The sequence below is a fragment of the Streptomyces yamdrokensis genome, from assembly GCF_053890455.1.
In genome coordinates this window covers 3,136,844-3,362,392 of the sequence record NZ_CM132679.1, presented here as the reverse complement: position 1 = coordinate 3,362,392, position 225,549 = coordinate 3,136,844, and the positions used below count along the sequence as shown (strand labels likewise).

209 protein-coding genes, 3 tRNA genes, 8 pseudogenes and 1 riboswitch (2 of these 221 only partly in view) are annotated in these 225,549 nt (G+C 71.1%); of the genes and pseudogenes, 126 read left to right on the top strand and 94 right to left on the bottom strand.

Features of this window, described 5'->3' with window-relative positions; translation table 11 throughout:
• Positions 1-1,943, top strand: the 3' portion of a protein-coding gene (locus ACWZEH_RS14670) for a tetratricopeptide repeat protein (protein WP_456199602.1). 553 nt of this gene lie to the left of the window's left edge; only the last 1,943 of its 2,496 coding nucleotides appear in the window; its start codon lies beyond the left edge, outside the window; the stop codon is at positions 1,941-1,943.
• Positions 1,944-2,078: 135 nt separating this feature from the next.
• A complete protein-coding gene (locus ACWZEH_RS14665) occupies positions 2,079-3,215 on the top strand; it encodes an ADP-ribosylglycohydrolase family protein (RefSeq protein ID WP_456198752.1) in 1,137 nt (378 codons plus the stop codon).
• Between the two features lie 64 nt (positions 3,216-3,279).
• On the opposite strand, the gene ACWZEH_RS14660 is transcribed toward ACWZEH_RS14665, so the two are convergent.
• From ACWZEH_RS14660 to ACWZEH_RS14650, 3 genes are all read right to left on the bottom strand, one after another.
• Positions 3,280-4,848, bottom strand: a complete 1,569-nt coding sequence (locus ACWZEH_RS14660; protein WP_456198750.1) for a sodium:solute symporter family protein — start codon at positions 4,846-4,848, stop codon at positions 3,280-3,282.
• 366 nt (positions 4,849-5,214) lie between these two features.
• Entirely contained in the window at positions 5,215-7,098 is a 1,884-nt protein-coding gene (locus tag ACWZEH_RS14655; RefSeq protein WP_456198749.1) for a DUF2339 domain-containing protein, read from the bottom strand.
• Between the two features lie 255 nt (positions 7,099-7,353).
• The gene (locus ACWZEH_RS14650) at positions 7,354-10,005 is read right to left on the bottom strand and encodes a D-alanyl-D-alanine carboxypeptidase (RefSeq protein WP_456198747.1); all 2,652 of its coding nucleotides are present in this window, start codon (positions 10,003-10,005) and stop codon (positions 7,354-7,356) included.
• A 228-nt stretch (positions 10,006-10,233) separates the two neighbouring features.
• On the opposite strand from ACWZEH_RS14650, the gene ACWZEH_RS14645 reads away from it, so the two are divergent.
• The 3 genes from ACWZEH_RS14645 to ACWZEH_RS14635 all read left to right on the top strand — a co-directional run bounded on the left by ACWZEH_RS14645 (position 10,234) and on the right by ACWZEH_RS14635 (position 12,570).
• Positions 10,234-10,995, top strand: a complete 762-nt coding sequence (locus ACWZEH_RS14645) for a GOLPH3/VPS74 family protein (protein ID WP_456198746.1) — start codon at positions 10,234-10,236, stop codon at positions 10,993-10,995.
• A gap of 297 nt (positions 10,996-11,292) precedes the next feature.
• Positions 11,293-12,150 (top strand): helix-turn-helix domain-containing protein, encoded by an 858-nt coding sequence (locus ACWZEH_RS14640; RefSeq protein ID WP_456198745.1) that lies wholly within the window; start codon positions 11,293-11,295, stop codon positions 12,148-12,150.
• A 228-nt stretch (positions 12,151-12,378) separates the two neighbouring features.
• Positions 12,379-12,570 carry a DUF397 domain-containing protein gene (locus ACWZEH_RS14635; protein ID WP_456198743.1) on the top strand — a complete coding sequence of 64 codons (192 nt, stop codon included), beginning with the start codon at positions 12,379-12,381 and terminating at the stop codon, positions 12,568-12,570.
• 224 nt (positions 12,571-12,794) lie between these two features.
• Here the strand turns inward: ACWZEH_RS14635 and ACWZEH_RS14630 are convergent, their stop codons facing one another.
• The 3 genes from ACWZEH_RS14630 to ACWZEH_RS14620 form a co-directional block, all read right to left on the bottom strand.
• Positions 12,795-13,646, bottom strand: coding sequence for a MerR family transcriptional regulator (locus tag ACWZEH_RS14630; protein WP_456199600.1), 852 nt, complete (start codon positions 13,644-13,646; stop codon positions 12,795-12,797).
• A 139-nt stretch (positions 13,647-13,785) separates the two neighbouring features.
• Entirely contained in the window at positions 13,786-14,295 is a 510-nt protein-coding gene (locus ACWZEH_RS14625; protein ID WP_456198741.1) for a glutathione peroxidase, read from the bottom strand.
• A gap of 243 nt (positions 14,296-14,538) precedes the next feature.
• Positions 14,539-15,366, bottom strand: coding sequence for an SAM-dependent methyltransferase (locus ACWZEH_RS14620; protein ID WP_456198740.1), 828 nt, complete (start codon positions 15,364-15,366; stop codon positions 14,539-14,541).
• Positions 15,367-15,554: 188 nt separating this feature from the next.
• Between ACWZEH_RS14620 and ACWZEH_RS14615 the strand changes: the two genes are divergently transcribed.
• Entirely contained in the window at positions 15,555-15,746 is a 192-nt protein-coding gene (locus ACWZEH_RS14615) for a hypothetical protein (protein ID WP_456198738.1), read from the top strand.
• Positions 15,747-15,861: 115 nt separating this feature from the next.
• Here ACWZEH_RS14615 and ACWZEH_RS14610 read toward each other — a convergent pair whose 3' ends face one another.
• Entirely contained in the window at positions 15,862-16,911 is a 1,050-nt protein-coding gene (locus tag ACWZEH_RS14610; protein ID WP_456198736.1) for a sodium:calcium antiporter, read from the bottom strand.
• 737 nt (positions 16,912-17,648) lie between these two features.
• Between ACWZEH_RS14610 and ACWZEH_RS14605 the strand changes: the two genes are divergently transcribed.
• A complete protein-coding gene (locus tag ACWZEH_RS14605; protein ID WP_456198735.1) occupies positions 17,649-17,987 on the top strand; it encodes a MerR family transcriptional regulator in 339 nt (112 codons plus the stop codon).
• Between the two features lie 284 nt (positions 17,988-18,271).
• Here the strand turns inward: ACWZEH_RS14605 and ACWZEH_RS14600 are convergent, their stop codons facing one another.
• The 7 genes and pseudogenes from ACWZEH_RS14600 to ACWZEH_RS14570 all read right to left on the bottom strand — a co-directional run bounded on the left by ACWZEH_RS14600 (position 18,272) and on the right by ACWZEH_RS14570 (position 22,364).
• Entirely contained in the window at positions 18,272-18,586 is a 315-nt protein-coding gene (locus ACWZEH_RS14600; protein ID WP_456198734.1) for an SCO5918 family protein, read from the bottom strand.
• Positions 18,587-18,638: 52 nt separating this feature from the next.
• The gene (locus ACWZEH_RS14595; RefSeq protein ID WP_456198732.1) at positions 18,639-18,935 is read right to left on the bottom strand and encodes a CBS domain-containing protein; all 297 of its coding nucleotides are present in this window, start codon (positions 18,933-18,935) and stop codon (positions 18,639-18,641) included.
• Between the two features lie 46 nt (positions 18,936-18,981).
• Positions 18,982-20,472 (bottom strand): DEAD/DEAH box helicase, encoded by a 1,491-nt coding sequence (locus ACWZEH_RS14590; protein ID WP_456198730.1) that lies wholly within the window; start codon positions 20,470-20,472, stop codon positions 18,982-18,984.
• A 280-nt stretch (positions 20,473-20,752) separates the two neighbouring features.
• Positions 20,753-20,956, bottom strand: a complete 204-nt coding sequence (locus ACWZEH_RS14585) for a cold-shock protein (protein WP_004986771.1) — start codon at positions 20,954-20,956, stop codon at positions 20,753-20,755.
• Positions 20,957-21,528: 572 nt separating this feature from the next.
• Positions 21,529-21,756, bottom strand: coding sequence for a DUF5133 domain-containing protein (locus ACWZEH_RS14580; RefSeq protein ID WP_456198729.1), 228 nt, complete (start codon positions 21,754-21,756; stop codon positions 21,529-21,531).
• Between the two features lie 190 nt (positions 21,757-21,946).
• A pseudogene (locus tag ACWZEH_RS14575) lies at positions 21,947-22,093 on the bottom strand (NAD(P)H-binding protein); the annotation flags it as partial.
• A gap of 64 nt (positions 22,094-22,157) precedes the next feature.
• Positions 22,158-22,364, bottom strand: a complete 207-nt coding sequence (locus ACWZEH_RS14570) for a hypothetical protein (RefSeq protein WP_456198728.1) — start codon at positions 22,362-22,364, stop codon at positions 22,158-22,160.
• A gap of 324 nt (positions 22,365-22,688) precedes the next feature.
• On the opposite strand from ACWZEH_RS14570, the gene kdpF reads away from it, so the two are divergent.
• From kdpF to ACWZEH_RS14530, 8 genes are all read left to right on the top strand, one after another.
• Entirely contained in the window at positions 22,689-22,778 is a 90-nt protein-coding gene (gene kdpF, locus ACWZEH_RS14565) for a K(+)-transporting ATPase subunit F (RefSeq protein ID WP_361291816.1), read from the top strand.
• 7 nt (positions 22,779-22,785) lie between these two features.
• The gene (gene kdpA, locus ACWZEH_RS14560; RefSeq protein WP_456198727.1) at positions 22,786-24,489 is read left to right on the top strand and encodes a potassium-transporting ATPase subunit KdpA; all 1,704 of its coding nucleotides are present in this window, start codon (positions 22,786-22,788) and stop codon (positions 24,487-24,489) included.
• Positions 24,486-26,618, top strand: coding sequence for a potassium-transporting ATPase subunit KdpB (kdpB, locus tag ACWZEH_RS14555; RefSeq protein WP_456198726.1), 2,133 nt, complete (start codon positions 24,486-24,488; stop codon positions 26,616-26,618). Before kdpA ends, kdpB begins: the two co-directional genes overlap by 4 nt.
• 5 nt (positions 26,619-26,623) lie before the next feature.
• Entirely contained in the window at positions 26,624-27,295 is a 672-nt protein-coding gene (locus ACWZEH_RS14550; protein WP_456198724.1) for a potassium-transporting ATPase subunit C, read from the top strand.
• Positions 27,296-27,468: 173 nt separating this feature from the next.
• Positions 27,469-28,152, top strand: a complete 684-nt coding sequence (locus ACWZEH_RS14545; protein ID WP_456198722.1) for a response regulator — start codon at positions 27,469-27,471, stop codon at positions 28,150-28,152.
• Positions 28,153-28,215: 63 nt separating this feature from the next.
• The gene (locus ACWZEH_RS14540) at positions 28,216-30,765 is read left to right on the top strand and encodes a sensor histidine kinase (protein ID WP_456198720.1); all 2,550 of its coding nucleotides are present in this window, start codon (positions 28,216-28,218) and stop codon (positions 30,763-30,765) included.
• Between the two features lie 235 nt (positions 30,766-31,000).
• Positions 31,001-31,396 (top strand): hypothetical protein, encoded by a 396-nt coding sequence (locus tag ACWZEH_RS14535; RefSeq protein ID WP_456198718.1) that lies wholly within the window; start codon positions 31,001-31,003, stop codon positions 31,394-31,396.
• A gap of 234 nt (positions 31,397-31,630) precedes the next feature.
• Positions 31,631-32,698 carry a right-handed parallel beta-helix repeat-containing protein gene (locus tag ACWZEH_RS14530; protein ID WP_456198716.1) on the top strand — a complete coding sequence of 356 codons (1,068 nt, stop codon included), beginning with the start codon at positions 31,631-31,633 and terminating at the stop codon, positions 32,696-32,698.
• A gap of 89 nt (positions 32,699-32,787) precedes the next feature.
• Here the strand turns inward: ACWZEH_RS14530 and ACWZEH_RS14525 are convergent, their stop codons facing one another.
• Positions 32,788-33,771, bottom strand: coding sequence for a polysaccharide deacetylase family protein (locus ACWZEH_RS14525; protein ID WP_456198715.1), 984 nt, complete (start codon positions 33,769-33,771; stop codon positions 32,788-32,790).
• Between the two features lie 38 nt (positions 33,772-33,809).
• Positions 33,810-34,820: a glycoside hydrolase family 11 protein gene (locus tag ACWZEH_RS14520; RefSeq protein WP_456198713.1), complete on the bottom strand. Its 1,011-nt coding sequence runs from the start codon at positions 34,818-34,820 to the stop codon at positions 33,810-33,812.
• Between the two features lie 810 nt (positions 34,821-35,630).
• On the opposite strand from ACWZEH_RS14520, the gene ACWZEH_RS14515 reads away from it, so the two are divergent.
• Positions 35,631-36,776 carry an acyltransferase family protein gene (locus ACWZEH_RS14515; protein WP_456198711.1) on the top strand — a complete coding sequence of 382 codons (1,146 nt, stop codon included), beginning with the start codon at positions 35,631-35,633 and terminating at the stop codon, positions 36,774-36,776.
• Positions 36,777-37,256: 480 nt separating this feature from the next.
• Here the strand turns inward: ACWZEH_RS14515 and ACWZEH_RS14510 are convergent, their stop codons facing one another.
• Both ACWZEH_RS14510 and ACWZEH_RS14505 read right to left on the bottom strand, forming a co-directional pair.
• Entirely contained in the window at positions 37,257-37,703 is a 447-nt protein-coding gene (locus tag ACWZEH_RS14510; protein ID WP_456198709.1) for a hypothetical protein, read from the bottom strand.
• Positions 37,700-37,966, bottom strand: coding sequence for a hypothetical protein (locus ACWZEH_RS14505; protein WP_456198708.1), 267 nt, complete (start codon positions 37,964-37,966; stop codon positions 37,700-37,702). The genes ACWZEH_RS14510 and ACWZEH_RS14505 overlap by 4 nt, the downstream gene beginning before the upstream one ends.
• A 509-nt stretch (positions 37,967-38,475) precedes the next feature.
• On the opposite strand from ACWZEH_RS14505, the gene ACWZEH_RS14500 reads away from it, so the two are divergent.
• The 6 genes and pseudogenes from ACWZEH_RS14500 (at position 38,476) to ACWZEH_RS14475 (ending at position 41,320) form a co-directional block, all read left to right on the top strand.
• Positions 38,476-38,745, top strand: coding sequence for a type II toxin-antitoxin system Phd/YefM family antitoxin (locus ACWZEH_RS14500; protein ID WP_456198706.1), 270 nt, complete (start codon positions 38,476-38,478; stop codon positions 38,743-38,745).
• On the top strand, positions 38,735-39,208 hold the full coding sequence (locus ACWZEH_RS14495; RefSeq protein WP_456198704.1) for a type II toxin-antitoxin system VapC family toxin: 474 nt from the start codon (positions 38,735-38,737) through the stop codon (positions 39,206-39,208). The genes ACWZEH_RS14500 and ACWZEH_RS14495 overlap by 11 nt, the downstream gene beginning before the upstream one ends.
• Before the next feature lie 138 nt (positions 39,209-39,346).
• Positions 39,347-39,952, top strand: coding sequence for an ankyrin repeat domain-containing protein (locus tag ACWZEH_RS14490; protein ID WP_456198702.1), 606 nt, complete (start codon positions 39,347-39,349; stop codon positions 39,950-39,952).
• A 442-nt stretch (positions 39,953-40,394) separates the two neighbouring features.
• On the top strand, positions 40,395-40,682 hold the full coding sequence (locus ACWZEH_RS14485) for a ScoMcrA-related endonuclease (RefSeq protein ID WP_456198701.1): 288 nt from the start codon (positions 40,395-40,397) through the stop codon (positions 40,680-40,682).
• 192 nt (positions 40,683-40,874) lie between these two features.
• A pseudogene (locus ACWZEH_RS14480) lies at positions 40,875-41,056 on the top strand (type II toxin-antitoxin system RelE/ParE family toxin); the annotation flags it as partial.
• A pseudogene (locus tag ACWZEH_RS14475) lies at positions 41,056-41,320 on the top strand (helix-turn-helix domain-containing protein). The pseudogenes ACWZEH_RS14480 and ACWZEH_RS14475, both read left to right, overlap by 1 nt.
• 428 nt (positions 41,321-41,748) lie before the next feature.
• On the opposite strand, the gene ACWZEH_RS14470 reads toward ACWZEH_RS14475, so the two are convergent.
• The gene (locus ACWZEH_RS14470) at positions 41,749-42,315 is read right to left on the bottom strand and encodes a Uma2 family endonuclease (RefSeq protein WP_456198699.1); all 567 of its coding nucleotides are present in this window, start codon (positions 42,313-42,315) and stop codon (positions 41,749-41,751) included.
• 601 nt (positions 42,316-42,916) lie between these two features.
• A complete protein-coding gene (locus ACWZEH_RS14465) occupies positions 42,917-43,195 on the bottom strand; it encodes a hypothetical protein (protein WP_456198698.1) in 279 nt (92 codons plus the stop codon).
• A gap of 42 nt (positions 43,196-43,237) precedes the next feature.
• Between ACWZEH_RS14465 and ACWZEH_RS14460 the strand changes: the two genes are divergently transcribed.
• The 7 genes and pseudogenes from ACWZEH_RS14460 (at position 43,238) to ACWZEH_RS14430 (ending at position 46,926) form a co-directional block, all read left to right on the top strand.
• Positions 43,238-43,726, top strand: coding sequence for a hypothetical protein (locus ACWZEH_RS14460; protein WP_456198697.1), 489 nt, complete (start codon positions 43,238-43,240; stop codon positions 43,724-43,726).
• 636 nt (positions 43,727-44,362) lie between these two features.
• A complete protein-coding gene (locus ACWZEH_RS14455) occupies positions 44,363-44,731 on the top strand; it encodes a type II toxin-antitoxin system RelE/ParE family toxin (RefSeq protein WP_266079422.1) in 369 nt (122 codons plus the stop codon).
• Positions 44,731-45,054 carry a helix-turn-helix domain-containing protein gene (locus ACWZEH_RS14450; RefSeq protein WP_055593799.1) on the top strand — a complete coding sequence of 108 codons (324 nt, stop codon included), beginning with the start codon at positions 44,731-44,733 and terminating at the stop codon, positions 45,052-45,054. Before ACWZEH_RS14455 ends, ACWZEH_RS14450 begins: the two co-directional genes overlap by 1 nt.
• Before the next feature lie 75 nt (positions 45,055-45,129).
• Positions 45,130-45,636, top strand: a pseudogene (locus ACWZEH_RS14445) (transposase); the annotation flags it as partial.
• 89 nt (positions 45,637-45,725) lie between these two features.
• A complete protein-coding gene (locus tag ACWZEH_RS14440) occupies positions 45,726-46,013 on the top strand; it encodes a transposase (protein ID WP_456198695.1) in 288 nt (95 codons plus the stop codon).
• A gap of 86 nt (positions 46,014-46,099) precedes the next feature.
• Positions 46,100-46,279 (top strand): hypothetical protein, encoded by a 180-nt coding sequence (locus ACWZEH_RS14435; protein ID WP_456200051.1) that lies wholly within the window; start codon positions 46,100-46,102, stop codon positions 46,277-46,279.
• The gene (locus ACWZEH_RS14430) at positions 46,216-46,926 is read left to right on the top strand and encodes an IS3 family transposase (RefSeq protein WP_456199599.1); all 711 of its coding nucleotides are present in this window, start codon (positions 46,216-46,218) and stop codon (positions 46,924-46,926) included. Before ACWZEH_RS14435 ends, ACWZEH_RS14430 begins: the two co-directional genes overlap by 64 nt.
• Before the next feature lie 274 nt (positions 46,927-47,200).
• Here ACWZEH_RS14430 and ACWZEH_RS14425 read toward each other — a convergent pair whose 3' ends face one another.
• From ACWZEH_RS14425 to ACWZEH_RS14405, 5 genes are all read right to left on the bottom strand, one after another.
• Positions 47,201-47,398: a hypothetical protein gene (locus tag ACWZEH_RS14425; protein WP_456198693.1), complete on the bottom strand. Its 198-nt coding sequence runs from the start codon at positions 47,396-47,398 to the stop codon at positions 47,201-47,203.
• Positions 47,395-47,955, bottom strand: a complete 561-nt coding sequence (locus tag ACWZEH_RS14420) for a hypothetical protein (protein WP_456198691.1) — start codon at positions 47,953-47,955, stop codon at positions 47,395-47,397. The genes ACWZEH_RS14425 and ACWZEH_RS14420 overlap by 4 nt, the downstream gene beginning before the upstream one ends.
• On the bottom strand, positions 47,952-48,284 hold the full coding sequence (locus ACWZEH_RS14415) for a hypothetical protein (RefSeq protein ID WP_456198690.1): 333 nt from the start codon (positions 48,282-48,284) through the stop codon (positions 47,952-47,954). The genes ACWZEH_RS14420 and ACWZEH_RS14415 overlap by 4 nt, the downstream gene beginning before the upstream one ends.
• Before the next feature lie 113 nt (positions 48,285-48,397).
• Positions 48,398-48,470 (bottom strand) — tRNA-Arg (locus tag ACWZEH_RS14410).
• A gap of 161 nt (positions 48,471-48,631) precedes the next feature.
• Positions 48,632-49,012 (bottom strand): hypothetical protein, encoded by a 381-nt coding sequence (locus ACWZEH_RS14405; RefSeq protein ID WP_456198689.1) that lies wholly within the window; start codon positions 49,010-49,012, stop codon positions 48,632-48,634.
• A gap of 712 nt (positions 49,013-49,724) precedes the next feature.
• Between ACWZEH_RS14405 and ACWZEH_RS14400 the strand changes: the two genes are divergently transcribed.
• The gene (locus tag ACWZEH_RS14400; RefSeq protein ID WP_456198687.1) at positions 49,725-50,312 is read left to right on the top strand and encodes a hypothetical protein; all 588 of its coding nucleotides are present in this window, start codon (positions 49,725-49,727) and stop codon (positions 50,310-50,312) included.
• Between the two features lie 271 nt (positions 50,313-50,583).
• Here the strand turns inward: ACWZEH_RS14400 and ACWZEH_RS14395 are convergent, their stop codons facing one another.
• Positions 50,584-51,960 carry an NsdA family TPR-like regulatory protein gene (locus ACWZEH_RS14395; protein ID WP_456198686.1) on the bottom strand — a complete coding sequence of 459 codons (1,377 nt, stop codon included), beginning with the start codon at positions 51,958-51,960 and terminating at the stop codon, positions 50,584-50,586.
• Between the two features lie 199 nt (positions 51,961-52,159).
• Between ACWZEH_RS14395 and ACWZEH_RS14390 the strand changes: the two genes are divergently transcribed.
• The 5 genes from ACWZEH_RS14390 to ACWZEH_RS14370 all read left to right on the top strand — a co-directional run bounded on the left by ACWZEH_RS14390 (position 52,160) and on the right by ACWZEH_RS14370 (position 56,078).
• A complete protein-coding gene (locus tag ACWZEH_RS14390; protein WP_456198685.1) occupies positions 52,160-52,291 on the top strand; it encodes a lasso RiPP family leader peptide-containing protein in 132 nt (43 codons plus the stop codon).
• Between the two features lie 160 nt (positions 52,292-52,451).
• Entirely contained in the window at positions 52,452-54,287 is a 1,836-nt protein-coding gene (locus ACWZEH_RS14385; RefSeq protein WP_456198684.1) for an albusnodin/ikarugamycin family macrolactam cyclase, read from the top strand.
• Positions 54,271-54,564: a PqqD family peptide modification chaperone gene (locus ACWZEH_RS14380; protein ID WP_456198683.1), complete on the top strand. Its 294-nt coding sequence runs from the start codon at positions 54,271-54,273 to the stop codon at positions 54,562-54,564. The genes ACWZEH_RS14385 and ACWZEH_RS14380 overlap by 17 nt, the downstream gene beginning before the upstream one ends.
• 5 nt (positions 54,565-54,569) lie before the next feature.
• Complete coding sequence (locus ACWZEH_RS14375) at positions 54,570-54,983, top strand: lasso peptide biosynthesis B2 protein (RefSeq protein ID WP_456199597.1); 414 nt, start codon at positions 54,570-54,572, stop codon at positions 54,981-54,983.
• A gap of 84 nt (positions 54,984-55,067) precedes the next feature.
• Positions 55,068-56,078, top strand: a complete 1,011-nt coding sequence (locus tag ACWZEH_RS14370; RefSeq protein ID WP_456198682.1) for a protein-L-isoaspartate O-methyltransferase family protein — start codon at positions 55,068-55,070, stop codon at positions 56,076-56,078.
• 89 nt (positions 56,079-56,167) lie between these two features.
• On the opposite strand, the gene ACWZEH_RS14365 is transcribed toward ACWZEH_RS14370, so the two are convergent.
• From ACWZEH_RS14365 to ACWZEH_RS14355, 3 genes are all read right to left on the bottom strand, one after another.
• Complete coding sequence (locus tag ACWZEH_RS14365) at positions 56,168-56,590, bottom strand: hypothetical protein (protein ID WP_456198680.1); 423 nt, start codon at positions 56,588-56,590, stop codon at positions 56,168-56,170.
• A gap of 351 nt (positions 56,591-56,941) precedes the next feature.
• Complete coding sequence (locus tag ACWZEH_RS14360) at positions 56,942-58,171, bottom strand: MFS transporter (protein ID WP_456198678.1); 1,230 nt, start codon at positions 58,169-58,171, stop codon at positions 56,942-56,944.
• Complete coding sequence (locus ACWZEH_RS14355; RefSeq protein WP_456198677.1) at positions 58,168-59,583, bottom strand: NAD(P)-binding domain-containing protein; 1,416 nt, start codon at positions 59,581-59,583, stop codon at positions 58,168-58,170. The genes ACWZEH_RS14360 and ACWZEH_RS14355 overlap by 4 nt, the downstream gene beginning before the upstream one ends.
• A gap of 280 nt (positions 59,584-59,863) precedes the next feature.
• On the opposite strand from ACWZEH_RS14355, the gene ACWZEH_RS14350 reads away from it, so the two are divergent.
• Entirely contained in the window at positions 59,864-60,229 is a 366-nt protein-coding gene (locus tag ACWZEH_RS14350) for an ArsR/SmtB family transcription factor (RefSeq protein ID WP_456198675.1), read from the top strand.
• Positions 60,230-60,253: 24 nt separating this feature from the next.
• On the opposite strand, the gene ACWZEH_RS14345 is transcribed toward ACWZEH_RS14350, so the two are convergent.
• On the bottom strand, positions 60,254-60,595 hold the full coding sequence (locus ACWZEH_RS14345; RefSeq protein ID WP_456198673.1) for an ArsR/SmtB family transcription factor: 342 nt from the start codon (positions 60,593-60,595) through the stop codon (positions 60,254-60,256).
• Positions 60,596-60,641: 46 nt separating this feature from the next.
• On the opposite strand from ACWZEH_RS14345, the gene ACWZEH_RS14340 reads away from it, so the two are divergent.
• Together ACWZEH_RS14340 and ACWZEH_RS14335 are read left to right on the top strand one after the other, a co-directional pair.
• Entirely contained in the window at positions 60,642-61,694 is a 1,053-nt protein-coding gene (locus ACWZEH_RS14340; protein ID WP_456198671.1) for a flavin-containing monooxygenase, read from the top strand.
• Positions 61,695-61,804: 110 nt separating this feature from the next.
• Positions 61,805-61,906: pseudogene (locus ACWZEH_RS14335) on the top strand (FAD-dependent monooxygenase); the annotation flags it as partial.
• A gap of 380 nt (positions 61,907-62,286) precedes the next feature.
• On the opposite strand, the pseudogene ACWZEH_RS14330 reads toward ACWZEH_RS14335, so the two are convergent.
• Positions 62,287-63,522 (bottom strand): annotated as a pseudogene (locus tag ACWZEH_RS14330) (PhoX family protein); the annotation flags it as partial.
• A 186-nt stretch (positions 63,523-63,708) separates the two neighbouring features.
• Between ACWZEH_RS14330 and ACWZEH_RS14325 the strand changes: the two are divergent.
• The 6 genes from ACWZEH_RS14325 to ACWZEH_RS14300 all read left to right on the top strand — a co-directional run bounded on the left by ACWZEH_RS14325 (position 63,709) and on the right by ACWZEH_RS14300 (position 68,608).
• Positions 63,709-64,680: a PstS family phosphate ABC transporter substrate-binding protein gene (locus tag ACWZEH_RS14325; protein WP_456198670.1), complete on the top strand. Its 972-nt coding sequence runs from the start codon at positions 63,709-63,711 to the stop codon at positions 64,678-64,680.
• Positions 64,677-65,624, top strand: coding sequence for a phosphate ABC transporter permease subunit PstC (gene pstC, locus ACWZEH_RS14320; protein ID WP_456198668.1), 948 nt, complete (start codon positions 64,677-64,679; stop codon positions 65,622-65,624). Before ACWZEH_RS14325 ends, pstC begins: the two co-directional genes overlap by 4 nt.
• Positions 65,621-66,529 carry a phosphate ABC transporter permease PstA gene (gene pstA, locus ACWZEH_RS14315; RefSeq protein WP_456198666.1) on the top strand — a complete coding sequence of 303 codons (909 nt, stop codon included), beginning with the start codon at positions 65,621-65,623 and terminating at the stop codon, positions 66,527-66,529. Before pstC ends, pstA begins: the two co-directional genes overlap by 4 nt.
• Before the next feature lie 62 nt (positions 66,530-66,591).
• Positions 66,592-67,443: a phosphate ABC transporter ATP-binding protein PstB gene (gene pstB, locus ACWZEH_RS14310; RefSeq protein ID WP_456198664.1), complete on the top strand. Its 852-nt coding sequence runs from the start codon at positions 66,592-66,594 to the stop codon at positions 67,441-67,443.
• 57 nt (positions 67,444-67,500) lie between these two features.
• Positions 67,501-68,292, top strand: a complete 792-nt coding sequence (locus tag ACWZEH_RS14305; protein ID WP_456198663.1) for a winged helix-turn-helix transcriptional regulator — start codon at positions 67,501-67,503, stop codon at positions 68,290-68,292.
• A gap of 175 nt (positions 68,293-68,467) precedes the next feature.
• A complete protein-coding gene (locus ACWZEH_RS14300; protein ID WP_456198661.1) occupies positions 68,468-68,608 on the top strand; it encodes a hypothetical protein in 141 nt (46 codons plus the stop codon).
• A gap of 109 nt (positions 68,609-68,717) precedes the next feature.
• On the opposite strand, the gene ACWZEH_RS14295 is transcribed toward ACWZEH_RS14300, so the two are convergent.
• Positions 68,718-69,395: an arsenate-mycothiol transferase ArsC gene (locus ACWZEH_RS14295; RefSeq protein ID WP_456198660.1), complete on the bottom strand. Its 678-nt coding sequence runs from the start codon at positions 69,393-69,395 to the stop codon at positions 68,718-68,720.
• A gap of 165 nt (positions 69,396-69,560) precedes the next feature.
• Between ACWZEH_RS14295 and ACWZEH_RS14290 the strand changes: the two genes are divergently transcribed.
• Entirely contained in the window at positions 69,561-69,962 is a 402-nt protein-coding gene (locus tag ACWZEH_RS14290; protein ID WP_456198658.1) for an ArsR/SmtB family transcription factor, read from the top strand.
• Between the two features lie 79 nt (positions 69,963-70,041).
• On the opposite strand, the gene trxA is transcribed toward ACWZEH_RS14290, so the two are convergent.
• Genes trxA through ACWZEH_RS14275 form a run of 3 tightly spaced genes read right to left on the bottom strand, consistent with a single transcriptional unit; the run spans position 70,042 to position 71,786 of the window.
• Positions 70,042-70,365, bottom strand: coding sequence for a thioredoxin (trxA, locus tag ACWZEH_RS14285; RefSeq protein ID WP_456198656.1), 324 nt, complete (start codon positions 70,363-70,365; stop codon positions 70,042-70,044).
• Positions 70,366-70,395: 30 nt separating this feature from the next.
• Entirely contained in the window at positions 70,396-71,376 is a 981-nt protein-coding gene (trxB, locus tag ACWZEH_RS14280) for a thioredoxin-disulfide reductase (protein ID WP_456198655.1), read from the bottom strand.
• Positions 71,373-71,786 (bottom strand): arsenate reductase ArsC, encoded by a 414-nt coding sequence (locus tag ACWZEH_RS14275; protein ID WP_456195490.1) that lies wholly within the window; start codon positions 71,784-71,786, stop codon positions 71,373-71,375. Before ACWZEH_RS14275 ends, trxB begins: the two co-directional genes overlap by 4 nt.
• 91 nt (positions 71,787-71,877) lie before the next feature.
• Between ACWZEH_RS14275 and ACWZEH_RS14270 the strand changes: the two genes are divergently transcribed.
• From ACWZEH_RS14270 to ACWZEH_RS14260, 3 genes and pseudogenes are all read left to right on the top strand, one after another.
• The gene (locus ACWZEH_RS14270; protein ID WP_456195488.1) at positions 71,878-72,186 is read left to right on the top strand and encodes an ArsR/SmtB family transcription factor; all 309 of its coding nucleotides are present in this window, start codon (positions 71,878-71,880) and stop codon (positions 72,184-72,186) included.
• On the top strand, positions 72,183-73,292 hold the full coding sequence (gene arsB, locus ACWZEH_RS14265) for an ACR3 family arsenite efflux transporter (RefSeq protein ID WP_456198653.1): 1,110 nt from the start codon (positions 72,183-72,185) through the stop codon (positions 73,290-73,292). The genes ACWZEH_RS14270 and arsB overlap by 4 nt, the downstream gene beginning before the upstream one ends.
• Positions 73,293-73,294: 2 nt before the next feature.
• Positions 73,295-73,795 (top strand): annotated as a pseudogene (locus ACWZEH_RS14260) (NAD(P)/FAD-dependent oxidoreductase); the annotation flags it as partial.
• 54 nt (positions 73,796-73,849) lie between these two features.
• Here ACWZEH_RS14260 and ACWZEH_RS14255 read toward each other — a convergent pair.
• A complete protein-coding gene (locus ACWZEH_RS14255) occupies positions 73,850-75,208 on the bottom strand; it encodes a M6 family metalloprotease domain-containing protein (RefSeq protein ID WP_456198652.1) in 1,359 nt (452 codons plus the stop codon).
• Positions 75,209-75,593: 385 nt separating this feature from the next.
• Between ACWZEH_RS14255 and ACWZEH_RS14250 the strand changes: the two genes are divergently transcribed.
• A complete protein-coding gene (locus ACWZEH_RS14250) occupies positions 75,594-76,238 on the top strand; it encodes a TetR/AcrR family transcriptional regulator (RefSeq protein ID WP_456198650.1) in 645 nt (214 codons plus the stop codon).
• A 185-nt stretch (positions 76,239-76,423) separates the two neighbouring features.
• Positions 76,424-77,983, top strand: a complete 1,560-nt coding sequence (locus ACWZEH_RS14245; RefSeq protein WP_456198649.1) for an MFS transporter — start codon at positions 76,424-76,426, stop codon at positions 77,981-77,983.
• A 90-nt stretch (positions 77,984-78,073) separates the two neighbouring features.
• Here the strand turns inward: ACWZEH_RS14245 and ACWZEH_RS14240 are convergent, their stop codons facing one another.
• Entirely contained in the window at positions 78,074-78,619 is a 546-nt protein-coding gene (locus ACWZEH_RS14240; protein WP_456198647.1) for a MarR family winged helix-turn-helix transcriptional regulator, read from the bottom strand.
• A 139-nt stretch (positions 78,620-78,758) separates the two neighbouring features.
• On the opposite strand from ACWZEH_RS14240, the gene ACWZEH_RS14235 reads away from it, so the two are divergent.
• On the top strand, positions 78,759-79,544 hold the full coding sequence (locus ACWZEH_RS14235; RefSeq protein ID WP_456198645.1) for a dioxygenase family protein: 786 nt from the start codon (positions 78,759-78,761) through the stop codon (positions 79,542-79,544).
• Between the two features lie 85 nt (positions 79,545-79,629).
• Here ACWZEH_RS14235 and ACWZEH_RS14230 read toward each other — a convergent pair whose 3' ends face one another.
• Positions 79,630-80,148 carry a GNAT family N-acetyltransferase gene (locus tag ACWZEH_RS14230; protein WP_456198644.1) on the bottom strand — a complete coding sequence of 173 codons (519 nt, stop codon included), beginning with the start codon at positions 80,146-80,148 and terminating at the stop codon, positions 79,630-79,632.
• A gap of 203 nt (positions 80,149-80,351) precedes the next feature.
• On the opposite strand from ACWZEH_RS14230, the gene ACWZEH_RS14225 reads away from it, so the two are divergent.
• The 6 genes from ACWZEH_RS14225 to ACWZEH_RS14200 all read left to right on the top strand — a co-directional run bounded on the left by ACWZEH_RS14225 (position 80,352) and on the right by ACWZEH_RS14200 (position 87,495).
• Positions 80,352-81,350 (top strand): sigma-70 family RNA polymerase sigma factor, encoded by a 999-nt coding sequence (locus tag ACWZEH_RS14225; protein ID WP_456198642.1) that lies wholly within the window; start codon positions 80,352-80,354, stop codon positions 81,348-81,350.
• A gap of 451 nt (positions 81,351-81,801) precedes the next feature.
• A complete protein-coding gene (locus ACWZEH_RS14220) occupies positions 81,802-82,443 on the top strand; it encodes a TetR/AcrR family transcriptional regulator (protein ID WP_456199596.1) in 642 nt (213 codons plus the stop codon).
• 341 nt (positions 82,444-82,784) lie between these two features.
• A complete protein-coding gene (locus ACWZEH_RS14215; RefSeq protein ID WP_456198640.1) occupies positions 82,785-83,546 on the top strand; it encodes a DeoR/GlpR family DNA-binding transcription regulator in 762 nt (253 codons plus the stop codon).
• Positions 83,543-84,490, top strand: coding sequence for a 1-phosphofructokinase (gene pfkB, locus ACWZEH_RS14210; protein WP_456198638.1), 948 nt, complete (start codon positions 83,543-83,545; stop codon positions 84,488-84,490). Before ACWZEH_RS14215 ends, pfkB begins: the two co-directional genes overlap by 4 nt.
• A gap of 196 nt (positions 84,491-84,686) precedes the next feature.
• Entirely contained in the window at positions 84,687-86,894 is a 2,208-nt protein-coding gene (locus ACWZEH_RS14205; RefSeq protein ID WP_456198637.1) for a PTS fructose transporter subunit IIABC, read from the top strand.
• 196 nt (positions 86,895-87,090) lie between these two features.
• Entirely contained in the window at positions 87,091-87,495 is a 405-nt protein-coding gene (locus tag ACWZEH_RS14200; protein WP_456198636.1) for a hypothetical protein, read from the top strand.
• A 57-nt stretch (positions 87,496-87,552) separates the two neighbouring features.
• Here the strand turns inward: ACWZEH_RS14200 and ACWZEH_RS14195 are convergent, their stop codons facing one another.
• Positions 87,553-88,308, bottom strand: a complete 756-nt coding sequence (locus ACWZEH_RS14195; protein ID WP_456198634.1) for a DUF6227 family protein — start codon at positions 88,306-88,308, stop codon at positions 87,553-87,555.
• A gap of 371 nt (positions 88,309-88,679) precedes the next feature.
• Positions 88,680-89,705, bottom strand: a complete 1,026-nt coding sequence (locus ACWZEH_RS14190; RefSeq protein WP_456198633.1) for a P1 family peptidase — start codon at positions 89,703-89,705, stop codon at positions 88,680-88,682.
• A gap of 134 nt (positions 89,706-89,839) precedes the next feature.
• Between ACWZEH_RS14190 and ACWZEH_RS14185 the strand changes: the two genes are divergently transcribed.
• Positions 89,840-90,016 carry a hypothetical protein gene (locus ACWZEH_RS14185; RefSeq protein ID WP_456198631.1) on the top strand — a complete coding sequence of 59 codons (177 nt, stop codon included), beginning with the start codon at positions 89,840-89,842 and terminating at the stop codon, positions 90,014-90,016.
• A 27-nt stretch (positions 90,017-90,043) separates the two neighbouring features.
• Here ACWZEH_RS14185 and mscL read toward each other — a convergent pair whose 3' ends face one another.
• From mscL to ACWZEH_RS14155, 6 genes are all read right to left on the bottom strand, one after another.
• Positions 90,044-90,550: a large conductance mechanosensitive channel protein MscL gene (mscL, locus tag ACWZEH_RS14180; protein WP_456198630.1), complete on the bottom strand. Its 507-nt coding sequence runs from the start codon at positions 90,548-90,550 to the stop codon at positions 90,044-90,046.
• Between the two features lie 141 nt (positions 90,551-90,691).
• Positions 90,692-91,195: a CpaB family protein gene (locus ACWZEH_RS14175; RefSeq protein WP_456198628.1), complete on the bottom strand. Its 504-nt coding sequence runs from the start codon at positions 91,193-91,195 to the stop codon at positions 90,692-90,694.
• A gap of 293 nt (positions 91,196-91,488) precedes the next feature.
• Positions 91,489-92,331 carry an S-methyl-5'-thioadenosine phosphorylase gene (locus ACWZEH_RS14170; RefSeq protein ID WP_456198627.1) on the bottom strand — a complete coding sequence of 281 codons (843 nt, stop codon included), beginning with the start codon at positions 92,329-92,331 and terminating at the stop codon, positions 91,489-91,491.
• A gap of 106 nt (positions 92,332-92,437) precedes the next feature.
• A complete protein-coding gene (locus ACWZEH_RS14165) occupies positions 92,438-92,797 on the bottom strand; it encodes an FmdB family zinc ribbon protein (protein ID WP_456198626.1) in 360 nt (119 codons plus the stop codon).
• A gap of 299 nt (positions 92,798-93,096) precedes the next feature.
• Positions 93,097-94,389, bottom strand: a complete 1,293-nt coding sequence (locus ACWZEH_RS14160) for an MFS transporter (RefSeq protein WP_456198625.1) — start codon at positions 94,387-94,389, stop codon at positions 93,097-93,099.
• 308 nt (positions 94,390-94,697) lie between these two features.
• Positions 94,698-96,248 (bottom strand): potassium/proton antiporter, encoded by a 1,551-nt coding sequence (locus ACWZEH_RS14155; protein ID WP_456198624.1) that lies wholly within the window; start codon positions 96,246-96,248, stop codon positions 94,698-94,700.
• A gap of 246 nt (positions 96,249-96,494) precedes the next feature.
• Between ACWZEH_RS14155 and ACWZEH_RS14150 the strand changes: the two genes are divergently transcribed.
• Positions 96,495-99,359: a penicillin acylase family protein gene (locus tag ACWZEH_RS14150; RefSeq protein ID WP_456198622.1), complete on the top strand. Its 2,865-nt coding sequence runs from the start codon at positions 96,495-96,497 to the stop codon at positions 99,357-99,359.
• Positions 99,360-99,435: 76 nt separating this feature from the next.
• On the opposite strand, the gene ACWZEH_RS14145 is transcribed toward ACWZEH_RS14150, so the two are convergent.
• Positions 99,436-100,053 carry a 5-formyltetrahydrofolate cyclo-ligase gene (locus ACWZEH_RS14145; RefSeq protein WP_456198620.1) on the bottom strand — a complete coding sequence of 206 codons (618 nt, stop codon included), beginning with the start codon at positions 100,051-100,053 and terminating at the stop codon, positions 99,436-99,438.
• A 92-nt stretch (positions 100,054-100,145) separates the two neighbouring features.
• On the opposite strand from ACWZEH_RS14145, the gene galU reads away from it, so the two are divergent.
• From galU to ACWZEH_RS14110, 7 genes are all read left to right on the top strand, one after another.
• Positions 100,146-101,057 (top strand): UTP--glucose-1-phosphate uridylyltransferase GalU, encoded by a 912-nt coding sequence (gene galU / locus ACWZEH_RS14140; protein WP_456198619.1) that lies wholly within the window; start codon positions 100,146-100,148, stop codon positions 101,055-101,057.
• Positions 101,054-102,376 (top strand): molybdotransferase-like divisome protein Glp, encoded by a 1,323-nt coding sequence (gene glp, locus ACWZEH_RS14135; RefSeq protein WP_456198617.1) that lies wholly within the window; start codon positions 101,054-101,056, stop codon positions 102,374-102,376. Before galU ends, glp begins: the two co-directional genes overlap by 4 nt.
• 84 nt (positions 102,377-102,460) lie before the next feature.
• Positions 102,461-102,991, top strand: a complete 531-nt coding sequence (gene moaC / locus ACWZEH_RS14130) for a cyclic pyranopterin monophosphate synthase MoaC (RefSeq protein ID WP_456198615.1) — start codon at positions 102,461-102,463, stop codon at positions 102,989-102,991.
• The gene (locus ACWZEH_RS14125; RefSeq protein WP_456198613.1) at positions 102,988-103,533 is read left to right on the top strand and encodes a MogA/MoaB family molybdenum cofactor biosynthesis protein; all 546 of its coding nucleotides are present in this window, start codon (positions 102,988-102,990) and stop codon (positions 103,531-103,533) included. Before moaC ends, ACWZEH_RS14125 begins: the two co-directional genes overlap by 4 nt.
• Before the next feature lie 17 nt (positions 103,534-103,550).
• Positions 103,551-104,210 carry a GNAT family N-acetyltransferase gene (locus ACWZEH_RS14120; RefSeq protein ID WP_456198611.1) on the top strand — a complete coding sequence of 220 codons (660 nt, stop codon included), beginning with the start codon at positions 103,551-103,553 and terminating at the stop codon, positions 104,208-104,210.
• A 180-nt stretch (positions 104,211-104,390) separates the two neighbouring features.
• Entirely contained in the window at positions 104,391-105,713 is a 1,323-nt protein-coding gene (sepX, locus tag ACWZEH_RS14115; RefSeq protein ID WP_456198609.1) for a divisome protein SepX/GlpR, read from the top strand.
• 83 nt (positions 105,714-105,796) lie between these two features.
• A tRNA-Ala gene (locus tag ACWZEH_RS14110) sits at positions 105,797-105,870 on the top strand.
• A gap of 539 nt (positions 105,871-106,409) precedes the next feature.
• Here ACWZEH_RS14110 and ACWZEH_RS14105 read toward each other — a convergent pair.
• The 3 genes from ACWZEH_RS14105 to ACWZEH_RS14095 all read right to left on the bottom strand — a co-directional run bounded on the left by ACWZEH_RS14105 (position 106,410) and on the right by ACWZEH_RS14095 (position 108,718).
• The gene (locus ACWZEH_RS14105) at positions 106,410-106,769 is read right to left on the bottom strand and encodes a hypothetical protein (protein WP_456198608.1); all 360 of its coding nucleotides are present in this window, start codon (positions 106,767-106,769) and stop codon (positions 106,410-106,412) included.
• Positions 106,766-107,245: a hypothetical protein gene (locus ACWZEH_RS14100; RefSeq protein WP_456198606.1), complete on the bottom strand. Its 480-nt coding sequence runs from the start codon at positions 107,243-107,245 to the stop codon at positions 106,766-106,768. The genes ACWZEH_RS14105 and ACWZEH_RS14100 overlap by 4 nt, the downstream gene beginning before the upstream one ends.
• 588 nt (positions 107,246-107,833) lie before the next feature.
• Positions 107,834-108,718 carry an IS630 family transposase gene (locus ACWZEH_RS14095; protein ID WP_456198604.1) on the bottom strand — a complete coding sequence of 295 codons (885 nt, stop codon included), beginning with the start codon at positions 108,716-108,718 and terminating at the stop codon, positions 107,834-107,836.
• Between the two features lie 47 nt (positions 108,719-108,765).
• On the opposite strand from ACWZEH_RS14095, the gene ACWZEH_RS14090 reads away from it, so the two are divergent.
• The 3 genes from ACWZEH_RS14090 to ACWZEH_RS14080 are packed head-to-tail and all read left to right on the top strand — an operon-like array spanning position 108,766 to position 109,955.
• A complete protein-coding gene (locus ACWZEH_RS14090) occupies positions 108,766-109,092 on the top strand; it encodes a hypothetical protein (protein ID WP_453846438.1) in 327 nt (108 codons plus the stop codon).
• A gap of 60 nt (positions 109,093-109,152) precedes the next feature.
• Positions 109,153-109,380: a hypothetical protein gene (locus tag ACWZEH_RS14085; RefSeq protein WP_456198601.1), complete on the top strand. Its 228-nt coding sequence runs from the start codon at positions 109,153-109,155 to the stop codon at positions 109,378-109,380.
• Positions 109,377-109,955, top strand: coding sequence for a hypothetical protein (locus tag ACWZEH_RS14080; protein WP_456198599.1), 579 nt, complete (start codon positions 109,377-109,379; stop codon positions 109,953-109,955). Before ACWZEH_RS14085 ends, ACWZEH_RS14080 begins: the two co-directional genes overlap by 4 nt.
• A 434-nt stretch (positions 109,956-110,389) precedes the next feature.
• On the opposite strand, the gene tnpA is transcribed toward ACWZEH_RS14080, so the two are convergent.
• A complete protein-coding gene (tnpA, locus tag ACWZEH_RS14075; protein WP_456198597.1) occupies positions 110,390-110,806 on the bottom strand; it encodes an IS200/IS605 family transposase in 417 nt (138 codons plus the stop codon).
• A gap of 16 nt (positions 110,807-110,822) precedes the next feature.
• Here tnpA and ACWZEH_RS14070 point away from each other — a divergent pair, with 16 nt between their 5' ends.
• A complete protein-coding gene (locus ACWZEH_RS14070) occupies positions 110,823-111,806 on the top strand; it encodes an RNA-guided endonuclease InsQ/TnpB family protein (RefSeq protein WP_456198595.1) in 984 nt (327 codons plus the stop codon).
• 34 nt (positions 111,807-111,840) lie between these two features.
• Here ACWZEH_RS14070 and ACWZEH_RS14065 read toward each other — a convergent pair whose 3' ends face one another.
• Positions 111,841-112,317 (bottom strand): GNAT family N-acetyltransferase, encoded by a 477-nt coding sequence (locus ACWZEH_RS14065; RefSeq protein ID WP_456198594.1) that lies wholly within the window; start codon positions 112,315-112,317, stop codon positions 111,841-111,843.
• A 79-nt stretch (positions 112,318-112,396) separates the two neighbouring features.
• On the opposite strand from ACWZEH_RS14065, the gene ACWZEH_RS14060 reads away from it, so the two are divergent.
• Complete coding sequence (locus tag ACWZEH_RS14060; RefSeq protein ID WP_456198592.1) at positions 112,397-113,200, top strand: exodeoxyribonuclease III; 804 nt, start codon at positions 112,397-112,399, stop codon at positions 113,198-113,200.
• 6 nt (positions 113,201-113,206) lie between these two features.
• On the opposite strand, the gene ACWZEH_RS14055 is transcribed toward ACWZEH_RS14060, so the two are convergent.
• Complete coding sequence (locus tag ACWZEH_RS14055; protein WP_456199594.1) at positions 113,207-113,827, bottom strand: MerR family transcriptional regulator; 621 nt, start codon at positions 113,825-113,827, stop codon at positions 113,207-113,209.
• Between the two features lie 332 nt (positions 113,828-114,159).
• Between ACWZEH_RS14055 and ACWZEH_RS14050 the strand changes: the two genes are divergently transcribed.
• The 4 genes from ACWZEH_RS14050 (at position 114,160) to ACWZEH_RS14035 (ending at position 117,876) form a co-directional block, all read left to right on the top strand.
• Positions 114,160-115,692: a flavin-containing monooxygenase gene (locus ACWZEH_RS14050; protein ID WP_456198590.1), complete on the top strand. Its 1,533-nt coding sequence runs from the start codon at positions 114,160-114,162 to the stop codon at positions 115,690-115,692.
• On the top strand, positions 115,689-116,678 hold the full coding sequence (locus tag ACWZEH_RS14045; RefSeq protein ID WP_456198588.1) for an alpha/beta fold hydrolase: 990 nt from the start codon (positions 115,689-115,691) through the stop codon (positions 116,676-116,678). Before ACWZEH_RS14050 ends, ACWZEH_RS14045 begins: the two co-directional genes overlap by 4 nt.
• Positions 116,675-117,607 (top strand): SDR family oxidoreductase, encoded by a 933-nt coding sequence (locus tag ACWZEH_RS14040; protein WP_456198586.1) that lies wholly within the window; start codon positions 116,675-116,677, stop codon positions 117,605-117,607. The genes ACWZEH_RS14045 and ACWZEH_RS14040 overlap by 4 nt, the downstream gene beginning before the upstream one ends.
• 80 nt (positions 117,608-117,687) lie before the next feature.
• Positions 117,688-117,876 (top strand): hypothetical protein, encoded by a 189-nt coding sequence (locus ACWZEH_RS14035; protein ID WP_456198585.1) that lies wholly within the window; start codon positions 117,688-117,690, stop codon positions 117,874-117,876.
• A 71-nt stretch (positions 117,877-117,947) separates the two neighbouring features.
• Here ACWZEH_RS14035 and ACWZEH_RS14030 read toward each other — a convergent pair whose 3' ends face one another.
• On the bottom strand, positions 117,948-121,352 hold the full coding sequence (locus ACWZEH_RS14030) for a S41 family peptidase (protein WP_456198584.1): 3,405 nt from the start codon (positions 121,350-121,352) through the stop codon (positions 117,948-117,950).
• A 259-nt stretch (positions 121,353-121,611) separates the two neighbouring features.
• Between ACWZEH_RS14030 and ACWZEH_RS14025 the strand changes: the two genes are divergently transcribed.
• From ACWZEH_RS14025 to ACWZEH_RS14015, 3 genes are all read left to right on the top strand, one after another.
• Positions 121,612-122,211, top strand: a complete 600-nt coding sequence (locus ACWZEH_RS14025; RefSeq protein WP_456198582.1) for a TetR/AcrR family transcriptional regulator — start codon at positions 121,612-121,614, stop codon at positions 122,209-122,211.
• Between the two features lie 128 nt (positions 122,212-122,339).
• On the top strand, positions 122,340-124,583 hold the full coding sequence (locus tag ACWZEH_RS14020; RefSeq protein WP_456198580.1) for an MMPL family transporter: 2,244 nt from the start codon (positions 122,340-122,342) through the stop codon (positions 124,581-124,583).
• Positions 124,584-125,017: 434 nt separating this feature from the next.
• A complete protein-coding gene (locus tag ACWZEH_RS14015; RefSeq protein WP_257850169.1) occupies positions 125,018-125,302 on the top strand; it encodes a DUF1876 domain-containing protein in 285 nt (94 codons plus the stop codon).
• Between the two features lie 25 nt (positions 125,303-125,327).
• Here ACWZEH_RS14015 and ACWZEH_RS14010 read toward each other — a convergent pair whose 3' ends face one another.
• Positions 125,328-126,533 carry a serine hydrolase domain-containing protein gene (locus ACWZEH_RS14010; RefSeq protein WP_456199593.1) on the bottom strand — a complete coding sequence of 402 codons (1,206 nt, stop codon included), beginning with the start codon at positions 126,531-126,533 and terminating at the stop codon, positions 125,328-125,330.
• A gap of 270 nt (positions 126,534-126,803) precedes the next feature.
• Between ACWZEH_RS14010 and ACWZEH_RS14005 the strand changes: the two genes are divergently transcribed.
• A complete protein-coding gene (locus ACWZEH_RS14005; protein WP_456198578.1) occupies positions 126,804-127,172 on the top strand; it encodes an SsgA family sporulation/cell division regulator in 369 nt (122 codons plus the stop codon).
• 50 nt (positions 127,173-127,222) lie between these two features.
• Here the strand turns inward: ACWZEH_RS14005 and ACWZEH_RS14000 are convergent, their stop codons facing one another.
• The 4 genes from ACWZEH_RS14000 to ACWZEH_RS13985 form a co-directional block, all read right to left on the bottom strand.
• Complete coding sequence (locus tag ACWZEH_RS14000; RefSeq protein ID WP_456198576.1) at positions 127,223-128,893, bottom strand: penicillin-binding transpeptidase domain-containing protein; 1,671 nt, start codon at positions 128,891-128,893, stop codon at positions 127,223-127,225.
• 165 nt (positions 128,894-129,058) lie between these two features.
• The gene (locus tag ACWZEH_RS13995; protein WP_456198574.1) at positions 129,059-130,717 is read right to left on the bottom strand and encodes a penicillin-binding transpeptidase domain-containing protein; all 1,659 of its coding nucleotides are present in this window, start codon (positions 130,715-130,717) and stop codon (positions 129,059-129,061) included.
• A 281-nt stretch (positions 130,718-130,998) separates the two neighbouring features.
• Positions 130,999-131,646, bottom strand: a complete 648-nt coding sequence (locus ACWZEH_RS13990; protein ID WP_456198572.1) for a hypothetical protein — start codon at positions 131,644-131,646, stop codon at positions 130,999-131,001.
• Between the two features lie 31 nt (positions 131,647-131,677).
• A complete protein-coding gene (locus ACWZEH_RS13985) occupies positions 131,678-133,420 on the bottom strand; it encodes a dolichyl-phosphate-mannose--protein mannosyltransferase (protein WP_456198570.1) in 1,743 nt (580 codons plus the stop codon).
• Between the two features lie 157 nt (positions 133,421-133,577).
• Between ACWZEH_RS13985 and rsmI the strand changes: the two genes are divergently transcribed.
• The 4 genes from rsmI to ACWZEH_RS13965 all read left to right on the top strand — a co-directional run bounded on the left by rsmI (position 133,578) and on the right by ACWZEH_RS13965 (position 137,396).
• Entirely contained in the window at positions 133,578-134,426 is an 849-nt protein-coding gene (rsmI, locus tag ACWZEH_RS13980) for a 16S rRNA (cytidine(1402)-2'-O)-methyltransferase (RefSeq protein ID WP_456198569.1), read from the top strand.
• A 247-nt stretch (positions 134,427-134,673) separates the two neighbouring features.
• Positions 134,674-135,573, top strand: a complete 900-nt coding sequence (locus tag ACWZEH_RS13975; protein ID WP_456198567.1) for a TatD family hydrolase — start codon at positions 134,674-134,676, stop codon at positions 135,571-135,573.
• Between the two features lie 33 nt (positions 135,574-135,606).
• On the top strand, positions 135,607-136,503 hold the full coding sequence (gene rsmA / locus ACWZEH_RS13970; RefSeq protein ID WP_456198565.1) for a 16S rRNA (adenine(1518)-N(6)/adenine(1519)-N(6))-dimethyltransferase RsmA: 897 nt from the start codon (positions 135,607-135,609) through the stop codon (positions 136,501-136,503).
• Positions 136,500-137,396: a 4-(cytidine 5'-diphospho)-2-C-methyl-D-erythritol kinase gene (locus tag ACWZEH_RS13965; protein WP_456198564.1), complete on the top strand. Its 897-nt coding sequence runs from the start codon at positions 136,500-136,502 to the stop codon at positions 137,394-137,396. The genes rsmA and ACWZEH_RS13965 overlap by 4 nt, the downstream gene beginning before the upstream one ends.
• 9 nt (positions 137,397-137,405) lie before the next feature.
• Here ACWZEH_RS13965 and ACWZEH_RS13960 read toward each other — a convergent pair whose 3' ends face one another.
• Positions 137,406-138,011 (bottom strand): Uma2 family endonuclease, encoded by a 606-nt coding sequence (locus ACWZEH_RS13960; protein ID WP_456198562.1) that lies wholly within the window; start codon positions 138,009-138,011, stop codon positions 137,406-137,408.
• Between the two features lie 143 nt (positions 138,012-138,154).
• Between ACWZEH_RS13960 and ACWZEH_RS13955 the strand changes: the two genes are divergently transcribed.
• From ACWZEH_RS13955 to ACWZEH_RS13940, 4 genes are all read left to right on the top strand, one after another.
• Positions 138,155-139,981 carry an ABC-F family ATP-binding cassette domain-containing protein gene (locus ACWZEH_RS13955; protein ID WP_456198561.1) on the top strand — a complete coding sequence of 609 codons (1,827 nt, stop codon included), beginning with the start codon at positions 138,155-138,157 and terminating at the stop codon, positions 139,979-139,981.
• 298 nt (positions 139,982-140,279) lie between these two features.
• Positions 140,280-142,118: an outer membrane protein assembly factor BamB family protein gene (locus ACWZEH_RS13950; RefSeq protein WP_456198560.1), complete on the top strand. Its 1,839-nt coding sequence runs from the start codon at positions 140,280-140,282 to the stop codon at positions 142,116-142,118.
• A 121-nt stretch (positions 142,119-142,239) separates the two neighbouring features.
• Positions 142,240-144,222, top strand: a complete 1,983-nt coding sequence (locus ACWZEH_RS13945) for an outer membrane protein assembly factor BamB family protein (RefSeq protein WP_456198559.1) — start codon at positions 142,240-142,242, stop codon at positions 144,220-144,222.
• 283 nt (positions 144,223-144,505) lie between these two features.
• The gene (locus tag ACWZEH_RS13940) at positions 144,506-145,198 is read left to right on the top strand and encodes a helix-turn-helix transcriptional regulator (protein ID WP_456198558.1); all 693 of its coding nucleotides are present in this window, start codon (positions 144,506-144,508) and stop codon (positions 145,196-145,198) included.
• Between the two features lie 98 nt (positions 145,199-145,296).
• On the opposite strand, the gene ACWZEH_RS13935 is transcribed toward ACWZEH_RS13940, so the two are convergent.
• Positions 145,297-145,698 carry a hypothetical protein gene (locus ACWZEH_RS13935; protein WP_456198556.1) on the bottom strand — a complete coding sequence of 134 codons (402 nt, stop codon included), beginning with the start codon at positions 145,696-145,698 and terminating at the stop codon, positions 145,297-145,299.
• Positions 145,699-145,719: 21 nt separating this feature from the next.
• Positions 145,720-147,456, bottom strand: coding sequence for a sodium:solute symporter family protein (locus tag ACWZEH_RS13930; protein WP_456198554.1), 1,737 nt, complete (start codon positions 147,454-147,456; stop codon positions 145,720-145,722).
• 227 nt (positions 147,457-147,683) lie between these two features.
• Between ACWZEH_RS13930 and galT the strand changes: the two genes are divergently transcribed.
• From galT to galK, 3 genes are read left to right on the top strand one after another with little or no spacing between them, the layout of a single operon-like run.
• Positions 147,684-148,745, top strand: coding sequence for a galactose-1-phosphate uridylyltransferase (gene galT, locus ACWZEH_RS13925; RefSeq protein WP_456198552.1), 1,062 nt, complete (start codon positions 147,684-147,686; stop codon positions 148,743-148,745).
• Positions 148,742-149,713: a UDP-glucose 4-epimerase GalE gene (gene galE / locus ACWZEH_RS13920; protein WP_456198550.1), complete on the top strand. Its 972-nt coding sequence runs from the start codon at positions 148,742-148,744 to the stop codon at positions 149,711-149,713. Before galT ends, galE begins: the two co-directional genes overlap by 4 nt.
• A 46-nt stretch (positions 149,714-149,759) precedes the next feature.
• Positions 149,760-150,941, top strand: a complete 1,182-nt coding sequence (gene galK, locus ACWZEH_RS13915) for a galactokinase (RefSeq protein ID WP_456198548.1) — start codon at positions 149,760-149,762, stop codon at positions 150,939-150,941.
• A 31-nt stretch (positions 150,942-150,972) separates the two neighbouring features.
• Here galK and ACWZEH_RS13910 read toward each other — a convergent pair whose 3' ends face one another.
• A complete protein-coding gene (locus ACWZEH_RS13910) occupies positions 150,973-151,284 on the bottom strand; it encodes a hypothetical protein (RefSeq protein WP_456198546.1) in 312 nt (103 codons plus the stop codon).
• Positions 151,281-151,571 (bottom strand): hypothetical protein, encoded by a 291-nt coding sequence (locus ACWZEH_RS13905; RefSeq protein ID WP_456198544.1) that lies wholly within the window; start codon positions 151,569-151,571, stop codon positions 151,281-151,283. The genes ACWZEH_RS13910 and ACWZEH_RS13905 overlap by 4 nt, the downstream gene beginning before the upstream one ends.
• A gap of 253 nt (positions 151,572-151,824) precedes the next feature.
• Here ACWZEH_RS13905 and ACWZEH_RS13900 point away from each other — a divergent pair, with 253 nt between their 5' ends.
• Together ACWZEH_RS13900 and ACWZEH_RS13895 are read left to right on the top strand one after the other, a co-directional pair.
• On the top strand, positions 151,825-152,448 hold the full coding sequence (locus tag ACWZEH_RS13900; RefSeq protein WP_456198542.1) for a hypothetical protein: 624 nt from the start codon (positions 151,825-151,827) through the stop codon (positions 152,446-152,448).
• 272 nt (positions 152,449-152,720) lie between these two features.
• Positions 152,721-153,056, top strand: a complete 336-nt coding sequence (locus tag ACWZEH_RS13895; RefSeq protein WP_456200049.1) for a hypothetical protein — start codon at positions 152,721-152,723, stop codon at positions 153,054-153,056.
• Here ACWZEH_RS13895 and ACWZEH_RS13890 read toward each other — a convergent pair.
• The 6 genes and pseudogenes from ACWZEH_RS13890 to ACWZEH_RS13865 form a co-directional block, all read right to left on the bottom strand.
• Positions 152,986-153,237: a DUF397 domain-containing protein gene (locus ACWZEH_RS13890; RefSeq protein WP_456198541.1), complete on the bottom strand. Its 252-nt coding sequence runs from the start codon at positions 153,235-153,237 to the stop codon at positions 152,986-152,988. The genes ACWZEH_RS13895 and ACWZEH_RS13890 overlap by 71 nt on opposite strands.
• Before the next feature lie 61 nt (positions 153,238-153,298).
• On the bottom strand, positions 153,299-153,523 hold the full coding sequence (locus ACWZEH_RS13885) for a DUF397 domain-containing protein (RefSeq protein WP_456198539.1): 225 nt from the start codon (positions 153,521-153,523) through the stop codon (positions 153,299-153,301).
• The gene (locus tag ACWZEH_RS13880) at positions 153,523-154,227 is read right to left on the bottom strand and encodes a DUF5753 domain-containing protein (RefSeq protein WP_456198537.1); all 705 of its coding nucleotides are present in this window, start codon (positions 154,225-154,227) and stop codon (positions 153,523-153,525) included. The genes ACWZEH_RS13885 and ACWZEH_RS13880 overlap by 1 nt, the downstream gene beginning before the upstream one ends.
• Before the next feature lie 4 nt (positions 154,228-154,231).
• A pseudogene (locus tag ACWZEH_RS13875) lies at positions 154,232-155,004 on the bottom strand (IS5 family transposase); the annotation flags it as partial.
• 285 nt (positions 155,005-155,289) lie between these two features.
• The gene (locus ACWZEH_RS13870; protein WP_456198536.1) at positions 155,290-155,859 is read right to left on the bottom strand and encodes a hypothetical protein; all 570 of its coding nucleotides are present in this window, start codon (positions 155,857-155,859) and stop codon (positions 155,290-155,292) included.
• Between the two features lie 162 nt (positions 155,860-156,021).
• Positions 156,022-156,288 (bottom strand): lactococcin 972 family bacteriocin, encoded by a 267-nt coding sequence (locus tag ACWZEH_RS13865; protein WP_456198535.1) that lies wholly within the window; start codon positions 156,286-156,288, stop codon positions 156,022-156,024.
• Positions 156,289-156,966: 678 nt separating this feature from the next.
• Here ACWZEH_RS13865 and ACWZEH_RS13860 point away from each other — a divergent pair.
• Both ACWZEH_RS13860 and ACWZEH_RS13855 read left to right on the top strand, forming a co-directional pair.
• Positions 156,967-157,536, top strand: coding sequence for a hypothetical protein (locus tag ACWZEH_RS13860; protein WP_456198533.1), 570 nt, complete (start codon positions 156,967-156,969; stop codon positions 157,534-157,536).
• A gap of 276 nt (positions 157,537-157,812) precedes the next feature.
• A complete protein-coding gene (locus ACWZEH_RS13855; protein WP_456198531.1) occupies positions 157,813-158,070 on the top strand; it encodes a hypothetical protein in 258 nt (85 codons plus the stop codon).
• Between the two features lie 119 nt (positions 158,071-158,189).
• Here ACWZEH_RS13855 and ACWZEH_RS13850 read toward each other — a convergent pair whose 3' ends face one another.
• Complete coding sequence (locus ACWZEH_RS13850; protein ID WP_456198529.1) at positions 158,190-158,642, bottom strand: GNAT family N-acetyltransferase; 453 nt, start codon at positions 158,640-158,642, stop codon at positions 158,190-158,192.
• Positions 158,643-158,892: 250 nt separating this feature from the next.
• Here ACWZEH_RS13850 and ACWZEH_RS13845 point away from each other — a divergent pair, with 250 nt between their 5' ends.
• Complete coding sequence (locus tag ACWZEH_RS13845) at positions 158,893-159,660, top strand: response regulator transcription factor (protein ID WP_456198527.1); 768 nt, start codon at positions 158,893-158,895, stop codon at positions 159,658-159,660.
• Here the strand turns inward: ACWZEH_RS13845 and ACWZEH_RS13840 are convergent.
• The 5 genes from ACWZEH_RS13840 to ACWZEH_RS13820 all read right to left on the bottom strand — a co-directional run bounded on the left by ACWZEH_RS13840 (position 159,619) and on the right by ACWZEH_RS13820 (position 163,465).
• On the bottom strand, positions 159,619-160,116 hold the full coding sequence (locus tag ACWZEH_RS13840; protein ID WP_456198525.1) for a MarR family winged helix-turn-helix transcriptional regulator: 498 nt from the start codon (positions 160,114-160,116) through the stop codon (positions 159,619-159,621). The two genes, ACWZEH_RS13845 and ACWZEH_RS13840, sit on opposite strands and share 42 nt — an antisense overlap.
• Before the next feature lie 203 nt (positions 160,117-160,319).
• Positions 160,320-160,574, bottom strand: coding sequence for a VOC family protein (locus ACWZEH_RS13835; RefSeq protein ID WP_456198524.1), 255 nt, complete (start codon positions 160,572-160,574; stop codon positions 160,320-160,322).
• The gene (locus tag ACWZEH_RS13830) at positions 160,571-161,746 is read right to left on the bottom strand and encodes a CaiB/BaiF CoA transferase family protein (protein WP_456198523.1); all 1,176 of its coding nucleotides are present in this window, start codon (positions 161,744-161,746) and stop codon (positions 160,571-160,573) included. Before ACWZEH_RS13830 ends, ACWZEH_RS13835 begins: the two co-directional genes overlap by 4 nt.
• A 7-nt stretch (positions 161,747-161,753) precedes the next feature.
• Positions 161,754-162,431, bottom strand: coding sequence for a TetR family transcriptional regulator (locus ACWZEH_RS13825; protein WP_456198522.1), 678 nt, complete (start codon positions 162,429-162,431; stop codon positions 161,754-161,756).
• A complete protein-coding gene (locus ACWZEH_RS13820; protein ID WP_456198520.1) occupies positions 162,428-163,465 on the bottom strand; it encodes an acyl-CoA desaturase in 1,038 nt (345 codons plus the stop codon). The genes ACWZEH_RS13825 and ACWZEH_RS13820 overlap by 4 nt, the downstream gene beginning before the upstream one ends.
• Before the next feature lie 293 nt (positions 163,466-163,758).
• On the opposite strand from ACWZEH_RS13820, the gene ppc reads away from it, so the two are divergent.
• Entirely contained in the window at positions 163,759-166,500 is a 2,742-nt protein-coding gene (gene ppc, locus ACWZEH_RS13815) for a phosphoenolpyruvate carboxylase (protein WP_456198519.1), read from the top strand.
• 96 nt (positions 166,501-166,596) lie between these two features.
• Here ppc and ACWZEH_RS13810 read toward each other — a convergent pair whose 3' ends face one another.
• The 5 genes from ACWZEH_RS13810 to glmU all read right to left on the bottom strand — a co-directional run bounded on the left by ACWZEH_RS13810 (position 166,597) and on the right by glmU (position 171,300).
• Entirely contained in the window at positions 166,597-167,091 is a 495-nt protein-coding gene (locus tag ACWZEH_RS13810) for a hypothetical protein (RefSeq protein ID WP_456198517.1), read from the bottom strand.
• Between the two features lie 63 nt (positions 167,092-167,154).
• Positions 167,155-167,757, bottom strand: a complete 603-nt coding sequence (pth, locus tag ACWZEH_RS13805; RefSeq protein ID WP_456198515.1) for an aminoacyl-tRNA hydrolase — start codon at positions 167,755-167,757, stop codon at positions 167,155-167,157.
• A 133-nt stretch (positions 167,758-167,890) separates the two neighbouring features.
• Positions 167,891-168,478, bottom strand: coding sequence for a 50S ribosomal protein L25/general stress protein Ctc (locus tag ACWZEH_RS13800; protein ID WP_456198513.1), 588 nt, complete (start codon positions 168,476-168,478; stop codon positions 167,891-167,893).
• Positions 168,479-168,718: 240 nt separating this feature from the next.
• Positions 168,719-169,699 carry a ribose-phosphate diphosphokinase gene (locus ACWZEH_RS13795; RefSeq protein ID WP_456198512.1) on the bottom strand — a complete coding sequence of 327 codons (981 nt, stop codon included), beginning with the start codon at positions 169,697-169,699 and terminating at the stop codon, positions 168,719-168,721.
• 152 nt (positions 169,700-169,851) lie between these two features.
• Positions 169,852-171,300: a bifunctional UDP-N-acetylglucosamine diphosphorylase/glucosamine-1-phosphate N-acetyltransferase GlmU gene (gene glmU / locus ACWZEH_RS13790; RefSeq protein ID WP_456198511.1), complete on the bottom strand. Its 1,449-nt coding sequence runs from the start codon at positions 171,298-171,300 to the stop codon at positions 169,852-169,854.
• A gap of 441 nt (positions 171,301-171,741) precedes the next feature.
• On the opposite strand from glmU, the gene ACWZEH_RS13785 reads away from it, so the two are divergent.
• Positions 171,742-173,070: a sensor histidine kinase gene (locus ACWZEH_RS13785; protein ID WP_456198510.1), complete on the top strand. Its 1,329-nt coding sequence runs from the start codon at positions 171,742-171,744 to the stop codon at positions 173,068-173,070.
• 68 nt (positions 173,071-173,138) lie between these two features.
• Here ACWZEH_RS13785 and ACWZEH_RS13780 read toward each other — a convergent pair whose 3' ends face one another.
• Together ACWZEH_RS13780 and ACWZEH_RS13775 are read right to left on the bottom strand one after the other, a co-directional pair.
• Positions 173,139-173,672 (bottom strand): SUKH-3 domain-containing protein, encoded by a 534-nt coding sequence (locus ACWZEH_RS13780; protein WP_456198508.1) that lies wholly within the window; start codon positions 173,670-173,672, stop codon positions 173,139-173,141.
• A gap of 124 nt (positions 173,673-173,796) precedes the next feature.
• Positions 173,797-174,315 (bottom strand): YwqJ-related putative deaminase, encoded by a 519-nt coding sequence (locus ACWZEH_RS13775; protein WP_456198506.1) that lies wholly within the window; start codon positions 174,313-174,315, stop codon positions 173,797-173,799.
• Between the two features lie 354 nt (positions 174,316-174,669).
• On the opposite strand from ACWZEH_RS13775, the gene ACWZEH_RS13770 reads away from it, so the two are divergent.
• The 4 genes from ACWZEH_RS13770 (at position 174,670) to ACWZEH_RS13755 (ending at position 182,102) form a co-directional block, all read left to right on the top strand.
• Positions 174,670-175,656 carry an SMI1/KNR4 family protein gene (locus ACWZEH_RS13770; RefSeq protein WP_456198505.1) on the top strand — a complete coding sequence of 329 codons (987 nt, stop codon included), beginning with the start codon at positions 174,670-174,672 and terminating at the stop codon, positions 175,654-175,656.
• A gap of 9 nt (positions 175,657-175,665) precedes the next feature.
• Positions 175,666-178,218 carry an SUKH-4 family immunity protein gene (locus tag ACWZEH_RS13765; RefSeq protein ID WP_456198503.1) on the top strand — a complete coding sequence of 851 codons (2,553 nt, stop codon included), beginning with the start codon at positions 175,666-175,668 and terminating at the stop codon, positions 178,216-178,218.
• A 522-nt stretch (positions 178,219-178,740) separates the two neighbouring features.
• Positions 178,741-179,526: an ABC transporter ATP-binding protein gene (locus tag ACWZEH_RS13760; RefSeq protein WP_456198501.1), complete on the top strand. Its 786-nt coding sequence runs from the start codon at positions 178,741-178,743 to the stop codon at positions 179,524-179,526.
• Positions 179,523-182,102 carry an ABC transporter permease gene (locus ACWZEH_RS13755; RefSeq protein WP_456198500.1) on the top strand — a complete coding sequence of 860 codons (2,580 nt, stop codon included), beginning with the start codon at positions 179,523-179,525 and terminating at the stop codon, positions 182,100-182,102. Before ACWZEH_RS13760 ends, ACWZEH_RS13755 begins: the two co-directional genes overlap by 4 nt.
• 153 nt (positions 182,103-182,255) lie before the next feature.
• On the opposite strand, the gene ACWZEH_RS13750 is transcribed toward ACWZEH_RS13755, so the two are convergent.
• Positions 182,256-182,849 carry a hypothetical protein gene (locus ACWZEH_RS13750; protein WP_456198498.1) on the bottom strand — a complete coding sequence of 198 codons (594 nt, stop codon included), beginning with the start codon at positions 182,847-182,849 and terminating at the stop codon, positions 182,256-182,258.
• Positions 182,850-182,946: 97 nt separating this feature from the next.
• Positions 182,947-183,738, bottom strand: a complete 792-nt coding sequence (locus tag ACWZEH_RS13745) for a class I SAM-dependent methyltransferase (protein WP_456198497.1) — start codon at positions 183,736-183,738, stop codon at positions 182,947-182,949.
• A 236-nt stretch (positions 183,739-183,974) separates the two neighbouring features.
• Between ACWZEH_RS13745 and mfd the strand changes: the two genes are divergently transcribed.
• Positions 183,975-187,571 carry a transcription-repair coupling factor gene (mfd, locus tag ACWZEH_RS13740; protein ID WP_456198495.1) on the top strand — a complete coding sequence of 1,199 codons (3,597 nt, stop codon included), beginning with the start codon at positions 183,975-183,977 and terminating at the stop codon, positions 187,569-187,571.
• 185 nt (positions 187,572-187,756) lie between these two features.
• On the opposite strand, the gene ACWZEH_RS13735 is transcribed toward mfd, so the two are convergent.
• Positions 187,757-187,948 (bottom strand): antitoxin, encoded by a 192-nt coding sequence (locus ACWZEH_RS13735; protein ID WP_456198494.1) that lies wholly within the window; start codon positions 187,946-187,948, stop codon positions 187,757-187,759.
• Positions 187,949-188,110: 162 nt separating this feature from the next.
• Between ACWZEH_RS13735 and ACWZEH_RS13730 the strand changes: the two genes are divergently transcribed.
• The 14 genes from ACWZEH_RS13730 (at position 188,111) to ACWZEH_RS13665 (ending at position 204,447) form a co-directional block, all read left to right on the top strand.
• Positions 188,111-188,917, top strand: a complete 807-nt coding sequence (locus tag ACWZEH_RS13730; protein ID WP_456198492.1) for an HNH endonuclease family protein — start codon at positions 188,111-188,113, stop codon at positions 188,915-188,917.
• A 190-nt stretch (positions 188,918-189,107) separates the two neighbouring features.
• Positions 189,108-189,761 (top strand): hypothetical protein, encoded by a 654-nt coding sequence (locus tag ACWZEH_RS13725; protein ID WP_456198490.1) that lies wholly within the window; start codon positions 189,108-189,110, stop codon positions 189,759-189,761.
• 38 nt (positions 189,762-189,799) lie between these two features.
• Positions 189,800-191,296 (top strand): protein kinase domain-containing protein, encoded by a 1,497-nt coding sequence (locus ACWZEH_RS13720; RefSeq protein WP_456199591.1) that lies wholly within the window; start codon positions 189,800-189,802, stop codon positions 191,294-191,296.
• A gap of 170 nt (positions 191,297-191,466) precedes the next feature.
• Positions 191,467-192,117: a SurA N-terminal domain-containing protein gene (locus ACWZEH_RS13715; RefSeq protein WP_456198488.1), complete on the top strand. Its 651-nt coding sequence runs from the start codon at positions 191,467-191,469 to the stop codon at positions 192,115-192,117.
• Between the two features lie 83 nt (positions 192,118-192,200).
• Positions 192,201-193,190: a nucleoside triphosphate pyrophosphohydrolase gene (locus ACWZEH_RS13710; protein ID WP_456198487.1), complete on the top strand. Its 990-nt coding sequence runs from the start codon at positions 192,201-192,203 to the stop codon at positions 193,188-193,190.
• 77 nt (positions 193,191-193,267) lie between these two features.
• The gene (locus tag ACWZEH_RS13705; RefSeq protein ID WP_456198485.1) at positions 193,268-194,554 is read left to right on the top strand and encodes a cytochrome P450 family protein; all 1,287 of its coding nucleotides are present in this window, start codon (positions 193,268-193,270) and stop codon (positions 194,552-194,554) included.
• 330 nt (positions 194,555-194,884) lie between these two features.
• The gene (locus ACWZEH_RS13700) at positions 194,885-195,826 is read left to right on the top strand and encodes a transglycosylase family protein (protein WP_456198483.1); all 942 of its coding nucleotides are present in this window, start codon (positions 194,885-194,887) and stop codon (positions 195,824-195,826) included.
• A gap of 331 nt (positions 195,827-196,157) precedes the next feature.
• Positions 196,158-196,327: riboswitch (cyclic di-AMP (ydaO/yuaA leader) on the top strand.
• A 4-nt stretch (positions 196,328-196,331) separates the two neighbouring features.
• Positions 196,332-197,090, top strand: a complete 759-nt coding sequence (locus tag ACWZEH_RS13695) for a transglycosylase family protein (protein WP_456198481.1) — start codon at positions 196,332-196,334, stop codon at positions 197,088-197,090.
• Between the two features lie 279 nt (positions 197,091-197,369).
• Entirely contained in the window at positions 197,370-198,650 is a 1,281-nt protein-coding gene (gene eno, locus ACWZEH_RS13690) for a phosphopyruvate hydratase (RefSeq protein ID WP_456198480.1), read from the top strand.
• A gap of 146 nt (positions 198,651-198,796) precedes the next feature.
• Positions 198,797-199,291, top strand: a complete 495-nt coding sequence (locus tag ACWZEH_RS13685) for an FtsB family cell division protein (protein WP_456198479.1) — start codon at positions 198,797-198,799, stop codon at positions 199,289-199,291.
• A gap of 72 nt (positions 199,292-199,363) precedes the next feature.
• Positions 199,364-200,020: a DUF501 domain-containing protein gene (locus ACWZEH_RS13680; RefSeq protein WP_456198478.1), complete on the top strand. Its 657-nt coding sequence runs from the start codon at positions 199,364-199,366 to the stop codon at positions 200,018-200,020.
• Positions 200,017-200,967: a Ppx/GppA phosphatase family protein gene (locus ACWZEH_RS13675; protein WP_456198476.1), complete on the top strand. Its 951-nt coding sequence runs from the start codon at positions 200,017-200,019 to the stop codon at positions 200,965-200,967. The genes ACWZEH_RS13680 and ACWZEH_RS13675 overlap by 4 nt, the downstream gene beginning before the upstream one ends.
• 420 nt (positions 200,968-201,387) lie before the next feature.
• Positions 201,388-202,791, top strand: coding sequence for an NAD(P)/FAD-dependent oxidoreductase (locus ACWZEH_RS13670; protein WP_456198474.1), 1,404 nt, complete (start codon positions 201,388-201,390; stop codon positions 202,789-202,791).
• 357 nt (positions 202,792-203,148) lie between these two features.
• A complete protein-coding gene (locus tag ACWZEH_RS13665; protein WP_456198473.1) occupies positions 203,149-204,447 on the top strand; it encodes a class I SAM-dependent methyltransferase in 1,299 nt (432 codons plus the stop codon).
• An 89-nt stretch (positions 204,448-204,536) separates the two neighbouring features.
• Here the strand turns inward: ACWZEH_RS13665 and ACWZEH_RS13660 are convergent, their stop codons facing one another.
• Positions 204,537-207,068 carry an ABC transporter permease gene (locus tag ACWZEH_RS13660; protein ID WP_456198472.1) on the bottom strand — a complete coding sequence of 844 codons (2,532 nt, stop codon included), beginning with the start codon at positions 207,066-207,068 and terminating at the stop codon, positions 204,537-204,539.
• 87 nt (positions 207,069-207,155) lie between these two features.
• Positions 207,156-207,926, bottom strand: coding sequence for an ABC transporter ATP-binding protein (locus ACWZEH_RS13655; protein ID WP_456198470.1), 771 nt, complete (start codon positions 207,924-207,926; stop codon positions 207,156-207,158).
• Positions 207,927-208,380: 454 nt separating this feature from the next.
• Between ACWZEH_RS13655 and ACWZEH_RS13650 the strand changes: the two genes are divergently transcribed.
• Positions 208,381-208,468, top strand: a tRNA-Leu gene (locus ACWZEH_RS13650).
• Between the two features lie 367 nt (positions 208,469-208,835).
• Here the strand turns inward: ACWZEH_RS13650 and ddaH are convergent.
• The 4 genes from ddaH to ACWZEH_RS13630 form a co-directional block, all read right to left on the bottom strand.
• Positions 208,836-209,714, bottom strand: coding sequence for a dimethylargininase (gene ddaH, locus ACWZEH_RS13645; RefSeq protein ID WP_456198468.1), 879 nt, complete (start codon positions 209,712-209,714; stop codon positions 208,836-208,838).
• 154 nt (positions 209,715-209,868) lie between these two features.
• Entirely contained in the window at positions 209,869-211,191 is a 1,323-nt protein-coding gene (locus tag ACWZEH_RS13640) for an MFS transporter (RefSeq protein ID WP_456198467.1), read from the bottom strand.
• Between the two features lie 75 nt (positions 211,192-211,266).
• Complete coding sequence (locus ACWZEH_RS13635; protein WP_456198465.1) at positions 211,267-212,652, bottom strand: FAD-binding oxidoreductase; 1,386 nt, start codon at positions 212,650-212,652, stop codon at positions 211,267-211,269.
• Between the two features lies 1 nt (position 212,653).
• A complete protein-coding gene (locus ACWZEH_RS13630; RefSeq protein WP_456198464.1) occupies positions 212,654-212,995 on the bottom strand; it encodes an avidin-fold protein in 342 nt (113 codons plus the stop codon).
• Positions 212,996-213,162: 167 nt separating this feature from the next.
• On the opposite strand from ACWZEH_RS13630, the gene ACWZEH_RS13625 reads away from it, so the two are divergent.
• The 9 genes from ACWZEH_RS13625 (at position 213,163) to ACWZEH_RS13585 (ending at position 223,791) form a co-directional block, all read left to right on the top strand.
• Complete coding sequence (locus tag ACWZEH_RS13625; protein ID WP_456198463.1) at positions 213,163-214,440, top strand: ATP-grasp domain-containing protein; 1,278 nt, start codon at positions 213,163-213,165, stop codon at positions 214,438-214,440.
• 215 nt (positions 214,441-214,655) lie between these two features.
• A complete protein-coding gene (locus ACWZEH_RS13620) occupies positions 214,656-215,954 on the top strand; it encodes a SidA/IucD/PvdA family monooxygenase (protein ID WP_456198462.1) in 1,299 nt (432 codons plus the stop codon).
• Between the two features lie 32 nt (positions 215,955-215,986).
• Entirely contained in the window at positions 215,987-216,355 is a 369-nt protein-coding gene (locus ACWZEH_RS13615) for a cupin domain-containing protein (protein ID WP_456198460.1), read from the top strand.
• A 4-nt stretch (positions 216,356-216,359) separates the two neighbouring features.
• A complete protein-coding gene (locus ACWZEH_RS13610; RefSeq protein ID WP_456198459.1) occupies positions 216,360-217,964 on the top strand; it encodes a class I tRNA ligase family protein in 1,605 nt (534 codons plus the stop codon).
• A 196-nt stretch (positions 217,965-218,160) separates the two neighbouring features.
• Positions 218,161-219,282 (top strand): NAD(P)/FAD-dependent oxidoreductase, encoded by a 1,122-nt coding sequence (locus ACWZEH_RS13605; RefSeq protein ID WP_456198457.1) that lies wholly within the window; start codon positions 218,161-218,163, stop codon positions 219,280-219,282.
• Positions 219,283-219,301: 19 nt separating this feature from the next.
• The gene (locus tag ACWZEH_RS13600; RefSeq protein ID WP_456198455.1) at positions 219,302-220,558 is read left to right on the top strand and encodes an ATP-grasp domain-containing protein; all 1,257 of its coding nucleotides are present in this window, start codon (positions 219,302-219,304) and stop codon (positions 220,556-220,558) included.
• Between the two features lie 5 nt (positions 220,559-220,563).
• Positions 220,564-221,826 carry an ATP-grasp domain-containing protein gene (locus ACWZEH_RS13595; protein WP_456198453.1) on the top strand — a complete coding sequence of 421 codons (1,263 nt, stop codon included), beginning with the start codon at positions 220,564-220,566 and terminating at the stop codon, positions 221,824-221,826.
• A gap of 43 nt (positions 221,827-221,869) precedes the next feature.
• Positions 221,870-222,859: an MmcQ/YjbR family DNA-binding protein gene (locus ACWZEH_RS13590; RefSeq protein WP_456198451.1), complete on the top strand. Its 990-nt coding sequence runs from the start codon at positions 221,870-221,872 to the stop codon at positions 222,857-222,859.
• Positions 222,860-222,954: 95 nt separating this feature from the next.
• On the top strand, positions 222,955-223,791 hold the full coding sequence (locus ACWZEH_RS13585; protein ID WP_456198449.1) for an isocitrate lyase/PEP mutase family protein: 837 nt from the start codon (positions 222,955-222,957) through the stop codon (positions 223,789-223,791).
• Positions 223,792-223,864: 73 nt separating this feature from the next.
• Here the strand turns inward: ACWZEH_RS13585 and ACWZEH_RS13580 are convergent, their stop codons facing one another.
• Positions 223,865-225,547: a DUF885 domain-containing protein gene (locus ACWZEH_RS13580; protein WP_456198447.1), complete on the bottom strand. Its 1,683-nt coding sequence runs from the start codon at positions 225,545-225,547 to the stop codon at positions 223,865-223,867.
• Positions 225,544-225,549, bottom strand: the final stretch of a protein-coding gene (locus ACWZEH_RS13575; RefSeq protein ID WP_456198445.1) for an NB-ARC domain-containing protein. It continues 1,419 nt past the right edge of the window; the window shows 6 of its 1,425 coding nt (coding positions 1,420-1,425); its start codon lies beyond the right edge, outside the window; it ends in the stop codon at positions 225,544-225,546. Before ACWZEH_RS13575 ends, ACWZEH_RS13580 begins: the two co-directional genes overlap by 4 nt.

Genomic DNA, 225,549 nt, shown 5'->3' with positions numbered 1-225,549 from the left:
TCCTCGACCCGGAGAGCGTCCTCACCCCCGTGCTGGCCGGCGAACTGTCCGACGCCGCCGCCTCGGTGCCGTGGATCGTCCTGTTCTTCGACACGTACGAACGCACCGGCTCCTTCCTGGACGGCTGGCTGCGCGACCTCGTGACCACCGACCGGCACGGCGGGCTGCCCGCCACGGTCGTCGTCGTCACCGCCGGCCGAAGTCCCTTCGACCTCGGCCGCTGGGGCGGCTTCGCGGACGTCGTGACCGCCCTGCCGCTGCACCCGTTCACGGAGGCGGAGGCGCGCGGGCTGCTCGCGGCCCGGGGTGTCACGGCCGAACCCGTCGTCGCCGAGGTGCTCCGGCTCACGGGTGGCCTTCCGGTCCTGGTGTCCACCCTGGCCAAAACCCGGCCCACCGGCCCCCACGACCTGTACGACCCGAGCTCCACGGCGGTGGAGCGCTTCCTGAAGTGGGAGCCCGATCCGGTGCGCAGGTCCGCCGCGCTCGCGGGAGCGCTGCCGCGCTGGCTGGACGCGGACGTGTTCTGGGCCGTGGCCGACTGCCCGCGGGAGCAACTCGACGAGCTGTACTCCTGGGTGGGCGACCTGCCCTTCACCGATGAACGCACGGCCCGGCTGCACTACCACGACGTGGTGCGGGCGCCGATGCTGCGGCTGCAGCGCGGCCGCTCACCACGGGGCTGGGCGGAACGCCAGCGGCGGCTGGCGGACGTCTTCAGGCAGTGGCGCGAGGAGGCGGAGGCCGGGCGGGAAGCCGGAGAGCTGTGGTCGGACGAGGAGTGGCGCGAGCTGCTGCTGGCGGAGTCGTACCACCGGCTGTGCGTCCCGGAGCGGGAGGCGCTGACCGCCGTGCTGGGCGATCTCGTGGCGGCGTGCGACCAGGGGGAGTCCGTCGCGGCGCGGTGGGTGCGGGTCCTGGAGGAGGCCGGGCGGGACACCGACCGGGAGGCCGTGGCCGGACTCGGGCGGCGGTTGTCGGAGGCGCTCGCCGGAGGCGGGACGGAGGCCGTCCTCGAAGTGTTGCTGGCCGAGTACAGCCCGGTGCTGGGGCTGGTCCGATTCACCGGGGACGAGCCGTTCGGGGCCCCGTCGGGCGGCGGCCCGCACATCGTGCCGGGCGGAGCGGCGTGGGGCAGGCCGGGGGAGGGGGAAGCCGGGCAGACGCCCGACACGGGTGCGTCCGGCACGGGTGCGTCCGGCACGGGTCCGCCCGGCACGGGACCCGACGCGCCCGCCTGGAACGTCCTGCTGTCCACCGGGGCGACGGTGCGCGCGGTGCGCAGCCGGGCCGTGGCACGCGGTGTCCGGGGCGAGTACGCCGCCGCCGTCGCCGACCTGGACACCGCCCTCGCGCTGAGACCGGACGACCCGCGCAGCCTCGCCCTGCGCGGCGAGTACCACCGCACCCTCCGGCGTCACCACGAGGCACTGGCCGACCTGGGCCGGGCCGTGGGGCTGGACCCGGCCCACGACTACGCCTGGGCCTCCCTCGGCGCCACCCGCCTCGCCCTCGGTGAACCGGCCGCCGCGCTCACCGCCCTGGACCGTGCGCTGGCGCTCAAGCCGGACTACTCCTGGGCGCTCATCCGCCGGGCCCGGGTGTGGCGCGCGCTCGACGAACCCGCACGCCAACTGGCCGACCTGGACCGGGCGGTCGCCCTGCAACCCGACTCCCCCTGGGCCCACTGCGAACGCGGCGACGCCCTGCGTGCCGCCGGCCGGGACGAGGAGGCCCTCGCCCACTACGACCACGCCCTGGCCCTGGACCCCGGGTACGCGTCGGCGTACGCGAGCAGGGGCGTGGCCCTCTCCCGCCTCGGCCGCCACGACCGGGCGCTACGGGACCTGGACCGTGCTCTGGAACTGAGCCCGTCGTACGAGTGGGCGCGGACGCGGCGCGACGAGGTCCGGCACCGTCTGGACGAGGCCGGGCGTAGGTGACCAGGTGTGGTCGGGCCGGTCACTTCGGTCACCGCCCCCATACCTCTCCGTGCCCTGAACCGATCCTGATCCGACCGTCCCTGTTCGCATACAGTGCTTGGCGTCGCACGTACGCACGGTGTCCGGGAGGTCTGGGTGGACGTGACTGGCGGACCCGTGTGGGGGCGCCGCGAGCAGCAGGACTTCCGCAGCCGGGTGCGCGGAACACTGCTCGGGGTGGCCGTCGGGGACGCGCTGGGCGCGCCCGTGGACGGCCGGCGCGTGGACGCGATCCGTCAGGCGCACGGTGCCGCCGGCATCACCGGGCTCGCCCCCGCCCACGGCCGGCTTGGCGCCGTCACCCATCTCACCCAGATGACACTGTTCTCCGTGGACGGCCTGATCCGCGCCCAGGTGCGGCGCGACACCGGTGCCTGGCACCCGCCGACCGATCTGCACCGCGCGTATCTGCGCTGGGCCACCACCCAGCGGGACTGGGGGCCCGACGAGCGCCGCAAGGAGGACGGGTGGCTCGCCCGTGAGGAGTGGCTCTACGCCCGACGCGACCCGGCCCGCGCGCTGCTGATCGGGCTCGGGGACGAGAGGATGGGGACGCCCGAGGCGCCCAAGAACCCCGGTGAGACGGGCCCCGAGGCGGCGGCCCGGTCGGCGCCCTTCGGGCTGCTCGTCGGCTGGGAGCCGCAGCTCGTCGCCCAGCTCGCCGTGGAGTGCGCGGCGCAGACCCACGGTCATCCGACCGCCTGCCTCGCGGCCGGCGCGTACGCGGTGATCGTGCACGGGCTGGCCCGGGGCGAGACCCTCGACACGGCGGTGCAGCGGGCACTCGCGCTGCTGGCCGAACGGCCGGGGCACCAGCCCGTGTCGGACGCCCTGCAGCACGCCCTGGGCGCCGTGCGGCAGGGGATGCCCACGCCGGAGCGGGTGACCCGGCTGAGCGGGGCCGGGGCCGCCGAGGGGCTCGTCGCCGTCGCCGTGTACTGCGCGCTGGTGGGGGAGGACGTACGGCACGGGCTGTGCCTCGCCGTCAACCAGGACGGGCCCAGCGCGGCGGCCGGTGCGCTGACCGGTGGGCTGCTGGGGGCCCTTTACGGCGAAACGGCCCTCCCGCCGGCCTGGCTGGCCGAACTGGAGGGCCGTCCCACGCTGCTGGAACTCGCCGACGACTTCGCCATGGAGATGACCCAGGGGCCCGCCCTGCACGGGCCCGCCGGGTCGTCCCCGGCCTGGATGGCGCGCTATCCGAGGGGAACGGGCGGCTCCCTGACCGGGTGACTCCCGTGACGTCCCGGACTTCCGCGCCCCGTGATCCGTGGCCCGTGACCCGTGGCGGGCGGCCCTAGTCCGTCGTCCGGGCGGGTGCCGCGTCCGGGGCTCCGGACCGCGCCGGCACGGCCGCCGCGGCGGAGTCGTCACCGTCGGTGTTGATGCGCTCGATGACCGCCATCCGTTCCGGGGTGTCCTCCGGCTTCGCGTAGCCGATCAGGACGTACAGGACCAGTGAGACGGCGAGCGGGATCGAGACCTGGTACTCCAGGGGCACGCCCCCCTCGACGGCCCAGTTGACGGGGTAGTTGACCAGCCAGAAGGCCAGCAGGCCCATGGACCAGCTGGTGAGCGCCGCGGTCGGGCCCGAACGGCGGAACGGCCGCAGCAGACCCAGCATCATCGGGATGGCGATCGGGCCCATCAGGCCGGCCACCCATTTGATGACCACGGTGATGATGTCCTTGAACGTGGGCGAGTCCACCTGTGTCGCCACCGCCATGGACAGGCCGAGGAAGACCACGGTCGTCACCCGGGCCGCGAGCAGCCCCGACCGGTCGTTCCAGCGCCGCGCCCTCGCCGACAGCACCGGGGCGACGTCCCGGGTGAACACGGCCGCGATGGCGTTGGCGTCCGAGGAGCACATCGCCATCGTGTGGGAGAAGAAGCCGACGATGACCAGGCCCAACAGGCCGTGCGGCAGCAACTGTTCGGTCATCAGCGCGTACGAGTCGGAGCCGTCCGCCTTCTGGGACTCCACCAGCAGCGGCGACATCCACATCGGGAAGAACAGCACCAGCGGCCAGACCAGCCACAGCACCGCCGAGAGCCGCGCCGAGCGCTCCGCCTCGCGGGGTGTGGCCGTGGCCATGTACCGCTGGGCCTGGTTGAGCATGCCGCCGTTGTACTCGAAGAGCTTGATGAACAGGAACGCCAGCAGGAAGACCGTGCCGTACGGCCCGACCAGCGGCTCCGCGTGACCCTGGAGTTCGGGCTCGTCCCACACGCCGAAGAAGCCGCCGTGGTCGCCGAGTTCGACCACCACCGCGAAGAACATGGCCAGACCGGCAAAGAGTTGGATGATGAACTGGCCCAGCTCCGTCAGCGCGTCCGCCCACAGGCCGCCGATGGTGCAGTAGACCGCCGTGACCACGCCGGTGATGAGGATGCCCTCGTTGAGCGAGACGCCGGTGAACACCGCCAGGAGCGTCGCGATCGCCGCCCACTTCGCGCCCACGTCCACGATCTTCAGCAGCATGCCGGACCAGGCCAGCGCCTGCTGGGTCTTCAGGTCGTAACGGTTCTTGAGGTACTCCAGCGGGGACGCCACATGGAGCCGGGAGCGCAGCCGGTTGATCCGCGGGGCGAACAGCTTCGACCCGATGGCGATACCGAGGGCGATGGGGAAGGACCAGGTGACGAAGGACGTCACGCCGTACGTGTACGCGATGCCGGCGTAGCCGGTGAACATCACCGCGCTGTAGCCCGACATGTGGTGGGAGATGCCCGAGAGCCACCAGGGCATCTTTCCCCCGGCCGTGAAGAAGTCGCTGACGTTGCCCACCCGCTTGTGCGACCAGACACCGATGGCGACCATCACCGCGAAGTAGCCGATGAGCACCGCCCAGTCGAGACTGTTCATGTCCCCCCTTCCAGGGTCCGCCTTGTGAACTCCGCTCAGCTGGTTGACACTTCGCCCGAGTGGGGTAGGTCTGCGGTGGGTCCGAGGTGCTTCTGCGACAGGGCGCGAAGTGCCCGCTCATCGTGAGTGCGCAGGTGTGAGCATGACAAGGAAGAGGAGGGTCAAGAGCGCGCAAAATGTTCATGCTGATGACCGGCGTTCACGATACTGAACGCTCGACTGGAGTGGAGAGCGCTGTGTCCGGCGGGGTGCACCCGCGTCGACGAGCTCCGTCACACGGCGACCCGTCCCACCCGGTGCGACGGCGCCGTGCCCGCCGGATCCGGTACGGCGCCGGCCGGTTCCCGGACCCGCCGCGTCAGCAGGTCAGCGCAGCTCCTCCGGGCACGGAGTGCCCCGCGGCACGTCGTACGGCGCCGCCAGCCGGTACGTGCCCGGCTCCGGCGCGAGCAGCACGGTCCACTTGTCGCCGTTCTCGTCCTCTTCGGTCTCCGTCAGACAGCCGTTGAGGTTGTCGTACGTCTTCGGCCGGTCCTCCCCGCCCTCGTCGACAGCGCCGTCGCCGTCGGAACGGTTCCTGGACTCCTCCGTCTCCTGCGGCCCCTCCAGCTTGTCGCCGTCCGCGTCGACGATGCTCAGCCACGGCGAGTACGGGATGCGCACGACGACCCGGCCCGCCTTCCCGACCCGCACCGTCATCTCGCTCTGGCTGGCCCGCTCCACGACCGCGTTCGGCTCGGCCAGTGAGGTCGGGTCGTTCACCGCGAACAGCTGCCAGTTGGCGTCGCCCCAGATCTGCTGGAGATACGGCAGCCCCCGCTGCACCAGTTCCCGCTCCCGCTTACTGCCGTCACCGTCCGGCTCGTCCTTCGGCAGCACCACGAAGTGCACCGCCCACCGCTTCAGCCACTCGTGGTAGTTGGCCGAATTGAGGGTGTCGTCGTAGAAGAGCGGGTTGCGCTCCATGTCGGCCTGCCGGTTCCAGCCCCGCGCCAGATTGACGTACGGCGCGAGCGCCGAGGCCTCGCGGTGCGAACGCGCCGGGACGACCTCCACCCGCCCCTTGTCGGCGCCGACCTCCTGGAGCTCGTTCACCAGCGGCGCGAGCTCCCGCGCCCAGGACGCGGTCGGCGTCGTGTGCACGACGTCGTCGACCGACTTGAAGCCGATCCACCCGACGAACCCGACGAACGCCACGACGATCGCGTACCACTTACGGCTCCGCGGCACGGCGAACGGCAGCGCCGCCACCAGCGCCACCCCGGCGAACAGCATCGCCAGCCGCGTGATGTTGGAACCGATCTGCGAACTCACCAGCCAGACCAGCACCACGCCCAGCCCGTACACCGCGGCCGTGATCCGGACCGTGATCCACTCCCGGGGCACCAGGACGTACACCAGCACGGAGAACACCAGGGGCAGGACCACCGAACCGAATCCCATCGGCTGCGTCCCCGAGAACGGGAACATCCAGGCCGACACCGCCACCACCGCGGTCGGCCCCAGCCCCAGCGCCCACGCCCCCGGCCGCCGCTTCTGCAGGAACAGCGCCACCGCCACCAGCCCCACGAACAGGCCCGCGACCGGCGAGGACATCGTGGCCAGCGCCGCCAGCGGCGCCGCGCACAGGGCCTTCGCCCAGCGCTTGTAGCGCCAGCGGTACGGCCAGCAGAACACGACGGCGACCGCGGCCAGCCCGAACACCATGCCCAGCCCGAACGTCACCCGTCCCGAAGCCGCGTTGCCCAGCAGTCCGAACACGCCCGCGAGCGCGGCCCACAGCGGATTGCGCACCGCCCGGCTGCGGATCAGCAGCATCGTCAGCAGCGCGGCCGACACCGTCCCCGCGAGCATCATCGTCGTCCGCACACCGAGGGCCGACATCAGATACGGCGACACCACGCTGTACGACACCGCGTGCATCCCGCCGTACCAGGCCATGTTGTACGCGGAGTCGGGATGCCGGCCGACGAACTCGGCCCAGGCGTCCTGCGCCGCGAGGTCACCGCCACTGTTCGCGAACGTGAAGAACCAGACGACGTGCAGCGCACCGGCGAGCGCGGTGACGGACAGCACCGGATACCGCAGCATCCGGGCACGCACGGCCCAGACGGCTGCCTCGGGGCGGGAAGCGCGGGGGGAGACGAGGGCACCCGGCGGCTGCCCGTCGGCTTCCGGCAGGGGTATTCGCGGGCCGGACTCCGGGCCCGGATCGGCGTCGTCGGCGCGTGTCGGCTCCGCAGTGGCCACCTGAAGGCACTCCCCGTATGGCGTCTTCGTCTCGCGTCTTCGTGTTCGCGTCGTCGTAGCGCGTCGTCGTGGTGCGTGGTGCGTGGTGCGTGGTCGTGATGTGTGGTGCGTGGTCCGGTCACGGTAGCGGTAGCGGTGCGATCACCGGCCACCCGCCCGTTTCGCGACGCTAGCACGCACCCCGCCGGCCGCCGCCCGCGGTGGGCACCGGTCGGCGGGGTGCGATGCCCGCCGTTCGTCGTCGATCGTCGTCGATCAGCTCACGCGCGTGAGCTTGTCCGTGAAGCCCGGTTCCACGAGGTCCTCCTGGAGAGCGACAGGGACCTTGACGGCACCGCTGTCCGTGCCGTCGCCCACGGTGAGCGAGCCCACCTCCGTACCGGCCTTCGCCTGGTGCGGCACCTCCTCCCCGGCGAACGTCAGCTTCACCTTCAGCCCCGGCCAGCCGGCGGCCTCCACGTCCTCGGTGAGGGCGACGGGCGTCCGGCCGCCCAGCCCGTCGTCCACGTACCCGACGACACTGCCCTTCTCCAGGACCGTCGCCGACTCGAGTGCCTCCTGCGCCGCCCGGATCAGCTGGTCGCCCGCGGAGAGCGCACCGGCCAGGATCGTGTTGTCGGCACCGCCCGCGGGCTGGCGCACCACGGCGCCGACGATGGTCCGGGTCTCGCCGTCGACGTCCTTCTTCGCGGCGAAGACGAGGTTGCCGAGCGCCGAGGTGGTCGTTCCGGTCTTGATGCCGACGACGCCGTTGGACCCCACCAGCTGGTTCCAGTTGGGGTGGTTGACACCCTTGTAGTCGTCGTACGACATCATCGCGGCGATCTCACGGAAGGCGGGCTGCTTCATCGCGGCCCTGGCCAGCTTCACCTGGTCCACGGCCGTGCTCACCGTCGTGTCGTACAGACCCGAGGGGTCCGTGTACGTCGTGTTGGTCATGCCGAGGTCCTCGGCGGTCTTGTTCATCTTCTCGATGAACGCCTTCTCGGACCCGGCGTCCCAGCGGGCGAGCAGCCGCGCCACGTTGTTCGCGGACGCGATCAGCACGGCCTCCAGCGCCTCCCGCTGCGAGATCTCGTCACCGGAGGTCACGTTCACGGTCGACTCCTGCCCGGCGTCGGACTGCTCCTCCGCGGCGTCGTCGATATCGATCATCGGACCCTCGGCGCCGCTCTCGAGCGGGTGCTCGCGCAGGATCAGATACGTGGTCATGACCTTGGCGACACTGGCGATCGGCACGGGCTTCTGCTCACCGGAGGAGCCGAAGGTGCCGATGCCCTGCACGTCCAGCGCGGCCTGCCCGTCGGCCGGCCACGGGATGTCGACCTTGCCGCCGTCGAAGGTGTAACTGTCCTCCGCGGTCAGTTCGAGGGTGGGGGTGGGGAGCGCGCGCATGTTCTGTACGACCGCGAAAACGATCACCAGGAGCGCGACCAGCGGCGTCCAGATCTTGACCCGCCGCCAGGTCGTGCGCAGCGGCGTGTCCGGCGGCGGCGGGGTGTTGGTCAGCTCGGCCAGCAGATCCAGCGGCGGCTTGGGCGGCAGCGGCTGCTGCCGCGTCAGCTCCGGCCCGACCTGTGGGACGGAACGGGTGCCGCCGGCCGGGGGCGCGGACGGCGCGGAGGGCTGTGCCCGGGCAGAAGGCGGCAGCCGCAGCGAGGTGGTGGCGGAGTCCCCGCCCTCCGGGAGCTTCGACGGCTTCGGAGGCTTACGGGTCTCGGGGTCGTCCAGGTCCTTGAGCGGCACGAACGTGCCGGCGCGCCGGGGCCCGGACTCGGGATCCGACTCGGGTTCGGCCTTGTCCCCGGCCCTGGGGTCCGACGTGGGCCCGGGTTCGGCCTCGTCGGCCGTGCCGGTGCCCTCGGCCGCGTCGCCCAGCTTGAGCATGGTGGTGGGCTGGTCGGCGGCGGGCGCCGAGGGGCGCGGGGCCTTGAAGACGGCGGTGGGCTGATCGGTGGGGGGCCCGGCCTCGCCGGTGCCGTCGCGGTCGTCGTCGTCCGTATCGGTGCCGTCGGCCCGGTCCGGGCTCGGCCCGGGAGCGGCCTCGGGCCCGGCACCGGCCTCGGGTTCGGACTTCGGCCCGGGGGTCGCGTCAGTGTCGTCGCTGTCGCTGTCGCTGTCGCTGTCGCTGTCGTCCTCGGCCGTGGGGGTGGCGTCGTCCTCGGGGGAGGTGTCAGCGGCGGCCCGGGAGGCGTCCTCGTCGGCGGCCGAGGCGTCCTCGTCGGTGCCGGCGACGGGTGCTGTGCCGGCGCCAGCCTCCGGCTCGGCCTCGGCCCCGCCCTCGGCGGCGGGCTCCGGCTCGCCCTCCGTGTCAGAACCGTCGGTCTCGTCGGACCTCTCGGGCGCGCCGGCGTCGTCGTCGGACCCGCCCTCGGAAGCCCCGCTGGAGCCCCCGTCCCGGCTCGCGCTGCCGTCCCTGCCGTCCTTCGGGCCGCTCTTGGCGCCCGTGTCGCCGTCACCGGCGTCCTCGGCCTCCTGAGTGCCCTCGGCGTCCTCGCGGCTCTCGCCCTGAGTCACCTCGTCCGCCGACCGCACCCACGCCACGACGACGGCATCCAACGGGTCTTCCTCGCCGTTCGCGGCGGAGCCGTCACGCCGGCCGGACGTCCCGTCCCCGGTCCCGGCGGAGTCCCCGGTCTCCTCGTCGTCGGTCTGCGCGTCGTGCACCGGAAGCACCCGAGTGGCCGTGTCCACACCCCCGCGCTCCCCCGCGGACTTCGACGACGTGGATGAATCCGACGTCGAAGCGTCCCGGGTAACCCCCAACCGGGGGTCCCGCTTCCCGGCGGAGCCCCCCTCGCTCCTGGCCCCGGGAACCGGACCCGTGCTCCCCGGCGTCGCTTCTTGCGACGACTCGCGCTGCTTCGACCTGTCGGGGGACTCGCCCGCCACCGATGCCTCCTCCATGCGCCGCGCGTCGCGCGTACGCCAACCGAACCGTGAACCCGTTCCGCCGCCCGCGACAGCGCTCCGCAGCCCTGTCCGAACCATCTACCAGTGTCCTGTGTGCGGACTTCCCCCACGTGGTAGACGAGAACGACATACCTATCGGTTCCCTTACAAACCAGTCACGTGCTCTCGACAGACCAATGTGAGAGGGGTCACCCTGTCATTCATCCACGCGGGGAGGCATGGATGGGCAGGAGCCGCAGAACACTTCCGGAAGAGCTTCTGCTGCTGGCGTTGGACCCGACCACGGGTACCACCGCACAGCCGCAGTCGCTCGACCTCGGTCTGGCCGGAGCGCAGCTAGTGGAGCTGGCGCTGGCCGGACGGATAGCCCCAGACGGGGATCGTATCGCCGTGGTGGTACCACGGCCGACTGGAGATCCGACATTGGACTGCGCGTTGGAGTTGCTGCGAAGGCGCGGCGCTCCGGTCCGGGCGGTCAACTGGATTGGCGGGCCGCGACTGGGGCTCCGCCAGACCTACCTCTCGTATCTGGAGCGGTGCGGCATGGTGCATGCCGTGGCCGGTCAGATGTGCGGGGTGCTGCCGACGACTCGCTACCAGGCGACGGACACCGAGATCAGCCGGGAGATCAGGGCCCGGCTGGACTCCGCGATCCGTACCGGCGTGCCACCGGACCCACGGACCGCGGCGCTCGCCGCACTGGCGCACGCCGTGGGCCTCGGCAAGCACCTGTACCCGGGGAACGAGGGTCGCTCCTCACGTTCCCGGTTGCGGGACCTGATCCGGCACGACCCGATGGGCGGCCTGGTGGCACACGCCGTGATGGACGTGCAGAACGGCGTGGCGGCCCAGCCACGCCGCAACCCGGCCCCGGCAGGAGGCCGTCAGGCCGCCACCGCCGGCGGCAGGGGCGGACCGGAACCCGCCCATGGCGTTCCGGCCCAACCGCGCCACGGATCCATGGCGCGCGCAGTGGCCCACTAGGACCACTGACCGGCCACGGCACCACGGCACCACGGACCCGGTCACGGGAGCCGCTGTCCGAGCGGGGTGGAGAGAGTGCGCGCACTCTCTCCACCCCGCTCGGCGTGCCGGAAACCCGCCACGGTACCGACTTCGCACCGTTCCGTGCCGCCGGCACCCCCGAACCGGGGTGTACCCGCTGGATATCCGCTGTTTCCCAGCGGCGGGAAGCGCCTTGGTGGCAGTCTGCTCAACACCAGATACGCAAAGTGGCAAGTACGAGTAAGTACGAGGCACGCAGCCGGAGGTGCACGTCCCGTGGCGTCCAATGTCAATCCCACCGTCAGGCGGCGCCGGCTGGGCCAGGAGCTGCGCAGGCTCCGTGAGCTCAAGGGCATGACGGCGGAGGAGGTGGCGGAGCGGCTGCTGGTGTCGCAGTCGAAGATCAGCCGGCTGGAGAACGGCCGGCGCAGCATCAGCCAGCGAGACGTCCGCGACCTCTGCGGCGTCTACGAGGTCGAGGACCAGAGGATCGTCGAGTCGCTGATGCAGATGGCCAAGGACTCCCGCCAGCAGGGCTGGTGGCACGCCTTCGGTGACATCCCGTACAGCGTCTACATCGGTCTGGAGACGGACGCGGAGTCGCTCAGGGTCTACGAACCGCAGATCATCACCGGCCTGTTGCAGACCCGCGCGTATGCGGAGGCGATCGTCCAGGGGGGTTCGCCGGAGTCGTCCGAGCAGGACAACGACAAGCGGGTCGAGGTCCGCCTGCGCCGGCAGAGCCGCATCACCGCCGGGACGGACCCGCTGCGACTGTGGGTGGTGCTGGACGAGGCGTCGTTGCACCGGGTCGTCGGCAGCCGGCAGGTCATGCGTGAACAGCTCGAGCACGTCATGGAGTTGTCGCAGCAGCCGCACATCACCGTGCAGGTCCTGCCGTTCGAGGTCGGCGCGCACTCCGGCATCAACGGCCAGTACTCCATCCTGGAGTTCTCGGACGCGGCCGATTCGAGCGTCGTGTACATCGAGGGCGTGACCAGCGACCTGTACCTGGAGAAGCCGCACGACGTGCAGAAGTACACCGTGATGTACGAGCACCTGCGGGCCCAGTCCCTGAACGTGGAGCAGTCCCGTCAGCTGGTCGAGCGGGTTGCGAAGGAATACGCGCGCTGACGTCCCGGCAGGCAAAAGGGCGGGATTCTACACCGCTGGCATGCCTGGTTGGAAGATTCTCCTGGAATATGTCACCCGGTCGAGTGAATGGCTGCTTCGAAAGAGGATGTTGGCGAGTAGCGTCGATCACGCCAACCGTCGGTGAAGGTTGGCGCAATCCGTTCTGCGGGCCCCTGCGGGAACGCGCAGTCCGGTGAGACCGACTCAGCAACTGGCTACGGAGCGAACATGGCAATTCGTCTGGGCACCACGGAAACGTGGACGACGTCCTCCCACACCAACAACAACGGCGCGTGCGTGATGGTCAGGTCGACCACCGAGGAGGCACTGGAGCTCGGGGACACCAAGGTTCCCGAGGGTCCGAAGCTGGCCTTCCCCACGGACGCGTGGAGCGCTTTCGTGGCCTCGGTGAAGGCCTGAGAGGGCCGGACCGCACAGAGACGGGCAGCGGGCCGCCAGCAGCCCCGACCCTACGACGGGGCACCTGTGGGCGGCACCAGCGCAAGCCCGTTCCAGGGCACCGTCACAAGTCCGGTCCCAGCACGACTGCACGACTGCACGACTGAAGAGCCCTCTCGACGAGATCGCCGTCCTTGCCGAGAGGGCTCGGCCCGTGCCCGCGTCCCGCAACCGCGACTACGCCGCTACCGCACCGGGAACGCCACGTCGCACACCGGGTCCTCGGCCCCCGCGGCGCCCCAGTCCGCGAAGTACACCTCCCGGCAGGGCCCCGCGGCCGTCAGCCCCGCGACCGCCATCCACTGCTCCACGGCCTCGAACGCGGCCAGAATCTGCGGATGAGCCACCTGCGCCTTGGCGATCCGGGTGCGGGCCAGCCGCTGGGCCGGCTCCACCCGCACCGCCGTTTCCCGGGCCCGCCCCTGCGCCTCGGCCCAGGCCCGTGCCGCCGCCTCGTCGGCGACCGGCACACACGCCTCGGCGGGACCGTCGCTCTCCATCGACACCTCGGAGTGGTAGGCGACGAACGGCACCCCGGCCACACCCCCGCACGCCGACGCGGCCTCCTCCAGCCGCCCCAGCGCCGCCCCGATCCAGGCCGGCAACTCGTCCGCCAGCGTGTGCCGCGTCTCGGTGATCAGCACCTGCCGCGGCACGGCCACCGTTTCGACCACGAACTTCCCGTACATCTCGCAGCTCCTCCCGGAGAGTCGTCCACGGAGGTACTCGGCGAGTGTCCGCTGCCCGGCGATCCGCGCCTCGACGTCCGCCCAGTAGGCGGCGAGCCGGTCGGCCGCCACGGCACCGTCGTCCGCGTCGACCACCTCGGCGATCCGGGCGAGCGGCATGTCCAACTGCCGCAACAGCGCCACCGTCCGGGCCCGCCCGACCTGGTCCGCCCGGTAGAACCGGTACCCGGTGGCCTCGTCGACCCGCGCCGGAACCAGCAGCCCCAGCCGGTCGTACAACCGCAACGCCTTGGCCGACAAACGCGCCCGCGCCGCGAACGCGCCGATGCCGAGCAGTTCCTCGTCCACTGCGCCGTCCTCCGCCGCCGGGCAGCCCTTCCGCCCGGCGACACGAACGCTCACCCCTGCCCCAGGGGCAAGGTCAACGCCCGGGCGAACCCGAGACCGCCGCACGCGGGGCCGCTCTCCTCGAGAAAGCTCCGCCCGGCTATCCGAGCGCGCCCTCGACCGCCGCCACGACCTCCGCCGACTCCGGCTCGGTCTGCGGCGAGAAGCGGGCGACGACCCTGCCGTCCCGCCCGATCAGGAACTTCTCGAAGTTCCAGCGGACGTCCCCGCTGTGCCCCTCGGAGTCGGCGAAGCCCACCAGCCGCTCGTACAGCGCGTGCCGCCCCTCCCCGTTGACGTCGACCTTCTCGGTCATGGGGAAGGTCACGCCGTACGTGGCGGAGCAGAACTCGGCGATCTCCTCCGAGGTACCGGGCTCCTGCCCCATGAACTGGTTGCAGGGCACGCCGAGCAGCGTGAAGCCCTTCGCCGCGTACTGCTCGTGCAGGCGCTCCAGCCCGGCGTACTGCGGGGTCAGCCCGCACTTGGAGGCCACGTTCACGACGAGCACGACCTGACCCGCATACCGCGCCAGCCCGGCGGAACCGCCGCTCAGAGCACCGATCTCGACATCGAGGGGAGAAGAACCGTTGGTCTCTACAGTCGTCATGACCGGATGCTAACTCCGCGACAGGACGCACCGCCCTCCGCCCGCCACGAAGGGTCCCCGATCTCACACACGGCCGGCCCGCGTCTCCTTCCTCCTCGCGCCCCCGGCCATCCACGCCCGACAGCCCGCTCGGGGGCGTCCCGGTCGTCAGTCCGCCCCTCAGCAGTCCTGGAGGGGTGCAGGGAAGGAGAACGGGGAGCCGACCCGTATGGCTTCCCGCCCTCCCGTCGGCCGGCCGGGCCCCTACGGCTTGCGGGCCACTCCGCCGTAGGCGTCCACGGTCTTCCCGTCGTCCTCGCCCGGTGCACCGGCCTCGGGCCGCCATTCCGGGACCCGTACGACGCCCGGTTCGACCAGCTCGAGGCCGTCGAAGAACCCGGTGATCTCCTCGACCTCACGCACGTAGTACGGCACGGCGCCGCTCGAGTTGTACGCGTTCGACGCGGCGATCATGCCCTCGCTCGTCGCCGTACTGTCGCTGATCACGAGGTAACTGCCCGAAGGGAGCCCCGCCATGAGCCGGCGCACCAGTTCACGCGCCTGCTTGTAATCGGCGACGTGGCCGAGCGTGTTGAGGATGATCAGGGCGACGGGCCGGGACAGGTCCAGCGTCCCGGCGGCGGCCCGCAGGACGGACTCGGGGTCGTGGAGATCGGCGTCCAGATAGTCGGTGCGGCCCTCGGGGGTACTGGTCAGCAGGGCGTTGGCGTGGGTCAGCACGATCGGGTCGTTGTCGACGTACACGATCCGCGCGTCCGGAGCGGCGCGCTGTGCCACCTGATGCGTGTTGTCGGCGGTCGGCAGGCCCGTACCGATGTCCAAAAACTGCCGTACTCCGTGCTCCCCGGCCAGATGGGTGACGGCCCGCCCGAGGAACCGCCGACTGGTGAGTGCCACGTCGACCAGCCCGGGGAAGATGCCCTTGATCTGGTCCCCGATCTCCCGGTCGACCTCGTAGTGGTCCTTGCCACCGACGAAGTAGTTCCAGAACCGCGCCGAGTGCGGCTTCGTCGTGTCGATACGGGCACGTGTCTCGAAACCGGCGCTGTCCTGAGTGGTGTCCTCCGACACGGCTGAGCCTCCTGTGGTGAGCGTGACCAGTTGGTCCAACCTAGGCGAACTCGTGCAGGAATCCCCATGGTTGCCGGCACGCGGCAGCGGAAGCCTCTTCTTCCAGCCACCAGGGAGCGTTCAGGACGGTTTGGGTGGGTGTGGGGTCGCCGGCGGGGTCGGCTCACCCGTGGATCCGGTCCACCGGGATGTCGATCCGGCGGAAGCGCCGCGGGCGGCAGCACCGGAGGAACCGGTTCGACCGGTTCGTCGAAGGCGGCGGAAGTCCCGCCTCCACCGGCACGACCGTACTGACCCTCGCCGCCGTCGCGGCCGCACTCCTCGCGGCCGGCTGGACGGCCTACCGCAGAGGCCGCGCGGCAAGCTCCCCAGCCGCGTGACCCGGGCCGGGGCGGTACGGGACCGGACGGCGGGCGTTTCCACGTAAGGAAGTCCGAAGACCTCACGCCGGGAAGCACCCCGGCCACTGCTCCCGGCCGAGCCGTCGTGCCGTGTCTAGAAGGCGAGGACGGCGACAATGCCGAAGTAGACGGACAGGAGCAGGACACCGTCGAACCCCACGCGCAGCCAGTTGGTCCTCTGACGGACGACCAGGCCGCTGAGGAGGACGGCTGTCATCACCAGTGAGCCGCTGGTGAGGAACAGTTCCTGCGGGGCGGCGGCGTGGAAGAGCGATCCTCCTCCGTAGGCGATGTCGCCCACGACCAGGTTGAGCGCGTCGAGGCAGTTGCCGCCGATGATGGCGGCGATGGCCAGGGTCACGGCCCCGCGGCGTACTGCGGCGATGGACGTGACCGTCTCCGGCAGCGCGTTGACCACCCCCATGAAGACCGCGCCTACGAGACCCGCACTCAGACCGGTGTGCTCCATGATGCTTTCCGCGGCATGGGCCACGGCCCACCCGCTGACCGCGACGAGCACCGCGGCGGCAGCGAACTCCGTCCACAACCGCCGGGTGCTGTGGGAGGTCACGGCCTCGTCGTCGTCGGCATCGCTGTCGGGGACGTCCGCCAGCGTGTCCGTGGTGCGCACGGCTCGCCACATGGGAGACCCCTGTCCGCGTATGAGCCGTAGACCGCCCCAGTACAGAGCCACCATGGCGACGGACGCGGGGTGGACCCCCAGCACGGTCACGTCCGGACTGAACGTGGCCATCAACGCGATGCCCAGCAGCACGATGAGCAGGCAGCCGAACATCATGTTCTGCAACGAGGCGGCAGCGTGCTCCAGGTTGGCCTCCCGGTGGAACGCGTCGGCCACCGCGATCGCCACGGTCTGCGCGGCGATGCCGCCGACAGCGTTGCTGTACGCGAGCTGGGGTTGGTCCGAGGCCGCGCTGACCCCCGTCATCACGATCCCGGACATCGAGGTGACCAGCCCGAACAGTACGGCGCCGAAGAACGCCTCGCCCCACCCAGTCCGGTCGGCCAGTACGTCGCCCACACTCGCGAGCCGGACACTGCACACCACGGTGACGCTCGTGGCCAGGGCGAAGACGGCGATGCTCCAGCCCAATGGCCACAGCTCGTTCAGGAATGCGGGCACGGTTACCTTTCACACGGTCCGGGGGCGGCAGAGTTGACCAGTTACCCCGGCCCTCCTCCCTTCATGTGCATGCCGCGGGACGCGAACCCGCGCCACCCGCTTCGGGCGAGAGGAGCGTCACGCGGCGCAGCCGGGCACCGCCCGTTCCCGCCCCGGCCGAAGCCGGGCGGCTGCGGCTGAGGGGCGCCGGTGGAGAACCTTTCACTCGCACGGGCTGAAATCTGTTGTGGCTGATGTAGACATGCGGCCATGGAGGAGTTAATGTCTCTGTTGTAGCCAGGAAGTCGGTGAGGCGCGGCAGACACGAACTGTCCGCATGAAGAACAGAGGTAATGGCACGGCGGTGGAGTGGCGGGGCCGGAGTCCGATTCGGGGCCCCCTCGCTGACCGCCGGGCCCGGTGGCCGCACCAGGGCCACCGGCAGTACCGGCAGTACGCAGGATCCGCAGTACCAGGCAGTACCAAGAGGTCAGTCAGAAGGAAGAAAGAAGGAGGGCGACGCCATCAGGATCGCCCGGGCGAGAACGGTTCGCCCGGGTACCGCAGGCCCCGGAACGGAAGGTGGTCCCACGGTCACGCATCCGCGATCCCCGCACTCTCCGCCCCCCGCCGGGGGCCGGTGCGGAAACAGAAGGCCGGTATGGCAAGAAGCCGGTCGATGGTGTTAGAAATCCCTCGGGGCCTTGGTGCCGTACGGCACCAAGGCCCCTTGACGCATTCCCCCATCAGAGGTGCAGATGACCGCAGACACACCGCTCGACCGGATCGACGACGACGACTACCCCGCTTACACCATGGGGCGAGCGGCGGAGATGCTCGGCACCACGCCCGCCTTTCTGCGGACCCTCGGTGAAGCCAGGCTGATCACGCCCCTGCGCTCCGAGGGCGGTCACCGCCGCTACTCCCGCTACCAGTTGCGTGTCGCCGCCCGCGCCCGCGAGATGGTCGACCAGGGCACGTCCATCGAGGCCGCGTGCCGCATCATCATCCTGGAAGACCAGCTCGAAGAGGCCCAGCGCATCAACGACGAACTGCGACGCGGTGGTGTGGGGGCCGGCCACAAGGCGGAGGCCTGACCCGCACCTCCACGGCGGGAGGTGGACCACCGGGTCCGCAACCGGCGGCCGGATCAGGCCGGGCGCCGCCGCCCGGCCCGGGACGGCAGCCCGAGGAGACGAAGGGCCCGGGCTGCCGGGCGGCCTGCGGACCGGCAGTCCCCCGGTGCGCGGGTGACCCGCAGGAGTGGTCCCGGGCAGGGCAGCCGCTCGACGGCTGACGGGACCGGAAAACGAGCCGGCACCGGGACAGCCACCGTTGTCCTGGTGGCTGTCCCGGTGCCGGCTCGCGTCCGTCCCGTCGGTCAGACGGGCAGGGGGGCGCCGAGCATCGCGGAAGCCCGCTGGAGCGGATCCACGCTCACGCTCCTCGCGGGCGCGGCCTGGGGGGCGGTGCGGCAGGTGAAGCCGAGCTGGGCCATGGCCCGCAGGACTTCACCGACGCTGAAATCGCGGCGGTCCTGGTGGGTGATGACCTGGCCGACCTGCTTGGCGGGGTAGTGACGGCGCCCGATGATCACGGAGTCGCCCACGACCGGCTCGGGCTTGACACCCTTCATCGATTCCAGCACGCCGTTCTTGGTGAGCTCGAACGGGAAGCGGGCGATGACACAACGCATGATGCCTCACAAGGAGAAGAAGGGGGAGAGAGAGCCGACCTGGTGAGGCGGTTCAGCGGGAGAGGGCGAGGACGCCCGGGGCGTTGCCGTGTTCGTCGGCCACGGGCCGGGTTCCGGGCCGGCGCCGCCGCACGGCGGTGAGCCGGGCCCGGGTGACCGGGCCGGTGCGCCGGCCGTCCTCGTCACGGACGAGGAGACGCCCCGTGCGGGCGGCGGCCATGACGGACAGCGCCACCTCGACGGTCGTGTCGTCCCGGACCTGAGGACCGGCCGCGTCCGCGGCGTCGCTCACCGTCCGGTGCACGGCGTTGGTGCGCGTGGGGCGGGACTGCGTCTGGACCAGCGTCAAGAGGTGCCTCCTGCGGAGATGGGTCGGCTTCCTGATCAGGACGGACCTAGGCTGCCGCGCCGGAGGCGGACTGCCGTGCGGGCACGCGCCGGGTGGCCGAGGCCGGGCGGCGCCGGCCGCGGGTGGCGCCGCGCTTGGGGCGTTCGACCACCGGCACGGTGATGACGACCGGGACGCCGGAGGGGGCCTGGGCGCCGGTGATGCGCTGCAGGGCCTCCGCGCCGGCGCGGACCTGGGTCGTCTGCGGGACGATGCCGGCCGTCGTCATGAGGCGGGTCATGGCGCGGCGCTGGTTCGGGGTGACCAGGGTGACCACGCTGCCGGACTCCCCGGCGCGGGCGGTGCGGCCGCCGCGGTGGAGGTAGTCCTTGTGGTCGGTCGGGGGATCGACGTTGACGACGAGGTCGAGGCTGTCGACGTGGATGCCGCGCGCGGCGACGTTGGTCGCCACCAGCACGTTGACGTGCCCGTCCTTGAACTGCTTCAGCGTACGGGTGCGCTGCGGCTGCGACTTGCCCCCGTGCAGGGCGGCGGCCCGTACCCCGCTGTTCAGGAGGTGCTCGGTCAGGCGGTCGACGGCGTGCTTGGTGTCCAGGAACATGAGCACGCGGCCGTCGCGTGCGGCGATCTCGGTGGTGGCCGCGTGCTTGTCGGCGCCATGGACGTGGAGCACGTGGTGCTCCATCGTCGTGACCGCGCCGGCCGACGGATCGACGGAGTGCACGACGGGGTCGCTCAGGTAGCGGCGCACGAGCAGATCGACGTTGCGGTCGAGCGTGGCGGAGAACAGCATGCGCTGGCCCTCGGGGCGGACCTGGTCGAGCAGGGCCGTGACCTGCGGCATGAAGCCCATGTCGGCCATCTGGTCCGCCTCGTCGAGGACGGTGACGGAAACCTGGTCCAGCCGGCAGTCGCCGCGGTCGATGAGGTCCTTGAGACGTCCGGGGGTGGCGACGACGACCTCGGCACCACCGCGCAGCGCGTGGGCCTGCCTGCCGATCGGCATGCCTCCCACGACCGTGGCCAGGCGCAGCCTCACGGAGCGGGCGTACGGCGTGAGCGCGTCGGTGACCTGCTGCGCCAGCTCACGCGTCGGTACGAGGACCAGACCCAGCGGCTGCCGGGCCTCGGCGCGCCGGCCGGCCGTACGGGCCAGCAGGGCCAGCCCGAAGGCGAGGGTCTTGCCGGAACCGGTGCGCCCCCGGCCGAGGACGTCACGGCCGGCGAGGGAGTTCGGCAGCGTCGCGGCCTGGATCGGGAACGGTACGCTCACGCCCTCCGCGCCGAGCGCGGCCAGCAGCGCCGCGGGCATGTCGAGGTCGGCGAAGCCCGCCACGGCGGGAAGCGCCGGGGTGATCGTCCGGGGGAGAGCGAACTCACCCGACACCGCGGAGGGCCGACGGCTGTGACCGCCGGAGCGGACCGGCCCGCCGGAGCGGACCGGGGCCGATGAGCCGAACCGGTTGCCGCTCCTCCCCGAATCGGCGCCGCCCGTACGGGTGCGGGAGAATCGGTCGTTCGTGCGTGTGCGGTTCATGGGGGACCTTCCTCGATACGGCACATATCAAGGAATTCCCGCAGCGATGAGCGGCATGGAGAATTGCAAGAACAGGCCGGATGGAATGAAAAAATGAATCAATCGTGCGCTGCGAAACAGCCGCGGGGCCGTGTTCTGGTACCCCTCAAAAGGTGATCCGTATGCGCAGGTCTGCGATTCCTCGCAGTTGTCCCGCAGGCGAAAACACTGCGGGAAGTGCATACAGCTGGGGCCCGCACCCCGAAGGATGCGGGCCCCAGCTGTACGGTGTGCGCCGGTGTCAGGCGGGAACGATGTTCTCCGCCGTCGGGCCCTTCTGGCCCTGCGCGATGTCGAAGCTCACCTTCTGGCCTTCGAGCAGCTCGCGGAATCCCTGGGCGGCGATGTTCGAGTAGTGGGCGAACACGTCAGCGCCGCCGCCGTCCTGCTCGATGAAGCCGAAGCCCTTTTCCGCGTTGAACCACTTCACAGTGCCAGTAGCCATGTCTTATCTCCTTCGGGAGCAGTGAATCGGTGCCCGCACTGTGCGGACGCCGTGTCGCCGCGATGATCAACCCGCCGGAACAAAGACCGGTGCCAAAAAACACTTCCAGTGGCGCAGAAGCCGACTGAGGAGAATTTGGAATTTCGGGAACCACGACTGCAACTGAGAACGACAGTAGCACGATGTGGCGGCCGATGTGCGTCGGTCAATTCCGCTCTGTTCGTTACTGCAGGGAAACTGCCCACGCGGTTCCGTAAAACTCTCACTCCGCGGATGCAGATATAATGTTGTCCAGACCTCGCCGCCCCGCGAATCCCCGGTTCCGGCCGCGAGGACGACGATCCGGACCGGTGAAGGCGGACAGCGGTACAGCCGCGGGACAGGTCCTGGAGGCCGTCGACCGGACTTCCGGTCGACGGCCCGGCCCCCTCTCGAGCGATCAACTCGCAACCGTTACCGAGGTGTTCCTGGGATCCGCATGATCACCAGGCGGATCACTGCCCTCCGGACCGCGTCCACGGGCGAATTTCGGCGACAGGGCTACCGGTCCGGCGGGTGCGAAGCGGGAGCAGTCAGGTGGCGACGAGAGAGCCGTCGGCGGTACGGGCCTCGGGCAGCCTGCGGCGAGCGGCGATGAGGGCGGAGCCGATGTCACGGGTACCGGTGGACACGCACAGGGTGTAGGCGACGTCCTCCATGCGCCGGCGTGCTTCCTCGCCACCGGTCTCGGCGTGCACCATGCGCAGCGTCTCGTACTGCTCGATCAGGTTTTCCAGCACGTCCGGGTGTGCCATGAGCATCGGAGGTTTCCCTTCTACCGTCACCCGCATGAGTCATACACGGACCCGTTTGCCCCGGGCTCCGGCCGCTATTCCCCCCATGTTCCGGGCGAGCGGTCGGAGCGCAGGAGACCGGAGAGGGGCAGCCGGAGGCCAGGGCCCGGAGCAGCTCGCCCACCTTCGGACCGGGCAGGGAACGGGCGACGTCGGCCCGGACCACACGCAGGTTTCCAAAGGCAGGCACCTCGGCCTGTTCCGGCCGGCGGGCCGGGGCTGTGACGTCGTGCCCGCGCTCCAGGGCGCGCGCGACCAGCAGGCGGCCGGTCTGTCCGGTGGAACCGAGTGCGGCGATCTCCACGATGATCTCCAGTCGGGGCGGCAGGGGGAAGGGCGGAGGAGAGGGGTGCGGTGCAGAGCGCCCGTCAGCCCGGGCCGGCTCGGGGCGGACCCGGACCGGGCGGTGCGGGCCGGCCCAGGTCGGACAGGACGTCGACGGCCCGGACGTGCAGGCCGGGAGCGGAGGCCAGGAGGTCCTTACCGGCCGGGCTCCACGGTTCTCCCCGGGTGTCGGTGACCGTGCCGCCGTCCTCGGAGACCAGCAGCGCGCCGGGCAGGAGGCCCGAGCGCATACACAGGCCCACACGGTGCGGCGCGAGACCGCCGCGGTGACCCGCCCGGTTGCGGTCCCGTCCGCCCCGATGTCATCGGCGGCTGCCGACGGTCGCAGAGGGCTTGCGGCCGGCCTTCCGTAAGAGACCCGCTAAGAACGTTCGGACCGCCGTACGGAAACCGTCAACGGTGGCCGAACCCGGCTGTACAGGAGCTTTTCTCTTCTTGTCAGATTCTCCTCTCGAACCTCACTAGGAGTTCGCGATGGCCGACGTGGCCTTCGTCGCCGTCACGATCGCGGTGTTCGCGCTCGTGGCTCTCGTCGCCAAGGGGGTGACGAAGCTGTGACCGTCGAGAACATCGTCGGCCTGGTCGTCGCCGTCGCCCTGCTGGGATACCTCGTCCTCGCCCTGATCCACCCGGAGAGGTTCTGAGCACCGCATGAGCCCCGTCCTCGCCGGCGTGCTCCAGATGCTCGCTCTCATGGCCGCGCTGGCGCTCGCCCACGTTCCCCTCGGCACCTACATGGCCAGGGTCTACTCCTCCGACAAGCACTGGCGCGTGGAGAAGTGGATCTACAAGGGCATCGGTGCCGACCCTGACACGGAGATGCGCTGGTCCGCCTATCTGCGCGGCGTGCTGGCCTTTTCCGCGACCGGTGTCCTCGTCCTCTACGCCCTCCAGCGGCTCCAGGGCGTGCTGCCCGGCTCGCTGGGTTTCGCCTCGATCGATCCGGACCAGGCGTTCAACACCGCCGTCTCCTTCGTCACCAACACGAACTGGCAGTCGTACTCCGGCGAGCAGGCCATGGGCCACGTCGTGCAGACCGCCGGTCTGGCCGTGCAGAACTTCGTCTCCGCGGCGGTCGGGATCGCCGTCTGCATCGCCCTGGTGCGTGGATTCGCCCTCCCCCGAACTATCGGCCCCGCTCGAGCAGGGGGGACCCCCATGCGTAACGGCGCGGTGGGCAACTTCTGGGCCGACCTGGTGCGGGGTGTGGTCCGTGTCCTGGTGCCGCTCGCGGCCGTCGGCGCGGTCGTCCTCGTGGCCTGCGGGGCGATCCAGAACTTCTCCGGCATCCATGAGGTCGGCCGGTTCACGGGTGGCACACAGGAGTGGAACGGCGGCGCGGTCGCCTCGCAGGAGGCCATCAAGGAGCTCGGTACCAACGGCGGCGGCTACTTCAACGCCAACTCCGCCCACCCGTTCGAGAACCCCACCCCGTTCACGAACCTCTTCGAGATCTTCCTGATCCTTCTCGTCCCCTTCTCGCTGACCCGGACGTTCGGCCTCATGGTCGGCTCCGTCCGGCAGGGTTACGCGATCCTCGCGACCATGGTCACCATCTGGGTCGGTTTCACCGCCCTGATGATGTGGACCGAGTTCTCCCACCACGGCGCGGCACTCGAGCTTGCGGGCGGCGCGACGGAAGGCAAGGAGGTCCGCTTCGGTGTCGGTGCCTCCTCGATCTTCGCGGTGGCCACCACGCTGACCTCCACGGGGGCGGTGGACTCCTTCCACTCCTCTTTCACCGGCCTCGGCGGCGGTATCACGATGCTCGGCATGATGCTCGGAGAGATCGCGCCCGGCGGCGTCGGCTCCGGCCTCTACGGCATGCTCGTCATGGCGGTCATCGCGGTGTTCATCGCCGGCCTGATGGTCGGCCGCACCCCCGAGTACCTCGGCAGGAAGATCGGCACCCGTGAGATCAAGTTCGCCGCCTGCTACATCCTGATCACCCCGGCCCTGGTACTGACCTTCACCGCCGCGGCGATGGCGCTGTCCACTCCGGCGAACTCGATGACCAACAGCGGGGCGCACGGTTTCTCCGAGATCCTGTACGCCTACACCTCCGCCTCGAACAACAACGGCTCCGCCTTCGCCGGTCTGAACGCGGACACCCAGTGGTTCAACACCACGCTCGGCATCGCGATGCTGCTCGGCCGTTTCCTGCCGATGGTGTTCGTCCTGGCGCTGGCGGGATCCCTGGCGGAGCAGAAGCCGGTTCCGACCACCGCGGGTACCCTGCGCACCGAGAAACCCCTGTTCACCGGGCTGCTGGTGGGGGTGGTCCTGATCATCACCGGTCTGACCTACTTCCCGGCGCTTGCGCTGGGTCCCCTCGCGGAGGGACTGGCGTCATGACCACCGACACGCACCAGCACGAGGACCCGATGTCCACAACCACCCCGGCCCGGGCGCCGCACAACGACGCACCCACCGGTCCCACGTCCGGCCAGGGCCGTGTCGGCGCGGGCGTCTTCGACCCGAAGCAGCTGGTCAAGTCGCTGCCCGACGCCCTCCGCAAGCTCGACCCGCGGGTGATGGTGAAGTCGCCCGTCATGTTCGTGGTCCTGATCGGGTCCGTCCTGACGACGGTGTTCTCCTTCATGGACCCGGGCGACTGGTTCGGCTGGACGATCAGCGCCTGGCTCTGGCTGACCGTGGTCTTCGCCAACCTCGCGGAGGCCGTCGCCGAGGGCCGCGGCAAGGCGCAGGCCGACACCCTGCGCAGGGCCAAGACCGACACCGTCGCCCGCCGCCTCGTGGAAGGGCGCGAGGAGAGGGTGCCCGGCACCGGGCTGAGCATCGGCGACCTGGTCGTCTGCGAGACGGGCGACATCATCCCCGGGGACGGTGACGTCGTCGAGGGTGTCGCCTCCGTGGACGAGTCGGCGATCACCGGCGAGTCGGCTCCGGTCATCCGCGAGTCCGGCGGCGACCGCAGCGCCGTCACCGGCGGTACGAAGGTTCTCTCCGACCGCGTTGTCGTCCGGATCACCACGAAGCCCGGCGAGACCTTCATCGACCGGATGATCAGCCTGGTCGAGGGCGCCGCCCGGCAGAAGACGCCCAACGAGATCGCGCTGAACATCCTGCTCGTCTCGCTGACCGTCGTCTTCCTCCTCGCCTGCGCCACGCTGCCGCCGTTCGCGGACCACGCGGGCACGGAGCTGACGATGGTCGTCCTCGTCGCACTGCTGGTCTGCCTCATCCCGACGACGATCGGAGCCCTGCTGTCGGCGATCGGCATCGCGGGCATGGACCGGCTGGTGCAGCGCAACGTGCTGGCCACGTCGGGCCGCGCGGTCGAGGCCGCCGGCGACGTCTCCACGCTGCTGCTGGACAAGACCGGCACCATCACACTGGGCAACCGGCAGGCCGCCGAGTTCGTCCCGGCACGCGGTGTCACCGAGGCCGAGGTCGCGGACGCCGCCCAGCTGTCGTCGCTGGCCGACGAGACCCCGGAGGGCCGCTCCGTGGTCGTCCTCGCCAAGGAGAAGTACGGACTGCGCGAACGCCACCGGGGCGAACTCGTCGGTGCCGACTGGATCCGGTTCACCGCCCAGACCCGTATGTCGGGCGTCGACATCGACGGCCGCAAGGTGCGCAAGGGCGCGGCGGGTTCCGTGACCGCCTGGGTCGAGGAGCGTGGCGGCACGGTCGCCGTCGACGTCGGCGAGACCGCGGACCGCACCTCCGAGGCGGGCGGCACGCCGCTGCTGGTGGCCGTCGAAGACGACCGGGGCGCTCGCGTCCTGGGCGTCATCCACCTCAAGGACGTCGTCAAACACGGCATGCGCGAGCGGTTCGGGGAACTGCGCCGCATGGGCATCAAGACCGTCATGATCACGGGCGACAACCCGCTGACCGCCAGGGCGATCGCCGACGAGGCCGGCGTCGACGACTTCCTCGCCGAGGCCACCCCCGAGGACAAGATGGCCCTCATCAAGCACGAACAGGCCGGCGGCAGGCTGGTCGCGATGACCGGCGACGGCACCAACGACGCCCCCGCACTGGCCCAGGCGGACGTCGGCGTGGCGATGAACACCGGAACGTCGGCAGCCAAGGAGGCCGGCAACATGGTCGACCTCGACTCCAACCCGACCAAGCTCATCGAGATCGTGGAGATCGGCAAGCAGCTCCTCATCACCCGCGGCGCGCTCACGACGTTCTCCATCGCCAACGACGTCGCCAAGTACTTCGCGATCATCCCGGCCCTGTTCACCGCCGTCCACCCGGGCCTGGCCAAGCTCAACATCATGCACCTGTCGTCGCCCGATTCCGCGATCCTCTCGGCGGTGATCTTCAACGCGCTGATTATCGTCGCCCTGGTCCCGCTCGCGCTGAGGGGTGTGCGCTACCGGCCGATGAGCGCCGACCGGATGCTCCGCCGCAACCTCGCCGTCTACGGGCTCGGCGGGCTGATCGCCCCCTTCGCCGGCATCAAGATCATCGACCTGCTGGTCTCCCTCATCCCCGGAATCGGCTGATCTCCATGAACCACTCCGTATCGAACACCGCCCGGCTCCTCGGAGCGGGCCTGCGAGCCCTCCTCGTCCTGACCCTGGTCACCGGCATCGTCTATCCACTGGTGATCACCGGCATCGCCCAGGGGCTGTTCCCGGACAAGGCGAACGGCTCCGAGATCAAGGCGGACGGCAAGGTCGTCGGCTCGTCACTGATCGGGCAGTCGTACAACCTGCCACTGAAGGAGGGGCAGGAGACTCCAAAACCGGACCTGAAGTGGTTCCAGGGCCGTCCGGCCAACGGCCTCGGCACCAACAGCGTCAACACCCAGCACGAGCTCATCCTGTCCGGCGCGACCAACCGCTCCGCCGACAACGCAGAGCTGATCCAGTGGGTGAAGGAGGCCAAGGCCGCGGTCGTCGAGGACAATTCCGTGAGCGGTCACACCGTCAGGCCCTCCGACGTGCCCGCCGACGCGGTCACCTCCTCCGGCTCCGGCCTGGACCCGCACATCTCCCCGCAGTACGCGGACCTCCAGGTCCACCGGGTCGCGGAGCGGAACGGCCTGTCCGTCGCACAGGTCGACAAGCTCGTCGAGGAGCACACCCGGGGCCGTACCCTCGGCTTCCTCGGTGAACCCCGGGTCAACGTGCTCGAACTGAACATCGCGCTCAAGGAACTCGTGGCCGAGAGCCGATGACCAGGAGTCGTTGACCGAGAGCCGATGACCGAGAGCCGATGGCCAAGAGCTGACGGAACGGCGCGAAGGGCGGGAGCCGGCCTTCCGGAGTGTCCCCCGAGACCACCGGCTCCCACCGCTGTGAACCCCCGGCGGGCTGTTTCCCCCGTGCACGACAGGAAAGGCGTACACCGATGACCCGGGTGCTGGTCGTGGAGGACGACCCCCAGCTCGTACGCGCGCTCGTCATCACCATGCAGGCCCGCCACTACGGGGTCGACGCGGCCCCGGACGGTGCCACGGCCCTGCGCCTGGCGGCCGCGCGCCGGCCCGACGTGGTCGTCCTCGACCTCGGCCTGCCGGACATGGACGGCGTCGAGGTCGTCAGGGCGCTGCGCGGCTGGACCCGCGTACCGATCCTGGTGCTGTCCGCCCGCCAGGCCTCCGACGAGAAGGTCGCCGCGCTGGACGCGGGAGCCGACGACTACATCACCAAGCCGTTCAGCATGAACGAGCTGCTCGCCCGTCTGCGCGCCGCGGTCCGCCGCATGGAGACCGCGCCGGGCACACTCGAGGTTCCACTGGTCACGACGGACGACTTCACCGTCGACCTGGTCGCGAAGAAGGTCCGCCGGGATGACCGCGACATCCACCTGACTCCGACGGAGTGGCACCTGCTGGAGATCCTGGTGACCCACCCCGACCGTCTCGTCACGCGGAAACAGCTGCTGCACGAGGTCTGGGGCGTGACCCTGGAGAACAAGACCAACTATCTGCGGGTGTACATGGCCCAGCTGCGCCGCAAACTGGAGGCCGACCCCTCCCGCCCCCGTTACCTCATCACCGAACCCGGAATGGGCTACCGCTTCGAGGCGTGACCCCGGTACCGGCCGTCCCCCTCCGCACCACCCCTGCACCACCACGAGAGCAGAAACAAGACGATGGCACGCGGCAGACTCCGGATCTACCTCGGCGCGGCACCAGGCGTCGGCAAGACCTACGCCATGCTGGCCGAGGCGCATCGAAGGGTGGAACGCGGCACCGACTGCGTGGTCGGCCTCGTGGAGTCCCACGACAGGCCGCGCACACGGACGATGCTGCACGGCCTGGAAGAGGTGCCGCGCGGGTGCCTGGAGTACCGGGGGTCCACGTTCACGGAAATGGACCTGGACGCGGTGCTGACCCGCCGCCCCGGAGTCGTCCTCGTCGACGAGCTCGCCCACACCAACGTTCCGGGCTCCCGCAACACGAAGCGCTGGCAGGATGTGGAGGAACTGCTCGCGGCCGGAATCGACGTCATCTCCACGGTCAACATCCAGCACCTGGAGTCGCTCGGCGACATCGTCGAGTCCATCACGGGCGTACGCCAGCAGGAGACTGTGCCGGACGAGGTGGTGCGCCGGGCCGACCAGATCGAGCTGGTCGACATGTCACCCGAGGCCCTGCGCCGCCGGATGGCGCACGGCAACGTCTACAAGCCCGACAAGGTCGACGCGGCCCTGTCCAACTACTTCCGCCCCGGCAACCTCACCGCCCTGCGCGAGCTGGCCCTGCTCTGGGTGGCCGACCGGGTCGACGAGTACCTGCAGCAGTACCGCACCGAGCACGGGGTCCGCACGATCTGGGGCTCGCGCGAGCGGATCGTGGTCGGCCTGACCGGCGGGCCCGAGGGCCGGACGTTGATACGGCGGGCGGCACGCCTCGCGGAGAAGGGGGCCGGAGGCGAGGTGCTGGCGCTCTATGTGGCCCGCAGCGACGGACTGACCTCGGCCTCACCCAAGGAACTGGCCGTCCAGCGCACTCTGGTCGAGGATCTGGGCGGCACCTTCCACCATGTCGTCGGTGACGACATCCCGACCGCGCTCCTGGAGTTCGCCCGCGGGGCGAACGCCACGCAGATAGTGCTCGGAGCGTCCCGGCGCAAGGGCTGGCAGTACATACTCGGGCCCGGCGCGGGTGCCACCGTCGCCCGTGACTCCGGGCCGGACCTGGACGTCCACCTCATCACACACGACGAGGTGGGAAAGGGCCGCGGCCTCCCGGCCGCCCGAGGCGCGCGGCTCGGGCGGCCCCGCATCGTGGCCGGATGGCTGGCCGGCGCACTCGGCCCCGTCCTGTTGACCCTGCTGCTGAAAGCCGCTCTGCCCGATGTGGGCCTGGCCAACGACATGCTGTTGTTTCTCGCCCTCACGGTGGCGGCGGCACTGCTCGGCGGCCTGCTGCCCGCCCTGGCCTCCGCCGCGATGGGATCACTGCTGCTCAACTGGTACTTCGCGCCGCCGGTCCGGACCTTCGCCATCGCCGACCCCCGAAACATCGTCGCCCTCGCGGTCTTCGTGGGCGTCGCCGTGTCCGTGGCCTCGGTGGTGGACCTCGCGGCACGCCGTACCGACCAGGCGGCCCGGCTGCGCGCCGAGGCGGAGACCCTGTCCTTCCTCGCCGGCAGTGTGCTGCGCGGGGAGAGCAGCCTGGAGGCACTGCTGGAACGCGTGCGGGAGACCTTCGCCGTGGACTCCGTGGCGTTGCTGGAGAGGGAGAACGACAAGGCGCCGTGGACCTGCGCCGGCAGCGTCGGGGCCACCCCCGCCGTGGTACGGCCCGAGGACGCCGACGTGGACGTGCCGGTGGGCGACCACATGGCGCTCGCGATCTCCGGCCGGGTGCTGCCCGCCTCCGACCGCCGCGTCCTGGCCGCGTTCGCGGCGCAGGCCGCCGTCGTCCTGGACCGCCGGCGGCTTCAGTCCCAGGCCGACCAGGCCAGAGACCTGGCCGAGGGCAACCGCATCCGTACCGCTCTGCTCGCCGCGGTCAGCCACGACCTGCGCACTCCCCTCGCCGGGATCAAGGCATCCGTGTCGTCGCTGCGGTCGGACGACGTGGAATGGTCGCAGGAGGACCGAGCCGGGCTCCTGGAGGCGATAGAGGAGGGCGCCGACCGCCTCGACCACCTGGTCGGCAACCTGCTCGACATGTCCCGCCTGCAGACCGGAACCGTCACGCCGCTGATCCGTGAAGTGGACCTGGACGAGGTCGTTCCGCTGGCCCTGGGCGGGATCCCGGAACCGGAGTCGGTCGTCGTCCTGGACATCCCCGAGAGCCTTCCCATGGTGGCGACGGACAAGGGGCTGCTGGAGCGGGTGGTCGCCAACGTCGTGGAGAACGCCGTCAAATACAGTCCCGAGAACGAGCCGGTCCTGGTGACGGCCAGCACTCTCGCCGACCGGGTGGAACTGCGCGTGGTGGACCGGGGGCCGGGCGTTCCCGACGAGGTCAAGGAGCTCATCTTCTCCCCGTTCCAGCGCTACGGCGACGCCCCGCGGAGGGACGGAGTCGGCCTCGGCCTGGCGGTCGCCCGCGGTTTCGCCGAGGCCATGGGGAGCACCCTGCAGACCGAGGACACCCCCGGCGGTGGCCTCACCATGGTCCTCAGCCTCCCCGCCGCTGAGGGCCGCCCACCGGCTGTCCCCGGCCTTCCCGCTGCCACCGCGTAACGGGGCGAAGCCCGGTGGCTTGGGGTCGTCCAGTGGCAGGTGGCAGGTGGCAGGTGGCAAGCGGCGAGGTGCGTGATGAGTGATGCGTGATACGGCGCCGGGCGTAGTGGCGCGTTCACTTCTCCGGCCGTCGCGGGGGACGACCTTGGCCGTCCGTCAGGAAAGACCGAGGCCAGACCCGCGTCATCCGTCCACAACCTCCCGAGGCAGAACGACCAGAGGGCAGGATGGCCTCATGACAAAGCTGTCCGTCCAGTCGCTCCGCCGTGCCTCCTCCGGTTCGGTACTGTCGTTGTGGTCACAGGACTCCGTGTTGTCGATCGGCTCGGTCGGATCGGTGCTGTCCGTGGGGTCTGTCGGTTCGGCCCTGTCGGTCGGCTCCATCGGGAGTGCACTGTCGGTCGGCTCGATCGGTTCCTCCCTCTCGCTGATCTCGACCGGCTCGTGGCTGAGTACAGGATCGTTCTTCTCCGCGCAATCGCGTTGGTCGGTGCTGTCCTGGCGTTCCTCTCGCGGATTCTTGGCGGTGGGGGCGGTGGGGGCGGTGGGGGCGGTGGGGGCGGCGACCGGAGGCGCCCTGCTGCTGGCCCAGATGCTGCGCAAGGCCGAAACCGGCACTGGACAACCCTGATCGGGCCGACGAATCTCCGACGAGTGGCGCCCGGCTGGGCCGTACGGTGCCCTTCCACCTGATCAGCACCGTGCGGCACGACCTGCCATCCGGCTCGGGGCGGCTCCTGCCTCGCCCCTGTCCCGGCCCGGCGGCCGGGGGCCGAGCCGGGGAACGAGTCCGATCGGTGGCTTTCCATATCCATATGGTCGCCAAGAGTGGCGGCGCTGCGGGGTGGCCCATAACGTCGGGCTCATGAGGAAATACCAGGTCACAGGCCTCAGTTGCGCCATCGCGCCCCTCGTCGTCGGCATGGGCGCCCTCGCTCCCGCCGCCTTTGCCCGCAGCGGGCCCGAGCAAGTGGTCCATCCGGGCCAGTCCATCCAGGAGGCCGTTGACGCGGCCGCACCCGGAGCCACCATCGTCCTGACGCCGGGCACCTACCGCGGAAGCGTCACGATCACCAAGCCGCTGACCCTCCGGGGCGCGGACAAGCAGACCGTGATCGTGCCCGGAAAGGACGAGGAGGCACGGGGTGCGTGCGCGGAGGCGGGCAACGGCATCTGCGTCACCGGCACGGACGTACAACCCGTCACCGGGGTGCGGATCCGGGCACTGACCGTCGAAGGGTTCAAGAAGAGCGGCGTCCTGGCCACGCGCACCGACCGGCTGGAGGTCCACCGGGTGACCGCCCGGGACAACGGCCAGTGGGGCATCGCGCAGGATCGCTCCACCCGCGCCTCGTTCCGCCACAACACCGCGAGCGGCAACGGCGACGCCGGGCTGTACACCGCCAACGTGTTCGAGGCCGACGCGGAGAGCGAGACCCTCGACACCCGTGGCACGGTGATCAGCGGCAACCGCCTGACGGGCAACCGGATCGGCATGACCACCCGTCGGCTCAGGGACCTCACCGTCGAGCACAATGTCATCACCGAGAACTGCGCCGGTGTCTTCGTCGTGCTGCCGCGCACGGTGGGCGACCTGACCATCCGTCGCAACGCGGTCTACGAGAACAACACGTCCTGTCCCGCCACCGCACGCCTGCCCCACCTCCAGGGGGCCGGCATCGTCCTCGTCGGCACGGAGGAAGTGCTGGTGACGCAGAACGCGGTCCGCGACAACGTGGGCGACTCGCCGTATTCCGGCGGGATCGTCGTGTTCGGCAGCATGGACGGCGTCTCCAACGACCGGAACGTCGTCCGTGACAATTTCGTGCTGGGCAACCGACCGGCGGACCTGGCCACCCGCGACGACGAGGGCAAGGACAACAAGTTCATCAACAACATCTGCCTGACCTCCGAACCGGCGGGCGCGTGCTGACCGGTTGAGGCCGGCTGCAGGCCGGGCGGCGCGGCAGCACATGGCCGCCGCGCCGCAGGAACGGTGTCTCCCCGGGTGCTCTCGGGGGGTCAGTTCGTGCTGCAGGAGACCGTTGGCCAGGTGCGGTTGCCGTTGTGCTGGATGGTGGCGCCCCAGTTGTCGCCGTTGCCGTTGGGTTTGGCGGTCAGTACCTGGGAGCTGGGGTAGGTGGCGCTGACGTTCCAGGTGGAGAGGACCCTCGCGGGGGAGGGGACGTTCATCGTCGCGGTCCAGTCGCCGGAGCCGGTGACCGAGACGTTGAGGTTGTACCGGTCGCTCCACTGCTGGCCCGCGGACAGGGTCGCGCTGCATCCGCCGCTTCCGCCACCACCCCCGGAGCCACCGCCGTCGGGTGCCACGGCGCGGCCGGTCTGCGGCGAGATCATTCCGGCGCACAGGCCACGACTGGCCAGCCCCTGCGCGATCCGCGGAATCGCGGAGAGAGAGTTGGCGGACCAGTCGTGCATGAGCATGATCTGGCCGTTGGTGAGCCGGGCGGCGGCCTGCACGATCGCGTCGGTACCGGCGCCGTTCCAGTCCTGAGAGTCGACGTCCCAGATGATCTCGGTCAGACCGTACCTGGCCGCGACCGACTTCACCGTCGAGTTGGTCTCGCCGTACGGCGGACGGAACAGTTTCGGAGTGCCGCCGCCCGCGTTCGAGATGGCCTGCTGGGTCCGGGAGATCTCCGAGTCGATCTGAGCCTGGCTCTGCTGAGTCAGGTGCGGATGGGTGTAACTGTGGTTGCCGACCCACATGCCGGCATCGACCTGGGCCCGGACCTGCGCCGGGTTGGCCGCGGCGTACTGGCCCTGGTTGAACATCGTGGCCCGTAGCCCGTTCTGTTTGAGTGCGTTGAGCAGGTTCGGCGTACTGCCGGACGGCCCGTCGTCGAAGGTGAGCCCGACATATCCGTTGCAGGCCGCGGCCTGGGCCGGGACGGCGTCGACGGCGAGGGTGCTCGCGGCGGCCAGCGCGACGACGGTCAGCCGCGTGACCAGGGAGCGTATCGAGAGATGCGGTCCGGTTCTCATACGGAGTGGTCCTCCTCCAGCATCGTTGATTCGGGGGGTCAGTTCGTGCTGCAGGAGACCGTTGGCCAGGTGCGGTTGCCGTTGTGCTGGATGGTGGCGCCCCAGTTGTCGCCGTTGCCGTTGGGTTTGGCGGTCAGTACCTGGGAGCTGGGGTAGGTGGCGCTGACGTTCCAGGTGGAGAGGACCCTCGCGGGGGAGGGGACGTTCATCGTCGCGGTCCAGTCGCCGGAGCCGGTGACCGAGACGTTGAGGTTGTACCGGTCGCTCCACTGCTGGCCCGCGGACAGGGTCGCGCTGCATCCGCCGCTTCCGCCACCACCACCCGAACCGGTGCCTCCCACCGTGATGTTGGAGCTGCCGCTGCTCTGGTATCCCTCGGTCGCCATGATCATGTAGTGGTTGAAGGTGCCCAGGGGCATTCCGGCGCGGGTCCAGGCGTCGAAGTGGTTGCCGGTGGTGATGGTTCCGCCGGTCCGTTTCGACTGCCGGACGCTCCAGTACTGGTCGAAGGTGCGGGTGCCCTCGACGGACGGGGCGTTGTACCGCGTCGTCCTGTAGATGTCGTACGTACCACCGTCACTGGTGACGGTGCCCATGAACGTTCCCGTGGGCCGGTAGGTGCCCCAGTTGTCGACGATGTAGTACTCGACGAGCGGGTTCGACGTCCATCCGTAGAGCGTCAGGTAGGCGTTGCCGGACGGATTGAAGGTGCCCGAGTAGGTCACGGCCCTGCGTCCGCCGTTGGCCCACCCCTTGCCGGCGACGAAGTTTCCGGTGTTGCGCCAGGAGGTGCTGTAGTTGCCACCGGAGCTCAGGGTCATGGAGACCGTGCCGGGTGCGTCGGTCCAGAACGAGTAGTGGTAGCCGTTGTCGGTGCCGGTCTGGTTCGTGGTGACGACCGTGTCGGCGTGGGCGGTGCCGGGCAGGGCGACCGAGGCCACGGCGACCAGCACCGTGGTGCAGAAACCGCTGATGAGCAGCCTGAAGCGGCTGAGCCGCCCGAAGCGGCCGCTTCCGCGGCTCGCGTGGTGTGCGGGTACGTCGTTCATGTGCGTGCTTCCTCCTCGTCCTCGTGAGGCCGGTGGGGTCGGGCAGCGTGAGACGACCCTGCGGAGCAGGTGACGGCGACCACTCGTGCGTCACGCGGCGCGGCCGGACCTGGCCGGTCGCGGGGGTGCTCGGCGACCGGAGGACCGGGGGCACGGTGGCGACCCGGCTCGACAGTGGTGGAGCGCTGTCGATGGCGAACAGTTTTGATGTGAGCCCGTCAACTGTCAATAGTTTCGGTAGTGATTCCAAAACATTCGCTCGCTGGCGGGCCATATGGACATGCGTTTCACCTGGTGCGACTCATGCGTCTCGAGCCGTATTGAAGTTGATCGCTTGAAACCATCGAATTCGAGACCGGAATGAGAGATCAACTCTTCGAATGTTTCGAAGATCTTTCCGATCTGTGGAGCGAAGTGTGGGGCGCGGCCGGACGTGATCGTCGTCTACCGGACCAGGTGGCCTCCGTCGTGAGCAGGTCCGCCCACCGCCTGCCGTCCCGCGAGTACTGGATGCGCACCGGGACGGTGGCGGGCGTCCGGCTGTCGGGGAAGTCCACCGCACCCTCGACGTGCGCGCTGCGGTCCCGCGTACGGGTGGCCGGGAACGAAACGAGCGGGACGGGCAGTGCGGCGGGGACGCCGGCCAGAGATGCGTCAGGGCTCCTGATGTACATGTGGAGTTCACCGTATGAACCTGAGCCGGCAAGCAGGCACTCCACGAAGATCGGCACGGTGTGCCCAGCCCCGTCAAGCCGAGCACCGGTACGGCGGCCGATTCCGCTGCCGAGCCGCTGTCAGGAGCACGCCGCCATGAAGGACAAGCCACTCCCGAGACGTGCCACCACCGTCTCCACCGACCGCGCCGGCGGGGCGGACCGGGCCAGGAATCCGTGGTGGGACAACGCGCGGTTCCTCTCAGCCCTGCTGATCGTGATTCTGCACACCGGTGGCAGCATCATGGAGCGGGTAGACGTGCTGCACTCCTTCCACATCGCCACCTGGGCCTTCCGGGTGCCCGCCTTCGTCATGCTGGCCGGTGTGTTCAGCAACGCGGGGCCGCTCGGCCCCCGCTCCCTGCGCACCCTGCTGCAGAGCATCGTGCTGCCCGCCCTCGCGTTCAGCCTGCTCTACTCGCTGGAGAAGTACTGGCTGGGCAACGAGTTCATCGTGCATGTCGTCCAACTGCCGTGGACTCTCTGGTTCCTGATGTCCCTCTTCTTCTGGCGGCTGCTCCTGCCGTTGGTGGTCCAGCTGCGTCACCCCCTGCTCGTCACCACGGGCGTCGCCCTCGCCGTGGGGTACGTCGAGGAGTTCGGGATGGCCTTCTCGGCGAGCCGCACACTCGTCTACCTTCCGCTGTTCTATCTCGGCTGGCGGATCGGTCAGGGCTTCCTGAGCACCTGGTTCACCAGCCGCTGGAGCCTGTTCGTGGCGGTCGCCGGCATCCTTTCCTCCTGCGTCGTGGGATGGCTGTGGCACAGGGACATCAAGGGCAACTGGCTTTCCATGCGCCATTCCTACTCCGCCGCCGATCCGCTGAGCCTGGAATGGGCCTGGGTCGTCCGGCTGCTGGTGCTGGCCTCGGCCGCGGCCCTGGTGCTCTGTCTGCTGCGGCTGACGCCCCGGCGGCGGCTGCCGCTGATCACCATGTTGGGCGCCGGCGGGTTCACGATCTACCTACTGCACCCGCTGGTCATACTGCCGGTCCGGGAACTGGGCTGGATATCGCGGGTGAACACCCCGGTCGAGATCGTCGGTCTGGTGCTGTGCGCGGTTCTGCTGACAATGGTGCTCGGGTCCCCGCCGGTGCGCCGCCTGGTCCGTCCGCTGACCCGGCCGTCCACCGGCTGGCTGTTCGCCCCCGTCCCGCCCGCGCCGCCGCCGCCGCAGCAGCAGCAGCCGGAGCGGGTACCCGCCCACGCACCACCCGCGCCGGAGCCCGTGCGCACCCCGTAGTTCCCCTTCGACGCCGACGCCGACGCCGACGATTTCAAAGGACTGGACGACCTCCTCACCGTCGTACCCGTCGCCCGCCCGGAGGTGCCCCACGAGGGCTGATGCCGGAGCACCGGCTCGGTGGGAGCACAACGGACTTCGTGGTCCGAGCGTGCCGCGGACGCGATCACACGGCAGGGCCGGTCCGGGGGATCAAGTCCCTCGGACCGGCCCTTGGCCGCGGTGCCCCCGGCAGGATTCGAACCTGCGACACCCGCTCGCGGAGTTTCCCCCTGGGCGGGGATGTGACCTGTGGAAATGTGGACCTCGAGGTGTCTGGCCAGGGGAAACACTCCTCCGCAGTTCTCACGTGTTCACAGTGCTTCCCGTTCCCGTGTGTGCTGAATACGTGCCGGTGGATGCCGTCCGACGAGGGCGCGGGTTGCTCAGGCGAGCCGGCGAGCCGGCGAGTGGTCGGAGCGAGGTGCGGGTGACGTCTCGTCAGACCTTCTCGATTCGCACGGAACGTCCCACGAGAAGTTGATTCATGTCGTCGGTGTCGGAGGTGAAGACGGTTGCCTGAGCTCCCTGCGCGGCTTCCCGCCCGGCCACGGCCGCCAGGACGGCGTCGATGGCGTACTTGTGCCCGTGCAGGCCGGCTGCCTTCAGCATGTCGCGCGCCATGGCGATCACCTGGTCGTCAGTGTGCACGATGCGGATCCTGGACAGCGTCCAGTTCCACAGTGCCTGCCTCGACGTTTCACGAGGGTCCCATGCCTCCAAGGTCGTGAGCGCCGAGGTGACGATCGGGATGTCCAGTCGCGGAGCCGTCTTGATCAGCGCAGCCATCTCCCGATCGCCCTGAACCGCCTTGGAGAGAGCCTCGGAATCGAACACGAAGACACGCTGTCGCGGCCGGTGCAGCTTCGCTCGGGCGGTGCGGCTCACGCGGCCTCGCCCGAACCGGCCCGCTGCTCGTCGTGCCAACCGTCGATGGCGGCGATGCGGTCCAGCGCTGCTTGCTGCTCGTCGTCCGTCACGGCGCCGTGCTCTTCTTCGAGACGTTCGGACAACTCGCGCAGTCGGTCCATGGCGTCCTGATGAGCGGCGGCGGCTGCGATGTAACCGGATACCCCGCGCGCGTCAACGCGCTCCTTGATCGATTCCACCAGCTCTTCCGGCACGGTAATGGTGATCTTCCGGGTTGCCATACTTTAAGTATGCCAGGTCTTCTCCAGCGCGGCCCGGCCTCTTCGGGGCCCTCGCCTGCCGGGGCCGCCCTTCCGGCGGATACCGCGCAGGTCTGCGAGAGGCGCGTCCAGGGTGCGTGGGGATGTAGGGCCCTTCGTGGACTCCGGGCGTGAGGAAGGCCCCCCGTTCGAATGGAACGAGGGGCCTGGGATTCTCCTACCTGCGGTGCGGACAGCGCCCCGGCGGAATTCGAACCTGCGACACCACTTGAGGTGTTTCCCTTGAGCGGGCTGTGACCTGTGGAAACGTCGACCCTGGGATGTCCGGCCCGGGAAGCACCCCTCCGTGGTTCTCGTGTCTGCGCGGGGCTCCCCGGCCCCATGTGCGCTGAATCCGTTCCGGGAGGGGGTTGCCCGTGCCGCCCGCCGGCCGGCCCTGATCGCTCGCTGCGTTCACGACCGAAGGCTTGTCGGTCCAAGGCTTTCGACATGGAGTGCTACTCGGTAGCACCCGGTGCTACCGTGATGGTATGAGCGTTCAGCCCGAAATCACCCAGCGGGATCTGCGCAGCCGGTCCCGAGAGGTCATGGACGCCATACAGGGCGGCCAGTCGTTCACCGTCACCTGCGACGGACACCCGATCGGTGAGCTCGTCCCGCTGCGCCGACGCCGTCGGTTCGTCTCCCGTCAGGAGTTCGCCGCGATGTCCAGGACCGCTCCCGGCATCGACCTCGACACGTTCCGCGCCGACCAGGACGCCACGGCCGACACCTACCCGGACGATCCCTGTGCCCGCTGACCGCTCGGCGTATCAGCGGGGACTCCTCGACACCAGCATCATGACTCTGCGCCGGTGGGTGGCCCCCGAGGAACTGCCGGACGAAATGGCGATCACCGCCGTCACCCTGGCCGAGCTGTCCGCCGGTCCGCACGAGGTCCGTCGCGACGACGAACAAAGCGGCTGCGACGAACACGCCGAACGTGCCCGCAGGCTCGACGTCCTGCAACGCGCCGAGAACGAGTTCGACCCCATCCCCTTCGACGCCGACGCGGCCCGTATCTACGGGCGCATCTGTGCCGCGGTGATCAGTGCCGGCCGCAAGCCGCGCCGCAGGGTGGCCGACCTGATGATCGCCGCCATCGCCATCGCCATGGCCGAGGGCCTTCCCCTCTTCACCACCAACCCCGACGACTTCAAGGGGCTGGACGACCTCCTCACGGTCGTACCGGTCACCCGCCCGAAGACGCCCCACGAAGGCTGACGCCAGGGCACCGGGTGGGCCGGGGCACTCCGGAGCCTCCGTCGATCCCGGAGCGGTTCACTGTGTTAGCCGTTTGTCCTTTGACATCGAACCGGGGCCGTTTGTCGACGGGCTCGGACGGCCAGGCATGATCACGACATGGGCAAAGCGGAGCAGTCGACACGGGCTGCCAAGGACGGGGACGCGGCTGTGGTGGCATGGTTGCTGAGTGCGGGTGCCGGGGTGGATGCCCCGAATACGGCTCGGCGTACCGCACTGGATCTCGCCGTGCGGGAGGGACATGCCGAGACTGTCCGCCTGCTCCTTGCGGCGGGGGCAGATCCGCAACAGCGGACAGGTGAGTACGACGAGTCGACGCCGCTGTGCCAGGCGGCGATGCACGGGCACACGGAAGTGGTGAGGGTCCTTCTCGATGCCGGTGTCCCCACCTGTGCCCAGGGCAGGATGAGGCACGTGCCGTTGGTGCTGGCAGCGACGTCCGGAGACCAGGGGCACCCGCAGACCGTGGACCTGCTTCTGGACCGCGGGACGGACATCGATGCGGTGATGAAGGACAAGACATCTCTGGAGTGGGCGGCCCTCTTCGGGCAGGTGCAGATGGTGCACCATCTGCTCGCTCGCGGCGCGACGCCCACGGGGAAGGCGCTGAGGAAGGTACACGAACACGCCAAGCGGTTCCCGAAGGCCGCAGCGCGGTACGCGCTCGTCATCGATGCCCTGCATGCCGCTGGTGTCGAGGGCTGAACCTCCGGCCTTCCAACCTGGCCGGCAAACGGTCCAGGTTCGATGTCAGAGGACGCCGTTGTAAGTCGCGTGTTCGCCAGGTCGTCGCCGCTCAGGATCAGCTGCCCGTAACAGTCCTGGTACTCGGGCTCGAGCGTGGCCCGCATCAGCGTCTCGAGGCGGCCGACCAACTTCTCGTACCGGCGCCGGGCCGACTCATCCTTGACGGGCGTCCCGCACAGCTCCCACCATCCGCGCGCACAGCACGTGTGCTGCAGCGGCCGCGTACCCGCCCACGTCCTGGCCGTCGACCACGACGACGCGGGAACGCCCGTCGAAACTCAGCTGAAAACGGTTTGGCGTCGTCACCGACGGGGCCCGCGCCCACAGCCGGACGACCGCCGGAGGGCTCCTCCTGGCCGGCACGGCCCCGTATGTCGGTGGCTTCGTCTACTTTCCCATCATGACGCTGAACGAAATCACTCGACCTGCGATCCTGCAGACTGTTGCGGAGTACGACCGGCTCGGTCGGGATGCGTTCCTGGAGAAATACGGATTCGGGCCTTCGCGTAGCTACCTGCTCAAGATCGATGGCAAGGAGTACGACTCAAAGGCCATCGTGGGGGCGGCGCACGGTCATCTGTCCGGACGGGATCCTCTGGGACGCGACGAGTTCTCCGGCGGCAAGGACCACGCTGCCAAGCTGTTGAGCGACCTCGGATTCGAAGTCGTGGTCCGTGCGGCGGGCTGATCCCTGACGGCACCCGGTACCGAAGGCTGCCGGACCCGCGACCTCGGCGCGAGGGAACGGTGCGAGTGGCTCTCCGGAGGGCAGGAGAGCCACTGCGGCGTGGGTTGATCAGTGCTGGTCCGATGCGACCGCAATGCGTTGAGTCACGAGCTGCGCCGTCCGCGACAGACGTTCTCGATCCTTGCGGCGAACGAGGTCGTGCGCATCCAGTACTGGCTGGCCTCCGGGCAGCGGATCGTTCTGCTGACGGTGTTCCGTAAGACGAGGATCGTGATGCGGCGGAAGTCGAGCGTGTGCGGCATCAGGCACTGAAGGTCTGCGAGGCCGAGCACGGCCGGGCCGAGCGCACGTACGAGCGGCGCAAGGAGAGTTGATGAATCACAGCACGTGGAGGGCGCGCCGGGCCCGGCGACCTCGGGCAGGCGGTTTACGACCGTCGGATCGAGTTCGGCCTGTCCCAGACCGAACTGGCCGAGCGGGCCGGAATGACGCAGCCTCAGGTGCCCCGGATGGAAGGCGGCGACACCGTGCCCACTCTCCCGCTGCTGCGACGCCTGGCCAAGGCCCTGAACGGGACCCTGAACCTGGCCATCGACGAGGGCGATTCCCGCGTCACCTTCACACCGCACGCCGCCTGAGACCGGGCCCCGCCCGGCCCGTCGAGGACGCCGTCGACCTGAGTCGGTGCGCGTCGTGGATGCCTGCGGATGAGTTGACCGGACGAGCCTGCCGCACGCCGGCGGCTTGGCCGTGAACGTGCCGGGCCTGTAGCGGTCGCGGGAGAAGACCTTGGCGAACCGGATAGAGAGGAAGACCCTCCCGTCCGTCGGACGGAAGGGCCTCTGACCAGCTGTTTCTCTGTGCCCCCGGCAGGATTCGAACCTGCGACACCCGCTTGAGGAGTGGGATCGAATCCTTGCCGAGGGAGGCCTGGCGCTGCCACGCGGTGCTGTTTCCCCTGGTCAGAACTGCGCGACGAGCCACTTGATCCGGCTCATGCCGCCCTGTATCGGGCAGTCCGCTCACGCATCGCTCACGCGCCGCCGGCTGCTGAGCAGCGCGTGCGTCAGATCTGCCCGAGGTCGATCTCCACCGGGAACGGGGCCACTACCTTGAGGACGCCGGTGAACACGTCCCCGTCCCGGTAGGTCTGCGTCGCGGGGTCGAGAACGTACGTGTACACGAGAGGAACGCCTGTCGCGGCCTGCTCGATCCGCCAGTAGAAGCCGATGCCCGCCTTGGCGTACTGGTCGACCTTCACGATCCGGTCGGTGGTCTCCGAGCCTGGCGACACAACCTCCGCGACCAGCAGCACGTGCTCAGGGCGAGTGGGGGTGATGTCGATCGTGTCTGCGCGGTACACGACGACGTCCGGGCGGCGATTGGTGAGCGGGACGTCCTGAAGCCGGACGTCGAAGTCCGTGTCGGCGTTCCACTCCGGGCCCGCGGCGGCATCCAGGGCGTTCGCCGGAATCCGGGCCAGCCGGTTGTGCCGCTTGGACGCGCTCGGACTCACGACGACCATCCCGTCCACGATCTCGATACCGGCGCACTGCTCCTCGGACCAGGACTCGTACTCCTCCGCCGTGATCTGCTCATGCATCCACGCCGGGGCAACCATCTCGGCCGTCATGAAGCACCTCCCGGACACTGTGGTGCGGGCCCGACCCCGCTGGATTCAGCGTACTGTCTGCCGTCCGTCCGGCACGCGTGTCCCGCCCACGCATCCTCCCCTTCGGCCGCCATCCGACCAGCGCGCCCACGGCAAGAGCGGGGACCCGGCGCGGTGGCCTCGTCACCAGGGGGCCGGAACAGGCCAACGGCACCACTGACCCAGGGCGGCTGCCGCCAGGCAGAGACGCCTACGACGACTTGGGAGGACGACGACGTGCCTTCGGCCCTCGGCGACCCTCTGCCGGTCTGGGAGGATGTAGACGTGCCATCTGCCTTCAGTGACCCTCGTCCGGTCGGCTGGCGGGACTGCGATGACGTGCCGCGCGTGCTGGAGATTCTGGATGCCGACGAGACAGAGGATTCGTGAGCGACGGCCGAAGGGCGGCCCGGACGTGACTCTGGGCCGCCCTCGCGGTCCCGTGTCTTCTTGGATGAAGCATGATGTCAGCTGACCAACAGGCCTGATGCGCGATGCCCTCACAGCCGTCCCAATCCGGCCGTTCTTGTTGGCGCCTGCCATGCCCCGCGCGGGCAGTGAGAAGTGGGTGTCGTTGTGGACATCACATTTCCGCACGGTTTCTGAGACGAAGCCGGCCACCCCGGGTGCGGCGCCGAGGAGTTTGCGCGCGGATGAGTTGGGCGCGAGCTCGATCACCCGCGTCCCAAAGGAGATCGACGCAGGTGCGGGTATCGGCGATGAACTGGCCGTCGGCTTTGGCTCCGGCGAGGGCTTCAGGGCCTCCCTCGTGCACGACATCGACGAAGACGATGCGGGCGTCGTCGCTGTTGGTGATGAGGAAGCCGGCGCCTCCTCGTCGATGTCGATTCTGATGCCCCACGGGTCGGGAGATGCCCCCACGGCCCCGGAGTCTGGGGGAGTCGTGTCCCATGACCAGCAGTTCATCCCCGTGCCCGTCCCTGCTCAGCACGTCACTCGTGTCTACGCCCTGCTTGCCGAACTGGACCTGGAGGAGGGCGAGATGAGCAGCCCACTGCCCGGCGGGACCCAGGGGGCCGAGCCGGACGGAAGCTGGCCGGTGGAGGAGTGGACCGAGAACCCCGGGTCGCTCATCGCCACGGATCTGCCGTCGATCCAGCGCGTTGCGGCCATGCTGGACTTCCTCGCCGCTGAACCGGAGCGCGCGTACAGCACCACCGTCCTCGTCGAGGGCATCAACCTCGACCGCGGTCAGATCAGGGGCGCCCTGGCTGCCTTCACCCGGCACCTGCACGCGCACTACGGTCGCGGCAACTGGCCGATGAAGTTCGAGCGGGCCACCGACCCCGAATCCACCTACCCGGCTGAGGCGTCCTACCCTCTCGACAAGGAGAATGCCGCTCGCTGGCAGGAAGCACGCGCCACGGCGTAGTGCGCTCGGCGGGGTGGGACCCGGTTCAGCGGCCTACTCCGCCGAGCCGCCGGCTCCGCTACCGCTTCGGCCGTACCGACACCGAGAAGCCGGCCTCCAACAGCTCTGCCGCGAACGCCGAGACCTCGTCCGCCGAGTGCTGACCCGGTCGGAAAGGCCTGGCTTCCGGCAGTGGCGGTGGGTCCGGCTTCGGCTCCGCCGTGGGCTTCCGGCCCCGCGGCCTGATCTGCTCACGCTCGCCCGCTCGGATGCGGTCGGTCCCGGCCCGAACCGTTGCCCGCCCGCACCGCTCACGCAAACGGCCCCGGACGAGGAGTCCGAGGCCGAGTAGAGCGCCTCCCTGGGAGGTAAACCCCAGGTCAGCGGCGTAATGCGCTGTGCCCCCGGCAGGATTCGAACCTGCGACACCCGCTTTAGGAGTTTTCCCTAGGCGGGGCTGTGGCCTGCGGAAACAGCGGTCTCAGGGTGCCTGGCCTGGGAAAACACCCCTCCGTAGTTCTCATGTGTTCGCGAGGCTTCCCGGCCTCATGTGTGCTGAATCCGTTCCGGGCCGACTGCAGGGAGGCCTCTTGTCGCAGGTCGCGGAGGGCCGTGGAGGCTTGCGCTATGCAATTGGAGGTATATACCGTTGATTGCATGACGGAGCGGTGGGAGATCGAGATCGAACCCGAGGTGCGGGATTGGCTGGAGCTGCTTTCGTTTCGCCTCTACCGGCGAGTGGAGGACAAGACGGACCGTCTGCTGGACGAGCCGACGACGCTCGGTGAGCCGTACTCGCGGCACCTGGGCGGCAAGCTGCGTGAGCTGCGCTTCGAGCTGGACGGCGAGGCCGTGCGCATCCCGTACTGGCTCGCTCCCGGGCAGCGGATCGTTCTGCTGACGGTGTTCCGCAAGACGCGGATGCGTGAGGCGGCGGAAGTCGAGCGTGCGCACCAGGCCCAGAAGGTCTGCGAGGCCGAGCATGGTCATGCCCAGTACACCTACGAGCGGCGCAAGGAGAGCTGATGAATCACAGCACGTGGAGGACGCGCCGGGCCCGGCAGCTTGCGGGTGAGGCGGTGGAGTACGACCAGGAGTACGTCGACGCGCGGCTGGCTGGCGACCTCGGGCAGGCGGTCTACGACCGTCGGATCGAGCTCGGCCTGTCCCAGGCCGAGCTGGCCGAGCGGGCTGGGATGACGCAGCCTCAGGTGTCTCGGATGGAGGGCGGCGACACCGTGCCGACGCTTCCGCTGCTGCGCCGCCTGGCCAAGGCCCTGGATGGCACCCTGAACCTGGCCATCGACGAGGGCGACTCCCGTGTCACCTTCACCCCGCACGCCGCTTGAAACCGAACTGCCAAAAGGCCCCGGACCAAGCTTGGGTTCTAGCGATCGTCGCAACACCCCAGTTCAAGGGGTGCGATGTTCGAGATCCGCCAGACCCGGTCGGTGGCTCAGGGTCGTAGGAAGTCGACCCGTGAGCGGGAGGAATACTTCCGGCTCGTGCAGCAAGGCGTGAGTTACACGGAGGCGGCCAGGGTCGTCGGCATCAACCTCCGCACGGGAAAGCGATGGCGCAACGGCCGGAACCCCTCCGGCCGGCAGAAGGCGGCGCCACCGGCCAGACCGGTTCTGCCGCCTTCTGGTGTGTCCCGGTACCTGCGGGAAGCCGACCGGATCTACATCGCCGACCGGCTCCTGGAAAAGGCGACGATCCGGGCGATCGCCGCCGAACTGGGCCGCAGTCCCTCCACCGTCAGCCGGGAGATCCGCCGCAACCGGCATCCCGTCAACGGCCAGTACCGTCCCTTCGCCGCCCAGGCCCGCGCGGATGACCGCCGTCCCCGCCCCAAGCCCCTGAAGATCAGCCAGGACCCCGAGCTGTGGGCCGCCGTCCAGGCAGGTCTTGACGAGCGGTGGAGCCCGGAACTGAGGTTCCCCCCGCCGGCCGGACAGTTTGATACTGGGACGGATGGTCCCGGAGGAAGCAGTCACAGGCAGTGAGTAGCAAGAGCAATATGAGCAAGCGGTACACGGCCGAGTTCAAGCGGGACGCGGTCGCCTTGGTGTTGTCCTCGGAGAAGACGGTCACCGAGGTCGCGAGGGATCTGGGCGTGAGTCCGGAAGGGCTGCGCGGGTGGGTGAAGCAGGCGAGGGTCGACCGCGGTGAGGGGCCCGCCGGGGCTTTGACCACTGCGGAGCGTGAGGAGTTGGTCCGGCTGCGGCGGAAGGTCCGCGAGCAGGAGGCCATGATCGAGGTTCTGGGAAAAGCGACCGCCTTCTTCGCTCAGGACAAGATGAGGTAGACACCGCGGCACGGTGTCGTTTCATCGGTGCGGAGAGGGCATCGGAGGGTAATCCTGCAGGTCACAGCGTTGCGTTTCTGTGCCGTGTGCTGGGAGTGCCCCGTTCCGCCTACTACGCGCACCGGGTGTCACGGCCGGCCCGGACGGTGCGGGAGCGGGCCGAGGAGGTGCTGGTGGGCGGGATCCGGGTGCTTCACGCCGGATCTCGCGGTGCCTACGGGGCCCTGCGGATCCACGCCGCCCTGCGGCGGCCGGGCGGGTGGTGAACTCCAAGAGGGTCGAGCGGCTGATGCGCAAGCACCGGATCGTCGGGATCACCCGCCGTCGGCGTCGGGGTCTGACCCGGCAGGCGAAGCGGGCGGTGTTCGCGCCCGACCTGATCGGCCGGGACTTCACCGCGCCCCGGCCCGGGGTGCGCCTGGTCGGCGACATGACTGAACTGGGCACGTGGGAAGGGAAGTTGTATCTGGTGACCTGTATCGATCTCGCGACGCGGGTGGTGGTCGGCTGGGCGATGGCCGATCACCACCGCGCCGAGCTGCCGGTCGCCGCCTTGCGGATGGCGGCCGGGCGTGGCGGCCTGGAGCACGGTTGCGTCATGCACACGGATCGCGGCAGCGAGTACACGAGTGACGAATTCCGCACCGAAATACGCAAGTTGCGCATGAGGCAGTCGATGGGGCGCGTCGGCTCTTGTTACGATAACGCCGCCGCGGAAAGCTGGTTCGCCATCCTGAAAGCGGAGATCGGGACGACCATGTGGGAGACCCGCGAGGCCGCCCGGGCCGACGTTTTCCGCCACGTCGAGGTCGAGTACAACCGCAGCCGGCTCCGTCGGCACCCCGACTACGGGTACGTCACCCCGCTCGAAACGAGATCCCTGCTCAGGCAGAACCTCGCCCCGGCAGCGTAAACACCCGCTGTCCAGTTCGCGGGGGAACTTCACTGGACACGTACGGACACCTCTTCCCCGACCGCCTCGATGAGGTTTCGAAGAAGATGCACAAGCGCCGTGCCAAGCAGTTGGCCAAGGCGAAGGCTGAACTGGCGAAAGCGGAGAGGAAGGCCCGCAAGGCTGCCGAGGCGGTGGCGGTCCTGGAGGACGCCACAGCATGATGTGTGCCTGATCTGTGCCGAGGCACAGGAACCGATGAAGCCGGAACACCGCACCGGTGAGGGCTCGCCGCTCAGAACGGGAGGTCTGCGACGTCACCCGGCGCGAGATCCCATCCGGCCGACGACGACGTCGCGGTCGGCGCGTCGCACACCGCGAACGGGTTCCGTCGGACTTCCAGGCCCGTCGTGTCCTCGCCCCACGCGGAGAGGGCCTCGACGGCCCGCTCCTGGTACTGCCACAGGGCGCTGACGGCCAGCGTCTCCCTCAACAGCGGGGCCGTGGCCGTCCGATGGTGGCGCAGGCAAGGGTCGTCCAGCAGGGGGACGCAGGCGGCGAGGGCCGCTTCACGGACTGTGGATCGTGGTCGTCGAAGCAGGCGGAGACGGCGGAGAAGAGCAGCGGGCGGATCTCGCGGGTCCGGACGAACGGGGGGTGGTCCTCGGGTGGGAAACCGAAGCGGCGCATCGTCGCCTCGGCCTGGTCGTCGGCGGCGTCGGCCACTGAGTTCAGCCACCCCAGCAGTTCGGCACGCATCGGCCCAGAGAAGTCGTGGGGCTTCTTGTCGACCGGCAGGGCGGTGCGCGGGTCGAGGAGGATGGCGGCCACGTAGAGCGCGGCCGGGACCGTCGCGGCGTAGAGGGTGTTCTGGTGGTGCACCACGTGGTGCAGGTGGTCCAGGGCCTGGGATCTCGTGTGTTGGTCGTCGGTCAAGAGCGCGACGAGCTGCGCGGGAGTGTCCTCTGCCGTCCCGTAGGCGTGTTCCAGGGCGCCCCAGTCGGTGTTAGCCAGTACCGCGGCGGGCTCGGGCAGGATCACCGGGCTCACGGATGCTCCCGCCTGGCCCGGTCCATCGCCTCGGCCGCCGCGTTTTCGGCGAGCTGCTGGATCTCCTCGGGCACCCCGCGCTCGTCGAGGACGAAGAGCTGGTCCCCGACAAGCCTGGTGGCCGGCTTCCAGCCGAGACGGCGCCCCGCCTCCCGAGCGGCACGCCGGACGTCCTTGAGCTCGCCCATCTCTGCAAGATCGTTGCCGCTCAGGACCAGCTGTCCGTAGTAGCCCTGGTACTCGGGTTTGAGGGTGGCCTGCATCAGCGACCCAAGGCGGTCGAGCAACTTCTCGTACCGGCGCCGGGCCAGTTCATCTTCGACGGGCATCGTGCACAGCTCCCCACCATCCGCGCGCACGGCATGTGTGCCATATGTGTGCTGCAAGCACAGAGGCCCTCCCGTTCGCTGGACGGAAGGGTCTCTGACCTGGTGTTTCTCTGTGCCCCCGGCAGGATTCGAACCTGCGACACCCGCTTTAGGAGAGCGGTGCTCTATCCCCTGAGCTACGAAGGCGGGGATCTGTCGGAAAACGTGTCCGAAAAGTCTGCCAGGGTGGGCGGACCGCTCAGGCTTGCTTTACGACAGGCTGTGGTGGCAGCCCGTGAGGGCGCAGCCATCGCGGTCAGTGTAGCGGGTGGTGCCTGATGCGAGGACGGAGAGATGTGCGTACCGGCTCAGCCTGCGAGCGCGTGGGCGAGCTTGGTTCGGGCGACGGAGTTGCTCAGCCAGGCATAGCCGATGCAGATCAGCAGGGCCGCGTTTGCCCCGTAGGCGGGGACTCTCTTGTGAGGGTGGCTCTGGTCGAAGCGCGAAGGCGGGGGCTCGCTGTCCTGGCGGAAGCCCTTGGGGCGGCGGCCGGCGTGGGTGTCCGGCGGGATCTGCCGCAGGTGCTCGGTGCGGTTGAAGCGCTGCCGCTTGGTCGAGGGACCGGTCTCCGGGTCCTCCGGGGGTTCGTCGACCCGGATGCGCAGGGTGTGGTTCTTCACCCGGCAGGGGATGGTCAGCCGGTGGTGGAAGCGGGTCCGCTTCGACTCGCGGCGCTCGAGTTCTTCCACGGGCAGCGGCGTGTAGTGCGTCGTGCCGCCGACGGTGATCGGGCGTTCGCGGACACGGCTCCCGGCGACGTACAGGCCATGGCGGCAGGAGCCGTTCTCGAACGTTGGAGGGGCTCCGGCGCGAGCCCACCGTGCTGAGTGGTGGAGACGACGGGGCCGTCCGCGATGAGGGGGCACGGTGGGCTCCGCGGAGAGCAGTGTCAGGAGGGCAGTGTCATAGGTGATGGCGCGCAGGCCAGGGGCTCGGCGGAGGTATGCGCCGCGCGCCGGGAGAAGCGGCTGCGGGCCGATTCGCCACGGGTCGCAGCAGCAGCGTGCGCGGCGGAGGGAATGCTCGGCCGCCGCCACTCCATGGGGCACACCGCCGGGAGCATCGCCGATTTGCGGATTCTCGATCACCGCCACGCGTCGTGGCGGATGGACGTCATGGAGTGGGCGTACGCCCGGCTTTGCGGCCGGGTCCCTGCATCGATGAACCGGTACGGCTCCAAGTGACCGTCCCGAATGGCTGCGCGTACGTCTGACCACGGCGAAAGGCCGTGGGTTCGAGCTTTCCGAAGGGGGTTCGTAGCCGAACTCGCGGGTAGTGCGTCCGCAACGGTAGCGGGGCGGGCCCGGGTTCGTCCTGGCCCGCCGAACCCGCGGCCAGGCCGCAACCCGTACGAGTGACAGAGGGCTGCGACCAACGCCGCCGCGGTGGGAGACTGTGCCGGTGTCGGGATTCACGCGGGATACCAAGCACTACGGCGACAAGCTCGTGTACGAAGCGCTGGGCACGAAGTGGCGCCGCTACCACGATGGTCATTGTGGGTGCGGGCTGAACTGGGTGACCGAGCACGCCGAGCCGGCCGGGTTCACCGTCGTGCGCGCGGGCAGCGGCTGGGTGGCCCTGACCGGGCCCGGCCTGACCGAAGGTGTGGACGAGTCGGCGCTGACCGCGAACGCGCTGTGGGAGGCGGTCACCGGTAAGCCCGGCGAGGGCTGGGTGGAGACCGTGCACGTGATGGACCGCAGCGAGGCGGCGGAGAAGAAGCGCAAGGCGGAGAACGACGCTGCGTACGCTGACCGGCGCGAACGCGCCGCTCAGTCGAAGAAGGACCCGGCCACCCCGGCCCAGCTGAAGTACCTGAGCACCCTCGTCGCCAAGGCCGGGCGCGAGCGGTTCGACACCGCGTTCAACAAGGCGGTCAAGGGCACCGGTGCCGCTCCGCGCGGCGCCGAGGAGAAGACGCAGGCGGCTCTGGGGCGGCTGACCAAGGCGGCCGCCCGCAAGCTCATCACCGCGCTGGTCGGCCCCTGACACTGCCTGCTGAGGTGACAGCAGCCGCGTGTTTGTCCTGCGGTTCGTCCGCCTCTCTCGCAGCGGTGGACGCCGAAGGGGCCCGGGGTGCCATGGGGAACCCCGAGGACGGGGGCACCCTTCGCACGGTACTGGGGGGTCGTAGATCAAGGGCGTTCTTCCAGGTCACGAGTGGTCGGGCGGGGCTCGGTCACCGTAGCGGGCCCCGGCGGGGGCGGTCTGGAGCCGGGCCGGGTCCGTCACTTCCTGTCCCCGGCCCGGGGTGTGGGGGTCAGCGGCGGTCGCTGAGGAAGTCGCGGGCGCGTTCGTCGAGTTCGGCGGCGCATCGCAGGCCGCGGGTGCGGAAGCGGGACAGGTCACGGCGCATGTTGCCCACGGCCTTGCGGGTCCGCCCGGACTGGACGCCGTCCATGTGGTCGATGGCCCGGCCCCAGGTGGCGCACGCCTGCTCGATGCTGCCCTCGGCGGCCTGCATCTCGGCCTGCGCGACCAGGTCGAGGGCGACGATCCGCGCGTAGGTGCCCGGCGGCCGGCTCGTCGCCGCCGCCCCGTACATCGCCGCGGCCCGGCGCCGATCGCCGAGCGTCTCGAAGACCTTCGCCGTCCGACTGTGCACGGTAGCCGCAGGCGGCCCCCACGACAGCGCCCAGAACGGCACGTCATCGCCCTTCGCCGAGCTCAGGGCGGTGCGGGCGCGCTCGACCTCCCGCACGGCCTCCTGCCGCTGGCCCGCCTTGGCGAGGGCGTGGGCGTGGGTGACGGCGAACAACGCCTCGGTCTGGGTGTCGACCCGCCCGTGGACCTTGTCGACGGCGGAGGCGGCTAGGGCCAGGCAGTGCTCGGGCCGGTGCAGCCTCATGCCCTGCTGGGACATCGTCCTCATGACGAACGCGGCATGCCCAGTGATCTGGGACTCGTGGGCCAGGGCGTACGACTGGAGGTAATACCTCTGCGCGAGGCCCTGTTCCCCGCCGTCGTAAGCCCGCCACCCGGCCTGGTGAACACCGACGGCGGCGGCGGACAGCATGTGACGGTGGTCGTCCTCGGAGCTGAACCGGCCCCGGCACAGGGCCGCGACGTCCGACATCAGGTACTGCACGAGAGCGGATCGGCCGTGCTGGCCGCCGTGGCGTTCGTCCATCACCGCGAACATCGCGACCATGTCGCGCACCGCGGCGACGTCCGCGTGCCCGACCCGGGCGCCGGTGCGGGCCTTGGCCGCGCGGGAGGCGATGTCGGTGACGTGTTCCAGTGGCAGCACGGCGGCCGCGACCGAGTACGCGGCGCCGGACAGGAAGCGTCGGCGGTCCAAGTCACCCCTCCAGATCGGCATCAGGGCCTCCAGCGGGTCATCACCGAGGGACAGTCCGATGCTGTCATTCTCCCAACCGGCCGGGACCGGCAGGCCCAGATCCTCCGGGGTCAACGTGCGCCCCAGGCGGCGGGACAGGGCGATGGTCAGGTAGCGGCCGGTCTGCCCCGAGGGCATCGCCCCGGCGATCCAGTGGTCCACCGCCGACTTGTTCGTCCGCAGCGATTCGCCCATCTCGGCCGCGACCTGGCGGACCGCGTGGGCGAGCGCCGCATAGGTCCACCCCGATTCCGCGACGGCGTCCCGCAGCCTGGCGTTCGGTAAGCGCTGGGTCATGACCGCCCCCGTATACCTCGTATACCCATCCGTGCTTCCCAACCGTACCGACGAAGGGTCACCGCCGGTTGACTGTTGGTCATGCCCGGCAGCACGGCAGACCGGATTCTTGGGGCCGCCGAACTGCCGGGATAGGCACGGCCGTTCACTGCACGTCCGCTCCCGGACGCCAGGGACGGGACACGAAGGAGGATCCGCCATGGAGCACACCACGCAGACCCCCACCGCCTACCAAGCGCCCATCGTGCTGGACGCCGGCGACGTCGTCGAGGTGACGCTGGGCACCCAGAACTTCGACACCGCCGACGACACCCAGTACAAGAACGCCTGACCTTCGGGTCCGCCGGGCCGGACGGGGTGCACGCCACTTCGTCCGGCCCGGCCCAGGGGGCGCCGGGTCCGCCATACCTGTGCTGGGGCACAGACGGGCGGGCCCGGCGCTCTTTTCGGTTCCTGACGAGGCACGACGACGAGTGAAGGAGACGGCGGCGATGCGGTGGAGCGCGGGACGGTACGGAGGCGGAGATGAGGCCAGACGGCCCCGGGGCGGGCACCCGGTGCCCGGCGTCGAGGCGGCATGGACGGCGGGCTGGCCCACCCGGCGGGTGCGGTCGGTGAGTGACGGGCCGGTGTCGCTGGCCGTGATCGGGGACTGCGGGGCCGACGACGACCAGCTCGCCGCGCGGCTCCCGGCGGTGCGGGCCAGGCGGTGGCGGGAGCTGACCCGGTGGCCCGGCTCATACCTGGCCGTCGCCCGCAACGGGCCGACGCTGGCCGTGCTCGGTGATCTGGCCGGGCAACACCCGGTGTACTGGCGAAGCCACGGCGGCACGGTGTGGTGGGCAACGTCCGCGCTGGCGCTGGCCGCCCTCGACAGGGCTCCCGTCGACCCCACCGCGCTCGCCGCGCACCTCGCCCTCGCCCAGCCCGACGTCCTTGGGCAGCGCAGCCTCATGCGGTGCGTCAACCGGGTGCCGGGCGGGCACCTGCTGCTGGCCGACCCCACGGGCGCCCGAACGGTGCGGTTCGAGCCGGCCGCGTACGAGAGCGTGGATCTGCCGGTCGCCGCGGCAACGGTACGGGCCGCACTCGGCGAAGCCGTCGCCACCCGCCTCGACGGACGCCCGGTCAGCGCCGACCTGGCCGGACTCGACTCCACCACGCTGACCTGCCTCGCCGCCGAGCGCGGCCCGGTCTCCGCCGTGACGTTCGCCGACGAACGCCTGCGCGACGACGACCTCCCGTACGCGACCCGCACCGCTGCGGCGGTGCCGAACCTGGCCCACCACGCGGTGCCCGGCACCGCGCACACCGTCTACTACGACGGCCTGGACGACCTGAGCACACTGCCGGTGACCGATGCGCCCAACGCGTACGCAGTGACCGCATCAGTCAAGCGGGCCGTGCTGGACACCGTGGCCGCCCACCACCCGGCCCCCGGTCTGCACCTGACCGGTTCGGCCGGGGACGCGGTGCTGTCCGCCCCCTCCTCCTACCTCGCCGACCTGCTGCGCGAACACCAGCACCGCCGGGCCTGGCGGCACGCGCTCGGCCACGCCCGGCTGCGGCACACCTCCGCCTGGTCGGTGCTCGGGCGGGCCCGTCCCGCCTCCCGTACCGGTCTTGCTGGCGCGTGGCGGCAGACAGCCGCCGAACTGCGCGGCCCCGTACGGGAGTGGATGCCGCAGGCGTCCCGTCCGGTGTCATGGACGCCGCTGCTGGCCACGGCCGACTGGATGAGCCCCGACGTCCGCCACCAGCTCGCCGCCGCCCTCGACGCCGCCGCCGACCAGTCGGACGACGCGCCCGCACGCCTCGCCGCGTGGTCGGGCCGGCAGGACCTGGCCCGTCTCGGCGCCGACACCACCGGCTGGCGTGAGATCGCGTCCGCCGGGTACGGCATCGACCTGGTCGCCCCGTATCTCGACAACGAGGTGATCCGGGCCTGCCTGGCCGTCCCCGCCGACCAGCGCGGCGCCCCCGGCCGCTACAAACCGCTGCTGAACACGGCGTTCACCGGGGCCGGGGTACTCCCGCCCTTCGTGCTCGCCCGGACCACGAAGGGCGGCTTCAACGCCCTCGCGTACGCGGGCCTACGGGAGAACGCCCCCGTCCTTCTCGATCTCCTCGGGCCGTCCTCGCGGCTGGCCGCCGTCGGACTGGTCACCGAGAAGCCGGTGGCGCGGATGCTGAACCGGGCAGCTGCCGGACAGCCCACCGCCCAGGGCGCCCTGCACCTCGCGGTCTCCACGGAGGTCTGGCTGCGGCAGCTCGACACCGCCGCCCCGGCCTGGTGGGAGGTGAACTCCCGTGTGGCAGCTGCGTGAGAGCGCCCACCCGGTCCTGACCGACGAGGGCGGCGCGATCCTCGACGAGCGCACGGGCCGCTGGACGCACCTGACCTCGACCGCGTCCGCCGCCGTGATGCTCCTACTCGCCGGCACCACCGAGGAGGAGGCCGCCGGGCAGTACGCGGAGCGCTACGGCATCCCCGCCGGGCGGGCCAGTGCGGACGTCCGTACGGTCGCCGACGCGCTGACCGCGCAGGGCCTCGCCGTCGCGGAACCGGCGTCCCGGAGCCGTGGGTGGGGGTGGTGGCGGTGACGAGCATGGAGGCGTACTCCACCGTCCGCACCGGGACCTTCCCCGAACGCCTGGCCGCGGCCGCCGGTCTCGCGCTGGCCCTGGTTCTGCTGCGGCTGCCCTTCCGGCACACCGTCCGCATGGTGCGTTGGGTCCGGCGGGCGGGACGCCGGCCGCTCGCCCCGGAGCGGGCCGCGGCGCTGGTCGAAGCGGTCCGGCACACCGGCCACCTGTGGCCCGGCCGCGCCGCCTGCATGGAGACCTCCCTCGGCGCGGTACTGGCCGCCGCACTCATGGGGCGGCGCCTGAACTGGTGCCTGGGGGCCCGGTTCGCCCCGCCGCCGGTCGAGTACCACGCCTGGGCCGAACTACCCGGCCGCGGTCCGGTCGGCGAATACACCGAAGCGGGCTGGCACCACCACACCGCACTGACCATCTGACCGCGTCACCGGGCGCCGTGTCCTTCACCCGCCCGGAGCAGTTGACCGAATGCGTGTACCCGTACCCCTTGAAGGAGTGAGCCGATGTCCGCCGTCGCCCTGGCCGCCGAGACCGTCCCCGAGCGCCACTACACCCACCACGAAGGCCGCGGCGCCACCCCGCACCGCTCCAACCCGGCCGTCATCCACCGCGAACTGACCACCCTGGGTGTCGAGACGGGCATGAACGTCGTGGAGTTCGGCACCGGCTCCGGCTACTCCGGCGGCCTGCTCGCCGAACTCGTCGGCCCCACGGGCAAGGTGACCAGCCTCGACATCGACACCTACCTGACCCGTTGGGCGGGCCTCATCCACCATCAGCGCGGCGTGGACCATGTCCGCTGCCACGCCGCCGACGGCGTCGGCGGATTCCCCGAGCGGGCCCCGTACGACCGAATGGTGGCCTGGTGCACCCCGCCACGGTTGCCCCAGGCGTGGGTGGACCAGGTCGTCGACGGCGGCCTCATCGTCGCCCCGCTGCCGATCGCGGCCGTGCCCAACATGACCGTCGTCGCCAAGATCCGCGTCACCGGCGGCGAGCCGGTGGTCGAGGAGGTGTTCACCGGCGGGTACATCGAGGCGACCAGCTCGCCCAAGGACAACCTCGACCTGCCCGGCCGGTGGATCGACTGGGAGAACCGCGTCCCCGCCCCCTCCTGGATCTCCATCGCCTGGCGAGGCGAGGACGACCACCTCCACACCGGTGCCCGCACCGCGCTGGAGCGGCTGCTGAAGGATGCCCACACCGAGCCGTACACGGGCGCGGAGATCGACCTGCCGTCCTGGCGGACCTTCGCCGCCATCCGCGCAGACCACCGCCTCACCATGGCCGGCCTGAGCCCGGACCTGTGGGCGATCGGCCACACCACCACCACGACGGCCGCCGTCCTCCAGCAGGACGGCACGATCCTCGCCGACGCCCCCGACTCCCCGTCCCTGACCGTCCTGCGCGACTGGCTGAGGCAATGGGAAGAGGCTGGGCGCCCCGCCCCCGCCACCTACATCCCCACCCTGGTCCGCACCGACGACGGCTGGGACCTGCGGCTCACCCGGTAACCCTGCCGCTCACGCATGATGCCCGGAACGCTTCCGCGTTCCGGGCATCGTCGTCTGTGCAGGCTGACCACGCTCCAGCCAGACATCGGTCACATACGTGACATCTCTCCGCGTAGGGCCGCGATTCCCCATTCCACATCCGGGGCGCTCATCTGCTGTTCCAGGGTCGCGCGTTCCAGCAGCGCCGCCATGTCGAGGATCTGTGCGTTGATACGCCGGAGTTCGGCGAGGTTGCCGTCCAGTTCCGCCAGGCCGCTGCGGCGCGTGCCGCTCAGGTTCGGCAGAGCCGCCCAGCGCGCGGACTGAGCCTCGAACAGCGCCAGGTCCTCCTGCTGCTCGGTGTAGACGCGCTTGATCCGGGCGACGTCCGCGTCCGTCAACACTCCCGGTCGGCTCAGCCCCTCCTTCGTCGTCTCCGCGTTCTCCCGCACTTCCCGCTTCCACGCCGCCGTATGGCGGAGGAAGAACGAGAGCTTGGAGATCGGGTGATCGATCGGCGTCGGCTGTGTCATCCCACGAAAATAGCGCTGGACCTGTGCCAATGAGGGAAGAACCCCATATTGAGGACGGCGGTCCCGGGCGGGGAACGTCATTTGGCCGCGACGTCGCCGGCCGCGGGCCTCGGCGGCGTTCCCGCGTTGCGGAGGCTGAACCGACGCCTCAGCTCACTGCGAACGACCATGCGTCATGGATAGCGGCGGACCGTCAGGAATCTCGACGGAACGTCGGACTCTCCATGCGATCGAGTGAACCCCCGCTCACCAGTACCGCAGGTCAGAAGATGATGGCCTGTGCAGAAAGAACTGACGGGAGTCCCGACATTCGTCGTGCCGCGTCCGTTCGCCTTCCGGAGCTCGGCCCGTTCAGCGAGCGGGGCGGGGGCGCACGGTGATGCCGAGGGCGATGACGGAGGCCAGCAGGGACAGGCCGGCCAGTACGCCGAACATCTGCGGGTATCCGCCCATGGGCAGGGCGAGTGCGGCTCCGGCGAACGGTGCCAGTGCGGCGGCCGCTGTGGCGGGGGCGGCGAGGAGGCCGGACAGCCGGCCGTAGTGGGTGGTACCCCAGTGGTCGGCCACCGCGGTGGCCTGGAGCAGGGTGAGGTTGCCTCGGACCGTTCCGGCCGCGATCGACAGGACGACCAGCAGGGCGTACGGGCCGGGGGCGAGCGCCAGGGCGGCTGTGGTGACGCCGCCGAGTGCGATCAGGGCGGTCGTGCGGGCGGTCGGGCGGGTGCGGCGGGCGAGGGCGGCGTACAGGGTGCGGCCCAGCGTCTGGCCGGCGCCGCCGAGGCCGAGCGCCCAGGCGGCCTGGGCGGTCGTGCAGCCCCGTTCGAGCAGCAGCGGGACCAGGGCGATGACGACGGCGTACATCGCGAACGACGAGAGGGTCAGCGCTGCGGCCAGCATCCAGAAGGGGCGGGTGTGCTCGGCCTGGACAGACCCCTGCTCGACGTGGGCGGGCGGCGGTGGCGCATCCGGCCAGGGTGCTCTCAGGGCCAAGGCGTGTGCCGGGATCGTGATCGCGGCCAGGACCGCGGCCAGCACCACGTAGGTCATGCGCCAGGACATGTGGCCGGCGAGGGCAGCGGTCACGGGGGCGAAGACGGTGGAGGCGAGGCCGCCGGCGAGGGTCACGATGGTCAGGGCGCGCAGGTGGTCGGGGGCCCACCAGCGGGTGAGGGCGGCAAAGGCGGGCTGATAGAAGGTGGCCGCCATGGCGAGTCCGGCGAGTAGCCACCCGGCCGCGAAGACGGCGATGTGGGGGGCGGCGGCCACGACCAGGAGGCTCAGGGTGCCGAGCACCGAGCCGGTGGTCATGATGGTGCGCGGCCCGCGGTGATCGAGCAGGCGGCCCACACGGATGCCGGCGAAGGCCGAGACGAGGAGTGCCGCCGAGAACGCGGCCGTGGTCATACCCGTGGACCACCCGGTGCCGGCGGTGATCTGGGGGTTCAGGACGGGGAAGGCGTAGTAGACGATGCCCCAGCTGGTGACCTGCGTGACACAGAGGGCGGGCAGGGCGGCGCGGGGCCGCGACCGGTCCCCTGTTCCGGTCGCGGCCCCGCTGTCCCGGGTGTCGAGGTCGGTCACGAGCCGCAGCAGCCGCCCGCCGGAGCCTCCTCGACGGCCACAGCCGCTGCCACAGCCGCTGCCGCTGCCGCAGGCGCGCCGAGCTGGACGAGCTGGGGCTCCGGCGCGGCGCAGCAGCCGCCGCCGTCGGCCTGCTGGGCCTCGGGGGCGTCGAACAGGCCCGCGCCGCCGCAGACTCCGGTGTCGGGGAGGGTGAGTTCGACGCGGTCGGCGGCGTCGAGGTCTCCGGCGATCGCCGCGGCGACGGAGCGGACCTGCTCGTAGCCGGTCATGGCGAGGAAGGTCGGGGCGCGGCCGTAGGACTTCATGCCGACCAGGTAGACGCCCTGCTCGGGGTGGGACAGCTCGCGGTGGCCGTGCGGGTAGACGGTGCCGCAGGAGTGCTGGTTGGGGTCGATCAGCGGGGCCAGCTCGACCGGGGCCTGGAGGCGCTCGTCCAGGTTCAGGCGGACCTCGGACAGGAAGGACAGGTCGGGGCGGAACCCGGTCAGCACGATCACCTCGTCCACCGGCTCCAGCCGCCGTCCGTCCTCGCCCACCAGCACCAGACGACCGTCGCCGTCGCGTTCGAACACCTCGGCGCGGAAGCCCGTGACCGCGTCGGCGTGGCCGTCGTCGACGGCGGCCTTCGCCGCCAGGCCCAGCGCGCCGCGGGCGGGCAGCTGGTCGGCGGTGCCGCCGCCGAAGGTGGAGCCGGAGATGCCTCGGCGCAGGATCCACACCGCGTGCGTGCCCGTGCCGTCGTCGGACTTGGCCAGGTCGGCGAGGTAGGCCAGCGCGGTGAAGGCGGAGGCACCGGAGCCGATCACGGCGGTGCGCCTGCCCGCGTAGCGGGCGCGGACGGCGGGGTCCTTCAGGTCCGGGACGCGGTAGGTGATCCGGTCGGCCGCCGCCTTCTCGCCGAGCGCGGGCAGTCCGCTGCCGCCGGCCGGGGACGGTGTGGTCCAGGTGCCGGAGGCATCGATCACCGTGCGGGCGAAGATCCGCTCCTCGCGGCCGTCGGCGTAGGCGACATGCACGACGAAGGGCTGGGTCTCGCGGTCGGCGTCGACGATCCGGTCACGGCCGGCCCGGGAGACGCCGGTGACCGTGACGCCGGTGCGGACACGGTCTCCGAGGACATCGGCGAGGGGCTGCAGGTACTGCTCCGTCCAGTCCCCGCCGGACGGGTACGTCGCCGGGTCGGGCCTGGTCCAGCCGGTCGGGGCGAGGAGCTTCTCGGCGGCCGGGTCGACGACCTCGCCCCAGGTGGAGAACAGGCGCACGTGGCTCCACTCGCGGACGGCCGCGCCGGCACTGCCGCCTGCTTCCAGAACGAGGGGCTCGATGCCGCGCTCGACGAGGTGGGCGGCGGCGGCGAGTCCGGCGGGGCCGGCTCCGATGACGACGACGGGGAGCTGCTGGGTGCTCATGATGCTCGGTCTCCTCAAGGGGCGAAGGGGTTCAGCGCGTGGGTGAAGGCGGTCAGCCGGATGTGCTGCCGGAATTCTTCCGCCCGGGCGGCGCTGTCGCTGACCTGGGCACAGGTGTCACAGAACCTGGCACCGGATCAGATGGCGGGCGGCGCGGCGCGGCGGGCGCGGGCCACGGTGAGCACGGTACGGGGAGCGGCAGTCATGGCGACTCCTTGCTTCGATGTCTGTCGATGCATTGGAGCTTGCCACCCGTATCGACGAGTGTCAACATAGACGCATGCCGAAGTCAGAGGTTGTGGAGCTGCCCGTCCTCCAGGAGGGCAGTGCGGTGCCGTGCTGCCCGCCGATCACGGCCGGGGAGCTGTCCCCGGCGGACGCGGAGAAGATGGCCACCATGTTCAAGGCCCTGTCGGACCCGGTGCGTCTGCGGCTGTTCTCCAAGATCGCCTCCCATCCGGGCGGGGAGGCGTGCGTGTGCGACATCTCCGACGTCGGCGTCTCCCAGCCGACCGTCTCCCACCACCTGAAGAAGCTGCGCGAGGCCGGCCTGCTGACCTCCGAGCGGCGCGGCACCTGGGTCTACTACCAGGTCGCCCCGTCCGTGGTGGCGGCCATGTCCGCCATGCTCGATCTGCGCGGCTGACCACCGCCGCCGGGACGGCGGCGGTCAGTCACCGCGGTCGGGCGGGCAGCAGCGCAGCAAGTACTCCTTGAGCGCGTCCAGGCGGCCCGCCATGGTGGCCCCGTCGGCGCGGTAGAAGACCTGCTTGCCCTCCTTGCGGGAGAGGACCAGGCCGCCGCGGCGCAGCAGGCTCAGATGCTCGGAGGCGGTCGACGGCTTGAGGCCGCACCGCTCGGCGATCTGCCCGACGGTCAGCTCACCGCCGCCCGCGAACTGCCGCATGACCAACTGGCGGGTCTCGCTCGCCAGGGCCTTGAGGAAGTCGGCCGTCGCCAGGTCGACCCCCTCGCTCACGCCACTGCTCTCCGGTACCGCTTCACGGCTCATATTTCGTCACTTCCCGAAACAACGACGTTAAAAGGAGAAGGGTCTCATGGAGCACCACGCCGACCTCATCGTCATCGGCGCCGGTCAGTCCGGTCTCGCCACCGCCGCTCTCGCGCCCCGTCACGGCTTCGCCCGCACCCTCGTCCTGGAGGCAGCCGAACAGGTCGGCGGGTCCTGGCCGCACTACTACGACAGCCTCACCCTGTTCTCCCCCGCCCGGTACTCCTCACTGCCCGGCATGCGATTTCCTGTCGACGTCGACGGCGACCGCTACCCGGTCCGGGACGAGGTGGTCGGCTACCTGCGCGCCTACGCCCGCCGCCTCGACGCCGACATCCGTACCTCCACCGCCGTCACCTCGGTGCTGCCCCACGACGGAGCCCGGGTGGTGCGCACGGCTGACGGTGCCGAGTTCACGGCACGTGCGGTCGTGGCCGCGACCGGCGCCTTCCGCAGCCCGTACACGCCGGACGTGCCCGGGAGCGAGGAGTTCGCCGGGCGGTCGCTGCACGCCGTCGACTACCGCAACCCCGAACCGTTCGCCGGCAAGCGGGTCGTGGTCGTGGGCGGCGGCAACTCGGCCATCCAGATCGCCGCCGAACTCGGCGCGGTCGCCGCGACCACGCTGGCAACCCGGCGGCCGATCGGCTGGATGAAGCAGCGTCCGCTGGGCCGGGACGTGCACTGGTGGCTCCGACGCACCGGCTTCGACATCGCTCCGCTGAGCCGGCCGCTGGAGAGGATGCCGGTGTCCGTCCTCGACGACGGCCGCTACCGAGCGGCTCTCACCGCCCACGGCGTGGAGCGGCGCGAGATGTTCACCCGCCTCACTTTGGACGGTGTCGTGTGGGCGAACGGCGTCAAGGAATCCGTCGACACGGTCGTCTGGGCCACCGGATACCGCCGTACCTTCCCCTACCTGAACGGCAGTGACGCCCTGGATTCCGACGGCCGGCCCCGGCACCACGGCGGCATCGCCACCGCCCCCGGGCTCGGGTTCGTCGGCATCGAGTTCCAGCGCAGCTTCTCCTCCAACACCCTGCGCGGCGTCGGACGCGACGCCGCACACGTCCTGTCCCGGCTCAGCCGCTCACGCTGACCGCAGCGTCAAGGCTCGCTCGGCCCCCTTCTCGTCGGAGCGGGGCACAGGCTCGACGCGGGGCGCGCCGAACGATCTCACGCGCGTCCCGCCCCCACTACCGTGGATCCATGACGGCACCACCGGACGTCCTGGTGGTGGGAGCGGGGCCGACCGGTCTTGCCCTCGCCGCGCAACTGCGCGGGTACGGTGCCCGGTTCAGGATCGTCGACCGTCCCCGCGACCGGGTGTGGGAGTCGCGGGCGCTTGCCGTCCAGCCCCGCACCCTGGAGGCGCGGGCAGGCGCGCACGGCGGCACCGGGCTGGCACCTGCTGCTGTCCGGGCCACCATCCCTCCGGCCGGACGAACGGCTCTCCCCGGTCCTGGCGGGCGGGTCGGCCTGCTCTTTGTCCACCGGTTCGGCGGACAGAGCCCGTGGCCGGGCGTTACGCGGGGACTCGTCCGCCCCGACGGCTGCCTGGGCCATGCCGCACAAGGGGGGCGATTTGGACGGCCTGCTGACCTGCCTGGACCACTGGTCGCCGATCGGCCGCCGTTGATTCCACCCGCCGCAATGCGCCCGTCGGGATCAGACGGACCGGACCGGTACAGGATCTGGCGGTTCTGGTCCTTCCACACCGTCACGACCGACGGCCGCGGAATGCTCCCCGGGCCGTCCGGCCACGCGGATCCCGGGCTCTCGGCCGTGGCGCCGTCCGTCTCACCCGGGTGCTGGGGCGCGACGAGGATGCGATCCCCGGTGATGATCGGGCCACAGCACTCCGCACCGACCGGGACGGTCAGGAACTGCTTCACATGCCCGCGCCGGGGCCCCTTCACGGGGACCGCGAAGAGGCCGTCGTTCGAGCCCGGCGCGCTGCCGTCGGTGGCGATCCACAGATTGCCGTGGACGCCGAAGGCGACATTGTCGGGGCAGGAGATCGGGCTGGCCCGGCTCTTGTCGAAACCGGCGAAGTACGTCGAGGGGTCGTCGGGGTCGCCGCAGACCAGCATCAGGCGCCAGGCGAAGGACAGCGCGGCCGCGTCGCCGCGCCGCTCCTCCAGCTCCAGGATGTGACCGTGCTTGTTGCCGGCGCGCGGGTTGGCCTCGTCGGGGCGGGCCTTGCCTGCGGCGCCGCGGTCCCTGTTGTTGGTCGGCGCGACGTAGACGCGGCCGGTGTACGGGTGCGGCTCGACGTCCTCGGGACGGTCCATCTTGGTCGCCCCGGCTCTGTCGGCGGCCGGGCGGGTGAAGACGTCCACCTCGTCCGCGCTCATGCCGGGCACGTGTGACATCGGGCCCGACGCGAGCGGGATCCACTGGCCGCCGCCGTCGAACTCGCCGTCCGCCGGGAGGCTTCCGCTGCCGTCGATCTCCTCGGCGGGGCTGTTGCCGGTGAACTTCGCGACGTACAGGGTGCCTTCGTCCAGCAGTCGCATGTTGTGCTCGCGGGCGGTGCGGCCGGTGCCCTTCTTGCAGACGTGCTCGCAGACGTATTTGTAGAGGTGGTCGAAGCGTTCGCCGTCGCCCATGTGGAGCGCGACGCGGTCGTCCGCGGTCAGGCGAGGCTCGGTGGCCTCGTGCTTGAAGCGGCCGAGCGCGGTGCGCCTGTGCGGGGCGGATCCGGGGCCGTACGGGTCGATCTCGACCACCCGGCCGTGCCGGTCGGGCTCGTCGGGTTCCTTGGCGATGTCGAAGCGGTCGCCGAACTGTTCCCACTTGCGCTCGCCGGCACCAGTGGGCAGGCCGCAGCGGGCCGGCCGGGCCCTGGCGACGGGATCAGTGACGGCGGAGGCACGGACGAAGCACTGGTTGAAGTTCTCCTCGCCGGTCACTCGAGCCCTCCACTCCTGCCACCGCCACCTTGAAACAAGATCAGTCTATATAGATGGGTGGCTATCGTTCACCCGTCAAGGGCCTCTCGTACACCGTGTGTTCATATAGCCAGACTTCTATCCATGGTGTCCGAACGGAGCGCGCAGGCGCCCTGATCCAGAACGCCGGGGAGCCGGCAGACACGAGGGTCGAGAGTCGTGAACCTTTCCACTACGTTGCGCCGGGCCAAGGCACCCCTGGCCCTGACGGCTGCTGTGATGCTGGCTGCGAGCGCGTGCGGCGGCGGCGACGCCGGCTCGGGCGGCAGTGGTGACGAACTGTCGGGCGCGGTCAAGGTCGACGGCTCCAGCACTGTGGCTCCGCTGACCAGCGCGGCCTCGGAGTTCTACGCCGAGGAACAGCCGAAGGTCCGGGTCACGGTCGCCACGTCCGGCACCGGCGGCGGTTTCAAGAAGTTCTGCGTCGGTGAGACCGACATCTCCAACGCCTCCCGTCCGATCAAGGACGAGGAGATCGCGACCTGCAAGGACAACAGCATCGAGTACCAGCAGTTCTCCGTCGCCAACGACGGCCTCTCCGTCGTGGTCAGCAAGGACAACGACTGGGCCGAATGCCTGAGCGTGGAGCAGCTCAAGAAGATCTGGGAGCCCGGCTCCAAGGTGAACAACTGGAACCAGGTCGATCCCGAGTTCCCGGACGAGCCGCTGAAGCTGTTCGGCGCGGGCACCGACTCCGGCACCTTCGACTACTTCACCGACGCCATCAACGGTGAGGAAGGCGCCTCGCGCACCGACTACAGCGGCAGCGAGGACGACAACGTCACCGTGACCGGCGTGTCCGGGACCAAGGGCGGCATGGGCTACTTCGGCTTCTCCTACTTCGAGGAGAACGCGGACAAGCTGAAGCTGCTCCAGGTCGACGGCGGTGGCGGCTGTGTCACGCCGAGCGTGGAGACGGTGCAGGAGGGTACGTACAAGCCGCTGGGCCGGCAGCTGTTCATCTACCCCTCGGCCAAGTCGTTGCAGCGGCCCGAGGTGGTCGACTTCGTCGAGTACTACGTCGAGAACCACAAGAAGATCGCCGAGGACTCCGAGTTCATCCCGCTCAACGCCGAGCAGGAGAAGGAGCTCGAGGCGGCCCTGGCGACGCTGAAGGAAGCCGCCAAGTGACCGGCTCCGCCACTTCGTCCGCCGCGGGGGCCGGTTCCCGGTCCCTGCGGCGGACGCGTCCGCGCTACGGCGAAGCCGTGATCAAGGGACTGCTGCTGACCGCGGCCCTGGTGTCGGTCGCCACCACCGTGGGGATCGTCGTCTCGCTGATCCCCCCGGCCGTGGACTTCTTCCGCACGGTGAGCCTGTCCGAGTTCCTCACCGGCACCGAGTGGACACCGTTGTTCGCCGACAAGCACTTCGGCGTCCTGCCCCTGGTCGCCGCCACCCTCGTGATCACCGGCATCGCCCTGCTCATCGCCGTGCCCGTCGGTCTCGGCGCGGCGATCTACCTCAGCGAGTACGCCGACCCCCGGCTCCGCACGTGGCTCAAGCCCAGCCTGGAAGTCCTCGCCGGCATCCCCACCGTGGTCTACGGCTTCTTCGCGCTGGCCTTCATCACTCCGCTGCTGAAGGACATCCTGCCGAGCGACTGGACACCCGACGTCCGCAACGGACTGGCGGCGGGTCTGGTGATGGGCGTGATGATCGTGCCCACCATCGCCTCGCTCACCGAGGACGCGCTGTCCGCGGTGCCGCACGCACTGCGCGAGGGCTCCTTCGCACTCGGTTCCGGCAAGCGCACGACCTCGGTCCGCGTCGTCGTCCCCGCCGCCCTGTCCGGCATCGTCGCCGCCTGCGTCCTCGGTGTCTCCCGGGCCGTCGGCGAGACCATGATCGTGCTCATCGCGGCGGGTGTGAGCGCCGACTTCACCATCAGGCCGCTGGGCGAGATGGAGACCATGACCGCGTTCATCGCGCGCGCGGCCTCCGGCGACGTCCCGGTGGGCTCGATCTCCTACAACACCATCTTCGCCGTCGGCGCGCTGCTGTTCCTGGCGACCTTCGTGATGAACCTGATCAGTATCCGGCTGGTCCGCAAGTACCGGGAGGTGTACGAATGACCGCCCCCGTCAAGGACATGACACCGGCAGCGGCGGCAGACCGCGGAACACTGGCCGGACCGCGCTTCAGGCCGGGGGAGACCCTGTTCCGCTGGCTGCTGCTCGCCTGCCTCGCCCTGGGCATCGTCTTCCTGGTCTCCCTGCTGGCGTACGTCGTCGTCGAGGCGTGGCCGCGTCTGGACTCCCGGCTGTGGACCAACTTCCCCTCCATCCGCCGCCCCGAGAACGCGGGCGCCCAGTCGGCGATCTTCGGCACGATCTGGGTCATCTCCTTCACCGCGCTGTTCTGCCTGCCGACCGGCGTCATGGCGGCGATCTATCTGGAGGAGTACGCGGACCAGGAACGCTGGTACAACCGGCTGATCGAGGTCAACATCCAGAACCTGGCCGCGGTGCCGTCGATCATCTACGGCATCCTCGGACTCGGCCTGCTCGCCCGGCAGTTCGCGCTGGGCACCACGGTGCTCACCGCCTCGCTGACGCTGTCCCTGCTGGTGCTGCCCGTGGTGGTCATCTCGTCGAGGGAGGCGATCAGGGCCGTCCCGAGGTCCATCCGGCAGGCGTCGCTCGCCCTGGGTGCCACCCAGTGGCAGACGATCTGGCGCCAGGTGCTCCCCGCCGCCGTGCCGGGCATCGCGACCGGATCGATCCTGGCGCTGTCCCGCGCGATCGGTGAGGCAGCACCGGTGATCATGCTCGGTGCGGTCACCTTCGTCATGTTCAACCCCGAGGGGCTGCAGAGCGAGTACACCGTGCTCCCGGTCCAGATCTACAACTGGATCAGCCAGTCCCGCGAGGAGTTCCACCACCTGGCCGCCGCCGCGATCATCCTCCTGCTGGCGCTCCTGCTGGTGATGAACGCCGCCGCGATCTGGCTCCGCAACCGCTACAGCCGCCGGTGGTGAGCGCCGTGCCCGAGACCTCCAGCTTCCGAGAGACGCCAGTGACCGCTGTGCAGGAGACCGCCATGACCTCTGACTCCGACGCCGCCCGCGGCGGCACCAAGACCCCGCAGGTCAGCTTCCGCGAGGCGCCTGACCTGGCCAGTCCCGTCTTCGAGGTCGGCGGCCTGTCCGTCTTCTACGGCGACCACGAGGCCGTCCGCGACGTCAACATGACCATCGGGCAGCGGCAGATCACCGCGATGATCGGCCCGTCCGGCTGCGGCAAGTCCACCGTGCTGCGCTGCTTCAACCGCATGAACGACCTCATCCCGACGGCCCGTGTGGCCGGAAAGATCCGCTACCACGACGAGGACCTGTACGGCCGCGACGTCGACCCCATCGAGGTGCGCCGCCGCATCGGCATGGTCTTCCAGAAGCCCAACCCGTTCCCCAAGTCGATCTACGACAACATCGCGTACGGCCCCCGGGTGGGCGGCTTCAAGGGCGATCTCGACGACCTGGTCGAGGAGACCCTCACGCACGCCGCGCTGTGGGACGAGGTCAAGGACAAGCTCAAGGCCTCCGCGCTGGCGCTCTCCGGCGGCCAGCAGCAACGGCTGTGCATCGCCCGCACCATCGCGGTCAAGCCGGAGGTGATCCTCATGGACGAGCCCTGCTCGGCCCTGGACCCGATCGCCACCGCGAAGATCGAGGACCTCATGGAGCACCTGGCCGAGGAGTTCACGATCGTCATCGTCACGCACAACATGCAGCAGGCCGCACGCGTCTCGCACCGCACCGCCTTCTTCACCGCGGACGTCGACGACAAGGGCGTCCGGCACGGCCGCCTCGTCGAGTACGACGAGACCGAGCGGATCTTCTCCAACCCCTCCGACCAGCGCACCGAGGACTACATCTCCGGCCGCTTCGGCTGACCGATGACCGGTCCGACGTCCGCCCCTTTACGCACCACACGTGAAGGAGTACCGCGGGTGACACCCGATGCAGCACCACCGCAGACCGCGGCCGGCTCTCCCGGCGGCCCGGGCGACAGCAGGTCCCCGGACCTGCTGCTGGCCGAGCCCGACGAAGAGCTCGCGGTTCAGGCCCTCAGCCGTTTCGAGGGCGCCGGCATCCGCACGCTCCTGTGCCACGACGGTGCCGAGGCCCTGTTGCAGGCCGGTGTCCGCCGGCCGCGTGCGGTCCTGCTCGGCGCCCCGCTGCCGCTGGTGGACGCCGCGCGGGTCACCGAGTTGATCGCCCGGCTTCACCCGGTACCGGTTCTGGTGGGAGCCGGGCCGGACGGGGCGGCGGAAGCGACGGCCGCGGTGACGGCCGGAGCGATCGCGTTCGTCGCCCGCCCCTACCGGATCGAGGAGATCGCTCCACTCCTCAGGTCCGGCCGGGACGACGGCGACGGCTCCGCGGCGTCCCTGTCGGTCGGAGACATCGAGCTCGATCCGGCGGGTTTCCACGTCTACGTCCGCGGCCGGTCACTGCAGTTGCCGGTCCGTGAGTTCCTGCTGCTGCGCTACTTCATGGAGCGGCCCAACAAGGTCATCAGCCGTCGCGAGCTCACGCGGGCCCTGTGGGGCACGGAAGCGCCGGACAGCAACACCCTCACCGTGCATGTGCGCAGGGTGCGCCACAAACTGCGGGTCGAGGGAGAGAGCTGCTGCACGATCGACGCCATCCGCGGCATGGGATACCGGTTGGAGTGCGGCTCCACGTGCTCCCGGGAGGCGGGCGCCGACCCGTCGGCCACGCCGACGCCCACGGGATAGGAACGGGTGGGGGCGAGCGGCCGGTGGACGCAGGGCCCGAGGAGGAGGACTCGTACATCGACCTGCCCGCGCGGGCCACGCGCCACCCCGCTGGGGCACCGTCCACGGGCGGCACCACATTCCGGCGGCCGGCACACTCCTCCACCACGAACGGTGGCTGTCCGCGAGGGTCCGCGTGCGGTTCCCGCCCGAGGCGCAGGAATGGTGGCCGGCCTTCACGACCGCCCCGACCACCCTGGTGGAGATCATCACCGTGGGCACGCCTGCCGAGGCCCGCACCCTGATCTCCCTGTGCCCGACCGACGCGGACCCGTGAGAACGAGCTGCCCCGACAGACTCCGGCCGGCGGGCTGCATGGCGGTGCCCCCGTCGGTCGGTTCTCCTCGCCGGCCCACGCCCCGGCGCGCCCTGCCCCACCCGACGGTTCATGCCCGCGGTGCCCCGGCCGGCAGCAGTTCCCGCGCCAGCGCGTCGATCCGCGCCGCCAGCGCGTCCCGCACGGCCCGGGCGCTCTCGATGTCCAGGCCGCTCAGATCCGGCAGGTCCCAGTCCAGGTAGCGGCGCCCGGGCCGGACCGGGCAGGCGTCACCGCACCCGAGTGTGACGACGACATCAGCGGCGTCCACCACCTCGGCGGTCAGCGGCTTGGGAAACTCCTCGCCCGCGTCCAGACCCTGCTCGGCGAGCAGCCGCAGAACGACGGAGGCGATGTCCGTGCCGGGTTTTGACCCGGCCGTCAGCACCCGGATCGTCTTCCCCGCCCGGTCCCGCATCAGCGCTGCGGCCAGCTGGGAGCGGCCCGCGTTCTCCGTGCACACGAACAGAACCTCGGGCACCGGCTTCGGTGACAGTCCCATCCCGCGGGCCAGGGCGCCGAGCCGCTGGTCCGCGAGCCGCTCGACCAGGACGGGCAGATGGATTCCGACGCGATCCTTCGCCGACAGCAGCCAGGAGCACTCCTCGACATACCGTTCGACGGTCTCCCGGGAGAAAGCTCTGCTGTGCCGTGTGGCCAGTCGAGCCGTGACGCGTTCGAGTACGGGGCCGATGTCCCGCAGCGGCCGGGCCCGACGGCCCGGGCCAAGAGGGCTTTGCTCGTCCACGGGGCGGCTCCTCGGTCGACGGGTCGTGCACCTGTCCCGCCACCGAGAATAGACATCTATCTATTTTTTGGGTAGCCGGAAACCAAGGTGAACGCTTGGTGAACAACCCTTCGGGTGTGGCTTCGAACACACGGTGCAGGTCGGGCCCCGACCTATGGTGAATAGATGGCCATCACTGAATTGAGCGCCGCCAGGGCATCTGACGAGGCGAAGGACGACACCTGCAGCCCCGGCCTCGCGTGCCTGCTCATCGAGCGTGAGGAGGCCGAGCGCCTCGCCCTCATGCTCAAAGCCATCGCCGACCCCACGCGGCTGCAGATCTTCCGGATCATCGAGCACGCCCCGGCCGGCGAGGCATGCGTCTGTGACCTGGCCGACTGCCTGGGCTTCCGGCAGCCCACCGTCAGCCACCACCTGAAGATCATGACCGAGGCGGGCCTGCTGAACCGTGAACGTCGCGGCACCTGGTCCTGGTACTCGGTGAACTACGACGGCCTGAACAGGGTGCGCGCGATCCTGGACCCGGCGGTCGGCGCACTGGCGGCGGACGCCCTCAACCGGGTGTGACCCCGCGTCCCGTGCGCCAGGCCCGTGACGAAGGACCGGCCCCTGCGGCGCCGGTCCTTCGTCGTGTGCGGCCGGCGGCTCAGCCGAGGTAGTCGGCCAGGTCGCGCTCCAGCGCGGCCTTCGGCTTGGCGCCGACGATCGTCCGGACGACTTCGCCGTCCTTGTAGACATTCATCGTCGGGATGGACATCACGCCGTACTTCGCGGCGGTGCCCGGGTTCTCGTCGATGTTCAGCTTGACGATTTCGATCCTGTCGCCGTGCTCGGCGGCAATCGCCTCCAGGGAGGGGGCGAGCTGCCGGCAGGGGCCGCACCAGGCCGCCCAGAAGTCGACGAGCACGGGCTTGTCGCTCTTCAGGACGTCCTGGTCGAAGGAGTCGTCGGTGACGTTCTTGAGGGACATGTCTTTCCTCCTGCGCGTGGGGCGGATGCCTCAGACGGCGACGGCGACGGCCTCGACCGGTGCGGGCGCGTCGGCGAGGGCCGCCAGGTACCGCTCGGCGTCCAGCGCGGCCGCGCAGCCGGAGCCGGCGGCGGTGACGGCCTGGCGGTAGGTGTGGTCGACGACGTCGCCCGCGCCGAAGACGCCGGGGATGTTCGTCCGCGTCGAGGGGGCCTCGACCTTGAGGTAGCCCTCGCCGTCCAGCTCCAGTTGGCCCTTGAACAGCTCGGTCCGGGGGTCGTGGCCGATCGCGATGAACAGGCCGGTCGCGGCCACCTCGCGCGTTTGGCCGGTGACGGTGTCGCGCACGCTCAGGCCGGACAGCATGCCGTTCTGCTCGTGGAGTTCGGCGATCTCGCTGTCGAACAGGAGGGAGATCCTGTCGTCGGAGAAGGCGCGGTTCTGCATCACCTGGGAGGCGCGCAGGGTGGACCGGCGGTGCACGATCGTCACGGACCTGGCGAAGCGAGTGAGGAAGGTGGCTTCCTCCATCGCGGTGTCGCCGCCGCCGACGACCACGATGTCGCGGTCGCGGAAGAAGAAGCCGTCGCAGGTGGCGCACCAGGACACACCACGCCCGGACAGCGCTTCCTCGTTCGGCAGACCGAGCCTGCGGTAGCCGGAACCGGTCGCGACGATCACGGCGCGCGCCCGGTGCACGGTCCCGACGGTGTCGGTGACGGTCTTGATGTCGCCGGTCAGGTCGACGGCGACGATGTCGTCCTCGACGATCTCGGCGCCGAACCTTTCGGCCTGGGCCCGCATGTTCTGCATGAGGTCCGGGCCGTCGATGCCCTTGGGGAAGCCGGGGAAGTTCTCGACCTCGGTGGTCGTGGTGAGGGAGCCGCCGACGAGGACCGCGCCGCCGAAGACGAGCGGCTTGAGGCTCGCGCGGGCGGTGTAGAGGGCGGCGGTGTATCCGGCGGGGCCGGAGCCGATGACGACGACGTCGCGCACCTCATCGTTGCTCATGCCGTCTTCTCCGGCGCGATCTCCTCGATCAGGTCCTCGACCAGCGCCTTGATCTCGTCGCGGATCGGGCGGACGGCCTCGACGCCCTGGCCGGCCGGGTCCTCCAGCGTCCAGTCCAGGTAGCGCTTGCCGGGGAAGACCGGGCAGGTGTCGCCGCAGCCCATGGTGATGCAGACGTCCGACTCCTTGACCGCGTCGACGGTCAGGATCTTCGGGGTCTCGGCGGAGATGTCGATGCCGACCTCGCGCATGGCCTCGACGGCGGCCGGGTTGACCCGGTCGGCGGGTGTGGAGCCGGCGGAGCGGACCTCGACGCGGTCCCCGGCCAGGTGGCTCAGCCACGCGGCGGCCATCTGGGAGCGGCCGGCGTTGTGGACGCAGACGAAGAGCACGGAGGGCTTGTCGGACATCAGAGGTCTCTCTTGTCTCACGACGGAATCAGGTGCACGTGAGGTCGGCACCCGGTGGTGTCAGCCACCACTGATGTGAGAGTATCAGCCCATGATGACGTCAGTCGACACTGACCTGATCCGGGTGCTGGCCGACCCGCTCAGGCTGCGAATCGTGACCCTGCTCGCCCAAGAGACGCTGTGCACCACCCACCTGGTGGAGGAGACCGGCGCCCGGCAGACCAACCTCTCCAACCATCTGCGGGTGCTGCGCGAGGCCGGGGTGGTCGAGACGGAGCCGTGCGGCCGCTACACGTACTACAAGCTGCGCCCCGACGTCCTCGCCACGCTCGCCGGCCGGTTCGCCGACCTGGCCGAGTCCGCCCGCAACGCCGCCGAGAACAAGAGGGCCTGTCCGTGACCCGCACCGAAGCACCCGCGACCACCGGCGGGGAAACGTCGATCGCCGCGAAGATGTCGACGCTCGACCGCTTCCTCGCCGTATGGATCCTCCTCGCGATGGTCCTCGGCCTGGGCCTGGGCCGCGCCATCCCGGGACTGAACGACGTCCTGGCGAAGGTGGAGATCGGCGGCATCTCGCTGCCCATCGCCGTCGGCCTGCTGATCATGATGTACCCGGTCCTGGCCAAGGTCCGCTACGACAGGCTCGACGCCGTCACGGGCGACCGGAAGCTGATGATCTCCTCACTGGCCGTCAACTGGGTGGCCGGCCCGGCGGTCATGTTCGCCCTGGCCTGGATCTTCCTGCCGGACCTGCCCGAGTACCGCACCGGCCTGATCATCGTCGGTCTCGCCCGCTGCATCGCCATGGTCATCATCTGGAACGACCTGGCCTGCGGCGACCGCGAGGCGGCGGCCGTCCTGGTCGCCCTCAACTCGGTCTTCCAGGTCCTGGCCTTCGGTCTGCTCGGCTGGTTCTACCTCGACCTGCTGCCCGGCTGGCTGGGCCTCGGCGACGGCGAGAACCTCGACATCTCGATGTGGAAGATCGCCCTGAACGTCGTCGTCTTCCTCGGTGTCCCGCTGCTGGCCGGGTTCCTCACCCGCCGCGTCGGCGAGAAGAAGCTCGGCCGCGAGAGGTACGAGAACGGCTTCCTGCCGAAGATCGGCCCCTGGGGGCTGTACGGCCTGCTCTTCACGATCGTCGTCCTCTTCGCCCTGCAGGGCAAGACCATCACCTCGCAGCCGCTGGACGTCGCCCGCATCGCGCTGCCCCTGCTGGTCTACTTCGCCGTGATGTGGTTCGGCACCTTCGCCCTCGGCAAGGCGATCGGCCTCGCCTACGACCGGACCACCACCCTCGCCTTCACCGCGGCGGGCAACAACTTCGAACTGGCCATCGCCGTGGCCATCGCCACCTTCGGCGTCACCTCCGGCCAGGCCCTCTCCGGCGTCGTCGGCCCGCTCATCGAGGTGCCGGTCCTGATCGGCCTGGTCTACGTGTCCCTGGCCTGGCGCAGGAAGTTCACCCCGTCCACACTGACCACCGACGGAAGGCGCCTCTGACGCTGCGCCCCGCAACACGGGCATGCGACGTGGTGGTGACCGGCGGCGAGCCTGGCCCGGCCGCCGGTCACCACCTTCGCCGCCCGGGCGCGGACTTCGTCATCCTCGACGCCCGGTCCGCGCCGGGCGGCGCCCGGCAGCACAGCCGGGAGTCCCCGCGTCCGTTCTCTTTGGCCGCACATCCCTCCCTGCCGGGGCGGCCGAGGCCCCTTCAGTCAGGGGAGACGTACCCGGGCGCACACCATGTGGTCGGACACCTCACCGAGTACGAGCAGCGGTACGAACCTCCAGTGCGCCGCCCCGTACGCGTCCTGGACGTTCACCGGGACGGCGCATACCTGCGCGTCGAGACCGACTCGGGTACCCGGCGCACCCGGGCCGCCGTCAGCGCCACCGGCACCTGATGGCGCCCCTTCCCGCCCGCCGCTGCCGGCCGTTCGGACTTCCGTGGACGGCAGTTGCACACCGTCGGCCACCGCGGCCCGCGCGACTTCGCCGGACAGTGTCCGACCGGCCGAACCCTGCGGCCCGAACCCTGCCGGCGGAAAGGTTCCGGCTCAGGTCCGGGTGATCCGCACCCGGTACACCGGCACGTCCGGGGCCGAGGCCGGGACCGCCCCCGCGGCCGGTGCCGTGTCCGCACCGGAGTCCGGGCCCGGGTCCGAACCCCTCGTCTCCAGCACCGTCACCCGGATTCCCTCCCTGCGGTCGACGAAGGTCTCGCCGGGAGCGAAGGGGGCGTCGGAGAGTTCCGCGTGGACGTTGGGGCTGCGGGTACAACCGCCGCTCTCCTGACGGGAGTCGAAGACCGTGATCGGCCCCATGCCGGTGTCGACGTCCGCGTCGACCTTGTAGACGAGGATGCCGGGGCGGCACACGGCCTCGTCGTTTCCGGCGCGGGTGCGGAACTCGACGGCGTATCCGGACCGCGCGTCCAGCGGGAGGAAGACGAGCTTGGGGCCGCCCCGTTCGGCCAGCGGCGTCAGGGCGTACTCCTGGGTACCGGTGCCCGCCGCGCAGTGCACCTGGGGGGCGTCCAGCCAGCCCAGTTTCCACTTGTGCCAGCCGAGCAGGTCGTTGTTGGCGCCCCAGTCCTCGCTCATGATGTCCCAGTGGCCCACGGCCCCGCCGCCCTCGGCGGTGTAGAGGTCGGGCAGGCCGAAGACGTGGCCGTTCTCGTGCGGGAGGACGCGGTAGCCGGTGCGGTCCAGGGAGCCGGAACCGTCGTCCTGGCGGGAGTAGACGAACGACGCGTTGGCGACGGGGACGCCGTCCGCGGTCGGGGCCTCCGCGTTGCCGGCGAAGGTGACGGACAGGACCGTGTCCAGGGCGGAGGGGCCCGCGTTCGGGGTCACCAGTACGTTCACCAGGTCGTAGGCACGGAAGTCCACCTTCGGGTCCGCCGCGGCCACGATGTCGTCGACCAGCTCGCGGTAGCCGGGGTCGAAGGGGGCGCCGCGCTCTATGCCGTACTCCTGGAACGACTTGGGCATTCGCAGCCAGTCCGGGACCGGGATCTCGGGACGGTAGTCGAGGCGGCCGTACGAGCTGGTCCGGAACCACCGCTGGGTCTGCGGGAAGAACTCCCGGTAACGGTCGAGGGCCCTGCCCTCGCCCGGGGCGTCCGAGAAGTCGACCATGAGGGTGAGGGCGCGGACGGTGCCGGTGGAGCGGGCGTACCCGGTGATCGTGGGGATGCCCTCCGACATCTGGACCTCGCGGGCGCTGCCGATCATGCAGGGGCCGTGTGCGGAGGAGCGGGACAGGGCGCCCGGTCCGGCGCCGGGGGCCGAGAGGTACGGGGAGAGGTGGCCGTTGCCGGCCGAGGGGGCGACGGTGAGGGTCAGGGCGGTCAGGGACGCCAGAGCGGCCAGCCGGCGCGGGGGTATCCGGCTGCTGGTCGACTGCGGCTGCATGCGGGGAACCTCCGCTTCGCACGGCAGCCACCGGTCTCCGGCTGCACCCTTTCGATCACCCTCCGCCGAGGGGTGCGCGGGCGCGCGCTGGAGGGGCCGATCGTGCGAGGGCTCCGACAGGCACGCGGGGAATGTGACTCAGCTCACCATGGAAGCTGCCGTTGGAGGGAAATAACCGGGGACTGCTTCCCCGTTTAGATCCTGTGTTCGCGCGAAACGGGGACTTCTTTTCCGGATCGCGACAGCGGTGCCGACAGCAGGACCAACAGCAGCAGGACCAACAGCAGCAGGACCAACAGCAGCAGGACCAACAGCAGCAGGACCAGCCGCAGTGGAATCAGCCGCGGTGGAACCAGCAGCAGTGACAGTGACCCAGGAGTGCATCGTGCAGACCGCCGCTTCCGCGCCGCACAAGGCGCCCCGGCCCCGCGCCGACGCCCTGCGCAACCGGGAACGGATCGTCACCGCCGCCCGGGAGATGTTCGTCGAGTGCGGTGCCGACGCGCCGTTCGACGAGATCGCCCGCCGGGCCGGCGTGGGCAATGCCACGGTGTACCGCAACTTCCCCGACCGCGAAGCGCTGGTGCGTGAGGTCGTGTGCTCCGTGATGGACCGTACGTCGGAGGCGGCCGAGCAACTGCTCGCCGGGGCCGGGGACGCCTTCGAGGCGCTGGAGCGATTCGCGCACACCGCCGCCGAGGAGCGGATCGGCGCGCTGTGCCCGATGCTCTCCACCGCCTTCGACCAGTACCACCCCGATCTGGAGGCCGCGCGTGTACGCCTCGAGGCGCTCGTCGTACGGATGATGGGCCGCGCCAAGGCGTCCGGTCAGCTCCGTGGCGACGTGGACTTCGGTGATCTGCTGGTCGGCGTCGCCCAGCTCAGCCGGCCGCCCGCCGGCACGGGATGCGTGGACGTCGACCGGTTCGTCCACCGCCATCTTCAGCTGTTCCTGGACGGAATGCGGGCCCCGGCCCGCAGTTCCCTGCCGGGCGCGGCCGTCACCGTGGAGGACCTGCGCGCGAACTGAACGATTCGCCGGACAAGTTGAACAATCTGGATGATCTGAACGATCCCTGACCAAGATCCGACCACCTCTACAGGCGTCTCAGCGGCCGTCCCGTGGACGAGTCGTTTCCCGACGACACCGTTTTTTCGTTGCAAACCCTGAATTCTTCCGTCATGAAGTCCCGAAGTCCCGAAGTGGGTACCCCCATGTCTGAAACAGCCTCGAAGGCTCCCGGTGTACCGGATGCCAACGGCGTACCGGATGCCAACCGCTGGAAGGCGCTCGTCTTCATCGCGCTCGCCCAGCTGATGGTCGTCCTGGACGCCACCATCGTGAACATCGCCCTGCCCTCCGCCCAGCAGGACCTGGGCATCTCCGACGGCAACCGGCAGTGGGTCGTCACCGCCTACGCCCTCGCCTTCGGCGGACTGCTGCTCTTCGGCGGGCGGATAGCCGACCTGTGGGGCCGCAAGCGGGCCTTCGTGCTCGGTCTGGGCGGCTTCGCGGCGGCCTCCGCGCTGGGCGGAGCCGCCACCAACGAGGCCATGATGTTCGGCGCCCGTGCCCTGCAGGGCGTGTTCGGCGCGCTGCTCGCGCCGGCCGCGCTGTCCCTGCTCGCGGTGATGTTCACCGACGGCAAGGAGCGCGCCAAGGCGTTCGGCATCTACGGTGCGATCGCCGGTGGCGGTGGCGCCGTCGGCCTGATCCTCGGCGGCTTCCTCACCGAGTACCTGAACTGGCGCTGGACGTTCTTCGTGAACATCCCGTTCGCCGTCGTCGCCGCGATCGGCGCGTACTTCGTCATCCGTGAGCCGCGGGGCGGCCGCAACCGTTCGCCGCTGGACATGCCCGGTGTGGTGCTGTCCACCCTCGGTCTGGTCACGCTCGTCTACGGCTTCACCCGCGCCGAGTCCGAGGGCTGGAGCGACTCGCTGACGATCGGCATGTTCGTCGCGTCGGTCGTCCTGCTCCTGGCGTTCGTGGTGGTCGAGTCCAGGGTCAAGGCGCCGCTGCTGCCGCTGCGCGTGGTCACCGAACGCAACCGCGGCGGGGTCTACCTCTCGCTGGGGCTGGCGATCATCGCGATGTTCGGCCTGTTCCTCTTCCTCACGTACTACCTGCAGATCGTGCAGAACTACTCGCCGGTGAAGACCGGGTTCGCGTTCCTGCCCATGATCGTGGGCATGATCACGGGTTCCACCCAGATCGGCGCCCGGCTGATGACCCGGGTCGCGCCCCGGCTGCTGATGGGCCCCGGGTTCCTGGTCGCCGCGCTCGGCATGCTGATACTGACCCGGCTGGAGGTCGGCACCTCCTACGCCGCCGTCCTGCTGCCCGGCATGCTGCTGCTCGGCCTCGGTATGGGTACGGCGTTCATGCCGGCCATGTCGCTGGCCACCCAGGGCGTCGAGCCCCGGGACTCCGGTGTCGCCTCCGCGATGGTCAACACTTCGCAGCAGGTGGGCGGCGCGATCGGTACGGCCCTGCTGAACACGATCGCGGCCTCGGCCACCACGTCCTACGTCGCCGACCACCTCGGCGGCGCCACGAGCCGGTCCCAGCAGCAGCTGGTGCAGCTCGAGGGCATGGTGCAGGGCTACACCAGCGCGATCTGGTTCGCCGTCGGAATCCTCGTCGCGGCGGCGGCCATCGCCCTGACCTTCGTCAACGCCGGCCGTCCGGGGACCACGGTCACCGGCTCCTCCGGTGAGGGCGCCGGTGAGGCCGCCCAGGAGGAGATGGCGGTGCCGGTCATCGCCCACTGACCGTCACCCCTTCGGGTCACCGGCCATCCGTACGGTCGGGGAGGGGACGCCTCGTCCGTACGGCTTCCAGGACCTGCCCCGGCTTCGCGCTCAGCGGAGCCAGGGCAGGTCCGCGCCCGCTTCGCTGGGCTGGAGTCCCTCGGCGACGATCTGCATGATCTCGCCGAGGGACTTCTGCTGTTCGGGGGTGAGCCGGTCGAGGAGCGCCTGCCGTACGGCCTCCACGTGACCCGGCGCGTTACGGCGCAGCACCTCGTGACCGTCGTCCGTCAGGACGGCGAACTGGCCCCGCTTGTCGGACGGGCACTCCTCGCGGCGCACCCAGCCGTTCTTCTCCAGGCGGGCCACGGCGTGCGAGAGCCGGGAACGGGTGATCTTCGCCAGCATCGCGAGCTCGGTCATCCGCAGCCGCCGCTCCGGTGCCTCGGCGAGTTTGACCAGCAGACCGTAGTAGAGGTGCGGCATGCCCGCGTCCCGCTGGAGCTGGCGGTCGAGGTGGTCCTCCAGGAGGGTGCTGGCCTCGATGTACGAGCGCCAGACGCGCTGTTCCCCGGGGCTGAGCCAACGGGGTTCGTCGGTGTCCGCCGGGCCGGGCTCCGGGCCCGGTGCCGCTGCGGAAGTGGGTGCCGTCGTCATACGTTCCATTTTACGACCCTTCTTCTTGAATGTTAAACAAACCTGCGGTAGGGTCCGGATTAGAGGTTGAGATTTCAAGTAAAAGCTTCAGCCGCCTCGCCAGCCGGATCCGCACCGATCGCCGGAAGGAGTCGCAGCCATGACCGCCGCCACTCAGGAACGTATGCCCGCGCTGTACCTCAGTCACGGCGCCCCGCCCCTGGCCGACGACCCCGTCTGGCCCGGCGAGCTGGCCGCCTGGTCCGCCGGACTGCCCCGCCCGAAGGCGATCCTCGTCGTCTCCGCCCACTGGGAGGAGGCCCCGCTCGCCCTCGGCGCCACCGGGACGGTTCCGCTCGTCTACGACTTCTGGGGCTTCCCCGAGCACTACTACCAGGTGAAGTACGGTGCCCCCGGCGCTCCCGCGCTCGCCGACTCCGTACGCAAACTGCTGCGTGCCCCCGGCGTTGTGGTGCAGGACGTTCCCGACCGGGGGCTGGACCACGGTGCCTACGTCCCGCTGGTCGAGATGTTCCCCGAGGCCGACATACCGGTGCTCCAGGTCTCCATGCCGACCCTGGACCCGGTGAAGCTGATGGACGTCGGGCGCAGGCTCGCGCCGCTGCGCGACGAGGGCGTGCTGATCATCGGCTCCGGGTTCTTCACCCACAACCTGGCCGCGCTGCGGCAGGGCGGCATCCCCAGGTGGTCGGCCGAGTTCGACGACTGGGGGCGCCGCGCGCTGGACGCCGGTGACGTGGACGGGCTGCTCGACTTCGCCCACAAGTCCCCGGCGGGCATGCTCGCCCACCCGCGCACCGAACACTTCGCACCGCTCTTCGTCACCATGGGCGCGGCCGACGCCGCCGGCGACCTGGACACGCAGCAGTCGGTGATCGACGGGTTCTGGCTGGGGCTGGCCAAGAGGTCGGTGCAGTTCGGCTGAGCTCTCCGAGGGGCGCCGGCACCCCGGCCCCGGGACCCGGCGGCTGCCGGCCTCCCGGCTCCCGGCACCCGGCGACCGCCGGCGGCTACAGCTCCTTCTCGTACCAGGCCACGTCCCAGTAGCGGTCGAACTTGCGGCCCACCTCGCGGAACGTGCCCGTGTACCGGAAGCCGAAGCGCCGGTGCAGCCGCGTGGAGGCCTCGTTCGGCTGGGCGATGCCCGCGTAGGCACGGTGCAGGTCCTCGCCCGCCAGGGCCTCGAACAGGGCCGTGTAGAGCAGGCTGCCGATTCCGCGGCCCCCGGCGTCCGGGGCGACGTAGACCGCCGTCTCCACCGATGTCGCGTAGGCGGGCTTCGCCCGGAAGGGGCTGGAGGTGGCGTAACCCAGGATCCGCCCGGTGTTCGCGGCCGTGGCAACCATCAGGCGGTACGGGCCGTCTACAGGGTGGGAGAGCAGCCACGGGCGGCGCTCGTCGGGGGTGAGGACCGCGGTGTCGAAGGTGATGGGCGTCTCGCGCACGTACTGGTTGTACAGATCGGTGAGCGCTGTCAGATCGCCCTCGGCCCCTGGCCTGACCTGGGCCTTCGCGTAATCCGACGACATCTTGACCCCCCTGTGACCCGACAGGGTACTGCATGATCAGAAAATTCGGGGGTCGGGTGGGGAATTCTGTCCGGATTCCAGTCGTTGTTTCCAACAGATGCCGGGCACCCGAGCAGAGTCCGAAGTAAGAGACCGAGACCCTGCCGTACGTGCCGGGCATCCGCAGAACCGCCCGCTGACCTCATCATCGTAAGGGAGCAAGCATGGCAACCCGTGCCGTCGCCCGTCGTAAGTCCGCCTCCGGCGAGACGGCCGACTCGGCAAGCAGTGTTCGCGCCCATCGTGGCGAGATCGCCGACCGCGACCTGGTCGGCATGTACCTCGACGAGATCGCGCGCACGCCGCTGCTCGACGCCGCCAAGGAGGTCGAGCTGTCCCAGATCATCGAAGCGGGTGTGTTCGCGCGGCAGATCCTCGACGGCACCGAGGAGAACAAGCCGGGTGCCACCACCGAGGAACTCCAGGCGCTGTACGACGCGAGCGAGTGGGCCAAGGACGTCTTCATCCGCTCCAACCTCCGCCTGGTCGTCGCGGTGGCCCGCCGCTACCCGCGCAGCGGTCTGCCCCTGCTCGACCTGATCCAGGAGGGCAACGCCGGTCTGGTGCGCGCGGTCGAGAAGTTCGACTACCGCAAGGGCTTCAAGTTCTCGACCTACGCCACCTGGTGGATCCGTCAGGCCATCACCCGGTCGATAGCCGACCAGTCCCGCACCATCCGTCTGCCCGTCCACCTGGTGGAGGAACTGGGCCGGATCCGGCGCGTGCAGCGCGAGTTCAACCGTGAGCACGGGCGGGACCCGGAGCCCGGGGAGATCGCCGCCGAGCTCGGTTCCACGCCGGAGCGGGTGACGGACGTGCTCGACTGGGCCCGTGACCCGGTCTCGCTGAACATGCCGGTGGACGACGAGGGCGAGACCCAGTTCGGAGACCTCCTCGAGGACACCTCCGCGGTGTCGCCGGAGCAGTCGGTACTGACGCTGCTGCGCAGCGAGGAGCTGGACGACCTCATCGGCCGCCTCGACCAGCGCACGGCCTCGATCATCAAGATGCGCTACGGCATAGAGGACGGCAGGGAGCGCACCCTGACGGAGGTCGGCAAGCAGCACGGCCTGACCCGCGAGCGGATCCGGCAGATAGAGAAGCACGCGCTGATGGAACTGAAGAAGCTGGCCCGCGACACCGGGTTCGACGCGGCGGCGTAGAGCCGGCACGGGGTCAGTGCGGTCCAGGTGCAGGGCCCCTGGGGGCGCCCGATGGTGAAATACGGCGCAAACATGACGCCCTGTCACTGCTTCAATCCGCTGGAGCAGGGAACAAGAATGCAGAGCCCAGGAGTTACGGGGCCGGAAGATCCGGAAGTCCGGAGATCCCGGGCACCGTCTCCTGGACGACTCTCCCGAGCCACGTCCCGTCGCACCACCCCCCCCGGCGCCGGGACTTCCCAAGCCGGGTTCGGCACCCTCCCCCCGGGTGCCGAACCCGGTTCTCCCATGTGCGGGACGGGAAAGCGGGCCACCCCGAACCTGAACCCCGGGGTGGCCCGCCAGATGGCAGATTGTGTCACATGGGCATAGCCTGCCGGGCGTGAGCAGCAACACCGCCCCGTCGTCTCCTCCGGTCTCGCTGACCGAGCGGCGCAAAGCCGAAACCCGTATGGAGATCGCCCGCGCGGCGGCCGGTCTCTTCGTCCGCCAGGGCCTGAAGGCCACCCGCGCCGAGGACATCGCGCAGGCGGCGGGCATCGCCCCGCGCACCTTCTACCGGTACTTCGCCGCCAAGGAAGAAGCCGTCGCCCCGCTCTACGAGGTCGGCGCCCGGCGCTGGGTGGAGGCGGTGCGGGCGGCGCCGCCCGGGACGTCCGTACCGCAGGCCCTGGAGGACGCCGCGCGGTCCATGCCGAGGCCGGGCGCGGGGGTGCCGGCGGATTCCTGGGTGTGGGTGCGCACCCTGGTCCGCCTGGCCCACTCGAATCCCTCCCTGCGCAGGGTGTGGGCGGAGGTCTGCCAGACATCGGAGCGCGCACTGGCGGAGGTGCTGGCGGCGCGGGCGTCGGCCGGCACGGCGGCCGACAACGATGCCGGACGTGCCGAGCGGGCCCACGGCGCCCACGGCACTGCCGCGGACGCGCGGTTGCGTTTCGCCGCCGCCGTCGCGATCGCCGCCCTTCGTGCGGCCGTGGAGGGCTGGGCGGCGGGCGACGGTCCGGGCGAGGGCCCACAGGGGCCGGCGGAGCTGGCCGTGGCCAACCTCGCGACCCTGCGGCACTTCCCGTGGGACGACCTGACGGCCTCCTGACGGCTGCCTGGCGAATGCCTGACGCTGCCTGACGAGACTGCCTGGCGTCCGGCCCGGGGCCGCGCCCGGCCGGTCCGCCCCCTCCCGTCGCCCGCGCTGCCCGAGTCGCCGAAGGAGGCGGACTCGCCGATGGTGGGGAGGGGCGGTCCGCACCCATGTCCTGCCTGAACTCCGGCCGCCCTGGCCGGAGAGAGGAAGAGGGAAAGGGAAACGGGCACACCGCACGCCCGTTCACGCCCGTTCATGCCTGACTGAGTCCGTTCCTGTTTACTTCTTGAGCGACCCGGCATAATCTGCGGGGAGAAACCACACGTTCGGGCATGGTTCGGAGGTGAGTGGGCATGTACGCACCAGAGCGGCAGCAGGAGATCCTGCGGCTGGCCCGGGACAGTGGCCGGGTGGACGTGGTCTCGCTGGCCGAGCAGTTCCAGGTGACGGCGGAGACGATCCGCCGGGATCTGAAGTCCCTCGATCGAGCGGGTGTCGTCCGCAGGGTGCACGGCGGGGCGATCCCGGTCGGGCGCCTCGACTTCGAGCCCGACCTCGCCGAACGCGAGACGACGGCCGCGGGCGAGAAGGACCGCATCGCCAGGGCCGCCCTCGCGGAACTTCCGAACGACGGCACGATGATCGTCGACGCCGGTTCGACGGTGGCCCTGCTCGCCGCCGCCCTGCCGGCGGAGTCCTCGCTCACCGTCGTCACCCACAGCCTGCCCATCGCGGCCCGGCTCGCGGACCACCCCGGTGTCCAGCTGCACCTGGTCGGCGGCCGCGTACGCCATCGCACCCGGGCCGCCGTGGACGCCTGGGCGCTGCGCGCGTACGGCGAGATCCGCGCGGACGTGCTGTTCGTCGCGGCCAACGGCTTCTCCACCGGACACGGTCTGACCACCCCCGACCTCGCCGAGGCGGCGGTGAAGCGCGCGGCCATGGCGGCCGCCCGCCGGGTGGTGCTGCTCGCCGACTCCTCCAAGCACGGCCAGGAGCACTTCGCCCGCTTCGGCGCCCTGAACGACGTGGACCTGCTGATCACCGACAGCGGGCTGAGCCCCGAAGACGCCCTCGCGATCGAGCGCGGCGGCACGGAAGTAGTGCGTGCATGATCCTCACCGTCACTCCCAACCCGTCCCTGGACCGTACGTACGAGATCCCCGCGCTGGAGCGCGGCGAGGTCAACCGGGCCACCGGCGAGCGCGTGGACCCGGGCGGCAAGGGCGTCAACGTCTCCCGTGCCGTCGCCGCGGCCGGCCGGCGCACCGTCGCCGTGCTGCCGCTGGGCGGCGCGCCGGGCGCCGTGGTCGCCGCACTGCTGGACGCGCAGGGCATCGAGGTCGCTCCGGTGCCGGTGGCCGGTGCCACCCGTTCCAACATCGCGCTCGCCGAGGCGGACGGCGTCCTGACGAAGATCAACGCACCCGGCCCTGAGCTGACCGCGGCCGAGCAGGAGCTGCTCCTGGAAACGGTCCGCCGGCAGTCGAGGGGCGCCGACTGGATCGCCTGCTGCGGAAGCCTGCCGCGGGGCCTCGCACCCTCCTGGTACGCCGATCTGGTCGCGCGGGCGCACTCCGCGGGCGCGCGTATCGCCCTGGACACCTCCGGACCGGCGCTGGCCGCGGCGCTGCGCGAGCGGCCCGACGTGGTGAAGCCGAACGCCGAGGAACTCGCCGAGGCCGCCGGATGCCGACTGACCACCGTGGGCGACGCGGTGAAGGCGGCCGAGGAACTGCGCGGGATGGGCGCCCGTGCCGTGCTCGCCAGCCTGGGCGCCGACGGGCAGGTACTCGTCGACGAGCACGGCGCCTGGTTCGGCTCCGCCCGGGTGGACGTGGTCCGCAGCAATGTGGGAGCGGGCGACTCCTCGCTCGCCGGCTTCCTCATCGCCGGCGGGCACGGACCGGAGGCGCTCGCCTCGGCGCTCGCCCACGGAGCGGCTGCCGTCCAGACCCCCGGCAGCATGATGCCCGCGCCGGGCGACCTGGACCCGGCCGCGGTCACGGTCACGGCAACGGTGCCGGTGGACCGCGTGTTGAAGGAGCCGGTGACATGAACACCAGTGACATGAACACCGGTGTCCATGAGACCCCGTCAGCCCTCACCGCCCCCTCGGTCACCTCTATCCCCCATACCCCCCATACCCCCACCACCGCCGCCACCGTCCTCACAGCCCCCCACCGAACCACCGTCCCCGTTCACCCTTCCGCCCACCTCATGTCAAGGGCGATATGCGTGCGAAGGAGCCCGCGATGAGCGAGATGATCACCGCGGATCTGGTCGACCTCGACCTGTCCGCCGAGACCAAGGAAGCGGCGGCACGAGCCCTCGCCGAACGGATGGTGGCCCTGGGCCGGGTGACCGACCTGGAGGGCTTCCTCGCCGATGTGGCCGCCCGTGAGGCCCAGATGCCCACCGGCCTCGACGGCGGCATCGGCATCCCGCACTGCCGCAGCGAGCACGTCACCGAGCCGACGCTGGGCTTCGGGCGCAGTGCCGCAGGGATCGACTTCGGTGCGGCGGACGGGCCCGCCGACCTGATCTTCCTGATCGCCGCTCCCGCGGGTGCGGACGACGCGCATCTGACGATCCTCTCCTCGCTGGCCCGGAAGCTGATGAACGCCGAGTTCACCGACGGACTCCGCGCGGTCGGCGACGCCGAGGGCGCCGCGGCGCTCATCCGCGGGGACGATCAGCCGGCCCCCGCCGGGACCGCGGCCGCCACAGCGGACGTGACGGACACGGCTGACGTGACGGACGCGTCCGGCCCGGGAGCCTCCGACAGCCCCGCAGGACCCACGGACTCCGTGGACTCCGCGGACTCCGCGGACTCCGTGGTGGTGCCGGTGGCGGCCTCCACCGGCACCACCACGGGCACCACGGGCGACGGCACCACCGACGACGGCGCCCGGGACGCGGGGACGTCCGGCGCGGGTGCGTCCGACGAGCGCGCGCGTCCCTTCCGGATCGTCGCCGTCACCTCCTGCCCCACCGGTATCGCCCATACGTACATGGCGGCGGAGTCGCTGGAGAACGCCGGCCGGGAAGCGGGCGTCGAGATCGCGGTCGAGCCGCAGGGCTCGGCGGGCTTCACCCGGCTCGACCCGGCCGTGATCGCGGCGGCGGACGGTGTGATCTTCGCCCACGACGTGCCCGTCCGGGAGAAGGAACGCTTCGCGGGCAAGCCGACCGTCGACACCGGCGTCAAGGCGGGCATCAACCGCCCCGCCGAGCTGATCGACGAGGTCCGCGGCAAGGCCGAGCGCGGTGAGGCCACCGCGGCTGCCGTACCCGGTGACAACCCCGTGGACCGCGTCGGCGGACCCGGTGAGGGGTACGGCACCAAGCTGCGCAAGTGGCTCATGTCCGGCGTCAGTTACATGGTCCCGTTCGTCGCGGCGGGCGGTCTCCTCATCGCCCTCGGCTTCGCGATCGGCGGCTATGAGATCAACGAGGCGCCGTCGGTGATGGAACACTTCGCGTGGACCCAGGCCGACAGCTGGGGCGCCCTGCTCTTCCAGATCGGCGGCGTCGCCTTCGGGTTCCTCGTCCCGGTCCTGGCCGGCTACATCGCGTACGGCATGGCCGACCGGCCCGGACTCGTGCCCGGCTTCGTCGGCGGTTCGATCTCCCTCACCATCAACGCCGGATTCCTCGGCGGTCTGGTGTCCGGTCTGATCGCCGGTGCGGTGGTGCTGGCGATCCAGCGGGTGCGCATCCCGGTGGCGCTGCGCGGCATCATGCCCGTGGTGGTGATCCCGCTGATCTCCTCGGCGGTGGTCGGCTTCCTGATGTTCGTGGTGATCGGAAAGCCGATCGCCGAGGCGCAGAAGGCCATGACGGACTGGCTGAACGGCCTCACCGGCACCAACGCCATCCTGCTCGGCACCCTGCTCGGCCTGATGATGTGCTTCGACCTCGGCGGTCCCGTCAACAAGGTCGCGTACACCTTCGCCACGGCCGGTATCGCGGTCGCGAGCCCCAGCGACTCCGCGATGAAGATCATGGCCGCGGTGATGGCGGCCGGCATGGTTCCGCCGCTGGCGATGGCCCTGGCCACCACGGTCCGCGGCAAGCTCTTCAACCGGACCGAGCGGGAGAACGGCAAGGCCGCCTGGGTCCTGGGAGCCTCCTTCATCTCCGAGGGCGCGATCCCGTTCGCGGCGGCCGACCCGCTGCGCGTGATCCCCGCCTCGATGGCGGGCGGCGCCGTCACCGGCGCCCTGTCGATGGCGTTCGGCGCCACCCTGCGCGCGCCGCACGGCGGCATCTTCGTGGTCCCGCTGATCGGCAACCCGCTGCTCTACCTGGTCGCCATCGCGGCGGGCGTCTGTGTCACGGCGGCGCTGGTGATCGTCCTGAAGGGCCTGCGCAAGCCGGTTCCGGGAGCGGGCGGCGCGCCCGGCGGCGAGAGCCCGGCGGCCTCGGTGGCGGAATCGAAGCAGCCGGTCGCCGCGTGAGACGGGAACGGGCAGCACGGGAACGGGCAGCACGGGAACGGGTAACGGCCGCGGACAGCGGACGGGGCGGCAGGATTGGCGAAACGCCCCAATAGGCACATGTGAGGCTTTCGCAGGCAAATGGATCAACTGCGATATAGATCACGTTCATCACGGTCCGGGACCAAAGTCCCGGACCGTGATGTGTACTGGGCGCATGCCTGAGCACGACTCGATCTTGAGGGTGACGGGCGCCACCGTCCTCACCCTGGTGGCCGCGGCCTGCACGGCGGGCCTGGCCGGTGTCCTGCGGCGGGACCGCAGGCGGGTGCGGGGGAGTGGCGTCGACTTGCGGGTGCGGACGCTGGCCCGAGCGGGAGCGCAGTGGGTGCCCAGAGGGTTGGGAGGGCGGGGCGAGGGCCCCGGCCCTCGCCCGAATCGGAAGCCGAAGCCGAAGCCGGGGCGCGACGTTCCGGGGCCGCAGGAGGTGCGGGTGCTCCGGACGATTCCGCGGCAGCGGCGGACGGGCCCGTCGGTGGAACAGGTGCGGCTCACCCAGGCCGAACGCGACGCGTTCGTTGCCCTGGTCCGGCGCTTCACCGGTGGCCGGGAAGCACGATGACGGCGGATCACGGATCACGGATCACGGATCACGGGTCAGGCGGCCTGGTCCTTGTGGTCAGCGCACCTGTGCCGCACGACGCTCCATCGCATCGCGGGCGGCGTCCTCGGTGATGTACACCTCGCACATGTGCCGCCCGTCGGGAGTGGCCGTGTGCTCCACCTCCCACAGGGAGATCTCCGCGCCGTCGCGCAGCAGGAACGCGTGCTCGTACAGCGAGAAGGACGGTCCCGAGCGGCCGGGGCCGCCCACGGTGGACGGGCGGCCGAAGGCCTGGGTGATCTGGTGGGCGGACGCGGTGGTCAACAGCGCGGCCGTCCCGGGACCCGGACGGTCCGTGTTCTCCGCCCGGCGCAGTAAGCGGCGCGCGTGGTCCGCCGAACCGTCGGGGACGTAGACGGGCCGGGGCGCGGGGATCTGGGACAGCTGCACCATCACCGGCAGTTCGAAGTCCGGGGTCTCCGGCGGCAGCGGCAGCCGGGCTGTGGCGACGCCCAGCTCCTCCTCGTCCGCGTACACCTCGTGCTGCGGCTCGCTGCCCGGGGTCGTGTTGTGGACCAGCTCCCAGAGCGTGAGCGCCGAGCCGTCGGCGAGCAGCCAGGTGTGCCGGTACGTCTCGCGGTGCAGGCCGGCGCTGTGGTGCGCGGAGTGCAGCGAACTGTCGTGAGCCAGCGCGCAGTCGAGCAGGCGTACTGCCTCGTCGGGCAGTTCGAAGGAGTTCAGGGCACGGCCGAGCAGTCGCGCGAGGTGCTCCTCAGGAGACTCGGGCGAGTCGGCTGGTTCGTGCGCTGCCGTCTCATACGGAACGCTCAAGGTTTCTCCCGGCGTCGCTGCATGTCACCTTGTGGGTGCATACCGTAGCCCCTCGGGCGGACATCATGTCCGGGAACTGAGAAAACGTACGGCATCGCAACGCACGGACCGTGCGAGGAATTCCCGTCCGTCCCCGCCGGGAACCCGTACTCCCTGTTCAGACGCCACTCCTGCCGCTCGTCGCCGACCCGTCGGCCGCCGGTCACGCACTCTGCTCAGCGGTCGGCTTGCTCCGCTCAACGGACATCCTCGCCGACCCGCCCGGTTCCCCTGTGATTCCCCGTCCGGCGCGCCACACGCCTCCCTGCCCGGTTCGTCATACAACCTTCCGTACGCCTGTCCGAACGGCCGTCCGTGCCGCCTTCCTTCCCCTACCCGTACAACTCCTGGTACGACGGCCAGATTCCGCCCGGTCCGTCCACCGACTCGGCCGCGCGCAGGGCCCGTACGATCGCACGGGTCACCAAGTCGGCGCCCGCCGCGAGGATCTCGTTCAGGGCGAGCGGGTTCGTGGCGTCGAGCGGGCAGGTGCCTGTGGCGAGGGCGAACACCGTGTCCCCGTCGTTGAGCAGGTGCACCGGCCGCACCGCCCGCGCGATGCCGTCGTGCGCGGTGCCCGCCAGCTTCTGCGCCTGCGCCTTGGACAGGTCCGCGTCGGTGGCGACCACCGCGAGCGTGGTGTTGAGCGGTTGCGGCCCGTTCCGCTCCGCGATGCCGGCGAGCCGCCGGACCGCAGCCGCGTGCACCTCCGTGGCCGGATGACGCACCCGGCCGCCCTGGAAGAACTCCCCATACAGGGTCCCGGTTTCCGGGTCCAGCGCCGATCCCGCCGCGTTGGCCACCACCAGCGCGGCCACCGTGATCCCCGAGTCCAGTACCGTGCTCGCGGTGCCGATCCCGCCCTTCACCGCTCCGACCACGGCTCCCGTACCGGCGCCCACGCACCCCTCCGGCACCCGCGCCCCCGGCGAGGCCGCCGCGGCCGACTCGACCGCCGCCCGCCCGGTGGACGCGTCCGGCCGGGCTCCGAAGTCCCCGCCCCGGCCCAGGTCGAAGACGCACGCGGCCGGTACCACCGGCACCACATGCGCGGGATCAGGGCCGACGCGCACCCCACGCCCCTGTTCCTCCAGCCAGGCCATCACCCCTGACGCGGCGTCCAGTCCGTAGGCACTGCCACCGGTCAGGACGATCGCCTCGACCCGCTGCACGAGGTTGCGGGGATCGAGTGCGTCGGTCTCCTTCGTACCGGGACCGCCGCCGCGCACATCCACGGCGGCCACGGCCCCGCCCTCGGGCGCGAGCACCACCGTGGTGCCGGTGAGCAGGCCGTCGCCGGTACGGGTCGCGTGTCCCACCCGCACACCGGCAACATCGGTCAGAGCGTCGACAGTCATGGCGCCAGTCTCGCGCGGCCACCGTCGGAGCGGGGAACCGCCACCGGGGAGTCACCGGCGAGGAGTCACCGGCGAGGAGCCGAGGGAGAAGCCGCCGGCCGGGGAAGGGCCCACCGGGGCCGTACTCTGGGCGTATGAGCACTGCCCCCGATCCCCGGCCGCGCGAGCCGAAACCCGAGCTGGTCTTCGACGATCCGCTGGACCAGCCGTCCGCGGACGACACCGACCGGGGGTGGGGCGACCGCCCGTCCGGTGACAGTGCGTCGGATCTGAAGCGTTTCCTCGACGAGAAGCCGCCCCACCACATCTGACCCGGGTGCCGTGCGGACCGGTGCCGCCTATCGCCCGCCGTACCCCGAGCCGTCGCCACGTCCCGGGCCCTCACCGTGTCGCGGGCCGCGCTGCGCCACCAGCTCGTCGCGTATCTCCTTGAGCACCTCGAGCTCGGAGATCTCGACGATCTCCCGCGTACCCTCCTTCGCCTTCCTGCGGGCCTCGACCCGGGCCAGGTACCGGGCCATGGGCATCACCATCAGGAAGTAGACGACCGCGGCCGTGATCACGAACTGGAGTGTCGCGCCGAGGACCGAACCCCACAGGATCCTGACGCCCGTCGCGGCATCGCCGGTGCCCGTGCAGGGGCCCTTCAGGCACGAGCTGTAGGTGTCCAGGTTCTGCGTGCCGAAAGCGCCGACCAGCGGATTGATCATCCCCTTCACCACCGCGTTGACGACGTTGGTGAAGGCGGCGCCGATGACCACGGCCACGGCCAGGTCGACGACGTTCCCCCGCATCAGGAAGGCCTTGAAGCCCTGCCAGACGCTGGTTTCGTTCTTCTCGCTCACCCCGGGGCTTCCTTTCGTGTGTGTGACGACGGGAATCAAACGTTCCGCAACCTACGGCAGCGCTCCGCCGGACAGTGCAGTCGGGTCGCTCGAGCGAGGTGCTTGACACGGGTCCCGCGCCGTCGGCCAAGAAGGGCCGGCTCACCACAGGGTCACCGCCAGTCGTGAGGTGGCGCTCGCGCCGGCGAGGTCGGCCGCGGTGGCGCGCGGAACCGACAGCACCACCAGTGCCCCGCCCGTGTCCGTGCCCTCCAGTGGTTTCGGCACCTCGGTCACCCGCACCCCACGGGCGACCACACGGGCCCCACCCTCCGTCACCCGCTCCCCGGCGGCGATGACGTCCACCCGGTCGCCCGGCCCCAGCAGCCGCACGGTGGCCGCGTCGGCGATCCGAACCGGCGCCGTGACCCACGCTCCCGCGCGCCGCGCCCGTACGACACGGTCTCCCGTGGACGCCGGCCCGGCGTGGGCGCTCGAAGCGCCGTCGGGATGCCCGCGCGGCCGGTCCGCGTCCCGGGGTCCCGCCGCCACCAGCGCCACCGCCGTGACGGCGAGCCCGACCGCCGCCGCCCGCCTCCGGTGCCGGACCAGCCGGGCCGACCGAAGCAGCCCGCCACGTACCCGCACCGGCGCGAAGTGCGGCACCTCGCAACGCGGTGGGACACCGGCCCCGGGCGGGTGCGGGACAACGGCGGGGCGGGAGAAAGGGAGCGCGGGGGAGGGAGGCGGGGAAACGGAGGGAAAGGACGGAGGAAACTGCACGGGACCACCACCTGCGACGGGGAAACGGCTTGCGGCCCCCACGATGGGGCTTCCCGCCGTTCTCCGCCGGAGCCTGTGGACAGACCACAGCCTGTGGAAAACTCCCTCACCCGAACGTGCGCCGCGCCGCGAGCCGTGCGTCGGCGGCCCCGCGCCGCGAGCCCTCGTCGGCAGCCCTACGGCAGCGCGAAGCCCGGATCAGTCCCGCCCAGCGCCGAGGCGCACGGGCAGCCCCGTTCCTCCGTAGCCGGCAGCGCCGCCACCGTGTCGAAAAGCACGTTCCGCAGCCGGTCCACGTTGTCCGCGAACACCCGCAGCACCTCGTCGTGCGAGACGCCCTCGCCGGTCTCGGCACCGGCGTCGAGGTCGGTGACCAGGGCCAGGGACGTGTAGCAGAGCTCCAGTTCACGGGCGAGCGCCGTCTCGGGATGGCCCGTCATGCCCACCACCGACCAGCCCTGCGCCTGATGCCACAACGACTCGGCGCGGGTGGAGAACCGCGGTCCCTCGACCACGACCAGCGTGCCGCCGTCCACCGGCTCCCAGTCCCGCCCGCGCGCCGACTTCAGGGCGGCCGCCCGGCCGGCGGGGCAGTAGGGGTCGGCCAACGACACGTGCACGACGTTCGGGACCGTGCCGTCGGGCCGGGGCAACCCGTCGAAGTAGGTGTTCACCCGGGACTTCGTACGGTCCACGAGCTGGTCCGGGACCAGCAGCGTCCCCGGCCCGTACTCGGGCCGCAGGCCGCCCACCGCGCAGGGCCCGAGGACCTGGCGCGCGCCGACCGACCTGAGCGCCCACAGGTTGGCCCGGTAGTTGATCCGGTGCGGCGGCAGATGGTGGCCGCGCCCGTGCCGGGGGAGGAAGGCGACCCGCCGGCCGGCCAGTTCACCGAGGAAGAGGGAGTCGCTGGGCGCCCCGTACGGGGTGTCCACCTGGACCTCGGTCACGTCGTCGAGGAAGGAGTAGAAACCGGAGCCGCCGATCACGCCGATCTCGACGTTCGCCTTGTTCGCCATGCTCCGCACCCTAACCGGCCCCGGAAACGGCCGAGGACCCCGTCGTCGGACGACGACAGGGTCCTGTGAGGGAATTCGGCCTCAGGCGGCGCGCAGGGATCCGGCCTCAGGCGGCTGTGCTGCCGGCGGTGCTGCTGCCGGCGCTGCCGGATCCGGACGACGAGCCGGAGCCCGAGGAGGACGAAGCAGAAGAGGACGAGGAGGACGCGGAGGACTCGGAGCCCGAGGACGAGGACGAACCCGTCGACGAACCGGCCGTCTTCGACGCCGGGGCGCTGCTCGACGAGGAGCCGCGGCTGTCGTTGCGGTAGAAGCCGGAGCCCTTGAAGACGATGCCGACCGCCGAGAACACCTTCTTCAGGCGGCCCTGGCAGTTCGGGCACTCGGTAAGAGCGTCATCGGTGAACTTCTGCACCGCCTCGAGGCCCTCGCCGCACTCGGTGCACTGGTACTGATAGGTGGGCACTGTCTTCCTCCTGGCACTCTCACTCGATGAGTGCTAACGATCGTCAATGGTAACCCGTGCCGCAAGTGGTCGGCGTAACGCACGTCACCCCGCCGCGGTGGCGGCCGCAACGCGACCGTCATGAGGACGGGCCTCCACGCGTGCCCCGTCCGTGCCCCGCGCGGACCCCGGACGCGTCCTCAGGGTGTGGTTTCGCAGGTGGAAAGCCATGTCCGCGGAGACGCCACCGCCCCACGCGTGCCCGCGGGCGGGCCTGACAGGGGCCTGCCCGGCGCCCTGCGCGACGGCCCGCCGATGCGTCACATCTCACTGATCCCGACGGGGTCGCGCCGGGCCGCGCCGCGCGTGACCTCGCGGGTCGCCCGGGGCGGCGCCAGCCGTGACCGCAGGGCCAGCAGCGTCACCAGGGCGAGCACTGTGCCGCCCATCGGCACCAGGAACCCGGCACCGGCCCAGAGGTTGTCCTCCAGCTGCCCGGAGACCGTGACCGCGGTCGCCTGGCCGAGGGCCACCGCGCCGGTCAGCCAGGTGAAGGCCTCGGTGCGGGCACCGGCCGGGACCAGGTCGTCGACCAGCGTGTACCCGGTGATCAGGGCGGGCGCGATGGACATGCCGACCAGGAGACCGAGACCGGCGAGGAGCAGCGCGGAGTGGGCGGTCCACAGGGCGGAGGCGGTCACCGCGAGCGCCGCGTACCCGATGACCAGGCGCCGCTGGGGGGCGGTCTTCCAGGCGATGGCGCCGCAGGCGATGCCGGAGAGCATGTTTCCCGCGGCGAAGACGCCGTACAGGATGCCGTTCAGTCCGGGTTCGCCGATCGACTCGGTGTACGCGGCCAGCGACACCTGCATGCCGCCGAAGACGGACCCGATGCCCAGGAAGGTGACGATCAGAACGCGTACCCCGGGGACGCGCAGCGCAAAAGCGTGCTCCACGCGCGCGTGCCCGCGGGCGGCCACCTCGGGCTGCGTGCCCTTCTGCGCGGCGAACAGCAGACCGCCGATCAGGGTCAGCGCGGCCTCGGCCATCAGGCCCGCCGCCGGGTCCACGGCCGTGCACAGGGCGGTGGCCAGCAGCGGTCCGACGACGAAGGTCAGTTCGTCGGTGACGGACTCGAAGGCCGCCGCCGTGGTCATCAGCGGGGAGTTCTTGAGCTTCACGCCCCAGCGGGCGCGCACCATGGGCCCGACCTGGGGCACCGAGGCGCCGGTGGGTACGGCGGCGGCGAACAGCGCCCACAGCGGGGCGCCGTTCAGTGCCAGCGCGGTCAGGGTCAGCCCGGACAGGGTGTGCACCAGGACACCGGGGACGAGGACGGCGCGCTGTCCGTGGCGGTCGGCGAGCCGGCCGCTGTAGGGCGCGAACACGGCCATGGCGACGCCGGTGACCGCCGCGACGGCGCCGGCCGCGCCGTACGAACCGGTGGTGTGCTGCACCAGCAGCACGATGGAGAGGGTGAGCATCGCGAACGGCTGGCGTGCCGCGAAGCCGGGGAGCAGGAACGTCCAGGCGCCGCGCGTACGCAGCAGTCGGCCGTATCCCGGGCGGGAGGTGGCCGCAGAGTCCTTCGACGTGGTGACCGTGGATGCCACGGCCCGTGCCTTTCTGCCGCCTGGTGGCGCGTGGGCCCCTGGTGTCGGGCGCGCCGAGAGCTGTCCTCTTGCGCTGACTGCGGTAGATGCCGGTGCCACAGCTCAGGGCGTGCCGGCCGCCATACGGTCGCGCCAGCTCTGCGTCAGGCAGAGTTGGTTCGATCTGGGTATCGCTTGCATGATACAGGCGGCCCCCGGTATACACAGGCGCCAGGCGCTTGTGATCCTGTGAAAGTGGGCACAGAGGTGCTGTGGCCCTGCGAATGAAGGGTTGTGCCCGACCCTCGAACGACGCCGGAAGTGACGTTTCAGCCCCCGCCCCCGCCCTTCCGGTCAGCCCCGGGCCTCGCCACGTCCGTCCCCAGCCAGCCGGCCAGTTTGCCGCCGCGGCCCACCGCGCGGAGCCGGCGTTCGGCGGCGTCCCGGACCGGGTCGGTGGCGACGACGAGCAGTTCGTCCCCGCGCCGCAGCATCGTCGTCGGTCCAGGAACGAACGAGGTGCCCCCGCGCACGACGAGCGTGACGGCCGCCCCCTTCGGCAGCCGCAGCTCGTCGACCTCCACGCCGTGCATTCTCGATCCCTCCGGGACCTCGACCGACAGCAGATGTCCGCGCAGCCGCTCCAGGGGCGCCGACTCGATGCCCAGGTCGGCGGCCTCCGCGCTCTCGCCGAGCCGCAGCGTGCGGGCCAGCCACGGCAGCGTCGGCCCCTGGACGAGGGTGTAGACGACGACCAGGATGAAGACGATGTTGAAGATCGGCCGGCTGCCGGGAACGCCCTGGACCATCGGAATCGTCGCCAGGATGATGGGTACGGCGCCGCGCAGCCCCGCCCAGGACATCAACGCCTGCTCCTGCCAGGGCACCCGGAACGGCACCAGGCACAGCACGACGCTCAGCGGACGGGCCACCACGGTCAGCACCAGCCCGATGATCAGCGCGGGCACGATGTCGTCAACCAGTTCGTGCGGGGAGACCAGCAGGCCGAGCAGGACGAACATGCCGATCTGGGCGAGCCAGCCGAGCCCTTCGGCGAACCCGCGCGTGGCGGGCCAGTGCGGCAGCCTGGCGTTGCCCAGCACCATCGAGGCGAGGTAGACGGCGAGGAAGCCGCTGCCGTGGGCCATGGCGCCCGCCGCGTAGGCGGCGGTGGCGATGGCCATGACGGCGATCGGGTAGAGGCCGGAGGCGGGCAGCGCCACGTGCCTGAGCCCCAGGGAGCCCAGCCGGCCCACCGCGAGTCCGATGACGGCGCCGATGGCCAGCTGCAGGGCGATCTCGCCGAGCAGGACGTACCAGTGCTCGATCGGGCCGGCCGTGGAGAAGGCGAGCACCAGGATGACCACGGGGGCGTCGTTGAAGCCGGACTCGGCCTCCAGCGTGCCCGTCACCCGTGCGGGGAGCGGGATGCGCCGCAGCACGGAGAAGACGGCCGCCGCGTCGGTCGAGGACACCACCGCGCCGATGATCAGCGCCTGCCGCCACTCCAGCCCGATCAGGAAGTGCGCGGCCGACGCGGTGACGCCGACGCTCGCCGCGACGCCGACGGTCGCGAGGACGACGGAGGCGGGCAGGACGGGTCTGATCTCCGTCCACTTGGTGCCCAGACCACCCTCGGCCAGGATCACGACCAGGGCCGCGTACCCGATGACCTGAGTCAGCTCGGCGTTGTCGAAGTGGATGCCGCCGATGCCGTCCTGGCCCATGGCGATACCGATGCCCAGGTACAGGAGCAGGCTGGGGAGCCCGCTGCGTGAGGAGATCCGGACCGCCACGACGGCGACGAGCAGGACCAGCGAGCAGACGAGCAGGAGCTGGTTGAGGTGGTGGACAGTCGTGGTCGTTCCCTTCCCTGGCATCCGCGCGGTGCGCCGGGCTCCCGTCCGGGGCCCGGGCCGACCGGCACGTTCACGGCAAACTACTTCGTTACCTTACCTAACTCTTGACGCTTTCTTGACGCGCGCCCCTGGCATCATCGAACGTCCGTCCGGGCTGGTAGCCGACTCCGCGTCAAGTGGCGCAGGGCCCTGCGCCTATCGTTGCTCCAGCGCTCAGTTAAAAGCACAGCCCGCCCTGCCGCTCGCGTAAGGACAGCAAGGACAGCGATGCCCCCCAATACCACCGCCTCCACGGGTCAGCAGCCCGGCAAGTCCGGCAGGAAAAAGGGGCGCAAAGCCCGTCTGATCGTCTTCGTCCTGGTGCTGGCACTGATCGGCGGTGCCGTCTACGGGGCGTACTGGTCGGTCAGCACCGTGCGCGCCTCCTTCCCGCAGACCAAGGGCTCGATCACCCTCGAGGGCCTGTCGGGCACCGTCGACGTGAAGCGTGACGACCACGGGATCCCGCAGATCTACGCCTCCTCCGATGCGGACCTGTTCATGGCGCAGGGCTACGTCCAGGCGCAGGACCGGTTCTACGAGATGGACGTCCGCCGGCACATGACCTCCGGACGTCTGTCGGAGATGTTCGGCGAGAGCCAGGTGGAGACCGACGAGTTCCTGCGCACCCTGGGCTGGGACCGGATCGCTCAGGAGGAGTACGAGAAGACGCTCTCCCCGGCGACGAAGAAGTACCTCGACGCCTACGCCAAGGGCGTCAACGCCTACCTGAAGGGCAAGGACGGCGCCGCCATCTCCCTGGAGTACGCGGCCCTGGGCTTCACCAACGACTACAAGCCCGGTGCCTGGACCCCGGTGGACTCCCTGGCCTGGCTGAAGGCGATGGCCTGGGACCTGCGCGGCAACATGCAGGACGAGATCGACCGCGCCCTGATGACCAGCCGCCTCGGTCCGGAGCAGATCGCCGACCTGTACCCGGCGTACCCGTACAGCCGGAACAAGCCGGTGGTGCAGGAGGGTCAGTACAACGAACTCACCGGCACCTACGAGTCGGGCGGCGACGGGAGCGGCACGGGCGACGGCACCGGCATCGGGGACGGCACGGGCACCGGCATCGGGGACGGCACGGGCACCGGCATCGGGGACGGCACGGGCATCGGGGACGGCACGGGCACCGGCGTGGAAGGTGCGTCCGGGGTGGGCGGCACCGCGGGCACCGAGGGCACCGCAGGCAGCCTGGAGAGCCAGCTGACGGGTCTCCAGCAGGTCCTGCAGGACCTGCCGACCGCCGTCGGCGTCAACGGCGACGGCATCGGCTCCAACTCCTGGGTCGTCTCCGGGGAGCACACCATCACCGGTGAGCCCCTGCTGGCCAACGACCCGCACCTGTCGCCCGCACTGCCGTCCGTCTGGTACCAGATGGGCCTGCACTGCCGCAGCGTCTCCGCCGAGTGCCAGTACGACGTCTCCGGCTACACCTTCGCGGGCCTGCCCGGCGTCATAATCGGCCACAACCAGGACATCGCCTGGGGCCTGACCAATTCCGGGGTCGACGTCACCGACCTCTACCTGGAGAAGATCACCGGCGAGGGCTACCAGTACGACGGCAAGGTGGTGCCCTTCAAGACCCGCGAGGAGACCATCAGGGTCGCCGGCGGCGCCTCGCAGAAGATCGTCGTCCGGGAGACCAACAACGGCCCGCTGCTCTCCGACCGGTCCAAGGACCTGGTGCGGACCGGCAAGAAGGCCACCGTCGACTCCGCCGCACCCGACCGGGGCGACGGCTACGGCGTCTCCCTGCGCTGGACCGCGCTGGACGCCGGCCGCACCATGGACTCCGTCTTCGCGATCAACCGCGCGAAGGACTGGGACGGCTTCCGCGAGGCGGCCACCCTGTTCGAGGTGCCCTCGCAGAACCTCGTCTACGCGGACACCGAGGGCCACATCGGCTACACCCTGCCCGGAAGGATCCCCACCCGCGCGGAGGACCACGACGGGTCCATCCCCGCACCCGGCTGGGACCCCGACTACGAATGGACCGGCTGGATCGAGCAGGACGAACTGCCCTACGAGTTCGACCCCGACCGCGGCTACATCGTCACCGCCAACCAGGCCGTCGTCGACCCCGACACGTACCCGTACACCCTGACCACCGACTGGGGCTACGGTGCCCGCAGCCAGCGGATCAACGATCTGATCCAGTCCAAGACCAAGGACGGGGGCAAGATCTCCACCGACGACATGCGGCAGATGCAGCTCGACAACAGCAGCGGCATAGCCAAACTGCTCGTGCCCGAGCTGCTCAAGATCGACGTCGACGACCCGGACGTGCGCGAGGCGCAGAAGCTGCTGGAGGGCTGGGACTACACCCAGAACGCCGACTCGGCGGCGGCCGCCTACTTCAACTCCGTCTGGCGCAACATCCTCAAGCTCGCCTTCGGCCACAAGCTGCCCAAGGAACTGCGGGTCAAGGGCCAGTGCCTGTGGGTCGACCCGGTCAACCCGACCGGGCCCGCCGAGGAGCGCGTCAAGGTCCGGGAGTGCGGTCTGCGTGAGGCGGACCAGGCCCAGCCCGACGGCGGCGACCGCTGGTTCGAGGTGGTCCGCACGCTGATGGAGGACGAGGACAGCGCCTGGTGGACGACCCCGGAGTCGGGCACCCGCCCCAGCGCGGAGAACCGTGACGAGCTGTTCGGGCGCGCCCTGATCGACGCGCGGTGGGAACTCACCGCCAAGCTCGGCAAGGACATCGACACCTGGAGCTGGGGCCGGCTGCACCGCCTGTTCCTGAAGAACCAGACCCTGGGCACCTCCGGCCCCGGCTTCGTGCAGTACGCCCTCAACCGGGGCCCCTGGAAGCTCGGCGGCGGCGAGGCCACGGTCAACGCCACCGGCTGGAACGCCGCCGGCGGCTACGGGGTGGTGTGGGTGCCGTCGATGCGGATGGTGGTCAACCTCGGCGACCTCGACAAGTCGCGGTGGATCAACCTCACCGGCGCCTCCGGGCACGCCTACAGCGCCCACTACGTCGACCAGACCGACAAGTGGGCGGAGGGCGAACTGCTCGAGTGGTCCTTCTCGGAGAAGGCGGTCGAGAAGAACACCGAGGACACCCTGCTGCTCAAGCCGTGAGCAGCGGCCACCGCTGATGCGAAAAGCGGCCCCCCACGCGCGCGGGGGGCCGCTTTCCGTGTTCCCGTGCACCGGCTCAGCCGAACCGCCGTACCCCCGAAGGCGTCACCACCGCGTGCACCGGACGGTCGTGCGGCTCCTCGGGAACCCGCTCGACGACCTCCGTGCCGTACAGCAGCACCACCAGTGCCGGGTGCGCGCCCGTGCGTTCCAGCCGGGCCAGCACCCGGTCGTACGAGCCCCCGCCGCGTCCCAGCCGCATCCCGCGCGCGTCGACGGCCAGGCCCGGCAGCAGCACCACGTCCGCCCCGGTGACGGCGTCCGGACCGAGGCGCTCCCCGGACGGTTCGAGCAGCGCCAACCGCCCGCCGCCGTGCCGCACGCGTGCGAGGGACTGCTCGCCGGTGTACGCGCCCCAGTCCAGGTCGTTGTCGGGGAGCAGGACCGGCAGCAGCACGCGCACGCCCCGCGCGCGCAGGGCGTCGAGGAGCGCGAGCGTGCCGGGCTCACTCCCGACGGAGACGTACGCCGCCACCGTGCGCGCGTGCGTCAGTTCGGGCAGCCCGAGCGCACGGTCGGCCAACGCGGTCGCGCACTCCCGCACGTCACCCGCCGTCAACCTGCCCCTCGCCAGGAGGATTTCCCGTCGCAACGCCCGCTTGGCATGATCGTTCGCGCGTTTGTTCTGTCTCAACTCTGTCCCCGTATCGTTCCAATATGCTCATATGAGCTTTAAATGTGCGGAGCCCCAGATTCCCTGCGAAGGCAGCGGATATGGTGGCGGGCATGATTCAGTCGCACCCTCGGATCACCAAGGCTGTCATCCCCGCAGCGGGCCTCGGCACCCGGTTCCTGCCGGCCACCAAGGCCACTCCCAAGGAGATGCTGCCGGTCGTCGACAAGCCGGCGATCCAGTACGTGGTCGAAGAGGCCGCCGCCGCCGGTCTCGACGACGTCCTCATGGTGACGGGCCGCAACAAGCGACCCCTGGAGGACCATTTCGACCGCAACTACGAACTGGAGTCCGCCCTCAACAGGAAGGGTGACGCCGCCCGCCTCGCCAAGGTCCAGGAATCCAGCGACCTCGCGACGATGCACTACGTCCGCCAGGGCGACCCCAAGGGCCTCGGCCACGCCGTCCTGTGCGCCGCCCCGCACGTCGGCGACGAACCCTTCGCCGTCCTCCTGGGCGACGACCTGATCGACCCGCGCGACCCCCTGCTCCAGCGCATGATCGAGGTCCAGGAGCAGCACGGCGGCAGCGTCGTCGCGCTCATGGAGGTCGCCCCGGAACAGATCCACCTCTACGGCTCCGCCGCCGTCGAGGCCACCGCCGACTCCGACGTGGTCCGGGTCAGCGGCCTGGTCGAGAAGCCCGAACCGGCCGACGCGCCCTCCAACTACGCCATCATCGGCCGCTACGTCCTCGACCCGCACGTCTTCGGGATACTGCGGAAGACCGAGCCGGGCCGCGGCGGCGAGATCCAGCTCACCGACGCCCTCCAGCAGCTCGCCGCCGACGAGAAGGTCGGCGGCCCGGTGCACGGCGTGGTCTTCGAGGGCCGCCGTTATGACACCGGCGACCGGGGCGACTACCTGCGTGCCATTGTCCGACTCGCGTGCGAACGTGAAGACCTGGGACCGGACTTCCGGACCTGGCTCCGCCGTTATGTCACCGAGGAGATGCAGCAGCCTTGAGCACCGCCGCGCCCCGCACCGCAGGCCCGGACCACCTCTGGTCGGTGGACGAGCACCTGGATGACATCCTCGCCACCGTCCGCCCCCTGGAACCCATCGAGCTGAACCTCCTCGACGCCCAGGGCTGCGTCCTGGTCGACGACGTCACGGTGCCGGTGTCCCTGCCGCCGTTCGACAACAGCTCCATGGACGGGTACGCGGTACGGGTCGCGGATGTCGCGGGCGCGAGCGAGCAGTACCCGGCGGCCCTCGAGGTCGTCGGTGACGTCGCGGCCGGCCAGGCCGACCTGCTCCAGGTCGGTCCCGGCCAGGCCGTGCGCATCATGACCGGCGCCCCGCTCCCGCCCGGCGGCGAGACCGTCGTCCCCGTCGAGTGGACCGACGGCGGGCTCGGCGAGGGCCCGGTCGCCGCGATGAGGGCCCGCAGTTCGGCCCCCGAGGGGGCCACCGGGCAGGTGCTCGTGTACCGCCCTGCCGAGGCACGCGCGCACGTGCGCGCCAAGGGCAGCGACGTACGGGCCGGAGACCGCGCACTGGAGGCCGGCACCGTCCTCGGCCCGCCGCAGATCTCCCTCCTGGCCGCGATCGGCCGCGGCACGGTGCGCGTGCGCCCGCGCCCGCGCGTGGTGGTGATGTCCACCGGCAGCGAACTCGTCCAGCCGGAGAGGGAGCTGAGCGCCGGTCAGATCTACGACTCCAACAGCTTCTCCCTCACCGCCTGTGCCCGCGACGCCGGCGCCATCGCCTACCGCGTGGGTGCCGTCGCCGACGACGCCGACACCCTGCGGGACACCATCGAGGACCAGCTGGTGCGTGCCGACCTGATGGTCACCACCGGCGGTGTGAGCGTCGGGGCGTACGACGTCGTCAGGGAGGCGCTGTCGTCCGTCGGCGACGAGGACGAGCCGGGCGGCGGCATCGACTTCCGCAAGCTCGCCATGCAGCCCGGCAAGCCCCAGGGCTTCGGCTCCATCGGACCCGACCACACCCCGCTGCTGGCCCTCCCCGGCAACCCGGTCTCCTCGTACGTCTCCTTCGAGCTGTTCGCCCGTCCCGCCATCCGCACCCTGATGGGCCTCACGGACGTCCACCGGCCGAGAACGCGCGCCACCCTCACCGCGGGCGGGGCGCTGAGTTCCCCGAAGGGCCGCCGCCAGTTCCTGCGGGGCCGGTACGCCGACGGCGAGGTGACCCCGGTCGGCGGCGCCGGATCCCACCTGGTGGCCGCCCTCGCCCAGGCGAACGCGCTGATCGTCGTCCCCGAGGAGACCGAGTCCGTCGCCCCCGGCGCCGGCGTCGAGGTGATCCTGCTCGGCTGACCCGCACGGGTTGGCGGTACCGTGTCGCGCACAGCAGGCCCGTGCGCCGCACCGCGGCGGGCCCGGACCGGGAGCGCCACACTCATGACCGTGCCTTCCCCGGGGGAGACCCCCGGACCCCCTGACCAGCGCCGAGCGACCGGCCAGAGCCGTCTGACGCACATCGACGAGGCGGGCGCCGCCCGTATGGTCGACGTCTCCGGCAAGGACGTCACCGCGCGCACCGCCCGCGCCACCGGCCGGGTCCTGGTCTCCCCCCGCGTGATCGAACTGCTGCGCGGCGAGGGGGTCCCCAAGGGAGACGCCCTGGCCACCGCGCGGATCGCGGGCATCATGGGCGCCAAACGCACCCCCGACCTGATCCCGCTGTGCCACCCCCTGGCGGTGTCCGGTGTGAAACTGGACCTGTCGGTCGCGGACGACGCCGTGGAGATCACGGCCACCGTGAGGACGACGGACCGCACGGGCGTCGAGATGGAGGCGCTCACCGCGGTCTCCGTCGCCGCGCTCACCGTGATCGACATGGTCAAGGCGGTCGACAAGAAGGCGGTCATCACGGACGTGCGGGTGGAGGAGAAGACGGGCGGCAAGTCGGGCGACTGGAGCAGGGCATGACACTCGACGCATCCGTCGGGGGCGCACTGCTCGCGCCGTACAGCGCGCTGGTGGTCACCGCCTCCAACCGGGCCGCCGCCGGTGTCTACGAGGACACGGGCGGCCCGCTGGTCGCCGAGGGCCTGCGGCGCTTCGGTTTCGCCGTCGACGGCCCCCGGGTGGTCCGGGACGGCGACCCGGTCCAGGCCGCGCTGCGCGCGGGCACCGAGGCCGGGTACGACGTCATCGTGACCACCGGCGGCACCGGCGTCTCGCCCACCGACCGCACCCCCGAGGCGACCCGCGCGGTGATCGTCCACGAGGTGCCCGGTATCGCGGAGGCCATCCGGGCGTACGGCCGGGACAAGGTGCCGACGGCCGCCCTCTCCCGGGGCATCGCGGGGGTGACGGAGAGCGGGACCCTGATCGTCAACCTGCCGGGGTCACGCGGCGGGGTGAAGGACGGCCTCGCCGTCCTGGAGCCGCTGCTGAAGCACGCGGTCGACCAGCTGCGCGGCGGTGACCATCCCGGGCCGGGGGCCAGTGGCGGGGGTGCGAGCTGAACGGCCCGGCCTGGCCCGTGGAGCTGACGGCCGGCGACATCGTCCTGAGGCCCATAAAGCTGCGCGACCAGCGGGCCTGGCGCGAGGTCAACCGCCGCAACCGTGACTGGCTGCGGCCCTGGGAGGCGACCATCCCGCCGCCCACTCCCGCCGGCCCGGTCGTGCACCGGCCGACCTACCGCCAGATGGTCCGTCATCTGAGGGCCGAGGCGCACGCGGGCCGGATGCTGCCGTTCGTCATCGAGTACCAGGGGCGCCTCGTCGGCCAGCTGACGGTCGCAGGGATCACCTGGGGCTCGATGTGCTCGGGCCACGTCGGCTACTGGGTGGACGAGGCGGTGGCCGGCCGCGGAGTCATGCCCACGGCCGTGGCGATGGCCGTGGACCACTGCTTCCGTACGGTCGGGCTGCACCGCGTCGAGGTGTGCATTCGTCCCGAGAACGTGCCCAGTCGGCGGGTCGTGGAGAAACTCGGATTCCGCGAGGAAGGGCTGCGCCCGCGTTATCTGCACATCGACGGAGCCTGGCGCGACCATCTCGTCTTCGCGCTCACAGCGGAGGAAGTGCCCGAGGGGTTGCTCGGTCGCTGGCAGTGGGAACGCTCCCGGCGTGAGCGGCCGGAGCGGCCGGAGGGCGAGCGGCGTAACCCCGGAATCCCGCACGGCCCCGGTAATTGAATAAATGTTCGAATTCAGTCTCCCGGTGTCCGCCCGAAGCCGGTTGAGGCGGGGGATTTCGCGTTTCGAGCGGTCGGCTGATCGCATCGATCCAAAAAAGTTCGAGATATCAGTCGGATTGCGCGACACACCGGCTCAATTGGCGGATGGCCCCACCTAAACCCCTCTACCGTGTGAGGTGTGAGCAGCAGCGGCCTCATCTACGCAGTCATTGTCGGGGCCTGGGCCGCCTACTTGGTGCCGATGTGGCTCCGTAGGCAGGACGAGCTGAACGAAGCCCGTCCGACGGAACGCTTCAGCACGGCCATCCGTTTGTTGTCCGGAAGGGCGGGCATGGAGCGCCGGTACGCCAAGGACCTGCGGGCGCGCTCCACCGACGAGGAGGAGCAGGGCGCCCACGACCCGGACGCGGTCACCGACTCGGTGGACGTCCGGGCCTTCGCCGTGTCCCAGACCCGCCCGCAGGCGCAGGCACCCGTACGGGAGCAGCAGCCCGCGCAGCGGCCGGACCGGCGTGATCCCGAGCCCGGGTCCGAACCCGGCTCCGAAGTCCGTCCCGCACGCGAGCGCGTCCCGTCCGCCCGCCGCGAACGGGGCCCCCGGAGGGCGCGGCCCGCCGGACCGGGCCGGCCCTCCGCCCAGCAGTCCGCGGCGGCGCAGGCCGCCGCGGCACGCGCCCGGCGCTCGAAGGTGCTCGCACGCCGTCGGCGCACCACCACCCTGCTCTTCGTCGCCTTCACACTCGGCGCGGTCGTCGCGGCGGTCGGCGGACTCGCGTTCCTGTGGGCGCCCGGAGTGCCGGCCGTGCTGCTGAGCGTCTACATCGCGTACCTGCGCTCCCAGGAGCACCGCCGGTTCGCGTACCAGATGGACCGCCGCCAGGCCGAGGCCGCGGCGCGGCGGCTGCGTGAGCGCGAAGGCCGGCCGCGCCGCCGCCCGCCTGTCGCCGACACGGACACCGACGAACCAAAGGGCCCGGAACAGGGCTTCGGGCGGGCCCTCGAACCGGGGGTGGACCCCGCCACCGATCCCGGCCTCTCCGCACTGGCCGCCGACCGGCGGGCCCTGGTGGAGCAGACCGACCACGCCGAGTGGGTCGACCAGCAGCGCGAGCGCCGGCGGCGCCCCGGCCAGGGCGGCGACAGCTGGGACCCGGTCCCGGTCCCGCTGCCCACGTACGTGACCGCCCCGGTCGCCCCGCGCGCCACCAGCGGCGTGGACCTCGGCGCCCCGGACACCTGGAGCTCGGCCCGCTCGAGCTCCATGGCCCCGGGCCCGGAGGAGGCCGCCGCGTCCGACGACGCGGACCCTGAGGGTGCCGGGACCGGTGAGGACGGTCATCCGGACGACCCCGGCCGCACCGACGCCCTCCCCCACGCCCGGAGGCACCCGCGCGGGGGGACCTCCACGGCGGCCTCGGCCCGCCGGGCCCGCGAGCAAGGCCGCACCCCGCTGTTCGACCAGTACGAGGACGGCGACCGCCCTCGCGCCGCCAACGAATGACCTCCCGAAACCGCAGGTGACCCCCCACCGGCAGCGGATTTCCGAGCACCCCGATCGGGGTGCTAAGGTTTCTCTCGTTGCAAGGGCCTGTGGCGCAGTCTGGTAGCGCACCTCGTTCGCATCGAGGGGGTCTGGGGTTCAAATCCCCACAGGTCCACCGCACGACTGTTCCTGAGTTCGCTCAGGAGTAGTTGACGAGATCCCGCTGATCTTCATGATCGGTCGGGATCTTCGTCGTTTCTGGGGCCTGTTCGGGGTGATGGGTGGCGGCGGACGTCGAGCGTGGCCGTGCCGCTGTCCCGCTTTTCCGTATCGCATGCATCACAGACCCCGCCCCGGCGCAGCAGGCAGCCCGTCGCGTACAGATGCTGGTAGGTGAACCCGCTGTGCGTGGAGGTGATGCGCCGCAGCTGCGTCGCATCGAGCGGAGTGGTGGAGGACGGGACTGTATCCGGTTGAGGGGCTTGGCCCGCCGGCAAGGAGTCTTCGTGTACACCGCCAGGGTAATGGCGCCCCAGGCGCAGGCGCCTGGGCAGTCGGTGTACGGCAGCCGCTGTGGCGTCGTGTCCCCTCGCCGGAGTGCCATGCCGCTGCGGATCTCGAAGGTCCCGCACCCGGCCACGTTGAATGGCCAAGAGCAGAACAAGGCGGCCGATTCTCGCCGTGCGGTTCCGCCCCTCACCCGGTTGTGCGCGCTCAGCGTCGGTCCGTGGCCCGCGGGTGCCCGGTGCCCGCGAAGGTGATCCAGCAGGTGTCGCGGGCGGTGTCGAGGAGGTACCAGATGCGGCCGCCGCTGGTCACCTCGAGCTGCCACTGCTCGCAGGTCTGTCCGCGGTGGGGGCCATGTGCCAGGCCGCCCTTGAGTCGGTGGTGCCGGGGTGTCTCGGTGACCGGTCTGGGGGCGGTGCGCATGGTGATCCAGGCGCGGTAGGTGTTCTCGCGAGCCTGTTGGGCGAGGCTATCCCACCCTTTGGCCGAGGCGGCGTCCGCGAAGCGGACTTCCCAGTGGCCGTCCGGTGCCGGGGGTGCGGCGCGGTCGCCGCGGCCCGCGGTCATGCGACGTCCCGCGGGTCCGGTACCGGGCCGTAGTCTTCGCCGTGATCCCTGGTCAGTGCGGCCAGCAGCTCGGGGTCGGAGTAGACCTCGGCGGTGTGCTGCCAGGCGATGAGCAGCTGGGCGACGGACGCGTTGTTGCCGAGCGAGTCGGCGGCGCGCATGGTGTCGACCAGTTCGACGGCGAAGGCGTGGAGGTCGGGCTCGGGAAGGAAACGGACCCACGGGAAGGCGTCCGGCAGTATGTCGAGGAGCAGTTCCATGCTGCCGGGCTCCCGGCGGGCCATCGCGGCCAGCATCCGGGTGGCGGCCGACACTACGGTCTGGTCCTGCTCGGCCCGCGCTGCGGTGGTGAGGACCAGATCCTCGCCGTCTCTGCGGTGCAGGAGCAGTCTCGGCGATTCCTGAAGCCGGGCAAGCGTCTGCTTGTTCTTGTTCACCAGCTCGGAGAAGTTCACGGCCGCACTCTCGGTACTCATAACTTTGAAACTACTTCGAAACTCGCCCTGGCGCCATCACCCAGAAGAGGGGTGCAGAGCAGTGGCCCTGTCACGCACTCCCCACCTCGCGAGCGGCCAATGGTCGACGTCCGGTTCCGTTCCTTTTTCGCCGACGCGGAACGATCCGCGATAACGCGGAGAACGATCTTTAGGGCCGCTCGTCCCTCCCCTGCGGTCAACTTGGCCTGGATGAGGCGGGCTTCCCCGCGTAGCTCGATGACGCAACGGAGAACTTGTGCCTTGCCAGCAGTCCGGCCATCGATGGCATCCGCGACTTTTCCGGAAGCGGCCGCATAGCAGGCCGCCACGGTCACGGGAATCGCCGAACTTATGCCTAGTGCTGCTCCGCGTTAGTTCGTGGAGGGGTGCTGATCAAGCTGCTTTGAGCGGGCTGCCCTCGTAGGTCCAGCGGTAGGGCTTGGCGGTGTCGTTGTGTTTGACCGCGTAGCTTTCCAGCTTGTCGATGAGGTCGTCACGGCTGGCGAAGTCGCCGTGTCGCAGGACCCGGCGGGTCAGGGCGGAGAAGAACAGCTCGGCCTGGTTGAGCCAGGAGGCGTGCGGTGGGGTTCAGTGGACGTGCCAGCGTGGGTGTGCGGCCAGCCATGCCTTGGTGTGCCTGGCCGTGTGGGAGGAGCCGTTGTCGAGCACGACGTGGATCTCCTTGTCGGGGGCGATGGCCCGGTTCAGCTGGTCCAGGAACGCGGTGAAGGTCGCCGCGTCGTTGCGGGCGATCACCTCGGTGAGCACTTCGCCGCTGGTCACGTCCAGGGCGGCAACAAGGGAAGCGGTGCCGTGGCGGCGGTATTCGAACTCCTGGCGGGCGGCCTTGCCGGGAGCGGCGGGGCGCCCGGGATACCGGCGCGAGCGGGCGGCGATCGCGGTTTTCTCGTCGATCGAGAGCACCACCGCACCCTTGGGCGGGTCGAGGTAGAGGGCGCACACATCCGCCGCGCGTACCCAGAAGCCGGGGGTGTCGCGGCGGGTGAGCCAGCCGCGGACCTGGTGCGGCTTCAGGTCCAGGTCCGCCAGGATCCGCCCGACCTGCGAGGCTGAGACCGGCGCGAAGCAGGTCCCCGCGACCTGGGCGGCGATGGTCCGGTGCGACCAGGTCGCTTCCGGATGCGGCGGTGCGCTGGTGGCCGTGGCCACGATCGCCACCCGCACGTTGGGCCCGTAGGTCCTCGGCCGTCCCGACCGCTCGGCGTCCCGCAGACCGTCCGGGCCGCCGGCGGCGAAGCGGCCCCGCCACTTGCGCACCGTGTTCACGCTGACCTCCAGCTCCCTCGCTATCGCGCCGTTGGCCCGCCCGTCCGCCGCCGCGAGCACGATCCGGGCCCGCAACACGGCCCGCACCTGGGACTTCGGTGAGCAGATTGTTCGTATCAGCCGCTCGCGGACCTCCCGCTCGAGCACCACCGCGACCGCCGTCCCCGCCCGTCCTTCACCATGCACGGCAGACGATCATGGCGGACCGGTGCCACACCCGGCAGGATGGGCCCGTGCCGAAGAACCCGCCCGAGTCCATGCAGCATCACCTGCGCCAGCGCCTGAACACCCACGCCCAGGCACGCTGGCCGCAACTGGCCCGGGTCGACGTCCGCTTCCGTGCCGGATTCGCCTACGTGGCAGCCGAACTGAAGGACGGGGAGGAACTCCCCTTGTGCCGCCTGCGCTTCACCGGAGTCCTGCATACCTGGGGCTTCGCCCTCTACCTCGCAAGCCGAGGCGGCTACCAGGACAACTTCCTCCCCACGGGACTGCCCTCCGGCAGCCCCGAAGACTGCCTGGACTGCGCCGGCGGCCTCTACCTCGACACCCCCGCCTGACCAACCGCACCCCTCCACGAACTAACGCGGAGCAGCACTAGTGTCGTCGAGGTCGACACGGTGCGTGGAGTCCGGACGGAGCGGACGGTCGCCGCCGGTGCCCCGGGCGGCGGCGAGCTCGGATCACGCCGTGTCGACTACGTCGTCCCCGTCCCCAATGATCATGGCCGCTGGCTCGGGATCGTCTTCGCCACCCTCGGGGCAGGAGACCCCGAGGACGAAATCGCCGACCTCTTCGTGGAACTGTTCGACGCGATGATGGGTACCTTCCGTTGGAGCCGTTCATGAGCTGGCCATCCGTGGACTACGACACCGACCTGTGGATGAAGATCCCGGACGCGTGGGAGGAGACCCCGTGGAAGGGGCCGAAGCAGTGGGGCCGCTACATGGCCGAAGCATGGTGGGGTGACAGCGACCTCGAACCGAGCCGCAAGGACCTCAGGGGCCTGGCCGCCACCCTGCAGGCCTGCGCAGAGCAGTTCCCGCGGAGTCACCCCGGCTTCGATGTCTACCTGCACCTGCCGGACCCGCGTTTCATGCCCCTGCCCGTCCACGTCGCCGCGGTCGAGGCGGACGGTGATCGCCAGGAGACCCTGCGGGCACTGGTCACCACGGACGACCAGGATCTTGTGGAGAAGCCGGTGGTGGAGGACTTCACCACCGAACTGCTCGGCACCGGCATGCGCTCCTTGCGCTACACGCAGACGGACCACACGATCGTCGCGGGCGTGCGGTACGCCTGGCGTGTCGAGGAGGCCGGCTGCGACGTGCTGGTCATCGTCGCGGCACCGGACCCGCGTCGGGTCCTCGGCGCCATGGACGACATCGACGCCTTCGTCGGGCGGATCCGTCTGCCGGCCTAGAACACGGCACAGGCCGGCCCCCGGCCCGTCGCTCGTCCCGGTCCTGCCGTTCCGCGGAGCCGACCTGGCAGGACGGGCGGGCACGCCGTGCCACACGGCGGGTCGGCCGGGATGGAGAGTGTGCACCGGTGTCATCTGCGGAAGTCCACGGCGTGGAATCGCCCGCATCGCCTGCGGAGGGCGCGTCGCCGCGCTACGAGGCGCTGCTGAAGGACCTGCAGAAGCAGGTCGTCCTGCTGGAGCAGGATCTCAGGGAGCGGGCGGCGGGCGAGGAGTTCGCGCCGTCACTGCCGGCCGAGTACCAGCGCGCCGACGGTGAGGGCCGTACGAGCGTCGGCTACCGGGGCTATTCGCAGTCCGGTGGTGAAGCGAATCTTTGGCCCGCTCTGACCTCAGCTGTGTGCGTGAATCTGCACTGTTCACTTCAACCCAGGTCAGAGGGGCCGGTTCTGTTGTTCGATGTACTGCTTCACGATGCTGAGCGGCGCACCGCCGACCGATCCGGCGAAGTACGAGCCGGACCACAGGCGCTGTGCCCGCCAGTAGTGGCGGACGAGGTCGGGGAACTCCTGGCGGAGCCTGCGCGAGGACACGCCCTTGAGGGAGTTCACCAGCCTGGACACGGCGACCTTCGGTGGGAAGTTCACCAGCAGATGGACGTGGCTGGCCTCGCCGTTGAACTCGGTCAGCTCGGCCTCGAAGTCCTCGCACACGGCCCGCATGATCTCCTCGCACCGCGTCAGGTGCCGGTCGGCGAAGACGGAGTGCCGGTACTTTGTCACGAAAACCAAATGGACGTGCATGCGAAAAACACAGTGACGACCTGTGCGAATGTTCTCATCGATGTCCATAAACCAACTGTGTATCATGATCCGCGCGCAGCTTCGGTACGGCTTCCGCCTGTACCCGAGCGCCGGTCAGCGCACAGCGTTGGCGAGGGCGTTCGGGTGCGCACGGGTGGTCTACAACGACGCGCTCCGCGCTCGGGAGACCGCCCGGTTCACCGCGAACGCCCGCTGGTCGATCACCCCGGGGCAGAAGTTGCGTCTGCCCAAGATCGGCGATGTGCGGGTGAAGTGGTCCCGCGCTCTGCCGTCGGTGCCGTCCACGGTGACCGTGGTCAAGGACAGCGCGGGCCGGTATTTTGCGAGCTTCGTCGTGGAGAGCGGCCCGGAAGAGGTGCTGCCGAAGACGACGCCGGAGCTGGGCATCGATCTCGGGCTCGGGCACTTCGCGGTCCTCTCCGACGGCACGAAGGTCGACAGCCCGCGCTTCCTGCGCCGGGCCGAGAAGCGTTTGAAGAAGGCGCAGCGGAGCCTGTCCCGTAAGGAGAAGGGCAGCAAGAACAGGGACAGAGCCAGGATCCGCGTCGCCCGGGCACACGCCCGTGTCGCGGACGCGCGCCGCGAGTTCCACCACCAGCTCTCCACGAAGCTGATCCGCGAGAACCAAGCGGTGGCTGTGGAGGACCTGGCGGTGAAGGGACTCGCGCGTACGCGCCTGGCCAAGTCCGTGCACGACGCCGGATGGTCGGCGTTCGTGGCCATGCTGGAGTACAAGGCCGCCCGGTACGGGCGCACCCTCGTGAAGATCGGCCGGTTCGAGCCGACTTCTCAGGTGTGCTCGCAGTGCGGCGTCAAGGACGGCCCCAAGCCCCTGCACGTCCGTGTGTGGACCTGCGGGACGTGCGGGGCCGTCCTGGACCGGGACATCAACGCGGCGGTCAACGTCGCCAAGGCGGCCGGACTGGCCGTGGCAGCCTGTCGAGCGCAGGTAAGGCCGGGACGCGTCCCGGCACCGCGCAGCGAAGCAGGAACCCACCCGACACCACAGCCTTCAACGGTGCGGTAGGCGGGAACCGCCGTCCTTCAGGGCGGCGAGGATGTCAAAGGGCCTTCGCGTAGCAGCGGCTCGACTCGTGGAAACGGTAGTGGCCGAACTTCTCGCAGGGCTCGTAGCCGCTGGAGGTGTACAGGGCGATGGCTTCCGGCTGCTTCGTGCCCGTCTCCAGGACCATGCGCAGGCGGCCGGCCGCGCGGGCGTCCTCCTCCAGGGCGGCCAGGATGCGGCGGGCCAGGCCCCGGCCGCGCATCTGCTCGATCACGTACATCCGCTTCAGTTCGGCGTCCCCGTCGCGGTTGCCCTCGCCGTTGGCGTTCTGGACGCGCCAGCCGCCGGAGGCGACGGGGGTGTCGTTCTCGTCGTAGGCGACCAGGTAGATGCCGTTCGGCGGCTGGAAGTGCGCCGGGTCCATGGGGGTGGCGTCGCCGCCGTCGCCGTAGCGGACGTGGTACTCGGCCTGGACCTCGTCGTTCAGCTTGACGGCGTCGGGGTGGTCGTAGGGGACGTGGCGGATATTCATGCGAAGTAAGGTATATCAATCCGAGAGGCGTGAGAGATCCGTTTTCGGGCCCCGTCCAGTGTGCCGGTATCGTGCCCTGATGCTCACTGTGACCTCCGTCAACGTCAACGGACTGCGCGCCGCCGCGAAGAAGGGCTTCGTGGAGTGGCTGGCCGGGACCTCCGCCGACGCGGTGTGCCTGCAGGAGGTGCGCGCGGAACCGCAGCAGCTGCCCGGGCACGTCCGGGAGCCCGAGGGGTGGCATGTGGTGCACGCGCCCGCCGCCGCGAAGGGGCGCGCCGGGGTTTCGCTGTATACGCGGCGTGAACCCGATCGCGTCCAGGTCGGCTTCGGGTCGGCCGAGTTCGACGGCAGTGGGCGGTACGTGGAGGTGGACCTCCCCGGGGTCACCGTCGCGTCCCTGTACCTGCCCTCCGGCGAGGTCGGTACCGAGCGGCAGGACGAGAAGCTCCGTTTCATGGGGGAGTTCTTCGCCTACCTGAAGGGGCTGAGGGAGCGGGCCGCCGCCGAAGGGCGGGAGGTCGTCGTCTGCGGGGACTGGAACATCGCGCATCGGCAGGCCGACCTGAAGAACTGGCGCGGCAACACCAGGAACTCCGGGTTCCTGCCGGAGGAGCGGGAGTGGCTGGGGCGGGTCCTCGACCCTGCCGACGGCGGGTACGTGGATGTCGTGCGGGCGCTGCATCCGGAGGCCGAGGGGCCGTACTCGTGGTGGTCGTACCGGGGGCGGGCTTTCGACAACGATGCAGGTTGGCGCATTGATTACCATGTGGCGACCCCCGGGCTCGCCGCCCGTGCGGTCAAGGGCTGTGTCGAGCGGGCGGCCGCTCACGCCGAGCGTTGGTCGGACCACGCCCCGGTGACCGTGGTCTACGACCGCTGACAGCCGTCAGTCCCGTTTGCGCAGTTGGCGGTCCATCGCCAGGGAGAGTTCGGCGTCGACCACGCTGCGGGCCAGGGGGCGCAGGCGCTGCACGGCCTCCTCGGGGGCGTGGCGCAGGATCAGCTCGGCGAAGAGGCCGGCCATGGTCTCGGTGTGGGTGCGGACCTCGCGGCCCGCGCGCAGCACCTCCGCGAGCGGGATGCCCTCGCGGACCAGGGCGGACGAGACGTCCAGCAGGCGGCGGCTGATGTGGACGATCTCCTCGCCGTCCGTGCCGAGGTAGCCGAGGTCCATCGCGGCGGCCAGGTTCTCCGGGGTGACGTCGCCCGCGAAGTAGTCGGCGAGCTCCTCGGGGGTGAGACGGACCGGCGTCTCCTCGGTGGGGGTGTCCATGCCGAGGAGTTCGCCGACGTCGCGGCCGTGGTCGAAGGCCTCGGCGAGTTCCGCTATGCCGTTCAGGGTGTGACCGCGTTCCAGGAGCGCCGTGATCGTGCGCAGCCGGGCCAGGTGGTGGTCGTCGTACCAGGCTATGCGGCCCTCGCGGCGGGGCGGCGGTATCAGCTTGCGTTCGCGGTAGAAGCGCAGCGTGCGCACCGTGATGCCGGCCAGGCGGGCCAGTTCCTCCATGCGGTACTCGCGCCGCTCGCCCCTGGGTTCCGCTTCCTCTGCCACATCAGCAGCCTAGGGCCTGTCCGGCGGATCAAGTCGGAGGCAACCGACGACGACGCCGCAGACGAGCGTGCCGGACCCCATGTCCTCGGCGTGATCCGCCGGACAGGCCCCCAGGCCCTGCTGCCGGACCCACGTGTGCCCGACGAGCGCGGCCCCCGAGGGTATACCGGCGGTAACTTTTTCCTGCACGCCCCCTACCCATCAGTAGCCGACTGTCCTACTCTCCCCATTGCGCCAGTGTTCACTGGCAAGGTTCTCTGCGGTGCGTAAGGGCTGGAGGCTTCGGGATGGCCGAGCACGAACACGAGCACGAGCACGTACGGGTCGCGGTGATCGGGTCCGGGTTCGGCGGGCTGGGGGCCGCCGTGCGGCTGCGGCGCGAAGGGATCACCGACTTCGTCGTCCTGGAGCGGGCCGGGTCCGTCGGCGGGACCTGGCGGGACAACAGCTATCCGGGGTGCGCGTGCGACGTGCCCTCGCACCTGTACTCGTTCTCCTTCGCGCCCAACCCCGACTGGCCGCGCTCCTTCTCCGGGCAGGAGCACATCCGCGCCTACCTCGAGCACGTCACCGACGTCTTCGGGCTGCGCCCGCACATCCGCTTCGACTCGGAGGTGAAGCGGATGGTGTGGGACACGGAACGGCTGCGCTGGGACATCGAGACCGGCGGCGGCAACCTCAGCGCCGATGTGGTCGTGTCCGCCACCGGGCCGCTGTCGGAGCCCAAGGTCCCCGACATCCCGGGGCTCGACACCTTCCCCGGCAAGGTCTTCCACTCCGCCCGCTGGGACCACGACTACGACCTGCGCGGCAAGCGGGTCGCCATGGTCGGCACGGGCGCGTCGGCGATCCAGATCGTGCCGGCCGTCCAGCCGCTCGTCTCCCGCCTCACCCTCTTCCAGCGCACCCCGCCCTGGGTCCTGCCCCGCGTCGACCGGGCCATCGGCGGAGCCGAACGGGCCCTGCACCGGGCGCTGCCCTTCACCACCCAGCTGCGCCGCGGACTGCTGTGGGGCGTACGGGAGTTGCAGGTCCAGGCGTTCACCAGGCACCCGGGCGAGCTGGGCTTCGTGGAGCAGCTGGCCAAGCGCAACATGGCCCGTGCCGTCAAGGACCCCGCCCTGCGCGCCCGGCTCACCCCCGACTACCGCATCGGCTGCAAGCGCATCCTGCTGTCCAGCACGTACTATCCGGCGATCGCCCAGCCCAACGTCGACGTCGTCGACGGAGGGCTGAGCGAGGTCCGTGGATCGACCGTGGTCGCGGCCGACGGGACCGAGGCCGAGGCCGACGCGATCGTGTTCGGGACCGGGTTCCACGTCACCGACATGCCCATCGCCGAGCGGGTCGTCGGCGCGCGGGGGAAGACCCTCGCCGAGACCTGGACGGGCGGCATGGAGGCGCTGCGCGGTGCCGCGGCCGCCGGATTCCCCAACTTCATGACGCTCATCGGGCCCAACACCGGCCTCGGGAACTCCTCCATGATCCTCATGATCGAGTCCCAGCTGAACTACCTGGCCGACTACCTCCGTCAACTCGACGTCCTCGGTGGCCGGGTCGCCCTCGACGCCCGCCCCGGTGCCGTCCGCGGCTGGAACCACCGGGTGCAGGAGCGGATGAAGCGCACGGTGTGGAACACCGGTGGCTGCACCAGTTGGTACCTGGACGCAGGCGGCCGCAACACCACCGTCTGGCCGGGTACGACCGCCGAGTTCCGGCGGGCCACCCGGCGCGTGGACCTCGCCGAGTACACCGTCCTGCGGGCGGTGTCCGGGAAGAAGGCCGCCGCGCCCCACGAGAGCGCCGGGGTGGTCGCGTGAGCCGGCCGGCGCACGTCTCCGCGGGGCCCTACGCCCCGCCCGTCCCCGCCCGCGAACCCACCGCCGTCTCCGCCGACGGCACCCGGCTGCACGTCGAGGCGCACGGGCCCGCCGGGGCGCCCGCGGTCGTCCTCGTCCACGGCTGGACCTGCTCGACCGCCTTCTGGGCGGCCCAGATCCGTGAACTCGCCACCGACCACCGGGTGATCGCCTACGACCAGCGCGGTCACGGACGTACCCCCGCGAGCCGGGACTGCACCACCGACACCCTCGCCGACGACCTGGAAGCCGTCCTGACCGCCACGCTCGCACCCGGCGAACAGGCCGTGATCGCCGGGCACTCCATGGGCGGCGTGACGGTCATGGCCGCGTCAGCCCGGCCCGCCTTCGTCGAGCACGCGGGGGCCGTCCTGCTGTGCAGTACCGGCAGTTCACGGCTGATCGCGGAGTCGACGGTGCTGCCGATCCGGCCGGGGCGGGTACGGACCTGGCTGACCCGGCGCGTCCTCGGCTCCCGGGCCCCGCTCGGGCCCGTCACCCCGGCCGCCCGCCGCATCCTCAAGTACGCGACGATGGGGCCCGGTTCGACACCGCACATGGTCGAGGCGTGCGCCCGTACCGTGCACGCCTGCCCGCGCGCGGTCCGCCACTCCTGGTCACACGTGCTCGGCCTGCTCGACCTCGGCCACGCCGTGAGGGAGTTGCGGGTGCCCACGGCCGTCGTCGCCGGCACCGCGGACCGGCTCACCCCGCCGGTGCACGCGCGGGCGATCGCCGCCGAGCTGCCGCACTGCCTCGGGCTCACCGAACTGCCCGGCGTCGGCCACATGACACCCGTGGAGGCGCCCGGCCCGGTCACCGCACGGATCCGGGAACTCGCCGCCGCCCACCTGCCCGCCGCACCTGCCGTACCCGCCGCACCGGTTGCTCCCGCCGCACCGGTTGCACCCGTTGTACCCGCCGCACCTGCCGAGGAGAGCGCATGAGTGGACAGCGCACGAGTGGACAGCGCGCGGCCAGGGGCCGTCTCGAAGGCCGGGTCGCCGTCGTCACCGGAGCGGCGCGCGGAGTGGGGGAGCTGCTCGCCCGCAAGCTGTCCGCGCGCGGGGTGAAGGTGGCGCTGGTCGGGCTGGAGCCGGACGGACTCGAGCAGGTCTCGGCGCGGCTGCACAGCGAGAGCGACCACTGGTACGCCGACGTCACCGACCACGAGGCGATGACCCGGGTCGCGGCGGAGGTGAGGGAGCGCTTCGGGCGGGTCGACGTGGTCGTCGCCAACGCCGGTGTGGCGAACGGCGGTCCGTTCGCCGACTCCGACCCGGAGGCCTGGCGGCGGGTCATCGAGGTCAACCTGATCGGGTCGGCCGTCACCGCCCGCGCGTTCCTGCCGCTGCTGACCGAGAGCCGCGGCTACCTGCTCCAGATCGCCTCGCTCGCCGCGATCACCCCGGCCCCGATGATGACCGCGTACTGCGCGTCCAAGTCCGGTGTGGAGGCGTACGCGCACAGCCTGCGCGCCGAGGTCGGACACCGGGGTGTGCGGGTCGGCGTCGGCTACCTGTCGTGGACCGACACGGACATGGTGCGCGGGGCCGACCAGGACACGGTGATGCGGGAGCTGCGGCAGCGGCTGCCGTGGCCGACGAACAAGACGTACCCGCTGGGCCCCGCGGTGGACCGGCTCGTCGCCGGGATCGAACGGCGCTCCAGCCATGTGTACGGGCAGTGGTGGCTGCGGGGGATGCAGGGCGTACGCGGTTACCTGCCCGGCATGATCGGGACCGTCGGGCAGCGGGAGGTGCGGCGGTTCGCGGACCGGCTCACCGGCATGCGGACGGGGCTGGTCGGGGCCGGCGGCGACGCCGACGAACAGCACCGGACCGGGCTCGGAACAGCATCGGACCACGCTGCGTAACTGATCGACATGCGGCGGGTGATGGCCCGTGTGAATCTGGTCGGGCAACAGCCCCCACACCCCAACGGGAGTGAACCCACATGGGTATGAAGGACCAGTTCCAGGAGAAGTCCGAGCGGATGAAGGACCAGGCCAAGCAGAAGATGGGCGAGGCCAGGGAGCAGCACCAGAACCGCGGCCGCGGTCGCGAGGAGGACCCGGACAACCCCCAGCAGGGCCGACTGCGGCAGGAGTCCGAGGAGCGTCGCGAACAGCGCCGCCAGTCCTGACCTCGTGAGCTGAGCTGGACCGGGAAGGGGCGTCTCCTCCCCCGGGGGCGCCCCTTTCCCGCCGTGTCCGATCAGCCCTCGTACGTCCTCGGCGGCAGCTTCGGGCGGGATCGGTCGGGGACGTCGCTGTAGGCCGGGGGTGCGGCCGGGGGCTCGGACTCCAGGAGTTCCAGGGCCAGTCGGACCGCGTCGTCCAGTACGGCGTGCCGGCCCTCCGCCCAGTCCAACGGGGTGCGCAGCACCTCCAGGTCGGGGGCGACGCCCTTGTTCTCCACCGACCAGCCGTACGCGTCGAACCAGGCCGCGTTCATCGGCACCGTGATCACCGTGCCGTCCCCCAGCCGGTGCCGGCCGGTCATGCCGACGACGCCGCCCCAGGTGCGCTGCCCGACCACCGGCCCCAGTCCCAGCAGCTTGAACGCGGCCGTGATCATGTCGCCGTCGGAGCTGGTCGCCTCGTCCGCCAGGGCGACCACCGGCCCGCGCGGGGCGTTGGCCGCGTACGACACGGGCTGGGCGTCGCGGGTGAGGTCCCAGCCGAGGATGGTGCGGGTCAGGGTCTCCACGACGAGTTCGCTGATGTGGCCGCCGGCGTTGCCGCGCACGTCCACGACCAGGGCCGGGCGGGACACCTCCATGCGCAGATCGCGGTTGAACTGGGCCCAGCCCGAGCCGCCCATGTCGGGGATGTGCAGGTAGCCGCACCGGCCGCGGCTCAACTCCCTCACCACCGCACGCCGTTTGGCCACCCAGTCCTGGTAGCGCAGCGGGCGTTCGTCGATCAGCGGGACCACGGCGATCCTGCGGGGCGGGCCCGCGCCCTCGGCGGGGGTGAACGTCAGCTCCACCGTCGTACCGCCCGCCCCCGCGAGCAGCGGGTAGGGCCCGGCGACCGGATCCACCGGGCGGCCGTCGACATGGGTGAGGACCGCGCCCTCGCGGATGCCGGTGCCGGCCAGCGGGGAGCGGGCCCGGGAGTCGGAGGAGTCGCCGGGGAGGATCCGCCTGACTGTCCAACCGTCCTCGCGGAGGACGAGGTTGGTGCCGAGGAAGCCCTGGCGGCGCTGGTAGTGCGGCGGGCCCTCGTTGCGGCGGGCGGGGGTGACGTAGGCGTGGGAGGTGCCCAGTTCGCCGAGGAGTTCGCGCAGCAGGTCCGCGAACTCGTCCGGAGAGGCGACCCGTTCGACCAGCGGACGGTACTGGGCGAGCATCGCGTCCCAGTCGATGCCGCACATGCCGGGTTCCCAGAAGTAGGACCGGGTCAGCCGTCCCGCCTCCTCGTACGCCTGTCGCCACTCGGCCCCCGGGTCGGCCTCGTGCAGGATGCGGCGGACGTCGATCCACACGGTGGAGTCGCTGTCGCCCGGCTCGTTCGCGGGCACCGCGCGCGGCTCGCCCTCGTCCGCGACGACCAGCCGGGTGCCGTCACCGCTGACCGCGAAGAAGTCGAGGTGCTCCACGAGTTCGGACTTCTTCGCCCGGCTGATGCCGAAGTGCTCCAGCGTCGGCCGGCCGCTGGTGTCGTCCGGGTTGGCGAAGGTCTCGCCGAGCGCGCCCGAGATCGGCCAGCGCAGCCAGACCAGCCCGCCGCCCGCGACCGGGTGCAGCGCGGAGTATTTGGAGGCGGCGACCGGGAAGGGGGTGACCCGGTTCTCCAGGCCCTCGGTCTCGACGGTCACCGTCCCGCTGTCGCCGACGTCCTCGGTGTCGTCGGCCTCCACCGGGTCGAGGCCCCCGGCGGCAGGGCGGCCCTCGGGGCTGAGGGCGAAGGGGGAGAGGGTCGCCGACGACAGCGGTACCAGGTACGGGCGGCAGCCCAGCGGGAAGGACAGGTCGCCGGTGTGCACGTCGTACACCGGGTCGAAGCCGCGCCAGGACAGGAAGGCGAGGTAGCGGCCGTCCCGGGTGAAGACCGGATTCTCGTCCTCGAAGCGGCCGTTGGTGACGTCGATGACCAAGCGGTCCTTCATCCGGGCCAGTTTGATCTGCCGCAGCGACCGCCCGATGCCGGGGTGCGACCAGGCGAGCCACCCGCCGTCGGGTGAGAACGCGAGGTCGCGCACGGGGCCGTTGGCGGACCGGACCAGCTCGGTGACCCGGGGGCCGGGAGCGGCGTCGGAGCCGTCGCCGGAGCCCGCGCCGCCGTCCTCGGAGCTCTCGTCGCCGCCCTCGGCTTCCTCTGCCTCCCCGTCCTCCCCGGTCTCCCCGGTCTCCTCGCCGGTGTCGACGAGCAGCAGGCGTCCGTCGTGGGAGGCGACGGCCAGCCGCCCGCCGTCCGGGTCGGCGACCATCTCCAGCACCCGGCCCAGCTCCCCCGAGGCCAGCCGCCGGGCGGGGCGGTGACCGCTCGCCCGGGGCAGGGAGGCGATCTCGACGGCGTCCTCGCCGTCGGCGTCCGTCACGTACGCCACCCGCCCGCCCGCGCCGAGCATCTCCGGCAGCCGCACCCGTACGCCCGGGGTGTCCGTGAGGGTACGGGCGGGGCCGTCGCGGTGGGTGAGCCAGTACAGGCTGCCGCGTACGACGACGGCGCTGGCCCGGCCCGTCTCGTCCACGGAGACGCAGTCCAGGTGGTGGGCGGCGGGCACCTGGTAGCGCCGCCGCCCCGCGCGCGGCCCGCTCAGTGTGACGCCGAGCGGGCGCGGCACCGAGCCCGGGGACAGGTCGTCGACGATCCACAGGTCACCGGCGCACTGGTAGACGACCCGGGTGCCGTCGCTGGACGCGTGGCGGGCGTAGAACGCGTCGTGATCGGTGTGACGGCGCAGGTCAAGGCCGTCGTACGCCACGGAGTACAGGTTGCCGACGCCCTCGTGGTCGGAGAGGAAGGCGATCCGGCCGCCGACGAACATCGGGGAGTGCAGATGCCCGTCGACGCCTTCGGCGCCACCGCCCCCGCCGGTCCCCCCGCTCCCGCCGAGCAGGCGCCGTCCGTGCAGCCACAGCCTGCCCGTCGCCCCGCCCCGGTACCGCTTCCAGGAGGCCGGTTCGTGCGGTGGGGTGCCGGTGAGCAGCAGGGTCTGCCGTTCCCCGCCGACGTCGGCGACCTGGAGGTCGCTCACCGGGCCCCAGGGCAGTTTGCGGCCGGGGCTGCCGTCGGGGGAGAGCTTGTAGGCCCAGGTGAAGTACGAGAACGGCTCGCCGTGCGAGGCGACGGCGAGGATTTCGGCGTCCGTGTTCCCGTTCGGGGGAGCCCAGCCGCAGACCCGGGTGTCGGAGCTGCCCCAGTAGGTGAGCCGGCGTCCGGGCCCGCCGTCCACCGGGACCAGGTGGACCTCGGGGGCGAGGCTGCGCCAGCTCGTGTACGCGATGTGGCGGCCGTCGGGGGAGAAGCGGGGGTGGCCGAGCCTGGTGCGGTCGACGGTGAGCCGCCAGGCCCGGCCGCCCGGGGCGTCGAGCGGGGAGAGCCAGAGGTCGTCCTCGGCCACGAAGCACAGCAGGTCCCCGTTGAGGTGCGGCAGGCGCAAATAGCTCACCACCCCATGCTTTTCCGGGGGACGGGCCGCAGCAACTCGTGCGGGGGCGCGTCGGTCCTCCCGGACGTGACCCAGCACACGTACGAAACAGTTTCGTTTTCTTGAGGTCCCGAGTACATTCGTCATGTGGGAATCCGCGCACGGGATCGCGTACGAATCCGCGTACGCGACGGCGGACGTACGGCACCATGTGTACGGACGTGTGCCGTGTGACGCGGCGATACCCCTGAGGGGGCGAGGAAGTGGGAAGGTGAGTGGGATGACCGAGGCCGCGACCGTGCGGCGCAGCCGGATCACCCCCGAGCGCGAGGCCGAGTTGTACGCGGCCGTGCTCGGCCTGCTCCGCGAGGTCGGGTACGACGCCCTCACTATGGACGCCGTGGCCGCCCGCACCCGGTCCAGCAAGGCCACGCTCTACCGCCAGTGGGGCGGCAAGGCCGAGCTGGTGGTCAGAGCCATGCGGCACCAGAAGCCCGGCAGCATGGGCGACATCGACACCGGCTCCCTGCGGGGCGACCTGCACGGCATCATCGGCCGCGAGGACGACTGCGTCATGGAACAGAACGCCGCCCTGATGCGGGCGCTCGCCATGGCGGTGCACATGAACGACGACCTGCGGCGGGCCTTCAAGGACCTGCTCGTGGAACCCGAGGTCGACGAGTTCCAGAGGATCGTCCGGCGTGCGGTCGAGCGCGGTGAGGTCCGCCCGGACAACCCGGCGCTGGCCTACATCGTGCACATGCTCGTGGGCGCGTTCGCCACGCGGACGCTGATCGACGACCTGCCGCCCACGCGGGACTTCCTCACCTCGTACATCGACGCCGTGGTGCTCCCCGCCCTCGGCGTGTCCCCTCGCTGACCGGACCCCGCCGGCCGGCGAACACCCTTCAGTACCACCCTTACCACCTGACAGACGCCACCGCTCACGTCGTCGGGCCGATCTCCCCTGCCCTGAACACCCCACGACCTGACCGGGAGTACTCCCTCGTGGCCACTTTGCTGTACCGACTCGGCCGCTTCGCCTTCAGGCGACGGCACTTCGTAGCCCTGTTCTGGGTGGCGCTGCTGGCGCTCGCGGGCGCCGGCGCCGCCGGTGCCCCCGTCGCCGGCAACAGTTCGTTCTCCATCCCCGGCACCGAGGCCCAGAAGGCCTTCGACGTGCTGGAGGAGCGTTTCCCCGGAAGCAGTGCCGACGGAGCGACCGCACGCGTCGTCTTCAAGGCACCCGCCGGCGAGAAGATGACCGACGCCGGCCACAGGGCGACCGTCCAGGACACCGTCGAGGAACTCGCCGACGGCTCCGAGGTCGCCCGTGTCACCGACCCGTACGCGGGCGGAGGCGTCAGCAAGGACGGCACCGTCGCCTACGCCTCGGTGACCTACCAGGTCTCCGGCATGGAGCTGGCGGAGTCCTCGCGCGACTCCCTCGAGAGCTCCGCCGAGGGTGCCCGGGACACCGGCCTGACCGTGGAGATCGGCGGTGACGCGCTCCAGGCCGTCCCGGCGACCGGCGCCGCCGAGATCATCGGCATCGGTGTCGCCGCGGTCGTCCTGGTCATCACCTTCGGCTCGCTGGTCGCGGCCGGTCTGCCGCTGCTCACCGCGCTGATCGGGGTCGGCATCGGCATCGCGAGCATCACCGCGCTGGCCTCGACGCTCGAACTCGGCTCGACCACGTCCATCCTGGCCATGATGATCGGCCTCGCCGTCGGCATCGACTACGCGCTGTTCATCGTCTCCCGCTACCGCGCCGAACTGGCCGAGGGCCGGGAACGCGAGGAAGCGGCGGGCCGCGCCGTCGGCACCGCGGGCTCCGCGGTCGTCTTCGCCGGTCTCACGGTCGTCATCGCCCTCGTCGGCCTGTCGGTCGTCAACATTCCGATGCTGACCAAGATGGGCATCGCCGCCGCCGGCACGGTCGCCATCGCCGTCCTGATCGCCCTCACCATGGTCCCGGCGCTGCTCGGCTACGCGGGCCGCAGGGTCCGCGCGGTCGGCGAGAAGGGCAAGCCGCGCGGGCGCGGGAACGAGAACGAGGCCGAGGAGAAGAAGCCGCAGGAGCAGGCGCAGCGCCCGAACCTGGGCACCCGCTGGGCGAGCTTCGTCGTCCGGCGCCCCGTGGCTGTCCTCCTGCTCGGCGTCGTCGGCCTCGGCGCGGCGGCCATACCGGCGTCCTCCCTCGAACTGGGCCTGCCCGACGACGGCTCGCAGCCGACGTCCACCACCCAGCGCCGCGCCTACGACCTGCTCTCCGAAGGCTTCGGCCCCGGATTCAACGGCCCGCTCGTCGTCGTGGTCGACGCCAAGGACAGCGACGACCCGGACGCCGTCTTCCGGCGGACCGGCGACGACATCAAGGCGCTCGAGGGCGCCGTCTCGGTGAGCCCCGCGGCACCCAACAAGGCCGGCGACACGGCGACGATCACCGTCGTCCCGGACTCCAAGCCCTCGTCGGTGGCCACCGAGGACCTGGTGCACGACATCCGGGACGCCGGAGCGGACGTCAGGGCCGACACCGAAGCGGACGTCCTGGTCACCGGCGCCACGGCGATGAACATCGACGTGTCGCAGAAGCTCAACGACGCGCTGCTCCCGTACCTGACCCTGGTGGTCGGCCTGGCGTTCCTGCTGCTGATCGTGGTCTTCCGGTCGATCCTGGTTCCGCTGAAGGCGGCCCTCGGCTTCCTCCTCTCGGTGATGGCCGCGCTGGGCGCCGTGGTCGCGGTCTTCCAGTGGGGCTGGCTGTCCGGCCTGATGGGCGTGGAGGAGACCGGCCCGGTCATGTCGATGATGCCGATCTTCATGGTCGGCGTGGTCTTCGGACTGGCCATGGACTACGAGGTGTTCCTCGTGACCCGGATGCGGGAGGCCTACGTCCACGGCGAGAAGCCCGGCCAGGCCGTGGTGACCGGCTTCCGGCACGGCGCCCGTGTGGTGAGCGCGGCCGCGGTGATCATGATGGCGGTCTTCGCCGGCTTCATCGGCTCCAGCGAGGCGATGGTCAAGATGATCGGCTTCGGCCTCGCCGTCGCCGTCTTCTTCGACGCGTTCGTCGTCCGCATGGCGATCGTGCCGGCGGTCCTGGCCCTGCTGGGCAGGAAGGCCTGGTGGCTCCCGAAGTGGCTGGACCGCGTCCTGCCCAACGTGGACGTCGAGGGCGAGGGCCTGCGCACCGAAGCGGAGAAGAAGGGCGGCAGCCCGGACGACGACCGGGACCTGGCCCGCGTCTGACAGCCGTACCACACCGCAGAACCAGCCGGTGAGGGCTCCCCGTGGGGACGGGGAGCCCTCACCGGCTTCCGTCTTCGCCCGGACGGCCCTGTGCAGGTACGCCTCGCACCTCACCGGTGCCCGCACGCCGTGGGCACTGATCCCTGCACACGTCGCGAAGTGACCCGGGCCGCCCGTGTCGTCCTGCGGGGCGGGACCTGCACAACCTGCCGGTCGCCGTCCCGCGGGAGTCCCCGGTCCTCGTCGGCGCTGCGATCGGGGCCCTGTTCCTCGAGGAGCGCTTCGGAGCCCCGCGCGTCGCCGCGGCCGGGCTGCCAGGGGGCCCGCTCGTGGGGAGGGACGGACGGGTTCCCCCGGACGTGTCGTTCTGCGGGCAGGTGCGGCGGGCCGGTGCGGGGCGCACCCTGGAACTAGGTATTCCGGAGGTGATCGTCATGACGGACACCATGCGCACCACGGTGGGGTGGCATGTCGAGATGGAGTTCATGGAGGACGACCAGCACACGCGGGCGGTGGCCATGGTGCGCTTGCCCGACGGGACCGAGATACGGGGCCACGGGCACGCGAGCCGGCACCGGGTGGACGAGAACCAGCCCAGGGTCGGGGAGGAGGTCGCCGGTGCCAGGGCGCTCAACGAGCTCACGATGCAGCTGCTGACCAAGGCGCACGACGAGATCGACGCGATGTCGGGGCGGACCTCGCACCCGATCCACGTCTGAGTCACGACGCCTGGGTCACGACCTCTCAGCGGCGGCGTACGGGCCGGCCGAGGACGACGGAGCGCACCGCCCGCACCAGGGACTGGGCGCGGGGGTCCGAGGTCACCGTGGTGCGGAAGCCGTTGGTGACGTACCCGAAGGCGATGCCCGTGTCCGGGTCGGCGAAGCCGAGGGAGCCGCCGCGGCCGGGGTGGCCGAAGGACCCCGGGGCCAGCAGGGGCGACGCGCTCCCGTGCAGCATGTAGCCCAGGCCGAAGCGGGTGCCGACGATCAGGACACGGTCCGCTCCCGCCGACTCCTCGGCGCGGGCGCGTTCGAGGGTGGCCGCCTCGAAGAGGCGTACGCCGTCGACCCGCCCGATGAGCGCGGCGTAGAAGCGGGCCAGGCCGTCCGCCGTCGCGACGCCGTTGGCGGCGGGGTGGGGCACCGCGCGGAACTTTGGGTCGTTGTGGTCCGGGAACGGGTCGATCGCGGCGAAGGCCCGACGGGTGACGGAGCCGGGGTCCTCGTAGGCCTCGGTGACCGAGCGCTTGGGGCGGGCGCGCAGCGCGCCGGGCGGCTCGGGTCCCTCGACCGGACCGACCCTCCCCACCCGGCCGGTCTCCGCGTCCGGCAGGCCCAGCCAGAAGTCCAGCCCCAGGGGAGCGGCGATCCGCTCCGCGATCCACTCACCGGCGCCCCGGCCGCCCGTCACGCGTCGTACCAGCCCGTCGAGCAGCCAGCCGTAGGTGAGGGCGTGGTAGCCGTGATCCGTGCCCGGCTCCCACACGGGTGCCTGGGCGGCGACGGCCTCGGCGCCCCGCAGCGGGTCGAGCGCCTCCTGCGGGGTGAGCGGGCGGTCGAGGAGCGGGAGTCCGGCCCGGTGGTTCAGTACGTGCCGGACGAGGACCCCCTCCTTGCCCCGGGCCTTGAACTCGGGCCAGTGGTGGCCGACCGGCGCGTCCAGGTCCAGCTCGCCGTACTGGTGCAGCAGCAGGGGCACGGCGGCGGCGACGCCCTTGGTCGCCGAGCGGACGAGCTGGGCCGTGCCCCGCTCCCACGGCTCGGGGCCGGCCCCCTCACCGCCGGCGCCACCGTCGGCGTCCTTCGTGCCGGCCCACAGATCGACGACCCGCCGTCCGTCCCGGTACACGGTGACGGCCGCGCCCCGCTCCCCGAGGTGCTCGAAGTTCCCTGCGAACGCCTCCCTGACCGGCTCGAAGCCCTCGGTCACCGTGCCGTGCACCTCGATGCCCACGTCCGTCGGTCCTTTCCGTGCCGTTCCCTGTGCTTTTGCCCCCGCCGGGCGCACTCGCCCGCGACGCGAGGTGCAACAGCGGGCATCCACCTGGGATTCCTCACCCGGGGAGGATGGCCGACCGGCCGGGCGCGACCGGGTGCCCGTGACCGTGATCCGGCGACCGTTCGCACACGGAGAGTCGTATTCCGGAATCTGTGCGATATTGGAGACAGGGGCGGGTATACGGCTTTCGTGCAGGTAGCGCACCGTGAGGGGCCACCCATGAACGTAGTCGAACAGTACGCACGCGCCCAGATCGTCACGGACACGGATGCCCCGCAGTCCGCGGGCCGAACGGTGCCGATAAGGCTGGGTTACGACCCCGGGCGCGACCCCCGGACCGTGCGGGTGAGTCTTTCCGGCCCCGCCGGCCGTGAGTGGAGCCTGCGCCGCGAGCTGCTCGAACAAGGGCTGCGCGCCCCTGCGGGCAGCGGTGACGTGCAGGTGTGGCCGTGCGGCCGGGTGCAGGTGGTCGTGGAGTTCCACTCGGCGCGGGGGGTGTCCATGGTGCAGTTCGAGACGAAGGCCCTGACGCGGTTCCTGCACCGTGTGCACGTGGCCGCGGCAACCGCCGAACCGGTCCCGCACTGACGGACGGCCGCTTCGAGGGCTGCGGGGCCGCAGGGCCGCCCCCGGACCGGTCAGCCGCCGAGCTTCAGCAGGCTCGCCACGAGCGGGCCCGCTGTCGAGCCGCCGTGGCCGGCCGCCTGTACGACAGCCGCCGCGGCGAGGTCCCCGCGGTACGCGGTGAACCAGCCGTTGGGTTTCTTCTGCCCGTCGACCTCGGCCGATCCGGTCTTCGCGCCCTTGTCGCCGCCGACCCCGGCCATCGCCTCCGCCGCGGTGCCGCTGGTCGCCGTGTAGGACATCAGCTGCCGCAGCTGTGTCACCGTCTTCGCCGACATGGTGCGCGAGGCGGTGGCCGTCTTCCGGCCGTCCACCTCCGGCGACACCAGGTACGGCTGGTGGAACTCGCCCGCCTTGACGGTCGCCGACACCGACGCCATGTTCAGCGGGTTCATCCGGACCCCGCCCTGGCCGATCAGGGAGGCCGCCATGGGGGCGTCCTTCTGCACCGGCACCGAGCCGTCGAAGGAGGAGACACCGATCTGCCAGTCGTCGCGGGAGAGCCCGAAGACCTCCTGCGCCTGCTTGGTCAGGTCGTCGTCCTTCAGCTCTGACGCCTGGCTGATGAAGGCGGTGTTGCAGGAGGCGCCGAAACTGTCGCGGAACGTGCCGCCCTTGATCTCGAACTTGTCGAGGTTCTGGAACTTCCAGCCGCCGTAGCTGGAGTACTTCGGGCACGGATGCTGCTCCTCGATGGACGCGAGGCCCTTCTCGATGAGCAGCGAGGCGGTGAGCACCTTCATCGTCGAACCCGGGGCCAGCGAACCCTGGAACGCGGTGTTGAACCCGCGCGAGGCGTTCGCGGCGGCGAGGATCTCGCCGGTCGACGGCCGCATCAGCACCACCGACGACTTGGCCTTCTTGGCCACCTGCTCCTCGGCCGCCGCCTGGAAGGCCGGGTCCAGCGTGGTCCGCACCGTCCCGGGGATGCCCTCGCTCACCTCCAGCACGGTCTTGTCGGCGGCCTTCGCCTTCCTGGACTCCTCACCGCGCACGACCCGCAGTTCGATGCCGGCCTCGCCGCCCGCCGTCTTCCCGTACTTCTCACGCAGTCCGTCGAGGACCGGGCCCAGGGACGGGTAGTCCTTGGTGGTCAGCTCGCCGCCGTCCCGGTCCAGCGCCTTGATCGGCGGGGTGTCCGTCTTCCCGGTGACCAGCCTGTCGCCGTCCCCCAGGTCGGGGTGCACGACCGCGGGCTGCCACGCGACCCGCGGTTCGCCGTCCCCGTCCCGGCGCACGACGGTCAGTCCGCTGTCGTACGCCAGCGGCTCGGTGATCTCCTCGTACGCCACCGTGCCCTTGACGGAGAACGGGACCTCGGCGCCGGTGCGGGCGCCGGCGGTGAGGGTGACGTCCTCGATACGGGCGTCCTTGGCGTAGCCGGTGAGCAGGGCGGTGGCCGCCTCCGGGTCGTCGGTGGCCTCGGCGGCCGCGCCGATCTCGCCCCGCTGCCAGGCGGTGAGGAAGCGGTCGGCCGCGGCGGTGACCTCGGCGGCGGACAGCGGGCCGCTCTTGGCCTTGGCCTGCTGGGTGGCGGCCGCCCGGGTGCCGCCCTCGGATCCGGACCCGCCCGCGAACAACGCGTAGGCGCCGAATCCGGCACCCCCGACGACGACGGCGATCACCCCGCCGAGTACGGCGGGGTTGGTCTTCCGTCGCTCGGCGACGCGCTTTCTGTTGCCCACTGCTGTCCGATCCTCCGCAAAGTCCGTATCCGCCGGGCCGACAGGCCGACAGGCCGACAGTTCGGCAGGCGGATGGCCATACCGTCATACCGGCCAGGTGTTCATGCGGCGCTCACCCGCCCATGACGGCCACCAGCCTAGAGTCCCGCCTTCCGCGCGTCGCGGTCAGCCGCCCGCTCGTAGCACAGCTGCGACAATCGGACCGGCCGCGTCGCCGCCGTGGCCGCCCTGCTGGGTCATGGCCGCCGCCGCGATGTCGCCCCGGAAGCCGGTGAACCAGCTGTCGGAGGTTGCGTTGCCGTCGACCTCGGCGGAGCCGGTCTTCGCGCCGATGTCACCGCCGAGCCCGGACATCGCCTGCGCGGCGGTGCCCTGTGTGGCCGTCAGGCGCATCATCTGCTTCAACTGGCTCGCGGTGTCGGCCGGCAGGCCCTTCGCCTGCGCCAGCTGCCGGCCGTCGAGCTCCGGGGAGACGAGGTAGGGCTGGCGGAAGGTGCCGGTGATGGCGGTGGCCGTCACCGACGCCATGTTCAGCGGGTTCATCTGCACCTGGCCCTGGCCGATGGCGTTCGCCGCGCGGTCCGGGCCGCCGACCGCGGGGACACTGCCGTCGAAGGAGACGACGCCGGTCGCCCAGTCGTCCCGGCCGAGCCCGAACCGCTCCTGCGCCTCCTGGGTGAGCGAGGCGTCGGTCAGCGGGTTCTCGTCGACGAGCTTGATGAAGGCCGTGTTGCAGGAACGCAGGAAGCTGTCGGCGAGGGTGGCGCCCTCGTTCGGCTCCATGCCGGTGAGGTTCTTGAAGGTCTGGCTCTGCCAGGTCGCGGTGGGCGGGCAGGGCGCCGGGCCGTTCATCGAGGTCACGCCGTTGTCGATGAGCATGGCCGCGGTGACGATCTTCATGGTGGAGCCGGGGGCGACCCGGCCCTGGAACGCCGCGTCGAACCCGTCCTCGCGGTGGTTGGCCACGGCCAGCACCTCGCCGGTGCTCGGCTGCACGGCGACCACCGACGACTCGGCGAACTCCTTCACCGCCTTCTCGGCGGCGGCCTGCACGCCCGCGCTGAGCGTCGTGTGCAGCTTGCCGGGCTCGCCCTTCGCGAGGGTCACCAGCGTGGAGTCGGCGGCACCCGCCTCACCGGCGGCGCCTTCGGCGTGCCGGATCGTCAGCTCGATGCCGGGGGTGCCGCCCGCCTTGTCGCCGTACTTCTCGCGCAGCGTGTCCAGGACCGGTCCGAGGGAGGGGTGGTCGTCCTTTGTCAGCACCGTGCCGTCCCGGTCCACGGCCTCGATCGGCGGCTGCGCGGACTCCCCGGTGACCAGGGTGTCGCCGTCCCTGAGCTCGGGGTGGACGACGGACGGCTCCCAGTCGACCAGCGCCCGCCCGGTGGTCTGCCCGCGCACCACGGTCAACTCGCTCTTGTAGGACAGTGGTTCGGACTTCCCGTCGTACGAGACGGTCGCCTTCACACGGAACGGCACGGTGGTGCCGGAGACCGTGCCGGGCGTGATCTCGACATCGGCTATGTGGGCGTCCCCGCCGTAGGCCGCCAGCAGCGGGGCGGCGCCCTCGGCGTTGTTCGTGTACGACGCCGCCTGCGTCGCCCGCCCCTTCTCCCAGGCCGCGAAGAACGTCGCGCTCGCCTTCTCGACCTCCCCCTTGTCCGGCGGCCCGGACTTCTTCGTCACGGCCGCGTCCGAACCGCCGCCCCCGCCGCCCCCGTCGCCGTTCACCGCCGACACGATGTTGTAGACCCCGTACCCGGCCCCACCCACCATCACCGCGAACACACCGCCGATGACGGTCGCCTTGACCCCCTTGCCCATCGGGCGCTTCCCCTCCCCCGCCGGACCCCCCACGCCTTCTGAACGTGTTCAGAAAGTTCGGCGAGTGAGCACTTTACGCACAAGGAGTGACGGCAGGGACGGTAGTTACCCTTTGTTGTCCGAAAGGAGATCGGGTCGGGCCGACATCTGTTCGCGGTCGGCCCATCTTCGAACGGGTGAAGGGGCGGTCGTCCTCCGGGATGCCCCGTACACCCCGCCCCGTAGCCCCCTTCAGGCGCTGCGAAGGCCGGCGCGTACGGACCCGCCGCCGGTGCCCGGGGTCAGGACCGGGGCGGGTGCCGGCCGGCGGCGCGGGTGAGGAGGCCGACGACCTGCAGGGCACCGGCCACCTCTGTGGGGGCGGATCGGGGGTCGATCCTTCGGGCGAGGGCTGCCGCGATCGTCGAGAAGTCGTCGCCCCGGCCGTGTACGGAGTCCAGGCCGGCGCCGAGGGGTTCACGGCGGGCGGAGCCCTGAAGGCCTTCGCCGACCTTCCATGGCTCGGCCAGAACGAGGCCGGCCAGCTCGGGCAGGCGCGCGTCGTCGAACCCGGCGCGGGACCGGTCGACGGTGTCGATGAGCTTGGGAACGCCCCAGACGACGAACGTGAAGTCCTGCATCGCCGTGGGGACCGTGACCTGGCGGGTGATCCCGGACGACGTGTTCGCGACCTTCTCGACGGAGGGCAGGAAGACACTGAACGTGCCCCGCACGCGGTTGACGCGGTGGGACCTGAACACGAGCCGGTAGTTCGTCAGATGGACGCGGCCGCCGATGGCTTCCTTCCCGCGCATCCCCACCGCCCCCATCAGGCCGTCGAAGGCGAACCGGGACAGCCCCGCCTCCCGGACGTCGATGACGGCGTTGGCGTTCTTGCGCAGGACCAGCCCTTCGCCGGGGAGCAGGTCCTCGGGACCCAACGGTGCCATCGCCACAGCTCCACCTTGGGGGGCGACTGTGTCAGACCCACGTGTCCAGCCACATCCGGGCCCGCCAGTCGTCGATCGGGATGGACGTGCCGGTGTGGATGGGCCAGAAGTAGATGAAGTTCCAGGCGATCAGGAGGGTCAGGACACCCGCTGCCGTGGCGCCTGCCACGCGGCGGGTGTCGCCTGCCCGGGGCGGGCCGACGAGCGCGCCCAGGAGCATCGCCACCGCCAGGCACAGGAAGGGGAGGAAGACGACGGAGTAGAAGAAGAAGATGGTGCGCTCCTGGTAGAAGAACCAGGGCAGATAGCCGGCCGCGATGCCGCAGGCGATGGCGCCCGCCCGCCAGTCGCGGCGGAAGAACCAGCGCCACAGGACGTAGAGGAGCGCGAAGCAGCCCACCCACCACAGCAGGGGCGTGCCCAGGGCCAGCACCTCGCCGGCGCACTTCTCGGCCGCGTCGGCCGGGCAGCCGTCCGCGCCGGGTGCCGGGGACTCGTAGAAGAACGAGACCGGGCGGCCCGCGACGATCCAGCTCCACGGGTTGGACTCGTAGGGGTGCGGCGAGGACAGGCCGACGTGGAACTCGTACACCTGGGTCTCGTAGTGCCAGAAGCTGCGCCACCAGTCGGGGAACAGCCACGACCAGGAGCTGTCCTTGCCGTCGGTCACCGCCCAGTCGCGGTAGTAGCCGCCGCTGCCGTCGTCGGCGGAGAGGAACCAGCCGGTCCAGGACGTGACGTAGGTGGCCAGGGCGACGGGGACCGTGGACAGGAACGCCCAGCCCAGGTCGCGCCGCACGACGGCCCGGACCGGGTGGTGGGCGCCCGCGGTCCGGCGGGAGCCCACGTCCCACAGCACCGACATCACACAGAACGCGGCCATGATGTACAGGCCGTTCCACTTCGTGGCGAACGCCAGGCCCATCATCAGCCCCGCCGCCAGCCGCCACGGCCGCAGGCCCAGCCGCGCGGTCCCGGCGACGTGCGCGTCCGGCAGGGTCCTGCCGTCGGTGCCCACGGGCAGCGCGGCCGCGAGCCTCTCCCGCGCCCGGTCCCGGTCGACGACCAGGCAGCCGAAGGCCGCCAGCACGAAGAACATCAGCACACCGTCGAGCAGCGCGGTGCGGCTCATCACGAAGTGCAGCCCGTCCACCGCCATCAGCGCGCCCGCCAGACAGCCGAGGAACGTCGAACGGAACAGGCGCCGGCCGATCCGGCACAGCATCAGCACCGACAGCGTGCCGAGCAGCGCCGTCATGAACCGCCAGCCGAAGGGGTCGAAGCCGAACATCAGCTCGCCCAGCCCGATGACGTACTTCCCGACCGGCGGATGCACCACGTACGCCGCTTCGATCGGGATCGGGACGTCCCCGCCGGAGGAGAGGACCAGGCTGTCGGCGTTCTTGTCCCAGTTGACCTCGAAGCCGCGGTGGACCAGCGCCCACGCGTCCTTCGCGTAGTACGTCTCGTCGAATATCACCTTCCTGGGGCTGCCCAGGTTCCAGAAGCGCAGCACCCCCGCCACCAGTGTGACCAGCAGCGGACCGCCCCAGCCCGACCAGCGGGTGATCCTTTCGCCGAGCGCCGGCGGCACCCCGAGCGCCGTCCACAGTCTGCCGGCCGGCTTCGTGTACGGCGGGACCAAGCGGTCGCGGACGTCGCCCCCGGACCTCGCCGTGTAGCCGAAACGGCTCAGCCGCCGCTGCCACGGCGGTTGCTGGTCCTGCGGCGGCTGTTCCTGCCGGGTGTCCGTGGAGGACGCGGTACTCGTCACCGCGCCATCGTAGGGAACGGCGCTGTGCGAGTCCCGTGCACGGGAGGGATGGGCCCGGTATGCCCCGGGTGCGCCCGGCCGCGGGGGCCATGGGGGCGCGCCGGGTGCGGGTACGGGCCGTCCCCGCGGGGTCGCCGGTGCTGGGAGGATGACAGGTGTGACCGGAATCCTCGTACTCGCAGGCACCCCCATCGGCGACGTCTCCGACGCCCCGCCCCGGCTCGCCGAGGAGCTGGCCGGCGCCGACGTCGTCGCCGCCGAGGACACCCGGCGGCTGCGGCGGCTGACCCAGGCACTCGGCGTCACCCCCAAGGGGCGGGTCCTCTCCTACTTCGAGGGCAACGAGTCCGCCCGTACGCCCGAGTTGGTCGAGGAGCTGGCGGGCGGCGCCCGCGTGCTGCTCGTGACGGACGCCGGGATGCCGTCCGTGTCCGACCCCGGCTACCGGCTGGTCGCCGCCGCCGTCGAGCGGGACATCAAGGTCACCGCCGTGCCCGGACCGTCCGCCGTGCTCACCGCGCTCGCCCTGTCCGGGCTTCCCGTGGACCGGTTCTGCTTCGAGGGGTTCCTGCCCCGCAAGGCCGGGGAACGGCTGGGGCGGCTGCGGGAGGTCGCCGGGGAGCGGCGCACCCTCGTCTACTTCGAGTCCCCGCACCGGCTCGACGCCACCCTCGCCGCGATGGCCGAGGTGTTCGGCACGGAGCGCCGCGCCGCCGTCTGCCGTGAGCTGACCAAGACGTACGAGGAGGTCAGGCGCGGTCCCCTGGCCGAGCTGGCCGCATGGGCGGCCGAGGGCGTACGCGGTGAGATCACCGTCGTCGTCGAGGGCGCCCCGGACCACGGGCCCGAGGAAGTGGACGCCGCCGAGCTGGTGCGCCGGGTACGGGTGCGCGAGGAGGCGGGGGAACGGCGCAAGGAGGCCATCGCGGCGGTCGCGGTGGAGGCGGGGGTGCCTAAACGGGAGGTCTTCGACGCGGTGGTGGCGGCGAAGCGCTCCGCGGGGTGAGCCGGGGCGGCCGGCACCGCCGGAGGCCTGCTTCCTCGTCGCGGGGCGGCGGTGGCGCGCGACGGGGTGACGGCGGGGTGGTTGGTGGCGCGCGGCGGGGCGGCCCCGGCTCGCGGCCGGGCGGTGGAGCCACAGGCCGATACGGTCCCGTGCCCCCTCGGGCGGGGGCGGTGTGCCTGGCGGCGACCGCCGCCCGCGTCGCCTCGGGTCCGGACGGTGCGTTCGCGGCCTTCCGTAGGATCGGGGCATGCCTTCGAAGACCTCCGACACCTCCGGCCAGAACGCCGCCCCGCCGCTCCCGGAGCCGCTGCGGGTACCGGTCGCGGACTCGCACACCCACCTCGACATGCAGTCCGGCACGGTGGAGGAAGGGCTCGCCAAGGCCGCGGCGGTGGGTGTGACGACGGTGGTCCAGGTCGGCTGCGACCTCGCGGGCTCGCGCTGGGCCGCGGACACGGCCGCCGCGTACGAGAGCGTGCACGCGACCGTCGCCCTGCATCCGAACGAGGCTCCCCGCATCGTGCACGGAGACCCCGACGGCTGGTCCCGGCAGGGCGCGCGGGAACCGGGCGGGGACGCGGCCCTGGACGAGGCGCTCGCCGAGATCGACCGGCTGGCCGCGCTGCCCCAGGTCAAGGGCGTCGGCGAGACCGGACTCGACTACTTCCGCACCGGGCCCGAGGGCAAGGAGGCGCAGGAGCGGTCCTTCCGGGCCCACGTCGAGATCGCCAAGCGGCACGGCAAGGCCCTGGTCATCCACGACCGCGACGCCCACGCCGACGTACTGCGCGTGCTCAAGGAGGAGGGCCCGCCGGAGCGCACCGTCTTCCACTGCTACTCGGGGGACGCGGAGATGGCGGAGATCTGCGCCCGCGCCGGGTACTTCATGTCGTTCGCCGGCAACGTCACCTTCAAGAACGCCCGGAACCTGCGCGACGCCCTCGCCGTCGCCCCGCCGGAGCTCCTCCTGGTGGAGACCGACGCCCCGTTCCTGACACCGGTGCCCTACCGGGGCAGGCCCAATGCCCCGTACCTGGTGCCCGTCACCGTGCGCGCCATGGCGGCCGTACGCGGCACGGACGAGGACACCCTCGCCACGGCCCTCGCGGCGAACACGGCACGGGCCTTCGGTTATCCACAGGCGTGACCTGCGGGGTCCCGCGCCCCGTACCCTTGTCCCGTGACGAGCCCGACCCCCGACGCCCTCCTGGGCCCCGCCGACGTCCGCGAACTCGCGGCCGCGCTCGGCGTACGGCCCACCAAGCAGCGCGGCCAGAACTTCGTGATCGACGCGAACACGGTCCGCCGTATCGTGCGCACCGCCGGGGTCCGCCCCGACGACGTGGTCGTCGAGGTCGGCCCGGGGCTCGGCTCGCTCACCCTGGCGCTGCTGGAGGCCGCCGACCGGGTCACCGCCGTCGAGATCGACGACGTCCTGGCCGCCGCGCTGCCCGCGACCGTCGAGGCCCGGATGCCGGAGCGCGCCGACCGGTTCGCGCTGGTCCACTGCGACGCGATGCGGGTCACCGGGCTGCCGGGGCCCGCCCCGACCGCGCTGGTCGCCAACCTGCCCTACAACGTGGCCGTCCCGGTGCTGCTGCACATGCTCGAGACCTTCCCGAGCATCGAGCGCACCCTCGTCATGGTCCAGGCGGAGGTCGCCGACCGGCTCGCCGCCCCGCCCGGCTCGAAGGTGTACGGCGTGCCCTCGGTCAAGGCCAACTGGTACGCCGAGGTCAAGCGGGCCGGAGCCATCGGGCGGAGCGTGTTCTGGCCGGCGCCCAACGTCGACAGCGGCCTGGTCTCCCTCGTCCGCCGCGACGAGCCGCCGAAGACCACCGCCACCCGGCGCGAGGTCTTCGCCGTCGTCGACGCGGCCTTCGCCCAGCGCCGCAAGACCCTGCGGGCGGCCCTCGCCGGATGGGCGGGCTCGGCCGCCGCGGCGGAGGCCGCCCTGGTCGCCGCCGGGGTGTCGCCGCAGGCCCGCGGCGAGTCCCTGACCGTCGAGGAGTTCGCGCGCATCGCCGAGCACATGCAGTCCAAGGAACCCGAGCCGTCCAGGGAGCCCGTCGCGTGAGCGTCACCGTCCGCGTGCCCGCCAAGGTCAACGTCCAGCTCGCGGTCGGCGCGGCCCGCCCCGACGGCTTCCACGACCTGGCCAACGTGTTCCTCGCGGTCGGCCTCCACGACGAGGTCACCGTCACGCCGTCCGCCGACGGCCTGCGCGTCACCTGCGAGGGGCCGGACGCCGCCGAGGTGCCCCTGGACCGTACGAACCTCGCCGCCCGCGCGGCCCTCGCGCTCGCCGGGCGCCACGGCCGGGACGCCGACGTGCACCTGCACATCACCAAGGACATCCCCGTCGCCGGCGGCATGGCGGGCGGCAGCGCGGACGGCGCCGGCGCCCTGCTGGCCTGCGACGCGCTGTGGGGAACCGGCGCCTCGCGGCGGGAACTGCTCGACATCTGCGCCGAGCTGGGCAGCGACGTGCCGTTCGCGCTGGTCGGCGGGGCGGCGCTGGGCACCGGGAGGGGTGAGAAGCTGACGGAGCTGGAGGTCGGCGGCACCTTCCACTGGGTGTTCGCGATGGCCCGGCGCGGGCTGTCCACCCCGGCGGTCTTCCGGGAGTTCGACCGGCTCGCCGAGGGCCGGGACGTCCCCGAGCCCGTGGTCTCGCAGGACCTGCTCGACGCCCTCGCCAAGGGCGATCCCGAGGCGCTCGCCGCCGCGGTCTCCAACGATCTCCAGCCCGCGGCGCTGTCGCTGTTCCCCGAGCTGGCCGACACCCTGGCGGCGGGGCGCGCGGCAGGTGCGCTGGCCGCCCTGGTCTCGGGCTCGGGGCCGACCACGGCCTTCCTCGCCCGGGACGCGGAGTCGGCGGAGGCGATCTCGGCCGCGCTGCGCGACTCCGGCACCTGCCGCACGGTGCGCACGGCGTCGGGTCCGGTGCCGGGGGCGACGGTGGTGTGAGGGCCCGGTTCAGAGCTCGGTGACGGCGGTCAGGTCGATGTCGACGGCATAGGGGTGGTCGACCTTGATCCGGTCGCGGTGCATGCCCATGTGAACGTACGTGAGGGTCAGCGGGTCCCTCTCGTACACGTGGACGAGTGGGCTGCCGCCGGTGCCGTCGCGCTCGACGCGCCAGAAGTGGGGGATGCCGGCGGCGGCGTACTTCTGCGGCTTGGTCGTACGGTCGCGGGACTCCGAGTCCGGGGACACGACCTCGACGGCCAGCAGCACGTCCTGGGCCTGGTAGCTGGTCTGATCAGGGCCACGGACCGCCTCGGCGAAGACCACGCTCACATCGGGTTCCGGTCCGTTGCGCCGGTCCAGGACGATGGTCATCTCCCGCTTCACCCTGAACTTCTTCGGCATGTCTCGCCGTAGGCCGCTGACCAGCAGGTCGATCACGTCTGCATGGAAATTGCGCTGCGGACTCACGGTGATGAGACTCCCGTCGATCAGCTCGGTGTGCGGCGGGAGATCGGGCAGTGTGAACAGGTCGTCCACGGTGTAGCCGTCCACGGGCGGCACCGGCCAGTGGTGGCGGTGCTCTACGGACTCGGCGGTCATGGTTCCTCCCATGGACGGGATCCTGCTGCCTGCCCCTACGGTAGCCGCCCGTTTCCGATCACGTCATCACAAAGAGTGACGGCCCTCTCGCGTCCCGCCCGCTGTCCGCCAGGGCCTACGCTGGACAGCTGATCGACCCCCCAGGCAGGAGCGTAATGGCCGTCAATCTGGTCAATGTCGAGAACGTCAGCAAGGTGTACGGCACCCGTGCCCTCCTCGACGGCATCTCCCTGGGCGTCTCGGAGGGGGACCGCATCGGTGTCGTCGGGCGCAACGGCGACGGCAAGACCACCCTGATCCGGATGCTCGCCAAGCTGGAGGAGGCGGACACCGGGCGGGTCACGCACTCCGGCGGGCTGCGCCTCGGCGTGCTGACCCAGCACGACTCCCTCGACCCCGAAGCCACCGTCCGGCACGAGGTCATCGGCGACATGGCCGACCACGAGTGGGCGGGCAACGCCAAGGTCAGGGACGTCCTGACCGGTCTGTTCGGCGGGCTCGACCTGCCGGGCTTCCCCAAGGGCCTGGACACCGTCATCGGACCGCTCTCCGGTGGCGAGCGGCGCCGGATCGCGCTCGCCAAGCTCCTCATCGACGACCAGGACCTGGTCGTCCTCGACGAGCCCACCAACCACCTCGACGTGGAGGGCATCGCCTGGCTCGCCCGGCACCTGCGGGAGCGGCGCTCCGCACTCGTCTGCGTCACCCACGACCGCTGGTTCCTCGACCAGGTCTGCACCCGCATGTGGGACGTGCAGCGCGGTGACGTGTACGAATACGAGGGCGGCTACTCCGACTACGTCTTCGCCCGCGCGGAGCGGGAGCGCATCGCCGCCACCGAGGAGGTCAAGCGGCAGAACCTGGTCCGCAAGGAGCTGGCCTGGCTGCGCCGCGGGGCACCCGCGCGGACGTCCAAGCCGCGCTTTCGCGTAGAGGCCGCCAACGAGCTGATCAAGGACGTCCCGCCGCCCCGGGACAGCAGCGAGCTGATGAAGTTCGCCTCCTCCCGGCTCGGCAAGACGGTCTTCGACCTGGAGGACGTCACCGTCCAGGCGGGGCCCAAGGTGCTGATCAAGCACCTCACCTGGCAGCTCGGCCCCGGTGACCGGATCGGCCTGGTCGGCGTCAACGGCGCCGGGAAGACGTCCCTGCTGCGGGCGCTGACCGAGGCCGCCCGCAGCGAGGGCGAGATCCAGCCCGTGGCGGGACGGGTCCACGTCGGCAGGACGGTCAAGCTCGCCTACCTCTCCCAGGAGGTCGCCGAACTCGACCCCACCTGGCGGGTGCTCCAGGCCGTGCAGGCGGTCCGGGAGCGCGTCGACCTGGGCAAGGGGCGCGAGATGACCGCCGGGCAGCTGTGCGAGACGTTCGGCTTCAACAAGGACAAGCAGTGGACGCCCGTGGGCGACCTGTCCGGCGGTGAGCGGCGGCGGCTGCAGCTGCTGCGGCTGCTCATGGACGAACCCAACGTGCTCTTCCTCGACGAGCCCACCAACGACCTCGACATCGAGACCCTCACCCAGCTCGAGGACGTCCTCGACGGCTGGCCCGGCTCGATGATCGTGATCTCCCACGACCGGTTCTTCGTCGAGCGCACCACCGACCGGGTGTTCGCCCTGCTCGGGGACGGCGCCCTGCGGATGCTGCCCCGCGGTATCGAGGAGTACCTGGAGCGGCGCAGGAAGATGGAGGAGACGGCCGCCACCTCCGCGGCATCCTCCGCCGCGTCGTCGGCGAAGCCGGCCGCGGACGCCGTTCCCGAGAAGAGCGCCGCCGACGTGCGTGCCGCCAAGAAGGAACTGCAGAAGATCGAACGACAGCTCGACAAGGTCTCCGAGAAGGAGGCCAAGCTGCACGCCGCGATCGCCGAGAACGCCACGGACTTCACCAAGGTGGCCCAACTCGACGCCGAGTTGCGGGAGATGGCGGGGCAGCGGGACGAGCTCGAACTGAGGTGGCTGGAACTCGCCGAGGACGCCTGACCCCCGGCCCCACCCCACCCGCGCCCCCACGCGCCCTCTGTACGGGCGCCCCGTACGCCCCCGCTCACCCCCGAGCGCGGGGCGTGCGGTGTGTGAAGGGGGCGTGGAGGCGCGTAACGAGGGCATCACGGGCCGGTTCTTCCTTGGGAACAGGGGCGGACGGGGCCCGGTGACCTGTCGGTCCCGGGTGATAGAAAGACCCCGTCCGAGAAGAGTAAGAACCGCGTGAATACGACTCTGGGAACCTCACGTACCTCAGGGTGTGGCTAAAAATCAGTGAGCAAGGGGGAACGCGCTGATGGCTCAGCCGCCCAGTCAGCCGCCGCAGGGTGGCTTCGGAGCACCGCAGGACCCGCCCGCGTCGGGTGGTGGTTTCGGGGCTCCGACTCCGCCGCCTCCGCAGGGCCCGCCCCAGACGCCGCCGCCCCCGCAGGGCACGCCGTCCGGTGAACCGCCGCAGCCGGGGTACGGCTACCCGCAGCAGCCCCCGTCTCCGCAGCAGCCGGGGCCGTACGCGCAGCAGCCGGGGCCGTACGCCTCCGGGCCGTACGCCTCCGGCCCCTACGGCCCGCCGCAGCAGCCCGGCCCCTACGGCCCGCCGCAGCAGCCCGGCCCCTACGGCCCGCCGCAGCAGCCGGGGTACGGCTATCCGCAGCCGCAGTTCCCGGGCGGGCCCGGCACCCCGCCGCCCGGCCCCGGTTCAGGCAGCCCCTTCAAGGGCAAGCCCGCCATGATCATCGGTGCCGCGGTGGCGGCGCTGCTGGTCGTCGGCGGCACCGTCTGGGCGGTCTTTGGCGGGGACGACGAGAAGAACAGGAAGCCCGTCGCCCAGCAGACCGGTGACGACCCCAAACCCCAGTCGTCCGGCGCCCCGGTCAACCCGGGCGACGGCGAGGGTGACGGCGGCTCGGACCCCGAGGACCTCAACGAGGGTCGCAAGTCCGGCGAGGCCAAGGTGCTCTGGTACAAGGAGGCGCCCGACGCACCCGGTTCCGGAGCCGACGCCCCCGGCATGTGGATCACCGACAAGACGGCGGTGAAGGCGGCCTACAAGGAGCTCTCCGCCTACAAGGTCGCCGACGGCAAGCCGGCCTGGGAGCCGATCGCCTTCCCGCAGAAGATCTGCGCGGTCACCTCGGAGAAGACGGCCGACGACAAGGTCGTCATCGCGTACATGAGCGGCAGCAGCGACCGCGCCAAGTGCAACCAGCTCCAGCTCGTCGACCTCGACACCGGCGAGAAGGGCTGGACGCAGAAGGTCGCCGACGGCGCGCTGTTCGACTCCGCGCTCTCCATCGAGATGACCCTCAGCGGCGACACGCTGATGGTGGGCCGCTCGCAGTCCGGCACCGCGTTCGACGTGACGTCCGGCGACAAGATGTACGACAAGAAGAAGTACGGCGAGGCCTGCTTCCCCGCCGGGTTCGCGGGCGGCGAGCGGCTGATCCAGGTCGCGTCCTGCGGCGCCGGCGGTGACAACGAGCACGACGAGGTCCAGGAGCTCGACCCGAAGACCGGCAAGGTCAAGTGGACCCAGGAGTTCGACAAGGGCTGGCGCGTCTCGCGCGCCTACTCCGTCGACCCGGTGGTCATCTACAGCACCAACGAGGACAAGAAGGCGTGGAACATCTCCACGCTCGGCGCCGACGGCTCGATCCGCTCCCAGGTCGACGTCGACGAGGACTTCTCCGCCGACTGCGGCTGGGCCATCCTCGCCCGTGACCTCCAGGGCTGCGAGGGCGTCGTCGTCGAGGGGGACACCCTCTACCTGCCCACCAAGGCGACCACCGGGGCCAACGAGATCGTCGCGATCGGCCTCGCCACCGGCAAGGAGAAGTGGCGGGTGAAGTCCCCCGTGGCGGACTCGATGGTGCCCGTGAAGGCCGAGGGCGGCAACCTCATCGCCTACGTGGAGCCGTCGTACGACGGGGGTGGCCGGATCGTCTCCGTCCCGGCCACCGGCAGCAGCCACGAGCCGGTCACACTCCTGCAGAACCCGCAGGGCACCGCGTCCATCGAGAACAGCTTCTTCAGCAAGTCGATCGACTGGGTCGACGGCCGCTTCTACATCTCGACGACCCGGCTGACCGGCAACGACGAGACGAAGGAGAAGCTGATGCTCGCCTACGGCAAGTGAGGCGCGCAGCAGCGGTGAGGAGCGCCGGCCCCGGCCGGCCGGCGCTCCCGCCCCTTCCGGTCCCTTTCCCGCCGCCGCCCGTCCCCTTCGTCTCCGTCGAGTCATTCGAGGTATCCACGTCATGACGCAGCCGCCCCAGCCGCCCAACCAGCCGGGCTTCGGCCCACCGCCCGAGCCGTCCCAGCCCGAGCAGCCGAAGCAGGGGCAGCAGCCCGAGCCGTCGGCCCCGCAGGCTCCCGCGGCCCCGCAGGCCCAGCCGGGCTTCGGCCCGCCGCCCGAGCCGTCACAGGCGCCCCACCCGCAGACGCCGCCGCCGCCGGCGCAGCAGCTGCCGGCCGCACCGGGCGGGCCCGACCTCAACAAGACCCCGGAGCCGGGCTACGGCTACCCGCAGGCGCCCCAGCCCCCGCAGACCTCGCCGCCGGCCGCTCCGGCGCCGAGGGGTCCGCAGCCTCCGCCCGGGTACGGCTACCCGCAGCAGCCTCCGGCCGGTTACGGGTATCCGGGGCAGCCGCAGCCCGGCCGGCCCGGCGCCTACGGTCAGCCGCAGCCGCCGTACGGTTACCCCCAGCAGCCCTACGGCCAGCCCGGTTACGGCGGCTATCAGCCGTCGACCATGCCGATGCAGCCGCAGCCCGGCCGGCCCGGCGGCGGGCGGAAGATCAACGCGCAGCTGGCGATCATCGTGGCGGCGGTCGTGGCCATCGCCCTGATCGTCGGCGGCGGTGTCTGGTACGCCTCGTCCAGCGGCGACGACAAGAAGAACACGGCGAACTCGGGCGACGGCGGCGACACGAAGGGTGCCGAGGGCGGCGACTCCGGCGGTGACACCACCACCGGCGGCGACGAGAAGGCCCCGGCCGACCCCTCCGCCAAGGTCCTCTTCCAGGTACCGGCGCCGAAGGTCCCCAAGGACGCCACGACCATCGTCACCTCCGGCTCCTGGCTGACCGACAAGGTGTACGCCAAGAGCGGCGTCGCCGAGGTCGTCGGGTACGACGCAGCCAAGGGCAGCGAGCTGTGGACGCTCGACCTGCCCGGACCGGTGTGCGAGGCCAGCGACCACGCCACCGAGGACGGCACGACGGCGATCATCTACAAGCCGAAGATGCCGACCAAGACCGATCCGCAGCGCTGCACGCAGGTCGCGGCCTTCGACCTCGCCACCGGCGAGAAGCTGTGGTCCGAGACGGCCAGGTCCGGCACCCAGGAGATCAGCTTCAACAACGTCACCGTCAGCGGGAACACCGTCGCGGCGGGCAGCACCAGCGGCGGCGCCGCCTGGGACATCACCTCCGGCAAGTCCCTGTGGACGCCCAAGACGTCCGACGCCTGCTACGACTCCGGCTACGGCGGCGGCCCGAAGATGGTCGCGGTGCGCAAGTGCGGTTCGTACGACCAGCGGCAGCTGCACATCCAGACCATCGACCCGAAGGACGGGAAGGTGATCTCGGAGTACAAGATGTCCGAGGGCATCGAGTACGCGGCCGTGGTCTCCACCGACCCGCTGGTCGTGGCCGCCGACGTCGGCGACTCCGCCGGTGACGGCAGCGGCATCTCGGACTTCTTCTCCATCGACAACAAGAGCGGCGAACTGCGGACCCGCATCTCCGCGCCCGGCGAGGAGTACGCGGCCCGCTGTGACGGCATCACCAAGATCGAGCACTGCACCGGCCTGACCGTCGGCAACGACCGCCTGTACATCGCGACCGAGGAGCACGACGGCACGGGCGAGTACAGCCGGACCAACGAGGTGGTGGTCTTCGACCTGTCCACCGGCAAGCAGACCGGCCAGCGCGCCGACGCGGGCGACGGCTACACGATCGTCCCGCTGCGCATGGACGGCGGCAGCGTCATCGCGTACAAGCGTCCCCCCTACGACAAGGGCGGGCAGATCGTCAGCATCGACGGCGGTTCCTTCAAGGAGACCAAGCTGCTGGAGAACCCGGCGACGGAATCCGTACGGGACGTGGAGACGCGGATGTCGCCCGAGTACTCGGAGATCCTGTACTCGCAGGGCCGCCTGTACATGTCGGACGTGTACGCCAGCGAGTCGTCCTCGGGCGACAAGGAGTACCTGGCGGTCGCTTTCGGTACCGGCTGACCGTTCTCCGGTCCGGCCCGGCCCGGTCCTGTCCTGTCCTGTCCTGCCCGGTCCTGTCTGGTCCGGTCCGCTCGTGAGGCCTGTCCGTACGGCCCCGCCCCTGAAACAGGGGCGGGGCCGTACGCGTACCGCTCAACAGGTGCCCACCGCCGTCGAATACGAGAATTTCGGCGATCCGGGGCGATTCTCGCCGGTAGGGGAGCGCAACGTCGAACAAGCGTGTAACTTCCGGGACCGGGGAGGCGGCGCACGGGGGTGCGCTCGCGGTTTGGGGGGATGATCGATGGGCGTGCGGTTGATGGTGGTCGACGACCACCGGCTGCTCGCGGAGGCGTTGGCCTCGGCGCTGAAGCTGCGGGGGCACCGGGTGCTGGCCGCGGCGGCACCCGTGGCGGGGGCGGCGGATCTGGTGATCAGCAGAGCGCCGGAGGTGTGCCTGCTGGGGACGGCGGCTCCGGCGGAGCCCGGGATCTTCGACCCGGTGGTGAAGGTCAAACGGGAGCGGCCGCAGGTGGCGGTGCTGGTGCTGGGCCCGGTGCCCAGCCCTCGCGGGATCGCGGCGGCGTTCGCGGCGGGCGCGTCCGGCTACGTCCGGCACGACGAACGCATCGAGGGCGTCGAACGGGCGATCACGAAGGCGCGGGCGGGGGAGGCCGCGGTGGCGCCGCAACTGCTGCAGGGCGCGTTCGGCGAGCTGCTGAACCCGGCGGCCCAGCCGGACGACGAGGGCCGGCGGCTGCTGAGGATGCTCACCCCGCGGGAGGTGGAGGTCCTGCTCCGGGTCGCCGAGGGCGAGGACACCCGGCTGATCGCGGCGGGCATGGGCATAGCCCCGTCCACGGCGCGTACGCACGTGCAGCGCGTCCTGATGAAACTCGGCGTGGGCTCCAGGCTGGAGGCGGCGGCGCTGGCCGCCCGGACGGGACTGCTGGACCGGGCGGGCCCGGTGCGAAAGGCGTCGTCCTCCGAGGAGTGAACGCGCTCGCGGGACGGGGGTCCGCGCTACCGGCGCCTGTGTGCTGCCGGTACCACGGTCACCCCGCCCGCGAGCGCCCCGCCGCGTGCCGCGGGTGCTCAGTCGCCCCGCTGTTTCTCTTCCACGGCGTCCGTGATGTCCGGCGTCGGCGGGGCGATGGGCCGCAGTTTCAGCCAGACGAGGAAGAACAGGCCCAGGGCCAGCATGCCCAGGCCGGTCCACAGGTTGATGTTGACGCCCGCGGCCTTGTCGATGTCAGCGTCGGACGCGGTGATGCCCGCGATCGTGACGATGACGCCGTACACCACGAACAGGGCGCCGATGAGGCGGCGGATGTCGAAGAGGCGGGCGGCGGTCGCGGACTTGGTCCGCAGCTCGGAGACCTCCTCCTGGAGGTCCTTGTCCGAATAGTGCGCCGCGTGCGCGGACGACGAGGATTCGGAGTGGGGCCCGGACCGGGAGGACCGGGGACGGTGCTGCTCGGAATTGTGTTCGGACATGGTCTCTCAATCCTCCCGCGATCAGAACGAGAACGGGATGTAGCAGGCGGCCGCCAGGATCACCGCGCTCCAGCCGAGCAGCGCCGGCTTGCGGTACCAGGCGTCGTCGCCCTCGGCGGGCGGCTCGGCCAAGCCGGGCGAGGTGGTGCCGTAGACCAGGCCCTGGAGGTCCTCGGCCGGCTTGGGCGCGGTGAACAGCGACACCGCGACCATCACCACCGCGCCGGCGACGAAGCCGGCGATCGCGGAGACGAAGTTGGCGCCCTGGTCGGTGGGGGTGTCGACGATGCCCTGCTCGTAGAGGATGAAGTAGTTGACCATCGCGGCGGTGGTGCCGGCGAGCAGGCCCCAGAAGCCGGACTTCATCGACGCCCGCTTCCAGAACATGCCGATGATGAAGACCACGAACATCGGCACGTTGAAGAAGGAGAACAGGGTCTGGAGGTAGCTCATGATGTTCGAGAACGACGAGGCCAGGAAGGCCGTGCCGATGGACGCCAGGACCCCGATCACGGTGATCAGCCGGCCGAAGCGGACGTAGTACGAGTCCTCGCGGTCCTTCACCACGTACCGTGCCCAGATGTCGGTGGTGAACACCGTGTTGAAGGCCGAGATGTTGGCCGCCATGCCCGCCATGAACGCCGCCAGCAGACCGGTCACCGCGATGCCCAGGACACCGTTGGGCAGCAGTTGTTCCATGAGGTACGGGATGGCGTCGTTGTACTGGAGATCGGAGTCGGGGGTGCCGATCTGCGGCACCAGGACGGCCGCGACCAGGCCGGGGATCATCACCAGGAAGACGATGAAGATCTTCGGGAACGCGGCGATGAGCGGGGTGCGCTGGGCCGCGGAGAGGTTCTTCGCGGACAGGGCGCGCTGCACCTCGGCGAAGTTGGTCGTCCAGTAGCCGAAGGACAGGACGAAGCCGAGGCCGAGGACGATGGTCAGCCAGTTGGCCCCGAGCGGGTTGTCGCTGCCGATGCCGGTGCCGCCCCAGGAGGTCATGAAGTCGGCGCCGCGGGACTCGGTGAGGGAGTCGGACAGCCCGTCCCAGCCACCCACGCTCTTCAGCCCGAGCACGGTGATCGGGATGAGCGCGGCGAGGATGACGAAGAACTGCAGCACCTCGTTGTAGATGGCCGAGGACAGGCCGCCGAGGGTGATGTACGCGAGCACGAAGAAGCCCGCGATCACGATGGCCACCCACTGCGGCCAGCCCAGCAGCGCCTCGACCACGATCGCCAGCGCGTAGAGGTTGACGCCGGCGATGAGGATGGACGCGCAGGCGAACAGCAGCGAGCTGAGCAGGTGGGCCGCCTTGTCGAAGCGCAGCAGCAGGAACTCGGGGACCGAGCGGACCTTGGAGCCGTAGTAGAACGGCATCATCACCAGGCCGAGGAAGACCATCGCGGGGATGGCACCGATCCAGTACCAGTGCGTGGTGTAGACGCCGTACTGCGCGCTGTTCGCGGCCATGCCCAGGATCTCGGTGGCGCCCAGGTTGGCGGCGATGAACGCCAGGCCGGTGACCCAGGCGGGCAGGGACCGGCCGGACAGGAAGAAGTCGAGGCTGGTCTTCACGGACTTGCGGGCCGCGAAGCCGATGCCGAGGACGACGACGAAGTAGATCCCGAGGATCAGGTAGTCGAGCCAGTTGGTGGGGAGCCGCAGCTCGGCGGCGAGGTGGAGCGTGCCGACGGTGTCGGCGGGTCCGGCGGAAATATTCAGGTGTGCAGTCGGGTCTGTGGGGGTCTGCATGAGTACTCGCTTCGTTGCGCGAACCGATACGTCGCGGAACCTAATGCCTCCGTGTTCAGGGATTGAACACGTCCGCCGATGCTCTTTGTTTGATTGTGATGTGGACCGTCGTGGTGAGTCGTGTTTTGGTATGTTGGTTTCTGTTGGAAGTGTGCGAAGATGAGTGATGGCGGCGCCGCGAAGGCGGCGCGGCGAACGACTCGAATGGCTCGAATGGAGCGTCCGGCGTGAAGAAGACCTCGACCCGGCTGGCCGACGGTCGCGAACTCATCTACTACGACCTCAGTGACGACACCGTGCGCGACGCGGCCGACCGCCGCCCGCTGGACGCCACCGTCACGACGTCCGAGATCCGCCGCGACCCGCTGCTCGGCGACTCCGTGGCCATCGCCTCCCACCGCCAGGGCCGCATCTACCACCCGCCGGCCGACGAATGCCCCCTGTGCCCCTCCGAGGGCGACCGGCTCAGCGAGATCCCCGACTCCTCGTACGACGTCGTGGTCTTCGAGAACCGCTTCCCCTCCCTGGCCGGTGACTCCGGCCGCTGCGAGGTCGTCTGCTTCACCTCCGACCACAACGCCTCCTTCGGCTCCCTGGGCGAGGAGCAGGTGCGCCTGGTCCTGGACGCGTGGACGGACAGGACGTCGGAGCTGTCCCATCTGCCCTCCGTCGACCAGGTGTTCTGCTTCGAGAACCGGGGGGCCGAGATCGGTGTCACCCTCCAGCACCCGCACGGGCAGATCTACGCATACCCCTTCACCACCCCCCGTACCGCCCTGATGCTCCGCCAAGTGGCCGCACACAAGGAGGCATCCGGCGGGGAAAATCTGTTCGACACCGTCCTGGCGGAGGAACTGGCGGGGGAGCGGGTCGTCCTGGAGAGCGACCACTGGGCCGCCTACGTGCCGTACGCCGCGCACTGGCCCTACGAGGTCCACCTGTATCCCAAGCGGCGGGTGCCCGACCTGCTGGGGCTCGACGAGGCGGCACGCGCGGAGTTTCCCCAGGTCTATCTGGAACTGTTGCGGCGGTTCGACCGGATCTTCGGCGAGGGCGAGCCCGCGACCCCGTACATCGCGGCCTGGCACCAGGCCCCGTTCGGCGCGCTGGAGGAGTTCGACGGGGTCACGCGCGACGACTTCGCGCTCCACCTCGAGCTTTTCACCATTCGCCGCACATCCGGCAAGCTGAAGTTCCTCGCGGGCTCCGAGTCCGGCATGAACGTGTTCATCAACGACGTGCCGCCCGAGCGCGCGGCCGAGCGACTGCGAGAGGTAGCGAGTTCATGAGCGGGAAGTACCTGGTCACAGGTGGTGCGGGCTACGTCGGAAGTGTCGTCGCCCAGCATCTGCTGGAGGCGGGCCACGAGGTCGTCGTCCTGGACGACCTCTCCACCGGCGTACGCGAGGCCGTCCCGGCCGGTGCTTCCTTCGTCGAGGGCGACATCCGCGACGCGGCGGCGTGGCTGGACCCCTCCTTCGACGGCGTGCTGCACTTCGCCGCGTCCTCCCAGGTCGGCGAGTCCGTCGTGAAGCCCGAGAAGTACTGGGAGAACAACGTCGGCGGCACGATGGCCCTGCTCGGCGCCATGCGCGGAGCAGGGGTGCGCCGGCTGGTGTTCTCCTCCACGGCGGCCACCTACGGCGAGCCCGAGCAGGTCCCGATCGTCGAGTCCGCCCCGACCAGCCCCACCAACCCCTACGGCGCCACCAAGCTCGCCGTCGACCACATGATCACCGGCGAGGCGGCGGCCCACGGCCTGGGCGCGGTCTCGCTGCGCTACTTCAACGTGGCCGGCGCGTACGGACAGTACGGGGAGCGGCACGACCCCGAGTCCCACCTGATCCCGCTCGTCCTCCAGGTCGCCCAGGGCCGCCGCGAGGCGATCAGCGTCTACGGCGACGACTACCCGACGCCGGACGGCACCTGCGTACGCGACTACATCCACGTCGCCGACCTGGCCGAGGCCCACCTGCTGGCCCTGACCGCGGCGACCCCCGGCGAACACCTCGTCTGCAACCTCGGCAACGGCAGCGGCTTCTCCGTCCGCGAGGTGATCGAGACGGTCCGCCGGGTCACCGGCCACCCGATCCCCGAGATCGTGGCCCCCCGCCGGGGCGGCGACCCGGCGGTCCTGGTGGCGTCGGCCGCCGCGGCCCACGAGAAACTGGGCTGGAAGCCGACCCGCCCGGACCTCGCCAAAATCGTCGCGGACGCGTGGGAGTTCGCGCAGCGGCAGCAGCAGAGCAAGCAGTAGCAGGGCGTTCAGGACGTTCAGGACGACGAAGGGTCAGGGGCAGGGCATGAGCGAGTCCACCACCGGCGAGGCGGCCGCGGGAGCGGTCGGCGAGCGATTCCGGGAGCTGTACGGAGCCGAGCCGCAGGGCGTCTGGGCGGCACCGGGCCGGGTCAACCTCATCGGCGAGCACACCGACTACAACGACGGTTTCGTCATGCCGTTCGCCCTGCCGCACACCGCGGTCGCGGCGGTCTCCCGGCGCGACGACGGCGTCCTGCGCCTGCACTCCGCCGAGGTGGCGGCCCCGGTCGTGGAACTGACGGTGGACTCCCTGACCCCCGGCGCGGACAAGAACTGGACCGCCTACCCGGCGGGCGTCCTCTGGGCCCTGCGCGAGGCCGGCCACGCCGTGACCGGCGCGGACATCCACCTCGCCTCGACGGTCCCGGCCGGCGCCGGCCTGTCCTCCTCGGCGGCCCTGGAGGTCGTCGTCGCCCTGGCCCTCAACGACCTGTACGCACTGGACCTGCGCGGCTGGCAGCTGGCCCGCCTGTGCCAGCGCGCGGAGAACGTGTACGTCGGCGCCCCCGTCGGCATCATGGACCAGACGGCGTCCGCCTGCTGCGAGAGCGGGCACGCCCTGTTCCTCGACACCCGCGACCTCTCCCAGCGGCAGATCCCCTTCGACCTCGCCGCCGAGGGCATGCGCCTGCTGGTGGTCGACACCCGGGTCAAGCACAGCCACAGCGAGGGCGAGTACGGCAAGCGCCGCGCCGGCTGCGAGAAGGGCGCCGCCCTCCTGGGCGTCGACGCCCTGCGGGACGTCCCGTACGCCGGCCTCGACGCGGCGCTGGAGCGGCTGGGCGACGGCGAGGACGAGGTGCGGCGCCTGGTGCGGCACGTGGTGACGGAGGACGAGCGGGTCGAGCGGGTCGTCGCCCTCCTGGAAGCGGGCGACACCCGTGCCATCGGCCCGGTCCTCGTCGCGGGCCACGCCTCGCTGCGCGACGACTTCCGCGTCTCCTGCCCGGAACTCGACCTGGTCGTCGACACGGCCGTCGCCTCCGGCGCCCTCGGCGCCCGCATGACCGGCGGCGGCTTCGGCGGCTCGGCCATCGTCCTGGCCGAGGAGGCCGACGTCCCGGCCATCACGAAGTCGGTCGAGGACGCCTTCGCGACCGCGGGCTTCAAGACCCCCCGGGTCTTCGAGGCGGTGCCTTCGGCGGGGGCGCGGCGGGTGCGCTAAGGGCCGCTGCGAAAAGTTACCGCCGCCGTGCTCAGAATCCGGCGCCGCCACCGGCGAAGCGGACTGGCGTCACCAGGGCGATGCGGATCAGCCCGGGTTCGGGTGGCGGGGCGTCGTAGACGTATGTGACGGTCAGAGCCGGACGCGCATCCGTGGTTTCGAGACGTGTCGTGTAGAGCACCATGTCTCCGACGCTGCGCGCCGGCCGACCGAGTGTCGGAGTCTTCTCCAGCTCTGAGCACAGGGCCTCAACGGCTCCAAGAGCCCCTTCGCCGATGGCCTGACAGCGGAGACGGGCCTCATGCGTGATCTCGGCGATGACCGACTGCTGGTTCTCCGTCACCGAGTGGCTCCTCGAGCAGACCGAATGTCTGCGGCGGCGGCGGCAACCGCGGAGTCGAAGCCGGGGTCCTGGCGGGCGATGACCCGCCCCCGGAACTCCTCGGCCAGACGGGCCACTCCGCTGAGATCGGCGGGATCGGCATGATTGATCTCGCGGGCGAGTTCGGCCTCGAAGTCGTCGGCATCGGTGGGAAAGCCGTAACCCATGGTGAGGGCGGCGCGAAGCTCGCCAATGGTGCTCATGGGCGGGAGCTGGGGCGGGCCGAAGTCTGCCGGCTGTGCGGTCATGGCGATCGGGTCTCCTTACGCGGTGTCGCTTTCACCGTACCGGGGTGTTCTACACAGTGTCCGGGAAGTACCCGTTCGGGCTTCGGCCTGCCGCGCCCGACCTCTGGTCCGATGGGATGCTGGACAGCAAAGCGGTTCACTCACGTATACGTTGGCTGGATCTCGGACAGGATCCACTTGCTGCCCCGCTTCGCACCACGTTGCAGAGGACTTCCCGAGAGCTGTGGAAGGCCAGGCCGATGGAGACCGAACGTTGAACGACGCAGAGATCCTGACCCGGTTCGACGGTCGTGGCCGTGTCGAGTTCCTGCTCGGCGGTTTTGAAGCCACGGCCTCCAACAAGATCACGGCGTTCGCGTTCGAGTTCGGCTACGACCTCCACGTGTCCGAGATGCCGACCAGGAGCACGATGCGTCTGGTGTACACACGCAATGATTCGGCGACGGCTCGCCTGCGCGCACGGCAGGCTGTGGACCGGCTGAGCACGGGCGGGCCGATTCTGCCGCCATGGGTGGCTCCAGGACCCCGGCCAGGTACGACCAGAGTCATGTCGGGTGTCGAGACAGCAGCGATACGACGGCGGCTCGCCGTTTACGAGGCCAACGGGGCCAAGGGGCTTGTCGTCCTGCCCGCCCTCCTCGGCCTCGGGGTCCTCGCCCTTGCATGGGCGGCGCGCGGCTCGCCGGCCGGAGCGATCGTCCTGTCGACGGTGGCTGTCTGCATGGTCGTGGCGGCAGTCCTGCTTCCAAGGTGGCTGAGGCGTTGGTATGAGAGGAACCGGCAACTGATACGGCTCCACGACCGAGAGCGACACGGGCATGTGGGGCCGCCCCCGCCTCCGCCTCCACACCCGGCGAAGGACCCCCATGAAAGATGAACAGATCCTCGCGTACTTCGATGGGAGAGGCACCGCAGAGATCGTTCTGAGGGGCAGCGAGGTGGCGCAGAGCGACAGGATCGCGGTGCTCGCCTTCGAGTTGGGCTACACCCTTCACGAGAGGGACGTCGTCACCCGGGGCCAATGGCGCATGATCTATCTGCGCGACGACTTTCCGGACGCCCGCCGACGCGCTCAGCACACGCTGGACAGGCTGCGTGCCGGAGGGCCCGTAATTCCCCCAGACGTGGACCCCGGCCGGTGCACCACCTGTGCCCGGCAGGCAGATCGCTCCGATGGAGGCGGCTTCGGCGCGGCAGAACATGGCCGCCTACGAAACGCACGGCTCGCGGGGGCTGGTCATCATCGCGTCCCTCCTCGGCCTTGCCTTCCTCGCGCTGGCGTGGGCGGCACGCGAGGCGCTCGGCGGCACGATCGCCCTGCTGGTGGCAGCGGCCCTCATGGGCGGCGTCGCGGCCCTGACCCCCCGCTGGATGAGGAACTGGTACGAGTACAACCGGCGAAAGGTGACCCGCTTCAACCAGCAGCGGGGCTCACCGCCGCCCCCGCCCCCCGCCCCTCCACCTTCGGCCAGAGGGGATGCTTGAGGCCGTCGACGAACTTGGTGAACGTGCGGACGGCCACGACGAAGCCTTCGAGAGCCAGGACTTTGGAGTCACGTATGCCGACCCGGTCGAAAGCGTGGGCCACCTCGACGCACTCGTTGTCCGCCGCGCTGTAGCTGCTCTTGAACCAGTCGGCTGCCCTGAGCCGAGTGAGGGTTGGCATCGCGTCCGTGGGACGTACTCCTGTCGTGTTGTCGACGGCGGGGAGCGGCGTCGGGCAGGGGTCACCCTGCCTCGCGTATGTCCGCGCACGTTTTCAAGTCGTTGACGAAGGCGGCGAAGGTGTGGGTTTGCACGGTCAACTTGCCCTGCTGCGGGGCCTTCGAATCGCGTACCGAGGTGAGCGGGCCACCGAAGCCCACCTCTACGCAGTCGCTTCCGGCTCCGCCGCTGTACGAGGATGTGAACCAGCGGACGTCGTCGTTGTCGGTCTCTTGAGCAGGTGCCATCATCGCTCCTTGCGTGCTGTGGTGGTGAACTCTCCGACCAGCTCCGCGAGCAGACTGCTCGTGTCCGAGGGGCTGAGCGCCTGCGACCGCAGATACTCGAAGACCACCCTATGCCGCTCCAACTCGGCTGGCTTCTCCAGATACAGAGCTCCGCTGAGGTTGCTCAGATACACCACGTCGAGCGTCGGTTCAGGGCCGCGCAGAATGATGAAACTCGTGCTTTCGGCGCCATGGGCCCCGGCGTTGAACGGGAGGATCTGCACCGTGACGTGCGGGGTGTCCGCCGCAGTACGCAGGTGTTCCAACTGCTCGGCCATGACCTGCGGTGGCCCGACGCGGCGTCGGACGACGGCTTCATCCAGAATGGCCCAGATGTGGGGAGGGCTCTCCCTCTTGAGGACCTCTTGCCGCTTCATCCGGACGTCCACCATCCGTTCGATCAGCTCCGGATCGGCGCGCACTTCGGCAGCCTGGATCACGGCAGTCGCGTACGCGCGGCTCTGCAACAGGCCAGGTACGTAGGTGTTGGCCCAGTGGCACTCCTCGACGGCCTCGTCCTCCAAGGTGAGCAGCGGTGTGATCCAGTCGGGGATGGCGTCGTTGTAGCTCTTCCACCACCCCTGCACCTTGGCGTTCTTGGCGAGTGAGACGAGTGCCGTACGTTCTTCGTCCGTTGTGCCGTATGCGCGGCACAACGCGTCCACGGCCAGCCATGCTGGTGAAGGCGAGGAAGTGCTCGGCCTTGCGTTCGTAGCGGCGGTGGAGTCGGCGGCAGCCGGCGAGCCAGGACATGGTGCGTTCGATCGTCCACCGGTGTCGTCCGAGCCGCTGCGAGGTCTCGATCCCTTTGTGGGCGATGCGATGCCGGATGCCCCGCTTCGACAGCCATCGTCGCAGGTGAGCGTAGTCGTATCCCTTGTCGGCGTGGAGCTTTGCGGGCTTGCGTCGGCGGGGACCGCGGCGGGACCGGATCGGCGGTATGCCCTTCACCAGCGGGATCAGGGCCTGGCTGTCATGGACGTTGGCGCCGGAGATTCCGACGGACAGGGGCAGACCGGTCCGCTCCGTGATCAGATGGATCTTCGAGCCGTACTTGCCCCGGTCGACAGGATTCGGACCCGTCAGGTCCCCCTTTTCAGGGCCCGCATGTTCACCGAGTCGATCGCACAGCGCGACCAGTCCAGCTCGCCGCGGGCTCCGAGTTCGTCCAGGACCAGGCGGTGCATTTTGGCCCACACCCGGGCCTTGGTCCACTCGGTGAACCGGCGGTGGGCCGTTGCGCCGGACGGCCCGAAGGACGCGGCGGGCAGCTGCTGCCAGGTGCATCCCGACGTCGCCACGAACACGATCGCGGCCAGCACCTCGCGGTCGCCGTGCCGGCGCCGGCCGCCGCCCTGGGGCCGTGAGGGCGACTCCGGCACCACCCGCTGGAACAGTTCCCACAACTCGTCCGGCACCAGCCGCTCAACGATCCCTGCCATGGCCGGCAGCCTACCGAGCCAAATGAGATGACTTCTTACGTAGGAGCGACGCCACGGATCTGAAGGCTGTGCTCAGAGGGAGGCCGGCCGCCCTCGCCGCCATGATCGCCCAGCTTTGGGGGCGGGCACGCGGTGCCTCGAGGGCCCCTGGTTCACCCCCTGCCTTGCCATGGTGCCTCCGCAGCATGGCGGAAGCCAGCCGGAGCCGAAACTCCGTTCATCGGCGCAGCTCTGATCCGGTCTCGGTGAGGGTAGTGATCACCGTGTCGGACAGGCGCGGCAACGTCACTCCAACTCGTTACCAACAGCACGCCGCCCCGCTGGGACAGGTTGCCGCGTTCCCCGGCCGTGCCGCCAGCTCCACACTGCTTGGCCCACGAGGAGCACGACGGCCACGGCCGAGAGCGCGCGAACCGAAACCCACACCATTTCGACGACCTGGCCTTGCGAGTCTTCCACCTTCACTGCCAGTCGCAGGGATGCCTCGGCGAAGGCAATCACCGGCACAAGCAGGCGGAACCCGAGACCGCCGATGCCGGGCGTTCTTGCCATACTCCCCAGGAACCCAATGGGCGCACCGACGGCGAAAGCCGCTACCCCCCAGAACAGGGCCCTGGAGGCGAGACCGTCGCCCGCACCAGAAATGACATGCCCCCCAGCCGGAACGTTGGGGCTCAGAAACTTAAAGAGGTAATAGACGCCCACGCCCACGGCCAAGGCCGAAGATGCCAGCAGTGATGCCTCAATTCTTGACCGCCGGAAGTAGCCGACCAGGAAGGCGAAGAATGCCCACGACCATCCTACGGAAAACACGACACCTACCGCCTGGAGGGTCGGGTTGTTGAATCTGCTCACGAATGGACCGACTATGCCGAGCAGTGCGCCTGCCCCGAGAACTGTCGCTATAGGGACGATGCGTGAACGCGTAGGGAGTGTGGTTGTCATGACCCTATTCTTTGGTCAGTTTCCCGGGGGGCGAATCCGCCCCCGGCGAGTGGCCGCCGGGGGCGGAGGCGACTAGTACTTAGCGTAGTAGGTCTCGCACGTGTAGGCCGCACCCGCGGTGAGGTTGGCGTAGGACCACTTACCCGCGTTCACCACCTTCCTGTCCATCACCCCTGCCAGGATCACGGTCGACCCATGCTTCACCGAGGAGTGGTAGTAGTTCGAGTAGCAGTACTGGCCGTCGGTGGTGAGGTTCTTTCCGTAGCTCCATGTGCCGCCACCGATTTCGAGGACGGTCAGCGGCGTGAAGTCTCCTGTGGAGCCTTCCGTGATCGTCACTACGCCCCATTCCGTGGGGTTTCCCAGATGCGCAGGCGGCTGGGTGCCGTCACCTCGGGTGTGAGTCTCGACGGTGACGGTGTCAGAGGCCAGAATCGGGGCGTTATGCGCAGCCGCCGGGGCGGAAAGGACGCCAACGGCCAGGAGTCCAGCCGTAGCAGCGAAAGCCGCGGACCTACCAAATTTTTTCATGTAATTTCCCTCCCTTGATGCCCCGTCGCCCGGGGCTCCAGGTGATCTTCCCCTGATCCGCGCGCCCTAGTAAAGGGAAAGCCGAGCACTTGGCTTAAAAATAACGCCGCTTGATGTGTGGGATTTACTTACCCGTTTAATATTTAGTGCCGCTTTCCCGTAATGGGTGTTTACGCGCGTATGACCGGCATGCGGGCTGGTGTCATGCGACACTATCCGCGCACAGGGCGGGCAGCGGGGGCGGAGGTGCGCCGCAGGTCGGCGCCTTCCTGGGCGGGACGATCTGTGCCGACTGAGGCCCGTGCATCGTGAAACGTGCAGGTGAGGTGGGCTGGGGTGCGGGCGAGTCGCCGTGCTCGCGCTGGTCGGCGGCGGGTGTCCATGGTGGAGATCGTCTGTCCTGTCGGCTGAGGCGGCTCTCGGGTTCCGCTGCACTCCTGCCGGGGCCGCTCCTGCGATCCGTGACCGGGTCGGTACGCAGTGGGATTGCGGGAGGCGCAGGGCACGGGAGACCTGGAGCGGATCGTCGCTCGACGCGGTGAACTGGACGTTCTGGCCGAGGAATTGACCAAGCAGCCACAGGAGGCCCAGGCCGAGCGGGAGGAACTGCTGGTCGCCGAGCGGGTCCTAAACCGGCTGGCCGAGCAGGGCCGGGCCGAAGCGGAGGCATCCGTGGTCGCCTCCCCGGTGCCCGCGCGGGTGGCGGGAAGGCCGGTCCTGCTGATCCCGCACCGCAGCGAGGGCCTTGACGAGGCCGCGCTGCCCGGCGATTACCGCAAGATCCTGGCGATCGTCCGGGCCGCGGACGGTCCAGTGCAGGTCAGGGCGGTGGGCGAGGAACTCGGGCTGGAGGTGGCGGTGCGCGGGAAGCTGGAACCGCTGCGGGCGAAGGTGACCAAGCTGCCGATCGCGGCTGGCTGTACAAACGGCCCGACGGACGGTTCACCGCACGCCGGTAGTCACACCGGAATGGAGCGTCGGGGCGTAACCGGTGGGCCTCCGACGGCAGTTGACGTGTTTTGTGAAGAACAACCCCAGCCCCGTCGAGGGCCCTGACGGCCCTGCCTACACCGCCCGCCTGCCACTGTCGAGCGCCACCCTGAACCACTTCGCCACCCTGATACGCGGCCATTTGAAGAAGATCGACTCGTGGTGGCGAGCCCTGCCCCCGGGGGAAGAACGCCGGCATCGTGCTGGCGGTACTGCGCTGTGACCAGCGTCCCGGCGACCTCGCCGGCGGCAGCCGAAGCGGGAGTCCGCTTCGTCCGGCGGCTTCGGACCACCATTCTGGCCCTGAGCCGTTCCACCCTCCGGGACGGTCAGGAGCACACCGTGGATTTCGACACCTTCACCGTCGGCCCTCAGGGCCGCGCCGACGACAGCCACGAAACGTACCTCGCGGTGAGGATCACGGGTTCCGTCCCGCCGAACCTCAGCACCTTGATCCTGAGCAACATCCCCGGCTGCGAGGCCGACGGTTGGTACCCCGAATACGCCCTGCCGGAACGGGACCTCCTCCCTGCCGAGCAAGCCTGGTCCAACCTGATGGGCCCTCGCGCGGCCGCCCTGCTTCTCGACGCGGAGCAGTAACACCCGCCTCTTCGTCCTGGTGCGGCGGCGAGGACCGAAGCCGCGCTCCCGGCGTGGCAGGCCCGGAGTGCCGGATGGGGGTGACCTCACCCCGGACGGGCTCCACGAGCCCCGGTCTCTCACCCCAGCCGCTTGACCAGCGTGTACTCCGTGATGCCCGGTGGGTAGTCCGGGATCACGCAGACCACCTCGTAGCCGTGGCGTCGGTAGAACTTCGGGGCCTGGAAGTCCCAGGTCTCCACGCGGGAGGAGCGGCAGCCGCGGGCCGTGGCGAGGCGTTCCGCCTCGGCGAGCAGGCGAGTGCCGAGGCCCGCTCCGCGGTGGCGTTCGTCGACCCACAGGTACGTCACGTGCAGCCAGGTCGCCCAGGTGTGGCCGACCAGGCCGCCCGCGAGGCCGCCGGCCGGGTCCAGTGCCCACACGTGCAAAGGGGAGTCGCGTTCCTGTGGGGTTCCGCGCAGCGCCCGCAGGACCGGGGACGCCGCCGTGTTGGTGTCCCGCAGCCGCCTGCGGAGCAGATCACGTCGGGCCTTGTCGACTTCTGTCTCCAGACGAAACATGCGGCTCACCATAAACGCGCAGGAGCGCAAGTTCTGCAAAGGGCCTTCCGCTCCCGGCCCCCGTCCGTACTCTGATGAGCAACGCCGGTGGGGGCCGGCGTCGTTCAGGGGGCGAGACACTCGGGTACGCGATCCGGGGCGGGGCGGCGGTGACGTGCGGCGGCGGCCGGGCGGCTTCCGGCGGCCCGGCCCGGTGCCGGTGTCGTCTTCCGACGCCAGAGGTAGTCCCCTGCTCTGCAGAGAGCACGGGGGAGGGGGTTTCGTGCAACGTATCCGAGTCCTGGTCGTCGACGACCATCGCATCTTCGCCGAGTCGCTCGCCGCGGCGCTGGCTGCCGAGCCGGACGTCGAGGTGTCCGCGGCGGGCAGCGGCCCGGCCGCACTGCGCTGCCTGGAGCGGGCGGCCGGCGAGGGGCGGCGGTTCGACGTCCTGCTCGTCGACGCCGACCTGGGGGGCGGAGTGCCGTCCGGCCCGTCCTCCGTACCGGTGCGAGCGGGTGACGAGGACGGCATCGTCGACGGGATGTCCCTGGTCACCGGGGTGCGCTCGGTCCACCCGCGGGTACGGATCGTCGTGCTCGCCGAGAAGGACGATCCGCGCCGCGCCGCGCTCGCCCTCCAGGCCGGCGCCGGCGGCTGGGTCGCCAAGGACTGCTCGCTGAGCCGGCTGCTCACTGTCGTCCGGGGCGTGCTGCGCGACGAGACGCACCTGCCGCCCGCCCTGCTCACCGGCGTGCTGCGCGAACTCACCGCCGCCCGCAAGCACCGCACCGAGAGCGAGCGGCTCGTGGAGTCCCTGACCCCGCGCGAGCGGGAGGTGCTGCGGTGCATGGTCGCGGGCCTGGGGCGCAAGGCCGTCGCCGAGCGCCTGTACCTGTCCCCGCACACCGTCCGGACGCACATGCAGAACGTGCTCGGCAAACTGGGGGTGCACTCCACCCTCGCCGCCGTCGCCCTCGCCCGGCGGGCGGGTGTCGGGCCCGTCGACCTAACCGGGGATGTTGTCGAACGGGGCGGTCAGCTGGCGTAGCAGGCCCGCCAGTTCGGCGCGTTGGGCGCGGGGGAGTTCGGCGAGGATCGCCCGCTCCTGCGCCAGCAGCCCGGCCAGCGCCTGGTCGCCGCGGTCGCGGCCCTCGTCCGTGAGGCGGACCAGGACCCCGCGCCGGTCGCTGGGGTCGGGAAGGCGCTCCACCAGACCCTTCTTGGTCAGGCGGTCGATGCGGTTGGTCATCGTGCCCGAGGTGACCAGCGTCTGCGTGAGGAGCTGCCCCGGCGAGAGCTGGTAGGGGGCGCCCGCGCGGCGCAGCGCGGTCAGGACGTCGAACTCCCAGGACTCCAGCCCGTGCTCGGCGAAGGCCAGTCTGCGGGCCCGGTCCAGGTGCCGGGCGAGCCTGCTCACCCGGCTGAGCACCTCGAGCGGTTCCACGTCGAGGTCCGGGCGCTCCCGGCGCCATGCTGCGACCAGCCGATCGACCTCGTCCTCCATGACGATCAGTGTAGTGGTTGTGTCGACGTGAAGTCTCTTGACGTCAAGTTTCTTGACGTCGGAGTGGGAGGTGCGGAGCGGCGGGTGCCCGTCAGCCCGGTTGCCGGCCGGTTGCCGATCTCCAGGAGACCCGCGCCTGCGGGCACCCGCCGGGGTCCCGGTGGGTGCGAACGTTCCTGCGGACCGGCCCCGCCGGCCTGCCGTCAGTCGACGGGGGCGACCCGGATCAGGTTGCCGTCCGGGTCCGAGACGACGAAGGTGCGCCCGAACACCTCGTCGCTCGGCTCGCTGACCACCCGGACCCCTTTCTCCGCCCACCTCGCGAACCGGCGGTCGATCGCCTCGGGTCCGTCGGGCAGCGTGAGACAGACCTCGCTGGTGCGCGGCACCGCCGGGGTCGGGCCGTCGATCTGCCCGCTCCACAGCGCGAGGACGACGCCAGGGAGGGGAGGATTCACACGACCCCGTCCGCGACGAGCGCGTCGACGGCGTCCTCGGACAGGCCCAGCTCGGTGAGGATGGAGCGGGTGTGCTCGCCCAGGGCGGGGACGGCCTCCATGCGGGGCGCGCCCCCGGTCGGGCCCGGCGGGGCCAGTGCCGGGACGGGGCCGGCCGGTGTCGGCACCTCGTGCCGGCGTCCGCGCGCGGCCAGCTGCGGGTGCTCCCACACCTCGGCGAGCGTGTTCACCCGGGCGTTGGCCACGGGCACCGCGCTCAGCAGCCTTGCCGCCTCGGTGCCGGTCAGCTCCGTGAACCGGGCCGAGATCAGCCGCCCCAACGCCTCCCGGTGCGTGTTGCGGGCCGCGTTGCCCGCGTAGTGCGGGTGGTCGGCCAGCTCCGGACGTTCCAGGAAGACCTCGCAGAACCCGCGCCACTCGCGCTCGTTCTGCACCGCCATCATGACGACCCTGCCGTCACTCGCGGTGAACGGGCCGTACGGGTAGATCGTGGCGTGGGCGGCGCCCGCCCGGGGCGGCGGCTCACCGCCGTCGAAGGCGTAGTACAGCGGGAAGCCCATCCACTCCACGGTGGCCTCCAGCATCGACACGTCCAGATGCGTGCCCTGCCCCGTCCGCCCCCGTTCCAGCAGCGCGCCGAGGACCGAGCTGTAGGCGTACATCCCGGCGGCGATGTCGGACACCGGGATGCCCGCCTTGGCCACGGAGTCCTCCGTGCCCGTGACGGACAGCAGCCCCGCCTCGGACTGCACCAGCAGGTCGTACGCCTTCAGCTCCTCGTAGGGGCCGGGGGCGCCGTAGCCGGAGATGTCGCACACGATCAGCTCCGGATGCTCCGCCCGCAGCTCCCGCGCACCGAGCCCGGCCCGGGCCGCCGCCCCCGGGGCCAGGTTCTGGAGGAAGACGTCGGCCCCCGCGATCAGGCGGCGCAGCACCTCCGCGCCCCGCGGGTCCTTGATGTCGAGGGTGAGGGACTCCTTGTTGCGGTTCACCCACACGAAGTGCGAGCTCAGACCCCGCACGCGGGTGTCGTAGGACCGGGCGAAGTCCCCCGTGCCGGGGCGTTCCACCTTGATCACCCGCGCGCCGAGGTCCGCGAGCTGACGGCTCGCGTAGGGAGCGGCGATCGCCTGTTCGAGCGAGACGACGGTGACTCCCCGGAGCGGCTGCACGAGTGCCCTAGTTCTTCCGGTGCCCGATCAGCCGGGGCTTCTGCTCCAGGCCGTCCAGGCCGTGCCAGGCCAGGTTGACCAGGTGCGCGGCCACCTCCGCCTTCTTCGGCTTGCGGACGTCCAGCCACCACTGGCCGGTCAGCGCCACCATCCCGACCAGCGCCTGCGCGTACAGCGGGGCCAGCTTCGAATCGAAGCCGCGGTTTTTGAACTCGCGGCCCAGGATGTCCTCCACCTGCGTGGCGATGTCCGAGATGAGGGAGGCGAAGGTGCCCGTCGACTGCGGGATCGGGGAGTCGCGGACCAGGATGCGGAACCCGTCCGTGTACTCCTCGATGTAGTCCAGCAGCGCGAACGCCGCCTGCTCGCACAGCTCCCGCGGATGACCCGCGGTCAGCGAACTCGTCACCATGTCCAGCAGACGCCGCATCTCGCGGTCCACCACCACCGCGTACAGGCCCTCCTTGCCGCCGAAGTGCTCGTACACCACCGGCTTGGAGACCCCGGCCTTCGCCGCGATCTCCTCCACCGACGTGCCCTCGAAGCCCTTCTCGGCGAACAGGGTGCGGCCGACCTCCAGCAACTGCTGACGGCGCTCCGCGCCGGTCATCCGGGTGCGGCGGACACGCCGCGGCCTGTCATTGCTCGGGGTGCTGCTGGAGTCGGTCGCCACGGCGACCATCATGCCGCCTCGGCAGGCTCCCGCCCCCGCCGGGAGCCGTCCTCCCCGGTGTCACGACGCGAATCGATACGCGAGCGTGACGGCCAGCGCACGTCGTACGCCCAGCCCAGCTTCTCGAACCAGCGGATCAGCCGGGCGCTCGAATCGATCTGCCCCCGCTCCACACCGTGCCGCGCGGACGTCGGATCGGCGTGATGCAGGTTGTGCCACGACTCGCCGCAGGACAGCACCGCCAGCCACCACACGTTGCCCGAACGGTCCCGCGACCTGAAGGGCCGCTTGCCCACCGCGTGGCAGATCGAGTTGATCGACCACGTCACATGGTGCAGCAACGCCACCCGGACGAGTGACCCCCAGAAGAAGCCCGTGAACGCACCCCACCAGGACATCGTCACCAGACCGCCGATCAGCGCCGGCAGCGCCAGCGACACCCCCGCCCACAGCAGGAACTGGCGGGAGATCGCGCGCAGCGTCCGGTCCCTGATCAGATCCGGCGCGTACTTGTCCTGCGGGGTCTGCTCCTCGTCGAACATCCAGCCGAGATGAGCCCACCACAGGCCCTTCATCAGCGCCGGCAGCGACTCCCCGTACCGCCACGGCGAATGCGGGTCGCCCTCCGCGTCCGAGAACTTGTGGTGCTTGCGGTGGTCCGCCACCCACCGCACCAGCGGGCCCTCCACCGCCATCGAGCCCGCCACCGCCAGCGCGATCTTGAGCGGCCGCTTCGCCTTGAACGAACCATGCGTGAAATGACGGTGGAAACCGACGGTGATGCCGTGGCAGCCGAGGAAGTAGAAGAACACCAGCAGACCGAGATCCAGCCAGCTCACCCCCCGGCCCCAGGCCAGCGGCACCGCCGCCAGCACCGCCAGGAACGGAACGATGATGAAGACCAGCAGCGCGATCTGCTCGACCGAACGCTTGCGCTCCCCGCCCAGTGTGGCGGAAGGGACGGCCGCGGAATCGGCGCCGGCTCCGGGGCCGGAGGACGGCGGCTCCTTCGAGGCTTCGTCAATGACGTCAGGACGTGAGGTCATACGTGTCCCCTGTGGGGTATGAGGGTTGGGGGTGGTGCCGGGCCACCGGAACCGAGCAGCACTTCCTACGGGACCGTAACCTACGGCATCGTAAGTATGGCAGCGCGTGGACCGGCGGCAAGAGCCCACGAGCCTGCGCTTCCCGGCCGCCACCTATCCTGGAAACCGGTCGGACAGCGCGGTCCGCTCTGATTACCTACTTCCCGGATGCCCGGCCCGTATGCGGCGCCAGCCGCCCAAAGGCGCCGTCCGGGTTCTCCAGACCAGCTTCAACACTGCAAGGAGCCGCACCTGTGAGCAGTGCCGACGACCAGGCCGTGTCCACGGCGACCACAAGCAGCGAACTGCGGGCCGACATCCGCCGACTGGGTGACCTCCTCGGAGAGACCCTCGTCCGCCAGGACGGCCCCGAACTCCTCGACCTCGTCGAGAAGGTCCGCCGACTCACCCGCGAGGACGGCGAGGCCGCAGCCGAACTGCTGCGCGGCACCGAACTCGACACCGCCGCCAAGCTGGTCCGCGCCTTCTCCACCTACTTCCACCTGGCGAACGTCACCGAGCAGGTGCACCGCGGCCGCGAACTGCGCGCCCGCCGGGCCACCGAGGGCGGACTGCTCGCCCGCACGGCCGACCGCCTCAAGGACGCCGACCCCGAGCACCTGAGCGAAACCGTGCGGCACCTCAACGTCCGCCCGGTCTTCACCGCCCACCCCACCGAGGCCGCCCGCCGCTCCGTCCTCAACAAGCTGCGCCGCATCGCCGCCCTCCTCGACACTCCCGTCATCGAGAGCGACCGGCGCCGCCTCGACATCCGCCTCGCCGAGAACATCGACCTCGTCTGGCAGACCGACGAGCTGCGCGTCGTGCGCCCCGAACCCGCCGACGAGGCCCGCAACGCCATCTACTACCTCGACGAGCTCCACGCCGGCGCCGTCGGAGACGTCCTCGAGGACCTCACCGCCGAACTCGAACGGGCCGGCGTCACGCTCCCCGACGACACCCGCCCCCTCACCTTCGGCACCTGGATCGGCGGCGACCGCGACGGCAACCCCAACGTCACCCCCCAGGTCACCTGGGACGTCCTCATCCTCCAGCACGAACACGGCATCAACGACGCCCTGGAGATGATCGACGAACTCCGCGGATTCCTCTCCAACTCCATCCGCTACGCCGGTGCCACCGAGGAACTGCTGACCTCCCTGAGGGCCGACCTCGACAACCTCCCCGAGATCAGCCCCCGCTACAAGCGCCTCAACGCCGAGGAGCCCTACCGGCTCAAGGCCACCTGCATCCGCCAGAAGCTCGAGAACACCAAGCAGCGCCTCGCCCGGGACACCCCCCACCAGGCAGGCCGCGACTACCTCGGCACCGGCGAACTCCTCGCCGACCTGCGGATCATCCAGACCTCCCTGCGCGAACACCGCGGCGGCCTCTTCGCCGACGGCCGCCTCGCCCGCACCATCCGCACCCTCGCCGCCTTCGGCCTCCAGCTCGCCACCCTCGACCTGCGCGAACACGCCGACGCCCACCACCACGCCCTCGGTCAGCTGTTCGACCGGCTCGGCGAGGAATCCTGGCGCTACACCGACATGCCCCGCGAGTACCGCACCAAGCTCCTCGCCAAGGAACTCCGCTCGCGCAGGCCCCTCGCCCCCACCCCCGCACCCGTCGACGCGGCCGGCGAGAAGACCCTCGGCGTCTTCCAGACCGCCAGGCGCGCCCTCGAGGTCTTCGGCCCCGAAGTCATCGAGTCCTACATCATCTCCATGTGCCAGGGGGCCGACGACGTCTTCGCCGCCGCCCTCCTCGCCCGGGAGGCCGGACTGGTCGACCTCCACGCCGGCTGGGCGAAGATCGGCATCGTCCCCCTCCTGGAGACGACGGACGAACTCAAGGCCGCCGACACCATCCTCGAGGACATGCTCTCCGACCCGTCCTACCGGCGCCTCGTCGCGCTGCGGGACGACGTCCAGGAGGTCATGCTCGGCTACTCCGACTCCTCCAAGTTCGGCGGCATCACCACCAGCCAGTGGGAGATCCACCGCGCCCAGCGCCGGCTGCGCGACGTCGCCCACCGCTACGGCGTGCGCCTGCGCCTCTTCCACGGCCGCGGCGGCACCGTCGGCCGCGGTGGCGGCCCCACCCACGACGCCATCCTCGCGCAGCCCTGGGGCACCCTCGAAGGCGAGATCAAGGTCACCGAACAGGGCGAGGTCATCTCCGACAAGTACCTCATCCCCGCCCTCGCCAGGGAGAACCTCGAACTCTCCGTGGCCGCCACCCTCCAGGCGTCCGCCCTGCACACCGCACCACGCCAGTCCGACGAGGCGCTCGCCCGCTGGGACGCCGCCATGGACGTCGTCTCCGACGCCGCCCACGACGCCTACCGCAAGCTCGTCGAGGACCCCGACCTCCCCGCCTACTTCTTCGCCTCCACCCCCGTCGACCAGCTCGCCGACCTCCACCTCGGCTCCCGCCCCTCCCGCAGGCCCGACTCCGGCGCCGGCCTCGACGGACTGCGCGCCATCCCCTGGGTGTTCGGCTGGACCCAGTCCCGCCAGATCGTCCCCGGCTGGTACGGCGTCGGCTCCGGCCTCAAGGCCCTGCGCGAGGCCGGCCTCGACACCGTGCTCGACGAGATGCGCGAGCAGTGGCACTTCTTCCGCAACTTCATCTCCAACGTCGAGATGACCCTCGCCAAGACCGACCTGCGCATCGCCCGGCACTACGTCGACACCCTCGTCCCCGACGAGCTGAGGCACGTCTTCGACACGATCAGGGCCGAGCACGAACTCACCGTCGCCGAAGTCCTCCGCGTCACCGGCGAGTCCGGACTCCTGGACGGCACACCGGCCCTCAAGCAGACCTTCACCATCCGCGACGCCTACCTCGACCCCATCTCCTACCTCCAGGTCGCCCTCCTCAAGCGCCAGCGCGACGCCGCCGCCGCGGGCGACCCGGCCGACCCGCTGCTCGCCCGAGCCCTGCTGCTGACCGTCAACGGTGTGGCGGCGGGCCTGCGCAACACCGGCTGACCCCGGCGACACGACACAGCCGACACGACACAGCCGACAAGGCGACACGACGGAGGTGCCCCCGGGCCGTACGGCCCGGGGGCACCTCCGTGTTCCTCACACCATCAGGAACGCCGCCGTCACCAGCGCCACCCCCGAGACCCCCATCACCCACGCCATCCGCGTCCGCAGCAACCCGCCCGCCACCACCACCGACGCCAGCATCAGCGCCCCGCCCAGCGGCACCCACGCGTGGAGGACCCCCGCGAAACCGGAACGGACCACCTCGTTCCCGTCCGGCTTCACGACGACGGTGTACGTCCGCCCCTCGGCCACGGCCGCGTTGTTCTCCAGAACGACCTCGGCCCGCGGCTGCGACCCCGGCGACGACGGCGTGTACGCCCCCGTGCAGGTCCGCTCACCGCAGGACGTCACCGCGACCGTCCCCTGCTCGCGCCCCTTCGTCAGCATCGCGTACTGCGCCGTACCCCATGACCCCCGCACACCCGCGACCAGGATCAGCACGGCGACCGCGCCCATCACCGCGAACCGGCCGAAGCGCAGCGCGGCGGACGAACCCCGGGAGCGGGAGGACGAGACGGCAGAAGGCATGGCCGAGATCTTTGGCCATGCCCTTGCGGTCGGTCAACTCCGTGCGGGGTCCGACGAGGGCCCTCAGGAGTTGTACGTACCCTGCGCCCGCTCCAGACCGTCGATCACCAGACACTCCACCGCGTCCGCCGCCCGGTCCACGAAGTAGTCCAGCTCCTTGCGCTCCGCCGACGAGAAGTCCCGCAGCACGTAGTCCGCCACCTGCATCCGCCCCGGCGGCCGGCCGATCCCGAACCGCATCCGGTGATAATCCGGACCGAACGCCTTCGTCATCGACTTCAGCCCGTTGTGGCCGTTGTCCCCGCCCCCCAGCTTCAGCCGCAGCGTCCCGTACTCGATGTCCAGCTCGTCATGGACCGCCACCACCTGCGCCACCGGCACCTTGTAGAACTCCCGCAGCGCGTTCACCGGCCCGCCCGACAGATTCATGAACGACATCGGCTTCGCCAGGATCACCCGCCGGTTCGCCGGTCCCGGCGGCCCGATCCGGCCCTCCACCACCTGCGCCTGCGCCTTCCCGGCCCGCTTGAACCGGCCCGAGATCCGCTCCGCCAGCAGATCCGCCACCATGAACCCCACGTTGTGCCGGTTCCCGGCATACTCCGGCCCCGGATTGCCCAGCCCCGCAATCAGCCAGGGGGCCGCCGCATCGGTCGTCACGTCCATGTCTCCCTCGTCCCGCTTCCGCGTCCGCGTCTCGTCCTCGGTCCCGTCCCCGTACACACGTCGGCCGCTGTCCCCGTACGGGGACAGCGGCCGACACGCAGTGAAGACCGCGTAGCGAAGACTACGAGGATGATCAGGCCTCGGCGGCCTCGTCCCCGTTGCCCTCCGCGGCCTCCTCGGCCTGCGCGGACAGGACCTGCAGCACCACGGTGTCCTCGTCCACGGCCAGCGTCGTACCGGCCGGCAGCTTCACGTCCTTGGCGAGCACCGCGTCACCGGCCGTCAGGCCCTCGATCGAGATGGTCACGCCCTCCGGGATGTGCGTCGCCTCGGTCTCGACCGGCAGCGCGGACAGGACGTGCTCCAGCAGGTTGCCGCCCGGCGCCAGCTCACCCTCGGTGTTCACGAAGATCTCGACGGTGACCTTCTCGCCGCTCTTCACCTTCAGCAGGTCGACGTGCTCCAGGAAACCCTTGATCGCGTCACGCTGCACGGCCTTCGGGATCGCCAGCTGGCTGCCCTCACCGTCGACGACCAGGTCGATCAGCACGTTCGGCGTACGCAGCGCCAGCAGCAGCTCGTGGCCCGGCAGCGTCACGTGCAGCGGCTCGAGGCCACGCTCGTACACCACGCCCGGAACCTTGCCCTCACGACGGATACGACGCGCCGCACCCTTGCCGAACTCGCGCCGCGTCTCCGCGTGCAGCTTCACCTCGGACATGCTCACCACTCCTCGAAGTCAGAAACCGTTGGGGATACCCCCTGCTCCGTGGAGCTTGGGGAAGGTCACCCGGCCACGAACGGCCTGCTACGAAGAGCGCGTCGATAACGGACCGCCGTAACCCACCCCTCACGAAGCGGTACGGCCTCCCTCGCCGAGCAACTGGAGCAGTCTACTCGGAGAGGGAGGCCGTACCCAAAACGATCAGCCGGGGCGCCGGCGGAACCCGGAGCGGACCCCTTACCGCTCGTCGAACAGGCTCGTCACCGAACCGTCCTCGAACACCTCGCGCACCGCGCTCGCGATCGTCGGCGCGATCGACAGCACCGTGATCTTGTCCAGGTCGCCACTCAGCTCACCCGGCGTCGGCAGCGTGTCCGTGAACACGAACTCACTCACCCGGGAGTTCTTCAGCCGGTCCGCCGCCGGACCCGACAGCACGCCGTGCGTCGCCGTCACGATCACGTCCTCCGCACCGTGCGCGAACAACGCGTCCGCCGCGGCGCAGATCGTGCCACCCGTGTCGATCATGTCGTCCACCAGAACGCACACGCGGCCCTTCACCTCACCGACCACCTCGTGGACCGTGACCTGGTTCGCGACGTCCTTGTCCCGCCGCTTGTGCACGATCGCCAGCGGCGCACCCAGCCGGTCGCACCAGCGGTCCGCCACCCGCACACGCCCCGCGTCCGGCGACACCACCGTCAGCTTCTCCCGGTCCACCTTCGTGCCCACGTAGTCCGCCAGCAGCGGCAGTGCGAACAGGTGGTCCACCGGGCCGTCGAAGAAGCCCTGGATCTGATCCGTGTGCAGATCCACCGTCAGCACCCGGGTCGCCCCCGCGGTCTTCATCAGATCCGCGATCAGGCGCGCCGAAATCGGTTCACGCCCACGGTGCTTCTTGTCCTGCCGCGCGTAACCGTAGAACGGCACGATGACGGTGATTGACCTCGCCGACGCACGCTTCAACGCGTCGATCATGATCAACTGCTCCATGATCCACTTGTTGATCGGCGCCGTGTGGCTCTGGATCAGGAAACAGTCCGCCCCACGGGCCGACTCCTCGTAGCGTACGTAGATCTCGCCATTGGCGAAGTCGAAGGCCCTCGTCGGCACCACCCCGACACTCAGCTGGCGGGCGACCTCCTCGGCAAGCTCGGGGTGGGCGCGGCCGGAGAAGAACATCATCTTCTTCTGGCCGGTCGTCTTGATCCCGGTCACAGCACTATCTCCTCAGAGGTGTCGCAGAAACTCGCTGCTCGACGGCGGGAGACCTCCGGGACCGCTCAGGCGGCACGCGAAGGTCATCTCACCTGATGGGGTGCGGATGTGCACTTATCACGATACGACGACTCTGGCGCACCGCTTTCCGGTCAACCCTGCTCGGCCGGTCCCCGGGCAGTCTCCTCCGCAGCCCTCGCGGCGGCGCTCCCCGGACGTTTACGAGCCACCCAGCCCTCGATATTCCGCTGCTGGCCACGGGCCACAGCCAACGAGCCGGGCGGCACGTCCTTCGTGATCACGGAGCCGGCGGCAGTGTAAGCACCGTCCCCGACCGTGACAGGTGCCACAAACATGTTGTCCGCCCCGGTCCGGCAGTGCGACCCGACCGTCGTGTGATATTTGTCCTGCCCGTCGTAATTCACGAACACGCTCGCCGCACCGATGTTCGAGAACTCGCCGATCGTCGCATCCCCCACGTACGACAGATGCGGAACCTTCGTCCCCTCGCCGATCGACGCGTTCTTCGTCTCCACGTACGTGCCGATCTTGCCCTTGCGGCCCAGCCGGGTCCCCGGACGCAGGTACGCGAACGGACCCACGGACGCCTCCGCGCCCACCTCCGCACCCGACGCCACCGTGTTGTCCACCCTCGCGCCGGCCCCCACCCGGGTATCCGTCAGCCGTGCGTTCGGACCCACCTCGCACCCCTCGGCGAGATGCGTCGCGCCGTGCAGCTGCGTCCCCGGATGCACCACCACGTCCCGCTCGAACGTCACCGTGACGTCCACCCACGTCGTGGCGGGGTCGACGACCGTGACCCCGGAGAGCATGGCGGCGGTCAGCAGCCGGTCGTTGAGAATCCGCCGCGCCTGCGACAGCTGCACCCGGTTGTTGATCCCCGCGATCTCCCGGTGGTCACCCGCCACCGACGCGCCCACCCGGTGCCCCGCCTCACGCAGAATCCCCAGCACGTCCGTCAGGTACTCCTCACCCTGACTGTTGTCCGTCCGCACCCTCTTCAGCGCATCCGACAACAACGCACCGTCGAACGCGAACACGCCCGAATTGATCTCCCGGATGGCCCGCTGCTCCTCGGACGCGTCCTTGTGCTCCACGATCGCCGTCACCGCGCCCGAGGCCGCGTCCCGCACGATCCGCCCGTACCCCGTCGCGTCCGGCACCTCGGCCGTCAGCACCGTCACCGCGTTCCCGTCCGCGGAATGCGTGGCCGACAGCCGCCGCAACGTCTCACCGGTCAGCAGCGGGGTGTCCCCGCAGACCACCACCACGGTCCCGTCCACGGAGCCGCCCAGCTCCTCCAGCCCCATCCGCACCGCATGCCCGGTGCCGTTCTGCTCCGCCTGGACGGCGGTACGGACGTCGGGGGCGGCCTCGGCGAGGTGCGCGGTCACCCGCTCGCGGGCGTGCCCCACGACGACGACCAGGTTCTCCGGCTCCAGCTCACCGGAGGCGGCCAGTACGTGACCCACCAGGGAACGGCCACAGATGTCGTGCAGGACCTTCGGGGTGGCCGACTTCATACGGGTGCCCTCACCCGCTGCGAGAACGACGACGGCTGCCGGGCGATTGGCGCTCACAAGGATGCCCTTCGGCTGTAAGGGGGAGGGGGACATCCGCAGGATACCGGGGTGGGTGTGGGGGGACATGGGTGCGGGCCCCGGCCTGGAGGTCGGGACCCGCGTGCGAGAAGCTCCCCCATCAGGATTTGAACCTGAACTTAAGGGACCAAAACCCTCAGTGCTGCCTGGTTACACCATGGGGGATGGAACTCGACGAAACCGGGCATTCGGTCGGGCTGTCGAGTCGGCACCCAACACTATGCCGTACCGGGAGCCTTCGATGCGACGGTACGGGTCGGCATCCTCGAGGACTTCGATCACGAGGCACCCGTGACGGGAGCCGCCCACGTTCCCGCGTGCCGCCTCGGAGTTGCGCCGCTCAAGTGTCACGGAATGCGGCGGGAGCCAGTCGGGGAAAGTCCCCGGAAATCCGGCACCGGGCGCCCTTAGGGTGGAGGCATGACCACGACGGGGGAAGACCATGTGACGGCCCGTGGAGGGCCGTGGTGGTGGGGCAGACGGCGTAGTGCCGTGCTGGATGTGAGCCTTGCGGTGGTGTCCGCGCTGGAGTGCGGGCTGGAGGGGATTCCGTTCGCGCGGGACGCGGGGATCCCGGTGGCCGCGGGTGTGCTGTTCGGGTTGCTGGCGGGGTCGGTGCTGGTGGTGCGGCGGCACTGGCCGATCGCCGTGGTGCTGGTGGTGATCGCCATCACGCCGGCGCAGATGGGCTTTCTGATGGGCCTGGTGGGCCTGTACACGCTGGCGGCGTCGGAGTTGCCGCGCCGGATCATCGCGTCGCTGGCGGGGATGTCGCTGGTGGGGACGTTCATCGTGACGTTGGTGCGGGTGCGGCAGGACATGGCGCGGGGGGAGTTGGACCTGGGGGACTGGTTCGTTCCGTTCGCGTCGATCACGACGTCGGTGGGGCTGACCGCGCCGCCGGTGCTGCTGGGGCTGTACGTGGGGGCGCGGCGGCGGTTGATGGAGAGCCTGCGGGAGCGTGCGGACAGTCTGGAGCGGGAGCTCCAGTTGCTGGCGGAGCGGGCCGAGGAGCGGGCCGAGTGGGCGCGTAACGAGGAGCGGACGCGGATCGCGCGGGAGATGCACGACGTGGTCGCGCATCGGGTGAGTCTGATGGTGGTGCACGCGGCGGCGTTGCAGGCGGTGGCGCGGAAGGATCCGGAGAAGGCGGTGAAGAACGCCGCGTTGGTGGGGGACATGGGCCGGCAGGCGTTGACGGAGTTGCGGGAGATGCTCGGGGTGCTGCGGTCCGGTGGGGACGGCGCGGTGCGGGGCGCGGGGGCCTCGGTGCCGTTGGCGGCGGTGGGCGCGGCGGCGGCCGCGGCGGCGTCGCGGGCGGTGGGCGAGGTGCGGCCGGGCGGGGGCGTCGGGGGCGAGGGGCCGAGTCTGTCGGAGATAGACGAGTTGGTGGGGCAGTCGGCGGCCGCGGGGATGGTGGTGGCTCTGCTGGTGGAGGGGGAGGGCCGGTCGTATGCGGGGGAGGTGGAGTCGACGGCGTACCGGGTGGTGCAGGAGGCGCTGACGAATGTGCACAAGCACGCGCCGGGGGCGAAGACGTATGTGCGGCTGGCGCATCGGGTGTCGGAGATCGCGATGCAGGTGGAGAACGAGCCGCCGCCGAAGGCGGGGTCGTCGGCGCGGTTGCCGTCGGGTGGGAACGGTCTGGTGGGGATGAAGGAGCGGGTGTCGGCGCTGGGCGGGGTGTTCGTGTCGGGACCGACGGACGCGGGGGGTTTTCGGGTGTCGGCGGTGATTCCGGCGTCGTAGGGCGGGCGGCGTCCGGGTGACCGCCGGCCGGCGAACGGCGGCTGGTGGCCGGCGGGCGTGGTGGCCGGTCAGCCTGTGGTGAGGCGGGTGGGTTCGGTGCCGGAGACGAGGGCGGTGAGGCCCTGGTCGATGTGGTGGCCGAGGTACCAGTCGCCGGTGTGGTCGAGGGCGTAGACGCGCCCTTCGGTGTCGATGGCGACGAGGGTGAGGGTGTCGGGGTCGGCGCCGACGGGACAGACGTCGGTGTGGAGTGCGCGGCCGAGGTCGCCGAGGGTGCGGGCCATGTGGAGGCCGTGGAGGGGGTCGAGATGGAGGGTGGCGGGGGCGAGTTGGCGGCCGGGGCCGGTGGGGGTGATGTGGAGTCCGCCGAACTCGGCCCAGGCCTCGACGGCGGCGGGGAAGACGGTGTGGCGGTGTCCCGCGGGTGAGGCGTGGTCGCGCAGGGTGTCGGCCCAGATTTCGGCTTGCCTGATGTCCCAGCGTCCTGGTTGCCAGCCGGCGGCGCGCAGGGCGGCGGCGACGGGGGCGGGGAAGCGGTGGGAGGTTCCCCCCGGTTCGGGTGGGGCCGGGTGGCTGGGGGAGGGGACGTGGTCGGTGCGCATCTGCCGTTCGTTCGTTCGTCGTGGTGGTGTGGTCGGTGGGGTGTGGGGACCGGCCGGGTGGTGGTGAATGGGTGTGTCAGGGGTGGGTACGGCCCGGGCGTACGGAATCACTCACCGGACGGGTTCATCCGGGGGCGACGACGCGGACGCCGAAGTGGGACGTGAGGGCGGTGCAGGCGCGGCAGGGGGCGGCGTAGCCGCCGTGGAGGGGGTCGCCGTCCTCGCGGATGTGGCGGGCGGTGAGTTTGGCGTGTTTGAGCGCTCTGCGCGCTTCGCCGTTGGTCATGGGTTTGCGCGCGGCGCGTTTGCTGCGTGCGGCGTCGGCGGCGGTGAGGTGCCGGGAGATGAGGATCGTCTCGGCGCAGCGGCCGGTGAAGCGGTCGCGTTGGCCGCTGGTGAGGGTGTCGAGGAAGTCCTGGACGAGGGGGTGCAGTTCGGGGGGTGTGTCGGCGCGGGCGGCGGTGCCGGTGAGGGTGGCGCCGCGGATGGAGAGGGCGGCGGCGATGGTGGGCAGGATGCCGTCGCGGCGGTGGAGGAGGAGGGGGGTGCGGGCGGCGTCGGTGCTGCTCCAGCCGATGCGGGGATCGCCGCTGCGCGGGTCGGCGGGGTGTCCTGCCGGTGCCCCTGTTTGAGTCATGTTCATGATCGCCTTCCCCTCCCGTGCATCCCCCGGAAGCTCACAGAGTGCCAAATGGCGTGGCTGATGGGGAAGCTGGGGCGGGGCGACACGCCCAGGTTTGGGCGAGCTGTCACGGGAGGGTGACGTTTGGTCACGGAAGGAGACGGGTGGGCGGCCGGTGCCCGGTGACCGGTGCCGTCGTACCGCATAGGCTGTTGGTGTCGCGATTCCTGCGGTGATCCGTGCGGACGGCGCGCGGGGCGCCGGCGGGAGTGGCGGCGGCAAGCAGTCGAGACAGACGTGACAGTCGAATACGCTCCGTGACGACGCGATGGTGGTCGGTGCGGGTCGTACAGAGTGCCGCAGGGGGCAACCGCCATGACGACAGGTCGGCTCGGACAGAGAGCCGTGCCGCCGAATGCGGCCTACGCCGGACAGGTCGTGCACTTTCCGGATCCGGTGCGGGCGGCCCGTCACCCGAGAGGGGTACGGGTGGACGAGCGTGGTTACCCCGATTTCTCGCCGTACGCGCGTGCGGCGGCGGAGATCGCGGAGCCGCCGGAGGGTTTCGGCGTCGACGAGCTGCGGCTGACGGACTACGTGTCGGCGAACGCGGTGCTGGCGGCGACCGGTCATGAGCTGTGGGACACGGTGCCCGCGGTGGCGACGCCGCACGGCTGGACGTGGCATCACGCGGTGGCGTCGAGGCGGCTGGAGCTGGTGCCGGTCGAGGTGAAGGCGCTGCTGCGGCACCACGGTGGTGTGGTGACGTCGGGCGTGGACCAGGAGAAGCGGGGCACGCGGCCGTTGCAGGAGACGCGTCCGGCGCATTTCCGGCTGCCGAAGTCGGGGCTCGCGGTGACCGAGGCGCAGGTGCTGAACGTCGAGGAGGATCTCGGCTACCGGCTGCCCGGCGCGTACCGGTCGTTCCTGAAGGCGGCGGGCGGTTGCGCGCCGGTGGGCACGGCGCTGGACGCCGAACTGGGCCTGCTCGTCGACCAGCCGTTCTTCACGGTGCGGGACGAGGCCGCGGTCAACGACCTGGTGTACATCAACAAGTGTCTGCGTGATCACCTGACCAAGGACTATCTGGCCGTCGGTTTCGTCCAGGGAGGCCTGCTGGCGGTGAAGGTGCGGGGCGACCGGGCGGGTTCGGTGTGGTTCTGCGCCTACGACGACGCGCGGGACGTGGATCCGTCGTGGCCGCCGGCGGAGCGGGTGGAGCGGCTGCTGCTGCCGTGCGGGGACGACTTCGACGCGTTCCTGGCCCGTCTGGCGGGGTCGCCGCCGGAGCTGGAGACGGTGGCGAATCTGATGGTGGACGGCGGCTTCGCGCAGGTCGTTCCGGTTGCTGCGGGGGAGTGAGGTCCGGCGATGGTGACGTTCGCGCAGGCGCAGGAGCGTGCGGAGGAGTGGGTCAACGGGGAGGTGCCGTCGTATCAGCACCGTGAGGTGCGGGTGCGGGAGTTCGGCCTCGGGTTCGTGGTGTGGGCGGAGGACCGCGAGGACGGGCCGCGTTCGGACGGCGGTGGTCAGCGGCTGGTGATCGCCCGGGACAGCGGTGAGGCGACGCTGTGGCCCGCGCTGGCGGTGGGCGAGGTGATCCGCCGGTACGAGGAGGAGTACGCCCGTACGGACGAGGTGGACGGGCCGGCGCCGGCTGCTCCGGCGCGGGTGGATCTGAACCAGACGTCGTTCCTGCTGAGTCCGCCGGAGTGGTTGCAGGAGGCGGCGGACCGGCTGGGGATTCCGGACCGGCGGGGGGAGACGTCGGGCGGTTCGACGGGTACGGCCGGTGCGGCGGCCGGGTCCGGTGCTGCGCTGCCGGGTGCGCCGGCGGCGCCCGGCAGTGGTGCCGCCTGGCCCGCCGCCGGCGGGGGCGACTCCCCGGCGGGGGCCGGTGCGAACACTCCGGCCGGGGCGACGCCGTGGGCCGGTACGGACACGAACGCCGACGCCGGTGAGGACGGTTCGGTGCCGCTGCCGGTCACCGTGTTCGCGCCGCCGCTGAGCCAGTCCGACGACGACACGCCGCCGCCCCCGGCGTCGGACGCCCCTACGGCGCTGATGTCGGGGGGCAGCCGGCTGCCGCCGACGGCGCTGACGCCGGCGTTGCAGGACGCGGACGCGCAGACTCCGCCAAATGCGGGGACACCGGCACCGGGTGCGCCGGCACCGGGTGCGCCGGCACCGGGTGCGCCGGCGCGGAACGCCGAGGACATCGCCGACGCCGCGACCAGCAAGGCGGCGCCCCCGCGCCGCCCCGCGGGCCCGCCGCCGCCTCCGCCGGCCGCCCCGGGGACGCCTGGCGCGCGGCCGGGGGGTACGCCGCCTCCGCCGTCACCCCCCTCGGGTGCCGGCGCGCCGGGTGGCCCGGCGGGCGGGTACGTGCCGACGCAGATGGTGTCGTCCCTGGGGTCCAACGGCCTCGGCGGTTTCGACAGCCGGGGAGGGCCGGCGGGCCCGGGAGGTTCGACGGGCGGTCCGCAGCCGTCCGGGGCCTCGACGCCTCCGCCCGGCGCCCCGCCTGCCCCGTCTGCCCCCCCTGCCCCGGGTACGCCGCCCGGCGGTGTCCATCACGCCGTGACGATGTTCGCCGACCCCGGCCGGCCGGGTGCCGGTACGCCCCCGCCCCCCGGCCCACCCGGTGTGCCCGGTGCTCCGGGCGCCCCCGGCGCGCCGCAGCCTCCCGGTGCTCCGGGAGTTCCGGGCGCCGCGGCGGGCGGGCGTGGCCCCGTGCATCACGCGGAGACCGTGCTGTCGGGGCCCCCGGTCGGTGGGCCCGGTACGCCTCCGCCGCCGCCGGCCCCCGGCGGCCCGGGTGTGCCGCCGCCTCCCGCCCCGCCGGGGATGCCCGGTGGGATGCCGCCCGGGGTGCCGGGTGCGGTGCCGCCGGGTGTGCCCGGGCCCGGCCGGCCGCCGGCGTACGGCTATCCGCCGCAGCCGGTCGGGCAGCCGACGGTCGGTCCCGGCTACCAGGCCGTGCTGCGCTACCGCGCGCAGGACGGTTCCGAGCAGCAGCTGATCCGGCGTTCGGCGCCGGGCACGCCGCATCCGGAGTGGCAGATCTTCCACGAGCTGCGGGCGATGAACGTGCCGCCGGATCAGGTGCTGGAGCTGCACACGGAGTTGGAGTCGTGCGAGCTGCCGGGCGCGTACTGCGCGCGGATGATCCGGGAGCAGTGGCCGCAGGCGCGGATCACGAACATCGCGCCGTACGGCACGGATCATGCGAGCCGGCAGCAGGGCATGCAGCAACTGCTCGTTCATCAGGGTGAGTTGCACCAGGTTGCGGACGGGCCCGCCCGGCCGGCACCGGTGCGCGCGCCGCTGACACCGGTGCAGCCGGCGCCGCCGCTTCCGCCGGAGGCCATCGGGCAGGAGCTGGCTGGGGTGTTCGGGCCGGGGGTGTTCCGGTTCGAGCAGCAGGCGGTGTCCCGGCAGGGTGTGCCGCCGGTGGTGGCGCACACGCTGGTGGTGGCCGGGCTTCCGCTGGACATGGGCCCGTTCTTCTGGGCGCAGGCCCAGCCGGGCCGTCCGGTGCCGACGCTGGCGGAGCTGGCCGCGGAGCGGGGTGTGCGGCCGGCGTCGGACGCGGGCTCGTACCTCGTCATGGGCAGCGACTTCGGCAAGGCGGTCTGTGTCCAGTACGGCACGGCGAACATCGTCGCGGTGCCGGTGGAGGCGGGGCCGGGCGGTGCGCCCGTACCGCCGCAGTTCGTGAACACGGGGCTGCCGGAGTTCGCGCGCTGTCTGGCGTTGCTGGGGCGGATGTGGCGGCTGCGGTTCGGGCTGAACCAGGAGCAGGCGGGCCGTTGGACCGTCGACTTCCAGACGCAGTTGGCGGCGCTGGATCCCGCGGCGCTCGGTTCGCCGGAGAGCTGGTGGTCGGTGCTGCTGGAGCAGATGTGGGACGGGCTGCTCTGAGCCACCGTTCCCGTCCCCGCCGCCGAGGCGGAGGACGAGGACAGAGGCCGGGTCCGGCCGGATACTCGTATCCGGCCGGACCCGGCCTCTGTCCGTGTCTCCCGGCCCCGCGGCCGCTTCTCCCGCCCCCGTTCGCCGGCCCGGTACTTGACCCTGACGTGGCGTGAGGGTGGAGGCTGGCCGGGACCTCAGGAGGAGGTACCCCGAGAAGCGCTCCGCCTGCCGGTGGAGAGCCCCTAGGGGTACCTCCGTACTACGGCTCGGGGAGGGCTCGTACCGGCGGAGGACGAGACGGGGCGGGACCGGTCCTTAATCTGGCTTTACGCCGCTGGGGGGCGGCGAGCACACCACCGGGGGTGGGGTTTTCCCCAGAGGAAGACTGCGCCGGGCACCAGGGCGCTTCGACTCCCCCGCCGCCAGACTGAATCACGTCGAACGAACACGCACGGAGCGGCCGTCGGGCATGACGGCGGTCGCGCGGGCACCGCTTTCCCACTTGCCGACCGATATAGGAGACTTACCGTGACATCGGCTGTGACCATTCCCAAGCACGGAACTGGTGGGCGTACGGCCGTTGCCGCGCGGGCACGGCAGGTCGTGAAGGCGTACGGGTCCGGGGAGACCCGCGTCGTCGCCCTGGACCACGTGGACGTGGACATCGCCCGCGGCCGGTTCACCGCGATCATGGGCCCGTCGGGGTCCGGCAAGTCCACGCTGATGCACTGCCTGGCCGGGCTCGACACGGTGACCAGCGGGCAGATCCACCTGGACGAGACGGAGATCACCGGGCTGAAGGACAAGAAGCTGACGCGGTTGCGCCGGGACCGGATCGGGTTCATCTTCCAGGCGTTCAACCTGCTGCCGACGCTGAACGCGATCGAGAACATCACGCTTCCCATGGACATCGCCGGCCGCAAGCCGGACCAGCCGTGGCTGGACCGGGTGGTGGAGACCGTCGGACTGTCCGACCGGCTGAAGCACCGGCCCACTCAGCTCTCCGGCGGGCAGCAGCAGCGGGTGGCGGTGGCGCGGGCCCTGGCGGCCCGGCCGGAGATCATCTTCGGTGACGAGCCGACCGGAAACCTCGACTCGCGCGCGGGTGCCGAGGTCCTCGGCTTCCTGCGCCGCTCGGTCGACGACCTGGGCCAGACCATCGTGATGGTCACGCACGACCCGGTCGCCGCCTCCTACGCGGACCGGGTGCTGTATCTCGCGGACGGCCGCATAGTCGACGAGATGCACAAGCCGACGGCCGAGCAGGTCCTGGACCGCATGAAGGACTTCGACGCCCGGGGGCGTACGTCATGACTGTGCTGAAGACCTCGATGCGCAACTTCCTCGCGCACAAGGGGCGGATGGCGCTGTCGGCGGTGGCGGTGCTGCTGTCGGTGGCGTTCGTGTCCGGGACACTGGTGTTCACGGACACGATGTCGACGACGTTCGACAAGCTGTTCGCGGCCACGGCGTCGGACGTCACGGTCAGCGCCAAGGACGCCTCCGACGGCGGCGAGACCACCTCCGACACCGGCAAGCCGCCGGTCATCGCCGAGTCCGTGCTCGCCCGGGTGCGGGACGTGGACGGGGTGAAGTCGGCCGAGGGGGCGTTGCACTCCACCGCGCTGACCGTCGTCGACGGCGACAGGGAGAGCCTCTCGCCCACCAGCGGCGGCCCGACCATCGTCGGCAACTGGACCGCCAACGACGCCCGCACCATGAAGATCACCTCCGGTGCGGCGCCCGAGGGCCCCGGCCAGGTCATGGTGGACGCCGACACCGCCGACAAGCACGGCCTGGAGCTCGGTGACGAGATCAGTGTCATCAACGTGGTCGGCACGCACACCGCGAAGATCTCCGGCATCACCGACTTCACCGTCACCAACCCCGGTGCCGCGATCTTCTTCCTGGACACGAAGACCGCCCAGCAGGTCCTGATCGGTGAGAGCGGTGTCTTCACCAACGTCAACGCCACGGCCGCCGACGGAGTCAGCCACGACCGGCTGAAGAAGGACGTCGTGGCCGCTCTGGGCGGCGACTACAAGGTGCTGACCGCCAAGGAGAGCGTCGAGGCAGGCCAGCAGGACGTCGAGGGCTTCATGAGCGTCATGAAGTACGCGATGCTCGGCTTCGCCGGGATCGCGTTCCTCGTCGGCATCTTCCTGATCATCAACACGTTCTCCATGCTGGTCGCCCAGCGCACCCGGGAGATCGGCCTGATGCGGGCCATCGGCTCCTCCCGCAAGCAGGTCAACCGCTCGGTGCTGATCGAGGCGCTGCTTCTCGGCGTCGCCGGGTCGGTGCTCGGGGTGGCCGCGGGCGTCGGGCTCGCGGTCGGGCTGATGAAGCTCATGGGCGCGGTCGGCATGGAGCTGTCCACCGACGACCTCACGGTCGCCTGGACGACCCCGGTTGTCGGCCTGCTCCTCGGTGTCGTCGTCACCGTCCTGGCCGCATACCTGCCCGCGCGGCGGGCCGGGAAGATCTCCCCGATGGCCGCGCTGCGTGACGCGGGTGCCCCCGCGGACGCCAGGGCCGGCTGGATCCGGGGCGGCATCGGCACCCTCCTGACCGCGGTCGGCGCGCTCGCGCTGTACCTCGCCTCGGCGGCGGACAAGGCCGCCGAGGGCTCGATGTGGCTGGGCCTGGGTGTGGTGCTCTCGCTGATCGGGTTCGTGCTCATCGGCCCGCTGCTCGCCGGCGGTGTGGTCCGGGTGCTGGGCGTCGTCGTGCTGCGGGTCTTCGGCCCCGTGGGGCGGATGGCCGAGCGCAACGCCCTGCGCAACCCGCGCCGCACCGGCGCCACCGGTGCCGCGCTGATGATCGGGCTGGCCCTGGTGGCGTGCCTGTCGGTGGTCGGCTCGTCCATGGTGGCCTCCGCCACCGACGAGCTCGACAAGACCGTCGGCACGGACTTCATCATCCAGTCCGACAGCGGCCAGCTGCTCACCCCGCAGGCGGTGAAGGCGGTGCAGGAGACCCCGGAGCTGGAGCGCGTCACCGAGTACAAGTGGACCGAGGCGGACTTCACCACGCCCGACGGCAGGACGCTCGAGGACACGGCGATCACGGCGGCCGACCCGACGTACGCCACCGACCTGCGGGTCGAGACGGTGGAGGGGAAGCTCTCCGACGCCTACCGGCCCGACTCGATGTCCGTCCACGAGAAGTTCGCCGAGGACCACGGCATCGGCCTCGGCTCGACGATCGACGTCGCGTTCAGGGACGGGGAGACCGGCACGCTGACCGTCCGGGCGATCACCAGCAACGAGGCCGTGGTCGACGCGGGTGCGATGTACACGTCGATCGACACCCTCGCGAAGTACGTCCCGGCCGACCGGATGCCGCTGGACACGCTGCTCTTCGCCACGGCGAAGGAGGGACAGCAGGAGGCCGCGTACACGGCGCTGAAGGACTCGCTGCACGACTACCCGCAGTACACCGTGCGCGACCAGACCGACTACAAGGAAGCGCTCAAGGACCAGGTCGGCCAGCTGCTGAACATGATCTACGGCCTGCTGGCCCTGGCGATCGTCGTCGCGATCCTGGGCGTGGTGAACACCCTGGCCCTGTCGGTGGTCGAGCGGACGAGGGAGATCGGCCTGATGCGGGCCATCGGCCTCTCACGCCGCCAGCTGCGCCGCATGATCCGCCTGGAGTCGGTCGTCATCGCCCTCTTCGGTGCCCTGCTGGGCCTGGGGCTCGGCATGGGCTGGGGCGCCACCGCCCAGCAGCTCCTCGCGCTGGAGGGCCTGAAGGTCCTCGAGATCCCGTGGCCGACGATCATCGGTGTGTTCATCGGCTCGGCGTTCGTGGGACTGTTCGCGGCCCTGGTCCCGGCGTTCCGGGCGGGCCGGATGAACGTCCTGAACGCGATCGCCACGGAGTAGCCGCGATCGCGACCGGCCACCGCACACGGGGGTTGCGGGGGAACGTCCGGCGCCGGGGAGCCCAGGAGGGCCGCCGGCGCCGGACGGCTTCGCGCGTGCGGGGGCCGAGGGCGGCCGGAGCCCACGTGGCGGCGACGGCGTCGGGCCCTGGCCCTACGCGCCGGCGCACGCCTCAGGCGCGGTGGCCGCCCCGCCCGTGCCGGCGGGGAAGCAGGAGGGATTGAACGTCTCCCGTACGAAGACCAGCGGCCCGTCCGCGTCGCACATCACATACGTCTTCGACGCGCAGGTCTCGTCCGGTGCCTCGGGCCAGGCGGCACGGCCGACGTGGAGCAGTCGCCGCTCCAGCCGTCTGCCCCGGCCGGCCAGCGCGTACCCCAGGGGCCGCGGGGCCAGCATCGCCGCGTCCACGTCCGCGTCGCGGCCCGCCGCGGCGACCACGACGTTGGCGGAGACGGGCACACCGGCGGGCGTGACCAGCCGGGTCCGGCGCAGCAGGCACGGCCGGCCCGCCTCGAGCCCCAGCGCCACCCGGGAGGCGGAGTCGTCGAGGGCGTGCGCGGACAGCCGGGCGGTGTGGGTGATCCGGACGTGCAGGGGCGCCTTCACCACCGCTTCGAGCAGGACGGTCGTCAGGCCGTCGCTCGCCAGGAGCATGCGCGTGCGGGCCGAGGCGAACTCGGCGATGCGCCGGTCGAGACCGGGCGCGGGGCCGGGGGGCGGAGCGTAAGGAGGAGCTGTGGTCATCTGATACGCGGCCTGCTTTCGCTGAATGCGGGAGGACTCGCTTCGGAGCGCGGTGGAGCACGGGAGCGCAGGAGGAGTGCGCGAGGGCGGTGCGGGCCTACTGAGCGGCCTCGTGCGGTCTGCGGCCCCATGCCGTCAGCATCGCGATGAACATCTCCCGGGTCGAGGGCCGGCGCACGTGGGCGACGGCCTCGTCCAGTGTGGCCTTGGGCACCCCGTCGGCGAGCAGGTGGCTCTCGGACTGCTCGAGCGTGTGCGCGACGAAGGTGCCGAACCCCGGATTCATCCCGATGATCGGATGGTGTGCGAGCAGACCGACCTTGGCCAGTTTGAGGTCCGTGAGGATCTGCGGGTACCGGGAGGCGAAGTGGAGGTCGCTGCCGATCACGTTCGCCATCATGCGGAAGTGGCCCGTCATCACCTCGCGGTAGGCGGGGTGGTGGTACTGCTCGGGGTGCAGGGCGACACCGTCGGTGAGGACCAGCAGTCCGCCCGGCCGCACCCAGGACAGCATGCGGGGCAGCAGTTCCTCCCGCTGCCGCAGGTGCATCACCAGCAGCCTGGCGTGGACGAGGTCGAACTCGCCCGGGGGGAAGTCGGTGTCGTTGACGTCGGCGTGGACGACATCGAGGTGCGACCGCTTCCGGGTCAGGAACGTGATGTCGCGGTCGAGCGCGGTGACCGGCCCGTGGACGGTCCGGCTCAGCCAGGAGCTGACGGTACCGGTCCCCGCTCCGACGTCGAGGCAGCGCCAGCCGGGCCCGACCCCGAGGTCGTGCAGGGTCTGGAAGGAGACAGGGTCCAGGGCCCGGGTGAGCCCGTCCAGACGTGTCTGTTCGTTGTCGCGTGCCGATGAGAAGAGCACATCGCCGTAACTTTCCGTAGCCACGATGGGATCAACGATCTACTGGTTGTGACGACACGGGCGGCTCGACGGGGGCCGCCCGTCCGCGGTCCGCAGTCCGTCTGCCGCCCGTTCGCAGTCCGTTCGCAGTCCATTTGCCCTCCGTCCGCCGACGGACGGGGCGGCGTGGCCGGGCCCGGGCGTCGTACGCTGGAGACCCCGGCCCGCGGCGCGTGTCGGGCCCGTCGTGTTGCACACCTCCGTAAGGGAAGCCGCCCCGAATGAGCCTGCACGGTCTGTTGGACGCCGTCGTCAAGGACACCGCCCTCGCGGAAGCGATCTCGGCGGCCGCCGACGGCAACCGCATGCATGTCGACCTGGTCGGCCCCTCCGCCGCCCGTCCGTTCGCGGTCGCCGCCCTCGCCCGGGAGACCGGCCGTACGGTGCTGGCCGTGACGGCGACCGGCCGGGAGGCCGAGGACCTGGCGGCGGCCCTGCGCTCCATGCTCCCGCCGGAGGAGGTCGTGGAGTACCCGTCCTGGGAGACGCTGCCGCACGAGCGGCTGAGCCCGCGCAGCGACACCGTGGGACGTCGGCTGGCCGTGCTGCGCCGGCTGGCGCACCCCCGCGCCGACGACCCGGAGACGGGCCCGGTGTCGGTCGTCGTCGCGCCCGTACGGTCCGTGCTCCAGCCGCAGGTCAAGGGTCTGGGCGAGCTGGAGCCTGTCGCGCTGCGGACCGGAGGGAGCGCCGACCTGAACGAGACGGTCGAGGCGCTCGCCGCCGCCGCGTACGCGCGTGTGGAGCTGGTCGAGAAGCGCGGCGAGTTCGCCGTACGCGGCGGCATCCTCGACGTGTTCCCGCCCACCGAGGAGCACCCCCTCCGGGTGGAGTTCTGGGGCGACGACGTCGAGGAGATCCGTTACTTCAAGGTCGCCGACCAGCGCTCCCTGGAGGTCGCCGAGCACGGACTGTGGGCCCCGCCCTGCCGCGAGCTGCTGCTCACCGAGGACGTCCGGGAGCGCGCGCGGGTGCTGGCCGAGCGGCACCCGGAGCTGGGCGAGCTGCTCGGGAAGATCGCCGAGGGGATCGCGGTGGAGGGCATGGAGTCCCTCGCGCCGGTCCTGGTCGACGACATGGAGCTGCTCCTCGACGTGCTGCCCGAGGGCAGCATGGGCGTCGTGTGCGACCCGGAGCGGGTGCGCACCCGCGCGTCGGACCTGGTGGCGACCTCGCAGGAGTTCCTGCAGGCGTCCTGGGCGGCCACCGCCGGGGGCGGCGAGGCGCCGATCGACGTCGGCGCGGCCTCCCTGCGGTCCATCGCGGACGTCCGTGAGCGGGCCCGCGAGCTGGAGATGATGTGGTGGTCGGTGTCGCCGTTCGCCGCCGACGAGTCGTTCGCATCCGACGGCGACGGGGCCGACGGCGGGGCGGAGGGCTCGGACACCCTCAAGCTCGGCATGCGCGCCCCGGAGTCCTACCGGGGCGACACCGCGCGGGCGCTCGCCGACACCAAGGGCTGGCTGGCCGACGGCTGGCGCACGGTGTTCGTCACCGAGGGCCACGGCCCGGCCGCCCGCACCGTGGAGGTGCTGGGCGGCGAGGGCATCCCGGCCCGCCTGGCCGGGGCGGCGGACGGGAAGGCGGGGACGGGCGAGCTCGGCGAGATCGCCCCGGCCGTCGTCCACGTCGCCTGCGGCTCCATCGACAACGGCTTCGTCGACCCGGTGCTCGAACTGGCCGTGCTCACCGAGACCGACCTGTCCGGCCAGAAGGCGTCCGGCCGCGAGGGCGCCCGGATGCCGGCCCGGCGCCGCAAGACCATCGACCCGCTCACCCTGGAACCGGGCGACCACATCGTCCACGAGCAGCACGGCGTCGGCCGCTACATCGAGATGGTGCAGCGCACCGTGCAGGGCGCGACCCGCGAGTACCTGGTGGTGGAGTACGCCCCCGCCAAGCGCGGCCAGCCCGGTGACCGCCTCTACATTCCCACCGACCAGCTGGAGCAGATCACCAAGTACGTCGGTGGTGAGGCGCCCACCCTGCACCGGCTCGGCGGCGCCGACTGGACCAAGACGAAGGCCCGCGCCAAGAAGGCCGTCAAGGAGATCGCCGCCGACCTGATCAAGCTGTACAGCGCGCGCATGGCGGCCCCCGGGCACGCCTTCGGCGGCGACACGCCCTGGCAGCGCGAGCTGGAGGACGCCTTCCCGTACGTGGAGACACCCGACCAGCTCACCACCATCGCCGAGGTCAAGGAGGACATGGAGAAGACGGTCCCCATGGACCGGCTGATCTGCGGCGACGTCGGCTACGGCAAGACGGAGATCGCGGTGCGGGCCGCGTTCAAGGCCGTGCAGGACGGCAAGCAGGTCGCCGTCCTCGTCCCCACGACGCTGCTGGTGCAGCAGCACTTCGGGACGTTCGGCGACCGGTACGCGCAGTTCCCGGTGAACGTGCGGGCGCTGTCCCGGTTCCAGAGCGACACGGAGGCGAAGGCGGTCCTCGAAGGGCTCAAGGACGGCTCGGTGGACGTCGTCATCGGCACCCACCGGCTGTTCTCCTCGGAGACGAAGTTCAAGGACCTGGGCCTGGTCGTCGTCGACGAGGAGCAGCGGTTCGGCGTCGAGCACAAGGAGCAGCTGAAGAAGCTGCGCGCCAACGTCGACGTGCTGACCATGTCCGCCACCCCGATCCCGCGCACCCTGGAGATGGCGGTCACCGGCATCCGTGAGATGTCGACGATCACCACGCCGCCGGAGGAGCGCCATCCGGTGCTCACCTTCGTCGGCCCGTACGACCAGAGGCAGATCGGCGCGGCCGTCCGCCGTGAACTGCTGCGCGAGGGGCAGGTCTTCTACATCCACAACCGGGTCGAGTCGATCGACCGCGCGGCGGCCCGGCTGCGCGAGATCGTGCCCGAGGCGCGCATCGCGACCGCCCACGGGCAGATGTCGGAGTCGGCGCTGGAGCAGGTCGTCGTCGACTTCTGGGAGAAGAAGTTCGACGTGCTGGTGTCGACGACGATCGTCGAGTCCGGCATCGACATCTCCAACGCCAACACCCTGATCGTGGAGCGCGGCGACAACTTCGGCCTGAGCCAGCTGCACCAGCTGCGCGGCAGGGTCGGCCGCGGGCGGGAGCGCGGTTACGCGTACTTCCTGTACCCGCCGGAGAAGCCGCTGACGGAGACCGCGCACGAGCGTCTCGCGACGATCGCCCAGCACACCGAGATGGGCGCGGGCATGTACGTGGCGATGAAGGACCTGGAGATCCGCGGCGCCGGAAACCTGCTCGGCGGCGAGCAGTCGGGCCACATCGCGGGCGTCGGCTTCGACCTGTACGTCCGGATGGTCGGCGAGGCCGTCGCGGACTACCGGCGCCAGCTGGAGACCGGCGGGATCCAGGAGGAGCCGCCGCTCGAGGTCAAGATCGAGCTGCCCGTCGACGCGCACGTCCCGCACGACTACGCGCCCGGCGAGCGGCTGCGTCTGCAGGCGTACCGGGCGATCGCCGCCGCCGACAAGGAGGAGGACGTCACGGCGGTGCGTGAGGAACTCGTCGACCGCTACGGCAAGTTGCCGGAGCCGGTGGAGAACCTGCTGCTGGTGGCGGGGCTGCGCATGCTCGCCCGCGCGTGCGGTGTCGGCGAGATCGTCCTGCAGGGCAACAACATCCGGTTCGCGCCGGTGGAGTTGCGCGAGTCCCAGGAACTCCGTCTCAAGCGGCTCTACCCGGGCACGGTCATCAAACCGACCGCGCACCAGGTGCTGGTGCCCCGCCCGAAGACCGCGAAGGTGGGCGGGAAGCCGTTGGTCGGCCGGGAGCTGCTGGCGTGGGTCGGGGAGTTCCTGACATCGATCCTGGGGTCGTGACCGGCCTCGCCCTGTTCCGGGGCCCGGACACGCGAAACGGTGGACACGCGAAACGGTGGACACGGGAAACGGCGGACACGTGGAACCGCCCACGGGAAGGGGAGTCCGCGGGCGGTTCACGGTTCCGGCCTCACGCCGGGTTCCGGTGACGTGAGGCCGGACGACTGGGCGAGGAGGCCCGGGGGCTACGCCTGATCGTGGCGGCCCCGGTTCCGGTGCATGCCGAACCGTTTCTCGGCCTGCCGCTGTCCGGCGTCGACCTGGCCCTCGTGCTTGCCGCCGGTCCGCTCGTTGACCTTCTTCTCCGCGGCGTCGGAGGCCTTCTTCGCCTTGTCCTGCGCCGGCTGACTGCTCTTGAACTTGTCGAAGATGCCCATCCGGAGCTCCTTCCCGGGTGACTCAGCACCGACCATACGCGGAATATGTCTCTAATGCCCAATTTGCGTCGATGTGGTCTGGACCTCTCTCTGGCTACGGTGGGACCAGGTGCGATCCGGCCGTTCGGGGGCGGGTGCACAGGGACAAAGGGGTGGTGCGCCATGGGGCGGTACTCGACGACGTTCTCGGCGCGCGCGGCGCGGGGCGGGGCAGGACGTACAGGGGTGGCGGCGCTGGCCGCCGTGCTGCTCCTCGCCGGTTGCGAGGTCCTGGAGGAGGGGAGCGGTTCTTCCGCCGAGGGCGGGGGCAACGGCGCGGCACAGACGTCGGACGGACGCGCCGTCAGCCCCCTGGACAACCCGGACGGCACCGAACCGGGCCTCGCCCCGCTGACCGGGGAGGCGGACCGGGCCGACGGGCGCGAACTCATCGAGACGGTGCGGACCAAGGGACGCGGGCCGAAGACCGGTTACGACCGCGACGAGTTCGGCTACGCCTGGAAGGACACGGCCGACGGAGTGCCGTTCGCCCGCAACGGTTGTGACACGCGGAACGACTTGCTGAAACTCCACGGGCGCAACGTCGAGTTCCGTACTGGTTCCGACTGCGTGGTCGTTTCGACGGACGTGTACGACCCGTACACGGGCAAGGACATCGCCTGGAAAAAGGCGAAGGCCACCGAGGTCCAGATAGACCACGTGGTGCCGCTCTCGTACAGCTGGCAGATGGGTGCCTCCCGCTGGTCCGTGGACAAACGGGAACAGCTGGCGAACGACAGCCTCAACCTCATCCCGGTCGACGGCGGCGCCAACTCCTCCAAGAGCGACTCCGGGCCCGCGGCCTGGCTGCCGCCCAGCAAACGGATCCGGTGCGCGTACGCGGTCCGTTTCGCCCAGGTCGCCGTCAAGTACGAGATGCCGGTGACCGCCGCCGACAAGGAGATGATGCTGCGGCAGTGCGGCGGCTGACCGTCCCGACGGCAACGGTTCGGTACACACCGGGACCGGTTGTCCCCGTCGGCCTATACGCTCGGACCTCCCGGCGCCTTCCGCTCGCGCGGTTTCGCCCACCCGTACCACCCGCACGACCCGTACCACGCGTGTCACTCGCACCACTCGCACCACTCGTCCCATCGGCTACACCGGTCCAGGAGCAGTCATGTACGGCCACGGCGCGGCGCCGCCCCAGCGCAGTACGGCAACGGTCATCTCCCTGCGCGTGCTGATCGCCACCGCCGGCGTCCTGTCGTGCGGACTGCTGGCCTGCGTGCCGCTGTTCCGGGTCGCGGTCCTGAGGGGACGCCTCCCCGACTGGCTGATGGCCTGGGTGAGCCTGCCGCTGTCCCTCTTCCTGCTGATGGTGATCGGTTCGCTGCCGGAGTCGGACCCCCGGACCGATGTCGCCCTCTTCGGTCTCCTGTTCCTGGGCGCCGGCGCGGCCGCGTACTACCTGACCGTGGACATCCGCCACCACCAACGACTGCGCCAGTACGGGGGGCACGGCATCCCGTCGCCCCACGCCACGACGATGCACGCGCACGGCGGCGCCCCCGCCCCCTACGGCTACCCGCAGCCCACGTCGCCGTACGCGCACACGCCGGTGCCGCAGCCCCAGCCCGGCACGCCCCCGCAGATGTCCCAGCAGCCCGTGCCGCACCACGACGGGGCCTCCACCCCCGTACCCTCGGCCCAGCCGCAGCAGCCCGGGCCGGCCCGGATCGACCAGGTGCGCGCCGAACTCGACGAGCTCAGCGACTACCTGCGCAGGAGCGACGGCGGCCAGGGCGACGGCAACAAGCAAGGGGGCAGGTGAGTGTGACGGCGGGACGTGTCGTCGCCGGCCGCTACGAACTGTCCACGCTCATCGGACAGGGCGGCATGGGACAGGTCTGGACGGCCTACGACAAGCGGCTGGACCGGCGGGTCGCGGTGAAACTGCTGCGCCCGGACAAGGTGGCCGGCCAGGAGGCCGACGAACTGCGCCGCCGCTTCGTGCGCGAGTGCCGGGTGACCGCGCAGGTCGACCATCCCGGCCTGGTCACCGTGCACGACGCGGGCAGCGAGGGCGACGAACTGTTCCTCGTCATGCAGTACGTCGACGGCGCCGACCTCGGCGACCACCTCGCCGAGCACGCCCCGTACCCGTGGCAGTGGGCGGTGGCGGTGGCCGCGCAGCTGTGTGCCGCGCTGAGCGCGGTGCACGCCGTGCCGATCGTCCACCGTGACCTCAAACCGCGCAACGTGATGGTGAAGCAGGACGGCACGGTCACGGTGCTCGACCTGGGCGTCGCCTCCGTCATGGACAGCGACACCACGCGCCTGACCCACACCGGTTCGCCCATCGGCTCTCCCGCCTACATGGCCCCGGAGCAGGCGATGGGCGGCGTGGTCGGCCCGTACACGGACCTGTACGCGCTCGGCGTGCTGCTGCACGAACTGCTCAGCGGCGACGTGCCCTTCGCGGGCTCGACGGCGCTCGGCGTGCTGCACCGGCACCTCTACGAGGCGCCGCGGCCGGTACGCCAGGTCCGCCAGGAGGTCCCCGAGGCACTGGAGGCGCTGGTCCTGCGTCTGCTCGCCAAGGACCCGCAGCACCGCCCCGCCTCCGCGCAGGAGGTCTACGAGCACCTGACGCTGCTGCTGCCGTCGAGGGGCACACCCACCGGGGCGCCCCTCGACCCCACGCGCCCCTTCCTGCGTCCGCACGCTCCCTGGCCGGACCGCGCGCGCACCCCCGCGCCCCAGCCCGCCCCCGCCGCACCACCCGCGCCCGTCGCGGAGAAGGCCGACGTCGCCGCGGCCGTGGACGAGGTCAAGCGGCTGCTCGGCGAGAACCGCATCACCCAGGCCGTGGACATCCTCGGCGGCATCCTGCCCGTCGCCGCCGAACAGCACGGCGAGCACTCCCCGGTCGTCCGCACCCTGCGCAAGCAGTACGCGGCCACCCTTCTGGACGACGGCCAGTACCGGCGCGCGCTGCCCGAACTGCGCCGCCTCGCCGACGAACGCGCCACCGAGGCGGGCCAGGCCGACCCGCAGTCCCTGCGTTACCGCTACGAGGCCGCCCAGTGCCTGGAGCAGCTCGGCCAGCCGACCGCGGCGCTCTCCGAGTACCGGGCGCTGCTGCCGTACTACGAGAACCGGTACGTGGCCGCGGGCGATCCACAGCTCGCCCATGACGTCCGCCGCCGCATCGGCCACCTCCTGCTCGCCCTCGGCGACCGCCCGGCCGCGCACGAGACCCTGGCCCGGCTGCTGCACGACGTGGAGCGCTCCCAGGGCCCCGGCCACCCGCTCGCCGAGGAGATCCGCCGGACCCTGCAGTGGCTGGGGCAGGTGCGCGGATAGCGGGGCAGGACGCCCTTTTCCGTCACCCCGGCGGGCCGGTGGACGCGCGGCGGTGCCAAAAGTCCTGGTGAATCGTTGGTCGAATGGGTTGGCCAGAGCCCGGCCGCTGCCTACCATCGATCACCGCAGGACTTTGTGCACCGCCGCACAAGCTTCCCCAGGAGGTTTCCTTGCACCGCCGTCGCCGCACCGCGCTCCTCCTCACCGCCGCCCTCACCGCGGCGGCCCCCCTGCTCACCGCCTGCGGAAACGACGCCCGTCCCGGGGCGGCGGCCGTCGTGGGCGGCCAGCGGATCACGGTGTCGCAGCTGGAGAGCCGGGTCGGCGAGATCCGCGCGGCCCAGCGGGAGGCGGTGCCGGACGAGGCCCAGTACGAGCAGGCCGTCGCCCGCACCGGCAGCCTCACCCGCGACACCCTGCAGGGCATGGTCCTGGACCGGGTGCTGGAGCGCGCCGCGCGCGACGCCGGTGTGACGGTCACCCCCAAGGAGGTCCAGGGGATGCGCTCCGGTCTGGAGGAACAGGCCGGCGGGGCCGAAGCGCTGGAGACCGCCTGGCTGCAGCAGTACGGCATCCCGCCAAAGCGGCTCGACGACAACCTCCGCCTGCAGCTCCAGGCCCAGAAGCTCGCCCAGCGGCTCGGCACCGACACCAGCAGGCCCGAGTTCTGGCAGGCCCTGTCCGAGGCGAGCAAGGAGCTCGACGTCGACCTCAACCCGCGCTACGGCACCTGGGACGACGAGAAGAGCAGCCGCGTCGACGCCGGGACCCCGTGGGTACGGGACGTCACGGGGGTGGCCGCAGCCCAGCCGGTCGCCTGACTAGCCGGGCGTACTGTCACACCGCGCCGGCCCCCTGTGGACAACCTTCGGGGGGCGACGGCGTCGTGGGTTAGTTTCGGATCGTGAACGCAACCAGCCCCGCGGCACCCTCCGCGGCCCCGACCGGCCGCATCGTCCTGCTCACCACCAGCCACCGCGTCGCGCCCGGCCTGCTGTCCTGGCCCGCCTGGCAGACCCTGCGCGCGGCCGACACGGTGCTGTGCGCGGACGGTGCCCATCCGCAGCTGCCGTATCTGCGGGAGGCGGGCATACCGGTCGAGGAGACGTCCCCGGCCGCCGGGGAACTGGTGGACGCCTGCGCCGGCGGGCGCACGGTGGTGGTCGTGGCGACCGGCGAGGGCGAGCCCGCCCTGACCGACGGCCTGGCCCGTCTCGCCGGCACCGGCCGCGTCCCGATGCCGGAACTGGAACTGCTCCCCGCCTCCTACGACCTGCCGGGCGCCCGCTTGCTCGACCTCGTCCAGGTCATGGACCGCATCCGCGCCGAGTGCCCCTGGTCCTCCCGGCAGACCCACAAGGGCCTGGCGAAGTACGGCATCGAGGAGGCCTACGAACTCGTCGAGGCGATCGAGGAGGGCGACCGGGACGAACTGCGCGAGGAACTGGGCGACGTCCTCCTCCAGGTCGTCTTCCACGCCCGGATAGCCGAGGAGCACCCCGAGGAGCCCTTCTCCGTCGACGACGTGGCGGGCGGCATCGTCGCCAAGCTCGTCCACCGTCATCCCCACGTCTTCGGCGACGAGACGGCGACCACCCCCGAGGAGGTCAAGGAGCACTGGCTGCGCACCAAGGCGGTCGAGAAGCGGCGCACCTCGGTCACCGAGGGCGTTCCTCTCGGCCAGCCGGGACTGGCCCTCGCCGCCAAACTCGCCTCCCGCGTCCGCACGGCGGGCCTGGACGTCCCCCTGCCCCGGGCGGAGGGCATCGGTTACGAACTGCTCGGCCTCGCGGCGCGGGCCGAGGCGGAGGGCGTCGACCCGGAAGCGGCGCTGCGCGCGGCCGCCCGGGCCTACCGGGACGCGATACGGGCCGCCGAGGGCGTGGGGGAGTAGGGCGCGGTCCTCCGGTGCCGCAGGGCACCGGGGGAGCAGTGCGTACCCGCCCGCGTGCCGCCGGATACGGTCGGACGGTGACCGACCAGCACCAGCCTCAGTCCCGGCCCGAGAACGGCGCCCCCGAACTCTTCACCTGGGAGTTCGCGAGCGACCCCTACCCCGCGTACGCCTGGCTGAGGGAGCACGCGCCCGTGCACCGGACGCGGCTGCCCAGCGGGGTGGAGGCCTGGCTGGTCACCCGGTACGCCGACGCCAAGCAGACGCTCGCCGACCCCCGCCTCTCGAAGAACCCGGAGCACCACGACGAGCCCGCCCACGCCAAGGGCAGGACCGGCATCCCCGGTGAGCGCAAGGCCGAGTTGATGACGCATCTGCTCAACATCGACCCGCCGGACCACACCCGGCTGCGCAGGCTGGTCAGCAAGGCGTTCACACCGCGCCGGGTCGCCGAGTTCGCGCCCCGGGTGCAGGAGCTCACCGACGGGCTCATCGACCGGTTCGCGGAAGACGGCTCAGCCGACCTCATCCACGACTTCGCCTTCCCGCTCCCCATCTACGCCATCTGCGACCTGCTCGGCGTTCCGGAGGAGGACCAGGACGACTTCCGCGACTGGGCGGGCATGATGATCCGGCACGCGGGCGGTCCCAGGGGCGGTGTCGCCCGGTCGGTGAAGAAGATGCGCGGCTACCTGGCCGACCTGATCCACCGCAAGCGCGAGGCCCTGCCCGCCGAACCCGCCCCCGGCGAGGACCTCATCTCCGGCCTGATCCGCGCCTCCGACCACGGCGAGCACCTCACTGAGAACGAGGCAGCCGCCATGGCGTTCATCCTGCTGTTCGCCGGCTTCGAGACCACCGTCAACCTCATCGGCAACGGCACCTACGCCCTCCTCACCCACCCGGGGCAGCGCGAGCGCCTGCAGAAGTCCCTCGCCGCCGGGGAGCGCGGGCTGCTGGAGACCGGAGTGGAGGAACTCCTGCGCTACGACGGGCCCGTGGAGCTGGCCACCTGGCGGTTCGCCACCGAGGCGCTCACCCTCGGCGGGCAGCACATCTCCGCGGGCGACCCGGTCCTCGTCGTCCTGGCCGCCGCGGACCGCGATCCGGAGCGGTTCGCCGACCCCGACGCACTCGACCTCGCACGGCGCGACAACCAGCATCTGGGGTACGGCCACGGCATCCACTACTGCCTCGGCGCCCCACTGGCCCGCCTGGAGGGCCAGACCGCGCTCGCCACGCTGCTGACCCGGCTGCCGGACCTCGAACTCGCGGCGGATCCGGCCGGACTGCGCTGGCGCGGCGGCCTCATCATGCGCGGACTGCGCACACTGCCGGTGAAATTCACCCCGCCCCCGATGTGATGTTGGGAACGGGGCCGACGCGCCCGGGACACATTCCGAAATGCCCGGATGGTCTTCGAAAGTGCCCCGGAAAAGCCCTCGGCGTATCCGTCGGCCACGACGCAAGTGACCGTCAGGGCCGCCTCGAACACGGTCCGTCGACCGTTGGCAGGACGGCTGTGAAGGTGACACCCACTCAACTCCGTGATCTTCGTGTGATCTGCGCGGCATGAACTTGTGACAGACGTTCGACTGCCTATACGTTCACCCATCAAGCGCGGCGTCCCGCTTTTCAAACGTCATGGTTTGAAACGCCGTGCGAGCAACTGTTGTCCTGCGAAAGGTCTCCGCATGCTCTCCGGGAACGGTCGTCACCGTCGGCCCCGCCAGGCTCCGGCTCTTCTCGTCGCGGCCGGAGTGACCGGCTCGGCCATCGCGATCCCCCTCCTCGGGGCCGGCGCCGCCAGTGCCGCCGACGGCTCGACCTGGGACCGGGTGGCCGAGTGCGAGTCGGGCGGCTCCTGGAGCCAGAACTCCGGCAACGGCTACTACGGCGGCCTGCAGTTGACCCAGGAGGACTGGGAGGCCTACGGCGGCCTCGACTACGCGGCCAGCGCCGACCAGGCCAGCCGCGGCCAGCAGATAGCCGTGGCCGAGAAGATCCTCGCCGACCAGGGCGTCGGTGTGTGGAGAGCCTGCGGGCTGCTGGGGGGCCTGGAGCAGGACTCGTCCGTGCTCGACGTCGACACCGGCGCGGAGGGCGACTCGTCGGGCGGGACCGGCTCCGAAAGGTCCGCCACTCCGTCGCCGTCCCAGTCCGCCGGCTCCTCGTCGGACGCGAAGGACGCGAAGGACGCCGAGGGCGACGAGGGCGACGAAGACGCCGCGGACGGCCGGAAGAAGGAAGGAGGGGCGGACGCCTTTCCCTCCCCCTCCGCGTCTTCCTCCGCCAAGGGTGACGACTCGGACAAGTCGGGGCAGAAGGCCGACGCTTCGGAATCGGCCGACGGCGAGGACTCCGGCGGCGGCCGTCACCGCGGCGCCAGCGCCGAGGAAGAGGCGCGTGCGGACCGTGACGCCGGATCCTCCGGCCGGCACGCCTCGCGCGGCGGTCTCGGCTTCACGCGCGGCCTCGACGGCTCCTCCCCGTCGAGCGACTCCGGCGCGGCCTCCGCGGGCGGCTCCTCGGTCGCCTCCGACTCCCTTGCGCTCGGCGGCGGATGGCTCGCCCAGTACGGCGGGGACGACGAAGCCGCGGGCGCGAACGCCCCGAATCTCACCCTTTTCGGCTAGGAACTCGCATCTGGTTTCGAATCGGGTAAATGCCGACATTCCCGCAGCGGCGGCCGGCCGCTCGGGCGTCGGCCGTGCGCCGGCCGGGTGATGACGGTGCGTCGATTGGGCGACAGGCGGGCCGGCGTGCGAAAAAGCGCGTCGGCGGCGGAAGTTGAGAGTCACGTTTCGCAACGAATGTCCGTTTTAAAGGTGATGAGAGATAGGTCTCAGAAGCCCTGATCGTCTTTGATAATCCGCCGGGGGCGTGCCTACGGTCGTGATCGCTCGCCATCGCGGGCCCCGGCTGCCGCCACGCCGAATCCTGCCAGTGGCAGCACGGGAACAGTCGTCGCGTCATGCGCCGTAGGCAGGAGCGGGGGACCCAAGGTAGGCGCCGGATCCGGTGAAGTACGCCGGATGCGGCTCGGGGTGAAGCCGCGTCCCGCAAGGGAACGCGGCCGGGCAACTCAACCGGCCCGAACCCGACAGCTCACCTCGTAGGCGTCGGTGAGGGGATCCATCCATGCTGTTTTCCAGCAAGGGCAAGCACCGTCGTCCGTCCAAGGCCACCCGTGCCATCGCCGTCGCCGGCATCACCGGTGCCGCCGTCGCCGCCCCGCTGATGGCGGCCGGCAGCGCCTCGGCCGCCACTCCCGCCGAGTGGGACACCGTCGCCCAGTGCGAGTCCGGCGGCAACTGGTCGATCAACACCGGCAACGGCTACTACGGCGGCCTGCAGTTCTCCGCCTCCACCTGGGCCGGCTACGGCGGCACGCAGTACGCCGCCACCGCCGACCAGGCCAGCAAGGCCCAGCAGATCGAGATCGCCGAGAAGGTCCTCGCGGGCCAGGGCAAGGGTGCCTGGCCGGTCTGCGGCAAGGGCCTGTCCAACGCCGCCTACACCGGTGGCGGTTCCGCCGAGGGCTCGGGCAACCAGGGCTCCGGCAGCCAGGACGGCGGCTCCTCGCAGAGCTCCCAGCAGCAGTCCCCGGAGCAGGAGCCCCAGGAGCAGAGCACCGAGGCCGCTCCCGAGCGTTCCGCCGAGCAGAAGGCCTCCCGCTCCGACGAGCGTCCGGCCGCCGGGAAGACCGTCACCACCCCGACCGGTGAGAAGGTCGAGAAGGGCGACGGCGAGTACAAGGTCGTCAAGGGCGACACCCTCAGCTCGATCGCCTCGGAGCACGAGGTCAAGGGCGGCTGGGGCAAGCTGTTCAAGCTGAACGACGACATCGTCGAGGACGCCGACCTCATCTACCCGGGCCAGCAGCTGCACCTGAAGTAGGACGCCGGCCGCGGGTCCGGGCCCCCGTCCCCGCGAAGGTCCGCCCCGCCCCGGCGCGTCTCCCCCGTACGCGCCGGGGCGGGGCTTTTCCGTGGCCGGCCCCGGCCCCCCGTCCCCGGATTTCCCGGAAACCTTTTTGTTCCGTTCGGAAACAATTTACTCTCGGTTCTGTCCGCGAAGCGGCCGACCGGATGGCCGATCGCCCCGGGCCGGATAGGCTCGGGTCCGCAGGGCCCCGTGGCCCCGCTGAACCACGTCACATCCATGAAGGAGATGCTCGTGCCGTCCATCGACGTCGTCGTAGCCCGGGAAATCCTGGACTCCCGAGGCAACCCCACGGTCGAGGTCGAGGTCGGCCTCGACGACGGCAGCACGGGTCGTGCCGCCGTCCCGTCCGGCGCCTCCACCGGCGCCTTCGAGGCCATCGAACTCCGTGACGGAGACCCCGACCGTTACCAGGGCAAGGGTGTCGAGAAGGCAGTCCTGGCCGTCATCGAGCAGATCGGCCCGGAGCTCGTCGGCTACGACGCCACCGAGCAGCGCCTGATCGACCAGGCGATGTTCGACCTGGACGCCACCGACAACAAGGGCTCCCTCGGCGCCAACGCCATCCTCGGCGTCTCCCTGGCCGTCGCCCACGCCGCCTCCGAGGCCAGCGACCTGCCCCTCTTCCGCTACCTCGGCGGCCCCAACGCGCACCTGCTGCCGGTGCCGATGATGAACATCCTCAACGGCGGTTCGCACGCGGACTCCAACGTGGACATCCAGGAGTTCATGATCGCCCCGATCGGCGCGGAGTCCTTCTCCGAGGCCCTGCGCTGGGGCACCGAGGTCTACCACACGCTGAAGAAGGTGCTGAAGGGCCGCGGCCTGTCCACCGGCCTCGGCGACGAGGGCGGCTTCGCCCCGAACCTCGGCTCCAACCGTGAGGCCCTCGACCTCATCCTCGAGGCCATCAAGGAAGCCGGTTACACCCCCGGCGAGCAGATCGCCCTCGCGCTCGACGTCGCCGCCTCCGAGTTCTACAAGGACGGCACGTACGTCTTCGAGGGCAAGGAGCGCTCCGCCGCCGAGATGACGGAGTACTACGCCGAGCTGGTCGCCGCGTACCCGCTGGTCTCCATCGAGGACCCGCTGTTCGAGGACGACTGGGAGGGCTGGAAGGCCCTCACCGACAAGCTCGGCGACAAGGTCCAGATCGTCGGCGACGACCTGTTCGTCACCAACCCGGAGCGGCTGGCCCGCGGCATCGAGGAGGGCGCGGCCAACGCCCTGCTGGTCAAGGTGAACCAGATCGGTTCGCTGACCGAGACCCTGGACGCCGTCGAGCTGGCCCAGCGCAACGGCTTCAAGTGCATGATGTCGCACCGTTCCGGCGAGACCGAGGACGTCACCATCGCCGACCTGGCCGTCGCCACCAACTGCGGCCAGATCAAGACCGGTGCCCCGGCCCGCTCCGAGCGCGTCGCCAAGTACAACCAGCTGCTGCGCATCGAGGAGATCCTCGACGACGCCGCGGTGTACGCCGGCCGCAGCGCCTTCCCGCGGTTCAAGGGCTGATCCGCCGGTCTGCCGGCCCGACGACCCGTGCCGGGTGACGACCGAGGTCGTCGTGTCCTGGCCGGTCGTCCGTACGTCCCCGGACGCGGTCCCGTACCGTGTCCGGGGACGTACGCGCGTATGACAGGGGAACGGGAGGCGGGGAGATGGCCGTGAAGGACCGGGACCGGTTCTCCACCGCGACCAGGATCCGGCTGATCGGCGAGCAGACCGCCGCCCGGGTCTACCGCTCGCAGACCAAGCGCCAGGCCCGCCGCTCCCGGCTGACCGGCCGGGCCGCGCTGCTCGCCCTGGTCGTCTGCTCGATGATCGTGGCCCTCGCCTACCCCATGCGGCAGTACGTGTCCCAGCGTGCCGACATCGCCGACCTCCAGCGGGAACAGGACGCGGCCAGGGAGCGGGTCGAACAGCTGCGCGACCTGAAGGCGCGCTGGCAGGACGACGCCTACGCCGAGCAGCAGGTCCGAGCCCGGCTGCACTACGTCATGCCCGGCGAGACCGGCTACATCGTGATCGACCCGGGCACGGCCGAGCAGCCGCGCGCCGACCGGGGATCGGCCGACCGCCCCTGGTACGCGAACGTCTGGGACGGCGTCGACAAGTCCGACGCGGCCGGGAAGCCCGACGCGGCCGGGCGATGAGACCGGTACCGGGACCGTAGCCTTACTACTCACGAGCACCGCAGAGAGCACCGGCACCGCAGAAAGACGCATATGGACACTCCCGCCCGCCGCCCGGCCACCACCCCTCAAGGGCAGCGCTCCGCGCTGGCGTTGTTCGATCTGCCCACGACTTTGCGCACCGACCCGACCGACGCGGACGTCGAGGCGTTCAAGCAGCAGCTCGGGCGGCCCCCGCGCGGGCTGCGCGCCATCGCGCACCGCTGCCCCTGCGGGCAGCCGGACGTCGTCGAGACCGCGCCGAGGCTGCCCGACGGCACCCCCTTCCCGACGCTGTACTACCTCACCTGCCCCCGGGCCGCCTCGGCGATCGGGACACTGGAGGCGAACGGCGTGATGAAGGAGATGACGGAGCGGCTGGCGACGGACCCGGTGCTGGCGGCCGCGTACCGCGCGGCGCACGAGGACTACGTCCGGCGCCGCGACGAGATCGAGGAACTGAAGAACTTCCCGAGCGCCGGCGGGATGCCGGACCGGGTGAAGTGCCTGCACGTCCTGGTCGCCCACTCGCTGGCCGCCGGCCCAGGCGTCAACCCGCTGGGCGACGAGGCGCTCGCGATGCTGCCGCAGTGGTGGGGCAAGGGCCCGTGCGTGACGGTCGCCGAGCCGCCCGCCGACGGGGGACGCCGGGGGGAGAGCCCGGACGGCGGCTGCTTCGCGGCCGAGCCGATCGAGGGGGACGACCGATGACCCGTGTCGCCGCCATCGACTGCGGTACCAACTCGATCCGGCTCCTGGTGGCCGACGCCGACCCGCTCACGGGCGAACTTGTCGACCTGGACCGGCGCATGACGATCGTTCGGCTCGGCCAGGGCGTCGACCGCACCGGCCGGCTCGCCCCCGAGGCGCTGGAGCGGACGTTCGCCGCCTGCCGCGCGTACGCCCGGGCCATCAAGGAGCACGGCGCGCAGCGTGTCCGCTTCGTCGCCACCTCCGCCTCCCGCGACGCCGAGAACCGCGACGAGTTCGTGCGCGGGGTGCTGGACATCCTCGGCGTGGAGCCCGAGGTCGTCACCGGCGACCAGGAGGCCGAATTCTCCTTCACCGGTGCCACCAAGGAACTGACGGGCCGTGCGGACCTGCGCCGCCCGTTCCTGGTCGTGGACATCGGTGGTGGCTCCACCGAGTTCGTCGTGGGCGACGACCGCGTACGGGCCGCCCGGTCCGTCGACGTGGGCTGCGTACGGATGACCGAGCGGCACCTGCTGCGGGACGGGGCGGTGCAGGACCCGCCGTCCGAGGAACGGATCGCCGCGATGCGGGCCGACATCGAGGCGGCCCTCGACCAGGCCGAGCGGACGGTTCCGCTGCGCGAGGCCCGCACCCTGGTCGGCCTGGCCGGTTCGGTCACGACCGTGTCGGCGATCGCCCAGGACCTCCCCGCGTACGACTCGACGGCGATCCACCACTCCCGGGTCACCCTGGAACGCGTCCGCGAGATCACCGGCAGCCTGCTCCACGCCACCCACGCGGAACGCGCGGCGATCCCCTCCATGCACCCGGGCCGGGTCGACGTCATCGGAGCGGGTGCCCTCGTCCTGCTCTCCCTCATGGAACGCATCGGCGCGAAGGAGGTCGTCGTCAGCGAACACGACATCCTGGACGGGATCGCCTGGTCCCTCGCCACTGGCGCGTAGCGCTCTGCTGAGCAGCGCGGACACACTTTGAGCGGTGATCGGAAGGGCCTGTCGGGCCCTTCCACGGGGTGTCGGCGGGAAAGTTCGTGAAGTTCTTCACAAGGAAATGGGCCCGGTGGGCCGAAGAACTGAGTCCGGTTGACCCTTTCGAGCCCCCTGGGCTGCTTTGAACGTGTTCAGTAGGCGCGGGCGAGAGTCTCGCGGGAGGCTGCCGCCGACCCTCCGTACGGGGCCTCACGGCGGCCTCGGGGGCGAAGAGAGGCAGCTCACGCGGCATTGACAACGGGGCGCGTATGGTCCTGGTTCCCGGATCCCGGCATGGGCTTGATCACAAAAGCCGGGAAGTGTAACACGACCACTGTCCGAGCTTGTGAAGGGGCGCACGAGCCCACCCCCCGGGGCGGGTGGATACTCGATGGCATGAGCACCACGGAGCGTCCCAGGATCCTCGTAGTAGGCGGTGGGTACGTAGGCCTGTACGCAGCTCGGCGCATCCAGAAGAAGATGCGTTACGGCGAGGCGACCGTCACCGTCGTCGACCCGCGGTCGTACATGACCTACCAGCCCTTCCTCCCCGAAGCCGCCGCCGGCAACATCTCCCCGCGGCACGTCGTCGTCCCCCTGCGACGCGTGCTCCCCAAGGCGGAGGTTCTCACCGGCCGGGTCACCACCATCGACCAGGACCGCAAGGTCGCCACGGTCGCGCCGCTCGTCGGCGAGGCCTACGAGCTGCCCTTCGACTACCTGGTCATCGCGCTCGGCGCGGTCTCCCGCACCTTCCCGATCCCCGGCCTCGCCGAGCAGGGCATCGGCATGAAGGGCATCGAGGAGGCCATCGGCCTGCGCAACCACGTCCTCGAGCAGCTCGACAAGGCCGACTCCACCACGGACGAGGAGATCCGCCGCAAGGCGCTCACCTTCGTCTTCGTCGGCGGTGGCTTCGCGGGCGCGGAGACCGTCGGCGAGGTCGAGGACATGGCCCGGGACGCGGCCAAGTACTACAGGAACGTCTCCCGCGAGGACATGCGCTTCATCCTCGTCGACGCCGCCGACAAGATCCTCCCCGAGGTGGGTCCCAAGCTCGGCGCGTACGGCAAGGAGCACCTCGAGAGCCGCGGTGTCGAGGTCTACCTCTCCACCTCCATGGACTCCTGCGTCGACGGCCACGTCGTGCTGAAGAACGGCCTCGAGGTCGACTCCCACACGATCGTGTGGACGGCGGGCGTCAAGCCGAACCCGGCGCTGGCCCGCTTCGGCCTGCCGCTGGGCCCGCGCGGCCACGTCGACACCCGGCCGACCCTCCAGGTCACCGGCACCGACTACATCTGGGCCGCGGGCGACAACGCCCAGGTGCCGGACCTCGTGGGCCGCAAGGCCGGCAACGAGAACGCCTGGTGCCCGCCGAACGCCCAGCACGCGCTGCGCCAGGCCAAGGTCCTCGGCGACAACGTGGTCTCCGGCATGCGGGGCTTCCCGCAGAAGGACTACAGCCACGCCAACAAGGGCGCGGTGGCGGGCCTCGGCCTGCACAAGGGCGTCGCGATGATCGTCATGGGCAAGATGAGGATCAAGCTCAAGGGCCGTCTCGCCTGGTACATGCACCGTGGCTACCACGGCCTCGCGATGCCGACCTGGAACCGCAAGATCCGGGTCTTCGCCGACTGGACGCTCGCCGTGTTCCTCAAGCGCGAGGTCGTCTCGCTGGGTGCGATCCAGTCCCCGCGCGAGGAGTTCTACGAGGCCGCGAAGCCGGCGCCGCTGCCCGCGGCCGCCAAGCAGGTCCCGGCCGAGAAGGCCGAGAGCGAGAAGGCCAAGGCCTCCTGACGACAGGCCTCCTGACGACAGGCTCTCCGACCGCGGGCCGCCCGACCCGCGGGCTCCGCCGGGCCCGCGCCCGGTCGGGCGGCCCGCGGTCCGCCTGATCCGACGGCCCGTCCGGTGCCCCTGGTCCGCCCGCCGAGAGCGACAGGCCATCGGTCAGGCCGTCTTCGGCTCCTCGAAAGGGCCGCCCGCCATCCGTGGTGCGGGCGGCCCTTTCCGGCGTTTTGCCCACTCATGACGCGCGCCGGGGGGTGCCGCGCGCCCCGCGGGTGTTTTCTTGGTGACGACATTCCGGGATTTCCCCTCCCTGAACTCTCGACCTCGCTCGAGCAGGGGACGGCTCTATCGGAGGTGTACACCATGAGAGACGCCGCTCCGCGGCTGAAGGGCCTGGTCGAACAGGTGACGGGCGCACCCCTCCCGCTGCGCGTCCGCGCCTGGGACGGATCACAGGCCGGTCCGCCCGACGCCCCGATCCTCGTCGTACGCAACCGCCGCGCCGTGCGCCACCTGCTGTTCAAGCCGGGCGAACTCGGTCTCGCCCGCGCCTGGGTGACCGGCGACCTCGGCGTCGAGGGCGACCTGTACACCGCCCTCGACGCCATCTCCGGCCTCGTCTGGCAGCGCGGCGAGGACGCCCCCACCCTCGCCCGGTCCCTGCGCGACCCGGGCGTCCGCTCCGCCGTCCGCGGCCTCGTCGCGCTGGCCGGTCCGCCGCTGCCGCCCGGCCCGCCCCCGGAGGAGATCCGCAGGCCCCGCCGCGGCCTCCACACCAAGCGCAGCGACCGGCGCGCCATCAGCCACCACTACGACGTCGGCAACGACTTCTACGAGATCGTTCTCGGCCCGTCCATGGTGTACTCCTGCGCCTACTGGCCCGCCCCGCCCCCGCGGGCCACCCTCGAACAGGCCCAGCACGACAAGCTCGAACTCGTCTGCCGCAAACTCGCCCTGACGCCCGGTCAGCGGCTGCTGGACGTCGGCTGCGGCTGGGGCTCCATGGCGGTCCACGCCGCCCGCGAGCACGGCGTGAGCGTCGTCGGCGTCACCCTCTCCCAGGCGCAGGCCGGGTACGCCCGCAAGCGCGTCGCCGAAGAGGGGCTCACCGACCGCGTCGAGATCCGCGTCCAGGACTACCGTGACGTCACGGACGGCCCCTACGACGCCATCTCCTCGATCGGCATGGCCGAACACGTCGGCTCCCCGCGCTATCTGGAGTACGCCACCGCTCTGCACCGTCTCCTGAGGCCCGGCGGACGGCTGCTGAACCACCAGATCGCGCGCCGCCCGCACCGGGACGAGACGGCGTACGCACTGACCCCGTTCATCGACGCGTACGTCTTCCCCGACGGCGAACTCGCCCTCGTGGGCACCACCGTGTCCCTGCTGGAGCGGGCCGGCTTCGAGACGCGCGACGTCGAGTCGATCCGCGAGCACTACGCCCTCACCCTGCGCCGCTGGGTGGCGAACCTGGAGGCCGACTGGGACCGGGCGGTCTCCCTCGCGGGGCCCGGCCGCGCCCGCGTCTGGCGGCTGTACATGGCCGCCTCCGCGCTCGCCTTCGAACGCAACCGCCTCGGCGTCAACCAGGTCCTGGCCGTGAAGCCCTCCGCGTCCGGCGCCTCCGGCCTCCCCCTGCGCGCCCGCACCTGGAACTGACGGGGCGCGGGCCCTGTTCCGGCTCCGGCCACCGGAACAGGGCCCGCGCACCCGTCTCCCGTACTGCTCCACCACCCGGCCGCCGGCGGCTACTCGGCCTTGATCGCCTCGAGCATGTTCAGCCGTGCCGCCCGCCGGGCCGGCCACAGTGCCGCCAGGACGCCCACGACGCCGGCCAGCAGCAGGAAGACCGCCAGCCGGTCCCAGGGCAGGACCAGTTCGTACGTCGCCACCGTGGAGCCCACCAGCCGACCGGCCGCCCAGCCGAAGAACACGCCGAGGCCGATGCCGAGCACCCCGCCGAACAGGGAGATCACCAGGGACTCCAGGCGGACCATCCGCTTGATGCCCTTGCGGTCCAGGCCGATCGCGCGGAGCATGCCGATCTCCTGGGAACGCTCGAACACCGACATGGCCAGGGTGTTGACGACCCCGAGGACCGCGACGAGCACGGCCATCGCCAGCAGCCCGTAGACCATGTTCAGAACCAGCGTGAGCGTGGCCGCCAGCTCGTTGGAGATGTCCTTCTTGTCCTGCACCTTGATTCCGGGGTTGGTGCCGAGGGCCTCCACCAGCCCGTCCTTCGCCGCGTCGGAGGCGCCGCCGGAGGTCTTCACCATGACCTGCATGTCGGCCGGTTCGTCCGACTGGTGCGGGGCGAGGGTCGCGATGTCGAGCATGATGCCGCGGAACATCTCGTTGCCCTCGTAGACGCCGGCGACCGTCAGTTCCTGCTTCCCGCCGTCCTCGTAGGTGAGGGCGAAGCGCGAACCGGCCTTCCAGCCGTACTCCTCGGCCGTCTCCTGGTCGACGACGACCCGCGGGCCGGCCACCTCGAAGGCGCCGTCGAGGACCGGGAAGTCGGTCAGCTCGCCGATCGAGGCGCCGTCGACGCCGGTGAGGAAGTCGGTCTCGCCGTCGATGCGGACGGCCGCGTTGCGCAGCGGGCTGGTGGCGGTGACGCCGTCGGACTGCTTCAGGGTCCGCTCGACGTCCGGCGACAGCCAGTTGCGGTTCGCCATCGACACCACGTAGTCGGCCTCGATCGAGGAGGCGGCCATCTTGTCGATGGCGTTCTGCAGGCTGCCCGCCACCACCGTCATGCCGGTGATCAGGGTGAGTCCGATCATCAGCGCGGACGCGGTCGCGGCCGTACGGCGCGGGTCGCGCACCGAGTTCTGCCGGGCCAGCTTCCCGGACACCCCGAAGACGCGCAGCACCGGCGCCGCGGCGGCGATCAGCGGGCGGGACAGCAGCGGGGTCAGGACGAACACGCCGATGATCAGGAGCACCGCGCCGATGCCCATGGGGGCCTGGCCGTCCGTGCCGCTCATCGTCGTGGCCGCGAGGACCACCGCGATGCCGGCGCCCGAGACGAGCGCGCCCAGCGTGTTGCGCAGGACGAGCGACTTGGTGGTCGCCTTGGCGTGCACGGAGCTCATCGCCGCCACCGGCGGGATCTTCGCGGCCCGGCGGCCGGGCAGCCAGGCGGCGAGCATGGTGATCAGGACACCGACCGCGAACGCGGTGCCGACGGTGCCCGGAGTGATGACCAGCGGTCCGGCGGGCACGGACGCGTCGAACGTCCCCATCAGGGCCCGCAGCCCGGCCCCGATGCCGATACCGGTGAGCAGCCCGACCACGGCGGCCACCGCGCCCACCACGAACGCCTCGATCAGCACCGACCGGGTGACCTGCCGGCGGGAGGCGCCGACCGCGCGCATCAGCGCCAGCTCCCGGGTGCGCTGGGCGACCAGCATCGTGAAGGTGTTGGCGATGATGAACGTGCCGACGAACAGGGCGATGCCGGCGAACACCAGCAGGCTCTGCTTCATCTCCTCCATCGAGGAGGCGATCATGCTCGCCTGGTCCTCGGCGAGCTTCGTGCCGGTGGTGGTCTCCACGGCGCCGGCGGGCAGCGCCTTGTCCAGCTCCGCCCGCAGCGCGGCGTCGGAGACGCCGTCCTTCGCCTTGACGGCGATCTCGTCGAACGTGTCCTCCTTGCCGAACAGCTTCTGCGCGGTCGCCGTGTCGAACAGCGCGAGGCTGCCGCCTGCCGCGACATTGCCGTCGTCGGTGGTGAAGACGCCGACGACGACCGGTTCGAGCACGGGGCCGTCGACCGACATCCGCACGGTGTCACCGACCCGGTAGCCGGTGCGCTTCGCGGTCTCGGCGTCGATGAGGATCTCGTCCGCGCCCTTCGGGGCGTGCCCTTCGGCCAGCGGGTAGCGGGGGTCGTCGGTGCCCCAGTAGTTGCCGCCCTGCGACTGGAAGCCGTCGCCGATCAGCCTGCCGTCCCGGTCGGCCACGGCGGTGAACCCGGTGACGACCCCGATGGCCCGCGCGGCGCCGGGCACCCGGGCGCTGTCCTCGACCATGGCCGGGGTCAGCTCGCGGACCTCACCGAGCTTGTCGCCCTCGGCGTCCTTCCAGCCGGGGGTGACGGCGACGTCGACGTGGTCGAAGCCCTTGGCGGAGCTCTTCCGGAGGGCGTCGGAGATGGTGTTGGTGAAGACCAGGGTCCCCGACACGAAGGCCACGCCGAGCATCACGGCGAGCACGGTCATCAGGAGCCGGGCCTTGTGCGCGAACACGTTGCGCAAGGCGGTACGGAACATGGGTGTCTTCTCGAGTCCAGTCGTACGGGTGGGGGTGCGGGGCGTCAGCAGGGGCGGGGGCGTGTCACCACGAGAAGTGACGGAGCCTCAGCTGGTGCGGCCCTTGGCGTCGAACTGCTTCATGCGGTCGAGCACCGAGTCGGCCGTCGGTCCGTGCACCTCGTCCACGACCCTGCCGTCCGCGAGGAAGACCACCCGGTCCGCGTAGGCCGCGGCGACCGGGTCGTGGGTCACCATGACCACCGTCTGCCCCAGCTCGCGCACGGAGTTGCGCAGGAAGCCGAGCACCTCGGCGCCGGAACGGGAGTCGAGGTTGCCGGTGGGCTCGTCGCCGAAGATGATCTCGGGCCGGGAGGCGAGCGCCCGTGCCACGGCGACGCGCTGCTGCTGACCGCCGGACAGCTGCGAGGGCCGGTGGCTCAGCCGGTCGGCCAGTCCGATCATCCGGATCACGGTGTCGAGCCACTGCTTGTCCGGCCTGCGCCCCGCGATGTCCATCGGGAGGGTGATGTTCTCCAGGGCCGTCAGGGTCGGCAGCAGGTTGAACGCCTGGAAGATGAAGCCGATCTTGTCCCGGCGCAGCTTGGTCAGCTGCTTGTCCTTGAGGGAGCCCAGCTCGGTGTCGCCGATGCGCACGGAACCGGCCGAGAACGTGTCGAGCCCGGCCACGCAGTGCATCAGCGTGGACTTGCCGGAGCCGGAGGGGCCCATGATCGCGGTGAACTCGGCCTGCCGGAAGTCCACGGAGACCTGGTCGAGGGCGACCACCCGGGTCTCGCCCTGGCCGTAGATCTTCGACAGCTCCGTGGCGCGTGCGGCCACGGCGGTGGTCCGGTCGGCGATGGGTGCGGTGGTCACGGGATGGGCACTCCTGACGGACGGCGTTTCACGGGAACGGGACGATGTCCATCGTTGCGCCCGCCCGCCGCCGTGTAGTCACCCGCTGCTCCGGTTCCGGGGGGCGACTCGGGGCGGACCCCGGCGGTCGCCGTCATACCTGGGGATGACGGCGGACCCGGAGCGGGGGAGGAGCCACCGGAGCCGGGGGAGCGCCTTCGTGCCGGGCGGAGGTCCGCTGCGCGGTGGATGTCGTGAGAACAGGTGGAGTGCCCTTGTTCGGACGGTGAAATTCCGTCATTCCGTACGCGCGGCCCGCCCCCGCACGCAAGGCTGGTGGCATGTGCTGACGGCGGTTTCCCTGGCCTGATACTCCCTCAGGCATCAATAAAATAAGACAACATGGGTCCACCACCCCGCAGTTCGGGGGAGGGGTCCCGATAGGGTCGGAGGGCCCACGCGGAGCCCATGGCCTGCCCGGATGGTGGAATGCAGACACGGCGAGCTTAAACCTCGCTGCCCCTGTTGGGGGCGTGCCGGTTCGAGTCCGGCTCCGGGCACCACCGTTGCCGCAGCTCCTGATCCGGCGGTTGCCCCCGCCCGCAGGGCGAGGAGGCGTTCGCACCCGGCGGCGCGGCGCCGACGGGCCTGCTCATGAGGCGTCGGACGCCGCGCCGGTCCCCCGGCCGTGAGCGACTACGCGCAGGTCTCGACCGCCACGCCCGCCCCGAGGGGTCTTGGACCCGCCGCGCTCCAGCACACCTCGTACGGCCGGGACGTCTCGCTCCGGCCCCGCTCCGCCGGCACCGGAGCGAGATGCCTGCGGGGGGCGCACGGAAGCGACGCCGTTGGACAGGTCCAGTGCCCTGCCCGTCACCGCGGCGGCCTCCTCGATCCCGCCGGCCGGGAGGCAGGCGGGATCGAGGAGGCTCAGCGGTCGCGGAGTTCCAAGGTGCAGCACTTGACGCTGCCGCCGGCCTTGAGCAGTTCGGTGAGGTCGACGCCGACCGGTTCGAAGCCGTGGGCGCGCAGCTGGGCCTGCAGGCCCTTGGCAGCGGTCGGGAGCAGGACGTGACGGCCGTCGGAGAAGGCGTTCAGGCCGAAGACGGCGGCGTCCTCGGCCGAGGCGATCACCGCGTCGGGGAACAGCGTGCGCAGCACGGCCCGGCTGCCCGGGGTGAACGCCTCGGGGTAGTACATGATCTCGCCGTCCGAGAGCACCGCGAGCGCGGTGTCGAGGTGGTAGTGCCGGGGATCGACCAGCGTCAGCGAGGTCACCGGCAGGCCGAAGAACTCCTGCGCCTCGGCGTGCGAGCGGATGTCGGAACGGAAGCCGGTGCCGGCCAGGATCCGCCGGCCGACGGTGAGGAAGTCGCCCTCGCCCTCGTTGATGTGCTCCGGCCACAGCACGTCCTGGTAGCCCTGCTCCTGGAACCAGCGCAGGTAGGCGGGCCCCTCGGCAGTGCGTTCGGCGTGCCGGAAGCGGGCGCCGAAGACCTTGCCGTCGACGACGGTGGCGCCGTTGGCGGCGAACACCATGTCGGGCAGGTCCTCGACCGGCTTGATCTCCTCGACGCTGTGCCCGAGCTCGATGTAGAGGTCGCGCAGCCGCTCCCACTGGCGCAGCGCGAGCGCGCTGTCGGTGCCGCGGCCGGGGTCCATCCACGGGTTGATCGAGTACGTGACGTCGTAGTGCCGCGGCCGGCACATCAGCAGCCGGCGGCGGGTGGCGACCCGGGGGCGCGGGCGGACGGGCCGCTCGTCGCGGGGGGCCGGACCGGCGGGGGTGAGGGTGTCGCTGACGGGCACGGGTGCCTCCTTGACGGGTACTCATGGGTGGCGAGTACGGGTGTGTCCCGGGGTGGTGGGGGGGTGCCGGCCCGGCGGGGGGACGGGGACGGGCCGAGTGGTACCGGCCGCAGCCGTACGGGCCCGGCGGTACCCGGGCCGTACGTGGGCGGTGTCAGCCGGCGACGGCCGAGTCCTCGCGTGTGCCGGTTCCGGTGGGCGGATCCTGCGGTGCCGTGCCGGCCGGCCCGGCTGCGTCGGCCGGCTCGTCCGAGGGGCGCAGGCCGGCGTAGGCCAGGGCCGCCGCCAGCACGCCGACGATCCCGCAGGCGAGCCAGATGCCGTCTCCGTACCGGGTCCACATGAGCATGCCGAGAGCCGGCCCGATCGCGGAGCCGAGGCCGAAGACGGCCTGGGAGGCGGCGATGTAGCGGCCACGGATCTTCTGTTCGGCCTTGGCCGGGTGGGCCCACAGGGTCGGGCCGCTGACCATCAGGCCGCCGACGCTGACGACGGTGGTGAGCAGGATCAGCGCGGGCACGCTGCCGGGCAGGCCGAAGCCCGCGACGCCGAGGCAGTACACGAACGTGCCCACCGTCGCCGCCGTGCTCGCACGCCACCGGCTCACCCGGGCGGTCACCGCCAGCTCCAGGCTGATCAGCAGTGCCGAGGACAGGGTGAGGACCACGCTGTAGAGGGCCGTGGAGTGGCCCGCGTCCTCCAGGTCGATGGGCAGGACCGAGAAGAACTGGGCGTAGACGAGCGCGCTGAGCAGCATCGACGCCAGATAGAAGAGGAAGCGGTGGTCGCGGGCCATCGCGCCGTACGCCGACTGCTTCTCCTCCTTGGCCGGGGGGCCCTCGACGGGGTCCTGCGCGGAGGCCCTCTTCGCAGGTTTGGGCAGCAGGGCGGCGGCGAGCAGTGCGTAGACGAGGGCGGTCACGCCGTCGAACCAGAACAGCAGGTTCCAGTTGATCTGGATGAGACCGGCGGCGAGCAGCGGTCCGGCCGCGGCGCCGGTGTTCATGGCGATCCGCAGCATGGAGAAGCCCATGACCCGGAACTCGTCCGGCATCAGCTCGCTCAGCAGCGCGGAGGCGGCCGGACGGTAGGCCTGGGTCATCAGGCCGAGCAGGACGACCAGCCCGAGCAGCACCGGATAGGTGCCGGGCTCGGCCAGCCACGGGATGACGAAGACCAGTACCGAGGAGCCGCCCATCGCCGTGATGATGGTGTTGCGGCTGCCGAGCCGCAAGGTCAGCTCACCGCCCATGACGGTGCCCGCGACGGCGCCGACGCCGTAGGCACCGAGCAGGAAGCCGGCCCGGTCCACGCCGTAGCCGCGATGCGTCAGGTACAGCACGAGGAAGGTCTGGACGAAGGCGCCGAGCTGGTTGAGCAGCACGCCCCCGAGGAGGTAGCGGACCGGGCGCGGCGTCGCCCGCAGCGCGTCGAGGACGCCGGGGGAGGCGTCTTCCTTGGACTTGGACACACTCATTGCGTCACCTTCGTTGGGATGGGGGGACCCGCGTGAGGCCTCTTCGTGGGGAACCCCGGTGAGGCCCGCGGGGGTTCAGGAACCGATCGCCTGGTCGAAGGAGAAGACCCCGTCCGGGTCGTACTTCCTCTTCACCTGCAGCAGGCGCTCGTAGTTGGCGCCGTAGTAGGCCTCGCGCCAGCCGGTCAGCTCCGGGTCGACGAAGTTCTGGTAGGCGGAGCCGGTGACGTGCGGGGCCATGGCGGCGTGCAGACCGTTCAGCCAGTCGAGGCCGGCGTCGATCCGCGCGGGGCCGTCGTCGTCCGTCCACGAGGTGTCCAGGGACACCAGGAACAGGGTGTCGCGGTGGACGAAGGCGGTGGCGTCGGGGGCCACCCGGTTGATGGCGCCGCCCCAGGAGAACAGTCCGGCGCCGCCGCCGTCGGCGTTGTGGCTGCCGGGCCAGCGCTCCACCCAGGACAGCAGGGTCTCGACGCCCTCGGCGACCAGGGGCTCGCGGACGTAGTTGGAGCGCAGGGCGAACTGGTCGCCGGTGGTCGCGTGGACCATGTACTTGTTGGCCTCCCAGAACGTCCGCTCGGTCACTTCCCGGGACACCGGCGCGGCCGCGGTCAGCACCGGGTCGAGGATCTCCAGGCACTGGTGCGCGGACCCGAAGTACTGGCCCTGGAGGGTGACGTCCAGGTTGTCGCGGATCGCGCCGAGGCCGGTGCCGTGCGTCCACACCCCGAGCCGGGCCGCGAAGTCGTCCGGTGCCCCCTGCACCATGCGCTGGCCGGCGTCCAGGACGGCGGCCGCGTCCGCCCACTTCCAGGTGAGGTGGAAGGTCGTGACGTCGGGGACCGGGTGGGCCTGGAAGGTGAGGGAGACATTGATGCCGAAGTTGCCCCCGCCGCCGCCTCTGCACGCCCAGAACAGGTCCGGGTTCTCCCGCTCGCTCGCCACCACGAGGGAGCCGTCGGCCAGGACCACCGAGGTCTCCACCAGGGCGTCGGTGGTCAGGCCGTAGCGGCGGGCCGCGAACGCCGCACCCCCGCCGAGCGCGAGCCCGGCCACGCCGACGGTCGGACTGGTGCCGGTGGAGAAGACCATCTCGTACGGCTGCGTCGCGTCGTAGACGTGACTGATCTTCGCGCCGCCGCCCGCGACGACCAGCCCGGTGGAGCCGTCGGCGCGGGTCTGCGTGAGGCGGCTGAGATCGATGACCAGGCCGTCGTTGACGGAGTAGCCGGCGAAGCTGTGGCCGCCGTTGCGGGCGACGGCGGGGATGCCCTGCTCGCGCGCCCACAGCAGGGCCCGCTGGACGTCCGCCGTGTGGGCCGCGGTGACGACGGCGGCCGGGAGACGGTCCCGGTAGCGGGTGTTGAACACCCTCGAGCCCACCCGGAAGCCCGCGCTGCCCGGGAGGAAGACGCGGCCCTCGACCTCGCGGGCGAGCGCGGAGAAGTCGGCGCCGGACACCTCAGCGCACCTCCTCGATGTAGGAGATGCCGCTGCCGGCGTGGACGCCGTAGCGCTCCCAGCGCTCATGCAGCCGAATCCGCCCGTCGGCCTGGATCTCCGGGGTGTTCACGCTGTGGCCGGAGATCACGCGCCCGTCGTCGAGGACCATGCTGTAGGAGAAGCTGATCACGCCGCCCGCGTCGCGGGTGCCCGCGAGAGAGCCGCGCCGGACGTCGCCGCCGGCGAACTCGGCCCAGACCAGGTCGCCCTGCTGCCGGTAGAGCGCGGTGGGCGCGTCGCCGGCCGGGTCCGTGAGGACCTTCCTGAATCGCTTGCCGTCGTAATTGATCACGTCAGCCATGCAAGCGGCGACCGGAGTTGCCCGGAAGGGCCGCGGCCGACGGCCAATCAACCGGACGCCGACGGCCCCGGGACCGGGGTTGATTGGCCTTGCCGGACATGGGTTCCGGGCAACGCGCATGCCCCGTGGAATCGGGTGGTCACTCGTTTTCAGGAGGCGAACAGCGCGTGGGGGACAACGGTGCACACAACGGCATGGACGGCGAGCCGGGAGCGGACGGCGTGATCCTGCTCATCGGGTGCGGTATGCGCAAGTACCGCGAGTACCTGCTGGCCGGCGCGGCGGCGACGCACCCCGTCTGGCTGTTCACGGGCGAGGAGCCCGCCTGGCAGACCCCCTACCTCACCGGGCACACCGTGGTGGACGTCACCGACCGGGCGGCCGTGCTGGCGGCGGCGAGGGAACTGGCGGGGCGCGTCCCGGTGCGCGGGGCGCTCAGCTGGGACGAGACACTGATCGTGACGACCGCCCACGTTGCGGAGACGCTCGGACTGCCCGGTGCGGGCGTGGACGGCGTGGAGGGCTGCCGGGACAAGTTCCGCAGCCGCCGGCTGCTCACCGGGGCCGGCGTCGACCAGCCGCGGTACGCGTGGGTGGACACCGCCGAGGAGGCCCTCACGGCGGCGGAGACGATCGGCTGCCCCGTCGTCGTCAAGCCGCGCGGAATGGGCGCCAGCATCGGCGTCGTGCTCGCGAGGGACCCCGGTGAGGTCGCCGAGGCGTTCCGCACCGCCGACGAGGCCGGCCGGATCGGAGCGGAGTCCTACCGGGGCGGCGCGCTGGTCGAGGAGTACCTCGAAGGGCCCGAGATCAGCATCGACGCGGCCGTGGTCGACGGCGAGTACCATCCGCTGTTCGTGGCCCGCAAGCAGGTCGGATTCGCTCCGTACTTCGAGGAGATCGGCCACCACGTCGCCGCCGACGACCCGCTGCGCACCGACGGGACGCTGCTGGGGACGGTCCGCGCCGCACACCGCGCCATCGGCTACGGCTACGGCATCACCCACACCGAGGTGAAGCTGACCGCGCGCGGCCCGGTCATCGTCGAGATCAACGGCCGCCTCGGCGGCGACCTCATCCCGCGCCTGGGACAGCTCGCCACCGGCATCGACCCGGCCCGCGCCGCCGTGCGCGCCGCGCTGGGTCTGCGCCCCGACTTCTCCGACACCGTGCACCGCACGGTCGGCATCCGCTTCGGCTACCCGCCCGAGGACTGCGAGGTGCTCTCCGTCACCCCGCCCACGAAGGCCGAGGGGCTGCTGGCCGCCGAGGCGCTGGTGGAGCCCGGTGCCGAGCTGCGGCTGCCGCCGAACGGCTACATCGCCCGTCACTCGTACGTCGTGGTCACCGGCGCGGACCGGGCGCAGACCGACGCCCGTCTGGACGCGGCGGCGGCCCGGGTCGGCCTCGACCGGCGGCCGCTCTCCGTGCCGGCCCCGGCCTGACGGCGAAGGGGCGCGCCCTCGTCCCGTCCTCCGCCGGCGAGCGCCTTCGACGGGTCCGCACCGCGGCCCCCGCCCGCCCCGACGTCTCTGCCCAACCCGCCGCCCCTGCCCGTCCCCGAGGGCTCCCGCCCCCGGCACGCAGGGCCCCGAGCCCCCCCACGAGCCCCCCACGAGCCCTCCGCATCGAAGTCCAGTCCCATTCTCTGGAGTACTTCATGGCACACCGCACCGTCGAAATGCTCGCCGTCGGCGCCGGCCCGGCGAACCTCGCTCTCGCGGTCGCGCTCGAGGAGCTGGCCCCCGAGCTCGCGGGCCGGACCCTCGTCGTCGAGCGCGAGGAGAACGTCGAATGGCAGCGGGGCATGCTGCTCCCCGACGCCCTCAGCCAGGTCTCCTTCCTCAAGGACCTGGTCACGATGCGCAACCCACGCAGCGGGTTCTCCTTCCTCAGCTTCCTGCAGGCACGTGGCCGGCTGGACGCGTTCATCAACCTCGGCAGCTGGGTGCCGTACCGCAGCGAGATATCCGAGTACCTCCAGTGGGTCGCGGACTCGCTGGAGGAGGTGAGCGTCGAGTACGGCCGTGACATCACCTCGGTCACCCCCGTGTACGGCGGTGCCGGTGAACTGACCGGCTGGAAGGTCGCGTCGGCGGACGGGGACACGATCGGCTGCCGCTACCTGGTGATCGGCGCCGGGCGGGACGCGCATGTGCCGGCCGTGTTCGAGCAGCTGCCCTCCGACCGGGTCATCCATTCCACCGAGTACCTGCGGCGCATCGCGTCCGTTCCGGCCGACCGCCCGCTGCGGGTCGCCGTCGTCGGCGGGGCGCAGAGCGCGGCCGAGCTGTTCGGCGCGGCGCTGCGGGACCTGCCCGGCTGCCGCCCCACGATGATCATGCGCTCGATCGGTCTGAACGGTTACGAGAGCAGCAAGTTCACCAACGAGCTGTTCTACGCCTCGTTCGTCGACGACTTCTACGAGGCCGCCCCGGACGCCCGCAGACAGCTGCTGGCGGAGATGCACCGCACGAACTACGGCGGCCTGGCTCCGGCCACCCTCGACAGCCTGTACCGGCAGTTCTACCAGGACCGGCGGGACGGCACCGGCCGGCTCGGCATGATCACCATGACCGACGTCACCGGCGCCGCGACCGACGGCGACGACATCGTCCTGACCCTCGGTGACCGCCGCAGCGGCGCCACCGGCGAGCTGCGCACCGACCTGGTGCTGCTCGGCACCGGCTTCGACGGCGCGATGCCCCGCATGGTCCGCGACCTCGGCGCCGGGCTCGGCCTGGACGGGCTCCGGGTCAGCCGCAACTACCGCCTCGACCTGGGTCGTCCGGCCACCGGGGCCCTCTACCTCCAGGGGGTCAACGAGGCCACCCACGGCATCGCCGACTCCCTGCTCAGCGTCCTCGCCGCCCGCTCGGCGGAGATCACCGAGGACATCCTCGTACACCGCGCCGAGCACCCGGCCCCGGACCGCGAACCGGCCCTCGCCACCGCCTGACCGACGCTCGCTCCCAGCAGAAGGAACACCCTGTGCTGATCAAGAACCTCGACCGCGCCGGCCTCACCCACGAGAACGGCCTCGACGCACAACGCCTGCTTCCCTGGCCCGAGCTGAACGCGCCCTTCGAGGGCTCCTGGTGCGTCGTCCGCCCCGGCACCGCGTCCACCCCGCACGCCCACCACGAGTACGAGATCTTCATCGCCCTGCGCGGTGAGGCGTTCCTGGAGTCCGGCGGCGAGCGCGTGCCGTTCCACGCCGGCGACATCGTGCACTTCCCGCCCCACCACGAGCACCGCGTCGTCAACGACTCCGACGCCGACTTCGAGATGTACAGCGTCTGGTGGGACGCCGAGATGGCCGAGCGCTTCACCGCACGCCGCACGACACCGGAGGCGTGAAACGATGAGCACGGACCAGCGGCGCACGGTCGTCATCGGCCCGCCCCCCACCCCCAACGGCGACCTGCACGTCGGCCACATCGCCGGCCCGTACATGGCGGCCGACGTCCACGCCCGCTATCTGCGGGCCACCGGGCAGCCGGTGCTGTACACGACGGGCACCGACGACAGCCAGACGTACGTCGTCTCCAGCGCCGCCAAGCTGGGCACCGGTCCGCGGGCACTCGCCGAGAAGTCCTGGCACGACATCCGCGAGACGCTCGGCCTGATGGGCATCTCCGTCGACGGCTTCGCCCCCTTCGACGACGGCTACCGCGCCATGGCCCTGGACTTCCTGACCCGGCTGCACGAGGCCGGCAGGTTCAAGCTCCGCACGGTGCGGCTGCCGTACGTCGAGGCCACCGGGGAGTTCCTGATGGAGGGTCTGGTCAGCGGCGGCTGCCCGGTCTGCCTGGCGGTCAGCCGGGGCGGGCTGTGCGAGAGCTGCGGGCACCCCAACAACTTCACCGAGCTGACCGGCCCGCGTTCCACGATCGACCCGGACGCCGAGGTCACCTACCGCGAGGCCGACATCCTCGTCCTGCCGCTGGAGGAGTACCGCGAGCGGCTCACCGCCTTCCACGAGGCCAAGCAGGCCACCTGGCGGCCGCACATCGTGCAGCTGATGCGAGAGGTGCTGGCCCGCCCGCTGCCGGACTTCCCGATCACGTACCCGACGGGCTGGGGCATTCCCGCGCCGTTCCCGGAAACGCCGGGTCAGGTGCTCAACGCCTGGGCGGAGGGCATGCCGGCCTCCATGTACTGCACGGCTGTGGCCCAGCGGGCCCACGGCGAACAGCCGTCGAGCGACGACGAACTGTGGCTGGCCCACAACGACATCCGGCTCGTCTACTTCCTCGGCTTCGACAACGCCTACTTCTGGGGCCTGACCCATCTGGCGCTGCTGCTCGCCCACGAGGGCCGGTACGTCGTCCCGGACGCCATCGTCTGCAACGAGTTCTACGAGCTGGAGAACGAGAAGTTCTCCACCAGCAAGGGCCACGTGGTGTGGACCCGCGACCTGGTCCGCGAGGTTCCGCGCGACCTGGTCCGCTTCCACCTCGCCCTCACCGCCCCCGAGCACGCCCGCACCAACTTCTCCCGGGCCGCCCTGGAGAAGATCACCGGCGAGCGTCTGGTCGAGCCGTGGAACCGGCTGGCCGGCCTGCTCGGCAAGGCGGTCGCGGAGCTCGGCCTGACGGGCCGCGACCTGCCGGTGTCCGAGGCGGCGAACGCCCGCCGGGCGGCGATGGCCGAGCGGTTCGCGGCCGGCTACCGCCTGTCCGGATACAGCCTCAGCCGTACGGCCGACCTGATCCCCCTGCACACCGAGCGCCTCCTGGGCCGGGCCGAGGCCCTGCCGGCCGGTTTGGACCCGGCCACCAAAGAGGCGTCCACCACCGAGCTCGGCGACCTGTTCGCGGAGGTGCGCACCCTGCTCGCCGCGGCCTCGCCGATCCTCATCGACCTCGCCGAACGGGCCCGCCCCGAGGGTGGTTTCGACGGCACGTTCGCCGTGGCGCCGACGGAGCGGACGACCAGGCCGTTCACCGTCCCGACGCTCGGCTGACCTCCGTGGCCGACCGGTGACCGAACCCGTCCGGGCTCGCGGTCCCGTGCGGGCTCGCGAGCCCGTGCGTGCCCGGCCCGTGCGTGCCCGGCCCGTGCGTGCCCGGCCCGTGCGTGCCCGGCCCGTGCGGGGCCGGTCCCCGCCGGTGTCCCCGCCGGCCCCAACCCCCTGCCCGACCAGCGAAAGGAGGCGCCCGATGCGTGTCACCGTGGTGGGTGGCGGCGTGATCGCCCTGCTGACAACCGTGGAGTGCGCCCTCGCCGGACACCGGGTCACGGTCGTCGACCAGGGGCCCATTCCGTACAGCCGGGCCACCTCCTTCGACCAGCACCGCATCATCCGGGCCCTGCACCCGGCCGACCCGCACGCCACCGCGGCCGCGCTGCGCGCCCACCGGCGCTGGCTGGACCTGGAGGAGCTGTTCGCCACCCGCTTCTACGAGCGGGTCGGCGCGCTCACCGTGCTCCCGTCCGCCGCGGCGGACGCGGGCGCGCTCCTGGTCACCGGCGCCGGCGGGCACGCCCGCACGCTCACCCCCGCCGCGCTCGCCGGCCGCTACCCGCACCTCTCCCTCGACGGCGCCCTGGCCGGCGTCCTGGAGGAGGAGGCCGGGGTGCTGCTCGCCGAGCGCGTGCTCGCCGCCTCCGTGGGCTGGCTGAAGTGGCAGCCCGGCATCGACCTCGTCGAGCACCGGCCGGTGGTCGCGGTGGACGGAGAGCGCGGGCAGGTCCGGTTCGCGGACGGGCGGGTCCTCGACGCCGACGGCGTCCTGGTCGCCGTAGGGCCGTGGGCACGGGGGCTGCTGCCCGACCGGGTGGCGAAGACGCTCACCCTGCACCGGCAGTCGCTGCTGTACTGCAGGGCACCCGGGGAACAGGCGGAGGCGTGGGCGGCCACGCCGGCGATCCCGGCGCTGGGCACGCGGCGGGGTGCCTGGCTGATCCCGCCCGTCGCCGGCACCGCCCTCAAGGTGACCTCCGCCGCCCTGTGCCGCGAGGTCGGCGCCATCACCGACCACCGCACGCCCGAGGAGTACCAGCGTGAGCTGGCGGCCGAGTTCGGCGACCTGCTGCCGGGCTTCTCCCCGTCCTGGGTGCTCGGCAGCAAGGACTGCTACTACCTGTCGCACTCCGGGACCGGCGGCCCGCTCGTGGTCTCCCTCGGCGGCTCGGCCCATGCCTACGCGGCCTGCGGCGGTTCCTCGTTCAAGTTCGCACCGCTGATCGCCCGTACCCTCGCCGACCGCGTCCTCGGCCGCACCTGCGAGCCGACCGGCCTGACGGCCCTGGACACCGCACCCCTCGACGCCTCCCCGTGACCCCGCTGAAAGGAACGCCATGAAGCTGCTGGCGATCGAAGCCCGGCAGAACGCCACCTACTACGTCTCCCGCTACCAACAGGTCGTCGGCCTGGGCGCCGACCTGTACGTCCTCAACGGTGAGGGCACCGACGACTTCTGGCCCGCCGACCGCTACCGCGTCGCCGGCTCGCGGGCCGTGACGGACCTGATCGCCGTGGCCAAGGAGTGGCACGCCGAGGAACGGTTCGAGGGCGTCATCACCTTCTCCGAGTCCGCCGTCCTCGCGGTCGCCGCCCTCGCCGAGGCCCTCGGACTGCCCGGCATCGGCCTGGAGGCCGCCCGCGCCAGCCGGAACAAGCTGCTGATGCGCCAGGCCCACGAACGCGGCGACGCCGCCCACCCGTCCTTCCGGTTCGTCACCGACGAGGACCAGGCTCTGGCCGCCGCGGAGGAGTTCGGCTACCCGGTGATCGTGAAGCCGACCCTGGGCGCCGCCTCCCACTACGTCTTCCGTGCCGACGACGAGGCCGAGCTGCGCGAGCGCTGCGCCCAGGCCGCCCGGGGGCTGACCGAGCTGTCCTGGTACGCCATGGAGGCCGACGGCCTCGACCTCGGTCCGCACGGGCTGCTGGTGGAGTCCTTCCTCGACGGCGACGAGTTCCTCATCGAGGCGCTGGTCTGGGACGACGAGGTGTACCTCGGCTCGATCGTCGACCGGGTCACCGCCGAGGGCGACACGTTCGACGACGACGTCCACCACGCCCCCACCGCGCTCACCCCGGAGCGGATCGAGGCCGTCCACGAGGTCGTCGCGGCGGGCGCCCGCGCCCAGGGCCTGGTCCGCAGCGTGATGCACGCCGAGGTCCGTTTCCACGACGGGCGCCCGCACCTGGTGGAGATCGCCGTACGCCCCGGGGGCGGCGGTCTGGACCACATGGCCCGTGTCTCCGCCGGCTACGACCCGATCGCGGCCGTCGCCGACGTGGCCCGCGGGATCCGCCCGCGGGTCGGGCACTACGCGCCGACCGCCGTGCACACGGCCGCCCTGTGCCTGCTGCCGCCCTCCTCCGGCCGGATCGGCGACGTCCACGTCCCCGACGAGGTGACCGGCCGGGACGACCTGCTCTTCCTCAAACTCACCGCGAAGCCGGGCGACCTGGTCCGCCGCCCGCCGGAGGGCAACAGCATCCTCGGCTTCCTCGGCGTGAGGGGCACGTCCTTCGAGGACACGATGTCCACCGCCGAGGAACTCGCCGCCCAGATCCGCGCCGACCTCGTCCGAACCCAGGAGTGAATGACATGACCGAACGCCCCGTGATCATGGTCGGCTACGTGGCGGTGGCGGTGACCTCGCTGGCCCAGTTCCAGCCCGAGGGCTCCGTGATCGTCGTCGAGGAACCAGACGTCATCCGCAACCGCGGGTTGCGGCCCCAGACCGACGAGGCTCCGGTGGTCCGCGAACTGGTCGCCTGGGAGTACCGGCTCGAAGGCGCCGCCGACGCGTTCTACAACACCCACCCCGACCTCGACCCGGCCGCGATCGCCCCGCTCCAGGAGTACGCCACCCCGTTCGCCGCCCGTCTCGCCGAGCGCTACGGGCTGCCCACCGGCGGCTACGGCGCCCTGCGGATCCTGCGCGACAAGGCCCTGCTGCGCAAGGTCAGCGCCGCCGCCGGCATCCTCAACCCCGAGTCGGTGGAGGTCGCCTCGCCGGACGAGGTCCGCGCCTTCATGGCCGCCCACCCCGGCCCGGCCGTCCTCAAACCCGCCAACCGCCAGGCCGCCCTCGGCACCCGCGTCCTGGCCTCCGCCGACGAGACCGACGAGGCCTGGGCGGAGACCACCGCCATGGACGAGGGCGTCATGGAGACCGACCGGGGCTTCGAGCTGCGCATGCTCGTCGAGCGGTGCGTGCGGGGCCGGGAGTACAGCGTGGAGATGCTCGTCGAGCGCGGCCGGGTCCTGTTCGGCAACGTCACCGGCAAGGACCTCTACCCCGGCGCCCGCCCGATCGAGCTGGGCCACCTGGTTCCCGCCGACATCCCCGGCGAGCTGGACGCGCTGCTGCGCGCCGAGACCGAGCGCCTGCTGAGGTCCGTCGGCTTCGGCACCGGAACCGTCCACTGCGAGTGGATCGTCGAGGACGGCCGCCCCTACCTGGTCGAGTGCGCGGGCCGCTTCCCGGGCGACGGCATCGTCGACCTCATCGACCGCGCGTACCGCGTCGACCTCGTCCGCGACTACTGGACGCTGATGAAGGGCGAACCCCTGACCGCGGACCTCCCGGCGAAGGCGCCCGGCGCCGCCGCGGTCCGCTTCCTGCACACCGGGGAGGCCGGTGTCGTCGAGTCCGTCACCGGCGTCGAGGCGGCGCGGGAGCTGCCCGGCGTCGAGGCGTGCTCGGTGAGCGTGGAGCCCGGCGCCGAGGTGCGCGAGCTGCGCAGTTCCTGGGACCGTGTCGGCTCGGCCGTCACGGAGGCCGCCACCGGCGCCGAGGCGCGTGCGGCGGCCGTACGGGCGCTGGAGACGATCGAACTGAAGGTGCGGCCGGCGCGCGCGTGACCGCGCCGGCCGGACCGCCCACAGGAGGAAGGACGGGCAGGACATGCCCACCGTCGCAGACGTACGGCGCCTGGCGCTGGCGCTGCCGCGCACCGAGGAGCATCTGATCCGGGACCGGGTGAAGTTCCGCATCGGCCGGATCGTGTACCTCGCGCTGTCCCGTGACGAGACCACCCTGGGCTTCGCGTTCCCCAAGGAGGAGCGTGCGGCCCTGGTGGCCTCGGACCCGGAGAAGTTCTCGATGCCCCGCGACGCCGACCTCCGGTACCACTGGGCCCGGGCGACGCTGAGTGGCCTGGACCTGCCGGAACTGACGGAACTGGTCACCGAGGCCTGGCGCATGTGCGTCCCCGCGCGACTCGCCCGCGCCCACCTCGGCCCCGACCCCGACCCTCCGGTCCCGCCGCTGGGGCTCGCGCGACTGCGCGCCTCCGCGGAGGTGTTCGCCGCCTACCCGGGAGTCGACCGCACCTGGCTGGAGCTGCGCGCGCTGACCGCCCCGGGCCCCGACCCGACCGACCCCGCCCACCGCGCGGCCCTGCATCGCTGGCTCAACTCCTGGGGCTGCAGGCTCCCTCACCCGCGCGAGGGTGAGCCGTACGTCCTCGGGGAGGCCCTCGCGGCCTGGGCCGTCGCACACCCCCTGCCGGACACCCCGCTCGCCGAGCTCACCGACCCCGGAATCGACGTCCTGGCCACGGCCTACGACGACCTCGCCCGTCTTCCGGCCAAGTCTCCGCCCCGCCCCCGCACCCTCGGCCCGACCGCCGCCGCGAAAGCGCTGTACGCGTTGCGGCCGCACACCGTCATGCCCTGGGACGCGGCCATCGCCGTCGAGCTGTACGGCGCCCGCGACGGCGCCGCCTTCGCCCGCCACTTGCGTACGGGCCGGGCCTGGGCGCGGGAGGTCCTCGCCGAGAGCGGCCTGAGCGCCGACACACTGGCGGCCGCCCTGGGACGGCCCGCCGTCACCCTGCCGAAGGTCCTCGACGAACACCTGTACGTGACGATCACCCGCCGCGGGTCCTCCTGACCACCGTTGGGTCCGTCCGAATCCCGACCCTCTTCCCCCCAGGCGTGTGACGATCGTCCGCACCTGCCCCGCCCTGTGAAAGGAACGCAGAACTCATGACAGTTGACCAGAGCGCCAAGGACAAGGCCCAGCGGCTGCGTACGCTCGGCACCGACACGGTCCTCGTGCTGCCGAACGCCTGGGACGCGGGCAGCGCGGCCGTGATGGCCGCCGCGGGCGCCCCGGCCGTCGCCACCACCAGTGGCGGTGTGGCCTGGTCCCTCGGCAGGGGCGACGGTGAGCAGGCCACCCGTGACGAGATGCTCACCGCCGCCGCGCGTATCGCCGCCGCCGTGGACGTGCCGGTGACGGTCGACGTCGAGTCCGGCTACGGAGCGGCCCCGGCCGAGGTCGCCAGGACGGTCGCCGCGGTGGTCGCAGCCGGTGCCGTCGGCATCAATCTGGAGGACTCCAAGGCCGCGGGCGGCCCGCTGTTCACGCCCGAGGAGCAGGCCGAGCGCATCACCGCCGCCCGCACCGCCGCCACCGAGGCCGGCCTGCCCGAGCTGGTGATCAACGCCCGTACGGACGTGTACCTCTTCGGCATCGGTGAGGAGTCCGGCCGCCTGGACGACGTCCTGGCCCGTGCCGCCGCCTATGCCGAGGCGGGCGCCGACGGCGTCTTCGTCCCCGGCCTGCTCGACCTGGACGTCCTCACCGACCTGTCCGCGCGCTCCCCGCTCCCGGTCAACGTCATGGCGGGCCCCGGCGGCCCCGGCGTCGCCGAACTGGCCAAGGCGGGCGTCCGCAGGGTGAGCGTCGGCACGGGCGTGGCCCAGGCCGCGTACACGGCGGCCCGCCGCGCCACGCTCGAACTGCTGGAGTCGGGCACTTACGACTCGCTGGACGGCTCGCTGGACTTCTTCCAGATGAACGGGCTGTTCAGCGGCTGAGAGCAGCGGCGGAGAGCCGGAGGGGAGAGGGGGGCCGGTCGCCGGCCCCCCTTCACCGGTACGCGGGGAACGCTCAGCGGGTCGCGGTCCAGCGGGCGACCACCAGGTCCAGTACGTCCAGGGGAAGCGAGCCGTTGCCGAGCACCAGGTCGTGGAAGGCGCGGACGTCGAAGCCGGAGCCCAGCTCCCGCGCGGCACGGGAACGCAGGCGCTGGATCTCGAGGCGTCCCGTCATGTACGACAGGGCCTGTCCGGGCCACTCGATGTACCGGTCGGTCTCGTTGCGGATCTCGACGTCGGCCAGGACGGTGTGCTCGCGCAGGAAGCCGACGGCCCGCTCGCGGCTCCAGCCGAAGTGGTGCAGCCCGGTGTCGACGACCAGCCGGGCGGCCCGCAGCGAGTCCATCGCGAGCATGCCGAGCCGGGCCAACGGCCCCGAGTACAGGCCCATCTCGTCGGCGAGGCGTTCCGCGTACAGGCCCCAGCCCTCGATGTAGGCGTTGATCCACGCGATCCGCCGCAGCCGGGGCAGCCCGGTCAGCCCCTGCGCGAGGGAGAGCTGCACATGGTGGCCGGGCACCGCCTCGTGGAACGCGGTGGCCTCGGCGAGCACCCGCGAACGCTCGGTCACCCGCTCGGTGTTGGCGTGGTAGGTACCCGGACGCGACCCGTCCGCGGCGGCCGGCATGTACCAGGCCTGCGGCGCCCCCGGCACCTCCCTGCCGTCCAGCACACAGGCGGCCGCCGGCAGCCGCCCGAACCGGCGGGGCGCGGCCAGTTCGGCCCGCGCCACGGCCGTACGGGCGGCCGAGAGCATCTCGTCGGCACCGCTCCACCGCAACCGGGCGTCGGACCGCAGCCGTTCGCGCACCTCTGCCGCGGTCGGCGAGCCCCCGAACGCCTGCGCCCCCACCCGCGCGTACTCCTCTTCGATGTGGGCCAGCAACTCCACGCCCACGTCGTGCAGTTCTTCGGGGGACCGGTCGGTGGTGGTGTGGACGCGGGCGAGCGTGGCGTAGTGCTCCTCGCCGTCCGGCAGATGGCACAGGCCGGGCCGCTCCTGCGGCCGCCCGTGGGGGGCGATTTCGGTGGCGAGCACCTCCCGGTAGGCGGCGAACGCCGGCCGCACCCGCTCGTCGACCAACCGGTCCCGCTCGGCGTGGTGCCGCTTCGCGAGCGGTACGGCGCGCAGCGGGTCACCGGCCGGGTCGGCGAGGTAGGAGTCGAGCCGGGCGACGGCCGTACGGACCCGTTCGGCGACCGGCAGCCGCCCGGCGGCCGTCCCCGCGCGGTGCCGCGCTGCCGCACGCTCCAGGTACTCCGGGACACCCGCGAGCCGCTCCAGGTGCCCGCGCTCCTGTGCACCGCCCGCCGGACGCACCTCGGGCAGGGAACCGAGGAGCCGGCCGACCGGCGAGGTCTGGTAGTCGGCGACGGTGTGCTCGATCAGCCGGGCCCCGAGCCGGCCGGCGACGGCCGACGCCTGCTGGACGACCACGGCCCGGGTCACCTCCTCCCCGGCGTCCGAGACCGGCGCCTGCCGCGCCCGCCGGGCCAGCACCGACGCTCGCTCCCGCAACGCGGACTGCGCCTCCTCGGAGGGATCGGCGAGCCGTCCGACGGTTTCGGGGCACCCTTCCAGGGCGTCGTCCAGCGGGTCCTCGGCGGCGATGAGCCCGACGGTTTCCTCGGCGAGGGCGGTCACCGGGCTGGTGGGGGCGGTGGGGGTGGTGCGGTCGGTGATGGTGTCGGTCATCC

What these genes read in the sequence shown, in the direction of transcription:
- ACWZEH_RS14580 (WP_456198729.1), bottom strand. Translation starts at nt 21,756, where the DNA reads ATGCTCATGGCACACCCGGACGTGCTGGAAAACCTGATCGAGCAGTAC.
- ACWZEH_RS14270 (WP_456195488.1), top strand. Translation starts at nt 71,878, where the DNA reads ATGATGACGTCAGTCGACACTGACCTGATCCGGGTGCTGGCCGACCCG.
- ACWZEH_RS14230 (WP_456198644.1), bottom strand. Translation starts at nt 80,148, where the DNA reads ATGTCGTCGGATTACGCGAAGGCCCAGGTCAGGCCAGGGGCCGAGGGC.
- ACWZEH_RS14240 (WP_456198647.1), bottom strand. Translation starts at nt 78,619, where the DNA reads ATGACGACGGCACCCACTTCCGCAGCGGCACCGGGCCCGGAGCCCGGC.
- pstA (WP_456198666.1), top strand. Translation starts at nt 65,621, where the DNA reads ATGACCGCCCCCGTCAAGGACATGACACCGGCAGCGGCGGCAGACCGC.
- ACWZEH_RS14080 (WP_456198599.1), top strand. Translation starts at nt 109,377, where the DNA reads ATGAGCTGGCCATCCGTGGACTACGACACCGACCTGTGGATGAAGATC.
- ACWZEH_RS14415 (WP_456198690.1), bottom strand. Translation starts at nt 48,284, where the DNA reads ATGCCCGTCGAAGATGAACTGGCCCGGCGCCGGTACGAGAAGTTGCTC.
- ACWZEH_RS14660 (WP_456198750.1), bottom strand. Translation starts at nt 4,848, where the DNA reads ATGAACAGTCTCGACTGGGCGGTGCTCATCGGCTACTTCGCGGTGATG.
- ACWZEH_RS13820 (WP_456198520.1), bottom strand. Translation starts at nt 163,465, where the DNA reads ATGACCTCACGTCCTGACGTCATTGACGAAGCCTCGAAGGAGCCGCCG.
- ACWZEH_RS13660 (WP_456198472.1), bottom strand. Translation starts at nt 207,068, where the DNA reads ATGTTCCGTACCGCCTTGCGCAACGTGTTCGCGCACAAGGCCCGGCTC.
- ACWZEH_RS13850 (WP_456198529.1), bottom strand. Translation starts at nt 158,642, where the DNA reads ATGGTGAGCCGCATGTTTCGTCTGGAGACAGAAGTCGACAAGGCCCGA.
- ACWZEH_RS14515 (WP_456198711.1), top strand. Translation starts at nt 35,631, where the DNA reads ATGAAGGACAAGCCACTCCCGAGACGTGCCACCACCGTCTCCACCGAC.
- ACWZEH_RS13885 (WP_456198539.1), bottom strand. Translation starts at nt 153,523, where the DNA reads ATGGCACCTGCTCAAGAGACCGACAACGACGACGTCCGCTGGTTCACA.
- ACWZEH_RS13630 (WP_456198464.1), bottom strand. Translation starts at nt 212,995, where the DNA reads ATGGCTGACGTGATCAATTACGACGGCAAGCGATTCAGGAAGGTCCTC.
- ACWZEH_RS14605 (WP_456198735.1), top strand. Translation starts at nt 17,649, where the DNA reads ATGACCGCAGACACACCGCTCGACCGGATCGACGACGACGACTACCCC.
- ACWZEH_RS13590 (WP_456198451.1), top strand. Translation starts at nt 221,870, where the DNA reads ATGCCCACCGTCGCAGACGTACGGCGCCTGGCGCTGGCGCTGCCGCGC.
- ACWZEH_RS14470 (WP_456198699.1), bottom strand. Translation starts at nt 42,315, where the DNA reads ATGACGGCCGAGATGGTTGCCCCGGCGTGGATGCATGAGCAGATCACG.
- ACWZEH_RS13610 (WP_456198459.1), top strand. Translation starts at nt 216,360, where the DNA reads ATGAGCACGGACCAGCGGCGCACGGTCGTCATCGGCCCGCCCCCCACC.
- ACWZEH_RS14065 (WP_456198594.1), bottom strand. Translation starts at nt 112,317, where the DNA reads ATGAATATCCGCCACGTCCCCTACGACCACCCCGACGCCGTCAAGCTG.
- ACWZEH_RS14055 (WP_456199594.1), bottom strand. Translation starts at nt 113,827, where the DNA reads ATGGAGGAACTGGCCCGCCTGGCCGGCATCACGGTGCGCACGCTGCGC.
- ACWZEH_RS14645 (WP_456198746.1), top strand. Translation starts at nt 10,234, where the DNA reads ATGGGCAGGAGCCGCAGAACACTTCCGGAAGAGCTTCTGCTGCTGGCG.
- ACWZEH_RS14245 (WP_456198649.1), top strand. Translation starts at nt 76,424, where the DNA reads ATGTCTGAAACAGCCTCGAAGGCTCCCGGTGTACCGGATGCCAACGGC.
- ACWZEH_RS14520 (WP_456198713.1), bottom strand. Translation starts at nt 34,820, where the DNA reads ATGAACGACGTACCCGCACACCACGCGAGCCGCGGAAGCGGCCGCTTC.
- ACWZEH_RS13905 (WP_456198544.1), bottom strand. Translation starts at nt 151,571, where the DNA reads ATGACCGCACAGCCGGCAGACTTCGGCCCGCCCCAGCTCCCGCCCATG.
- galE (WP_456198550.1), top strand. Translation starts at nt 148,742, where the DNA reads ATGAGCGGGAAGTACCTGGTCACAGGTGGTGCGGGCTACGTCGGAAGT.
- ACWZEH_RS14590 (WP_456198730.1), bottom strand. Translation starts at nt 20,472, where the DNA reads ATGAACCGCACACGCACGAACGACCGATTCTCCCGCACCCGTACGGGC.
- ACWZEH_RS14225 (WP_456198642.1), top strand. Translation starts at nt 80,352, where the DNA reads ATGGCAACCCGTGCCGTCGCCCGTCGTAAGTCCGCCTCCGGCGAGACG.
- ACWZEH_RS13580 (WP_456198447.1), bottom strand. Translation starts at nt 225,547, where the DNA reads ATGACCGACACCATCACCGACCGCACCACCCCCACCGCCCCCACCAGC.
- ACWZEH_RS14070 (WP_456198595.1), top strand. Translation starts at nt 110,823, where the DNA reads ATGATCCGCGCGCAGCTTCGGTACGGCTTCCGCCTGTACCCGAGCGCC.
- ACWZEH_RS13585 (WP_456198449.1), top strand. Translation starts at nt 222,955, where the DNA reads ATGACAGTTGACCAGAGCGCCAAGGACAAGGCCCAGCGGCTGCGTACG.
- galU (WP_456198619.1), top strand. Translation starts at nt 100,146, where the DNA reads ATGATTCAGTCGCACCCTCGGATCACCAAGGCTGTCATCCCCGCAGCG.
- ACWZEH_RS14500 (WP_456198706.1), top strand. Translation starts at nt 38,476, where the DNA reads ATGAGCGTTCAGCCCGAAATCACCCAGCGGGATCTGCGCAGCCGGTCC.
- ACWZEH_RS14450 (WP_055593799.1), top strand. Translation starts at nt 44,731, where the DNA reads ATGAATCACAGCACGTGGAGGACGCGCCGGGCCCGGCAGCTTGCGGGT.
- ACWZEH_RS14200 (WP_456198636.1), top strand. Translation starts at nt 87,091, where the DNA reads ATGCCTGAGCACGACTCGATCTTGAGGGTGACGGGCGCCACCGTCCTC.
- ACWZEH_RS13995 (WP_456198574.1), bottom strand. Translation starts at nt 130,717, where the DNA reads ATGGGCAAGGGGGTCAAGGCGACCGTCATCGGCGGTGTGTTCGCGGTG.
- ACWZEH_RS14060 (WP_456198592.1), top strand. Translation starts at nt 112,397, where the DNA reads ATGCTCACTGTGACCTCCGTCAACGTCAACGGACTGCGCGCCGCCGCG.
- ACWZEH_RS13685 (WP_456198479.1), top strand. Translation starts at nt 198,797, where the DNA reads ATGGCCGTGAAGGACCGGGACCGGTTCTCCACCGCGACCAGGATCCGG.
- kdpA (WP_456198727.1), top strand. Translation starts at nt 22,786, where the DNA reads ATGAGCCCCGTCCTCGCCGGCGTGCTCCAGATGCTCGCTCTCATGGCC.
- trxB (WP_456198655.1), bottom strand. Translation starts at nt 71,376, where the DNA reads ATGAGCAACGATGAGGTGCGCGACGTCGTCGTCATCGGCTCCGGCCCC.
- ACWZEH_RS14355 (WP_456198677.1), bottom strand. Translation starts at nt 59,583, where the DNA reads ATGAGCACCCAGCAGCTCCCCGTCGTCGTCATCGGAGCCGGCCCCGCC.
- ACWZEH_RS14535 (WP_456198718.1), top strand. Translation starts at nt 31,001, where the DNA reads ATGACAAAGCTGTCCGTCCAGTCGCTCCGCCGTGCCTCCTCCGGTTCG.
- ACWZEH_RS14485 (WP_456198701.1), top strand. Translation starts at nt 40,395, where the DNA reads ATGACGCTGAACGAAATCACTCGACCTGCGATCCTGCAGACTGTTGCG.
- ACWZEH_RS14170 (WP_456198627.1), bottom strand. Translation starts at nt 92,331, where the DNA reads ATGGCGAACAAGGCGAACGTCGAGATCGGCGTGATCGGCGGCTCCGGT.
- ACWZEH_RS14650 (WP_456198747.1), bottom strand. Translation starts at nt 10,005, where the DNA reads ATGGAGGAGGCATCGGTGGCGGGCGAGTCCCCCGACAGGTCGAAGCAG.
- ACWZEH_RS13640 (WP_456198467.1), bottom strand. Translation starts at nt 211,191, where the DNA reads ATGAGTGTGTCCAAGTCCAAGGAAGACGCCTCCCCCGGCGTCCTCGAC.
- ACWZEH_RS13800 (WP_456198513.1), bottom strand. Translation starts at nt 168,478, where the DNA reads ATGTCCGAGGTGAAGCTGCACGCGGAGACGCGGCGCGAGTTCGGCAAG.
- ACWZEH_RS14215 (WP_456198640.1), top strand. Translation starts at nt 82,785, where the DNA reads ATGTACGCACCAGAGCGGCAGCAGGAGATCCTGCGGCTGGCCCGGGAC.
- ACWZEH_RS13975 (WP_456198567.1), top strand. Translation starts at nt 134,674, where the DNA reads ATGCCTTCGAAGACCTCCGACACCTCCGGCCAGAACGCCGCCCCGCCG.
- mfd (WP_456198495.1), top strand. Translation starts at nt 183,975, where the DNA reads ATGAGCCTGCACGGTCTGTTGGACGCCGTCGTCAAGGACACCGCCCTC.
- ACWZEH_RS14290 (WP_456198658.1), top strand. Translation starts at nt 69,561, where the DNA reads ATGGCCATCACTGAATTGAGCGCCGCCAGGGCATCTGACGAGGCGAAG.
- ACWZEH_RS14015 (WP_257850169.1), top strand. Translation starts at nt 125,018, where the DNA reads ATGACGGACACCATGCGCACCACGGTGGGGTGGCATGTCGAGATGGAG.
- ACWZEH_RS14235 (WP_456198645.1), top strand. Translation starts at nt 78,759, where the DNA reads ATGACCGCCGCCACTCAGGAACGTATGCCCGCGCTGTACCTCAGTCAC.
- ACWZEH_RS14255 (WP_456198652.1), bottom strand. Translation starts at nt 75,208, where the DNA reads ATGCAGCCGCAGTCGACCAGCAGCCGGATACCCCCGCGCCGGCTGGCC.
- ACWZEH_RS13670 (WP_456198474.1), top strand. Translation starts at nt 201,388, where the DNA reads ATGAGCACCACGGAGCGTCCCAGGATCCTCGTAGTAGGCGGTGGGTAC.
- ACWZEH_RS14005 (WP_456198578.1), top strand. Translation starts at nt 126,804, where the DNA reads ATGAACGTAGTCGAACAGTACGCACGCGCCCAGATCGTCACGGACACG.
- ACWZEH_RS13825 (WP_456198522.1), bottom strand. Translation starts at nt 162,431, where the DNA reads ATGATGGTCGCCGTGGCGACCGACTCCAGCAGCACCCCGAGCAATGAC.
- ACWZEH_RS14035 (WP_456198585.1), top strand. Translation starts at nt 117,688, where the DNA reads ATGGGTATGAAGGACCAGTTCCAGGAGAAGTCCGAGCGGATGAAGGAC.
- galK (WP_456198548.1), top strand. Translation starts at nt 149,760, where the DNA reads ATGAGCGAGTCCACCACCGGCGAGGCGGCCGCGGGAGCGGTCGGCGAG.
- ACWZEH_RS14340 (WP_456198671.1), top strand. Translation starts at nt 60,642, where the DNA reads ATGGAGCACCACGCCGACCTCATCGTCATCGGCGCCGGTCAGTCCGGT.
- ACWZEH_RS14365 (WP_456198680.1), bottom strand. Translation starts at nt 56,590, where the DNA reads ATGACACAGCCGACGCCGATCGATCACCCGATCTCCAAGCTCTCGTTC.
- ACWZEH_RS13780 (WP_456198508.1), bottom strand. Translation starts at nt 173,672, where the DNA reads ATGCGCACCGACCACGTCCCCTCCCCCAGCCACCCGGCCCCACCCGAA.
- kdpB (WP_456198726.1), top strand. Translation starts at nt 24,486, where the DNA reads ATGACCACCGACACGCACCAGCACGAGGACCCGATGTCCACAACCACC.
- ACWZEH_RS13725 (WP_456198490.1), top strand. Translation starts at nt 189,108, where the DNA reads ATGTACGGCCACGGCGCGGCGCCGCCCCAGCGCAGTACGGCAACGGTC.
- ACWZEH_RS13940 (WP_456198558.1), top strand. Translation starts at nt 144,506, where the DNA reads ATGGGCGTGCGGTTGATGGTGGTCGACGACCACCGGCTGCTCGCGGAG.
- ACWZEH_RS13840 (WP_456198525.1), bottom strand. Translation starts at nt 160,116, where the DNA reads ATGGAGGACGAGGTCGATCGGCTGGTCGCAGCATGGCGCCGGGAGCGC.
- ACWZEH_RS13990 (WP_456198572.1), bottom strand. Translation starts at nt 131,646, where the DNA reads ATGGCACCGTTGGGTCCCGAGGACCTGCTCCCCGGCGAAGGGCTGGTC.
- ACWZEH_RS14385 (WP_456198684.1), top strand. Translation starts at nt 52,452, where the DNA reads ATGCGGTGGAGCGCGGGACGGTACGGAGGCGGAGATGAGGCCAGACGG.
- ACWZEH_RS14370 (WP_456198682.1), top strand. Translation starts at nt 55,068, where the DNA reads ATGTCCGCCGTCGCCCTGGCCGCCGAGACCGTCCCCGAGCGCCACTAC.
- ACWZEH_RS13810 (WP_456198517.1), bottom strand. Translation starts at nt 167,091, where the DNA reads ATGCCTTCTGCCGTCTCGTCCTCCCGCTCCCGGGGTTCGTCCGCCGCG.
- ACWZEH_RS13785 (WP_456198510.1), top strand. Translation starts at nt 171,742, where the DNA reads ATGACCACGACGGGGGAAGACCATGTGACGGCCCGTGGAGGGCCGTGG.
- ACWZEH_RS14050 (WP_456198590.1), top strand. Translation starts at nt 114,160, where the DNA reads ATGGCCGAGCACGAACACGAGCACGAGCACGTACGGGTCGCGGTGATC.
- ACWZEH_RS13600 (WP_456198455.1), top strand. Translation starts at nt 219,302, where the DNA reads ATGAAGCTGCTGGCGATCGAAGCCCGGCAGAACGCCACCTACTACGTC.
- ACWZEH_RS14600 (WP_456198734.1), bottom strand. Translation starts at nt 18,586, where the DNA reads ATGCGTTGTGTCATCGCCCGCTTCCCGTTCGAGCTCACCAAGAACGGC.
- ACWZEH_RS13675 (WP_456198476.1), top strand. Translation starts at nt 200,017, where the DNA reads ATGACCCGTGTCGCCGCCATCGACTGCGGTACCAACTCGATCCGGCTC.
- ACWZEH_RS14275 (WP_456195490.1), bottom strand. Translation starts at nt 71,786, where the DNA reads ATGTCCGACAAGCCCTCCGTGCTCTTCGTCTGCGTCCACAACGCCGGC.
- ACWZEH_RS14530 (WP_456198716.1), top strand. Translation starts at nt 31,631, where the DNA reads ATGAGGAAATACCAGGTCACAGGCCTCAGTTGCGCCATCGCGCCCCTC.
- ACWZEH_RS14395 (WP_456198686.1), bottom strand. Translation starts at nt 51,960, where the DNA reads ATGACCCAGCGCTTACCGAACGCCAGGCTGCGGGACGCCGTCGCGGAA.
- ACWZEH_RS14615 (WP_456198738.1), top strand. Translation starts at nt 15,555, where the DNA reads ATGTCGATCCGGCGGAAGCGCCGCGGGCGGCAGCACCGGAGGAACCGG.
- ACWZEH_RS13765 (WP_456198503.1), top strand. Translation starts at nt 175,666, where the DNA reads ATGGTGACGTTCGCGCAGGCGCAGGAGCGTGCGGAGGAGTGGGTCAAC.
- ACWZEH_RS13735 (WP_456198494.1), bottom strand. Translation starts at nt 187,948, where the DNA reads ATGGGCATCTTCGACAAGTTCAAGAGCAGTCAGCCGGCGCAGGACAAG.
- ACWZEH_RS13775 (WP_456198506.1), bottom strand. Translation starts at nt 174,315, where the DNA reads ATGAACATGACTCAAACAGGGGCACCGGCAGGACACCCCGCCGACCCG.
- ACWZEH_RS14375 (WP_456199597.1), top strand. Translation starts at nt 54,570, where the DNA reads ATGGAGGCGTACTCCACCGTCCGCACCGGGACCTTCCCCGAACGCCTG.
- ACWZEH_RS13620 (WP_456198462.1), top strand. Translation starts at nt 214,656, where the DNA reads ATGGCACACCGCACCGTCGAAATGCTCGCCGTCGGCGCCGGCCCGGCG.
- ACWZEH_RS14570 (WP_456198728.1), bottom strand. Translation starts at nt 22,364, where the DNA reads ATGCGCTCGGGCCTCCTGCCCGGCGCGCTGCTGGTCTCCGAGGACGGC.
- ACWZEH_RS13960 (WP_456198562.1), bottom strand. Translation starts at nt 138,011, where the DNA reads ATGGGAGGAACCATGACCGCCGAGTCCGTAGAGCACCGCCACCACTGG.
- ACWZEH_RS13890 (WP_456198541.1), bottom strand. Translation starts at nt 153,237, where the DNA reads ATGCCAACCCTCACTCGGCTCAGGGCAGCCGACTGGTTCAAGAGCAGC.
- ACWZEH_RS13945 (WP_456198559.1), top strand. Translation starts at nt 142,240, where the DNA reads ATGACGCAGCCGCCCCAGCCGCCCAACCAGCCGGGCTTCGGCCCACCG.
- ACWZEH_RS13770 (WP_456198505.1), top strand. Translation starts at nt 174,670, where the DNA reads ATGACGACAGGTCGGCTCGGACAGAGAGCCGTGCCGCCGAATGCGGCC.
- ACWZEH_RS13930 (WP_456198554.1), bottom strand. Translation starts at nt 147,456, where the DNA reads ATGCAGACCCCCACAGACCCGACTGCACACCTGAATATTTCCGCCGGA.
- ACWZEH_RS13700 (WP_456198483.1), top strand. Translation starts at nt 194,885, where the DNA reads ATGCTCTCCGGGAACGGTCGTCACCGTCGGCCCCGCCAGGCTCCGGCT.
- ACWZEH_RS14025 (WP_456198582.1), top strand. Translation starts at nt 121,612, where the DNA reads ATGACCGAGGCCGCGACCGTGCGGCGCAGCCGGATCACCCCCGAGCGC.
- ACWZEH_RS13595 (WP_456198453.1), top strand. Translation starts at nt 220,564, where the DNA reads ATGACCGAACGCCCCGTGATCATGGTCGGCTACGTGGCGGTGGCGGTG.
- ACWZEH_RS14345 (WP_456198673.1), bottom strand. Translation starts at nt 60,595, where the DNA reads ATGAGCCGTGAAGCGGTACCGGAGAGCAGTGGCGTGAGCGAGGGGGTC.
- ACWZEH_RS14490 (WP_456198702.1), top strand. Translation starts at nt 39,347, where the DNA reads ATGGGCAAAGCGGAGCAGTCGACACGGGCTGCCAAGGACGGGGACGCG.
- ACWZEH_RS14550 (WP_456198724.1), top strand. Translation starts at nt 26,624, where the DNA reads ATGAACCACTCCGTATCGAACACCGCCCGGCTCCTCGGAGCGGGCCTG.
- ACWZEH_RS14505 (WP_456198708.1), bottom strand. Translation starts at nt 37,966, where the DNA reads ATGGCAACCCGGAAGATCACCATTACCGTGCCGGAAGAGCTGGTGGAA.
- pstB (WP_456198664.1), top strand. Translation starts at nt 66,592, where the DNA reads ATGACCTCTGACTCCGACGCCGCCCGCGGCGGCACCAAGACCCCGCAG.
- ACWZEH_RS14585 (WP_004986771.1), bottom strand. Translation starts at nt 20,956, where the DNA reads ATGGCTACTGGCACTGTGAAGTGGTTCAACGCGGAAAAGGGCTTCGGC.
- ACWZEH_RS13730 (WP_456198492.1), top strand. Translation starts at nt 188,111, where the DNA reads ATGGGGCGGTACTCGACGACGTTCTCGGCGCGCGCGGCGCGGGGCGGG.
- ACWZEH_RS13605 (WP_456198457.1), top strand. Translation starts at nt 218,161, where the DNA reads ATGCGTGTCACCGTGGTGGGTGGCGGCGTGATCGCCCTGCTGACAACC.
- ACWZEH_RS14220 (WP_456199596.1), top strand. Translation starts at nt 81,802, where the DNA reads ATGGAGATCGCCCGCGCGGCGGCCGGTCTCTTCGTCCGCCAGGGCCTG.
- ACWZEH_RS13755 (WP_456198500.1), top strand. Translation starts at nt 179,523, where the DNA reads ATGACTGTGCTGAAGACCTCGATGCGCAACTTCCTCGCGCACAAGGGG.
- ACWZEH_RS13750 (WP_456198498.1), bottom strand. Translation starts at nt 182,849, where the DNA reads ATGACCACAGCTCCTCCTTACGCTCCGCCCCCCGGCCCCGCGCCCGGT.
- ACWZEH_RS13955 (WP_456198561.1), top strand. Translation starts at nt 138,155, where the DNA reads ATGGCCGTCAATCTGGTCAATGTCGAGAACGTCAGCAAGGTGTACGGC.
- ACWZEH_RS14545 (WP_456198722.1), top strand. Translation starts at nt 27,469, where the DNA reads ATGACCCGGGTGCTGGTCGTGGAGGACGACCCCCAGCTCGTACGCGCG.
- ACWZEH_RS14625 (WP_456198741.1), bottom strand. Translation starts at nt 14,295, where the DNA reads ATGACGACTGTAGAGACCAACGGTTCTTCTCCCCTCGATGTCGAGATC.
- ACWZEH_RS14190 (WP_456198633.1), bottom strand. Translation starts at nt 89,705, where the DNA reads ATGACTGTCGACGCTCTGACCGATGTTGCCGGTGTGCGGGTGGGACAC.
- tnpA (WP_456198597.1), bottom strand. Translation starts at nt 110,806, where the DNA reads ATGGACATCGATGAGAACATTCGCACAGGTCGTCACTGTGTTTTTCGC.
- ACWZEH_RS14155 (WP_456198624.1), bottom strand. Translation starts at nt 96,248, where the DNA reads ATGCCAGGGAAGGGAACGACCACGACTGTCCACCACCTCAACCAGCTC.
- ACWZEH_RS14540 (WP_456198720.1), top strand. Translation starts at nt 28,216, where the DNA reads ATGGCACGCGGCAGACTCCGGATCTACCTCGGCGCGGCACCAGGCGTC.
- trxA (WP_456198656.1), bottom strand. Translation starts at nt 70,365, where the DNA reads ATGTCCCTCAAGAACGTCACCGACGACTCCTTCGACCAGGACGTCCTG.
- ACWZEH_RS13935 (WP_456198556.1), bottom strand. Translation starts at nt 145,698, where the DNA reads ATGTCCGAACACAATTCCGAGCAGCACCGTCCCCGGTCCTCCCGGTCC.
- ACWZEH_RS13680 (WP_456198478.1), top strand. Translation starts at nt 199,364, where the DNA reads ATGGACACTCCCGCCCGCCGCCCGGCCACCACCCCTCAAGGGCAGCGC.
- moaC (WP_456198615.1), top strand. Translation starts at nt 102,461, where the DNA reads ATGACCGTGCCTTCCCCGGGGGAGACCCCCGGACCCCCTGACCAGCGC.
- ACWZEH_RS14525 (WP_456198715.1), bottom strand. Translation starts at nt 33,771, where the DNA reads ATGAGAACCGGACCGCATCTCTCGATACGCTCCCTGGTCACGCGGCTG.
- ACWZEH_RS14455 (WP_266079422.1), top strand. Translation starts at nt 44,363, where the DNA reads ATGACGGAGCGGTGGGAGATCGAGATCGAACCCGAGGTGCGGGATTGG.
- pth (WP_456198515.1), bottom strand. Translation starts at nt 167,757, where the DNA reads ATGGACGTGACGACCGATGCGGCGGCCCCCTGGCTGATTGCGGGGCTG.
- ACWZEH_RS14350 (WP_456198675.1), top strand. Translation starts at nt 59,864, where the DNA reads ATGCCGAAGTCAGAGGTTGTGGAGCTGCCCGTCCTCCAGGAGGGCAGT.
- ACWZEH_RS14440 (WP_456198695.1), top strand. Translation starts at nt 45,726, where the DNA reads ATGAGCAAGCGGTACACGGCCGAGTTCAAGCGGGACGCGGTCGCCTTG.
- pfkB (WP_456198638.1), top strand. Translation starts at nt 83,543, where the DNA reads ATGATCCTCACCGTCACTCCCAACCCGTCCCTGGACCGTACGTACGAG.
- ACWZEH_RS14390 (WP_456198685.1), top strand. Translation starts at nt 52,160, where the DNA reads ATGGAGCACACCACGCAGACCCCCACCGCCTACCAAGCGCCCATCGTG.
- ACWZEH_RS14040 (WP_456198586.1), top strand. Translation starts at nt 116,675, where the DNA reads ATGAGTGGACAGCGCACGAGTGGACAGCGCGCGGCCAGGGGCCGTCTC.
- ACWZEH_RS14205 (WP_456198637.1), top strand. Translation starts at nt 84,687, where the DNA reads ATGAGCGAGATGATCACCGCGGATCTGGTCGACCTCGACCTGTCCGCC.
- ACWZEH_RS13665 (WP_456198473.1), top strand. Translation starts at nt 203,149, where the DNA reads ATGAGAGACGCCGCTCCGCGGCTGAAGGGCCTGGTCGAACAGGTGACG.
- ACWZEH_RS14185 (WP_456198631.1), top strand. Translation starts at nt 89,840, where the DNA reads ATGAGCACTGCCCCCGATCCCCGGCCGCGCGAGCCGAAACCCGAGCTG.
- ACWZEH_RS13950 (WP_456198560.1), top strand. Translation starts at nt 140,280, where the DNA reads ATGGCTCAGCCGCCCAGTCAGCCGCCGCAGGGTGGCTTCGGAGCACCG.
- ACWZEH_RS14100 (WP_456198606.1), bottom strand. Translation starts at nt 107,245, where the DNA reads ATGAGTACCGAGAGTGCGGCCGTGAACTTCTCCGAGCTGGTGAACAAG.
- ACWZEH_RS14125 (WP_456198613.1), top strand. Translation starts at nt 102,988, where the DNA reads ATGACACTCGACGCATCCGTCGGGGGCGCACTGCTCGCGCCGTACAGC.
- ACWZEH_RS14150 (WP_456198622.1), top strand. Translation starts at nt 96,495, where the DNA reads ATGCCCCCCAATACCACCGCCTCCACGGGTCAGCAGCCCGGCAAGTCC.
- ACWZEH_RS14105 (WP_456198608.1), bottom strand. Translation starts at nt 106,769, where the DNA reads ATGACCGCGGGCCGCGGCGACCGCGCCGCACCCCCGGCACCGGACGGC.
- ACWZEH_RS14635 (WP_456198743.1), top strand. Translation starts at nt 12,379, where the DNA reads ATGGCAATTCGTCTGGGCACCACGGAAACGTGGACGACGTCCTCCCAC.
- ACWZEH_RS13695 (WP_456198481.1), top strand. Translation starts at nt 196,332, where the DNA reads ATGCTGTTTTCCAGCAAGGGCAAGCACCGTCGTCCGTCCAAGGCCACC.